This is a genomic window from Providencia sp. PROV080, from assembly GCF_033688105.1.
Lineage (GTDB): Bacteria > Pseudomonadota > Gammaproteobacteria > Enterobacterales > Enterobacteriaceae > Providencia > Providencia zhejiangensis.
In genome coordinates, this window is record NZ_CP096346.1 from 634386 (window position 1) to 865071 (window position 230686).

Annotated in this window: 192 protein-coding genes, 4 tRNA genes, 3 rRNA genes and 1 other annotated feature (2 of these 200 only partly in view); of the genes, 130 read left to right on the forward strand and 69 right to left on the reverse strand. The window is 41.5% G+C overall.

What is annotated here, in order from left to right:
- From M1F03_RS02705 to tatC, 11 genes are all read left to right on the forward strand, one after another.
- A protein-coding gene (locus M1F03_RS02705; protein WP_154624663.1) for a GntP family permease crosses the window boundary here: on the forward strand, nucleotides 1–1255 show its 3' portion. It extends 122 nt beyond the left edge of the window; the window shows 1255 of its 1377 coding nt (coding positions 123–1377); the start codon falls outside the window, past its left edge; its stop codon occupies nucleotides 1253–1255.
- Nucleotides 1256–1734: 479 nt separating this feature from the next.
- Nucleotides 1735–2490: a uridine phosphorylase gene (gene udp / locus M1F03_RS02710; RefSeq protein ID WP_163860643.1), complete on the forward strand. Its 756-nt coding sequence runs from the start codon at nucleotides 1735–1737 to the stop codon at nucleotides 2488–2490.
- Between the two features lie 210 nt (nucleotides 2491–2700).
- On the forward strand, nucleotides 2701–3483 hold the full coding sequence (locus tag M1F03_RS02715; RefSeq protein WP_154624681.1) for a tyrosine-protein phosphatase: 783 nt from the start codon (nucleotides 2701–2703) through the stop codon (nucleotides 3481–3483).
- A 70-nt stretch (nucleotides 3484–3553) separates the two neighbouring features.
- A complete protein-coding gene (locus M1F03_RS02720; protein WP_163860644.1) occupies nucleotides 3554–4084 on the forward strand; it encodes a DedA family protein in 531 nt (176 codons plus the stop codon).
- Between the two features lie 104 nt (nucleotides 4085–4188).
- Nucleotides 4189–5544, forward strand: a complete 1356-nt coding sequence (gene rmuC, locus M1F03_RS02725; RefSeq protein ID WP_163860645.1) for a DNA recombination protein RmuC — start codon at nucleotides 4189–4191, stop codon at nucleotides 5542–5544.
- Nucleotides 5545–5620: 76 nt separating this feature from the next.
- Complete coding sequence (gene ubiE / locus M1F03_RS02730; RefSeq protein WP_154624666.1) at nucleotides 5621–6376, forward strand: bifunctional demethylmenaquinone methyltransferase/2-methoxy-6-polyprenyl-1,4-benzoquinol methylase UbiE; 756 nt, start codon at nucleotides 5621–5623, stop codon at nucleotides 6374–6376.
- A gap of 1 nt (nucleotide 6377) precedes the next feature.
- Nucleotides 6378–7031 (forward strand): SCP2 domain-containing protein, encoded by a 654-nt coding sequence (locus M1F03_RS02735; RefSeq protein ID WP_154624667.1) that lies wholly within the window; start codon nucleotides 6378–6380, stop codon nucleotides 7029–7031.
- Nucleotides 7018–8652: a ubiquinone biosynthesis regulatory protein kinase UbiB gene (gene ubiB / locus M1F03_RS02740; protein WP_154624668.1), complete on the forward strand. Its 1635-nt coding sequence runs from the start codon at nucleotides 7018–7020 to the stop codon at nucleotides 8650–8652. Before M1F03_RS02735 ends, ubiB begins: the two co-directional genes overlap by 14 nt.
- Before the next feature lie 113 nt (nucleotides 8653–8765).
- Nucleotides 8766–9056, forward strand: a complete 291-nt coding sequence (gene tatA, locus M1F03_RS02745; RefSeq protein ID WP_154624669.1) for a twin-arginine translocase TatA/TatE family subunit — start codon at nucleotides 8766–8768, stop codon at nucleotides 9054–9056.
- 3 nt (nucleotides 9057–9059) lie between these two features.
- Complete coding sequence (tatB, locus tag M1F03_RS02750) at nucleotides 9060–9602, forward strand: Sec-independent protein translocase protein TatB (protein ID WP_163860646.1); 543 nt, start codon at nucleotides 9060–9062, stop codon at nucleotides 9600–9602.
- A gap of 3 nt (nucleotides 9603–9605) precedes the next feature.
- Nucleotides 9606–10382 (forward strand): Sec-independent protein translocase subunit TatC, encoded by a 777-nt coding sequence (tatC, locus tag M1F03_RS02755; protein WP_318840076.1) that lies wholly within the window; start codon nucleotides 9606–9608, stop codon nucleotides 10380–10382.
- A 62-nt stretch (nucleotides 10383–10444) separates the two neighbouring features.
- On the opposite strand, the gene M1F03_RS02760 is transcribed toward tatC, so the two are convergent.
- A complete protein-coding gene (locus tag M1F03_RS02760; protein WP_318840129.1) occupies nucleotides 10445–11752 on the reverse strand; it encodes an IS4 family transposase in 1308 nt (435 codons plus the stop codon).
- A 116-nt stretch (nucleotides 11753–11868) separates the two neighbouring features.
- Nucleotides 11869–12363 carry a transcription/translation regulatory transformer protein RfaH gene (gene rfaH, locus M1F03_RS02765; RefSeq protein WP_251465032.1) on the reverse strand — a complete coding sequence of 165 codons (495 nt, stop codon included), beginning with the start codon at nucleotides 12361–12363 and terminating at the stop codon, nucleotides 11869–11871.
- Between the two features lie 166 nt (nucleotides 12364–12529).
- On the opposite strand from rfaH, the gene pepE reads away from it, so the two are divergent.
- From pepE to fre, 3 genes are all read left to right on the forward strand, one after another.
- On the forward strand, nucleotides 12530–13255 hold the full coding sequence (gene pepE / locus M1F03_RS02770; RefSeq protein WP_154624672.1) for a dipeptidase PepE: 726 nt from the start codon (nucleotides 12530–12532) through the stop codon (nucleotides 13253–13255).
- Between the two features lie 114 nt (nucleotides 13256–13369).
- Nucleotides 13370–14842 (forward strand): 4-hydroxy-3-polyprenylbenzoate decarboxylase, encoded by a 1473-nt coding sequence (gene ubiD, locus M1F03_RS02775; protein ID WP_251465034.1) that lies wholly within the window; start codon nucleotides 13370–13372, stop codon nucleotides 14840–14842.
- A 10-nt stretch (nucleotides 14843–14852) separates the two neighbouring features.
- Nucleotides 14853–15554 (forward strand): NAD(P)H-flavin reductase, encoded by a 702-nt coding sequence (gene fre / locus M1F03_RS02780; protein WP_154624674.1) that lies wholly within the window; start codon nucleotides 14853–14855, stop codon nucleotides 15552–15554.
- A 385-nt stretch (nucleotides 15555–15939) separates the two neighbouring features.
- Here the strand turns inward: fre and fadA are convergent, their stop codons facing one another.
- Nucleotides 15940–17106, reverse strand: coding sequence for an acetyl-CoA C-acyltransferase FadA (gene fadA / locus M1F03_RS02785; protein ID WP_251465035.1), 1167 nt, complete (start codon nucleotides 17104–17106; stop codon nucleotides 15940–15942).
- Between the two features lie 4 nt (nucleotides 17107–17110).
- Nucleotides 17111–19303: a fatty acid oxidation complex subunit alpha FadB gene (gene fadB / locus M1F03_RS02790; protein ID WP_251465036.1), complete on the reverse strand. Its 2193-nt coding sequence runs from the start codon at nucleotides 19301–19303 to the stop codon at nucleotides 17111–17113.
- Between the two features lie 258 nt (nucleotides 19304–19561).
- Here fadB and pepQ point away from each other — a divergent pair, with 258 nt between their 5' ends.
- From pepQ to rrf, 9 genes are all read left to right on the forward strand, one after another.
- Nucleotides 19562–20896, forward strand: coding sequence for a Xaa-Pro dipeptidase (pepQ, locus tag M1F03_RS02795; protein WP_163860649.1), 1335 nt, complete (start codon nucleotides 19562–19564; stop codon nucleotides 20894–20896).
- Complete coding sequence (locus M1F03_RS02800; RefSeq protein WP_154624678.1) at nucleotides 20896–21522, forward strand: IMPACT family protein; 627 nt, start codon at nucleotides 20896–20898, stop codon at nucleotides 21520–21522. Before pepQ ends, M1F03_RS02800 begins: the two co-directional genes overlap by 1 nt.
- Nucleotides 21523–21537: 15 nt before the next feature.
- Nucleotides 21538–22989 carry a Trk system potassium transporter TrkH gene (trkH, locus tag M1F03_RS02805; RefSeq protein WP_163860650.1) on the forward strand — a complete coding sequence of 484 codons (1452 nt, stop codon included), beginning with the start codon at nucleotides 21538–21540 and terminating at the stop codon, nucleotides 22987–22989.
- A 17-nt stretch (nucleotides 22990–23006) separates the two neighbouring features.
- Nucleotides 23007–23531 (forward strand): menaquinone-dependent protoporphyrinogen IX dehydrogenase, encoded by a 525-nt coding sequence (hemG, locus tag M1F03_RS02810; RefSeq protein ID WP_251465047.1) that lies wholly within the window; start codon nucleotides 23007–23009, stop codon nucleotides 23529–23531.
- Nucleotides 23532–24096: 565 nt separating this feature from the next.
- Nucleotides 24097–25636 (forward strand): 16S ribosomal RNA (locus M1F03_RS02815).
- Nucleotides 25637–25702: 66 nt separating this feature from the next.
- A tRNA-Ile gene (locus M1F03_RS02820) sits at nucleotides 25703–25779 on the forward strand.
- A gap of 132 nt (nucleotides 25780–25911) precedes the next feature.
- A tRNA-Ala gene (locus M1F03_RS02825) sits at nucleotides 25912–25987 on the forward strand.
- A 324-nt stretch (nucleotides 25988–26311) separates the two neighbouring features.
- Nucleotides 26312–29397, forward strand: a 23S ribosomal RNA gene (locus M1F03_RS02830).
- Nucleotides 29398–29516: 119 nt separating this feature from the next.
- Nucleotides 29517–29632 (forward strand): 5S ribosomal RNA (gene rrf, locus M1F03_RS02835).
- Together the 16S, 23S and 5S rRNA genes with 2 tRNA genes alongside form the textbook arrangement of a ribosomal RNA operon.
- A gap of 1 nt (nucleotide 29633) precedes the next feature.
- Here rrf and M1F03_RS02840 read toward each other — a convergent pair.
- The 4 genes from M1F03_RS02840 to narX all read right to left on the reverse strand — a co-directional run bounded on the left by M1F03_RS02840 (nucleotide 29634) and on the right by narX (nucleotide 33976).
- The gene (locus M1F03_RS02840) at nucleotides 29634–29837 is read right to left on the reverse strand and encodes a hypothetical protein (protein ID WP_251465048.1); all 204 of its coding nucleotides are present in this window, start codon (nucleotides 29835–29837) and stop codon (nucleotides 29634–29636) included.
- 993 nt (nucleotides 29838–30830) lie between these two features.
- Nucleotides 30831–31346, reverse strand: a complete 516-nt coding sequence (idi, locus tag M1F03_RS02845; RefSeq protein WP_154624933.1) for an isopentenyl-diphosphate Delta-isomerase — start codon at nucleotides 31344–31346, stop codon at nucleotides 30831–30833.
- Between the two features lie 196 nt (nucleotides 31347–31542).
- Entirely contained in the window at nucleotides 31543–32199 is a 657-nt protein-coding gene (gene narL, locus M1F03_RS02850) for a two-component system response regulator NarL (protein WP_154624932.1), read from the reverse strand.
- A gap of 22 nt (nucleotides 32200–32221) precedes the next feature.
- Complete coding sequence (gene narX, locus M1F03_RS02855) at nucleotides 32222–33976, reverse strand: nitrate/nitrite two-component system sensor histidine kinase NarX (protein ID WP_163860652.1); 1755 nt, start codon at nucleotides 33974–33976, stop codon at nucleotides 32222–32224.
- Between the two features lie 329 nt (nucleotides 33977–34305).
- Between narX and M1F03_RS02860 the strand changes: the two genes are divergently transcribed.
- From M1F03_RS02860 to narI, 5 genes are all read left to right on the forward strand, one after another.
- The gene (locus tag M1F03_RS02860) at nucleotides 34306–35703 is read left to right on the forward strand and encodes a NarK family nitrate/nitrite MFS transporter (RefSeq protein ID WP_251465052.1); all 1398 of its coding nucleotides are present in this window, start codon (nucleotides 34306–34308) and stop codon (nucleotides 35701–35703) included.
- Nucleotides 35704–35770: 67 nt separating this feature from the next.
- Nucleotides 35771–39532, forward strand: coding sequence for a nitrate reductase subunit alpha (locus M1F03_RS02865; RefSeq protein WP_251465054.1), 3762 nt, complete (start codon nucleotides 35771–35773; stop codon nucleotides 39530–39532).
- Nucleotides 39532–41073 carry a nitrate reductase subunit beta gene (narH, locus tag M1F03_RS02870; protein ID WP_247047325.1) on the forward strand — a complete coding sequence of 514 codons (1542 nt, stop codon included), beginning with the start codon at nucleotides 39532–39534 and terminating at the stop codon, nucleotides 41071–41073. The genes M1F03_RS02865 and narH overlap by 1 nt, the downstream gene beginning before the upstream one ends.
- On the forward strand, nucleotides 41070–41792 hold the full coding sequence (gene narJ, locus M1F03_RS02875) for a nitrate reductase molybdenum cofactor assembly chaperone (protein WP_251465055.1): 723 nt from the start codon (nucleotides 41070–41072) through the stop codon (nucleotides 41790–41792). Before narH ends, narJ begins: the two co-directional genes overlap by 4 nt.
- Entirely contained in the window at nucleotides 41789–42466 is a 678-nt protein-coding gene (gene narI / locus M1F03_RS02880) for a respiratory nitrate reductase subunit gamma (protein WP_154624926.1), read from the forward strand. The genes narJ and narI overlap by 4 nt, the downstream gene beginning before the upstream one ends.
- Before the next feature lie 105 nt (nucleotides 42467–42571).
- On the opposite strand, the gene M1F03_RS02885 is transcribed toward narI, so the two are convergent.
- Complete coding sequence (locus M1F03_RS02885) at nucleotides 42572–43498, reverse strand: DUF808 domain-containing protein (RefSeq protein WP_163860656.1); 927 nt, start codon at nucleotides 43496–43498, stop codon at nucleotides 42572–42574.
- Between the two features lie 310 nt (nucleotides 43499–43808).
- On the opposite strand from M1F03_RS02885, the gene M1F03_RS02890 reads away from it, so the two are divergent.
- Complete coding sequence (locus M1F03_RS02890; RefSeq protein WP_154624925.1) at nucleotides 43809–44792, forward strand: glycosyltransferase; 984 nt, start codon at nucleotides 43809–43811, stop codon at nucleotides 44790–44792.
- Nucleotides 44793–44842: 50 nt separating this feature from the next.
- Here M1F03_RS02890 and M1F03_RS02895 read toward each other — a convergent pair whose 3' ends face one another.
- Nucleotides 44843–45790, reverse strand: a complete 948-nt coding sequence (locus tag M1F03_RS02895; RefSeq protein ID WP_154624924.1) for a nucleoside hydrolase — start codon at nucleotides 45788–45790, stop codon at nucleotides 44843–44845.
- A 339-nt stretch (nucleotides 45791–46129) separates the two neighbouring features.
- Between M1F03_RS02895 and M1F03_RS02900 the strand changes: the two genes are divergently transcribed.
- The 4 genes from M1F03_RS02900 (at nucleotide 46130) to M1F03_RS02915 (ending at nucleotide 50376) form a co-directional block, all read left to right on the forward strand.
- A complete protein-coding gene (locus tag M1F03_RS02900; RefSeq protein WP_163860657.1) occupies nucleotides 46130–46900 on the forward strand; it encodes a helix-turn-helix transcriptional regulator in 771 nt (256 codons plus the stop codon).
- A gap of 235 nt (nucleotides 46901–47135) precedes the next feature.
- On the forward strand, nucleotides 47136–48440 hold the full coding sequence (locus M1F03_RS02905; RefSeq protein WP_154622587.1) for an NAD(P)/FAD-dependent oxidoreductase: 1305 nt from the start codon (nucleotides 47136–47138) through the stop codon (nucleotides 48438–48440).
- Nucleotides 48441–48487: 47 nt separating this feature from the next.
- Nucleotides 48488–48856, forward strand: a complete 369-nt coding sequence (locus M1F03_RS02910; protein WP_154622586.1) for a cupin domain-containing protein — start codon at nucleotides 48488–48490, stop codon at nucleotides 48854–48856.
- A 26-nt stretch (nucleotides 48857–48882) separates the two neighbouring features.
- Complete coding sequence (locus M1F03_RS02915; RefSeq protein WP_154622585.1) at nucleotides 48883–50376, forward strand: aldehyde dehydrogenase family protein; 1494 nt, start codon at nucleotides 48883–48885, stop codon at nucleotides 50374–50376.
- 752 nt (nucleotides 50377–51128) lie between these two features.
- On the opposite strand, the gene M1F03_RS02920 is transcribed toward M1F03_RS02915, so the two are convergent.
- Nucleotides 51129–52213 (reverse strand): IS3 family transposase gene (locus tag M1F03_RS02920; RefSeq protein ID WP_374195714.1). Its coding sequence is split into 2 segments (ribosomal slippage): nucleotides 51129–51952 and nucleotides 51952–52213, totalling 1086 coding nucleotides; the frame shifts between segments, so codons are not numbered across the junction.
- A 52-nt stretch (nucleotides 52214–52265) separates the two neighbouring features.
- Between M1F03_RS02920 and M1F03_RS02925 the strand changes: the two genes are divergently transcribed.
- The 11 genes from M1F03_RS02925 to M1F03_RS02975 all read left to right on the forward strand — a co-directional run bounded on the left by M1F03_RS02925 (nucleotide 52266) and on the right by M1F03_RS02975 (nucleotide 61917).
- Nucleotides 52266–52478, forward strand: coding sequence for a helix-turn-helix transcriptional regulator (locus M1F03_RS02925; RefSeq protein WP_318840130.1), 213 nt, complete (start codon nucleotides 52266–52268; stop codon nucleotides 52476–52478).
- 265 nt (nucleotides 52479–52743) lie between these two features.
- Nucleotides 52744–53286 (forward strand): fimbrial protein, encoded by a 543-nt coding sequence (locus tag M1F03_RS02930; RefSeq protein WP_154635552.1) that lies wholly within the window; start codon nucleotides 52744–52746, stop codon nucleotides 53284–53286.
- 58 nt (nucleotides 53287–53344) lie between these two features.
- Nucleotides 53345–53887 (forward strand): fimbrial protein, encoded by a 543-nt coding sequence (locus M1F03_RS02935; protein WP_154635551.1) that lies wholly within the window; start codon nucleotides 53345–53347, stop codon nucleotides 53885–53887.
- Nucleotides 53888–53901: 14 nt separating this feature from the next.
- Nucleotides 53902–56376, forward strand: a complete 2475-nt coding sequence (locus tag M1F03_RS02940) for a fimbria/pilus outer membrane usher protein (RefSeq protein ID WP_154623695.1) — start codon at nucleotides 53902–53904, stop codon at nucleotides 56374–56376.
- Between the two features lie 9 nt (nucleotides 56377–56385).
- Nucleotides 56386–57093, forward strand: coding sequence for a molecular chaperone (locus M1F03_RS02945; RefSeq protein ID WP_154623694.1), 708 nt, complete (start codon nucleotides 56386–56388; stop codon nucleotides 57091–57093).
- A gap of 28 nt (nucleotides 57094–57121) precedes the next feature.
- Nucleotides 57122–57520, forward strand: a complete 399-nt coding sequence (locus M1F03_RS02950) for a hypothetical protein (protein ID WP_196713769.1) — start codon at nucleotides 57122–57124, stop codon at nucleotides 57518–57520.
- On the forward strand, nucleotides 57513–58013 hold the full coding sequence (locus tag M1F03_RS02955) for a fimbrial protein (RefSeq protein ID WP_154623692.1): 501 nt from the start codon (nucleotides 57513–57515) through the stop codon (nucleotides 58011–58013). Before M1F03_RS02950 ends, M1F03_RS02955 begins: the two co-directional genes overlap by 8 nt.
- Nucleotides 58014–58027: 14 nt before the next feature.
- A complete protein-coding gene (locus M1F03_RS02960) occupies nucleotides 58028–58561 on the forward strand; it encodes a fimbrial protein (protein WP_154623691.1) in 534 nt (177 codons plus the stop codon).
- Nucleotides 58562–58580: 19 nt separating this feature from the next.
- Entirely contained in the window at nucleotides 58581–59603 is a 1023-nt protein-coding gene (locus M1F03_RS02965; protein WP_230085998.1) for a hypothetical protein, read from the forward strand.
- Between the two features lie 605 nt (nucleotides 59604–60208).
- Nucleotides 60209–61006: a methylenetetrahydrofolate reductase gene (locus M1F03_RS02970; RefSeq protein WP_318840077.1), complete on the forward strand. Its 798-nt coding sequence runs from the start codon at nucleotides 60209–60211 to the stop codon at nucleotides 61004–61006.
- 140 nt (nucleotides 61007–61146) lie between these two features.
- The gene (locus M1F03_RS02975) at nucleotides 61147–61917 is read left to right on the forward strand and encodes an N-acetylmuramoyl-L-alanine amidase (protein WP_251465058.1); all 771 of its coding nucleotides are present in this window, start codon (nucleotides 61147–61149) and stop codon (nucleotides 61915–61917) included.
- Nucleotides 61918–62158: 241 nt separating this feature from the next.
- Here the strand turns inward: M1F03_RS02975 and M1F03_RS02980 are convergent, their stop codons facing one another.
- Complete coding sequence (locus M1F03_RS02980) at nucleotides 62159–62830, reverse strand: LuxR family transcriptional regulator (protein WP_154622783.1); 672 nt, start codon at nucleotides 62828–62830, stop codon at nucleotides 62159–62161.
- A 398-nt stretch (nucleotides 62831–63228) separates the two neighbouring features.
- Here M1F03_RS02980 and M1F03_RS02985 point away from each other — a divergent pair, with 398 nt between their 5' ends.
- The 7 genes from M1F03_RS02985 to M1F03_RS03015 all read left to right on the forward strand — a co-directional run bounded on the left by M1F03_RS02985 (nucleotide 63229) and on the right by M1F03_RS03015 (nucleotide 71522).
- Nucleotides 63229–64722 carry an APC family permease gene (locus tag M1F03_RS02985; protein ID WP_154622782.1) on the forward strand — a complete coding sequence of 498 codons (1494 nt, stop codon included), beginning with the start codon at nucleotides 63229–63231 and terminating at the stop codon, nucleotides 64720–64722.
- Nucleotides 64697–65302 carry a DUF3156 family protein gene (locus M1F03_RS02990; RefSeq protein ID WP_154622781.1) on the forward strand — a complete coding sequence of 202 codons (606 nt, stop codon included), beginning with the start codon at nucleotides 64697–64699 and terminating at the stop codon, nucleotides 65300–65302. Before M1F03_RS02985 ends, M1F03_RS02990 begins: the two co-directional genes overlap by 26 nt.
- Before the next feature lie 61 nt (nucleotides 65303–65363).
- Entirely contained in the window at nucleotides 65364–66941 is a 1578-nt protein-coding gene (locus M1F03_RS02995) for an alpha/beta hydrolase-fold protein (protein ID WP_247047389.1), read from the forward strand.
- Between the two features lie 190 nt (nucleotides 66942–67131).
- Nucleotides 67132–68571, forward strand: a complete 1440-nt coding sequence (gene phoA, locus M1F03_RS03000) for an alkaline phosphatase (RefSeq protein WP_196713772.1) — start codon at nucleotides 67132–67134, stop codon at nucleotides 68569–68571.
- A gap of 409 nt (nucleotides 68572–68980) precedes the next feature.
- Nucleotides 68981–70633 (forward strand): Na/Pi cotransporter family protein, encoded by a 1653-nt coding sequence (locus M1F03_RS03005; protein ID WP_163860663.1) that lies wholly within the window; start codon nucleotides 68981–68983, stop codon nucleotides 70631–70633.
- Nucleotides 70617–71150 carry a GNAT family N-acetyltransferase gene (locus M1F03_RS03010; protein ID WP_154622777.1) on the forward strand — a complete coding sequence of 178 codons (534 nt, stop codon included), beginning with the start codon at nucleotides 70617–70619 and terminating at the stop codon, nucleotides 71148–71150. The genes M1F03_RS03005 and M1F03_RS03010 overlap by 17 nt, the downstream gene beginning before the upstream one ends.
- 111 nt (nucleotides 71151–71261) lie before the next feature.
- A complete protein-coding gene (locus tag M1F03_RS03015) occupies nucleotides 71262–71522 on the forward strand; it encodes a DUF1435 family protein (protein ID WP_154622776.1) in 261 nt (86 codons plus the stop codon).
- Nucleotides 71523–71618: 96 nt separating this feature from the next.
- Here M1F03_RS03015 and M1F03_RS03020 read toward each other — a convergent pair.
- The 3 genes from M1F03_RS03020 to rsmC form a co-directional block, all read right to left on the reverse strand.
- Nucleotides 71619–71704 (reverse strand) — tRNA-Leu (locus M1F03_RS03020).
- Between the two features lie 65 nt (nucleotides 71705–71769).
- Nucleotides 71770–71855 (reverse strand) — tRNA-Leu (locus M1F03_RS03025).
- A 151-nt stretch (nucleotides 71856–72006) separates the two neighbouring features.
- Nucleotides 72007–73020 (reverse strand): 16S rRNA (guanine(1207)-N(2))-methyltransferase RsmC, encoded by a 1014-nt coding sequence (rsmC, locus tag M1F03_RS03030; protein ID WP_154622775.1) that lies wholly within the window; start codon nucleotides 73018–73020, stop codon nucleotides 72007–72009.
- Nucleotides 73021–73215: 195 nt separating this feature from the next.
- Between rsmC and M1F03_RS03035 the strand changes: the two genes are divergently transcribed.
- Together M1F03_RS03035 and rimI are read left to right on the forward strand one after the other, a co-directional pair.
- Nucleotides 73216–73626, forward strand: a complete 411-nt coding sequence (locus tag M1F03_RS03035; RefSeq protein WP_154622774.1) for a DNA polymerase III subunit psi — start codon at nucleotides 73216–73218, stop codon at nucleotides 73624–73626.
- The gene (gene rimI / locus M1F03_RS03040; RefSeq protein WP_163860664.1) at nucleotides 73595–74047 is read left to right on the forward strand and encodes a ribosomal protein S18-alanine N-acetyltransferase; all 453 of its coding nucleotides are present in this window, start codon (nucleotides 73595–73597) and stop codon (nucleotides 74045–74047) included. The genes M1F03_RS03035 and rimI overlap by 32 nt, the downstream gene beginning before the upstream one ends.
- Nucleotides 74048–74116: 69 nt before the next feature.
- On the opposite strand, the gene M1F03_RS03045 is transcribed toward rimI, so the two are convergent.
- Nucleotides 74117–75169 carry a hypothetical protein gene (locus M1F03_RS03045; RefSeq protein ID WP_251465061.1) on the reverse strand — a complete coding sequence of 351 codons (1053 nt, stop codon included), beginning with the start codon at nucleotides 75167–75169 and terminating at the stop codon, nucleotides 74117–74119.
- A 192-nt stretch (nucleotides 75170–75361) separates the two neighbouring features.
- A complete protein-coding gene (locus M1F03_RS03050; RefSeq protein ID WP_196713777.1) occupies nucleotides 75362–76930 on the reverse strand; it encodes a BCCT family transporter in 1569 nt (522 codons plus the stop codon).
- Nucleotides 76931–77218: 288 nt separating this feature from the next.
- Between M1F03_RS03050 and M1F03_RS03055 the strand changes: the two genes are divergently transcribed.
- The 3 genes from M1F03_RS03055 to M1F03_RS03065 are packed head-to-tail and all read left to right on the forward strand — an operon-like array spanning nucleotide 77219 to nucleotide 80802.
- Nucleotides 77219–78346, forward strand: coding sequence for an aromatic ring-hydroxylating oxygenase subunit alpha (locus M1F03_RS03055; protein WP_154622171.1), 1128 nt, complete (start codon nucleotides 77219–77221; stop codon nucleotides 78344–78346).
- 24 nt (nucleotides 78347–78370) lie between these two features.
- On the forward strand, nucleotides 78371–79819 hold the full coding sequence (locus M1F03_RS03060) for an NAD-dependent succinate-semialdehyde dehydrogenase (RefSeq protein WP_318840078.1): 1449 nt from the start codon (nucleotides 78371–78373) through the stop codon (nucleotides 79817–79819).
- 29 nt (nucleotides 79820–79848) lie between these two features.
- On the forward strand, nucleotides 79849–80802 hold the full coding sequence (locus M1F03_RS03065) for a PDR/VanB family oxidoreductase (RefSeq protein WP_163860667.1): 954 nt from the start codon (nucleotides 79849–79851) through the stop codon (nucleotides 80800–80802).
- Nucleotides 80803–80845: 43 nt separating this feature from the next.
- Here M1F03_RS03065 and M1F03_RS03070 read toward each other — a convergent pair whose 3' ends face one another.
- Both M1F03_RS03070 and M1F03_RS03075 read right to left on the reverse strand, forming a co-directional pair.
- Nucleotides 80846–81742: a helix-turn-helix domain-containing protein gene (locus M1F03_RS03070; protein ID WP_163860668.1), complete on the reverse strand. Its 897-nt coding sequence runs from the start codon at nucleotides 81740–81742 to the stop codon at nucleotides 80846–80848.
- A 25-nt stretch (nucleotides 81743–81767) separates the two neighbouring features.
- Nucleotides 81768–82691 (reverse strand): LysR substrate-binding domain-containing protein, encoded by a 924-nt coding sequence (locus M1F03_RS03075; RefSeq protein WP_196713778.1) that lies wholly within the window; start codon nucleotides 82689–82691, stop codon nucleotides 81768–81770.
- 107 nt (nucleotides 82692–82798) lie between these two features.
- Here M1F03_RS03075 and M1F03_RS03080 point away from each other — a divergent pair, with 107 nt between their 5' ends.
- The 10 genes from M1F03_RS03080 (at nucleotide 82799) to deoD (ending at nucleotide 94888) form a co-directional block, all read left to right on the forward strand.
- Nucleotides 82799–83866, forward strand: coding sequence for a tartrate dehydrogenase (locus tag M1F03_RS03080; protein WP_154622166.1), 1068 nt, complete (start codon nucleotides 82799–82801; stop codon nucleotides 83864–83866).
- 238 nt (nucleotides 83867–84104) lie between these two features.
- Nucleotides 84105–85694: a peptide chain release factor 3 gene (prfC, locus tag M1F03_RS03085; RefSeq protein ID WP_163860669.1), complete on the forward strand. Its 1590-nt coding sequence runs from the start codon at nucleotides 84105–84107 to the stop codon at nucleotides 85692–85694.
- Nucleotides 85695–85981: 287 nt separating this feature from the next.
- Nucleotides 85982–86392 carry a BON domain-containing protein gene (locus M1F03_RS03090; RefSeq protein ID WP_154622163.1) on the forward strand — a complete coding sequence of 137 codons (411 nt, stop codon included), beginning with the start codon at nucleotides 85982–85984 and terminating at the stop codon, nucleotides 86390–86392.
- Nucleotides 86393–86597: 205 nt separating this feature from the next.
- Nucleotides 86598–87752, forward strand: a complete 1155-nt coding sequence (locus M1F03_RS03095; protein WP_154622162.1) for a patatin family protein — start codon at nucleotides 86598–86600, stop codon at nucleotides 87750–87752.
- Nucleotides 87745–88527, forward strand: a complete 783-nt coding sequence (locus M1F03_RS03100) for a TatD family hydrolase (protein ID WP_251465064.1) — start codon at nucleotides 87745–87747, stop codon at nucleotides 88525–88527. The genes M1F03_RS03095 and M1F03_RS03100 overlap by 8 nt, the downstream gene beginning before the upstream one ends.
- Nucleotides 88528–88830: 303 nt before the next feature.
- Nucleotides 88831–90105, forward strand: coding sequence for a NupC/NupG family nucleoside CNT transporter (locus M1F03_RS03105; protein ID WP_195848137.1), 1275 nt, complete (start codon nucleotides 88831–88833; stop codon nucleotides 90103–90105).
- A gap of 468 nt (nucleotides 90106–90573) precedes the next feature.
- Nucleotides 90574–91353, forward strand: coding sequence for a deoxyribose-phosphate aldolase (gene deoC, locus M1F03_RS03110; protein WP_154622159.1), 780 nt, complete (start codon nucleotides 90574–90576; stop codon nucleotides 91351–91353).
- 53 nt (nucleotides 91354–91406) lie between these two features.
- The gene (gene deoA / locus M1F03_RS03115; RefSeq protein WP_196713780.1) at nucleotides 91407–92729 is read left to right on the forward strand and encodes a thymidine phosphorylase; all 1323 of its coding nucleotides are present in this window, start codon (nucleotides 91407–91409) and stop codon (nucleotides 92727–92729) included.
- A gap of 62 nt (nucleotides 92730–92791) precedes the next feature.
- Nucleotides 92792–94015, forward strand: a complete 1224-nt coding sequence (gene deoB, locus M1F03_RS03120; RefSeq protein WP_154622158.1) for a phosphopentomutase — start codon at nucleotides 92792–92794, stop codon at nucleotides 94013–94015.
- 156 nt (nucleotides 94016–94171) lie between these two features.
- The gene (deoD, locus tag M1F03_RS03125) at nucleotides 94172–94888 is read left to right on the forward strand and encodes a purine-nucleoside phosphorylase (protein ID WP_004926652.1); all 717 of its coding nucleotides are present in this window, start codon (nucleotides 94172–94174) and stop codon (nucleotides 94886–94888) included.
- 91 nt (nucleotides 94889–94979) lie between these two features.
- On the opposite strand, the gene M1F03_RS03130 is transcribed toward deoD, so the two are convergent.
- The 6 genes from M1F03_RS03130 to M1F03_RS03155 form a co-directional block, all read right to left on the reverse strand.
- Nucleotides 94980–95483 (reverse strand): GNAT family N-acetyltransferase, encoded by a 504-nt coding sequence (locus tag M1F03_RS03130; RefSeq protein WP_154622157.1) that lies wholly within the window; start codon nucleotides 95481–95483, stop codon nucleotides 94980–94982.
- A 137-nt stretch (nucleotides 95484–95620) separates the two neighbouring features.
- Nucleotides 95621–98410: a M16 family metallopeptidase gene (locus tag M1F03_RS03135; RefSeq protein ID WP_163860672.1), complete on the reverse strand. Its 2790-nt coding sequence runs from the start codon at nucleotides 98408–98410 to the stop codon at nucleotides 95621–95623.
- Entirely contained in the window at nucleotides 98400–100106 is a 1707-nt protein-coding gene (locus tag M1F03_RS03140) for an ABC transporter ATP-binding protein/permease (RefSeq protein ID WP_251465065.1), read from the reverse strand. The genes M1F03_RS03135 and M1F03_RS03140 overlap by 11 nt, the downstream gene beginning before the upstream one ends.
- Before the next feature lie 48 nt (nucleotides 100107–100154).
- Complete coding sequence (locus M1F03_RS03145; RefSeq protein ID WP_251465067.1) at nucleotides 100155–102929, reverse strand: secretin and TonB N-terminal domain-containing protein; 2775 nt, start codon at nucleotides 102927–102929, stop codon at nucleotides 100155–100157.
- Nucleotides 102930–103046: 117 nt separating this feature from the next.
- Entirely contained in the window at nucleotides 103047–104033 is a 987-nt protein-coding gene (locus M1F03_RS03150; protein WP_251465068.1) for a FecR family protein, read from the reverse strand.
- The gene (locus tag M1F03_RS03155) at nucleotides 104033–104569 is read right to left on the reverse strand and encodes an RNA polymerase sigma factor (protein WP_154622152.1); all 537 of its coding nucleotides are present in this window, start codon (nucleotides 104567–104569) and stop codon (nucleotides 104033–104035) included. The genes M1F03_RS03150 and M1F03_RS03155 overlap by 1 nt, the downstream gene beginning before the upstream one ends.
- A gap of 182 nt (nucleotides 104570–104751) precedes the next feature.
- Between M1F03_RS03155 and M1F03_RS03160 the strand changes: the two genes are divergently transcribed.
- Nucleotides 104752–105534, forward strand: a complete 783-nt coding sequence (locus tag M1F03_RS03160) for an energy transducer TonB (RefSeq protein WP_249999832.1) — start codon at nucleotides 104752–104754, stop codon at nucleotides 105532–105534.
- Nucleotides 105535–105578: 44 nt separating this feature from the next.
- Here M1F03_RS03160 and M1F03_RS03165 read toward each other — a convergent pair whose 3' ends face one another.
- Nucleotides 105579–106331 (reverse strand): AhpA/YtjB family protein, encoded by a 753-nt coding sequence (locus tag M1F03_RS03165; RefSeq protein ID WP_249999834.1) that lies wholly within the window; start codon nucleotides 106329–106331, stop codon nucleotides 105579–105581.
- Nucleotides 106332–106454: 123 nt separating this feature from the next.
- On the opposite strand from M1F03_RS03165, the gene serB reads away from it, so the two are divergent.
- The 3 genes from serB (at nucleotide 106455) to nadR (ending at nucleotide 110521) form a co-directional block, all read left to right on the forward strand.
- Nucleotides 106455–107432 carry a phosphoserine phosphatase gene (gene serB, locus M1F03_RS03170; RefSeq protein ID WP_154623550.1) on the forward strand — a complete coding sequence of 326 codons (978 nt, stop codon included), beginning with the start codon at nucleotides 106455–106457 and terminating at the stop codon, nucleotides 107430–107432.
- A 354-nt stretch (nucleotides 107433–107786) separates the two neighbouring features.
- Nucleotides 107787–109175, forward strand: coding sequence for a DNA repair protein RadA (radA, locus tag M1F03_RS03175; RefSeq protein WP_163860677.1), 1389 nt, complete (start codon nucleotides 107787–107789; stop codon nucleotides 109173–109175).
- A 113-nt stretch (nucleotides 109176–109288) separates the two neighbouring features.
- The gene (gene nadR, locus M1F03_RS03180; RefSeq protein WP_154623552.1) at nucleotides 109289–110521 is read left to right on the forward strand and encodes a multifunctional transcriptional regulator/nicotinamide-nucleotide adenylyltransferase/ribosylnicotinamide kinase NadR; all 1233 of its coding nucleotides are present in this window, start codon (nucleotides 109289–109291) and stop codon (nucleotides 110519–110521) included.
- Between the two features lie 77 nt (nucleotides 110522–110598).
- Here nadR and ettA read toward each other — a convergent pair whose 3' ends face one another.
- Together ettA and M1F03_RS03190 are read right to left on the reverse strand one after the other, a co-directional pair.
- Nucleotides 110599–112266, reverse strand: coding sequence for an energy-dependent translational throttle protein EttA (gene ettA, locus M1F03_RS03185; protein WP_154623553.1), 1668 nt, complete (start codon nucleotides 112264–112266; stop codon nucleotides 110599–110601).
- 533 nt (nucleotides 112267–112799) lie between these two features.
- On the reverse strand, nucleotides 112800–113327 hold the full coding sequence (locus M1F03_RS03190; RefSeq protein WP_231131827.1) for a bactofilin family protein: 528 nt from the start codon (nucleotides 113325–113327) through the stop codon (nucleotides 112800–112802).
- A gap of 677 nt (nucleotides 113328–114004) precedes the next feature.
- Here M1F03_RS03190 and sltY point away from each other — a divergent pair.
- Complete coding sequence (sltY, locus tag M1F03_RS03195) at nucleotides 114005–115918, forward strand: murein transglycosylase (RefSeq protein WP_251465070.1); 1914 nt, start codon at nucleotides 114005–114007, stop codon at nucleotides 115916–115918.
- Between the two features lie 70 nt (nucleotides 115919–115988).
- Nucleotides 115989–116309, forward strand: coding sequence for a trp operon repressor (gene trpR, locus M1F03_RS03200; protein WP_154622197.1), 321 nt, complete (start codon nucleotides 115989–115991; stop codon nucleotides 116307–116309).
- Between the two features lie 160 nt (nucleotides 116310–116469).
- Here the strand turns inward: trpR and yjjX are convergent, their stop codons facing one another.
- Nucleotides 116470–117006: an inosine/xanthosine triphosphatase gene (gene yjjX / locus M1F03_RS03205; protein WP_154622196.1), complete on the reverse strand. Its 537-nt coding sequence runs from the start codon at nucleotides 117004–117006 to the stop codon at nucleotides 116470–116472.
- A 52-nt stretch (nucleotides 117007–117058) separates the two neighbouring features.
- On the opposite strand from yjjX, the gene gpmB reads away from it, so the two are divergent.
- Nucleotides 117059–117706 (forward strand): 2,3-diphosphoglycerate-dependent phosphoglycerate mutase GpmB, encoded by a 648-nt coding sequence (gene gpmB, locus M1F03_RS03210; RefSeq protein WP_154622195.1) that lies wholly within the window; start codon nucleotides 117059–117061, stop codon nucleotides 117704–117706.
- Nucleotides 117707–117831: 125 nt separating this feature from the next.
- On the opposite strand, the gene robA is transcribed toward gpmB, so the two are convergent.
- The gene (robA, locus tag M1F03_RS03215; RefSeq protein ID WP_154622194.1) at nucleotides 117832–118728 is read right to left on the reverse strand and encodes an MDR efflux pump AcrAB transcriptional activator RobA; all 897 of its coding nucleotides are present in this window, start codon (nucleotides 118726–118728) and stop codon (nucleotides 117832–117834) included.
- Between the two features lie 253 nt (nucleotides 118729–118981).
- Here robA and creA point away from each other — a divergent pair, with 253 nt between their 5' ends.
- Entirely contained in the window at nucleotides 118982–119458 is a 477-nt protein-coding gene (gene creA, locus M1F03_RS03220; RefSeq protein WP_154622193.1) for a protein CreA, read from the forward strand.
- Between the two features lie 77 nt (nucleotides 119459–119535).
- Here the strand turns inward: creA and arcA are convergent, their stop codons facing one another.
- On the reverse strand, nucleotides 119536–120252 hold the full coding sequence (gene arcA, locus M1F03_RS03225; protein WP_004926714.1) for a two-component system response regulator ArcA: 717 nt from the start codon (nucleotides 120250–120252) through the stop codon (nucleotides 119536–119538).
- A 657-nt stretch (nucleotides 120253–120909) separates the two neighbouring features.
- Here arcA and thrL point away from each other — a divergent pair.
- The 4 genes from thrL to thrC all read left to right on the forward strand — a co-directional run bounded on the left by thrL (nucleotide 120910) and on the right by thrC (nucleotide 125751).
- Nucleotides 120910–120978 (forward strand): thr operon leader peptide, encoded by a 69-nt coding sequence (thrL, locus tag M1F03_RS20000; RefSeq protein WP_071599685.1) that lies wholly within the window; start codon nucleotides 120910–120912, stop codon nucleotides 120976–120978.
- Nucleotides 120917–121038 (forward strand) — a sequence feature (Thr leader region). (Overlaps the previous gene by 62 nt.)
- A gap of 24 nt (nucleotides 121039–121062) precedes the next feature.
- Complete coding sequence (gene thrA / locus M1F03_RS03230) at nucleotides 121063–123522, forward strand: bifunctional aspartate kinase/homoserine dehydrogenase I (RefSeq protein ID WP_154622192.1); 2460 nt, start codon at nucleotides 121063–121065, stop codon at nucleotides 123520–123522.
- A gap of 3 nt (nucleotides 123523–123525) precedes the next feature.
- Complete coding sequence (thrB, locus tag M1F03_RS03235; protein ID WP_251465073.1) at nucleotides 123526–124455, forward strand: homoserine kinase; 930 nt, start codon at nucleotides 123526–123528, stop codon at nucleotides 124453–124455.
- Nucleotides 124456–124458: 3 nt separating this feature from the next.
- Nucleotides 124459–125751, forward strand: coding sequence for a threonine synthase (gene thrC / locus M1F03_RS03240; RefSeq protein ID WP_247046877.1), 1293 nt, complete (start codon nucleotides 124459–124461; stop codon nucleotides 125749–125751).
- Between the two features lie 141 nt (nucleotides 125752–125892).
- Here the strand turns inward: thrC and M1F03_RS03245 are convergent, their stop codons facing one another.
- The 4 genes from M1F03_RS03245 to yaaA all read right to left on the reverse strand — a co-directional run bounded on the left by M1F03_RS03245 (nucleotide 125893) and on the right by yaaA (nucleotide 129087).
- Nucleotides 125893–126465 (reverse strand): hypothetical protein, encoded by a 573-nt coding sequence (locus M1F03_RS03245; protein WP_154622190.1) that lies wholly within the window; start codon nucleotides 126463–126465, stop codon nucleotides 125893–125895.
- Between the two features lie 66 nt (nucleotides 126466–126531).
- Nucleotides 126532–126768 carry a hypothetical protein gene (locus tag M1F03_RS03250; RefSeq protein WP_318840079.1) on the reverse strand — a complete coding sequence of 79 codons (237 nt, stop codon included), beginning with the start codon at nucleotides 126766–126768 and terminating at the stop codon, nucleotides 126532–126534.
- Between the two features lie 348 nt (nucleotides 126769–127116).
- Complete coding sequence (locus M1F03_RS03255) at nucleotides 127117–128112, reverse strand: aldo/keto reductase (RefSeq protein WP_154622017.1); 996 nt, start codon at nucleotides 128110–128112, stop codon at nucleotides 127117–127119.
- 198 nt (nucleotides 128113–128310) lie between these two features.
- The gene (gene yaaA, locus M1F03_RS03260; protein WP_251465077.1) at nucleotides 128311–129087 is read right to left on the reverse strand and encodes a peroxide stress protein YaaA; all 777 of its coding nucleotides are present in this window, start codon (nucleotides 129085–129087) and stop codon (nucleotides 128311–128313) included.
- A 284-nt stretch (nucleotides 129088–129371) separates the two neighbouring features.
- Here yaaA and tal point away from each other — a divergent pair, with 284 nt between their 5' ends.
- Nucleotides 129372–130325, forward strand: a complete 954-nt coding sequence (gene tal, locus M1F03_RS03265) for a transaldolase (protein ID WP_154622019.1) — start codon at nucleotides 129372–129374, stop codon at nucleotides 130323–130325.
- A gap of 365 nt (nucleotides 130326–130690) precedes the next feature.
- Nucleotides 130691–131272 (forward strand): molybdopterin adenylyltransferase, encoded by a 582-nt coding sequence (gene mog / locus M1F03_RS03270; protein ID WP_154622020.1) that lies wholly within the window; start codon nucleotides 130691–130693, stop codon nucleotides 131270–131272.
- Between the two features lie 48 nt (nucleotides 131273–131320).
- On the opposite strand, the gene satP is transcribed toward mog, so the two are convergent.
- Nucleotides 131321–131887, reverse strand: coding sequence for an acetate uptake transporter (satP, locus tag M1F03_RS03275; protein WP_154622021.1), 567 nt, complete (start codon nucleotides 131885–131887; stop codon nucleotides 131321–131323).
- A gap of 335 nt (nucleotides 131888–132222) precedes the next feature.
- On the opposite strand from satP, the gene dnaK reads away from it, so the two are divergent.
- Together dnaK and dnaJ are read left to right on the forward strand one after the other, a co-directional pair.
- A complete protein-coding gene (gene dnaK / locus M1F03_RS03280; protein ID WP_154622435.1) occupies nucleotides 132223–134136 on the forward strand; it encodes a molecular chaperone DnaK in 1914 nt (637 codons plus the stop codon).
- A 110-nt stretch (nucleotides 134137–134246) separates the two neighbouring features.
- The gene (gene dnaJ, locus M1F03_RS03285) at nucleotides 134247–135389 is read left to right on the forward strand and encodes a molecular chaperone DnaJ (RefSeq protein ID WP_154622434.1); all 1143 of its coding nucleotides are present in this window, start codon (nucleotides 134247–134249) and stop codon (nucleotides 135387–135389) included.
- A gap of 59 nt (nucleotides 135390–135448) precedes the next feature.
- On the opposite strand, the gene M1F03_RS03290 is transcribed toward dnaJ, so the two are convergent.
- Nucleotides 135449–136297, reverse strand: coding sequence for an EamA family transporter (locus tag M1F03_RS03290; RefSeq protein WP_251465079.1), 849 nt, complete (start codon nucleotides 136295–136297; stop codon nucleotides 135449–135451).
- A 393-nt stretch (nucleotides 136298–136690) separates the two neighbouring features.
- Here M1F03_RS03290 and nhaA point away from each other — a divergent pair, with 393 nt between their 5' ends.
- Together nhaA and nhaR are read left to right on the forward strand one after the other, a co-directional pair.
- Entirely contained in the window at nucleotides 136691–137863 is a 1173-nt protein-coding gene (gene nhaA, locus M1F03_RS03295) for a Na+/H+ antiporter NhaA (RefSeq protein WP_249999845.1), read from the forward strand.
- A gap of 184 nt (nucleotides 137864–138047) precedes the next feature.
- Nucleotides 138048–138971, forward strand: coding sequence for a transcriptional activator NhaR (gene nhaR / locus M1F03_RS03300; RefSeq protein WP_251465083.1), 924 nt, complete (start codon nucleotides 138048–138050; stop codon nucleotides 138969–138971).
- Between the two features lie 52 nt (nucleotides 138972–139023).
- Here the strand turns inward: nhaR and rpsT are convergent, their stop codons facing one another.
- Nucleotides 139024–139284, reverse strand: coding sequence for a 30S ribosomal protein S20 (rpsT, locus tag M1F03_RS03305; RefSeq protein ID WP_154622430.1), 261 nt, complete (start codon nucleotides 139282–139284; stop codon nucleotides 139024–139026).
- Nucleotides 139285–139885: 601 nt separating this feature from the next.
- On the opposite strand from rpsT, the gene ribF reads away from it, so the two are divergent.
- From ribF to M1F03_RS03335, 6 genes are all read left to right on the forward strand, one after another.
- Nucleotides 139886–140824, forward strand: coding sequence for a bifunctional riboflavin kinase/FAD synthetase (gene ribF, locus M1F03_RS03310; protein ID WP_163860689.1), 939 nt, complete (start codon nucleotides 139886–139888; stop codon nucleotides 140822–140824).
- A gap of 28 nt (nucleotides 140825–140852) precedes the next feature.
- Nucleotides 140853–143663 carry an isoleucine--tRNA ligase gene (gene ileS / locus M1F03_RS03315; protein ID WP_154622428.1) on the forward strand — a complete coding sequence of 937 codons (2811 nt, stop codon included), beginning with the start codon at nucleotides 140853–140855 and terminating at the stop codon, nucleotides 143661–143663.
- Nucleotides 143663–144163, forward strand: coding sequence for a signal peptidase II (gene lspA, locus M1F03_RS03320; RefSeq protein ID WP_154622427.1), 501 nt, complete (start codon nucleotides 143663–143665; stop codon nucleotides 144161–144163). Before ileS ends, lspA begins: the two co-directional genes overlap by 1 nt.
- A 67-nt stretch (nucleotides 144164–144230) precedes the next feature.
- Nucleotides 144231–144701 carry an FKBP-type peptidyl-prolyl cis-trans isomerase gene (gene fkpB / locus M1F03_RS03325; protein ID WP_154622426.1) on the forward strand — a complete coding sequence of 157 codons (471 nt, stop codon included), beginning with the start codon at nucleotides 144231–144233 and terminating at the stop codon, nucleotides 144699–144701.
- Nucleotides 144682–145635, forward strand: coding sequence for a 4-hydroxy-3-methylbut-2-enyl diphosphate reductase (ispH, locus tag M1F03_RS03330; RefSeq protein WP_154622425.1), 954 nt, complete (start codon nucleotides 144682–144684; stop codon nucleotides 145633–145635). The genes fkpB and ispH overlap by 20 nt, the downstream gene beginning before the upstream one ends.
- An 86-nt stretch (nucleotides 145636–145721) precedes the next feature.
- The gene (locus M1F03_RS03335; protein WP_247046870.1) at nucleotides 145722–146381 is read left to right on the forward strand and encodes an HAD family hydrolase; all 660 of its coding nucleotides are present in this window, start codon (nucleotides 145722–145724) and stop codon (nucleotides 146379–146381) included.
- Nucleotides 146382–146451: 70 nt separating this feature from the next.
- On the opposite strand, the gene M1F03_RS03340 is transcribed toward M1F03_RS03335, so the two are convergent.
- Nucleotides 146452–147474 (reverse strand): TerC/Alx family metal homeostasis membrane protein, encoded by a 1023-nt coding sequence (locus tag M1F03_RS03340; protein WP_251465092.1) that lies wholly within the window; start codon nucleotides 147472–147474, stop codon nucleotides 146452–146454.
- A 298-nt stretch (nucleotides 147475–147772) separates the two neighbouring features.
- Here M1F03_RS03340 and dapB point away from each other — a divergent pair, with 298 nt between their 5' ends.
- The 3 genes from dapB to carB all read left to right on the forward strand — a co-directional run bounded on the left by dapB (nucleotide 147773) and on the right by carB (nucleotide 153440).
- Nucleotides 147773–148594, forward strand: a complete 822-nt coding sequence (gene dapB, locus M1F03_RS03345) for a 4-hydroxy-tetrahydrodipicolinate reductase (protein ID WP_154622423.1) — start codon at nucleotides 147773–147775, stop codon at nucleotides 148592–148594.
- Between the two features lie 446 nt (nucleotides 148595–149040).
- Nucleotides 149041–150204, forward strand: coding sequence for a glutamine-hydrolyzing carbamoyl-phosphate synthase small subunit (gene carA, locus M1F03_RS03350; RefSeq protein WP_154622422.1), 1164 nt, complete (start codon nucleotides 149041–149043; stop codon nucleotides 150202–150204).
- A 14-nt stretch (nucleotides 150205–150218) separates the two neighbouring features.
- Nucleotides 150219–153440 carry a carbamoyl-phosphate synthase large subunit gene (carB, locus tag M1F03_RS03355; protein ID WP_154622421.1) on the forward strand — a complete coding sequence of 1074 codons (3222 nt, stop codon included), beginning with the start codon at nucleotides 150219–150221 and terminating at the stop codon, nucleotides 153438–153440.
- A gap of 66 nt (nucleotides 153441–153506) precedes the next feature.
- Here carB and M1F03_RS03360 read toward each other — a convergent pair whose 3' ends face one another.
- Nucleotides 153507–153908: a hypothetical protein gene (locus tag M1F03_RS03360; protein ID WP_154622420.1), complete on the reverse strand. Its 402-nt coding sequence runs from the start codon at nucleotides 153906–153908 to the stop codon at nucleotides 153507–153509.
- A gap of 171 nt (nucleotides 153909–154079) precedes the next feature.
- Here M1F03_RS03360 and M1F03_RS03365 point away from each other — a divergent pair, with 171 nt between their 5' ends.
- Nucleotides 154080–155108 carry a MerR family transcriptional regulator gene (locus M1F03_RS03365; protein WP_154622419.1) on the forward strand — a complete coding sequence of 343 codons (1029 nt, stop codon included), beginning with the start codon at nucleotides 154080–154082 and terminating at the stop codon, nucleotides 155106–155108.
- A gap of 43 nt (nucleotides 155109–155151) precedes the next feature.
- Here the strand turns inward: M1F03_RS03365 and M1F03_RS03370 are convergent, their stop codons facing one another.
- Both M1F03_RS03370 and metC read right to left on the reverse strand, forming a co-directional pair.
- Nucleotides 155152–155823 carry a DedA family protein gene (locus M1F03_RS03370; protein WP_318840080.1) on the reverse strand — a complete coding sequence of 224 codons (672 nt, stop codon included), beginning with the start codon at nucleotides 155821–155823 and terminating at the stop codon, nucleotides 155152–155154.
- A gap of 167 nt (nucleotides 155824–155990) precedes the next feature.
- Entirely contained in the window at nucleotides 155991–157178 is a 1188-nt protein-coding gene (metC, locus tag M1F03_RS03375) for a cystathionine beta-lyase (RefSeq protein ID WP_154622417.1), read from the reverse strand.
- A gap of 360 nt (nucleotides 157179–157538) precedes the next feature.
- Here metC and exbB point away from each other — a divergent pair, with 360 nt between their 5' ends.
- Together exbB and exbD are read left to right on the forward strand one after the other, a co-directional pair.
- Nucleotides 157539–158474, forward strand: a complete 936-nt coding sequence (exbB, locus tag M1F03_RS03380) for a tonB-system energizer ExbB (protein WP_154622416.1) — start codon at nucleotides 157539–157541, stop codon at nucleotides 158472–158474.
- A gap of 5 nt (nucleotides 158475–158479) precedes the next feature.
- On the forward strand, nucleotides 158480–158905 hold the full coding sequence (exbD, locus tag M1F03_RS03385; protein WP_154622415.1) for a TonB system transport protein ExbD: 426 nt from the start codon (nucleotides 158480–158482) through the stop codon (nucleotides 158903–158905).
- Nucleotides 158906–159286: 381 nt separating this feature from the next.
- Here exbD and M1F03_RS03390 read toward each other — a convergent pair whose 3' ends face one another.
- Nucleotides 159287–160177 (reverse strand): alpha/beta fold hydrolase, encoded by an 891-nt coding sequence (locus M1F03_RS03390; protein WP_163860695.1) that lies wholly within the window; start codon nucleotides 160175–160177, stop codon nucleotides 159287–159289.
- Between the two features lie 514 nt (nucleotides 160178–160691).
- Here M1F03_RS03390 and M1F03_RS03395 point away from each other — a divergent pair.
- The 4 genes from M1F03_RS03395 (at nucleotide 160692) to yedF (ending at nucleotide 164002) form a co-directional block, all read left to right on the forward strand.
- On the forward strand, nucleotides 160692–160883 hold the full coding sequence (locus tag M1F03_RS03395) for a hypothetical protein (protein WP_163860696.1): 192 nt from the start codon (nucleotides 160692–160694) through the stop codon (nucleotides 160881–160883).
- A 41-nt stretch (nucleotides 160884–160924) separates the two neighbouring features.
- On the forward strand, nucleotides 160925–161212 hold the full coding sequence (locus M1F03_RS03400; protein WP_336432972.1) for a LysR substrate-binding domain-containing protein: 288 nt from the start codon (nucleotides 160925–160927) through the stop codon (nucleotides 161210–161212).
- A 1339-nt stretch (nucleotides 161213–162551) separates the two neighbouring features.
- The gene (yedE, locus tag M1F03_RS03405) at nucleotides 162552–163766 is read left to right on the forward strand and encodes a selenium metabolism membrane protein YedE/FdhT (protein ID WP_251465266.1); all 1215 of its coding nucleotides are present in this window, start codon (nucleotides 162552–162554) and stop codon (nucleotides 163764–163766) included.
- Nucleotides 163763–164002 (forward strand): sulfurtransferase-like selenium metabolism protein YedF, encoded by a 240-nt coding sequence (gene yedF, locus M1F03_RS03410; RefSeq protein WP_004926886.1) that lies wholly within the window; start codon nucleotides 163763–163765, stop codon nucleotides 164000–164002. The genes yedE and yedF overlap by 4 nt, the downstream gene beginning before the upstream one ends.
- Nucleotides 164003–164198: 196 nt before the next feature.
- Here the strand turns inward: yedF and M1F03_RS03415 are convergent, their stop codons facing one another.
- Entirely contained in the window at nucleotides 164199–164714 is a 516-nt protein-coding gene (locus M1F03_RS03415) for a GNAT family N-acetyltransferase (RefSeq protein WP_154622317.1), read from the reverse strand.
- Between the two features lie 226 nt (nucleotides 164715–164940).
- Nucleotides 164941–165846, reverse strand: coding sequence for a recombination-associated protein RdgC (rdgC, locus tag M1F03_RS03420; protein WP_196713791.1), 906 nt, complete (start codon nucleotides 165844–165846; stop codon nucleotides 164941–164943).
- A gap of 196 nt (nucleotides 165847–166042) precedes the next feature.
- Here rdgC and mak point away from each other — a divergent pair, with 196 nt between their 5' ends.
- The 8 genes from mak to M1F03_RS03460 all read left to right on the forward strand — a co-directional run bounded on the left by mak (nucleotide 166043) and on the right by M1F03_RS03460 (nucleotide 176707).
- Nucleotides 166043–166948, forward strand: coding sequence for a fructokinase (gene mak / locus M1F03_RS03425; RefSeq protein WP_154622315.1), 906 nt, complete (start codon nucleotides 166043–166045; stop codon nucleotides 166946–166948).
- Nucleotides 166949–167163: 215 nt separating this feature from the next.
- Entirely contained in the window at nucleotides 167164–169113 is a 1950-nt protein-coding gene (locus M1F03_RS03430; protein ID WP_247047809.1) for a bifunctional 2',3'-cyclic-nucleotide 2'-phosphodiesterase/3'-nucleotidase, read from the forward strand.
- 928 nt (nucleotides 169114–170041) lie between these two features.
- A complete protein-coding gene (locus M1F03_RS03435; protein ID WP_154622577.1) occupies nucleotides 170042–170317 on the forward strand; it encodes a helix-turn-helix domain-containing protein in 276 nt (91 codons plus the stop codon).
- Between the two features lie 106 nt (nucleotides 170318–170423).
- Nucleotides 170424–170936, forward strand: coding sequence for a fimbrial protein (locus M1F03_RS03440; protein WP_154622576.1), 513 nt, complete (start codon nucleotides 170424–170426; stop codon nucleotides 170934–170936).
- Nucleotides 170937–171022: 86 nt separating this feature from the next.
- A complete protein-coding gene (locus tag M1F03_RS03445; protein ID WP_196713793.1) occupies nucleotides 171023–171772 on the forward strand; it encodes a molecular chaperone in 750 nt (249 codons plus the stop codon).
- Nucleotides 171773–171786: 14 nt separating this feature from the next.
- Entirely contained in the window at nucleotides 171787–174255 is a 2469-nt protein-coding gene (locus M1F03_RS03450) for a fimbria/pilus outer membrane usher protein (RefSeq protein WP_163860700.1), read from the forward strand.
- Between the two features lie 7 nt (nucleotides 174256–174262).
- Entirely contained in the window at nucleotides 174263–175471 is a 1209-nt protein-coding gene (locus M1F03_RS03455; RefSeq protein WP_163860701.1) for a fimbrial protein, read from the forward strand.
- 81 nt (nucleotides 175472–175552) lie between these two features.
- Nucleotides 175553–176707, forward strand: coding sequence for a fimbrial protein (locus M1F03_RS03460; protein ID WP_251465267.1), 1155 nt, complete (start codon nucleotides 175553–175555; stop codon nucleotides 176705–176707).
- Between the two features lie 92 nt (nucleotides 176708–176799).
- On the opposite strand, the gene M1F03_RS03465 is transcribed toward M1F03_RS03460, so the two are convergent.
- The 3 genes from M1F03_RS03465 to M1F03_RS03475 all read right to left on the reverse strand — a co-directional run bounded on the left by M1F03_RS03465 (nucleotide 176800) and on the right by M1F03_RS03475 (nucleotide 179362).
- Nucleotides 176800–177102, reverse strand: a complete 303-nt coding sequence (locus M1F03_RS03465) for a hypothetical protein (RefSeq protein WP_154622321.1) — start codon at nucleotides 177100–177102, stop codon at nucleotides 176800–176802.
- A 484-nt stretch (nucleotides 177103–177586) separates the two neighbouring features.
- Nucleotides 177587–178186, reverse strand: a complete 600-nt coding sequence (locus M1F03_RS03470) for a nitroreductase family protein (protein WP_154622320.1) — start codon at nucleotides 178184–178186, stop codon at nucleotides 177587–177589.
- 315 nt (nucleotides 178187–178501) lie between these two features.
- Nucleotides 178502–179362, reverse strand: coding sequence for a MetQ/NlpA family ABC transporter substrate-binding protein (locus M1F03_RS03475; protein ID WP_196713795.1), 861 nt, complete (start codon nucleotides 179360–179362; stop codon nucleotides 178502–178504).
- A 229-nt stretch (nucleotides 179363–179591) separates the two neighbouring features.
- Here M1F03_RS03475 and M1F03_RS03480 point away from each other — a divergent pair, with 229 nt between their 5' ends.
- The gene (locus tag M1F03_RS03480; protein ID WP_251465096.1) at nucleotides 179592–180626 is read left to right on the forward strand and encodes an isopenicillin N synthase family dioxygenase; all 1035 of its coding nucleotides are present in this window, start codon (nucleotides 179592–179594) and stop codon (nucleotides 180624–180626) included.
- Nucleotides 180627–180671: 45 nt separating this feature from the next.
- On the forward strand, nucleotides 180672–181955 hold the full coding sequence (locus M1F03_RS03485; protein WP_318840081.1) for a cystathionine gamma-synthase family protein: 1284 nt from the start codon (nucleotides 180672–180674) through the stop codon (nucleotides 181953–181955).
- Nucleotides 181956–182021: 66 nt separating this feature from the next.
- Here the strand turns inward: M1F03_RS03485 and M1F03_RS03490 are convergent, their stop codons facing one another.
- Nucleotides 182022–185699 (reverse strand): AAA family ATPase, encoded by a 3678-nt coding sequence (locus tag M1F03_RS03490; protein ID WP_251465100.1) that lies wholly within the window; start codon nucleotides 185697–185699, stop codon nucleotides 182022–182024.
- Nucleotides 185696–186913, reverse strand: a complete 1218-nt coding sequence (gene sbcD / locus M1F03_RS03495; RefSeq protein WP_251465102.1) for an exonuclease subunit SbcD — start codon at nucleotides 186911–186913, stop codon at nucleotides 185696–185698. The genes M1F03_RS03490 and sbcD overlap by 4 nt, the downstream gene beginning before the upstream one ends.
- A gap of 316 nt (nucleotides 186914–187229) precedes the next feature.
- Here sbcD and phoB point away from each other — a divergent pair, with 316 nt between their 5' ends.
- The 3 genes from phoB to brnQ all read left to right on the forward strand — a co-directional run bounded on the left by phoB (nucleotide 187230) and on the right by brnQ (nucleotide 191244).
- The gene (gene phoB / locus M1F03_RS03500; RefSeq protein WP_154624270.1) at nucleotides 187230–187919 is read left to right on the forward strand and encodes a phosphate regulon transcriptional regulator PhoB; all 690 of its coding nucleotides are present in this window, start codon (nucleotides 187230–187232) and stop codon (nucleotides 187917–187919) included.
- Between the two features lie 21 nt (nucleotides 187920–187940).
- Entirely contained in the window at nucleotides 187941–189254 is a 1314-nt protein-coding gene (phoR, locus tag M1F03_RS03505) for a phosphate regulon sensor histidine kinase PhoR (RefSeq protein ID WP_251465104.1), read from the forward strand.
- A 664-nt stretch (nucleotides 189255–189918) separates the two neighbouring features.
- The gene (brnQ, locus tag M1F03_RS03510; protein ID WP_154624268.1) at nucleotides 189919–191244 is read left to right on the forward strand and encodes a branched-chain amino acid transport system II carrier protein; all 1326 of its coding nucleotides are present in this window, start codon (nucleotides 189919–189921) and stop codon (nucleotides 191242–191244) included.
- 77 nt (nucleotides 191245–191321) lie between these two features.
- On the opposite strand, the gene M1F03_RS03515 is transcribed toward brnQ, so the two are convergent.
- The 4 genes from M1F03_RS03515 to M1F03_RS03530 all read right to left on the reverse strand — a co-directional run bounded on the left by M1F03_RS03515 (nucleotide 191322) and on the right by M1F03_RS03530 (nucleotide 196305).
- Complete coding sequence (locus tag M1F03_RS03515) at nucleotides 191322–192338, reverse strand: hypothetical protein (RefSeq protein WP_251465105.1); 1017 nt, start codon at nucleotides 192336–192338, stop codon at nucleotides 191322–191324.
- A 328-nt stretch (nucleotides 192339–192666) separates the two neighbouring features.
- Complete coding sequence (gene ggt, locus M1F03_RS03520; RefSeq protein WP_154624266.1) at nucleotides 192667–194433, reverse strand: gamma-glutamyltransferase; 1767 nt, start codon at nucleotides 194431–194433, stop codon at nucleotides 192667–192669.
- A 236-nt stretch (nucleotides 194434–194669) separates the two neighbouring features.
- Complete coding sequence (locus M1F03_RS03525) at nucleotides 194670–195290, reverse strand: hypothetical protein (RefSeq protein WP_163860704.1); 621 nt, start codon at nucleotides 195288–195290, stop codon at nucleotides 194670–194672.
- A 412-nt stretch (nucleotides 195291–195702) separates the two neighbouring features.
- A complete protein-coding gene (locus tag M1F03_RS03530; RefSeq protein WP_154624264.1) occupies nucleotides 195703–196305 on the reverse strand; it encodes a peroxiredoxin C in 603 nt (200 codons plus the stop codon).
- 526 nt (nucleotides 196306–196831) lie between these two features.
- Here M1F03_RS03530 and M1F03_RS03535 point away from each other — a divergent pair.
- The gene (locus M1F03_RS03535; protein WP_251465107.1) at nucleotides 196832–197857 is read left to right on the forward strand and encodes a hypothetical protein; all 1026 of its coding nucleotides are present in this window, start codon (nucleotides 196832–196834) and stop codon (nucleotides 197855–197857) included.
- Between the two features lie 67 nt (nucleotides 197858–197924).
- Here M1F03_RS03535 and M1F03_RS03540 read toward each other — a convergent pair whose 3' ends face one another.
- The gene (locus M1F03_RS03540) at nucleotides 197925–198509 is read right to left on the reverse strand and encodes an ACP phosphodiesterase (RefSeq protein ID WP_154624262.1); all 585 of its coding nucleotides are present in this window, start codon (nucleotides 198507–198509) and stop codon (nucleotides 197925–197927) included.
- Nucleotides 198510–198810: 301 nt separating this feature from the next.
- On the opposite strand from M1F03_RS03540, the gene queA reads away from it, so the two are divergent.
- The 10 genes from queA (at nucleotide 198811) to thiL (ending at nucleotide 208398) form a co-directional block, all read left to right on the forward strand.
- Complete coding sequence (queA, locus tag M1F03_RS03545; RefSeq protein ID WP_251465109.1) at nucleotides 198811–199917, forward strand: tRNA preQ1(34) S-adenosylmethionine ribosyltransferase-isomerase QueA; 1107 nt, start codon at nucleotides 198811–198813, stop codon at nucleotides 199915–199917.
- Nucleotides 199918–199965: 48 nt separating this feature from the next.
- Nucleotides 199966–201093, forward strand: a complete 1128-nt coding sequence (tgt, locus tag M1F03_RS03550; protein WP_163860707.1) for a tRNA guanosine(34) transglycosylase Tgt — start codon at nucleotides 199966–199968, stop codon at nucleotides 201091–201093.
- Nucleotides 201094–201186: 93 nt separating this feature from the next.
- Nucleotides 201187–201519 carry a preprotein translocase subunit YajC gene (gene yajC / locus M1F03_RS03555; RefSeq protein ID WP_004905542.1) on the forward strand — a complete coding sequence of 111 codons (333 nt, stop codon included), beginning with the start codon at nucleotides 201187–201189 and terminating at the stop codon, nucleotides 201517–201519.
- Nucleotides 201520–201546: 27 nt separating this feature from the next.
- On the forward strand, nucleotides 201547–203394 hold the full coding sequence (gene secD / locus M1F03_RS03560) for a protein translocase subunit SecD (RefSeq protein WP_163860708.1): 1848 nt from the start codon (nucleotides 201547–201549) through the stop codon (nucleotides 203392–203394).
- 10 nt (nucleotides 203395–203404) lie between these two features.
- Entirely contained in the window at nucleotides 203405–204373 is a 969-nt protein-coding gene (secF, locus tag M1F03_RS03565) for a protein translocase subunit SecF (protein WP_163860709.1), read from the forward strand.
- A gap of 178 nt (nucleotides 204374–204551) precedes the next feature.
- Nucleotides 204552–205001, forward strand: a complete 450-nt coding sequence (nrdR, locus tag M1F03_RS03570) for a transcriptional regulator NrdR (RefSeq protein WP_154624258.1) — start codon at nucleotides 204552–204554, stop codon at nucleotides 204999–205001.
- Nucleotides 205002–205005: 4 nt separating this feature from the next.
- The gene (gene ribD, locus M1F03_RS03575; RefSeq protein WP_154624257.1) at nucleotides 205006–206121 is read left to right on the forward strand and encodes a bifunctional diaminohydroxyphosphoribosylaminopyrimidine deaminase/5-amino-6-(5-phosphoribosylamino)uracil reductase RibD; all 1116 of its coding nucleotides are present in this window, start codon (nucleotides 205006–205008) and stop codon (nucleotides 206119–206121) included.
- A 239-nt stretch (nucleotides 206122–206360) separates the two neighbouring features.
- Nucleotides 206361–206831, forward strand: a complete 471-nt coding sequence (gene ribE / locus M1F03_RS03580; protein WP_154624256.1) for a 6,7-dimethyl-8-ribityllumazine synthase — start codon at nucleotides 206361–206363, stop codon at nucleotides 206829–206831.
- Nucleotides 206832–206857: 26 nt separating this feature from the next.
- A complete protein-coding gene (gene nusB, locus M1F03_RS03585) occupies nucleotides 206858–207274 on the forward strand; it encodes a transcription antitermination factor NusB (protein WP_163860710.1) in 417 nt (138 codons plus the stop codon).
- 134 nt (nucleotides 207275–207408) lie between these two features.
- On the forward strand, nucleotides 207409–208398 hold the full coding sequence (gene thiL / locus M1F03_RS03590; RefSeq protein ID WP_154624255.1) for a thiamine-phosphate kinase: 990 nt from the start codon (nucleotides 207409–207411) through the stop codon (nucleotides 208396–208398).
- Nucleotides 208399–208979: 581 nt separating this feature from the next.
- On the opposite strand, the gene dxs is transcribed toward thiL, so the two are convergent.
- The 3 genes from dxs to xseB all read right to left on the reverse strand — a co-directional run bounded on the left by dxs (nucleotide 208980) and on the right by xseB (nucleotide 212269).
- Nucleotides 208980–210848, reverse strand: coding sequence for a 1-deoxy-D-xylulose-5-phosphate synthase (dxs, locus tag M1F03_RS03595; RefSeq protein ID WP_251465110.1), 1869 nt, complete (start codon nucleotides 210846–210848; stop codon nucleotides 208980–208982).
- A 248-nt stretch (nucleotides 210849–211096) separates the two neighbouring features.
- Nucleotides 211097–212014 (reverse strand): (2E,6E)-farnesyl diphosphate synthase, encoded by a 918-nt coding sequence (gene ispA / locus M1F03_RS03600; protein WP_247046981.1) that lies wholly within the window; start codon nucleotides 212012–212014, stop codon nucleotides 211097–211099.
- Between the two features lie 3 nt (nucleotides 212015–212017).
- Nucleotides 212018–212269, reverse strand: a complete 252-nt coding sequence (gene xseB, locus M1F03_RS03605; protein WP_004926992.1) for an exodeoxyribonuclease VII small subunit — start codon at nucleotides 212267–212269, stop codon at nucleotides 212018–212020.
- A gap of 219 nt (nucleotides 212270–212488) precedes the next feature.
- Between xseB and thiI the strand changes: the two genes are divergently transcribed.
- Nucleotides 212489–213940 (forward strand): tRNA uracil 4-sulfurtransferase ThiI, encoded by a 1452-nt coding sequence (gene thiI, locus M1F03_RS03610; protein WP_154622800.1) that lies wholly within the window; start codon nucleotides 212489–212491, stop codon nucleotides 213938–213940.
- Nucleotides 213941–213998: 58 nt separating this feature from the next.
- Here thiI and yajL read toward each other — a convergent pair whose 3' ends face one another.
- Together yajL and panE are read right to left on the reverse strand one after the other, a co-directional pair.
- On the reverse strand, nucleotides 213999–214592 hold the full coding sequence (gene yajL / locus M1F03_RS03615) for a protein deglycase YajL (RefSeq protein WP_154622799.1): 594 nt from the start codon (nucleotides 214590–214592) through the stop codon (nucleotides 213999–214001).
- Nucleotides 214555–215466 carry a 2-dehydropantoate 2-reductase gene (panE, locus tag M1F03_RS03620; RefSeq protein ID WP_154622798.1) on the reverse strand — a complete coding sequence of 304 codons (912 nt, stop codon included), beginning with the start codon at nucleotides 215464–215466 and terminating at the stop codon, nucleotides 214555–214557. The genes yajL and panE overlap by 38 nt, the downstream gene beginning before the upstream one ends.
- Nucleotides 215467–215609: 143 nt before the next feature.
- Between panE and M1F03_RS03625 the strand changes: the two genes are divergently transcribed.
- Nucleotides 215610–216101: a YajQ family cyclic di-GMP-binding protein gene (locus tag M1F03_RS03625; protein ID WP_154622797.1), complete on the forward strand. Its 492-nt coding sequence runs from the start codon at nucleotides 215610–215612 to the stop codon at nucleotides 216099–216101.
- A gap of 44 nt (nucleotides 216102–216145) precedes the next feature.
- Here M1F03_RS03625 and M1F03_RS03630 read toward each other — a convergent pair whose 3' ends face one another.
- The 9 genes from M1F03_RS03630 to M1F03_RS03670 all read right to left on the reverse strand — a co-directional run bounded on the left by M1F03_RS03630 (nucleotide 216146) and on the right by M1F03_RS03670 (nucleotide 226273).
- A complete protein-coding gene (locus M1F03_RS03630) occupies nucleotides 216146–217513 on the reverse strand; it encodes an MFS transporter (RefSeq protein ID WP_163860712.1) in 1368 nt (455 codons plus the stop codon).
- Between the two features lie 305 nt (nucleotides 217514–217818).
- Entirely contained in the window at nucleotides 217819–218706 is an 888-nt protein-coding gene (gene cyoE / locus M1F03_RS03635; RefSeq protein WP_070926781.1) for a heme o synthase, read from the reverse strand.
- A 12-nt stretch (nucleotides 218707–218718) separates the two neighbouring features.
- Nucleotides 218719–219051, reverse strand: a complete 333-nt coding sequence (locus tag M1F03_RS03640; protein ID WP_154622795.1) for a cytochrome o ubiquinol oxidase subunit IV — start codon at nucleotides 219049–219051, stop codon at nucleotides 218719–218721.
- Complete coding sequence (locus M1F03_RS03645; protein ID WP_154622794.1) at nucleotides 219052–219666, reverse strand: cytochrome o ubiquinol oxidase subunit III; 615 nt, start codon at nucleotides 219664–219666, stop codon at nucleotides 219052–219054. It lies immediately after the preceding gene.
- The gene (gene cyoB / locus M1F03_RS03650) at nucleotides 219656–221647 is read right to left on the reverse strand and encodes a cytochrome o ubiquinol oxidase subunit I (protein ID WP_154622793.1); all 1992 of its coding nucleotides are present in this window, start codon (nucleotides 221645–221647) and stop codon (nucleotides 219656–219658) included. The genes M1F03_RS03645 and cyoB overlap by 11 nt, the downstream gene beginning before the upstream one ends.
- 4 nt (nucleotides 221648–221651) lie before the next feature.
- Entirely contained in the window at nucleotides 221652–222599 is a 948-nt protein-coding gene (cyoA, locus tag M1F03_RS03655; protein WP_154622792.1) for a cytochrome o ubiquinol oxidase subunit II, read from the reverse strand.
- A gap of 428 nt (nucleotides 222600–223027) precedes the next feature.
- Nucleotides 223028–223801: an outer membrane protein OmpK gene (locus M1F03_RS03660; RefSeq protein ID WP_196713806.1), complete on the reverse strand. Its 774-nt coding sequence runs from the start codon at nucleotides 223799–223801 to the stop codon at nucleotides 223028–223030.
- Nucleotides 223802–224051: 250 nt separating this feature from the next.
- On the reverse strand, nucleotides 224052–225554 hold the full coding sequence (locus M1F03_RS03665; RefSeq protein ID WP_154622411.1) for an AmpG family muropeptide MFS transporter: 1503 nt from the start codon (nucleotides 225552–225554) through the stop codon (nucleotides 224052–224054).
- 140 nt (nucleotides 225555–225694) lie between these two features.
- Nucleotides 225695–226273, reverse strand: a complete 579-nt coding sequence (locus M1F03_RS03670) for a YajG family lipoprotein (RefSeq protein ID WP_154622410.1) — start codon at nucleotides 226271–226273, stop codon at nucleotides 225695–225697.
- 242 nt (nucleotides 226274–226515) lie between these two features.
- Here M1F03_RS03670 and bolA point away from each other — a divergent pair, with 242 nt between their 5' ends.
- From bolA to clpX, 4 genes are all read left to right on the forward strand, one after another.
- A complete protein-coding gene (gene bolA / locus M1F03_RS03675; protein WP_154622409.1) occupies nucleotides 226516–226854 on the forward strand; it encodes a transcriptional regulator BolA in 339 nt (112 codons plus the stop codon).
- Nucleotides 226855–227208: 354 nt separating this feature from the next.
- Nucleotides 227209–228513 (forward strand): trigger factor, encoded by a 1305-nt coding sequence (gene tig, locus M1F03_RS03680; RefSeq protein ID WP_154622408.1) that lies wholly within the window; start codon nucleotides 227209–227211, stop codon nucleotides 228511–228513.
- 555 nt (nucleotides 228514–229068) lie between these two features.
- Nucleotides 229069–229689, forward strand: a complete 621-nt coding sequence (gene clpP / locus M1F03_RS03685) for an ATP-dependent Clp endopeptidase proteolytic subunit ClpP (protein WP_154622407.1) — start codon at nucleotides 229069–229071, stop codon at nucleotides 229687–229689.
- Nucleotides 229690–229800: 111 nt separating this feature from the next.
- Nucleotides 229801–230686, forward strand: the 5' portion of a protein-coding gene (gene clpX / locus M1F03_RS03690) for an ATP-dependent protease ATP-binding subunit ClpX (RefSeq protein ID WP_154622406.1). It continues 392 nt past the right edge of the window; the window shows 886 of its 1278 coding nt (coding positions 1–886); it begins with the start codon at nucleotides 229801–229803; its stop codon lies off the right edge, out of view.

The following is a 230686-nucleotide window of genomic DNA, read 5'->3' on the forward strand; positions in this document are numbered from 1 at the left end:
TGGTGGATTAACCGCGGCCGAAACAGTGACTGTCATTACAAAAGGTTTTGGTAGTACACTCGGTGGCATCGGTATTGTTATCGGTCTCGGGGTAATGATGGGAAGGGTGCTAGAAGTTTCTGGTGCCGCTGAACAGATAGCTTATAGTTTTATTCGTTGGTTAGGAAAAAAGCGTGAAGAATGGGCGCTGGCTATTACAGGTTATATCGTCAGTATCCCTATTTTTGTTGATTCGGCATTCGTTATTCTTTATCCGTTGGCGAAAGCGTTAGCAAAGAACGGTAAGCGCAGTTTGTTAACCCTAGGTGTTGCATTAGCGGGTGGTCTGGTGGTTACACACCATACTGTACCGCCAACGCCAGGTCCTTTGGGGGTTGCAGGCATTTTTGGTGTTGATATTGGTGCCATGATATTAACGGGGATGACCCTTGCGGTACCTTGCGTGATTGGTATTGTTTTTTACGCAAAATGGCTAGCGGTTAAATACCCTGAGTTCATGCCTGATGACAGCAACAATGCCGATTTAAAAGAAATCCACGATCGTTATATGGAAGAAAAGGCAAATAAACCGTTACCAAGCCTGTTCTTATCTGTATTGCCTATCGTCACGCCGATCTTGCTGATTTTTATTAACGCAGTTAATGGGTTATTGCTGAAAACTGACACTTTCCAAGGTATGGATGATAATTGGTACTTCCAAACCTTCCAATTCCTTGGGGCACCTATAATCGCTTTATCGATCAGTGTGTTAATCTCGGTTTATACATTGATGCCAAAAGCGACAAAGGAAGAAGTCATCGACCGTATGGAAGAAGGCTTACAGTCAGCGGGTATCATTTTATTGGTAACAGGTGCTGGCGGTGCATTAGGCGCAGTGTTACGTGATAGTGGGACGGGGAATATTTTAGCCGAGCATGTGGCGAGCTTACCGATCACGCCTGTGCTCATCCCATTTATTATCGCAACCTTAGTACGTTTAATTCAGGGCTCAGGCACCGTCGCGATGATCACGGCAGCTTCAATATCTGCGCCAATCATTAGCCAAATTCCGGATATTAATCTACTTGTCGCTGCTCAAGCAGCAACTATGGGGTCATTATTCTTCGGATATTTTAACGACAGCCTTTACTGGGTTGTGAATAGAATGATGGGTATTAAGGACGTTAAACAGCAGATGATGGTCTGGTCTATCCCAACAACGATAGCTTGGGCAATCGGTCTGGTGGGCGTTCTAATCCTTGATGTAGTTCTCTGATAGCCAACGCTCTTTTATTCTGCCAATAATTCAAAGCGCCACTCAAATCATGAGTGGCGCTTTTTTATTCTCGCAGTTCCATGCCAATGAGCGGGGGCAATGAAGATATCTTGTGCTAAGGCATGTCCACCTTCAATATCAACAGGCGTCACGCAAAATATGCGATGAATCAGCCTTGGATTGGCATTTATAGGTATAAATAGAGGCTTTGCTGTATATCATTAACAACAATCAATACTTCTCATCATGGCTAATCAAATTTTATAAGTGTTGTTTCAGTGCTCCTCTCGGTATCGTCTATACTGATCGGATACTTAGGTCTACCCGCTTGTTTTGTGTGACTTGAATCACTTTATTTTGCAACATAAACATATCGATTTTCATTAAAGGTGATTAATGTCACTAAACTGTTTGGGGTTTACCGCTATATTACTCTTAACGTATAAATTCAATGATGCCATTGTGTAAAGGAGTTTGATATGTCTGACGTATTCCACTTAGGCTTAAAAAAGAGTGACTTGCAGGGTGCTACTGTTGCTATTGTTCCCGGTGACCCGAATCGCGTTGAGAAAATCGCACGTTTGATGGATAACCCAGTACATCTCGCTTCTCTGCGTGAGTTCACCTCTTGGCGTGGTGAGCTTGATGGTAAAGCCGTGATTGTGTGTTCTACAGGTATCGGTGGTCCTTCTACCTCGATTGCTGTAGAAGAATTAGCACAGTTAGGGATCCGTACTTTCTTACGTATTGGTACAACAGGTGCTATCCAAGAAAACATCAATGTAGGTGATGTTTTGGTGACGACAGGCGCGGTAAGACTGGATGGCGCGAGCCAGCACTTTGCACCTCTTGAATACCCTGCGGTTGCTGACTTTACATGTACAAATGCTCTCTATGATGCAGCAAAAGAAGCGGGGGCGACCGTCCATGTGGGGGTGACGGCTTCCTCTGATACCTTCTATCCAGGACAAGAACGCTACGATACCTATACAGGCCGTGTGATGCGCCATTTCAGAGGTTCAATGAAAGAATGGCAAGATATGGGTGTCATGAATTATGAAATGGAATCTGCAACATTATTGACTATGTGTTCAAGCCAAGGTTTACGGGCTGGTATGGTCGCTGGTGTGATTGTTAACCGTACCCAACAAGAAATCCCTAATGAAGCCCTGCTGAAGAAAACAGAAGGTAATGTGTTGAGTATTGTGGTTGAGGCTGCTCGCCGCCTACTTTAATTACGTCATTACTGGCTCGTTTACTTACGCTTTCACTCGGTTGTGAATAAACAGTAGACGAGCCCAGTTCACTTTCTCTCTCTTGGTTTATTTTCATCTTTATCGCTCATTTTATTAATGCCTGCTTAATTGCAGGTATTTTTTCTGATTTTTTTCGAGGCATAATCTGTTATGGTTTTGAGAACAATCAACATTATAGGTAAGAAGATGATGACCAAAACACCTTATTTGCACCCTTCAGTATTGCCTCTTAAAGGCGGCGTTAATTTCCGTGACCTTGGTGGGAAAAAATTAGCGAATGGTAATAAAATTAAGTCAGGTTTATTGTTTCGCTCAGGGGCTCTCAACCATTTAACTGAAGAGGATTTGATCATTTTACAAGATCAAAATCTCTATCAGATATTAGATTATCGCGATGTTGCTGAAATTAAATCAAAACCAGATATTGTTTGGGATGGCGCTCATTATGTTAATGCACCTGCAAACCCTATGGCTAAAGAGGTGAGTGCTGATCTTGATAAATTAACCCCTGAACTCCTTGAAAAATTTGATCCTAAAATTTTCATGAACCGTCTTTACGAACTGCTGCCGCTAAATAATCCAGCTTATCATCAACTGGTGAATATGCTAAAGCAGCCAGAAAAAGGTGGTATCGTTCAGCACTGTGCCGTTGGTAAAGATCGTACCGGCGTTGGTTCAGCTTTAGTACTATTTGCACTTGGCGCTGACTTAGACACCGTCATGGAAGATTACTTGCTAACAAACGAAACGTTGGCCCCATATCGCAAGCATTTACTGGAAGAACACGCCCAGAGAATGAGCGAAAGCGCAGTGAAGAAGTTTGAATATGTCTATTCAGTACGCGAAGAGTTTTTACTGACAGCGATAAATAGTATAAATAATCATTATGGCAGCATTGATAAGTGGTTAGAGACGGATTTTGGTTTGGATAAGTCTGGTCGCAGCGTGCTGCAAAGCTATTTTATCGAATAGTTAGTTTAATATTGGTTTATTACATATTCGTTAATGTACTCACCAAGTTATCATTAAGGGAGAAATGACGGTGACACTAAATGAAATAGTCCATGCGGTGACTGAGTTTACCCGTGAACATGAAATATGGGCACTACCAATCATTTTCTTTCTCGCTTTTGGTGAATCTTTAGCATTTTTATCCTTACTGTTACCTGCGACCGTCATTTTACTTGGCTTAGGGGCTTTAATCGGAGAAAGCGGTATCACATTTTGGCCTGTATGGCTTGCCGCGACATTAGGCGCGTTTTTTGGTGATTGGCTTTCTTACTGGTTTGGTTTTCACTACAAAGACAATGTTCGTAAAATGTGGCCTATTTCTCGTAAACCACAGATGATAGATCGCGGGCAGCACTTCTTTAATCGTTGGGGGATCTGGAGCGTATTTTTAGGACGTTTCTTTGGACCATTTAGAGCCGTAGTGCCTTTAGTTGCAGGCATTTGTAAAATGCCGAAACGTTACTTTCAGGTCGCGAATATTGTTTCTGCGATGATATGGGCATTCGGTATATTAGCGCCAGGCGCTTTTGGCCTACGTTGGTTGGCTCATTGGATGGGATAAGCTGCGAAGCTGTTCGCAATTTATGGCTTACTTCAAATTACTTCTGGACAGATATACAGTATCCGATTACTTTACATTGGATCACGTAATGTAAGGATTTAACAGTGGATACCTCTCTACTATATGGGGTTATTGGTGCCCTCGGTGGTATTTTAATTGGCGGTTTGGCTGTCTGGTTTTCTATTGCACAAAAATTGAGCCAAAAAGAACAAGAACTCCAACAAGTTAACCGTCAGCTTGCGGCAAGCGATGAAAAAAACATCCATCTTTCTGAATGGAAAATGGAGTATGAGCGTCTTGATCAAGAGCTGCGTACATTGCGAGATATTAACCGTGAGCAGGAAGCTGAACTACGGGAAATCACCACACGTTTTGAACAAAATCAATTAGCTAACGAAGAAAAACAAAGGCTATTGCAAAATAGTGAGCAGCGGCTGACCACACAATTTGAAAATTTGGCAAACCGTATTTTCGAACAAAGTGAACGACGAGTGTCAGAGCAGCAACAGAAAAGCTTAATCGCCATGCTGTCACCATTTCGTGAGCAACTTGAAGGTTTTCGCCAGCAAGTTCAACAAAGTTTTGGGGAAGAGGCTAAAGAACGGCACACCTTGGCTTATGAAATTCGTCAATTACAACAGTTAAACAATCAAATGACGAAAGAAGCCGTTAATTTAACGCGTGCTCTCAAAGGTGATAATAAAATCCAAGGGAATTGGGGAGAAACGATTTTGACTCGTATCCTTGAAGCTTCTGGCTTACGTCAAGGTAGTGAGTTTGAGACACAGGTGAGTATAAACACAAGCTACAATAGCCGTTATCAACCCGATGTGATTATTCGCCTACCTGAAGGCAAGGACGTCATTGTTGATGCTAAAATGTCATTAGTCGCCTATGAAAACTATTTCAATAGTGAAGATCCTGAAGAACAAGCCTATGCACTCAAAAATCATGTCGCTTCAATTCGTAATCATATGCGTGGTTTAAGCCGTAAAGATTATCACCAATTACCAGGAATACGCTCCCTTGATTATGTCTTGATGTTCATTCCGATTGAACCTGCGTATTTGTTAGCTTTAAAAGAATCGCCTGAGTTACTTGATGAAGGGATAAAACAGAATATCATGTTAGTGTGTCCTTCTACCTTATTGGTTGCAGTGAGAACAATCAATAACTTATGGCGGTACGAACGACAAGGACAAAATGCGCAAGAAATTGCGACAAAAGCAGCGAAAATGTATGATAAGTTGCGCCTTTTTGTCGAGGATATGCAGCTTTTAGGCGCCAGCTTAGATAAAGCAGATCAGGCTTACCAATCAGCAATGAAAAGGCTAGCAGAAGGCCGAGGAAATTTGATTAGCCAAGCAGAAAGCTTTAAAGAAATGGGAGTAGAGGTAAAGCAGCCAATCTCCGCTCAATTAGTTGAAAAGTCAGATAAGCCATATTGTGCGGAATCTTAGACTTCTTGATAGGGTTTTACCTCAAAGGCTGTTACACTTCCTACAAAAGTTTGAATTATAAACAGGCATAATAGAAATGACAGAACCAACAAAAGAAACTATTGATTTTGGTTTCCGTACAGTAGGCAAAGAAGATAAAGTTGGCCTAGTAGCAAATGTTTTTCATTCTGTAGCATCAAAATATGATTTGATGAATGATTTAATGTCGTTTGGCATTCATCGTGTCTGGAAACGTTTTACGATAGAAGCCAGTGGTGTGCGTCGTAATCAACGCGTTCTAGATCTGGCGGGTGGAACCGGCGATTTAACCGCTAAATTTTCTCGCCTTGTCGGTGAAAAAGGCGAAGTGATTCTCGCTGATATCAATGATTCCATGTTAAAAATGGGGCGTGAAAAGTTACGTGACCTTGGTATTGTTGGTAATGTTAGCTATGTTCAAGCTAATGCTGAGGAGTTGCCGTTCCCAGATAATTATTTTGATTGTATCACTATCTCTTTTGGTCTGCGTAATGTCACAGACAAAGATAAAGCGTTGCGCTCAATGTTTCGAGTGTTAAAGCCAGGTGGGCGTTTGCTTGTTCTTGAATTCTCTAAACCTGTTATTGAGCCACTGAATAAAGCTTATGATGCGTATTCATTCCATGTTTTGCCACGTATTGGGCAAGCAGTCGTTGGTGATCCTGAGAGCTACCGTTATCTCGCTGAATCTATTCGTATGCATCCTGACCAAGAAACACTGAAATCCATGATGGAAAATGCAGGTTTTGAACAGGTTACTTATACCAATATGACAGGTGGTATCGTCGCATTGCATAAAGGGTTTAAATTCTAAGATGGAAGCCACGTCAGCACAGTCAGAAAGCCAAAATACCGTATTATATTCTTTAATGACGGCATTCATGGAAACATGTATGAATCATATGTTATTTAAAGAATCGGTCTTAAAACCCGCTAGAGCACGCTTAGCGGGTAAAGTCATGTCGGTCGACTTAAAAGAGCTCAATCAAACGTTGACGCTGATTTTTACTGATAACCATGTTGATGTGTTAAGCCAATGGTGTGAACCTGCTGATTGTACAATCAAAACATCCCTGTTTACGTTGATTAAACTAAAGGATAAACAGCAATTATCACAGCTAATTAATAGTGGTGAAATTGTTATTGAAGGTGATATGCAGGTTGTTCAGCATTGGTCGTCGCTGTTAGATATGGCCATTTGGGACCCCGCCCATTATCTGTCACCTTATCTCGGCGATGTTGCCGCGCAAGGGATTAGCCAAATCGTTCAAAAGGGAAGTAAACTTGTTTCACATCTAGCATGTCGACAAAAAACGTACCTAAAAGATACATTGCTTGAAGAATGGAAAATGGCGCCAAATCCGCTAGAACTGGCTTATTTTAGTGATGAAGTTGAGCAGGTTGCTGAGTCCTTAAATCAGCTAGAAATGCGGTTACGCCAGCTGGAGGAGCATAATGACGCCCGGTGAAATAAAACGCCTTTACTTTATTATTCGGGTATTCCTCTCATATGGTTTAGATGAATTAATCCCAAAAGTTAAACTCACGTTACCCCTTCGGATTGGTCGCTTTGGTTTCTTTTGGATCAAGAATCAACATCCAGAAAAAGAAGTGGGTGAGCGATTACGTTTAGCGTTACAAGAGTTGGGGCCGGTATGGATTAAATTTGGTCAGATGTTATCGACTCGCCGAGACCTTTTCCCTCCAACAATTGCTGATCAACTCTCTTTACTACAAGATAAAGTCGCTAGCTTTGACGGTAAATTGGCGCGTCGCTACATTGAAGAATCATTAGGTGGGCCATTAGAACAATGGTTTGATGATTTTGATGAAAAAGCCCTCGCCTCAGCATCAATCGCTCAAGTCCACACTGCCAAGCTGAAAGAAAATGGCAAAGAGGTTGTTTTAAAAGTCATTCGTCCTGATATCTTGCCAGTGATTAAAGCTGATGTGAAACTCATGTACCGCATCGCTAATTGGGTGCCTTTGTTACCAGACGGCCGTCGTTTACGCCCTAAAGAAGTCGTGCGTGAATACGAAAAAACGTTAATCGATGAGCTGAACCTTTTACGTGAATCAGCCAATGCTATCCAGCTGCGTCGTAACTTTGAAAATAGCTCTATGTTGTATGTGCCTGAAGTTTATGCGGATTATTGCCGTGAAAATGTGATGGTCATGGAGCGCATCTACGGAATCCCGGTGTCGGATATCTCGGCTTTAAAAGCTCAGGGAACGAATATGAAAATCTTGGCTGAAAGAGGCGTCAAAGTCTTCTTTACCCAAGTTTTTCGTGACAGTTTCTTCCATGCGGATATGCATCCAGGCAATATTTTTGTGAGTTATGAACACCCTGAAGATCCACTTTATATTGGCATTGATTGTGGTATTGTAGGGTCATTAAATAAAGAAGATAAGCGTTATTTAGCGGAAAACTTTATTGCGTTCTTTAACCGCGACTATCGTAAGGTGGCGGAGTTACATGTCGATTCAGGTTGGGTACCTGCTGATACCAACGTTGAGGATTTTGAGTTTGCTATCAGAACGGTGTGCGAACCAATCTTTGAAAAGCCACTGGCTGAAATTTCGTTTGGGCATGTCCTGCTGAATCTATTTAATACTGCTCGTCGCTTCAATATGGAAGTGCAACCCCAGCTAGTATTGCTACAAAAAACCTTACTTTATGTTGAAGGTTTAGGTCGTCAGCTTTATCCCCAACTTGATTTGTGGAAGACGGCGAAGCCATTTTTAGAAGATTGGATACATAGCCAAGTTGGTATTCCAGCTATTACTCAAGCTTTAAAAGAAAAGGCACCTTATTGGGCAGAAAAAATGCCTGAAATTCCTGATTTAATTTATGGCGCTTTACGTCAACATAAATTCCTACAATCGAATATTGAACAACTTACTGATCAATTAAAGGAACAACGTAGCAAACAGCGTAAGTCTCAGTACCTATTAGGAATGGGGGCAACACTGATTCTTTGCGGTAGTTTATTCTTTATTTTTGAGTCAACCTCAATGGCGACAGCATTTATGACTATTGGTGCGTTGTCATGGGTTATAGGTTGGTATAAATCAGGAAAAAATTAAGTAAACCTTGTTTTGCGACAAGTTTATAAGCCTGTGAATATTTCCGTATTGAGAGCAGGTTGTATATAATGGGATAAATAACTATTGATCCCACTTTTACAGAGGTATAAACAATGGAATCAACTATTTCAATGGCCGCTTTTGGTAGCCCTTGGCAACTTATTATTATTGCTCTACTTATTATTTTAATTTTCGGAACCAAAAAGCTGCGCTCTCTGGGATCTGACTTAGGTGAATCATTGAAAGGCTTTAAAAAAGCAATGAACGATGATGAAGCTGCAAAGGCTGCAAAAGAAGAGCAAGAAAAACAAGATGCTGATTTTGCACCTAAAAATATTACAGAGCAACAGGCTGCTGAGAAGAAAGACAGCCCAGTTGAGAGCAAAAATAAAGAGCAGGGTTAAACCGTGTTTGACATAGGTTTCAGTGAACTGCTGCTTGTTGCAGTTATTGGTCTTGTCGTATTAGGCCCTGAGCGTCTACCAGTGGCAGTGAGAACTGTTGCTGGTTGGATCCGTGCTATGCGCTCTTTAGCCGCTAATGTGCAAAATGAATTGTCACAAGAACTCAAATTGCAAGAATTGCAAGAGACCTTGAAAAAAGTTGAGGAGAAAGCTGGTATGGAAACGCTTTCTCCTGAGCTAAAACAATCTATGGATGAGCTTCGCCAAGCAGCACAATCATTAAAATCAGGTTATCAAGCGACGACAGAGGGTGTTGAAAGCGAATTGCAAAAAGCGAAAGAATTAACTGACAACTATGATAGTGCAGTTAAAGATGCTCAAAACAATGCTTCAAAAACTCAAGAGTCAGACCCTGATCCTGAACATGCAGCAAAAATGGCAGAAGTGGTTGAAGAGCCAGTAACGTTATCAGCGCAAAGCGACGACGCTCAACAAACGGCATCGACAACGAAAAAAAATCCTAATCAGACTGAAAGCGAAAAATAGAACATGGCTGTAAATGATACACAACCACTTATTAGCCACCTCATTGAACTCAGGAAGCGGCTGCTAAACTGTTTGATTACGGTTTTGATTGTTTTCGCTGCTTTGGCTTACTTCTCAAATGACATTTATCGGTTAGTTGCCGCCCCTTTGATTGATAAGCTCCCTGTTGGTTCTCAAATGAGTGCGACAGATGTGGCATCTACATTCTTTACCCCAATTAAACTGACAATGATGGTATCGATATTTGTATCAATACCGGTCATTCTGTATCAAATTTGGGCGTTTATAGCACCTGCGTTATATAAGCACGAACGTAGATTAATGCTGCCTTTGTTGGTTTCGAGCAGCTTCCTTTTCTATTTAGGAATGGCATTTGCTTATTTTGTGGTTTTTCCATTAGCATTCGGCTTTTTTGTGAAAACGACACCCGATAGCGTTAATTTTATTCCGGATATTAGCAAATATCTCAGTTTTGTTATGACGCTATTTATGGCATTTGGTGCCGCATTTGAGGTACCTATAGCCATTATTCTCTTATGCTGGACGGGAGTGACAACACCGGAATCATTAAAACGTAAACGCCCATATATTTTAGTTGGTGCATTTATTGTTGGGATGTTCCTAACGCCACCAGACGTTCTCTCTCAGACTTTACTTGCCGTTCCGATGTACTTACTCTTTGAGTTGGGGGTACTTTTATCTAACTTTTATGTAGGTAAAGGTCGACAGAAGGCGGATGAAGAAGAAAACAAAGAAAACGAAGAAAAAGAAGATTCTTAGTTCATAACTATTGAATTAACAAAAAAGCCCACTCGATGTGGTAATGCTTGTCAGTTAAGTCATTAATATCGCCGTAACGGGTATCGTTGCGGCTTTTTCTTTACCGCCCTAGGGTAATGCCTTTGTCGTCGACTCGGTAGAACAAAACTTCTAGTCATTGCCAATATCCCATTAATGAATTTTGGTATGTTTCCCGGAGCAACCGCGGGAAGCAGGCTCAGTTGGGCACTCAGGTATATCGCAGTTTGTTTAAATCCCATCTGATAGGGCTCTGTATCTTTCAAGCTGTATGCCATCTGAGCCATCATAAACCGCAGTAAGTTATACGCGAGTACCATTCCCCATAACTCTTGATTTACTAAGACGGGCTTTTTGCTCCTCAATGTGAGTTCATTATTCAACATATGCTGCTTCATTTCTCTGAAGCCATGTTCTATTTCCCAACGATGCCCATACAGGTCGACAATATCGGCGTTGGGGTATCGAAGTGGATCACTCATTGATGTTAATATCTGAACCCTCTTCCCATTCACGTCTTTTGTTATCAATCGAGCTCTCAATATCATTGGAGCGTTAGTCCATTTTTTGCGTGCTTGAGGGGATAGACGTAATTCAACTAACTCATCTCCGGAGCCGAGTTTCTCTACGACTAGGTACTGTGAGCCTTTACGTAATGGGAGCATCCAGTGTTTCTCTACGCCAGAGGACTGCCAATGGTGAAGTAACCCCAGAGCATAAAATCCTTTATCAAAAATGGTCAGAGAACTATCCGGGGTTTGCTCTGTCAATTTGGCAGCAAGGCCAATTTCGCTCACCTCGGAAACGCTACCAAAATGTGCGCCCGAAATCAGATGGCTTGTGATCTCCATCTGGCAAACCATGCGAAGTTGCGGCCAATCAGAACGTGAGTGTTCATTGGCTGTTCGCCCAAATACGGCATCATTTTCAGGGGTATCTGGTGTACGCCATAATGTGCCATCGACAGCCATTAGGGTTAATCCGTTCCAGTGTGATAATGGCAGTTTATCAAGCCAGAGCTGACTTGTTTTCTCAAATACTTTACGGACTGCATCTTCCCCTAGCCGTTGACGTGCCTGAACAACGGCACTTGGTGCAACGAAAGGCCGGTTACCTGGTAAAACAATGTCTAAATGAGAAACGAGTTGCGCCATGGAAAGAGAACGAAAAAGGGACATTCCTGTTACAGCCCATACCATCATTTCCATCGGAAGACGGCGTTTTCTTATCGTAACAACCCCAGCATCCACGAGACATTCATCAATAAGTTCAGCGGAAAGGAGGTCCGAAAGGGCTGTAAATTCTGTTGGAGAGAAAGCCTGAACAGTCTCGAGTGCTTGGCTAAGTAACATAAAAAAATCCGTAATTTTTGGAATGATTACGGATTTTTGCAGAACTGTAGGATCGTTCAACTCATTATTTAGTTCTTAACTGATCGGCATTACACTCGATGTGGGCCTTTTTATTTCTATTGAGGTAATTTTTTAAATTGAGAGTTATCAAGCACTTTAGATACATTTTTATTTAAAATATTCAGCAATAAGATGGATCGAGACTCACCATTTGGCTCATCATAGATAGCTTGTATACCGGAAAAAATACCTTCTGTAATTAAAACATTATCACCATGCACTGGTGTTTCAGGGGCGACAAGATGAGACAGTGGAGCCTGTTGCAAGAGCTCCATAATTTCATCGGGTACAACGGCAGGTAGTTGCCCAAAACGCACAAAATGACTTACACCTCGTGTTGATTGGATTGTTGTCGTATGGATGTCATTATGATCAAATTTCACAAATAGGTAGTTAGGGAATAGAGCTTCTTGTACTGTCACCCGTTTTCCTCTAACCACTTTTTCTATCTCTGTCATCGGGGTCATGCAAATGACACTTTGCCTATTCAAGTGCTCTATGGCCCTATCAATTTGCCCTCGTTTACAATATAGCAAATACCACTTTTCCATTTTTCTAACCCACGCGACAAAATTATGCTCATCATAACAAATTAACACATAAAAATGTGACTAATCCATTAAGTAAGAATATCATTCAGAATCAGAAACATATATTAACTTAAACTTACTCAAGAGAGTTAACCATAGTATAACAACTCGTTATCTAGGAGACAGCATGGAAATATTTTTATTAAGTAATGGTAAGCTTCCTAATAATCCAGTATGGCTAAGCTACGCATTACCTCGTATTCACGAAATGATTGCCCGTAAAAATATTAAGTCAGCAGTATTAGTGCCTTATGCAATATTACGCGGTTCGCATGATGAACGTGCGGAACAGCTAAGTGAATCTTTAGGGATCAAAGTCACCTCGATAGAGCATTTCTCTAGTCCTGTAGAAGCAATTGAACAAGCGGAATGTATTCTTGTTAGCGGGGGTAATACTTGGTGGTTAAATAAATGTCTGCATGAAAATGGGCTTATTGTGGCTATTCAGCGTGCGGTGAGAGAACGTGATGTGCCATATATTGGTTGGAGTGCAGGTTGTAATGTCGCGACACCCAGTATTCGTACAACCAATGATATGCCAGTGAGTAATGCGGCAATTATGCCATCTTTGGGGCTCTTTCCATTGCAAATAAATCCTCATTATATTGATGCGCATATCTCTGGTCATATGGGGGAAACTCGCGATGAAAGATTGCAAGAATTTTGTGTGATCAACCCACATGAAGTCGTTGTTGCGCTAAGGGAAGGCAGTGGGTTACAAATTAAGGGGAATACACTGGAGTATTTCAGTGGAAAAGGTGATGGTTTTAAATTATTTAAGCACAATCAGGTATTTCCTGAACAGTTTGATACTTTATCATTAAAATCACTGGTTCCATTTGTTTGTCAGTAAAGTAATCAGTTTTTAGAGATAAACATATTGATTACAAATAGTTTTTATGGGTAACTTGTAACCTTTGCCGGACGTCTTATAATGAGACTCCCTCTGTAATAGTAAAAGATGACAATGAAATACCGTGACCTAAGAGACTTCATTGCCCAGCTTGAAAAGCAAGGCGAATTAAAACGTATTACGATGGAAGTCGATCCTTACCTCGAAATGACGGAAATAGCCGATCGCACGCTTAGAGCAGGGGGCCCGGCATTATTATTTGAAAACCCCAAAGGGTATAATATGCCTGTCTTATGCAATCTGTTTGGTACGACTAAACGCGTTGCCATGGGGATGGGGCAAGAAGATATCAAAGCCTTACATGATGTGGGTAAGTTGCTTGCTTTCCTGAAAGAGCCAGATCCCCCGAAGGGATTCCGTGATTTATTCGATAAATTACCTAAATTTAAACAAGTATTGAATATGCCGGCGAAACGGCTAAGCTCAGCACCTTGCCAAGAGCAAATTTGGACTGGTGATGATGTCGATCTGACTAAAATTCCTGTGATGCATTGTTGGCCTGAGGATGCCGCGCCACTCATTACGTGGGGATTAACCGTCACGAGAGGTCCGAATAAAGAACGCCAAAACTTAGGTATCTATCGCCAGCAAGTGTTAGGTAAAAATAAAGTCATTATGCGCTGGCTTTCACACCGTGGTGGCGCTCTTGATTACCAAGAGTGGTGCCAACAGCATCCGGGGGAAAAGTTCCCCGTGGCGGTTGCGCTAGGAGCAGATCCTGCAACTATTTTGGGGGCAGTGACACCCGTTCCGGATACATTATCTGAATATGCCTTTGCAGGATTATTGCGCGGTAATAAAACAGAGGTTGTTAAATGTATTTCTAATGACCTTGAGGTGCCCGCTGGGGCTGAGATTATCTTAGAAGGGTATATTGAGCCGGGAGAGCTTGCCCCCGAAGGACCTTATGGGGATCATACCGGTTATTATAATGAAATCGATAGTTTCCCTGTATTTACAGTGACTCATATTACACAGCGTCACAATGCCATTTATCATTCCACCTATACAGGCAGACCACCTGATGAGCCAGCCGTACTTGGTGAAGCACTAAATGAAGTTTTAGTGCCTATTTTGCAAAAGCAATTCCCAGAAATTGTTGATTTTTATTTGCCTCCTGAAGGTTGCTCGTATCGCCTCGCGGTTGTCACCATGAAGAAACAATACGCAGGTCATGCAAAACGCGTCATGATGGGGGTTTGGTCTTATCTTCGCCAATTTATGTACACAAAATTTGTCATTGTTTGTGATGATGATATCAATGCGCGTGACTGGAAAGATGTGATCTGGGCGATAACCACACGTATGGATCCTGCCCGTGATACTGTTATGATGGAAAATACACCGATTGACTATCTTGATTTTGCTTCACCAGTGTCAGGTTTAGGCTCGAAAATGGGGCTAGATGCCACCAATAAATGGCCTGGGGAAACAAACAGGGAGTGGGGCAGACCAATAGTAATGGATGAAAAAGTGAAGTCGCGTATAGATGATATTTGGGAACAATTGAATATTTTTGAAAAATAAGAGGGGATCCATGGCAACTTTGAGCTGCAAAGTCACATCTGTTGAGTCCATAACTGATACTGTATATCGGGTTATTTTGTTGCCGGATGGTCCTTTTCATTTTAAAGCGGGCCAGTATCTTATGGTGGTAATGGACGAACGTGATAAGCGCCCATTTTCCATGGCTTCTACACCCGCGAATAACGAAACAATTGAACTTCATATTGGGGCTTCGGAGATTAATCTTTATGCAATGGCGGTGATGGATAGAATTTTAGACCAACGCCGCATTGATATTGATATCCCACACGGTAAAGCTTGGTTTAGAGAAAATAGCCAAAACCCCATGATTTTAGTTGCGGGGGGAACCGGTTTCTCATACACGCATTCAATATTACTGGCTGCGTTGATGGAGAACCCTTCTCGAGACATTACTTTCTATTGGGGAGGGCGCCAATTAGAACATCTTTATGATTTAGGTGAGCTTCAGGCGCTGAGTGAACGTTACTCGAATTTAAAAATTGTGCCCATTGTAGAACAGCCTGATGAGTTATGGCGAGGACGATCAGGAACGGTATTAAGCGCGGTCTTAGAAGACTTTGGCGATTTGTCTTCTTATGACATCTATATCGCAGGGCGTTTTGAAATGGCAAAAATCGCTAGAGAACGCTTTTGTGCCGAGCGTAATGCAAAACCTGAGCAACTGTTCGGTGATGCTTACGAGTTTATTTAAAACACGCAATGGCTTCGTTTCGAATATATTGAGACTGAATGTGGCGTCTATTGAAATTTATTATGCCACTGAGGCTTTTTCATTGTGTTTATTGATGATTTTTATTCTATGATGCTCTTTTCGCAATGGTTGTAGTGACAGCGGAACAATATCATTGGTTGGCTAATTGTCTTTAGCGTATTGCTTCACAAAATAAAAAGCCCGCCCCTGACTAGGCGGGAATGTTGACAACATACAACAACACGACGGCAACTAGCGGTATACCCTTGATACTTCAATTGGTATATGCCTTGGCAATGTGGCTCAGAATACGTAATAAAATAAATTTTCTGAGCGCACTTTTATTATTGGCAAACTACCATTCAAACTATTTTGGGTATAAACGTTATATACGCTCTATGATGGTTGCGATTCCCTGACCAAAGCCTATACACATTGTTGCTAGACCAAATTGTTTGTCTTTTTGCTCTAATTGATTGAGTAATGCGGTTGTTATCCTTGCTCCTGAGCATCCTAAAGGATGGCCTAGTGCAATAGCACCCCCATTAAGGTTAACTTTTTCATCAATTTGATTTTCAGGTAGTTTCAGCCCTTTTAGGCAGGCAATTGATTGAGCTGCAAACGCTTCATTTAACTCAATCACATCGATATCGGCTAGTGATAATCCAGCCCGCTTAAGCGCTAATTCTGTTGCAGGAACAGGCCCAAAGCCCATGATAGATGGATCACAGCCGACTACAGCCATGGCGCGAACTCTAGCTCTCGGCTTCAGCCCTTGTTTATGCGCGTAACTTTCGCTAGTGATTAACATCGCTGATGCACCATCCGAAAGTGCCGATGAGTTACCCGCAGTTACAGTACCGCTGACAGGATCAAAGACGGGACGTAATGACGCTAAGCTTTCAAGATTGGCATCAAAACGAATGACCTCGTCGTAATTCACGGCAAAGAGATTGCCATTGCTATCATGCCCAGCAATAGGGGCTATTTCTTGCTTAAACTGCCCGTTTCTCGTTGCTTCTGTTGCCCGTTGATGTGACCTGAGCGCAAATGCATCTTGTTCTTCGCGACTAATTTTATACATTTTTGCCAGCATTTCTGCGGTTAAACCCATAGCGCCTGCTGCTTTTGCGACTCGTAGTGTTAATTTAGGGTTGAAATCAATACCATGTGTCATTGGAACATGGCCCATATGTTCAACACCGCCGATTAATACCGAGTGCGCATCACCCGTCATTATCAATCGGCTTGCATCATGCAAAGCTTGCATGGATGAACCACATAAACGGTTGACAGTGACCGCTGGAACGGTGTGTGGAATATCAGTCAGTAACGCAGCATTTTTCGCAATATTAAAACCTTGTTCAAGGGTTTGCTGTACGCATCCCCAAATAATGTCATCGAGGTCTTTCTTGCTTGCGTTAGGATTGCGTTCAAAAATTACATTCATTAAATGTGCTGAGAGGTCTTCCGCTCGGACATGGCGAAATACACCGCCTTTTGAACGCCCCATAGGTGTACGTATTCCATCGATAATAACGACATTTTCCATACTATTAGCCTCTCGCAACTTTTTTAACATCAATTGCCACTACAGGTGGCAGCGCATAATAACTGGAATTGGTCTGTGATTTTTCTTTGAGACCCTCAGGAATTTGATACAGTGGGCTTAATTGAACATATGTTTCAGCTGTTTTAGCATAGGATAGTGTACCCACTGTATCTAAATAGCGGAATGCGCCTCCACGGAAAGGAGGGAAACCAAGACCATAAACGAGTGCAATGTCAGCATCCGCTGGGCTTTGAATAATACCTTCTTCTAGGCAACGAACGACTTCATTGATCATTGGGATCATCATACGTGCGATGATCTCTTCTTTAGTAAATGAACGTTTTCCTTTACTAATTGACGCTAATAACGCATCAGTCTCTGGGTCATCGACCTTTTTCGGTTTTCCTTTTTTATCTTTTTCGTATTGATAAAAACCTTTGCCATTTTTTTGCCCAAAGCGTTGCGCTTCAAACATCACATCGATGGCATTCTTATTGGTCTTGCTCATACGCTCAGGGAAACCTAAAGCCATTACCTGTTCTGCGTGAAAAGCTGTATCGATCCCAACAACATCAAGTAGATAAGCGGGGCCCATAGGCCAGCCAAATTCTTTTTCCATGACTTTATCGATTTCTCTGAAGTCGGCACCATCCTGTAATAGCAAGTTAAAACCTGCAAAATAAGGAAAAAGAACCCTATTGACAAAGAACCCTGGGCAATCATTAACGACGATGGGGGTTTTACCCATTTTATTTGCGTAGGCAACAACTTTAGCGATGGTCTCATCGGTCGTTTTTTCACCGCGAATAATTTCAACCAATGGCATGCGGTGCACAGGGTTAAAGAAGTGCATTCCACAGAAATTTTCAGGTTTCTTCAGTGATTTGGCTAGTTCAGTAATCGGAATAGTAGAGGTATTGGATGCTAAGATTGTTTCAGGGCTAACTAATGCCTCAACTTCAGAGAGAACAGCCGCTTTAATTTTAGGATTCTCAATAACCGCTTCGACGACCACTTGTGCATTTTCAATGCCCGAGTAGGAGAGAGAAGGGTGAATGGATGCGAGAGTTTTCGCCATTTTTGAAGCGTTGATTTTGCCTCTTTCAAATTGAGCATTTAATAACTTATGGGCTTCTTCAATGCCTAAATCTAACGATTTTTCATTAATATCTTTCATCAGCACAGATACACCTTTGCTGGCTGATTGGTAGGCGATCCCGCCACCCATAATACCCGCGCCGAGTACGGCTGCATGTTTAGGGGCTTCTACATGGCGAGAAAGTCGTTTGCTAGTAGACTTAACTTGTTGGTCATTTAAGAAAATACTGACTAATGAACGAGCGACGTCACTGTGTGCAAGGGGAACAAAAGCGGCCATTTCATGTTTTAGCGCTTCATCACGAGAACAATTAGCGGCTTTTTCAATAGTATTGACTGCTGCCATTGGGGCTGGGTAATGTTTTCCCGCAACCTTATAAACCATTCCTTTCGCAACATTAAAGCTCATTGTTTGCTCAATAGGACTAAGTTGCAATGGTTGTAATTTCGGTTGACGTCGTTGCTGCCAATTAATCGCCCCAGAAATAGCTGACTCAATCAATTCTAATGCAGCTTGAGGGAGTTTTTCTGTTTCAACAACCGCATCCACTAATCCCATTTTTAACGCTTCGGCTGCACTGACATCTTTACCTGCGGTAATAATTTCGAGAGCGCTATCTAAGCCAATGAGTCTAGGCAAACGGACTGACCCACCAAAGCCAGGCATAATACCTAACTTAGTTTCAGGTAAACCTACGCGAGCATCTGGAGAGGCAATTCGTAAGTCGGTGGAAAGAATACATTCACAGCCGCCACCTAACGCGTAGCCATTAATGGCACTCACAGTAGGAACAGGCAAATCTTCTATACGATTAAAAATGCGATTTGCGTAGCTTAGCCATTCACTTAACATTTCTGCTGGTGCTTCAAAAAGAGAAAGAAATTCTTTGATATCAGCACCAACGATAAAAGCCGGTTTGTCAGATCTTAAAATAACACCCAAGAGTTCTGTTTGCTGTTCAAGAGTAGCAACTGCTTCATCAAGTGAAGCAACGGTATGAGTATCTAACTTATTTATTGGCTCGGCTGAGTTAAAAACGAGTTCTGCAATACCTGTTTTCAACCATTGAACATAGATTGTTTCACTTTGATAAAGCATGCCGCTCTCCTTATGATGATTTTATCATCTGGTACGACCAGATAGAATTGAGTGTGACTAGAATGTTAATAAAATGCAAATAATCAATAACAAAAGTGGAATGTTGATCACAGCAAACAGTAGGAATACAGGTTGATGAAAATAGTATTTTATTTACCAATCAATTAATTAAAGGGTTTTCTGTTTAGACTGCATACCAGTAAATTAAAGAACGTGCTAAGCTTTCATTTTCTAAATAAAGCTGAAAGGTTGAATGAAATGGAAAAACTGACTGCACTCTACGCTGAACATATTAAAACTTTGCAAACAACAACTCAGCAAGTCTTACAGCGCAGCAAGCTAGACGCCATACTGATTCATTCTGGTGAACCTCTACGTATCTTCCTTGATGACAGTGATTACCCCTTTAAAGTCAATCCTCACTTTAAAGCATGGGTACCTGTAACGGATGTCCCACATTCGTGGTTATTAGTTGATGGCGTAAATAAACCTAAATTATGGTTTTATTCACCTGTTGATTATTGGCACAGTGTTGAACCGCTACCGAATAGTTTCTGGACAAAAGAAGTTGAACTTATTCATTTAAAAAATGCTGACGATATTAGCCAATTTTTAGCGAATCTTTCTAAGGATAATATGGCATATATTGGTTCTGCTAAAGAAAGAGCAGAATCATTAGGTATTCGCTTACAAAACATTAACCCAAAACCTGTTATTGATTTTTACCATTTTCACCGCTCATATAAAACGGATTATGAGATGTACTGCATGCGTGAAGCTCAGAAAATGGCGGTAAACGGCCATTTATCGGCATTTGAAGCTTTTCAAGCGGGTATGAGTGAGTTTGATATCAATATTAGCTACTTACAGGCGACAGGCCATCGTGATACCGATGTTCCTTACGGTAATATTGTTGCGCTGAATGAAAATGCGGCTGTATTGCATTACACCAAATTACAGCAACAAGCGCCGAGTGAGATTAGAAGCTTTTTGATCGACGCGGGTGCAGAATATAATGGCTATGCCGCAGATATCACACGCACTTATGCAGCAAAAGGCAAAAGTGACTTCGCTGCACTCGTTGCTGATTTAAATAAAGAGCAGTTATCACTCATCGACACGATTAAAGCGGGTGTTCGTTATACGGATTATCATGTCGATATGCATCATAGAATTGCCAAGTTATTGAAAAAACATTCAATAATTAAAGGGGTAAGTGAAGAAGTTATGGTGGAAAAAGGGCTCACTACGCCATTTTTACCTCATGGCTTAGGCCATCCTTTAGGGCTACAAGTCCATGATGCTGCTGGCTTTATGCAAGATGAAGAGGGAACATTACTTGCCGCACCGAAAATGTACCCATTCTTGCGTTGTACTCGTGTACTTGAACCGAGAATGGTCGTAACCATTGAGCCAGGCTTATATTTTATTGAATCCTTGTTATCATCTTGGCGTTCTAGCGAGTTTAATCAATATTTTAATTGGGAAAAGATTGAACAATTCAAGCCATATGGTGGTATTCGTATTGAAGACAACATTATCATTCACCATAATCGAGTTGAAAATATGACGCGAGATTTGCAATTACCGTAATGAAAGCTTATTTAATACCGGCTGAATCTATTTCTTATACAGAAGAAATTAAGAAAAGCCGTTTTATTACCTATCTTGCACATACCGATGGTATTGATGCTGCAAAAGATTATATTCAATCGATTAAAGCACAATACCCAGATGCTCGGCACCATTGCTGGGCATTTGTTGCTGGGCGTCCCGATGACTCCCAGCAGCTTGGTTTTTCTGACGATGGCGAGCCGACTGGTACGGCAGGAAAGCCAATAATGGCACAATTACTTGGAAGTCATTTAGGTGAGGTTACTTGCGTCGTTGTGCGTTATTTTGGTGGGATTAAGTTAGGCACAGGGGGGTTAGTTAAAGCTTACGGTAACGGAGCTCAACAGGCACTTAAGTTATTACCAACACAGACGAAAGTACCCCAAAAATTTTTTCATCTCGTTTGTGATTATTCATTTATTAATACGGTCGAGCAGTTGGTTGCGCAAGTGAATGGTATGATTGTGCATAGCGAATACAATGAAACAGTTTTCTTGCGAATTGCAATTCCTGCTACCTTAGAACACGAAGTCAATGATAAATTACGCGATATGAGTCGCGGAGCTTTAGAGCTTATACCGGAATCTGAATCGTTAATTGGTTAGCAAGGAACCTGCCGAATGCATTTTCGTGCAATAACCCGTATTGTCGGGCTACTCGTCATTATTTTCTCTTTTACCATGGTTGTTCCTGGTATTGTTGCGTTAATTTATCGTGATGGCGCTGGACGAGCATTTAGTCAAACTTTTGTTGCGGCTTTAGTGATCGGTCTGCTTTTGTGGATCCCTACCCGTAATAGCAAACATGAACTTAAAGCAAAAGAAGGTTTCTTAATCGTAGTATTATTTTGGACAGTTCTTGGTAGCGTAGGGGCATTACCCTTTATTTTCTCTGAGAAGCCAAATCTCTCAATAACGGATGCTTTCTTTGAGTCTTTTTCTGGATTAACGACAACGGGTGCAACAACGTTAACAGGCTTAGATACGCTGCCTAAAGCGATTTTATTTTATCGACAAATGTTACAATGGCTTGGCGGCATGGGGATCATTGTACTCGCTGTGGCTATTCTCCCATTATTGGGGGTTGGGGGAATGCAGCTTTATCGAGCTGAAATGCCGGGGCCACTGAAAGATAATAAGATGCGTCCTCGTATTGCGGAAACCGCGAAAACACTTTGGCTGATTTATGTCTTACTGACCATTATTTGTGCTATCGCACTGTGGATCGCTGGAATGGATGTTTTTGATGCGATTTCCCATAGTTTTTCAACAATAGCGATTGGCGGCTTCTCAACTCATGATGCAAGTGTCGGCTATTTTAATAGTCCTGCTATCAATACCATTATTGCAATTTTCTTGCTGATATCGGGTTGTAATTTCGGTTTACATTTTGCGGTATTAACTGGACGTAGCTTAGGGATCTATTGGCGTGATCCTGAATTTAAAACATTTATTAGCTTTCAGTTAGTGCTCGTTATTATTTGTACATTGGTTTTACTCTATCATTCAGTCTATGGTTCTTTCGGACAGACACTTGATCAAGCTTTTTTCCAAGTTGTCTCAATGGCTACAACGGCAGGCTTTACAACTGATAGCTTTGCAGGATGGCCTTTATTTTTACCCATGCTTCTATTATGTGCGGCATTTGTGGGTGGCTGTGCTGGATCGACGGGTGGGGGATTAAAGGTTATCCGTATTTTATTACTGTTTTTGCAAGGTTCCCGAGAGTTAAAAAGGTTGGTCCATCCTAATGCGGTTTATACCATAAAATTAGGCCAAAGAGCATTACCTGAGAGGATCATTGAAGCTGTTTGGGGATTCTTTTCTGCTTATGCATTGGTATTTGTAGTGAGTCTACTTCTGTTAATCGCGACGGGTGTTGATGAGTTTTCTGCTTTTTCTGCTATAGCAACAACGTTAAATAACTTAGGGCCCGGACTTGGAACCGTTGCAGATAACTTTACCTCAATGAACCCCACTGGGAAGTGGATACTAGTTGTGACCATGTTATTTGGTCGTCTTGAAGTCTTTACATTATTAGTGTTATTCACACCAACATTTTGGCGTGATTAGCCATATTAGGATTAAGAATGAGTTATTTACTTTTGCATTCAAGTACTGATGGGCAAACGAAAAAAATTGTTTTAAAAATAGCTGAACAATTAAGAAGCTTAGGGCATCAATGTGATATTCGTGATTTAAATACTGAAAAGAATATCAATATAGCGTCCTATGAGAAGGTGTTGGTTGGGGCATCTATTCGCTATGGCCATTTTAACAAATCACTTGTACGGTTTGTTAATATGCATCAACAGCAATTGAATGCGATGAAAACGGCTTTCTTTGGTGTAAACCTCACGGCAAGAAAAGAAGGAAAAGATACCCCAGAGACAAATGCCTATACGCGTAAGTTTTTAGAGAAAAGCCTTTGGAAGCCGACATTAAAATCTGTATTTGCTGGCGCTTTGAGGTATCCCAAGTATGGCTGGTTTGATAAGACAATGATTCGCTTTATTATGAAGATGACCGATGGCCCTACTGACCCCAATACAGAGATCGAATACACAGATTGGGAAAAGGTCAGCCAATTTACTCAAGAATTTGAACGCTTGTAGTACATATTTTTAGCAATAAGTGATGATTTTAAGCGATTTGTCTAATGTTTCATCGGTTGAAATAAAAAGTTTAAAAAACACTTGCTAGAATTTTCTGACTCCCTATAATGCGCATCCGTTGTCACGACAAACCGCTTCGGTGGTCAGGTTGAGAAAGAAACCCTCGTGATGACTGAGGTGAAAAAGAGAGAAAAAGTTGAAAATAATCACTTGACTTTCTGACAGAAAAACGTAGTATACGACACCTCGCGACAACAACCTAAACGGTTAATATCGAAAGATAAAGTCGCAACGCTCTTTAACAATTTATCAGACAATCTGTGTGGGCACTCACAGGACACTATCAAAAAAATATTTGATTTTAAGTCTTGAAGAGTGACTAACACGTTAATTCATATATGAACTAACAATGTGCAATTCGATTGTGGAAGGATAACGCGAAGGCGAGTGAGCATTTCCGAGACAGTACTGAGGTACGGTGAGGAAAGCGGAGCGAAGCCGACAAGGTTAGCCGAACAGAAGCGAATTGATAAACAGTTTAATTCTTTGAGCATCAGACTACTTTTAATTGAAGAGTTTGATCATGGCTCAGATTGAACGCTGGCGGCAGGCCTAACACATGCAAGTCGAGCGGTAACAGGGGAAGCTTGCTTCTCGCTGACGAGCGGCGGACGGGTGAGTAATGTATGGGGATCTGCCCGATAGAGGGGGATAACTACTGGAAACGGTGGCTAATACCGCATAATCTCTAAGGAGCAAAGCAGGGGACCTTCGGGCCTTGCGCTATCGGATGAACCCATATGGGATTAGCTAGTAGGTGGGGTAATGGCTCACCTAGGCGACGATCCCTAGCTGGTCTGAGAGGATGATCAGCCACACTGGGACTGAGACACGGCCCAGACTCCTACGGGAGGCAGCAGTGGGGAATATTGCACAATGGGCGCAAGCCTGATGCAGCCATGCCGCGTGTATGAAGAAGGCCCTAGGGTTGTAAAGTACTTTCAGTCGGGAGGAAGGCGTTGATGCTAATATCATCAACGATTGACGTTACCGACAGAAGAAGCACCGGCTAACTCCGTGCCAGCAGCCGCGGTAATACGGAGGGTGCAAGCGTTAATCGGAATTACTGGGCGTAAAGCGCACGCAGGCGGTTGATTAAGTTAGATGTGAAATCCCCGGGCTTAACCTGGGAATGGCATCTAAGACTGGTCAGCTAGAGTCTTGTAGAGGGGGGTAGAATTCCATGTGTAGCGGTGAAATGCGTAGAGATGTGGAGGAATACCGGTGGCGAAGGCGGCCCCCTGGACAAAGACTGACGCTCAGGTGCGAAAGCGTGGGGAGCAAACAGGATTAGATACCCTGGTAGTCCACGCTGTAAACGATGTCGATTTGGAGGTTGTGCCCTTGAGGCGTGGCTTCCGGAGCTAACGCGTTAAATCGACCGCCTGGGGAGTACGGCCGCAAGGTTAAAACTCAAATGAATTGACGGGGGCCCGCACAAGCGGTGGAGCATGTGGTTTAATTCGATGCAACGCGAAGAACCTTACCTACTCTTGACATCCAGAGAACTTAGCAGAGATGCTTTGGTGCCTTCGGGAACTCTGAGACAGGTGCTGCATGGCTGTCGTCAGCTCGTGTTGTGAAATGTTGGGTTAAGTCCCGCAACGAGCGCAACCCTTATCCTTTGTTGCCAGCGATTCGGTCGGGAACTCAAAGGAGACTGCCGGTGATAAACCGGAGGAAGGTGGGGATGACGTCAAGTCATCATGGCCCTTACGAGTAGGGCTACACACGTGCTACAATGGCGTATACAAAGAGAAGCGACCTCGCGAGAGCAAGCGGAACTCATAAAGTACGTCGTAGTCCGGATTGGAGTCTGCAACTCGACTCCATGAAGTCGGAATCGCTAGTAATCGTAGATCAGAATGCTACGGTGAATACGTTCCCGGGCCTTGTACACACCGCCCGTCACACCATGGGAGTGGGTTGCAAAAGAAGTAGGTAGCTTAACCTTCGGGAGGGCGCTTACCACTTTGTGATCCATGACTGGGGTGAAGTCGTAACAAGGTAACCGTAGGGGAACCTGCGGTTGGATCACCTCCTTACCATTGAAGTGTTTCTGTGAAGTGTTCACACAGATTGTCTGATGAAATAGAGTCAACGGTATCAATAGGCTTGTAGCTCAGGTGGTTAGAGCGCACCCCTGATAAGGGTGAGGTCGGTGGTTCAAGTCCACTCAGGCCTACCAAAATCGAATTAATACTGCGTTATAACTTAGCTCGTTTACCCACGTAAACGTCGCCAAGTTATGCCTTGCCTAAATTCGATTTGGCTTTTAATTTCTTGATTAAAGAAAAGACGATACTGATAAACCTGTTATGGGGCTATAGCTCAGCTGGGAGAGCGCCTGCCTTGCACGCAGGAGGTCAGCGGTTCGATCCCGCTTAGCTCCACCATAATACTTTTGAATTATTCAGAATAGATTAGTTATAGTCTATTGCGAATAATTATGCTCTTTAACAATCTGGAACAAGCTGAAAATTGAAACAACGCACATTGTTTATCGCTTAAACAATGTGAGAGTCTCTCAAAATTTCAAACCTGAAGTTTTCGGTCATTCAAACGAGTGGCATGAGCGAGCAGTGTGAAATTCGCGGCGTAGGAGCGCAGTCAGCGCAGCGTACATGGGTACGTGAGCATGACGAGCACCGCGCAACAAAGAATTTCACCACGCACAGCCATGACAGTTAGGTGATCGTTGAAACAATTTCGGGTTGTGAGGTTAAGCGACTAAGCGTACACGGTGGATGCCTAGGCAATCAGAGGCGATGAAGGACGTGCTAATCTGCGAAAAGCGTCGGTAAGGTGATATGAACCGCTATAGCCGACGATGTCCGAATGGGGAAACCCAGTGCAATTCGTTGCACTATCGTTTGATGAATCCATAGTCAAACGAGGCGAACCGAGGGAACTGAAACATCTCAGTACCTCGAGGAAAAGAAATCAACCGAGATTCCCCTAGTAGCGGCGAGCGAACGGGGAGCAGCCCAGAGTCTTAATCAGCATCAGCATCAGGAGAACGGTCTGGAAAGTCCGGCAGTAAAGGGTGATAGCCCCGTATCCGAAGGTGTTGGTGTTGTGAACTCGACGAGTAGGGCGGGACACGTGTTATCCTGTCTGAATATGGGGGGACCATCCTCCAAGGCTAAATACTCCTGATTGACCGATAGTGAACCAGTACCGTGAGGGAAAGGCGAAAAGAACCCCGGCGAGGGGAGTGAAATAGAACCTGAAACCGTGTACGTACAAGCAGTGGGAGCCCCATCACTCAAGTGCCTCGGCAATTGAGTGAGGGTTTAAACAACCACCACAAGAACAGCGCAGGATTTGCAAACAAGATTGGTTGATTTTTTCAAGCCGCAGCGCAGTGTACATAGAAGTACACGAGCAGCGGAAGTTAAAAAATCGGGCAAGATTGGCCGCAAAGACAAGCGGGACATTTGAGGATGGGGTGACTGCGTACCTTTTGTATAATGGGTCAGCGACTTATATTCTGTAGCAAGGTTAACCGTATAGGGAAGCCGTAGGGAAACCGAGTCTTAACTGGGCGAATAAGTTGCAGGGTATAGACCCGAAACCCGGTGATCTAGCCATGGGCAGGTTGAAGGTTGGGTAACACTAACTGGAGGACCGAACCGACTAATGTTGAAAAATTAGCGGATGACTTGTGGCTGGGGGTGAAAGGCCAATCAAACCGGGAGATAGCTGGTTCTCCCCGAAAGCTATTTAGGTAGCGCCTCGTGAACTCATCTTCGGGGGTAGAGCACTGTTTCGGCTAGGGGGTCATCCCGACTTACCAACCCGATGCAAACTACGAATACCGAAGAATGTTATCACGGGAGACACACGGCGGGTGCTAACGTTCGTCGTGAAGAGGGAAACAACCCAGACCGCCAGCTAAGGTCCCAAAGTCATGGTTAAGTGGGAAACGAAGTGGGAAGGCTCAGACAGCCAGGATGTTGGCTTAGAAGCAGCCATCATTTAAAGAAAGCGTAATAGCTCACTGGTCGAGTCGGCCTGCGCGGAAGATGTAACGGGGCTAAACCATGCACCGAAGCTGCGGCAGCGACATTTAGATGTTGTTGGGTAGGGGAGCGTTCTGTAAGCCTGTGAAGGTGTGCTGCGAGGCATGCTGGAGGTATCAGAAGTGCGAATGCTGACATAAGTAACGATAATGCGGGTGAAAAACCCGCACGCCGGAAGACCAAGGGTTCCTGTCCAACGTTAATCGGGGCAGGGTGAGTCGACCCCTAAGGCGAGGCAGAAATGCGTAGTCGATGGGAAACAGGTTAATATTCCTGTACTGGTGATAATTGCGATGGGGGGACGGAGAAGGCTAGGCTGGCCGGGCGACGGTTGTCCCGGTTTAAGGATGTAGGCAGGTGAATTAGGCAAATCCGGTTCACTACATGCTGAGGTCTGATGACGAGTCACTACGGTGGCGAAGTAGCTCATGCCCCGCTTCCAGGAAAAGCCTCTAAGCTCTAGATTATCATTAATCGTACCCCAAACCGACACAGGTGGTCAGGTAGAGAATACTCAGGCGCTTGAGAGAACTCGGGTGAAGGAACTAGGCAAAATGGTGCCGTAACTTCGGGAGAAGGCACGCTGGCGCTAGGTGAAGTCCCTCGCGGATGGAGCTGAAGCCAGTCGCAGATACCAGCTGGCTGCAACTGTTTATTAAAAACACAGCACTGTGCAAACACGAAAGTGGACGTATACGGTGTGACGCCTGCCCGGTGCTGGAAGGTTAATTGATGGGGTTATCCGTAAGGAGAAGCTCTTGATCGAAGCCCCAGTAAACGGCGGCCGTAACTATAACGGTCCTAAGGTAGCGAAATTCCTTGTCGGGTAAGTTCCGACCTGCACGAATGGCGTAATGATGGCCAGGCTGTCTCCACCCGAGACTCAGTGAAATTGAACTCGCTGTGAAGATGCAGTGTACCCGCGGCAAGACGGAAAGACCCCGTGAACCTTTACTATAGCTTGACACTGAACATTGAGCCTTGATGTGTAGGATAGGTGGGAGGCTTTGAAGTGTGGACGCCAGTCTGCATGGAGCCAACCTTGAAATACCACCCTTTAATGTTTGATGTTCTAACGTGGCCCCATCATCTGGGGTGCGGACAGTGTCTGGTGGGTAGTTTGACTGGGGCGGTCTCCTCCCAAAGAGTAACGGAGGAGCACGAAGGTTGGCTAAGCATGGTCGGACATCATGCGGTTAGTGCAAAGGCATAAGCCAGCTTGACTGCGAGAGTGACGGCTCGAGCAGGTACGAAAGTAGGTCTTAGTGATCCGGTGGTTCTGAATGGAAGGGCCATCGCTCAACGGATAAAAGGTACTCCGGGGATAACAGGCTGATACCGCCCAAGAGTTCATATCGACGGCGGTGTTTGGCACCTCGATGTCGGCTCATCACATCCTGGGGCTGAAGTAGGTCCCAAGGGTATGGCTGTTCGCCATTTAAAGTGGTACGCGAGCTGGGTTTAGAACGTCGTGAGACAGTTCGGTCCCTATCTGCCGTGGGCGTTGGAAGATTGAAAGGGGCTGCTCCTAGTACGAGAGGACCGGAGTGGACGCACCACTGGTGTTCGGGTTGTCATGCCAATGGCACTGCCCGGTAGCTAAGTGCGGAAGAGATAACCGCTGAAAGCATCTAAGCGGGAAACTTGCCTTGAGATGAGTCTTCCCTGACTCTTTAAGGGTCCTAAAGGAACGTTTAAGACTAAGACGTTGATAGGCTGGGTGTGTAAGCGTAGCGATACGTTGAGCTAACCAGTACTAATGAACCGTGAGGCTTAACCTGACAACACCGAAGGTGTTTTAGAGAGAACGTTGTGAAGCGCACACAGAGTGCGAGAAATTAGCTTGTTCAAGATTGCTGTTCTGGTTGGTGCAAGCCAACGGGAACGAAAACCGAATTTGTCTGGCGGCAATAGCGCGGTGGTCCCACCTGACCCCATGCCGAACTCAGCAGTGAAACGCCGTAGCGCCGATGGTAGTGTGGGGTCTCCCCATGTGAGAGTAGGGAACTGCCAGACATCAAATTAGTGAGAAAGCCACCCGATGGGTGGCTTTTTTGCGTTTGGGGGAATGTGATACCGTTTTATCATCCTTCTGCCTTACTGTCACCACCAACCCCATCCACGGCACTTCCTCACCAATCCTGCACCAGCGAACCGCATATTGATGGCCAATACATTGAGTAGAGATAAAGGAATGGCTCACTATTCGACTTATTTTCATGGTTGATACTATTTTATAGGATGACTGGTGTTTATTTTTATGAATCGCAATCGGTATCTAAATAACATCATGGTTTAGATCGCTTTATCATACTGAGTACTCGATATCCATCTCATCAACTTATAGGTAAATAACTCGCTAGCTTATAAGCTCTGTCCTCAGAGGCTGTTAGGGGAGAGTCAAATAGCGGTAGAGATCATTGACGACCTTTAGCTCATTCTTGTTAAGGATGGTTTTTTATTATTCTGACCGTAATAGAAGGAGACGAATATTTATTGAGTAAAGCATGAATCAGTCGTTGAAACCGTTTTTTTCTGCATCTTTTATTAAAATACGACAACTAATAATATCAATAAAATCAACTCATAAAGTAAAAGTCATTCAGTTTATTGATCTTATGCCATTCCTGCTTGCTATATTGGCTAGCGATAAACGAGTCATGCATCCTTTATGAGGGCTAGTTCGAATACGAGATATAGGTGTAGAGTTGCATGTGTGATGATTGGCCGCTTACATTTTACTGCTATTGAATTGCTATTTATCATTCGCTACAGCATCGAGTCTCACTCCTTCTTGCCATCTTTCTTGCCAGTCATTCGCCCATGCTAAATATTCCTTCGTCGTTTATAGGCATTAGCTTACGAGATTGTCAGGGGAGAAGTAGAGGCTATTCAACACAACTGATCACTAATAATGTAAAACATTCTGTATTTGAGGCGTAATGAATATTGGTTAAGCTACGGCAAAAATGGAACGGGTCAACAATGGCGTAGAACGACTTGGTATTGTGATTCGGTGGGTTGTACAAGTGAGTTGGTAAGGGCTAACGGTAATACTGATATTATGAATGAGCCGTAGTGAAAAGGCGTAAACCACAGCTTACTCATCCTAGAATGAGATGTTAATTTCATGAGAAAGCAGAATGACTCATTATGAATTGATGACTTGTCAGTTATTATTGATTGAAATGGTATATCTGACGTTAGCGATGGATTAATTAAATTTAAGCAATGGATATTGATTGATAATCAATTTAAACCATGGAGTGAAATGCTCTGGGTTAGTTTTTATCTCTTGTTGTAAGTCAGAAGGTAAGATCCAGCGGATCGCAGAAACTTCATTTGGGTTAGGTTTAACAATGCCGTCATATTGACCAACGAATAGGTGGTCATACTCATGTTCAATTAAATCGCCAGTGACTTGGGCATGGTAAATAAAATGTCCAACCGGAGAAATATCTGTGGTAAATCCAAGTTCTTCCATTAATCGACGTTTCGCTGCTGCCAGTGTTTCTTCTTTTGGATGAGGGTGACTACAACAACTATTTGCCCACTGTCCTGCTGAATGGTATTTATGAGCGGCACGTTGCTGAATGAGTAGTTCACCTTTAGCATTGAAAATAAAAACTGAAAATGCACGGTGTAATTTACCCAGTTGATGCGCTAATAACTTCGGCATACTGCCTATAGGGGTATCTTGCTCATCAACAAGAATGATATTTTCTTCCATTAGTTAGTCTTAGATATTGAGTAAATTGTGGGACTGATGATCATATTATAGTTTAATGCGTATGGCTTGTAGATTTGAGCCTTTTAATTGATTGATAGAATCCTAGTCGCATAGTTGTTATATGCGTCTAGGAATTCCTGTGAAATTAAATATGCAGTGTTTGGTATATCCACGTATTGTTGTGTGTTGATACTCACTATTTTTGCTGAAGTACCCATACCGCAGCCTCAACACGTGATTTGAGATTTAATTTTTTGAGTAAATGTTTTACGTGAACTTTGACAGTACTTTCAGCAATATCGAGTTTACGTGCGATCATTTTGTTTGAGAGGCCTTGTGAAATAAGGTCTAGTATATTCGTTTCTCGGGGGGTTAACGACAGTAGATTATTTTCAGTTTGTGGACGATTATCTCTGAGGGATTCCGCTAATACAGATGTTAATGCAGGGCTCACTACCATTTTACCACTCGCGGCTTCTTTAAGCGCCACGATTAACTCTTCGGGTTCCATATCTTTTAGCAGGTAGCCATCTGCACCGCGTTTTAAGGCACTTACGAGGTCTTCACCATAATTAGATACAGTAAAAAGAATAATTCTACCTGATAATTCGCGTTTTCTCAGCTCATCAAGGGTTTCAAATCCATTCATGCCTGGCATATTTAAGTCGAGAAGAATAAGGTCTGGATCTTGTTCTTCAGCGATTTTTATTCCTGTGGCTCCATCACCTGCCTCACCAACTACACATAATGAGGGTTCTAGGCTAATTAATTGTTTGACGCCATTTCTTAACATCGGGTGGTCATCAATGAGTAAAATCGTTGATTTTTCGCTTGTTGTGTTTGTATTTTCCATGAATTGCGTTACTCCAAAATAATTAAGCTACAGGTAAAGAGAATGTGACTTTAACGATTGTTCCACCTTGTGCTCTCGGAATTATGTCACATTTACCATTAAGGCTAAGTGCCCTCTCTCTCATAATAATTAAACCGTAATGGTTTTGTTTATCGGGTGTAGGGCCTATTCCTTCACCATTATCTTCGATTGAAATCGTGACAATTCCCGAATCTTGTTGAAGGGTGACTTGTGCCCAGTTTGCATGAGCGTGCTTAAGAATATTACTCAGTGCTTCTCGGATTATCTGTATAATATGAATAGATTGGTGTGGCGAAATACTCTTCGCTGGCAGGTGGTAATTTAATAAAACAGGGAAGCCCATTTTTTGGCTAAATTCATTGATGGTATTTTCTAATGATGGGAGTAGCCCAGGTTCAGTGAGCTTTAATCGGAATGTCGTTAATAATTCTCTAAGCTGGCTGTATGCGGTATTAATTTCATTTCGCATTTCACTCAGCAATTGTTGATGTTTTTCAGGTAGCGACTCTGGCTGCATTTGTAGATAGCTAATTTGCATTTTTAGACAAGAAAGTGATTGCGCTATCGAATCATGTAATTCTCTTGCAATAGCAGAGCGTTCATCCATTATTAATAGCTGCTGCTGTTGTTCAATTTGATGTTCCATCGCTAGCATGCCTGATATTTGTTTTACGAGCATGAGAACTAAATTATTCTGTTCGTCAGAAAGCGTCTCATTTGCTTCAATTTCGGCCACGATGACACCATAGCGGTGAATATTATCAGAGAGCTCCCATGATAACGTCTTAGGATGATAGAGGTTATCTTTTGGATTAGACAATGTATCTTCAGAGTGAGCGCTGTTTGATGAGCTGCAAATTTCATGAAAGTAGGTTTCATTGCTATCTTCATAGAGCCTTAAACTCAAATTTTTTAATATTGTGATATCTTTAAGTTCACTGAGTACTCTGCCTAGTCGAATGTCGAGAGGTTCTGCGGAATGAAGTATTTGGTTTGATTGGTAAAGGTAAGACAGTACTTGGTTTTTATTACGTAAGTCTGCTGTTTTTTCGGTAACTCTCTGTTCAAGTTGATGATAGCTTTGTGCTAATTCATCTGACATTTGGTTTAATGTCAGCCCTAATGCATTCAATTCATCTTGTTTATTGTTATTTGGATAGCGTTGACTAAAATCTTTTTGTCCAATCGCATTCGCCATTGTGAGTAGCTTCATCCATGGATAATAAATTTTGCGTCTTAAGTGCCAAATAGTGGCCATTAATAATAAAAAGACTAAGCCAATAAAGATCATTTGTGTCATCGCCACATAAGCAATTTTTCTTTCTGTTTTTTCATCGATATTATGAACAAGCTCATCAAGCATATTAACAAAGGCAATGACCTCATATCGAGCATCATTGGGAGTGAGCGCTTTATTTAGGGCGGGACGCAAAGTGTGTAGCCAAAAGTCATATAATTCTGAAAACTGAGTGGTTAAATCTTCAGATTTGATGACTTGTGTTAATTCTGGGCTAGATAAATCATTTTCTAGAGCGTTAAGGTATTCTTCAGAGTGATTATTTAAGGGAATTAAAGAGAGTAAGCGGTAACTTTGCATGCGAAGCGAACCTGATTTATTAATCGCATGCGCATTGCCTTGTACACTAATAATCATACGATTTGAAATCGTCATGCCAATAATACCCAGCACGGCAATAAGTAGCATCAGCCCAATAACTTGGTTGATGATCGAAAATCGACGATGAAATGCCGGCATATTCACTTCCTTCAAAATAACCTCGCAACCTACTTTTCATAATGATTATATTGTTCAGAGATTGCGTCAATTTACATATACCACTTCAGGGTTAACTCTAAATTTCCTTCCTATAGGATAGCGCAAATATCTGGATAAAAGTAATTTATATAAATCTATTTTTATCTTTAATATTTATAGAGTTAACTAAATATACTTCTAATACCTCTCTAGGGGGGTGTTTATATAGTGTGCAAAATTTAACTTGAGTGTCTCTTGATTTAGATCAGTCTGATGGATGCTAAATGGACACAAACTGACCTCAGAAATGCGATTTATTGGGGTGAGTTATGTCTCAACAAGAAAATGTTAATACACAGACAAAACAGTCAGGTGCAATTATTCAGGATTGGCATCCTGAAGATACTCAGTTTTGGCAGAAAACAGGACAGCGAATTGCCAATCGAAATTTATGGATTTCGATTCCTTGTTTATTACTCGCTTTTTGCGTATGGATGTTATTTAGTGCAGTAGCCGTTAATCTAAATAAAGTCGGTTTTAATTTCACTACAGACCAATTATTTTTATTAACAGCGCTTCCTTCTGTTTCCGGTGCTCTTTTACGTGTGCCTTATTCATTTGTAATACCTATTTTTGGTGGTCGTCGTTGGACTGCAATCAGTACTATTTTTCTTGTTATTCCTTGTATTTGGTTAGGATTTGCGGTTCAAAATCCGGCTACACCTTATAGTGTTTTCGTCATTATTTCACTGCTATGTGGTTTTGCTGGGGCAAACTTTGCTTCTAGCATGGCAAACATTAGCTTTTTCTTTCCTAAAGCCCGCCAAGGTGGCGCTCTTGGACTTAATGGTGGCCTCGGTAATTTAGGGGTTAGTGTCATGCAGCTAGTGGCTCCTTTTATTGTCGGGATCGGCGTGTTCTCCTTTATGGGGGGAACAGGTACACCACAAGCGGATGGCTCGGTATTATGGTTAGAAAATGCAGCATGGATCTGGGTGCCTTTTCTGCTGTTTTTCACCGTCATGGCTTGGTTTGGCATGAACGACTTAGCCGCGAACCGCGCATCGTTAAAGGCTCAGCTTCCTGTATTAAAACGTTGCCATCTCTGGATACTCAGTTTTCTCTATCTCGCAACCTTTGGTTCTTTTATCGGTTTTTCAGCCGGTTTTGCGATGCTTTCTAAGACGCAATTCCCTGATGTCGTCATCTTACAATTTGCTTTCTTTGGCCCTTTACTTGGTGCGCTTGCTCGTCCAGCGGGGGGCATGTTGTCCGATCGTTTCGGTGGCGTAAAAGTCACTATTATCAACTTTATTATAATGGCGATTTTTTCGGGATTGCTGTTTTTCACCTTGCCTGAACAAGGCCAAGGTGGGTCGTTTATCGCATTTTATGCGGTGTTTATGGTGCTGTTTTTGACGGCTGGGTTGGGTAGCGGTTCGACTTTCCAAATGATCGCGGTTGTGTTTCGTAAATTAACCATTGACCGCGCATACGCGCAAGGAGCAACAGAAGAAGAGGCTCAAAAACAAGCCGTGACAGAAAGTGCTGCTGCATTAGGTTTCATTTCAGCCATTGGCGCGATTGGTGGCTTTTTTATTCCTAAGGCTTTTGGGACTTCTTTAACACTGACGGGTTCACCTGCTGGTGCGATGAAAGTTTTCTTCGTGTTTTATGTCTCCTGTGTGTTCATCACATGGTTAGTTTATGGACGTAAACACAAATAATAACAATCAATAAAGACGATTTTAGCAATGTACGGCGCCTGCCGGCGTCTCTTTGGAGGCAATCCGAATGAGCAAATTTTTAGACCGATTTCGTTATTTTAAGCAACTTGGCGAAACATTTTCAGGTGATCATGGACAAGAGCTGAATGTTAACCGCGATTGGGAAAATGGTTACCGTAGCCGTTGGCAGCACGATAAAGTCGTGCGTTCCACGCATGGTGTTAACTGTACAGGGTCATGCAGTTGGAAGATATATGTTAAAAATGGCTTGGTAACATGGGAAACCCAACAGACAGATTACCCGCGTACACGACCTGATTTGCCTGATCATGAGCCAAGAGGGTGCCCTCGTGGGGCAAGTTACTCATGGTATCTGTATAGTGCTAATCGCGTGAAATACCCGATGGTGCGCAAACGTCTATTAAAGTTATGGCGTGAAGCGAAAGCGGAACATCAGGATCCAGTCGCGGCTTGGTCTTCTATTATTAATGATCCGCAAAAAGCTAAAAGCTATAAGCAAGCGCGCGGACGTGGTGGTTTTGTTCGTTCAAGCTGGCAAGAGGTGAATGAACTGATTGCCGCCGCTAATGTAACCACGATTAAGGAGTTTGGCCCCGACCGTATTATTGGTTTTTCACCTATACCAGCGATGTCGATGGTTTCTTATGCATCAGGGGCGAGGTATTTATCGTTAATTGGTGGTGCTTGCCTGAGTTTTTATGACTGGTATTGTGATTTACCTCCAGCGTCTCCGATGACTTGGGGTGAACAGACCGATGTTCCAGAGTCAGCAGATTGGTATAACTCCTCTTACATCATTGCATGGGGTTCTAATGTACCTCAAACACGGACACCAGACGCCCATTTCTTTGCTGAAGTGCGCTATAAGGGCACAAAAACTGTCGCCGTTACCCCAGACTATGCTGAGATCGCTAAATTATGTGACCACTGGTTGAACCCTAAACAGGGTACTGACAGTGCAATGGCGATGGCGATGGGCCATGTCATCCTGAAAGAATTCCATGTGGACCGTCAAGCTGAATACTTCCGTGAATATGTCCGAACTTACACCGATATGCCAATGTTAGTGATGTTGGATGAGCGTGAAGATGGGAGCTATGCTGGTGGTAGAATGTTGCGTGCAGCGGATTTAGTGGGGTCTTTAGGCGAAGAAAAAAACGCTGAGTGGAAAACGATCGCGATTGATGAAGCAACAGGAAAACTGTGCGTACCACAAGGTTCGATGGGCTTTCGTTGGGATGAAAGTCGCAAATGGAATCTTGAACCTCGTAATGCGAAGGATGGGGCTGAGTTTAAAATGCAACTGAGCCTTTCTGAGACCTATGACGAGATAGTTGAGGTTGGTTTTCCGTACTTTGGTGGCTTAGAAAGCGAATATTTTCAACATGTTGAACTGAAAGACATCCTGCTGCATAAATTGCCTGCCAAACGTATTCAACTTGCAGATGGTAAAGAAGTATTGGTCACCAGCGTTTATGATTTACTGCTTGCTAACTATGGTATTGACCGTGGCTTTGGTGATGAAAATTGTGCAGTCGATTACGATGATATGAAAGCATATTCACCTGCTTGGGCGGAGAAGGTGACAGGCGTGAGTCGCCAAAATATCATCCGTATAGCGCGTGAATTTGCAGAAACAGCCGAAAAAACCCATGGCCGTTCAATGGTGATTGTTGGAGCGGGTATCAATCACTGGTATCACATGGATATGACCTATCGAGCGATTATCAACATGTTGGTATTTTGTGGTTGTATTGGGCAAAGCGGCGGTGGTTGGTCTCATTATGTCGGCCAAGAAAAATTACGGCCACAAACAGGTTGGTTACCTCTTGCCTTTGGTTTAGATTGGCAGCGCCCACCTCGCCATATGAATAGTACCTCATTTTTCTACAATCACTCTAGCCAATGGCGTTATGAAACGGTTAGTACCGAAGAGCTATTATCACCACTCGCGGAGAAAAAAGCGTTTAGTGGCAGCCTGATTGATTTGAATGTGCGTGCGGAGCGTATGGGATGGTTACCCTCTGCCCCACAATTAGGTATTAACCCGATCACTATCGCGAAAAAAGCTGAACAAGAGGGATTGTCGGCGGTGGATTATACCGTGAAGCAGCTTAAAGCAGGGAACATTCGTTTTGCTGCCGAGCAGCCTGATAATCCACAAAACTTCCCGCGTAACTTATTTATTTGGCGCTCTAATCTTTTAGGCTCTGCCGGTAAAGGGCATGAATATTTATTGAAATATTTATTAGGTACTGAAAATGGTATTCAAGGGCTTGATTTAGGGCAGCAAGGTGGCGTGAAGCCAGAAGAAGTTGAATGGGTTGATCAAGCAGCGGAAGGGAAAGTCGACTTAGTGGTCACGCTAGATTTTAGAATGTCTAGTACCTGTTTATTCTCGGATGTCGTTTTACCAACAGCTACGTGGTATGAAAAAGATGATATGAATACCTCGGATATGCATCCTTTTATTCATCCATTATCCGCAGCAGTTGATCCCGCTTGGGAATCTAAGAGTGACTGGGAAATCTATAAAGGGATTGCTAAAGCATTCTCTGAGGTGTGTGTTGGTCATTTAGGCAAAGAAACCGATATTGTGACATTGCCTATTCAACATGATAGCGCCGCTGAAATGGGACAACCTTTTGATGTGCGTGACTGGAAAAAAGGTCAATGTGAGTTGATCCCAGGAAAAACCGCGCCGCATCTTATGATGGTCGAACGTGATTATCCATCTATTTATGCACGTTACACATCATTAGGCCCTCTAATGGATAAACTGGGTAATGGTGGTAAAGGGATCAGTTGGAATACACAAGATGAAGTCGATTTCCTGAAAAAACTGAATAAAACTCAACCAAGCGGGGCTAATCAAGGGCGGCCGAAGATCGACACGGCAATTGATGCCGCTGAAGTGATCCTAACTTTAGCTCCAGAAACGAATGGTCAGGTTGCCGTTAAAGCATGGGATGCGTTAGGAAAAGTGACTGGACGTGACCATACTCACTTGGCCCGCTATAAAGAAGATGAAAAAATCCGTTTCCGCGATATTGTCGCACAGCCACGTAAGATCATTTCTAGTCCAACATGGTCTGGTTTGGAAGATGAGCATGTGTCTTACAATGCGTGTTATACCAACGTTCACGAAATGATCCCTTGGCGTACTTTAAGTGGCCGTCAGCAATTGTATCAAGACCATGAATGGATGAGAGCCTTTGGTGAAAGTCTTGTGGTCTATCGTCCACCGATTGATACGCGTGCAGCTCAACCTCTAATGGGAAAAAAACCGAATGGTTTCCCAGAAAAAGCGCTGAACTTTTTAACACCGCACCAAAAATGGGGGATCCATTCAACTTATAGCGATAATTTGTTGATGTTAACGCTGGGTCGAGGCGGACCTATTGTGTGGCTAAGTGAGGAAGATGCTCGTCAATTAGGGATTAAAGACAATGATTGGGTTGAAGCTTTCAACAGTAATGGTGCGTTAACCGCTAAAGCTGTTGTCAGTCAGCGTATTCCTGATGGCATGATCATGATGTACCACGCTCAAGAGAGACTGATCAATCTACCTGGATCAGAAATCACTGCGCAACGCGGGGGGATCCATAATTCTGTAACCCGTGTCTGCCCTAAACCGACTCATATGATTGGTGGGTATGGGCATCTGGCCTATAGCTTTAATTATTACGGTACTGTGGGTTCTAACCGTGATGAGTTCGTGGTAGTGCGCAAAATGAAGCAGGTTGACTGGCTTGATGGTGAGCAAGATGGCTATCAGCAGACACTGAGCGGAAAGGAGAAAGCATAATGAAAATTCGTTCTCAAGTCGGCATGGTATTGAATCTCGACAAATGTATTGGCTGCCATACTTGTTCAGTGACCTGTAAAAATGTGTGGACTAGCCGTGAAGGTGTTGAATATGCCTGGTTTAATAACGTTGAAACTAAGCCAGGTATCGGTTACCCCCATAATTGGGAAGATCAGGATAAATGGAAAGGGGGCTGGATCCGTAATATCAAAGGCAAATTAATTCCTCGAATGGGGAATCGAGTCGGGGTGCTCTCTAAGATTTTTGCAAACCCAGATGTACCTGCTCTTGATGATTATTATGAGCCGTTCGATTATGACTATAGCCATCTAAAAAATGCCAAAGAGGGTCAACATATCCCCACGGCTCGTCCGCGCTCATTAATTACTGGGCAGCGTATGAGCAATGTGAATATGGGGCCAAACTGGGAAGATGATCTTGGTGGTGAGTTTAGTCAACGTGCGCATGACAAGAACTTCGACAATATACAAAAAGAGATGTACGGGCAATTTGAAAATACCTTCATGATGTATTTGCCTCGTTTATGTGAACACTGTTTGAATCCAGCCTGTGTTGCAACCTGCCCGAGTGGGGCTATTTATAAACGCTCAGAAGACGGCATTGTTTTGATCGACCAAGACAAATGTCGTGGCTGGCGGATGTGTTTAACGGGCTGTCCATATAAGAAAATCTATTTCAACTGGAAGAGTGGTAAGTCAGAAAAATGTATTTTCTGTTATCCACGTATCGAATCAGGTATGCCAACAGTGTGTTCTGAAACTTGCGTTGGACGTATCCGCTATTTAGGCGTGCTGCTTTATGATGCGGATAAAATTGAAGCTGCGGCAAGTACAGAAAAAGAAACGGATTTGTATCAAAGTCAACGGGATATTTTCCTTAATCCACATGATCCGAAGGTGATTGAAGAAGCGCAAAAGCAAGGGATCCCTTTGAGCGTGATCGATGCCGCTCAGAGATCTCCCGTGTATAAAATGGCTATGGAATGGAAACTTGCTTTGCCATTACATCCTGAGTACCGAACTTTACCAATGGTATGGTATGTGCCGCCTTTATCACCCATTCAATCCGTTGCAGATGCCGGTATGTTAGCGAGCAATGGCGTATTGCCAGATGTTGAAAGCTTACGTATCCCAGTTCAGTACCTTGCCAATTTGTTAACGGCGGGGGATGTTGAGCCTGTTTTATTGGCGCTTAAACGTATGTTGGCGATGCGACATTACAAACGAGCCGAAACGGTCGAAAATCAGTGTGATACCAGTGCGTTAGAACAAGTTGGATTAACGGAAGCACAGGCACAAGAAATGTATCGTTATTTGGCGATAGCGAACTATGAAGATCGCTTTGTGATCCCATCGAGTCACCGTGAGTTAGCACGTGAAGCGTTCCCTGAAGCAAAAGCATGCGGCTTTAGCTTCGGTGACGGTTGTCATGGTAGTGATAATAAAGTGAATTTGTTCAACAGCCGCCGAATTGATGCGATAGATGTGACACCAAAAACACCGCAGGAGAAGACACTATGATCTCATTAAAAGTGATTTCTCGATTACTTGATTATCCAACTGAGGTGTTATGGCAACATCGTGACGAACTGATTGAAGCGTTAGAACAGGCAAATGAATTACCGTTTACGCAGGCTATACAATTGATGATGTTTGTTCGTGAATATCTCAATGAAGATCTTTTAGATATGCAAGCACAGTACTGTGAATTGTTTGATAGGGGGCGATCCACATCCTTATTGTTGTTTGAACATGTGCATGGCGAGTCACGTGATAGAGGCCAAGCCATGGTTGACTTGATGGCGCAGTATCAGCAACAAGGTCTAGCGCTAAATAGTCGTGAGTTGCCTGACTACTTACCCATTTATTTAGAATACCTGACGATCTTAGTACCAGAGCAAACACGTGAAGGTTTGCAAGATATAGCCCCGATTCTGGCGTTATTAGGGGAAAGATTGAAACAGCGACAAAGCCGATTTGGTCTGTTGTTTGATTTATTGCTCTCCCTTTCTGATAGCACGATAGAGACGAGTCAATTACATGGTCAAGTAGCAGCGGAAGCACGTGATGATACACCTGAGGCACTCGATGCTGTTTGGGAAGAGGAGCAAGTGACATTCTTTGCTAATGAAAAAAGCTGTAATAGTGAAGTGACGGCTCATCAGCAACGTTTTGCGAATGCAGTGGTTCCTCAATATTTGAATCTTGATGCAGGCCATAATGCGGGAGTTCAAAAATGAATTTTATCAATCAATTCTTCTTCGATATTTATCCCTATATCGCCGGTACTGTGTTTATTGTTGGTAGCTGGTTACGTTATGACTATGGACAATATAGTTGGCGAGCGGGTTCTAGCCAGATGCTCGACAAGAAGAATATGCGTTTAGCATCGAATCTGTTTCATATAGGAATTATTGGTGTGTTTGTGGGGCACTTTTTCGGTATGTTAACGCCCCATTGGATGTATGAATCCTTCTTACCAATGCATATTAAACAGTTAATGGCAATGGTGGGTGGTGGGATATGTGGCGTCATGGTACTCGTGGGCGGAGCGATGCTCTTGAAGCGTCGCTTAACTAACCCTCGTGTCAGAGCGACATCGTCCTTTGGCGACATTATGATCTTAACTTTATTGGTTGTACAAGTTTGTTTGGGTCTGTTAACCATTCCATTCTCTGCTCAACATATGGACGGGAGTGAAATGTTGAAGCTAGTTGGCTGGGCACAATCCGTGGTGACTTTCCATTGGGGCGCTTCACAATACCTTGACGGTGTTGGAATTGTCTTTAAATTACACCTTGTTTTAGGGATGACACTGTTCTTATTGTTCCCATTCTGCCGATTGGTTCATATTTGGAGCGCGCCGATAGAATATATTTCGCGTCGTTACCAAATAGTAAGAAATCGCCATTAAAAATAGGCAGATAGATAACTGAAAGCCCCCTTTCATGTTCTTGTGTAGGCAACAAATATTGCTAATATAGCGACCCTATATCAAAGATATAGGGTTTTTTTACTTTTAAGCGGTTAAACGATTTTTAGCTTGTTTAATTAACGTGATGAGTAAGACGAGGACAATACCCACGAGCAAGCCGAAAATAAGGTTTGCAACAGGCGGCGTGATGAACTGCATGATTGAACCTATGGTTGGAGTGAGTGAGGCTGCTAAGGCTAACTCTTCAATCCAATTATAGATAATGCTAATACCATGAGTCAGAATTCCACCGCCAACCATAAACATCGCTGCGGTACCTACAATGGATAAGGTCTTCATCAAATAAGGCGTCGCATAAATCAAGCCTTTACCTAGCTGACTTAATAATTTTGCCCTTTTTTTCTGCAAGTAGAATCCGAGGTCATCAAGTTTTACGATACCCGCAACTAGCCCATACACGCCTACCGTCATAACAATCGCAATGATGGATAGAACAATAACTTGATTCATAAATGTTGTGGCGGAAACAATACCCAGTGTGATGGCTATAATCTCAGCAGACAGTACGAAGTCAGTGCGTACCGCACCTTTGATTTTACTCTTTTCAAATGCGGCAAGCTCTTCGGGTGACATTGTGGCTTGTTGTTCTCTTTTTTCGCTTCTGTCTTGGTTTGAATGCAGATACTTATGCATCAGTTTCTCTGCGCCTTCAAAGCACAGATAAGCCCCACCTATCATAAGGAGTGGTGTGACTGCCCAAGGAATAAATGCACTAATCAGTAAGGCAAGCGGAACTAATATCAATTTATTGATAAATGAACCTTTAGCCACGGCCCATACAACAGGGATTTCTCGTTCGGCTCGTACCCCCGTCACTTGTTGGGCATTTAACGCGAGATCGTCACCTAACACGCCAGAGGTTTTTTTCGCGGCCATTTTTGTCATGACGGAGACATCATCTAATACAGCTGCAATGTCATCGAGTAAAGCAAGTAAGCTACTTCCTGCCACAGAGTGATCCTTAATTATCCAATTTAAGATGCATTTAATGTTAATTAGGCTGATATTGCGATAATTAGTTCATCTTTGGATAGGTAAATAAATCTGATTTGGAGAAAATTCATGAAAATGGTCAAACGGAATGTCGTGTCTTTTTAATTATGAATTTTTTATGACAATGGAACCTACTGATCAATTTTCTCTCTAATCATCTAACTTATCTGGTTTAGATTGATGTCGGATATTGTACTTTTAGTCAAATAATGACGGAAAGTGACCCATAGAGGCACTTTCGAATGGAATGGTTTAATAAGGTTATTACATGTCTTCTCAGCCGGTTTTGAGTATTGTTGTTGCCGTTTATAATGGTGAAAAATTTCTTCCTCATTTTTTTGATAGCTTGCTCGCGCAAAACTTAAGTCATTGGGAGCTGATCGTTGTTAATGATGGCTCCACAGATAACAGTGAAGAGGTAATACGCCAGTATCAAGCTAAATTCGCCTGCTTTAAATTACTCACACAAGAGAACCAAGGCGTTTCGGTGGCTCGTAATACAGGGATGGCTCAAGCCGTAGGGCAATACATCACTTTTCCTGACATTGATGATGAAATTAGCCCGAATATGTACGGTCGCCTGTTGGAAATCGCGCTCGCCGGCGATTTGGATGTAGCCACCTGTAATGGCACTTATATTTATACCAATGGAGACGCACCAAAGGCCATTTTCCCGCCTAATAAGGTTCCTTCTACTGGCATAATTAGTGGCCCAGAATGGCTAGAAATAGGCCTAAGTTCACGCAAGTTTTTGCATGTTACATGGTTAAATCTCTATCGTTTAGATTTAATCCGTCAACACAATTTCACGTTTGAACCTAAGCTACATCATCAGGATATTCCTTGGACGACGGAACTCTTGCTGGTGGCGAAGCGCGTTCAATTTATCAACGAACAGTATTATGAGTATTTAATTCATAACCAATCAGTTTCTCATTCCCTGACAGGGGATGAACGCTCTGTTCGCAAAATTAATACTTACTTGAAAATCATTGATATGTTACTCGACATATACAAGCGCTACCCAGAACAAGTCAAACAAGCCCCTTCCTGCTTGTGGCAAGTCGGTAAAGAAGGCCTCGGCATCACTCAAGCATTACTTTCCATTCAGTCACCTGAAATCCAACGTGATATGACACGAATGTTCTTTGAAAAAGGTTATTGGAACGTGATTTGGTCTCATGCAACGACGGTAAAATTAAAATGGCGGTTGATTCGTCGCTACAGCAAACTAAAAGCCATCGCTAAATAATTATTTAAAGGGGGATAGCGATATAAACTCCCCCTTGTCGATGCACTAACTTACTGATGAGACAAACGTTTTAGGGATTCAAAGAATAATTTCCATAAGCCATCATTATCTAATTGTGTCGCGACTTGTGTATGGCAATCACTGGGCAGTGGGTGTCGAAAATCAGTGACTGTCATGCCGGTGGTTAATGTGCCTTGTAGTTCAATATTCACGGGGGCTTTTTGCGTTTTAATTAATGTGGGATCAATAACATATGCAACAGCGCAGAGATCATGTACTGGCGCGTGCTGATTGGTACCACTGCGTTGACGATATCCGGCAGTGTAGAAGTTCAGCGAGTCCACGACAAACTGGCTGATTGGTGTATTGAGTGCGGCAATATCAGCCATGGTTTTATCCGTTGGTCTTGCTTGATGTGTTAAATCCAGACCAACCATAGTGAGGGGCCAGTGCTCATTAAACACAATGTGAGCAGCCTCAGGATCGATAGCGATATTAAATTCAGCAACCGCAGAACGGTTACCCGTATGATACCCACCTCCCATCAAAACAACTTCTTTGACGAGTTCAACGATTTCAGGCGCCTTTCTCACAGCAAGTGCAATGTTCGTGAGGCCACCAATAGGCACTAGAGTGATCGTTTTCGGTGGATGAGCTTTTAATGTTTCAATGATCAGATCCACGGCATGACGTTGATCAAGAGGAAGCGTCGATTCAGGAAGATGCGTGCCATCCAATCCACTTGTGCCGTGAACTTCGGGAGCATTTTGGATCTTGCGTACTAATGGGCGATGGCAGCCGGCAGCAATAGGAATGTGTTTAGCCCCCGCGAATTCTGTTATTGCTAAGGCGTTACGAGTGACTTTTTCTAACGTTTGATTACCCACGACAGTAGTGATAGCCAGTATATCGATATCAGGGTGTCCTAGGGCCAATAGGATTGCCATTGCATCATCATGGCCAGGATCACAATCTAAAATGATTTTCTTTTGTGTCATTTTCTCTCCTAAAGTCGGTAAGTCTACAGTGAATGGCGGATAAAATAATAAATCATAGTCTCAATAGCAGTAATTCAATAGGTTAGTCGTTTTAATTAAATGATTAACATAAAAAATTTAGGCGGGAAATTTTGTTGATACACCTAGAAATTATAGGGATAGAGATAAATAGTTGGTAACAAATTATTAATACTTTTGGACGATAGTGTGATTTAATTAACATATTAATAACAATAGAATTGAGTTGCTAGGGATAATATGGTTTTTATAGGCTTTGAGTTATGATTTTATCGCTTAGAGCTAATAGCTTATTAATAAGTTAATAACTTTGGAGGCAGAATGGAAAACTATCTGGATAAACTACCTGATGTGATTGATTCTGTTGCAACCAACCAGTTTTATCCCAATTTATTATCTTGGCTATCATCATTTATCGCCTTTGATAATGCGATTGTTTATTCCTTTGAAAAAAATGCCCCACCGCGTTTCCTTTCAAAAGTGGAAAAACGTAATAGTGATAGCGTAAACCGTATCTACCAGCGCGGCGCTTATCTTATGGATCCCTTCTATCAGGAGTTACAGAAAGGGGGCGGTTCACAAGTTTTAACATTACGGGAATTGGCTCCGAAAGGTTTCTATCATACAGATTATTATCTCAATTTTTACCGCAAAACGGGCTGGTGTGATGAAGCTGGGTTATTGCTAGAAATTACCCCAGATAGGCAGCTAGGTATCTTTTTTGGCAATGAAGATGAACCGTTTTTATCTGAAAAATCGACCCAAGCCCCCCTAAAAGAAGCTTTTGAAATCATTCGTAGTATGGCGAAACTGCATAAAGAAGTTTCACCGAATGATGTTTCTCATCATTATCGTTTAGCGGATATGCAGACTCATTTTGGTTTAACGCCAAGAGAGTGTGAAGTCGTTGAGTTGATCCTTGAAGGTAAAGGCTCCCCGCAAATTGCTGAATCGCTATTTATTAGCCTAGGTACGGTAAAAAACCATCGCAAAAACATTTATCAAAAGTTAGACATTCGTTCACAGGCTGAATTATTTAACTTGTTAATGAGCCATCATCATTATTCCTCTTATCGTCATCGTTTATGTTAAAAACTAGGCTCTAAATAGCACTAGATAATTTAAATTATTAATATCAAAACTAAACTTAATCAATTGATTTAAAAATATAAATATTGAATTTTTATTTTGTTGTTTATATCTAAATATTCTACCTGCGTCACAAATGTTAAATTGATGTTTCAAATGTCCCTAAAGGGCTATGTAAATGTTAATTCAAGGTTAAGATAATCAAGGTTATCGAAAGATACTAAACAGGGTATCCATTATGAATAACCAAGTAGAATCATTGACTTATTATGCTGCTACCAAAAAGTATGATCTCCGTTTTCCAACATTAACAGAAGATCTTGATGTGGATGTCGTGATCATTGGTGGTGGGTTTTCCGGTATCCATACAGCGCTTGAGTTATGTGAAAAGGGCATTACTAATATTGCCATTTTAGAAGGGCGCTATTTGGGGTATGGCGGAACTGGGCGCAACGGCGGTCAAGTGATGGCAGGTATTGGCCATGATATTGATGCGATCAAAAAATATGTAGGGAAAGAAGGCTTAGAGACCATTTTTAAATTGAGCAATATGGGTGCAGGGATCATGCGCGACCGTATCGCTAAATATAATATTGATGCCGATTTTTGCAGTGGTTATGCCTATTTAGGTAGTAACAAACGCCAAGAGAAAACCCTACGTAGCTGGTTAAAAGATTTTAAAGCCGTTGATCCAGAGGAAGAAATTGAATTTTATGCAGGATCAGATCTGAAACAGATCATCGGTTCCGATGCCTACACTTGCGGTATAAAGCACATGGGCGGTGGTCATGTTCACTCGTTGAATCTGCTGTTAGGTGAAGCGAAGGCGGTTAGTGAAGTCTACGGTGCAAAAATTTTCGAAAACAGCCAAGTTCTTAATGTCGAATATGGGAACACCGTGACTGTGCGTACGGCAATGGGGACGGTGCGAGCTCAAAAAATGTTGTGGGCTTGTGACTCATTCCTTAACGGCCTTGAACCTACGATTTATCCAAAAACCATTAATACCTATGCTTATCAATTAATGACAGAAGAACTACCTGAAGAGTTAATTGAACGAATAAGTCCTATTCGTGGTGCTTATAGCGATATTCGTCCTGTCATTGATTACTATCGTGTGACCAAAGAAAACAGATTATTGTTTGGCAGTTCAACCCATTTCCTTGAGTACATTCCTTCTGATTTAAAAGCTTGGAATCGCAATTTGATGCTGAAAATTTTTCCATACTTGAAAGATGTCAAAATCGAATTGGCATGGGGTGGACCGATGGCATGTAGTGCTAACCTATTTCCACAAATAGGCTCATTGCCACAGCATAAAAACGTGTTTTATGCGCAAGGTTACTCAGGTTTTGGTGTAACACCGAGCCAGATCGTTTGTAAAGTGCTTGCTGAAGGCATGGTTGAAGGGTCAAGTCGTTATGACTTAATGAGTTCCATTCCTCATGCCAATATTATTGGTAAAGATAAACTTCGTAATGTCATTGTGTCATTGGCGAAAATTGCTCACCAAACTTCGGGTTACTGGCAAGGGCGCCGCTAATCTAAGTATTTCTGTATCATCTTGTTAATTTATAAAAAGGTAACGTCATGATTAGTCCATTATTACTAAATAAGCCACTACCAGAATTACTCAATATTGGCAGTGTTACGAACTTAGGCTCTGTCGTTGTTGAAGGTGACCCGCAAGCAAGCGTTGCGATGATTCATGGTGAACCAACAGATAATTTAACTTGCGGTATTTTCGCCTGTACCAAAGGTAAATTTAAAATGGTTTACCCATTTGATGAAATGGCTACCGTATACGAAGGTTCGGTTAAACTGACCGATGTAAAAACCGGAACAACTGTTGAATACCATAAAGGTGACTCTTGGTTTGCTGCTAAAGGCACTGAAGTCCTGTGGGAGATCACCGCTGAACGTTTTGTTAAGCATTACCTTGCTTGTGTAAATGCATAATTAACTTTTAAAGTGGAGTGATAACGATGAATAATTTAGCCCTATTACCGGAAGTAAGTGCGTTTTTACAACGCCAACATGGACATTTTATTAACGGCCAGCCAGTTTCCGGTGAGGGGGATGCCTTCTTTGACGTCGTTAACCCCGCCACAGAGCAAGTTATCGCTAAAGTGAAAGAAGGCACTAAGGCTGAAGTTGATAGTGCAATGGAAGCCGCTTATGCTGCTTTCCGCGGTGCTTGGGCGCAAACCACACCAATGGAAAGAGGTAATTGCCTAAATCGCTTAGCTGACTTGCTCGAAAAAAATCTTGAAGAGCTGGCTCAGCTTGAAAGTTTATGTTCAGGAAAAACCATTCAACTATCTCGTTTCCTTGAAATTGGCTCTTCTGCACAGTTTTTACGCTATTTCGCGGGTTGGGCAACCAAAATCAGTGGTGAAACACTGAATGTTTCTTTGCCGTCATTTAAAGGTGAACAATACCGAGCTTTCACGCAACGTGAGCCTGTTGGTGTGGTTGCAGGGATTATCCCATGGAACTTCTCTATTATGATTTCCATTTGGAAGCTGGCGGCGGCGCTGACTTGTGGCTGTACTATTGTGTTAAAGCCAAGTGAATTTACGCCATTAACGATGCTGAGAGTGGCTGAATTAGCCAAAGAAGCAGGCATTCCTGACGGTGTGATTAATATTATTAACGGTGGGGGACGTGAAGTTGGCCCAGCGTTGATTAGCCATCATTTATGTTCAAAAGTGACCTTTACTGGCTCTGTACCAACAGGCCTCGCTGTTGGTCGAGCTGCAATGGAAGGGAAGCTCACCCGTGTTACCTTAGAATTGGGTGGAAAAAATGGTGCAGCATTCCTCGCGGATTTGCCAGTTAACAAAATTGTTGATGGGATTATTGAAGCGGGATATTTAAACCAAGGACAAATTTGCGCGGCAGCTGAACGTTTTTATATTCCATCATCACTGATAGAAGAAGTGCTTGCTGAGTTAAAACAGCGTTTATCAACATTCAAAATTGGCTCTCCTTTAGATGAAACAACGGAAATGGGGCCTCTAGCTAATAAAGCGCATTATGAAAAGATTTTAGGCCTATTTGAAAAAGCACGCCAAGAAGGTAATGAAATTATTTATGGTGGTCAGCCTATTGCTGGTACTGGTTACTTTGTACCACCAACGATTATTCGTGCAAATAGCCCTAATGATGCATTAATGAAAGAGGAAACATTTGGTCCAATTGGCACTTTCTTAAGCTATGACGATGAAGAAGAGCTAATTGAACAAATGAATAGTACACCATTTGGTTTAGCGGCAAGTCTGTGGACCAATGATCTCAGTAAGGCCATGCGAATGATTTCTCGTATCGAAGCTGGGACTGTTTGGGTCAATATGCATACGTTCCTTGATCCCGCAGTGCCCTTTGGCGGAGTCAAATCATCCGGCATTGGTCGCGAGTTTGGTAGTGCATTCATTGAATACTACACTGAATTGAAGTCAGTTATGGTACGTTATTGATTGTTAATGCTTTTATACTCAACACGTTTCTAATTAGGTAGGGGCAAAGGCTACATTGGGGTCATAAGTAGCGATTAGAATCGTGATTTAGAGTATTTTTATGTCGATTTTAGAGTGGTTAACCCAGCTTAGGCTGGGTTTTTTTTATCTCCCAAAAGTCAGGCGTAGATTTTCTAACATTAGCCTTAAAGGGAAGTTGAGACTCGGCTGGAGAAAACTATCAGTGGAGGTCGCTCATGAAAACCAGTGCTCCCTGAGCTTTTGTTATCTTTTCCTCTTGGTAACGTCGGTATCACAATCTCGCCAAGAGCGCCTGAACAACGTACATAACCCAGTGTTAGGTAGGGTACAGAATGCCCTTTAGATAGGTTAGAACGTTTTCTGATATTGATTGTGGGCCGATGCAAGATACCGTTTATCCATTCATTATTTTTAGTCTAAAGATAGATATCAAATCACCGTAAACTCATTTCAGTTTAAGTACCACGTACAAAAGCCACCTAGCAAGAGTGTGTTATCCGTGTGCAGGTAACCGATTTGAAGGTTATTTGTAACGGAATTCACTATTCACTCTCAAATGACCAACTCTCGATATGATTTTGCGTTGGTTTTTAGGGAACATTTTAAAATTAACACGAAAAGGGAGTTTACCTTTATTTACAAAAAGCCAATATGTGAGATACAAGATGTTTTAGTAGATAATGCTTTGGTGGTGTAATCCCCCCACTTTTCACAGTAACTATTTATAGAGTTTAAGCTACCTGTAATCGCTGTCTCGGGGGTATTCCTCCAATCGCCGTATTCGGCCGCTCATTGTTATAAGTCCAAAGCCACTGTGTGGCAAGTTCTTGAGCGTGCTCAACGCTCTCAAATATATTTAAATCAAGCCATTCATGACGAGCTGTTCGGTTAAAGCGTTCAATGTAAGCATTTTGTGTAGGCTTGCCAGGCTGAATATAAAGTAAGGTAATTTGCTGCCGTGTTGCCCAGTTTATTAGCTCTCCTGAAATATATTCTGGTCCGTTGTCGCATCGTATCGCTTTGGGTTTACCGCGCCACTCGATGACTTGTTCTAACGACCGAATAACTCGTGCGCTAGGCAACGATAAATCAACATCAATCGCTAAGCATTCACGATTAAAATCATCAATGACATTAAAGGTTCGAATGCTGCGGCCACTGGCTAAGCTGTCTGACATAAAATCCATAGACCATACTTGGTTAATGGCTACAGGCACACTGAGGGCATCAGGCTTATCGCGTTTTAAGCGTTTGCGAGGCCTAATTCTAAGATTAAGCTCCAACTCACAATAAATTCGATAAACGCGCTTGTGGTTCCATGCGAAGCCCTTTACGTTGCGTAAATACAAGAAACATAGACCAAACCCCCAACGTTTTTTGTTTTCGGTTAGGCGTATTAGCCAGTCAGCAATCTGATCGTTTTCAGCATTAAGTTTACTTTGATAGTAAAAGCAGCTTTCGCTCACATTCATGCACAAGCAAGCAAAGCGAATGCTTATGTCATACTTAATTGCGGCAGCCTTAGCCATCTCCTTACGATGAGATGGCTTTATAACTTTCCCTCAAGCGCCTCCAAACGAATCTCAGCTTTGAGACGTTCTTCCGCATACATTTTTTTGAGCCGACGGTTTTCGTCTTCGAGTTCTTTCATTCGCTTCATCAACGAAGCATCCATACCGCCGAATTTAGCTCGCCACTTATAAAATGTTGCAGAGCTAACACCATGTTCTCGGCAGAGTTCTGGAACGGGCATACCACTTTCATTTTGTTTAATGATTGCCAATATCTGGCTATCAGTGAATTTTGATTTACGCATAGAAAACTCCTTGAGTTTATTTTAATAGAATTTTCTATAAATAACTGCTGCGATTTTTCGGGGGGATTACACAGAGCTTGGTAAATTAATAGGTGTAAGTCAACAGCAAATATCACGGTATGAAAGAGGTTATAATACACTCTCATTATCAGATTTTACATTTATACTATCAGTGATGAATGTGTCATTGTTAGACTTTATTTCATATTCGTCATTCTTTAAGTCTGATGATTGTCATATAACGCCAAAAGATTATATGCTATGAAGTCATAGCCTATTTCTGTTTAAAGAATCTTTATAGTATAGGTGAAAGTTAAATTAAATTTAGCTGTATTGTCTTTCTAATATACCAAATTAACCTTTTAGCTTTATAGCTAATGGGGATGGACTTCGCTAATTTTTATGTATTAGAAAGTGTTTTATTTAAAACGCTTTCTAATACAGATATGTTTATCTGTGTTGAGTAATTAAATAGTCTTAATTTTATTATTCAATTTATAATTAAACTTAAAACATTGATAGGAAATAGTATGAAATTAAATAAAGCTATGGCTGTATTAGCAGCGGCTATGTTAACCACATCTTTCGCTTCACTTGCAGATGTTAACTCAGGAACCGTGACTTTTAAAGGTGAAGTTCGTGATACTCCTTGTAACCTAGATGCGGGTCAAGGCGGTACAGCAACGGTTGTTGATTTTGGCCAACTATCTCTAAGCCAATTAAATGCGGGCGATTCAAAATACAAAAATTTTGAATTGAACCTGAAAAATTGTTCTTTGACTTCTATTGACGATACAGATCCACAAAACCCAATCACAGTTACTAAGACTGCAACTATCACTTTTGATGGTGTTAGCAAAATTGCAGGTCAAAATCTTTTAGCAACATCGGGTAGCGCAGCAAACGTTGCAGTTGGTATCAAAGATATTACTTTTGGAACTCCTGCGGCACTGAACCTACGTGATGGTGATAATACATTGACTTATTCTGCTTTCGTTAAGAAGGCGGGTGCTAATGCTGTAACAGCAGGTGATTTCTCAACGATCTCTACTTTCGAAATCGCATACCAGTAAGTTATACAGGCTCCTTCACTATTAGGCGAAGGAGCCTATAATTTGAAAAATTAATACTATGAAAAGCTTGCTGATTATTACCCTGTTATTCTCACCTATTTTCAGTATGCCAGTCTTAGCTGCAATGAATTGGGGACAGGCAACAGTAAAAGGAGAGATACTCGCTTCTGGTTGCTCAATTCAATTGACGAGTAAAGACCAAATTATTGATTTTGGTGCCTATGCCTTAAGCAAGTTAGAAGAAAATAAGATAAAGAAACCATTTAAAATAATTTTAAAGAATTGCCAATTATCAAACTCTTACTTTAATGATGAAAAATCACCTGTACGAATAAAGTTTACGGGTCCAGCAACAAATAATTTTAATGGCTTTAAATTTAATGATGCCGATGGTTTAGCTATTTATATATTAAGTGGAAGCGATGTTGTTAAACCTAATCAATACTACCCAATTTATAACTTAAAAAGAATATCCGGGAAAACAAAATCGATTAATGAACAGCAACTAGACTTTTTATCTGAGGTTATTGTTGTTGATAAGCTAAAGCCTCAATTAGGAGAATTCTCAAGTATCATTACATTTGATATCGATTACTATTAATCTAATGAGTATTTATGATGTTATCAACAAAAGAAAAAATAACGATATTCATGGTATCGATGCTTTGTTTGACTAAAGTGTCTTACTCTGTAGAGTTTAATACCGATATACTTGATAGCGAAGATAAAGCGAACATTGACGTCTCAAGATTTAAAAATCCTAATTTTATTCTACCGGGAACTTATTTCTTTAACATCATTATAAATAGTACTCAATTGACGCAGTCTACAGTTCCTATTCAAATTATTGGTGATAGTACAGATGCCTCTGTCAGTGATGTGTGCATTGATAAGTCATACATTAATAGCTTAGGTATTAAAGAAAAGTATATTGACCAATTAACCTATTGGAATGATGGGGCGTGTATTGATTTTTCGGCATTAAAAGGGGTCAGTGTCGTCCCCAATTTATCCGAAGGCACTGTGACGCTGAATATCCCACAATTATATCTCGAATATATGGATAATAACTGGTTACCCAAATCATTGTGGGATGAGGGTATCAGCGGGTTGTTATTAGATTATAATGCAAACTATCAATATAGTGATCGGGATAGCTTAAAGAATCAGATTGCTTCCATTAGTGGATATCTTGGCGCCAATATGGGGGCATGGCGCCTACGTAGTGAATACTATGGTAATTATCAAAAACAAAATTCCAATGGTAAAACATCGACAATACGTAATTTTTTATTTAATGCCATTTATTTATATAGAAACATAAAAGCCCTAGATTCAAAATTAGTGATTGGTGAGAGTACAACCCCCTCACAAATTCTAGAGCCAATTAAATTTACAGGATTATCCTTATTCACTAATGATTCTATGTTACCACCAAGGTTACGTGGATATGCACCAGAGATAACAGGTATAGCTAAAACGAATGCGCGAGTGGTCATTACACAACTCGGACGTGTCTTGTACGATGGAAATGTACCCGCTGGACCATTTAAGATTCAATCATTAAACAGTGGAACGCGTGGTGAGCTTAACGTAAAAATTATTGAGCAGGATGGTACTGAGCAACAATTTACAGTAAGTAGTTCGAATGTACCGTATTTAACGCGTCCGGGCACCACGCGATATAACGTATCTGCGGGGCAACCGACAAAAGTGGATCATTCGGTATATCGTGGTGTGTTCTTTTTTAGAGCAGAGGCTTCTCACGGTTTAAATAATAATTGGTCGTTAAACGGTGCAACAGATATTAGCCAAGGCTATCAACAGGTTTCATTAGGTGTTGGTCGCTTTATGAATCGGTTTGGTGCACTTTCGGTGAATATTACGCGTTCGTTCGCACAATTAGATCATGATAGTCCTTCAGGTAATTCATACAGTGTTAATTACTCGAAAACATTCGATGACTACGATATGGACTTAACTTTTGCAGGGTATCGATTTACGGATAGAAAATACTATACATTATCCCAATATTTAGACTTAAGAGATGATAGGGTTGTTGATAGCGAAAAAGAACGTTATCAAATAACGCTCTCTAAGCGCTTAGGGGAGTTTAATATAAATTTAAATTATCAATTGCAACAATATTGGGATAGAGGTCAAACTCATCAATATGGTCTTAATATAGGTAAAAGTATCAATCTTCCTTACTTAAAACTACAGGGAGGAAGTATTACATTGTCAGCAAATAGAAGCTATTATCAAAATAAATATGATGACCAAATTAGCTTAATGCTTTCTGTACCATTTGGTAAGCAGTTTTATACTTTTGATACAATGAAATATAACGATACTTATAATTCGCGTGTTTCAGTGTCTAATTTAACAGATGATAATGACTACTATAATATAAGTGCATCGACAAGCTACGGTAAAGATGCCAAAAAACAAAGTACACTTGCTGGAATGTATGATTTACCGACACGCTATGGATCTATCAATAGTAATATGTCTATCTCGGATAAAGGGGATAGTAGTTTAGGATTAGGGCTCAATGGTGGGGTGACATTGACGCAACATGGTGTAGCTTTACACAGTTCATCATATTCTTCTGCCTCAAGGCTAATGATAGACACAAATAATATTGCGGATGTTCCTTTAAATAATGGTACAACCGTGACGAATGGATTAGGTATTGGCGTTATTCCTAACATGACTAACTATTATAAAAATAGTTACAATGTGGATATGAGTAAATTACCCGATAATATTGAATCATCAAATACAATTTATGATATCGCATTAACGGAAGGCGCTATTGGATATAGAAAAATAAGTGCAGATAAAGGGTTTAAATTATTTGCAACGATTAAAATGTCTGATAACTCAGGGTCACCACCATTTGGTTCTCAGGTATTAAATGAAAAAGGGCGAGAGGTCGGAATTGTAAGTGATAATGGATTAGTTTGGTTAACAGCTGTTCAATCAGAAGAAAAGTTAAATATCAACTGGTCTAATCAAACACAATGTAGTACGACCTTACCCACCTTAGATAATGTAAATCAAATTATTTTAATTTGTGAGAAATAGAGAATTTTTATGAAATATAAATTATTGTTAATTCCACTATTATTTATAGCACATAACAGCATGGCCGCGGTTTCTCTTGATAGAACAAGAGCGATTGTAGAAGGGAGTTCTAATCCCGTTGTTATTAATATTGAGAATCAAAGTGATACTTTACCCTATTTAGCTCAGGCTTGGATTGATGATAAAAATGGTAATAAATTAACAACAGGGCCGTTAATTGCAACACCATTGGTTCAACGTTTGGAACCAAACGTCAAAAGTATGATTCGAATCTCGACGACGGATGTATCTAAGTTACCGAAAGATAGAGAGTCTGTTTATTACTTTAATTTAAGAGAGATCCCTCCTAAAAGTGATAAACCGAATGTGATGCAGGTCGCATTACAGTCAAGAATTAAATTATTCTATCGCCCAGAGGCAATTTTAGATAAGGCAAAAACTAATTGGGCTTTAGATTTAGAGTTACAATCTGTCAGTAATGGTTATGTGGTTAAAAATACATCACCTTTTTATTTGACCGTGATAGGCTTAGCCGGTGATAAAAATAAGTCAGAAAATGGCGCCTTTGATTCGTTTATGATCGAACCTTTTGGTTCTTATCAAGTCAAGACTGCTCATTTTCAAAAGCCTTATCTTACTTATATTAACGACTATGGCGGAAGACCAACAGTTTCATTTAACTGTAATGCATCTGTCTGTAAAGCTGATAAACAATAAATTTCAGAGCTAACAAAGTGAGAGTGCAATGAAGTATTTTTATTTAGTGTTTTACACTTTATTTATTTCATTTAGTAGCATGGCCACTCAGTATGAGGAAAATAATTATTTTCCTTCGAATGATGTGACATCTGCAATGAAGATGAATGAATTAAGTGGGAAACTGAATTTTAAAATAAGTTTAATGTACTCTCCGTGTGTCATTTTAGCTAATGAATATGTTGGAAGTTTCTTTTTTATTGAGCTAGATAAATGTTTGTTTAATGATAATAATATAAAAATTCCATTACAGGCAAAAGCGAAAGTGCTTGAAGGTAATCAGCAAGTGATGGCACCTCAGACGCTATTCTCGGGGAAAAATAATGTTTATCTACAGACTAAAAACATTAAGGGTAGAGCAGTGATTATGGAGCTAGACTATGATTAAAAAAATACTGGTCATATTACTTAGCTTGATGGTATCTCCCACTTTTGCCAGTGAATTGGTTATTAATTTTAATGGTAATTTAGTTGATAAGAAATGTGAAATTAAACAATCTGAGATAATAGTTCAATTTATACCTTATTCATTAGGCTATATTGAAGTCGGTGGCAATATCTCGGATAAAAAATCATTTTCAATTGAATTTCAAAATTGTACACCGACACTGATGAATAAGATTATAAAAATTTCATTAGATTCTACTAATGTCTATAGGCGAAATGGTGTTGATTATTTGAAAACGCAAGGTGGAACTGGTCTCATTGTCGGTCTAGAAAGCATGAGTGGAGAGCCTATATCATTTAATCAACCTTTAGAAGTACAGGTGACTAATGATAGTAAAGCAGAATTAGTTTTAAATGCTTTTTTAACTAAAGGTGATTTCGCTAAACCTGGCACTATTCATGGCACAGCAAGTGTTATGGTTAATTATAATTAATAAGAGGAAATAATATGATAAAGACAAGACGGTTACTCTTATTATTATTGTTTCTATCCAATTGGAGTCTTGCCGCTGATTTTAATAGCGGTCGTGCCGATGTCAGAATAAATATTAGTGCCACGATTGTTGCTCCGGTCTGTACCGTTTTAGGCAATAATAATCAATCACCCTTGTTTGTGAACTTTGATAACGTTGATTTTTCTGACGTAGAGAGTGGAACTGCTTATCAAGATATTCAACTTAAATATAGCTGCGCGGGTAGTTCAGTACCCGCTAATAAAGTGATGAACATATATTTATATCCGACAAAATATGGCACTTATACACAGGTAGGTAATAATGTCTTACGCACATCAAAGGAGGGATTAGGTATTTCGTTGACAAAAGAAAATACTAATCTTGATTTAAATAAATGGATCCCTTTTGGAAGTCATGAGCTAGAAGGCTCATTTATTCTTCGTGCATCGTTAATTACACCTGATAAATCACTATTAACTGAAGGTAGCTTTGACAGTACGGTGGCTATTTTGATGAGTTATTTATAAATCTGAATTAGGTCTTATGATGAAAAAAATTTTTTCTTTACTACCAGTCGTATTATTTGCTTTTTCAAATATTAGCTCCGCTGGAGACCCTGATGATTGGACTGTCATGGGATATAACGGCACTCAGTTTACCGCAAATACAACTTGGACGGGGGCTAATTTTAATGGTGTAAACTTAACGTTGAATGCCATTTTAAGTAGCTCTGGCGGAAGAATGACAGAATATGCTTGGGGGACTCGTGCCTGTGCTCCTTATGGTGGTTCTCCTAATTCAATTAACGTGCAGTATGTTATCGTACCCAATACCGTCAGGTATGTGGATCCTGTAACGCGGGAGGCATTTGATTTTAGAATTGTTTTACCTCAATCGTTGGGATCAATTTCGGGATATCCTAATACTCAATACGCCAAAATAGGTCAAAGTGCAGGTAATGTCGGGCGTGCAGTGTGCAATTCAGTACCTTATACGCCAATGGCTTTTAGTGGGCAAACGGCAGTAACGTTAATTAGTAATACAAATTTACCGATTAGAAATACACCGCATATTATTCAAGTGGATACAACTTTGTTTGGGGTAAGGAATCCGGAGGTACCTAGTAAATGGTTAAGTTCCGTTGCGCTAATCCAGCCTAAAAACTCAGCAAGGTTAAACTTTTATGTCACAGTGGTGAATACTTGTCGAGTTGATAAAACGCAATTAGATTTTAATTTTGGTACATTACCTCAGTCATTAGCAGAAGGTAAAAATCTGACTAAAGCAATAACGGTGAGTTGTACTCATCCCGGTAATATTAAAGTGACTTACCGACCATCAAAACCCATTGATAGTGCTAATCCAACTCGTACTAGTTTAGATTTAGGTAACACGTCATCGGGTTGGTATGGTGAGTTATCCGTGGATAATAAAAAACAGTTGATTACCACTCTACAAGGCATTACGAATAAAACATTAGATATTGGTATGACATTAGGAAAAAATAGGGCTAATGCATCGGTAGGTAATATGAGTGGTGGTGGTGTATTAATCTTTGAGTATATTTAATTTGAATTGTGTTTGACGATGGTGAAAATCAAAGGATTGATTCTCACCATTTTTTATTGATATTAACACGTATAACGAGTCAGTATAAACGATATTTAATATATGCTTTTTTTATGATTCTCTTCATCTTTTGAGTTCACTCTCACCATTTTTAATTCTCAAAATCATAAACGATAATAATAATGAAATTAATCGTTTGATTTCCTATATCAACCTCGTAATTAATTAAATATTGATTGATTCTGTCTGTTCGATGAGTTCGTGAGTATGCGCCATGACTGAGTTGATGGAAAAACACAACTTATTTTATACGTATTTTGTTTGTTGAAATATTTTAGTTGTCCTCTTATGATGAACTATAATTTAAATACAAGGAAAAGGATAAAGTCATTGAATATGAAACTAAAATAAATCCGTTTTTTCTCACTAGAATAGTGAGTTGAGAAACCGTGTTTCACGTCATCTATAAACGTTTAATAAAATGATTAAAGGTATAAGATGACCTCTATTTTAAATATTCGATTGTTTTATTTTTGGAGATGACGTTACTTATGATTAATGAATGAGTGAAGCCGTATTGGCGAAATGTTAGAGAGCGAGGGTATATGGAAACAGCCTTGAGCTTTGAAATCAGTGCTATGCCTAAAATAGATAATACATTAGAACGTTTGCTAAAAAATACTGAAGCGTTAACGCCCCTATTCTATACAGTGAATACTGAGATAGGTAAAACTGAATGGCGAGATACCTATAACACGTGTTGTCAATTAAAGAACCTTACTCATGTAAATGTTGTTCCTCATGTTGCGATTAATAATAAAGATGAATGTGAGTTATGTTTTATTATTGAAGAGTATTTAAAGAATGATATAACAGAATTGTTTGTCATTCGGGGTGATAGACACCGTTTTGATGAGAAACTCCCATTTAATTATGGCATAGAGCTTATTGATTTTATTCGGGGGCGATACCCTGAAGTAATGATAAAATCCAGTGTTTATCCTGATTATCACAAAGAAAGTATCACGCCTGAAAGGGAGATTGATTGGCTAAGAAAAAAATTGCAATTAGGCGTTACAGAGCTGATTAGTCAATTATGTTTGAATAAAAATGCATTTTCTTATATGAAAATGCAATTGGGGAATGATAGCCCTATTACGATATCAATGATGCCTATACTTAACTTTAGTTTTATCGAGTCGTTTTTGAAAAATAATACGATCGATTATCCATTATGGATAAAGAAACACATAAGATCGAGTAATATTAATAACCATAGGGAATTTGGTATTCAGCTTACTCAATTTCTTATCGAAGAGTATATAAAAGAGAACAAGCGATTGCATTTTTTTACATTAAATAATGCAGAGATGGTCAAAAAGCTATTTGATAAATTGAGATGAGTTATCTGAATATCACTGACAGAGTGAACTACTTTTTCCAGCGAAATTAATATTGGTTTTATCCCGACAACAATAGGGGATGATAATCAGTTTTAATTTTATCCTTGTTAGGCTAATTCAGTATCAATGAGGGCATGATAATGTTAAAAGTCGATTACAATGCGTACCGTTCAATAAAAGGTTTTAATCGTAGAGTAAGGTTTTTAGTCATGCATTATACTGCTTTGAATTTTCAAGGTTCAGTTAATGCATTATCAGGAAATGCCGGTGTAAGTGCTCATTATTTAGTTCCCGACCCAACAGATAAAATGTATACAAATGCTGGATTTAAGGAGATGAGGGTCTTTAATTTAGTTGATGAAAATGAAAGAGCTTGGCACGCAGGCGTGAGTACATGGGCCGGTAGAACTAACTTGAACGATACTTCGATAGGTATTGAAATTGTCAATGAAGCTCAAGATAACAACGGGAATTTTCTTTTTCCGCCTTATAATGAAGTGCAGATTGAAGCAATCAAACAATTAGCATGCAATATTATCGAACGTTACCCTGATATTACTCCTACCAATATTGTCGGACATGCGGATATTGCACCTGATGGGCGTAAAAGTGATCCCGGTGCAGCGTTTCCTTGGAAACAACTTTATGATGCTGGAATTGGGGCTTGGTATGATGAGGCAACTAAATCTTGTTATATGCAGAAATATAACGGGGGATTACCAGCAAAAGCAGAAATTTTAGAGAAGCTAAAACGCTATGGGTATGACGTTTCAAAAGCGAATACAGATAATGGCTATAAAATGCTAATTCGCGCTTTTCAGCTTCACTTTAGACCAGAAAACTATGATGGTATTGCTGATGTTGAGACGGTTGCGATCCTTTATGCGCTAGTTGAAAAGTACTTCCCTTAATGTCATGGCGTTAGTTGAATAACAGGACTTTGCCTAATACTTCATTGAGTATGATAGTGAACGTATTTATTTAAGAATGAAATGCATTGGTGTTCAAGCCTATTTGCAGAGTAACGTAATAGGGGCGTTGCCAATGCATTTACTCCCATGTTGTATTATTAAATAAACAAATAATTGTGATGGTCAATGAATCAAATATATTGGTTTTTCCATGAATTCATTAAGGGCTGTGTCTAAGCACTTACAGCATCTTTTCTTGGCGAATAATAAAACCGGATGAAACGAGTTCTGTACGGTTACTAACATTGGCTTTAGTGAAAATATTGCGTAAATGCGTTTTGACAGTAGATAGCGATACGCCAAGTTGTATGGCAATGCGCTTGTTACTTGCTCCTTCTCGTACTAAGTGAATGATTTCTTGTTCTTTCGGCGTATAAGAAACTAACGAGTCAGGTAAAATATCAAATGTCATTAATTCAGCGACAGGTAGGATGGCGTTGAGTCGCATCACTTCTTGTTGTTGAAATGGCGTATCGCGTAAGACAGAAATGCCCGCAATAATTTTGTTTTTACGGCGAATAAATATTTCTGCCATGTCAGTGATGTTGTTGGGCTTCATGAAATCATTATAGAATTCTTGGCTTTGTTGTTTCATGTCCGGCGCCATTCTAACTAAACGCAGATCATCACCACGGAATTTATCAGGGTGTAACGGATCTAATTGATAAAAATGTTTCAAATAATCTTGATGCATACGAGAGCTGATCCCATAGAGCACATGGTTATCAGGTTGCCAAAGATCGTCCACCAAATAATAAACGGATGCTGAAACAGGAATAATATGAGCAATTGTGTTCAAGCAACAGTTAATCAATGTTCGCTGGTGGTAGCACAAAGAGGGTGTCTTCATCATATTCCCTTCCATAGTTGGTCCAATTATTATCATGCAATTAATTTTCGTTAACATAAAATAAACATGTTAATAACGTGAGCTTGATTACAATATTTGAACTTCATCGGTCATAAGCCAGTTCAACCAATTCGCCAATCAGTATATTTCGTTGATTATTTATTAATATATTAATGAACGCTCAGGTTGCTATTCATTGATATTTATTGGTTTATTCATTTTTGATGTCATTTACTCGGTACTTTTCGTATGTCTCCTCGAAATTATCCCTCCCTATGGGTATCGTCCTTTAGGACGATAGCGGCATGTTTATGCTTATTTCTATAGTTGCAATACAGTCACTCTATTTTTACAAAAAATTCACAATCTTGACTGCGTACTGAGAAAGAGAGGGAAGCAAAATGAATATGTCCTCAAAATTAACGTCACACATTGAAAAGGGGAAGGTGGGATTTCCAACCACTCTCGCTAGCTCTGTGGGCGTGATTATGGCAAGCCCTGTCATCTTAACGGTGACAAGCGGTTTCGGAATTGGTGGTGATACTTTTGCGCTAGCCGTGTTGCTGAGTTTTATCATGATGCAAGCCCAGTTGACGACATTTTCTGAAGCCGCGGCTATTTTGCCAACATCAGGTTCTGTTTACGATTATATTTCATGTGGTATGGGGCGTTTCTGGGCAATCACGGGGGCGTTATCGGCCTACTTGATTGTGCATGTCTTTGCAGGAACGGCTGAAACAATCTTGTCAGGGATCATGGCATTGGTGAATTTTGAGAGTCTCAATACCGTGATGGAAAGTAGTAATACATCTTGGATGGTTGGTGTCGGTTTAGTGATTACTTTTGGTTTGTTGAATGCATTTGGCATTGAAGCCTTTAGTAAAGTAGAAGTTGTTCTGACTTTTGCGATGTGGAGTACGTTGGTCATCTTCAGTATCAGCGGATTAATGATGCCTTTCCATGCTTCTGTTGAAGGGTGGTTTGGACTCGGTTTAAATGTTGCGGACCCGACATTAGTATTGAGCTTTGTTGGTATGGCAATGTTCATGTTTGTGGGTTGTGAGTTGGTGACACCAATGGCACCTGAAATTAAGAATTCAGCCAAAGTGATCCCTCGTGCTATGGCAACTGGGTTATGTGGTGTCGCTTTCTGTATGTTCTTATTTGGTGCGGCCATGACCAATCAAGTTGAAAACGTTATTGTGGACCCTGCGAATAATATTAGTTTGTTAGAAACCCCAATGGCGATCCCTGCCTTTGCTGGTCAAGTCTTTGGTGATATTGGTAAATATTGGATTGGTATTGCGTTATTGTTAGCGGGTGGAGCAACGATTAATACCCTGATGGCGGCAGTGCCTCGTATTCTTTATGGTATGGCTCTTGATGGTGCATTACCGCGTATTTTTGCTTATCTGCACCCTCGTTTTAAGACACCAGTTTTTGGGATTTTGGTTGCGGTAATGATCCCTTGTTTACATACATTCGCAATTCAAGGTGATTTAGATAGGATCATTCCGCTCGTGCTAGCAGCCGTCTGTTCATGGGGAACCGCCTATTTATTAGTTACGATTTCGGTTATTTCACTGCGCATTCGTCGCCCTGATTTGCACCGTGCTTATCGTTCGCCGTTTTTCCCAATTCCACAAATTATTTCTAGTGTCGGGATTATTTTAGCGATCGTCTATATTACGCCACCAGGTATGAACAAGTCAGATGTGTATATTCCCTTTATTATTATGTTAGGGCTAACCGCAAGCTATGCTTTAATTTGGACCGTGTTTGTACAAAAAGTGAATCCGTTTAAACCGGTTTCAGTTGAGCAGGTGTTATCCAGTACATTTACCGAAGAAGAGTTGAAGGGGGTGAAAGTTGAACCATTACGCAACCTCGCCTAAATGCTCTATTTGGCAACGTTTAAGTAAAAAACGTCTACCCGCTGGCTATCAACAAGGCTTAACACTGAATAGACTAGAGCGTGATATTTTACCGTATCAATGTGAATGGGGAGCTCCGGGGGAGCTCCTGATACATCCACACGGTGAACTGACTGTTCAAGTGACAGAACGCGTTAAAACGTTATTTATGGCTTTTATTGTATTTAGCCGCTTTTCTGTGACTGGGCATTGTGGTGAGGCTATCAATGCACAGATTTCGGTGAAAACCACGGGGAGTTTACGCCGTAAACATATTCACTTTGTCTCTAAAGATGAAGAAGGACAAAAACTCATTAGTTTATTGCAACAGTATCCGATCATTTCGCAAACGTTAGCCGAGCTCGATTTTAATGATTGTCATTTGCATATTCGTAATGGTGTTTGGTCTTGTGAGATAGAACCTTTTACCGCTTCAGAGCTGGTGTGCCGAATTCCTGCAACACGCCGCTATTTACGTTTAACGCCGGAACAAAGGCATCGTTTATTGAGTGTGTTGCAATTGTTCCACCAATTTATGGAAAAACATTATCTCAATCATTGAGTTTGAAATATTAATTTGATAGTAATGTTCGCTATTAAATTAGCTCTCAATGGAAGTTGATGTGAAATCGTTACCTTTAATTGGTTGTATTTTATTTTCGTCATCTGCGATGGCGGCGGTATCGGAGTGTATTCGTTTAGATGAATTATCTTCTTCGATTCAGGGTATTCATGATAGTGAAGGTCATAGCTGTTTATTCGTTGAAATTTCCGATAAACAGTATATCCGCCAAGAGGGGGATGGGATCTCAGATATCGTACTTACTGACAGTACTAAAACACCAATCCGTGTTCTGCTGCAAAAAATGCCACACGCAGAGCCTCACTCCGTCTCTTATATTGTCCCTGCTCAGGGGCAATATTATCTCAATTTACAGGGCGCCCCTGCTCAGCCATGGAATCTTAAATTCAACTTATCGAATTACCAGCCTTTGGCGATTGAGGCAGAAAATAAAATTGATAGCCCTAAGTTACAGGCATTGATTGATAAACACCTGAAGGAGAAAACGACAGATGCTTTTTGGCGAGAGGTGAAAGAGCAGGGCACCCCGCTCGTTGAGGAGTATAAGAAAGGGCAGCAGAAAGTCACTTTTTTATGGCGTGGAGCAAAAGCGAATGCTTATATTTTAGGTGCCCCTTCAGGTAACCATGAGACTATGGCTCATATACCGAATACGGATATTTGGTACCGCACTTTTATCGTGCCGAATGATACGTTATCGCAATATAAAATTGCGCCAGATGTGCCAAAAGTGACAGAAGGTGGTTTTGCGCAGCGCAAGGCAATTCTAGCAACAGCACAAGCGGATCCTTTCAACGCACAGGCGATCCCATCACTGCTAAATGATCGCTATAATCGTTTTTCATTATTGTCACTATCACCCGAAAAACGTCAATGTCATTTTGCTCAGATAGAAGGTCATCAACTTAATGGTCAATTGACATCATTTAGCTTCCACAGCAATGTGCTGAATAATGATCGACAAATTTATGTGTATCGCCCTAAGGCGGCCATGAAACAACCTGCCGTATTCGTTTTGTTAGATGGGCAAATCTATCTACAAACATACAAAATGGCTGAGTTTTTTGATAAGTGGATGTCAGAAGGAGCCATACCACCGATGTATGTGGTATTTGTCGATAGCATTAGCTCTGAGCGCAGAAATGTGGAGCTACCACCAAACGCTGAGTTCCCTGCTATGCTTGCTAAAGAGCTTATGCCTGTTTTAGCAACCAAAGGTATTCAAGCGCCTGCAAAATCCACCATTATTGCGGGGTCGAGTTATGGTGGTTTGGGGGCGACTTGGAATGCTCTGTCACATCCTGAATTATTCGGGAATGTGCTCAGTATGTCCGGTTCTTATTGGTGGGCACCTAAAGGCAAAGATCCTGAATGGCTAATCCGCGAAATCGAACAAATGTCGAAAAAACCGTTGCGTTTTTATCTTGAGGCAGGGTTATTCGAACAGCGTGGTAGTTGGGGTGGGATAATCCAAAATCATTATCGATTATTGGATGTGTTAAAGCATAAAGGGTATCAAGTGGAGGCCGAAGAGCTTCCGAGTGGCCATGATTATGTTTCTTGGTGTGAAACCTTATATCAAGGGACTCGTTATTTGATGGCTGAACCACCGAAATAATAATGTCATCTATTAGTGATAGAAAATGCAAAAAGCAGTCTTTATTGGACTGCTTTTTTTCGTCTATTATGACAATCGTCTTCTTTTCGACACAAAAGCGTCATTCAACTGTCATCTAGTAGGATTAGCATGCCAGTCATTATTTGAAGCAATTACATATTTAACTTCTTTTATTGGCAAGGAAATGATTATGATGAATCATTGCATGAAATCGATTCTAGCTGTAGCAGTAAGTTCAATAGTTTTTGGCAGTATTATTCCCGCCTCCGCATCCACGTCTAAAGATGATGCTGCTTTACAACACCGAGCTGCACAAGGTGATATTACCCAATTTGGTGGGGCTCGTCGTTTAACCCAAGAACAAACAGATATTATGAAATCTGCGCTCCATAACGGGCAGGCGAAAAACGTGATTCTGTTTATTGGTGATGGTATGGGCGACTCTGAAATTACCGTCGCACGTAACTATGCAGAAGGCGCAGGTGGTTTCTTTAAAGGCATTGATGCGTTGCCTATCACGGGTCAATATACTCACTATGCATTAGATAAAAAGACGCAAAAGCCGGATTATGTGACAGATTCAGCCGCTTCAGCCACCGCTTGGTCTTCAGGCGTGAAAACCTATAATGGCGCCTTAGGGATAGATGTATTTGGTAAAGACCATGAAACCTTACTTGAAATTGCTAAACGTAATGGTAAAGCGACTGGTAATGTCACGACTTCTGAGTTGCAAGACGCGACACCTGCTGCACAATTTTCTCATGTGACAGGTCGTAAATGTTATGGGCCTGAAGAAACGTCTGAAAAATGTGCAACCAATGCCTTAGAGAATGGTGGTCGTGGTTCAATCACTGAGCAACTACTGGTTACCCGCGCGGATGTCACGTTAGGGGGTGGTGCGAAGAGCTTTAAGCAAGTTGCAAAAGCGGGTGATTACCAAGGTAAAACCTTAGAAGAGCAAGCGAAAGAACGCGGCTTTAATATTGTTCGTGATGCGAAATCCTTAGATGCAGTCACTGTTGCTAACCAAGACAAACCTGTTTTAGGCCTATTCCATGACGGTAATATGGCTGTTGCTTGGGAAGGCCCTAAAGCGACATATCATGGCAATATTGATAATCCGCCGCTTGAGTGTAAACCGAATTCTAAGTTAGATCCAAATGCGCCAACGTTGGCTCAAATGACACAAAAAGCAATCGATCTGTTGCAAACCAACCCTAATGGTTTCTTCTTGCAAGTTGAGAGTGCTTCGATTGATAAACAAGACCATATGGCTAATCCATGTGGTCAAATTGGTGAAACAGTGGCGTTAGATGAGGCCGTACAGGTTGGTTTAGAATTTGCGAAAAAACATGGTGATACATTGGTGATTGTTACTGCTGACCATGCTCATTCTAGCCAAATTATTCCTGAAGGAACCAAGTCTACAGGCTTAACACAAGCATTGATCACAAAAGATGGTTCCGTCATGGTCGTTAACTACGGTAACTCTGAAGAAGATTCACAAGAGCATACCGGATCGCAGTTACGTGTTGCAGCATATGGCCCACATGCTGCTAACGTCATGGGATTGACTGACCAAACCGATTTGTTCTTTACCATGCGTGATGCCATGGGATTGAAACAATAAACCAACCCTGTAAGCTAAACCCTCTATGATAGGAAGTTGTAGAGGGTTTTTTATTTATTGTCTTATCTTCTTTCCCTCGATTTACGCTCTCTTACATTAACTGTTTTGCGTTAATTCATCGATTCAGGTATAAAAAATTATTAGGTGTCTGAGTTCGTTTGAGCTGATTATGAGAGATTAAACGGCTCTATCACCAATACAACGACTGAGTAATTTGTTGTTAACTTTTTGAAAAACAATAAAAACAAGGTATGATTGTACGATTTCATTTAATAAGATAATGTTTTTAGTTATCTAATTAGCTCATCCATCAAGAGTGAGGAAGGCTATTTTCTTCCGCTAAAAAACACTCATATAGTTTTTATCACCATTGTCTTAACTATAACAAATATCACGTCATAGGGTTTCAATGCTGGCACTTTTACATCTTTTATCATCTGTCGCATTGCTGGTTTGGGGGACTCATATTGTCCGTACCGGTATTATGCGGGTTTTTGGTGCTGATCTACGCCGAATTTTAGGGAAAAGCGTCAATCGAAGAACAAGCGCCTTTCTTTCTGGTGTAGGGGTCACCGCATTAGTTCAAAGCAGTAATGCAACAGCATTACTTGTGATCTCTTTTGTTTCTCAGGGGCTAATTTCATTAACGCCTGCAATGGTTATTATGCTTGGTGCCGATGTCGGGACGGCGTTAATGGCGAGGGTGTTAACTTTTGATCTCTCTTGGTTATCGCCTCTGTTAATTCTGGTCGGGGTATCAACCTTTTTGAGCCAGAAGAAAAATAGGGCGGGTCAAATTGGGCGCGTTGGTATTGGGTTAGGCTTAATTTTACTTGCACTACAGTTAATTGTGGCATCGGCAGAGCCGATTACTCATGCTGACGCAGTGAAAGCTATCTTTACCTCGTTGAGTGGCGATGTGGTTTTAGCGCTGCTGGTGGGCGCGCTATTTGCTATGGTGAGCTACTCCAGTTTAGCGGCTGTACTATTAACAGCCACGTTGAGTGCGACAGGCTTAGTACCACTCTACATTAGTTTAAGTATTGTCATTGGCTCCAATATAGGTAGTGGTTTACTCGCGATGATGAGTAGCCGCGGACAAAATGAGATCTCGCGGCAAGTTGTCCTTGGGAGCTTACTATTCAAATTAATTGGTTGTGCCGTCGTGCTACCTTGGGTTAAACCCATTGCACAATGGATTAGCCACTATGGCTTTAATGAAGCCGAAATCGTGATCTATTTTCACGTCTTTTATAACTTAGCTCGCTGTTTAGTCATGCTACCCTTTGTGGGTCCAATGGCGAGGCTATGTAATAAATTAATCCCTATTGTTCCGTCAATGGAGCAAGAAATAGCGCCTCGTTATTTAGATAAAAGCGCATTAGAAACCCCCTCACTTGCTATCGCCAATGCTGTACGAGAAACATTGCGTATGGGAGATGTGCTGGGCGTGATGTTACAGCGCTTTACCGATGTCTTGAATGGCAATAAGGAGCAAAAAAGGGAAATCAGCCGCTTGGAAGAAGAAGTGGATATGCTACATAGCAGCATTAAACTGTATCTCGCACAATTACAACAAAGTGAATTGAGTGAAGAAGATTCAAGGCGTTGGGCTGAAATTATTGATACCGCTTTCAATTTACAGCAATCTTCGACTATCATCCATCGCATGACATCGGAGCTAGTCAAAAAGTCCATTGATAATCGTCGCTCATTTTCTCATGAAGGCTATAAAGAATTGAATTCATTACTTGAGCGATTGCAAGCTAACTTAAATTTAGGGATGTCTGTTTTTGTTTCAGCCGATATTGATAATGCAAAACGTTTACGACGGGCAAAACATCGTTTCCGTCTTATTAACCAGCGTTTTGCTTACGCACATGTGGAAAGGTTGCATGAACAAAATATGCAAAGCTTAGATACTAGCAACTTACATGTGAGCCTACTTGGAGATATGAAACGGTTGAATTCATTATTTTGTGCTGTCGCCTACCATGCTTTAGAAGGTGTAGCAGAGAGTCGTAAAGAACAATTGAGTTTAGAAAATGAGAAAAATACGTGAGTTACAACGTGATGAAATTCCATCCGTTTGGTCAATTGATAGAACAGAATTAATCGAAAATCTCTATCTTCATCAAGATGGAAAGTTGGTGCTATCGGCACAACGTTTTGATATGAAAGGTTGGCCTGAAGGTGAGCCTGAAGCTTATACGCCACATTTACTCGAAAGTTATGATAATGGCGCGGTGTTTATTGGTGTATATGACCAAGATGAGCTAATCGCAGCGGCAAGCCTAGATAACGTCTGGCGTGGCGAAGAACATAATTTACTTCAGTTATCATTTTTGCACGTTAGCCATCGCTATCGAGGTGAAGGCTTAGGTGGAATGTTATTTAATCAGTGTTGTGAGCTAGCGAAAGAGAAGGGAGCCGCTGGGTTGTATGTATCAGCAACACCTTCTGAAAATACAGTGCATTTTTACCAATATATGGGATGTAAGCTACTTGAACGGCCTGATCCTGAATTATTTGCGTTAGAGCCTGAAGATATACATTTTGTGTATCTATTTGATGAATAAGTTATTTTAAGTTTCGATTAAACGCGTGTCGTTTCCTCAACAAAACGGTTGTTTTTTGTTAAAAACAAGATATGATTGATAATCATTATCATTTGTATTGTTGAGGTAGCTATGCCAATAAATGTAACAAAAAGCGCTTATTTACGCCGCTCTGCCGCAGGGTTATGGGGTGTTTTTGCGGTTATTTTGTTGAGCGTGATTTATCTACTCAGCAATATGGGGCTAAATAGCCTGAAAATTATCACTATCGTCACCATGCTGGCGACCGCGGCAATGTTGTTTAATCGAGGCTCGCGGCACTTATTAATTGTTCCTGCTGTTATTGCACTGTTATGTAGTTTGATTGCTTTGGTATTACAACATAATACTTAGTGATGGCGGATAAAAGAGGTGATGACAAAAGCGTTTGTTATTGCACGCAGATGAGTTAGATGGGCAATTTTGAGTCTTGGTGAACGATATTAACAGTGGTGCGAAAGGGGGGACTTGAACCCCCACGCCCGAAGGGCACTAACACCTGAAGCTAGCGCGTCTACCAATTCCGCCACCCTCGCAGGTACTGTTAATTTTCAGCTATTATTGTTAAGTCTAATGTGGACCTTAAAACAGAGAGTCTATCTGGTGCGAAAGGGGGGACTTGAACCCCCACGTCCGAAGGACACTAACACCTGAAGCTAGCGCGTCTACCAATTCCGCCACCCTCGCAATATCAGACACTATCTTGTCGCAATAGCACGCAGCGGATTTTAGGCTAATTTTGCCATTCGTCAATAATTTTTTATTGCACTTTTATTTTTTTGATGTAAAAACGGCCAACAATTATTGATTGGCCGTAATGTAAAAAAGCTTAATGTAATTAACGTTTAATCGCTTGGTAAACTTTAAATTTTCCTGTTTTTGCCAAAACCTCATGGCTACCAAAAGCCTTATCTAACATATCTGGATAAGGTAAAAAGGCATTAGCAACAATACGGAAACGCCCCCCTTTCTTTAGGTATTTTGGCGCTTGGTAAATGATATTTTCAGCCGCGCTATAGTTGGTATTTAAGCCATCATGGAATGGTGGATTGGAGATTATCCAATCAAATTTATCATGAATATCAGAGTAAGCGTCACTTGCAATCACTTTCCCCTTCAGTTGATTCGCTTGCAGTGTTGCAATAGAAGAACGAATAGCCGCGGCGCTAACATCACTTAGGGTCAGTGTAACATCTGGGTTGTGAGTACCCACTACAGCAGCTAATACGCCATTACCACAAGCGAGATCGAGAAGGTTACCGGTAATCGGTTCATTAAGTGTCGAAAGGAGTAAGTCACTACCAATATCTAATTCATTATGGCTGAATACACCAGGTAAAGCGTGAATTTGTACTTCTTCGACTTCATAGCGACGCCACCAACGTGCAATGTCAAAGTGTGTTGGGTGCTCTAATTCACCATAATAAAGTCCACAGCGTCTTGCCGAGTCAATTTTTTGTAATGTTGCAATACCTTCCATAATAGATTCGGCACTTTTTACGCCACTACGATTTTCCCCGACGATAAAAATCTGACTGCCCACCGCAAGGTGAGTACATAAATCATCGAGTTGAAAACAGGCTTCTTGTTTGTTTTTAGGCCAAAAGTAAATTAAGGTATTACAAGGTTGGATAAAATCCGCATCGGCAATAGCAGCAAATTGTGCATTTTCACCCATTAAGCGACTTAGGTTTTGCCAGTGATGATATTGGTTAGTGAGAACTCGTACACTCGCGGCTTCTAAGGTTGCAGCAAATTCATCTTGAATATCACCGGCTAAAATCACGTGTCGATCAGTAAAATGTTCAAGGTGGCGTTGGATAACTTCGCTAGCCGGTGTCAGTAGTGACATACTTTTTATCTCCTAAATACTCTTCATACGTCGAGCCGTCGCGTTGTTGACGCCTAGCTGCAATGCAAATGGTATATAAACTGAATTATTTTGCGCACACTTTATCAGAAAATGGGGAAATAGCATTGCTATGTTGGCGCTATTAATCCGCTTTGATAAGATGTGATTGTTAATATAGCGACTGGAATAAAATTAATGGCACGACGTGACAAGCTTTTAAATCAAATGGGTATCACTCAATGGGTAGTGAGAAACCCTGCTGTATTACGCGGTGAACGTGGTGTAAGAATTCCAGATTCGACTAAGCTTATTATTATTACTGATGAGAACCTCGATTTAAACAGCCTACTGTTAAAAGATATTTTTTTAGCGATGAAAGTGTATCCAACAGATGTGGTTTGTATTAATTCGGAGCAATTGGCGATGCTTCCAACACCAATAACAATAAATTGTTGGGTATTAGGCAGCCAATCTCATCCAGAAGGGTTAAAAACAACCTTTATTTCTCCTGTATTAGATGAGCTGGCAACCAGCAATAGCGCTAAACGGGCACTATGGGAGCAGATTTACCAGTATGACGAAAATTTCAGCACTAAAGCAGTCTGATCTTGCTACTGCGTTCTTAATTGAGAAGTTAAGTCATGATTTTCCTTGGACTGAACGTGTTTTTTATGGCAACCAAGGTGAAAAATATCATAACATAAAAATTTCCGTTAATAATCAGGTTGTTGGTTTTGCAATAACACAGTGTATCCTAGATGAGGCAACACTGTTTAATATTGCTATTCATCCTGATTATCAAGGGAAAGGTTATGGACGTCTTTTGATGGAACAACTGATCACTGATTTAGTTGATAAAGGTATTTTGACATTATGGCTTGAAGTTCGAGAGTCCAATGCAGCTGCATTGCGCCTATATGATAAATTAGGCTTTCATCAAGTTACGGTGCGTAAAGATTATTATCCTGCAAAACAAGGACGCGAAGACGCATTAATTTTGGCTTTAACTCTGTTTAATGACGAATAATTTAGAAGAAAGCTGACTTATTCAATAAAACCACGGCCTAATGGAGGTCGTGGTAAACAATCACTAATATTAGCTTTTCACAATCAGTGGGTCTTGGCTCACCATATTGTATTCAGTTCCTTTTCTGTAGCCAAAAATTCTTACTAATGTCCTGCGGTTATCTTTAACGATATCTCTAGAGTGTAGGCTTATTTTATTATTGATAACAATCATTCTGGATGGCTGTAGATCGACAGCATCAAACGCGAGCTTTTCGGTAATATGATTAAATTTAATGTAGGTATCTTTAATAAATGCTGAGGCGGATGGGTTAACGGAAAAACGCTCCGGATTAAAGTTCATATTCAATTTTCCATCCTTGTTGAGTTCGAGTATGGGAACCTGTTTACCACCTAAGCTCTTGCCTTCACCGGCTGTTTTTGCTGGACGGAAATCAAAGCTATTAGTCGTTAATGCGATAATTTCTTCTAATGACAGCAGGGTGAGAGCATGCTCAATAGAGATCACTTTTGTCGTTTCATATAAAGGATTCCATCGAGCGGTGAGTACAAGAGTCGATGGGGATGGAGAGTGCCCATCAACAACTTTGATTGCAGAATAATAAGGGTCTTCTGTATGAGGTACAATGGCCTTACCAGAATGTGAACTGGTATCAGGATCTTCATTCTGTAATTTTTCGGTACCGCCACCATAAAAATTAGCGACGATTCTAATAATATTTCCGACGTTCTCTTTGTCATACGCAAAGGTTGTTTCATTAAGGAGCGCTAAAATAATCTGTTGTTGTGAGGCTAATTTTAAAATTTCGATATCGGTTTCTAATTCTTGAAGCGTTGGAAATGCCAATTTATCTGGAATAGTTATTGGGCTTCCATCCATGTTAGTATGAATTAATCCCTCGAAAACTAAGTAAGGAATTTTTTCATTAATATAATCATTAATTAATTTTTTATCTTGCCCACTGAATAATGGTAATAATTGAACCGCAACTTCTTCCGCTGCGCCTTGGCTGCCTTTTGCTTGAGGACCGCCATTTAGCGCGAGTTGGCAGGATTTATCATGTAAGAAATTGGCTATTTCTGCTTTGAGAACGATGCGATTAAGGCGATTGTTTTCTGGCATGATCTTATTATTCCTATAATTAATTTTAATAAGTCAATAGAGATCTTATTGATAACGAAGACTATCCAAATCATTAATTAGGAAATAATAAAAAAATAATGATTTTTTGCGAGCGCTTAATGTATTAGTGATTAATAATAAAAAAAAACCACAACATTAACATTGTGGTTTTTTGTTCTCTGATGAGAAATATTATTCTGATAACTTTTCAGGGGTCGGTAAAATAGGTTGATTGAGTATGATTTTATTCTTTTTACGGTATTTTTTTTCTGCTTTTGCTATTTTGATTTCCTCATTAAGCCCTTTGTAAGTTGAATAGCACATGATGAGCATTAATATTGAAAGTGGAATGGCTGTAGCCACTAATGCCGATTGTAAGCCGGATAGACCACCTGTAATGATCAGCACAATCGCGATAGCTGCAATAATCACTCCCCAAATTGTTTTGGTGATATGAGTTGGGTTTGGGTTTCCATTTTCACTCACCATACCCAGAACAAAAACCGCTGAGTTTGCTGAAGTAATAAAAAATACCATGACTAAAACCATTGCCAGTATGCACAGGAAAGTACTCGCAGGAAAGTAATCTAAAAACTTGAAGAAGGCCGAAGTCACATCCGTTTTTACTGCCTCTGCTAACGCTTTTTGCCCCATATTTTGGATCAAATGGATCGCTGATCCTCCCATAACGGCAAACCAAGCAAATGAGCCAAGGACCGGAATGAATACCGCACCAATCATAAATTCTTTAATTGTGCGGCCTTTAGAAATACGCGCAACGAAGCTACCCACTAATGGTGCCCATGCAATCCACCAACCAAAGTAAAACAGAGTCCAGTTAGCGATCCACGTACCATCATTATAAGGCTCTGTGCGAAATGACATACTGACGAAATTTTGTGCGTAGTCACCAATACCTTGGAACAGTACTTTTAAGATGGTTTGTGTTGGGCCGGCAAATAAAATAAATCCCATCAATGCGAAAGCTAGCAACATATTCAGGTTCGATAGGTGTTTGATGGCACCTTGTAAACCTGAAATTGTTGACGTGATATAAATAACGGTGACCACTGCAATGATTGCGATCTGTATCCAGATACTGACAGGCATTCCCCACAAGTAATTCATTCCGCTGTTAACTTGCAGTGTGCCAAAGCCTAGTGAGGTTGCAATCCCAATCACGATCGACAACACAACAATGACATCGACCCATTTACCGATAGACCCTTTGACTTTGTCGCCGATAAGCGGATAGAAAACAGAGCTAAGAGATGAAGGTAGTTTTTTCCTAAATTGAAAAAAAGCTAATGACACACCGACTAATGCATAGCACGCCCAAGCAGAAACTCCCCAGTGTAGATAGACATATTGCATGGCGGTTTTCGCCGCTTGTTCAGTATAGCCTGTTCCAATAGGTGGATTTATATAGTAGGAAACGGGTTCTGCCACTCCCCAAAATACGAGACTGATACCTATTGAAGCACTGAATAGCATGCCTATCCATGTTGCCGTACGGTATTCAGGGCGGTCATTATCATCACCGAGACGAATATGACCAAACTTTGAAAAACCAAGGTACATACAAAAGCTAAAAAAGATAAAGACGGCTCCGAGTATAAACCAACCTAAGTTGTTATAGATAAAACCCAGAGAGGAATTTGAAAATGCTTCGAGTTTGTCAGGTATAAACGCGCCTATGCTGATTAATAGCAGGCTAAAGGCGAGCGATACGTAAAATACAGATTTCTTATTATTCATCATACCTTTTCTCCAGTTGCTCACTTCTTTTTATGTCTTTTAATGAGAGTTGGTTGCAGGGAATGCTACTGTCGGTTTACAGAGAATATCCATGAAAACATTGTGAGGTCAACAATTAATTAACCTAACGTTAACAATATATTTGAGGGTGATTTTATTATCTTGTTGATTTTAAATGGTTAATAAAATTATTCGAGGAGAGATGTAATATTTTGTTTGATCATTATTGAGATCTGGATTAACATCCTCAAAAAATAATGTTAACTATAAGTTTACATAAGTGAGGTAGTTATGAGCAATGCAAAAAAAGTCATTTCGATTAATGATCACCTTGATATTGATAATGCATGGACTATCCCTGCACGTTATTACACTTCCGATGACGTATTTGAATTCGAAAAAGAAAATATCTTTGCTAACTCTTGGGTGTGTGTCGCTCATTGTAGTGAAGTCAAAGAGAAAAATGCCTACATCACTCGTCAGTTGATTGGCGAAAGTCTTGTTATTGTTCGTGGGCGTGATGATGTTTTGCGTGGCTTCTATAATGTATGCCCACACCGCGGTCACCAATTGATCAGTGGTGAAAGCGGTAAAATGAAGAATGTGATCACTTGCCCTTATCACGCTTGGGCATTCAAATTAGATGGCCAGTTGGCTCATGCAACAAACTGCGAGAATGTTAATAATTTTGATGCAGATGCAATGACATTAAGTAGCTTCCATGTTGTTGAGCATGCAGGTTTTATTTATATCAACTTGACTGAAGGTGAACCTCAACCCATCGAGGAGCAATTACCTGGGTTAGCGGAGAAAATGGAAGAAGCCTGTTCAGTGATCCGTGATCTCAAGTTAGCTGCTCGTTTTGTCAGTCATACACCAGCTAACTGGAAAACGATTGTTGATAACTATATTGAGTGTTATCACTGCCCTACGAACCATGTGAGTTTCGCCAGTTCTGTTGACGTCAATGTGTACGAACACCAATTGAATGAGAACTGGACTGTACAAATTGGTAAAGCTAAGCCTTCTGAGTCTTCTTATCAGTTCGATGAATCGGTCGTTAATCCGCGTTTCTTCGGGTTTTGGATTTGGCCAAGCACCATGTTCAATATGCCTCCAGGTGGCGATTTCATGACCGTTATTTATGAATTCCCAGCCAATGCGGGTGAAACCTTACAACATTATGATATTTATTTCTTAAATGAAGAGCTGACGGAATATCAGAAAAATTTAATTGAATGGTATCGCACCGTTTTCCGCCCGGAAGATTTGCGTTTAGTTGAAAGCGTACAAAAAGGATTACGTTCTCGTGGTTATCGCGGACAAGGCCGGATCATGGCAGATAGGCAGCGTAGTGGCATCAGTGAACACGGCGTCGCGCACTTCCATAAGTTAATTGCGACTGCGCATACTGAGTAAAGCTGCCGATCAGGGGAATAATACATGAATAGGTTAAGTAATCCCGCTTTGTTCCGTCAGTCCTGCTATATCAATGGTCAGTGGGTAGATAGCGCTAAAACGCTAACGGTCACAAACCCTGTCGATCAGTCTGTGCTGGGAACTATTCCCAGCCTTTCGGTTGAACGGGTCAATGATGCGATCATTCAAGCCCATGAAGGGATGCTCAGTTGGAGTAAACTGACAGCAAAACAGCGTTCTATTATTCTACATCGTTGGTTTACTTTAATAGAAGCTAACGTTGATGATTTAGGTTTGCTGATGACTTTAGAGCAGGGTAAACCTTTCAATGAGGCGAAAGGTGAAATTCGCTATGCGGCTTCATTTATAGAATGGTTTGCCGAGGAGGGGAAACGAGTTTATGGCGAGACGATCCCACAAACGGTCACGAGCAATCGAATTTTAACTATCAAGCAGCCTATTGGTGTATGTAGTGCTATCACTCCGTGGAATTTTCCTGCGGCGATGATCACGCGTAAAGCTGCGCCTGCACTGGCTGCGGGGTGTAGCATGCTTATCAAGCCTGCTAGCGAAACGCCGTTTACGGCATTAGCCCTCGCTGAATTAGCAGCACAAGCGGGGATCCCTGCTGGCGTTTTTAATGTTGTTACAGGGGAGTCTCGTGTTTTAGGCGAATTACTCACACGGCACCCGTTAATCAGTAAATTCTCTTTTACCGGTTCAACACAGGTTGGGCGCCAGCTGTATGAGCAGTGTGCATCAACCATTAAAAAGACGTCCTTAGAATTGGGTGGGAATGCGCCGTTTATTGTGTTTGATGATGCTGATATCGATAAAGCTGTCAGTAGCGCAATACAGGCTAAGTTCCGTAATGGTGGGCAAACATGTGTTTGTGTGAATCGTTTCTATATCCATGATGCGATTTACGAACAGTTTCTCACAAAGTTTGTCGCTAAAGTGAGCCAGTTACGTGTTGGTAACGGCCTAGATGAAGGCACTGATATCGGGCCTATGATTACATCTCGTGCTATTGAAGGCATGCATGCATTAGTCGACGACGCTATCGCAAAAGGCGCACGGAAACTGACATTAGGTAATGAAATTGCCGAACAAGGTCATTTTATTAACCCGAAAGTATTGGTGGATGTTGATGATTCTATGGATATTGTGCATGAGGAAATCTTTGGTCCTATTGCTGCCATGATCCGTTTTCATGATGAAGATGAAGTTATTCGTCGAGCGAATGCGACGATTTATGGCTTGGCTGCTTATTTCTTTTCAAAAGATATTGGTCGTGTCTATCGTGTCGCTGAAAAGCTACAAAGTGGCATGGTTGGGATTAACACAGGCATGATCTCGAATGAGGTTGCACCGTTTGGTGGTGTTAAGCAGTCAGGTTTAGGCAAGGAGGGTTCTCGCTATGGTATTGAGGATTACCTCACCGTGAAATATTTGTGTATTGATATTGCTTAGCCAGTAATTAAGTGAAAGAGGGAATTGTGATGAGCCAGCAAAAAATTGCCGTGACGGTTAGCCGCATAGAGCAGCTCACCCCAACCATTAAGCTGTTCGAATTTGCGGCAAAAGATAGCGTGTTCGAACCTTTTAGTGCGGGAAGCCATATCACAGTACATATGAATGAAGAAAAGGGGCTAAAGCGTGCTTATTCATTAATCAGTGATCCTAATAACCCGCATCACTACTGTATCTCAGTATTGCGTGATGAGAACTCGAAAGGGGGCTCGGCGTATATGCACGAGCAACTGTTTGAGGGGGATTCACTATATTTATCGCCCGCTGAAAATTATTTCTCACTGGTCGGTGACAGTTCCTGTAAACATATCTTAATTGCTGGTGGAATTGGTATTACCCCATTTTTATCCTATTTATATGAATTAGAAAAAATGGGACTGGATTTTGAATTGCATTACTGTTTTCGCGATCAAAAGACGGCGGCGTTTGTGGAACTGCTTCAACAACGCATTGGAGAACGTCTTTATCTTTATGATAACAGTCAGGGCAAGCGTTTATCAGTAGAACAGTTGGTACAAGCACAGCCTGAGAATAGCCATATTTATGTTTGTGGGCCTGAAACCTTGATTAATGCGGTCATTGAACACGGTTATGCGCATTTAGGTGAATCTAAAGTACATTTCGAAAACTTTGGTGAAGTCGCTAGTGAAGGTGATGCATTTGAAGTTTATTTTCAACGTTCTGGTTTTAGCTTGATGATTAACGAAGGGACGTCAATCTTACAGGCAATCGAGGCAGATAAACGCATTCAGGTAGAGTGTATGTGCCGTAATGGTGTATGTGGGACTTGCGAAACGGCTATTTTAGAAGGGGAAGCGGATCATCGGGACCATTATCTTGACGATGATGAACGCGCACAGCAAAAGACCATGATGTTATGCGTTTCTCGCGCTAAAACTAAACGGCTAGTGTTAGATTTATAAGCTTTTTATCGACTAGGCAGCCCCAACATGGGGCTGTTTTCTATTATTTGAGCTGGAACATCAGAAAAGGTTGTTGTTCATTATCCAGATGATAAGCGGCGCTGATATGTTTTCCTTGAAAATGAATATGATCACTGCCTTTATGATAGATGCCTTCTAGCCATGATTTGTGATTGATGGCTAATTGATAGAGTAAGCGTTGTAGCTCTAAATAATCGATATCCGTATTCTGACTTTCAAGATTACTGGCTAATATTTCACCTGCTTTATCCGTAAAGACGACCAGATGGTCAAAGTGGGCCAATAGCACATCAAAATAGCATTTGATTTTACGTAATCTGAGTTCAGTATTTTTACGTTCGGTATTATCAAGACTAATACCAACTAATTTAGTGACTTTACCATTGGGGCCTTTCACACCCGTTGCGCGCGATGTGATCCAGCGATATTGATCATCCCATGCAATTTTAAAATCCATCTCATGAGCACCGCCCTCGCGAATAATTTTTGAGTAACCACTCACGAGTTTATCTTTTGATTCTTGGTTCATTAGTGCCCAAAAGTCATCATTGGTGGTGATTTTGATGCCATAAACATCTTCAACATTATCAGAATAATTGAGTTCGCCCGTCAGTAAGTCCCACTCCCAAGTGACAATTTCGGTGGATTCTTGAAGATGTACTTCATTGATATTACGTGCAATTGTAGGATGGCTTGCTGCCGGTGAGTGGTTGACATAACCATACTTGAGCCATATTTTATCGACATTCAGCAACTGAGCTAATTTTTCAAGGTTGTTCTCATCAATCATACCGCCTTTTGTCCATTTATTGACGGCTGTCCGAGAAACACCTAGTGTTTCAGCGGCTTTTAACTGGCTCATTTTTTGTTGTTTCAATAAGGCCAGCAAACGTTGTCCAAATGTTTGCGTGTCTGTCATCGGCTCATGTCCACCTTTTATTGATTCATTCATCCTGAAATTGACTCGGTAAATGCTTTGATAAATATTGTTCTAAATTTTCAATAAAAACCCGTAAATTGGCGTTATTTCGCACTGTCCGTGAATAAACCGCGTACACGTCGGCAGGCTGGCTCCATTGAGGCAGTACACGGATTAATTGTTCATTTTGGAGCTCTGGTAAGACACTCCATAGAGAGCGTAATAAGATGCCTTCACCACCAATACACCACTGTTTTGCAACGTCACCATTATTCACCATCAGCTTACTATTCGGCGTTACTGTCATACTTTCTGTTTGATGTTGTAGTTTCCACTGAGAAGGTGCCTGATTGCGTTCTTTAATCGTAATACAAAAATGTTGTTTTTCTAATTCTTGAGGGTGATTTGGGCAACGATATTTTTTTAAATAAGAGGGGGCAGCACAAAGAATACGTGTGTTTTTCGCAATACGTTTCGCGATGAAATGTTCAGGAATGGTGCCGCCAATACAGATATCCAAGTCAATGTTTTCACTAATTATATCAATAGAACGATCGGTTAATGTCAGATCGATACCCAATAAGGGATAGTGAGCGCGTAATGACAAAATAAACGGGTTTAGGTAGGCGCTACCAAATCCAGTGCTACAACTTACTCTTAATTCACCGCGGATCTCTTCTCGACAAGCTTTTAGTTCATTGTGCATGTCATTGAGTTCTTGTAGGAGTATTTCTCCACTTTTCAGGACAATGCGTCCTTCATGGGTTAAATTGATTGAGCGAGCCGCACGGAGAAATAAAGGGTGCCCTAGATTTTCTTCGAGTAATTTGATGCGTTTAGAGACATAAGCGGGTGAAACAAGCAGTTGTTCTGCGGCCCGTGAAAAACTCATCAACCGAGCGACGGTCACAAAAACTTTAATGTCTTCCAATGCAGGTAGCTTGTTCATAGTTTGTAAACCCAAAGATTACACTTCGACGCTATACTTTATCACAGCAACTCATAAACTGGTGATCTTACTCGCTGATAAAATCACTGTTGTGGGAGATTCGTGCCATGTCACAATTTAATATTGCGGTCATTCCTGGGGATGGAATTGGAACTGAAGTTATTCCTGAAGGATTAAAAGTATTAGAAGCGGCCGCCAGTAAGCATCAAATCTCATTTAACTTTACCCATTTCGACTGGTCTTGTGAAACCTATCATCGCACAGGGCGTATGATGCCTGAAGATGGTTTAGAGCAATTAAAAAAATTTGATGCTATTTTTCTAGGGGCTGTAGGCTTTCCGGGGGTGCCTGACCATATTTCACTTTGGGGATTGTTATTGCCTATTCGCCGCGCATTTAACCAGTACGTTAATTTACGCCCCGTACGCCTATTTGAAGGAATTCAGTCGCCTTTAGCGGGTAAAAAACCGGGTGATATCGATTTTTATGTGGTACGTGAAAACGTGGAAGGCGAATACTCCGCTATTGGGGGAATTCAATATGAAGGCACGGAAGATGAAGTCGTATCCCAGCAAAGTATTTTTACCCGTAAAGGCACTGACCGGATATTAAAATATGCCTTTGAACTGGCACAATCACGGGAGAAAAAGCATTTAAGCTCAGCGACTAAGTCAAACGGTTTGTTTCACTCCATGCCGTATTGGGATAGTCGTTTCGCTGCGATGTCAAAACACTATCCTGACGTTAAAGTCGATCAGTTTCATATTGATATTTTTGCCGCGAATTTGGTGAGGATGCCTGAATTTTACGATGTGGTGGTTGGTTCCAACTTGTTTGGGGATATTTTGTCTGACTTAGGACCTGCTTGCACTGGCACAATTGCTATTGCACCTTCGGCGAATATTAACCCTGAAAAACAGTTCCCATCAATGTTTGAACCTGTTCATGGCTCAGCGCCGGATATTGCGGGTAAAAATATTGCTAATCCTATCGGGACGATTTGGGCCGCGGCGATGATGATGCAACATTTGGACTGCCCACACATGCACGATACCATCATGCATGCAGTGGAAACAGTGATAAAAGAGCGTCGCCATTTAACTCGAGATATGGGCGGTAGCGCGAGTACGCAACAACTCGGGCAAGCCATCGCTGAAATGATTTTAGCGAATTAGCCTTATCCTTATAATGTGGCTGAGCGTTATCGCACTATCTTGTTTACACCTGTTCACGTCAGCCTAGGGATTTGCCAACCTAGGTTGATGATGTCAGGCTTTGATTGTTTATAACCCCAAGATCTGAGAAAATAGCCGCCAATTTCGATTAACAAGACGGATTTGCTGAGCTAAGAGCCACCTATTGCCTCTCCTAATGCATGTACAAATCTGTATTCAGACAAAAAAGAACGGTTAAATGGCAGATCAGAATTTTCTACATGAAGTCAACGCGCGCAGGACATTTGCAATTATTTCTCACCCTGACGCAGGTAAAACCACCATTACTGAAAAAGTATTACTGTTTGGACAAGCTATCCAGCGTGCAGGGACGGTAAAAGGTCGTGGCTCAAACCAACACGCCAAGTCAGACTGGATGGAAATGGAAAAGCAACGTGGTATTTCGATTACAACGTCGGTGATGCAATTTCCTTATCATGATTGTTTAGTTAACTTACTGGATACGCCAGGCCATGAAGACTTCTCTGAAGATACCTACCGTACATTGACGGCGGTTGACTGCTGCTTGATGGTCATTGATTCAGGTAAAGGGGTTGAGGATAGAACACGTAAATTGATGGAAGTGACGCGTCTACGTGATACGCCTATCCTGACTTTTATGAATAAACTTGACCGTGATATTCGCGATCCAATGGAATTGATGGATGAAGTTGAAAATGAACTGAATATCGCGTGTTGTCCAATCACATGGCCTATTGGTTGCGGTAAATTATTTAAAGGCGTTTATCACCTCTTACGTGATGAAACCATCTTATATCAAACAGGTCAGGGCCATACCATCCAAGAAGTCCGTATTATTAAAGGGCTAGATAATCCTGAATTAGATAAAGTGGTCGGTGATGAGCTGGCGGCTCAATTACGTGATGAGTTAGAGCTGGTAAAAGGGGCTTCTCATGAATTTGATCATGAGGCTTTCTTGGAGGGTGAGTTAACCCCAGTCTTCTTTGGTACAGCATTGGGTAACTTTGGTGTTGACCATATGCTTGATGGCTTAGTGCAATGGGCGCCAGCCCCTCAGCCTCGTCAAACAGATGTGCGTAAAGTTGAAGCGACCGAAGAGAAATTTACAGGTTTCGTCTTCAAAATTCAGGCGAATATGGATCCAAAACATCGTGACCGCGTGGCTTTCATGCGTATTGTTTCAGGTACTTATGAAAAAGGCATGAAGTTGCGTCAGGTACGCATTAAAAAAGATGTCGTCATTTCAGATGCATTGACCTTTATGGCGGGTGACCGTTCACATGTTGAAAACGCTTATGCAGGTGACATTATTGGTTTGCATAATCATGGAACGATTCAAATTGGTGATACTTTTACACAAGGTGAAGATCTGAAATTTACCGGTATTCCAAACTTTGCACCTGAATTATTCCGTCGTATTCGTCTGCGTGATCCATTAAAGCAAAAACAGCTGCTAAAAGGCTTAGTCCAGCTATCTGAAGAAGGTGCTGTTCAGGTTTTCCGTCCGCTAACCAATAACGATTTAATCGTTGGGGCTGTCGGTGTGTTGCAGTTTGACGTTGTTGTTGCACGCTTAAAAAGCGAATACAACGTTGAAGCTATCTATGAGGCGGTCAACGTATCAACAGCGCGTTGGGTCGAGTGTGATGATGCGAAGAAATTTGAGGAATTTAAGCGTAAGAATGAGCAAAACCTCGCACTTGATGGCGGCGATAACCTTTCTTATATCGCACCCACAATGGTAAACCTCAATCTGACCAGCGAACGCTACCCAGATGTAAAATTCCGTAAAACTCGCGAGCATTAATTTTTCCTAATCGCTCAGCCCACTACGAAAATGCCTTTTTTTGTAGTGGGTTTTCCCAAACTAAGCATCTATTTTCGAATACTCTCCTGTTTTTTTATCTAAATATTGCAGATTGCTCTGCCTTTTACGTTTATCTACTTTATTTAAAGGTGTTTTTCCCATAGTCTATAGTTATCAATTGTAATATAAGTGTCGTTAATTGATTTAATGGCTTGTCTGCCATATTTGACGATAATGCTTTTATTTCAATATTTAAAATCGCAGTAGAGTCGATAAGGAAGGTTCCGATGAAAAATTTAGCACTGTTACGTTCTTTCATTGTCATTGGATTAAGTGGTGCTCTGTTTGCATGTAGTTCATCAGCAAACTCTCCATTAAAAGAGCAGGCCTCTGAAACGTGGGATAGCGCGGTGAAAACGGCAGATATAGCAGGAAAAGACACCAGTGAAGCGATTTCTAGTGGTGTGAATAGTGCCGATAACTACATGGATGACTCCTCTATCACTGCTCAGGTCAAAAGTAAGCTACTGACAACCAGTGGCATAGACAGTAATTCTATTTCAGTGAAAACCGTCAAAGGGGTTGTTTACCTTTCTGGTTTTGTCAAATCCGCTGACCAGATTGATAAGGTTGTACAAGTCGTATCAAGGGTTAATGGTGTAAAATCGGTACAAAACGGTTTAGTCGTAGCAAATTAATGGATATATAATTGGCGTAAATCACTCAAATAGTCGTCTATTGAGTTCATTAATCCGCTAACATTATTCGCTAATAGTCGAAAACTGGATCTCTTGGTGAGGTTCAGTTTTTGTATTATTGATAAGTATAAATTGATTTAATTAGCGATAGTGTCGAAGTGTATTGCAGTATTGGGATGCAGAGAGGATCTGTCAGGAGACATATATGGGAAAACATGTATCAGTGACACTTGGCAGCATTGAACCTTTAGCTTTTTACGATGAACTCAATAAAGGTAAGACTGCCCTTATTTGTGAGGGAGGCGGTCAACGTGGTATTTTCACCGCAGGTGTATTGGATGAGTTCTTAAAAACAGGCTTTAATCCATTTGATATCATGATTGGTACTTCGGCAGGGGCGCAAAACCTTTCTGCGTATATTTGTGGTCAATATGGCTACGCTCGGCGGGTTATTACCCGTTATACAACAAGCCCACTCTTTTTTAATCCTTTACGTTTTATTCGAGGTGGTCATCTTATTGATTTAGATTGGCTGGTTGAAAGCACCTCGAAAGAGCTTCCATTACAGATCAAATCTGGGATTGAATTGATGGAAGCGGGGCGCGAATTCTATATGGGAGCCAGCCGTAGTGATGACTTTGAAGCCGAATTTTTGAAACCTAACGCTGATACATGGTTAGATATCATTCGTGCTTCTAGTGCTATTCCGGGCTTTTATCGGATGGGCGTCGAATTTGAAGGCACTCTCTATCATGATGGAGGGATTAGTGCGGCGATCCCTGTTGAAGAAGCATACCGTCGTGGCGCTGATACGATTGTGGTGATCCGTACTGTTCCTTCTCAGATGTATTTTACCCCCGAATGGGTGAAGAGAATGACGCGTTGGCTGGAGGGTGAAAAATATGGCTTACAGCGAATGGCTGCTATGCTAAAAGTTCATCTAAAAAGCTATCGCCGGACACAAGAGTTTATTGAAAACCCACCGGGAGACTTACAGATTTTTGAAATCTATCCTTCCACGCCACTAAAAAGTAGTGCATTAGGGAGCCGGTTGTCAGCGCTTAATCAGGACTATCATTTAGGGCGTCGCTGTGGGCGCTACTTTATTGCTGCATTAGGCCATTGCTTTACAATGAATAACAATGGATTAAATCGCTTTAGCTTTGAAAGTGCCGCCCATGAAGAAATACAGATTGCAGAAGATTACGCGGAAGCGATCTTTGATGCTAAACATGATGTTGAGTTAGTTGCTCAACGTAAAGCCAAAAAGGCAACGGATACGGCACAGGCGATGATGACGGGAGCCATGATGGCTGCAAACGAGGAGTCGGAGCAACCGCTGAATAAAAAAAATGACTAACCGATTTATTGATACCCATTGCCACTTTGATTTTCCACCTTTTGTTGGTGCGATTGATGAAAGCCTCTGCTTAGCGGAAAAGGTAGGGGTTACGGATATTATTATTCCGGCGGTCAGTGTTGATAATTTTGAGCAAGTTTGGCATTTAGCTCAGCGATACTCACAGCTGCATGCGGCTATTGGCTTTCATCCTCTGTACTTGAATCTCTTCCAAGAACAACATATGGAGACAATGATAGGTTATTTACAACAGAATCACGCTAAGTGTGTTGCTGTTGGCGAGATTGGTCTTGATCTCTATATGCAAGAACCGTTGTTTGATTTACAGCAGCAAGTGTTAATCGCCCAACTAAAATTAGCTAAGCAGTTTGATCTGCCAGTCATCTTACATTCGCGTAAAAGTCATGACCCGCTGGCTGCATTGTTACGTCGCTACCCTGTACCTGCATGCGGTGTTATTCATGGTTTTGCAGGCAGCCTATCACAAGCTCAAGCATTTATTAAATTAGGCTATTTCATTGGTGTTGGCGGTACCATTACTTATGAAAGAGCAAATAAAACACGTCAAGCGATCGCCAAATTACCCCTAACCTCATTGGTATTTGAAACCGATGCCCCAGATATGCCTGTGTCTGGCTTTCAAGGTGAGCCAAATCGTCCTGAGCGTATTCAACAAATTTTTCAGTCGTTATGTGAACTACGCCACGAAAGTCCCGATGAAATTGCGCAGCAACTTTACATAAATAGCCTATCATTATTTAATCTGTTCAAATAAAAGCCAGATGCATTCACTGTTTTTATGAGAGGTGGGTTTTATCTGGCTAGCTTATTCCCTGCATTTTTTCACCTCATTATTCTCTCTTTTTGTGCTTTTCAGATTATGTCGATAACTAAATGTGATTTTAATCACAAGAATTGAATTTTTGTTACTTATTACACTATGTATTTGTGACGAAGATTGCGGGTTCTTGGAAGGGACTAGGTATAATCATCGCACAAAGAGTCAAGGGAACTTACCAGTTTCCTTTCTACATCAATCTAGCATTAAGTGAACAGGGATACTTCCATGCAACTCATTATGAGTCTGGTTGGGATGGCAGTACTGATTGGTATTGCCGTACTATTCTCCAGCAATCGTCGAGCGATTAAACTCCGTACTGTTGGCGGGGCTTTTCTTATACAGATCGCTATCGGTGCATTTGTACTTTATGTACCAGCAGGTCGTCGCGTATTACAAGGGATGTCAGATGGCGTTTCTAAAGTTATTAGTTACGGCCAAGATGGCATGAATTTTATTTTTGGCGGCCTTGTTTCCGACAAAATGTTTGAACTGTTTGGCGGTGGTGGATTTGTTTTCGCTTTACGTGTTCTGCCAATCATTGTGTTCTTCTCTTCATTGATCGCGGTTCTTTATTACCTCGGTATTATGCAACTAGTCATCAAAGTATTGGGTGGCGGCTTGCAAAAAGTGCTTGGTACCTCCAGAACGGAATCTTTATCTGCTACAGCGAATATCTTTGTTGGGCAGACAGAGGCACCATTAGTTGTACGTCCTTATATCTCGACCATGACCAATTCTGAATTATTTGCGGTTATGTGTGGTGGTTTGGCTTCTGTAGCAGGCTCTGTATTGGCCGGTTATGCGCAAATGGGTGTTCCAATGGAATACTTGATTGCTGCATCGTTTATGGCGGCTCCGGGAGGATTACTGTTCGCTAAATTGCTTGTACCCGAAACTGAGGAAGTGCGTGATAACGTTAATGCGACAGAGTTGGTTGCTGAAGATGAGCGCCCAGCAAACCTGATCGATGCAGCTGCTTCAGGTGCTGCTTCGGGGATGCAATTGGCCTTGAACGTAGGTGCAATGTTATTGGCATTTATCGCCTTGATCGCTCTAATTAACGGTATTTTAGGTGGTGTTGGTGGCTTGTTCCATTATCCACAACTTTCTTTGGAATTAATTCTGGGATGGGTATTTGCGCCGATAGCTTATTTGATTGGTGTGCCATGGAGTGAAGCAACAGTTGCCGGTTCGTTTATTGGTCAAAAAGTGGTTGTTAACGAATTTGTTGCCTTTATGAATTTCGGTGAATACATGAAACCGGATGCAGATGTTCTTGCGGCAGGCAAACAGGTACTTTCCGATCATACTAAAGCAATCATTTCATTTGCACTGTGTGGTTTTGCTAACTTATCTTCGGTGGCTATTTTACTTGGTGGTTTAGGTGGTATGGCACCAAATCGTCGTAGTGATGTCGCTCGTTTAGGAATGAAAGCTGTTCTGGCGGGTACGCTCTCTAACTTAATGAGTGCGACTATTGCGGGCTTCTTCTTAACACTTGCAATAATTTAATCTCTCGTTTTTTGAGGAAGGGCAAATGCCCTTTCTCTTTCATTATTTTCAGTTATATTCTTTCTTCTTTTTATTTCATACCGTCAATTTTGAACTACGCTTAATCAAGTGGATTGATGGCATTGGAAGACTAAAAAAGACATAAAAAAGCCATTTGAGAGAATAAAACTGAGACTAAATAGCGTATAATTGCGATATTGTTCACATATTTGTATTTAACAATGTAACGTTCAGGCAATTAATGTGATTTGTAGCACACAAAATAGCCGAGTTCCATGGTCAAATAGCGATAAATTAGCTGCTATGGACTGCTAGTTCTCAGAGTGAATGTGCTCTAGGGTATTGTGCGGTGAGAAGGAATTCAGCTGCTACATTCGGGTTTTCGAGTAGCATCTTTAAGGAACCAAGCCCGCTCGCCAACAAAGAACGTGTTGTTCTGACAGAATTCACAACGTTGGAGAGTTTTTTATGACTGATTTAACTGCTGCTGCGCAACGCGCGCTGAATCTGATGGATTTAACCACCCTCAATGATGACGATACCGATGAAAAAGTGATCGCGTTGTGTCATCAAGCAAAAAGCCCAGCAGGCCAAACTGCGGCTATCTGTATCTACCCTCGTTTTATTCCTGTTGCACGTAAAGCACTGCGTGAGCAAGGTACGCCCGAAGTGCGTATCGCAACAGTCACTAACTTCCCGCATGGAAATGATGACATCGAGATAGCGTTGGCGGAAACACGTGCTGCTATTGCTTATGGTGCAGATGAAGTTGATGTGGTTTTCCCTTATCGAGCGTTGATGGCTGGTAATGAAAAAATTGGTTTTGATTTAGTGAAAGCGTGTAAAGATGCTTGCGCGGCAGCCAATGTCCTTTTGAAAGTGATTATTGAAACCGGCGAATTAAAAGATCCTGCACTGATTCGCAAAGCTTCTGAAATCTCAATTAAAGCGGGTGCGGACTTTATTAAAACCTCCACAGGTAAAGTACCGGTGAATGCCACTCTTGAAAGTGCTGAAATCATGATGCAAGTGATCCATGATATGGGCGTAGCGAAAACCGTTGGTTTTAAACCGGCGGGTGGCGTTCGTACTGCTGAAGAAGCTGCTCAATATTTAGCATTAGCAGATAGAATTTTAGGTAAAGACTGGGTCGATGCTCGCCATTTCCGTTTTGGCGCATCAAGTTTATTAGCTAATCTGTTGAATACACTTGGTTTTGAGACTAAAAAATCAAGCAGTAACTATTAATAATAGTGTGATTAAGCGATTACCTAGACTCTGTTTGAATTAAGGAGCATACCGTGTTTCTGGCACAAGAAATTATCCGTAAAAAGCGTGATGGTAAAGTACTGAGTGAAGAAGAAATTCGTTTCTTTATCAATGGAGTACGAGATAATTCTGTTTCTGAAGGTCAGATAGCCGCATTGGCAATGACCATCTATTTTAATGATATGACAATGGCTGAACGTGTTGCATTAACATTGGCAATGCGTGATTCAGGCACTGTACTAAATTGGAAATCACTCAATTTAAATGGCCCTCTCGTTGATAAACATTCAACTGGCGGGGTTGGTGATGTGACCTCTTTGATGTTAGGCCCAATGGTTGCTGCGTGTGGTGGCTATGTGCCGATGATTTCGGGGCGTGGCTTGGGCCATACCGGAGGAACGCTGGATAAGCTTGAAGCGATTCCTAATTTTGATATTTTCCCAGATGATGAGCGTTTCCGTGACATTATCAAAAATGTTGGGGTTGCGATTATCGGGCAGACAAACTCACTGGCACCCGCTGATAAACGTTTTTATGCAACGCGTGATATCACTGCAACAGTTGATTCTATTCCACTGATTACCGCATCTATTTTAGGCAAAAAATTAGCTGAAGGTCTTGATGCCTTAGTGATGGACGTCAAAGTGGGGTCAGGTGCCTTTATGCCAACTTATGAAAAATCAGAGCAGTTGGCTGAGTCTATCGTACAGGTGGCTAATGGTGCGGGTTGTAAAACAACGGCTTTATTGACCGACATGAACGAAGTACTTGCTTCAAGTGCGGGTAATGCCGTTGAAGTCCGCGAAGCGGTGCAATTTTTAACCGGCGAATACCGGAACCCTCGTTTGTACGAAGTCACGATGGCGCTGTGTGTTGAAATGCTTGTATCCGGATCCTTGGCTGCAAATAGAGAAGAAGCTCGCCAGAAATTGCAGGCGGTGTTGGATAATGGACAAGCCGCAGAGATTTTTGGTCGTATGGTGGCGGCTCAAAAAGGCCCAACTGATTTCGTTGAAAACTATAACAAGTATTTACCAACAGCCGTATTGCACAAAGCCGTGTATGCGGAGAAATCCGGTATTGTGACGGCAATGGACACCCGTGCTCTGGGTATGTCTGTGGTGACATTAGGTGGTGGTCGTCGTAAAGCAACTGACTCGATTGATTATAGTGTTGGTTTAAGCGATATCGCGGCACTGGGAACTTCCGTTGATAGCCAAACGCCATTAGCGATTATTCATGCAAATAGTGAAAAAGCATGGGAAGATGCAGCAAAAGAAGTACGTGCTGCTATGGTTATTGGTGATAAAAAACCAGAAGTTTCACCAATGGTTTACCGCCAAATCAGTGAATAATTGACAAATAAGTTTTATCAGTGGCACTTCCCTATAGGGAATGATGACGCAGGAGAGAAGTTATGAAACGTACATTTATTATGGTGTTGGATTCTTTTGGGATTGGTGCAGCAGGTGATGCGCACAAATTTAATGATGAAGGTTCAAACACATTAGGCCATATTGCAGATGCCTGTGCGCGTGGTGATGCAGATAAAGGCCGTAAGGGGCCGCTGCATTTGCCTAACTTAACCAAACTGGGGCTGGGTAAAGCAGCTGAAGAGTCTTGCGGTAAATTCCCAGCAGGCCTTGATCCTAATGCAGAGATCATCGGTGCTTACGCTTATGCGAGTGAAATTTCTTCAGGTAAAGACACACCATCCGGTCACTGGGAAATCGCGGGTGTGCCTGTACTCTTTGACTGGGGGTATTTCGCAGATGAAGAAAACAGCTTCCCACAAGAGTTGTTAGATATCATTGTGAAGCGTGCTAACTTGCCTGGTTATTTAGGTAATTGCCACTCTTCAGGTACCGTGATCTTGGATAAATTGGGTGAAGAGCACATGAAAACGGGTAAACCGATTTTCTACACCTCAGCTGACTCCGTATTCCAAATCGCCTGTCATGAAGAGACTTATGGTCTAGACAAACTGTATGAGCTATGTGAAATCGCTCGTGAAGAGTTGACAAATGGCGGCTACAACATTGGTCGTGTTATCGCGCGTCCATTCATTGGCGACAAAGCAGGCAGTTTTGAGCGTACGGGTAACCGTCATGACTTAGCCGTTGAGCCACCATCACCAACGATATTGCAAAAATTAGTTGAAGAGAAACAAGGTGAAGTTGTTTCTATCGGTAAAATTGCGGATATCTATGCACATGTAGGTATCACTAAGAAGGTGAAAGCAACAGGTATTGATGCTCTGTTCGATGCCACCGTGAAAGAAATGCAACAGGCGGGTGATAAGACAATTGTGTTCACTAACTTTGTTGATTTCGACTCTGCTTATGGACACCGTCGTGATGTACCCGGTTATGCAGCTGCATTAGAACTCTTTGACCGCCGTTTACCAGAACTGATGGAATTGGTCAAAGAAGATGACATCTTGATCTTAACCGCAGACCATGGCTGTGACCCAACTTGGCATGGTACTGACCATACTCGTGAGCACATTCCCGTTCTCATTTATGGTCCGAAAGTCAAACCCGGCTTTTTAGGTCATCGCGAAACATTCGCGGATATCGGTCAAACCGTCGCTAAATATTTCGACCTCTCACCGATGGAATACGGCAAACCAATGCTGTAATTGGTTAACATAAATGTAAATAAGGCAGGAAACTGCCTTATTTATTGTTGATGGTATTGGGTCATTTGCCGTAGACAGCGAGTATTATCAGTCGCTACTATTATCAGGTAATGATGTTAAACTTTTCAATTTAATGATTTATAAGGAATAATAATAATGGCAACGCCTCATATTAATGCAGAAATGGGTGATTTTGCTGACGTCGTATTGATGCCAGGAGACCCGCTGCGTGCGAAATATATCGCTGAAACTTTCCTCGAAGACGTGCGTCAGGTGAATAATGTTCGCGGTATGTTAGGCTTCACGGGCACTTACAAAGGTCGTAAGATCTCCGTGATGGGTCACGGAATGGGTATTCCTTCTTGCTCTATCTATGCGAAAGAGTTAATCACTGATTTTGGTGTCAAAGTGATTATTCGTGTTGGTTCATGTGGTGCAGTAATGGATGATGTGAAACTGCGTGATGTCGTTATCGGTATGGGTGCCTGTACTGATTCAAAAGTGAACCGTCAACGTTTTAAAGATCACGATTTCGCGGCGATTGCAGACTATGAACTGGTGCATAATGCCGTTGAAGCGGCGAAGGCGAAAAATGTCAATGTTCGTGTCGGTAACTTATTCTCTGCTGATCTGTTCTACTCGCCAGATCCCGATATGTTCAAAGTCATGGAAAAATACGGCATTCTGGGTGTTGAGATGGAAGCTGCTGGTATTTATGGTGTGGCAGCGGAATTCGGCGCGCGTGCATTAACAATCTGTACCGTTTCCGATCATATCAAAACCGGTGAGCAAACTACCTCTGCGGAGCGTCAAACAACGTTCAACGAAATGATTGAAATCGCATTGGATTCCGTTCTATTAGGCGATAAATAATCATCCAGTGATTTCTTATTGGATCATGCCACGTCTATCACGTGGCATTTTTTTGGGGAAAGAGAAGTGTATGGCATTTAAATTGGCGTGATTACTTGCGGTTTTTATTAATTCTACTCATCATAATTGCGTCGACATACTGTCCATCGCGAAAAGCGTAATCACGCATCACACCTTCTTGCTCAAAACCAAATTTTTTATAGAGCCCCAACCCATTGTCGTTAGTCGCATAAACTTCTAATTCAATGCGATGAATATTTAACCAGTTATCACAATAGTCGACCATCACTTGCATCAGCGCAGAACCAATTCCTTTTCCTTGATGCATCTCACTGACGGTAATGCCAAAACTGGCGACATGTTTACGTCGTTGCTGACTTGGTTGATGGATGGTGAGGATCCCAACGACAGTATTATCAAGAGTCGCAACAAAATGAGTGACGAGAGGATCATTTGCAGTTAGACGAGCTTCCCATGTTTTGAGCGAAGGGTAAGGGAGCTGTAATGTATTAGCGTACGCTGAATAATCAGCATGCATTTGTGTGACGGCTGGAATATCGTCTAAGGTTGCTCTACGGATCACGATGTCATTCATAATGTTATGTCTCTTTTTTTATTGGAAAACAATACCATTAATCATATAAGCCGTCAGAGAGTCAAACGGTTATATGTAAAAACTTTTGTAAGGCAATGTGTTGGGTAAATAAAGGGGGAACACTCCCCCTTCAATAGCTACGGTGTCATCGTAAAGACTTTCGGGTTTTTCCCCAGATATTGGTTGGCGATACGGTTAATATCGTCAACTTGTAATTGGCGAATAATCGCTTGCTGTTGATTTAAGCGCTGATATTGCCGGTCATCAGAGGCAATTTGCGCTAATGCTTCAGTCCAATAACCTGAGCTATCGGTTATTTGGGCGTGTTCTGTGAGCCAAATATTTTTTGCTTCAGTCAGCTCTTGGCCGGTGACACCTGATTGGCGTAACTGATGAATGGTTTTTTGGGCGATTTGATTCATTTCCTCAGTACGTTCTGGGGAGGTGGTAAAATTAAGCCGCGCAAAATAGTAGGGTTGCGGTTTTTTGGCAAGCAGTTGTGAGAAACCGAGAGCATAGATACCACTGGCTTTTTCGCGCAGTTCGCCGCGTAGGCGTTGACTCACAATGGTATCTAACAATTGCATGGCGAGTTGATCTTGCTGTGTCCATTGTGCAGGAGCCGCAAACTGGATGCTGACCATACTCTTATCGCTGCTACTAATTGGATAGCGTTTATTAAAGCTCTCCATTTTGGGCATGATCCCTTGGTCTCGCCAAGCCAGTTTTTGATTGCTGGTGGGAATTGATGCGACCCATTGTTCCAACGATGATTTTAATTCTCGCTTATTGATGGCACCACTGATGATGAGTGTCATATCGGCAGTAGAATCCAACAGTTGGCGATTAGCCTGTTGCAGCTGGCCCGCGGTAAAATTTTTCCAGCCACCTTGTGGATCAATAACTAATAACGCGCCATTTTGATAACTTTCTTTATTAATGTTATCAAGGAAAGTACGTTCAACAGGGGTTTTAGTGAGATTCAAAGCAAAAGACTGTTTTTGTTGTTCTAATTTTTCACCGCTAAACTGTGGTGAAGTCAGTTTTAGATGTAGTAATTGCAGCGCGGTGTCTAGGTTATCAATAGGTGTTTTGCCTCGAAAACCGTGGGTCAGTAATTCGCTATAAGGGCGAATTGAGATTTGGTTTTGTTTGGCGAGTAAGGCTAAATCGCGCGCACTGTATTCAGCATAACCACTGCTTTCAGGGAGTTTTAACGCCCAATCAGTCAACCCTGCCGTTTGAGGCGTTTCGAGAGAACGGCCACCGGGTAGCTGTAAGTTGAACTGAATATCTTCTTTAAGGTGATTATCTGCTTTAACAATGACCTTAATGCCATTGCTCAGTTGCCAGTGCTCAGTTTTAGCGACGGGGAGGTCACTTTGCTCGATGATAGAGCCTTTGGGAATTGGCGGTAGTTGCAGTGTGATGGCCTGAGAGCGTAGGGTGAATGGCCCCGGTGAACTTAGGCGAGTATTTTGCCACTGCTCACTAAAGTCCGCATGATTGACTTTCGTTGCGTCAGTATCAGGACCAATGAGCGCTAAGCGTGGTGAGGCTTCATTTAAAAAGTTCGCCACGTGCAGCTGTAAATCTTGCGGTTTAACTTTCCCGATAAGCTGGTAGCTTTTATCCAATTGTTGGCGTTTATTCCACATTGGCATGTCATATTCAAGTGCGGTGGTTAATTGACCCGCTAAATAGTCGTTGCCATAGCGCTGTTCTGAAGCGGCCTGCTGGCTAAGTTTTTTCAAGATATTTTGTCGAGCGCTATCAAGCTCCTCTTGGGTCACAGGCTCAGTTGCTAATCGCTGTAGCTCGGTAAATAAAACCTGAGTGGCCCCCAGATAATCCTCCCCTTTAGGGTGGATAATCATTAATTGTTGTAAGCGCTGGTTATCTAGCATTGAGCCTTGTTCATTGATACTAATCGCGGGTAATACGCCATTATCCACTAAAACAGAGAAACGCTGATTTAAAATGGCGAGCCATAGGCTGTCCAGTAAATCTTCGTATTGCCCTTCTCGTGTATTGAGAGGTGCGATAATGTCTTTCTGCAAAGCAAACTGGACATAACGGGCACCTTGCTCTTTATCAAACACCGGTTGGACGAGCAGAAAATTAGCGTGAACAAATTGTTTCCACTCTGGATTATCTTGAGACAGGCTCTTTGGTTTTGGCATGGCGAAAAGCTGATTGATTTCGTCACGTACGGTGGATTGATTGAAATCGCCAATCACCAACAGGGTCATACGTTGTGGTTGATACCAAGTTGTATAATACTCTTTTGCCAGCGCGATTGGGGCTTGGCGTACGATATCCAGTGAACCGATCGGATTGCGTTCGGCGTAGCGGCTGCCGTGGTAGCGTAAATGTTCGAGACTATTATTGATGCGATAGCCCATCCCTTGACGCAAACGCCACTCTTCAATAATCACGGGGCGTTCCTTTTCAAACGCGTCTTCATCAAATGAGATATTGGAGGCCCAATCCGCCATTACCTGTAGGGCGATTGAAACTTGCGCTGGTGTGGCCTCGGGTAAAGACAACTTATACAGTGTTGAGTTGAGGCTCGTGATCGCATTGACATGACTGCCCAGTTTCAGACCCTGTTGCTCTAATTGTTTAAAACCAGTAGTGCCCGGAAAATGTTTGGTGCCTTTAAAGGCCATGTGCTCAGTAAAATGCGCAAGTCCGAGTTGTTCTTCATTCTCTTGCAAAGAACCACTTTTTACTAGCAAACGCAGTTCAACACCCGGCTGAGAGCGTTGTAATAAATAAACGTTGAGACCATTATCAAGCTGATAATGGTGTAAATCCGTTCGAACAGGTAATAAATCGTGTCCGCTGAGATTGGAAGCTGCGGGCATCCCACAACCAATGAGGCTTAGGCCAACAAACGTGATGAGTACGATGTTACGAAGCATATTCAGGGGTTCCTGTGGTTATGTTGGCGCGAGTTGGCGCTTCTTGCAGAGGAATAATCTGTTCAGCAACTTGTGACAGAAAACGTTGATGAGTGACGAGTACAATCGCGCTGTCTGGCAGTTCATGCTTAATGAGTTGAATCAGCTCAAGAGCACTGTTTTCATCAAGGGCTGAAGTTGTTTCATCCAACAGCAGTAATTTGGGGCGATTAAGTAACAAGCGTGCAAACATAAGGCGTTGCTGTTCACCACCCGATAATCGGTTGTGCCAATCGGTTTCTAAATTTAACTGATAATGCAACTTGCCTAACCCGACCTTACTGAGTACTTGCTTAAAGTCGGTTTCAGTGAATTGAGCAATATCTTGAGGGTATGCCAGTAAGCAGTTCAATCGGCTAGTAGGAAGATAAAGGCGTTGGGGGATCCACATTAGGCTGTTTGTGCGTTTAATTGTGCCAGTAAAGAAGGGCCAATGACCACTCAACGTGCGTAGCAACGTTGATTTACCAATACCGGAGCGACCTGAAATTAAGGTCAGTTCACCTTGTTTAGCGGTTAAATTAACCTGCTCAATTAAGGTGCGATTATCTGAGGTGGTCACTTTAACCGCAGCATTAAGCGCCGGTTGCTCTTCGGTAAGTTGAACATCTGCTGCTTTGTCATTTTCTAATAGGATCACAAAATTGTATAAACGTGATACCGTCGCTTGCCATGCCGCTATCTCTTTATAGGCAAAAATAAACCAGCCTAATGAGGTCGCCACACTGCTGAAGGCTTGGCGTAATTGCATCAAGCCACCTAACATAATTTCGCCAGCAAGAAATTTAGGTAATGCGAGTAAGACTGGAGCCAGTGCTGTCACCTGTTGATAACCAACGGTATAAAACGAAAGATTGCGTTCACAGCGGATCAATCGGTTCCAGTTACGCATAATTTCACCAAAGCGATGCATTAACTCTTTTTTATCTTGTTGTTCACCACGTTGTCCCGCGATAGCATCGCCGTGATGGCGGCAATGAATTAACGCGCTACGGTAATCCGCTTCACGGCGTTGTTTATCCATGTTTAAACGACGCAAAGGGAAGCCAATCCATTGTGTTAAGGCGATACCAATAAGCGTGTAAATAATACAAGCCCAAAACATATAACCGGGAATAGACCAATCCGTGCCCACTAAGTTGAATGAGAGGCTGCCTGACAGTGTCCAAAGAATGGTGGCAAAGGAGACCAGTGTTAACATTGAATGCAGGAAGGTGACCAGCAAATTCAGTGTCGACTCAATCAGTAAACGAATATCTTCTGCAATACGTTGATCGGGGTTATCTGGCTCTTGTGAGGTTAACCGTAGCATATAGTGTTTACTGTTTGGAGACAGCCAGCGATTGAGAACGACCTCTGTCATGCCTTTACGCCAACGGATAATCAGCATTTGCTTGAGATAGTTCCCCATAACGACGACGAAAATCAATCCGCTGACTAACACCACAAAATATTGCAAGAGGCCATAGAGCGCCTGGCCATCAAATTTTTGTAACGCATTATAGAAATCACCGTTCCACATGTTCATTTTGACATTGAACCAGACCGATGACAGGGTTAGCCCCAGTGAGGCGGCAAGCAGTAGCCAGCAGAAAAGGGCAGTACGCTGCCCCCAAAAAGGTTTAACTAAATAGAAAAATTGTTTCAGTGTCTTCATGACGTTCTTCGTATTGTTGTTGTAATTGGCTCACATAGCTAACAAGATTTAAAGGTCGTAATTGATTTGTAGCCAGAACTGGCGACCCGGATCGTAAGATTTCAACACCCTATCTTCGAACACAAAACGGTCCGCGATATTTTTGTTGTTCAAGATATTGTTCACTTCCACAGAGAAGCCAAATCCATAGGCAAAATCAGGTTTCCAGCCAAGACGGGTATCCCATGTATATTTGCTAGCAAAATGCTGTTTGCTGTATTTGCGAACTTGCCCATATTCAGGATCAAATGCATAGGCATTGTCATAGCGAACGGCTTGGTCGCGAGCTCCCCACCATTGCAGGCGGTTATACCAAGTGAGATCATAATCATCCCAAACACTGGTCAGATCTAGGTTAAACTTAAATGGAGAGTTAAAGCTGGTTGACGGTAATTTTGAAGCATCGATGACTTTACCGTCATACCATACTTTGTTGAGATTAACTTTATTGGCTGGGTCAAACGAGTTATAGCCCGCATCTTTTGGCGTATTACTTTCACTTTGCTGCCATGTCAGTGAGGCGGTCATCACATGAGAAGCTTCTGCCCACTCCCAAGGTTGGCTGTTATTAACGGAAAGTGTCACGGTGTCGTGTGAACTACGACCGCCATTATCAAAGGTACGAATGCTACGTTTATCAACGTCGCGAGTATCGTATTTGGTGCGTGTTCTGACCTCATCATAACCTTCACGGTGTACATACTGTAAACGCCATGTGGTTGATAGGATCTCCTGTTGCAGCGCAAGGGTTAGCTCATCGTTATAAGGGGTTTTAAGTGAATCCAGTCCTTCATAATCTTTTTTGTTATCCCAATCGTTTTTATTCGGATCAAGCGAGCAGGGGGCAAACTCACCATAGCTATTACATAATTGCATACCATCATTTTGTGCACCATATAAGGCATAGGTTAGCATTGAGCGGCCGTAATAACGGTTTGCACCTGCAATAATCTGTGTTTTGCCATCGCCAAAGACATCATAGTTACCGGATAAGCGGGGCGCTATATTGGTACGATTAACGAAGTCGTCGCGATCTAAACGGATCCCTGGACGAATGGTTAACTTGCCATATTGAATATTGTCATCAAGGAATAAGGCGTAATTAGTGTAGTCGGCAGCGTGGTTTCCTGCTTGGAAACGAGTAACATTGCTGAGGTAACCGTTATACATGCCATTGTTATCTATGCTACCCGTGTAGGTATAGCGGAAGTAGTCTTTATCTCGTCGATAAGTGCCTTTGGTGTAATTGAGCTCTGCGCCTAAAGTGGGTTTATGAGTGAGGCCTAACCCATCTTCCATAGCATTAAAGCGCATCACACTTTTTAACCCATGATTTTTCTGTTTTGAGGTGAGATCGCCTAAACCACCGCTGCTACTTTCCGCGGTTTCATAGGTGGTATAATCAATAGCACGGACGGTGAGAGAATACTTCTGGTCATCTGTACGATCATCTTTGAGTGTTTGGGTGTTAGCGGTTAACTCGAATTGGCCAATATCAAATTGATGTTTAAAAACCGCAGTAAAACCAAGACCATCATGGGTTGAATCATAACCTGAATTCATCACTGAGGCTGAAAATAGGCGGCTATCGTAAGAAGCATAGTTAGCTGAGAGATCCAACGTACTTTTATCGGAGAGATCGAGTGAATATTTCAGGAAGTAGTTATCCGATGTGCGGTGCTGCTTCTTCTCACCTGAAGCGAAATCAACCATTTTCACTTGATGATTTTCATCAAAGATAACGGAATCCCCCCCCGTTACCGTCATTGGTATCGTGGAACTGCGGCGTGATGCTGAAAATACAATCCCTGAATGTTCACTGACACCTAATTCAAACCAACCCCCAAAATCATCTTTATTGTAGCGATTCTGGAAACGAGCAGGGTTAGCGGTATCATTTTTGGTCGTATCGATTCCGAGTGCGGGGTCATGGAATAAGTTGTTCCAGCCTGAACGTGTTAACCGGTAATAAGCGTGAGCGCTGTTTTCACCTTGCCAGCGGCGGCTATTCACCTCAACGGTTCCTCCTGTAAAGCCCCCAAATTCAACAGGAATGTTATTATCATACACCGCCATGCTATCGATAAGACGGCTATCGATATAGATCCCTTGATCGCTACTGCTTAAGCGAGTGGCTGTTTCACCAAGGCCACTATCTGCGGGATCAAAATCATTGTTGAAGCTCACACCATCGAGGCGATAAGCGTTTTGATAACTGCTCGAACCATGAATTGAAATACGTGAAGGCTTGATTTCCCCTTGGTTCATTGAGTTGCTGTCATTATTGGCAAATTGCACTGCTGGATTGGTTTTCATCAGATCCGTAATATTGCCATCACCCGTGTTACGCTGGCTGATCTCTTCCGAGGTCACATATTGTGGGGCAGACATCACATCGGTTGCTGGGTGATTTTGCACGACACCAGAAACTTGTGTTTCGGGAAGCACTAAGGTGCCTTGATTCAGGTTTTGTGGGCGAATAACAAACACCCCGTTATCACTAACCAACTCTAATCCACTACCGATAAGTATTTTTTGTAATGCGGTTTGTGCGGTGTATTGGCCTGATAATGATGGCGCACGTAGCCCATTGAGTTGGCTTTTGTCATAGAGGAGTTGAAGGTTTCCTTGCTGACTAATTTGTGCGACGGAAGTTGCGAGAGGTTGTTCCGGAAGTGAAAAAACAACTTCTTGAGCAATAGCGGAATGACAGCTTATCGCACTACTGATAGCGACAAGTAGCGCAACAGGCTGAAACCGTTTGTGGGTGAATCGAGTAGACATGCATATCCCTTATTCTTAAGCGGCACCAAAAAAGTGCTAAAAAATGGCAAATAGTACGTATTTGCTTAAGAAGAGGGTGAAATGAGAATTATCCTCACCTGTAAATCGAAATAATTTTCATTTATTTTTTTTATTCTGAATAATCAGTATGTTATTTTTATCTTGATAGATAACCTGCACGGGTAAAAGTATAGGCAGAGCTTGGAAAAATTGTTCAGGTTGACGTAGATTGATCCTTCCTGAAATTTTGCTCTGTGCGAGCGTTGAAGGCGAAAGTTCAACATTCACCGTTGAATAAGCTTTCAGCTCAGTGAGCACGTCAGCTAAGGGTTTATCGGTAAAACTCAGTTCACCGAAGCGCCATCTTGCAACGTCTAAAGGGGGTATTTTCTGGACAGTGATTGTGCTGTTTATCGTTGGACTTATTGCGCTATCTCCCGCAAATAAGTAAGTGGCTTCTTGGGCTTCTCCTGTTTTCAGACTCACGATGCCTTTACTGACGCTCACGGTGACTTGTTGGTGATGCCTATCCACTTCAAATTCCGTCCCGACGACTCGAATGCGCCTTTCATCGGCTAAAATCACAAAAGGGCGATAGGGATTAGATTTAACCTTGAAGTAAGCACGTCCTTTTTCTAAATAAACTTGGCGAATTTCGGTTTCATAGGCCACACGCACCTGGGTTTGACGGTTTAAAAAGAGTGTTGAGCCGTCTGATAATGTCACTTCTTTTGGCTCATTAGTGGCTGCAAGTGTCATATTATTGAGCATCATTGAAGGTAAGTGGCTATAAGGCAAGAATAAAATAGTCACAATAAACAATGCGGCGAGTGTATTGCCCAATGGACGCCAAAGGCGAAAGAAAGGGCGTTTTTTAGGTGATACCTCCACAGATGCAGGACGAGGCATCGAATCAAACTCACGCCAAACCTCTGCCATTGCCTCATAGGCTTTTGCATGCTCAGGGGATGCATTTAACCAAATAGTAAATTGTTTTACCTGCTCGGCACTCATTTGTTGACTATGCTGGCGAGTAAACCACAGTGCTGCTTGCTCATCAACAGAATCCAATGCATCCGGTTCGGAGGGGGATGTGTGTGTCATTAATTATTATTGCTCTGATTATCAAGGTGCTTTTTACAGTGTAGCAAAGCCGCGGCGATATGCTTTTCAACCATACTGATGGAGATCTCCATACGCTCAGCTATTTCGCTTTGCGATAAACCATCAAATCGATAAAGCAAAAAGGCTTCACGTCTTCGCGGAGGAAGCGAGTCGATTGCTTCACTAAGCCGTTGTATACGCTGTTGATGCTCCAATATTTCACTAGGATCATCTTGGGTCGCCTCAAGATTATGCTCCAGTAAGGCTTCATCGATATCAGTTTCTGATTTTGCTAGCCGTTGATGACGTCGCCAATGATCGATCAACACATGATTGGCGATTTTAAACAAGTAAGCACGGCTTTCTTTTATCGGAGATTGCTCTTTTCGATTAAGCCATAGTGTAAACACATCCTGTGATAAATCATCAGCATCATTGCTGTTACCGAGTCGATTGCGGAAAAAGCGGACAAGCTGGCTATAAGTTGACTGATATGCCCCGCTAATTTTTCGGGCAAGAGATTTATCGATAGTCATTTTTCGCTGGTGTCAAAAAGTTAACATTACGCATTTATACGTAATAAAGGATTTGCTCAAATTACTTTATTGTATTAATTCAAATAGATATTTTAATTATGAGTTATTATTAATAATAATGAATATCATTTTTGTTTGTATTATGCCTATAATCTGCAAAAAATAAAGTCGTGAGGCAGAATATGAGCAGTATCGCGGGCAATCTAGAGCGCCCGATTTTCCGTCCACTGGGCGGTTTGTTTTTAAGTCTTTTTTTCCACGGAACACTTGCAGTGATTTTTATAGGTTGGTTAACGACAACCCTTCCTAAAACGGGGGTGTTACCACCAGCAATATCATTGCAATTAGGGGTTTATCAGCTTGAGCAGCACTCAGAGCCTGAAGTGAACCATGCACCTAAACAGCAAATGGTGACGCGTGAGGAAGTTTTACCGGAACTTGTTGAAAAAACGGAAAAACTACCTGAAACCCCTTTAGTCGATAATGGCACCTTGACCAAGGTGAGTGAACAAAAACGCCCACCCAAAAAGCAGCAGCCACAAGTTAAAAAAGTGGTTGAAGAAGCACCGTTAAATACTCAAGAATCCGCAGTGACGTCAATGCCCACAGCCGGCAGTGCATCCAATAGTCGTGCTAATTTTTCGAGTAATGCTTCTGCCGCGGTGAGTGGACACCAAGGTTGGCACAGTGAAGTTCATCAGCGTTTAGCGAAAGCAAAACGTTATCCAAGGGCGGCCTTGCGCTTTCGCTCAATGGGGGTGTCTCAGGTTAAAGTGACGGTTGACCGTCAAGGTGAAGTGATTAGTGCCAGCTTGATTAATTCATCGGGAACCAAAATTCTCGACAAAGAAGCGTTGGCAACAATTAATCGTGCAGCGCCTTTTCCTGTACCACCAGAAACTTTACTGATTGATGGTAAAGTTGAATTCATCGCCCCTATCGTATTTGATACTAAATCCATTTAATCATTTCGCTGAGGAAAACGCCCTCAGCGATTTGTATGATCGAATTAATGTTCGGGGGATTTAGGTTTATTGGGTTTGCTTTTAGCCCGTCGCTTCTTAGGTCGATAAGGCCTATGTTCAGGTTTCTTTTTCTCTGAGTGAGCTCTTTTCGATGCAGTTGGCTGCATGTTATCGTCCTCTTCAGTACCACTGTCTTCATCAACCACTAACTGTGGTGGGGTATTCTTTCCTTTCTTTTTCTTGGAACGGAAGAGTGTGTTGGCGAGCACAAACCCAATGCATAGCGCGAATAAAATAAAAAAACGTAACACGTTAGTGCTGTTATCTGCCTGCTGGATTTCTGTGGTTAAAAGTTCGGTATCGATAGTAAGACGTAGGTAGCCTTTCGGTTCTTCTTGACCAAGAATAGGTACCACTAATTGATATTGAAAAGGTTGAGTAGATTGAGCGCTATCGATAGCGAGGCGTTCTCGTACAGAAACGGATTCTCCTGCACTGGCGATTAATGTGCCTCCAGCCGAATAAATACTGGCATCCAAAATATATTTGTCTTTCGTCACATTCTTTAAATTGGCGATAATTCGTTCTCGATTAAAATCTTTGCTGCCGGAAACGATATAATCGGATAAGCTGAATGCCACTTGTTCAGCCAAAACACGCGTTAATTGTTTAAACTGTTCAACTCTGCTTTGATTTTGGCTAGTACCTAAATAGGATATGCCTTGCATTAATAGGGCTATTAATGCCACGCAGATAACGATGATCACTGTTTTGTGAAGCTTAAATGTTAGTTTCATAGAAATCACTAAGGGCTCTTTATCTATTCTCTGGCATCATGTTGCCAGAGCTTACACAGATAGGGTAGTTTTGGAACGTATTTTTATTATAAAAAGTTGAGTCGATTACAGGAGCTAATTTTCATGTCAACGAGTTTGACCTATTGCTATTTACCCGATGAAATTCAGAAGTGGCCTGGATTGCCACTGTCGCTGAGCGGGGAGGAAGTGATGCCTTTAGATTACCGTGCAGGCGATAGTGGTTGGTTATTGTATGGGCGTGGCTTGGATAAAGCGCGGATCAGTGATTTTCAACAGCGCTTAGGAATAGCAATTGTCATTGTTTCATCATGGCGAATTGATGACTATCAAGTCGTCAGAATTGCAGGAAGCATCACTCCTCGTATCAAAAAATTAGCCGATGAAAGCTTATTGGATGTCGTGCCTCTTGGACAAATTCCACGTTTACGTTCACCGGGGTTGTTATTGATGGATATGGATTCCACCGCAATCCAAATCGAGTGTATTGACGAAATTGCTCGTTTATATGGTGTCGGTGATCAAGTTTCTGAGGTCACTGAACGTGCAATGCAAGGCGAACTCGATTTCACTGAAAGTTTAAGGGCGCGGGTTGCGTTACTTAAAGGGGCTGACGTGATGATTTTGCAACAAGTCATGGACTCCCTGCCATTAATGCCCGGCCTAACAAGCCTTGTGCGTAAATTACAGGCAATGGATTGGCATGTTGCAATTGCATCCGGAGGGTTTACTTTCTTTGCGGATAACCTACGCCAGCAACTCAAACTGGTCGCTGCCGTGGCTAACCAACTGGAAATTAAAGATGGTAAGTTAACCGGTAAAGTGAAAGGGCCTATTGTTGATGCGAAATTTAAGGCTCAAACATTAGTTAAATTGGCTGAGCGCTTAGACATTCCGATAGAACAAACTGTGGCTATCGGTGATGGTGCGAATGACCTAAAAATGTTACGTAAAGCAGGTCTAGGGATTGCTTATCATGCAAAACCTAAAGTCTATGCGCGTGCCAAAGTGGCTATCCGTCACGCCGATTTGATGGGGGTGATGTGTGTGTTAAGTGGTGGGCTAAAGCACGAGGAACGCTAATATTCGCCCTATTTAGCGTCGTGGTACGGTTATCCACACCCGCCTAGTCGCATACTTAAATAGGTGGCTAGGGGGGAAGAACGTTTGATACCTATCCACAACATACACTATTTAGAAAAGATGAGTTGTGGGGGAACACATACTGATAACTTAAAATGCAATGTGTGATGGCGGTATAGCATCGACGATTAAGACGGTTATCTGTGAAGGTAAAAATAAGTTGATGATTTAGCGTACTATCGGCTTAAAAGGACACGTTTTTAGGTTGTTATAAGTCGTAAACAGGCTAAATATGTAGGGTACAGACTTTTGAATTAAAAGCAGTTGGTTAAAAGGGATAATAGGAGCAATATTGTGGCAAAAGGTGCAAAAAGGGCGTTTGTCTGTAATGAATGTGGTGCGGATTATCCACGCTGGCAAGGGCAATGCAGTGCTTGCCACGCATGGAATACCATCACAGAAGTGCGCCTCGCCTCAAGTCATTCATCTCCACGTAATGACCGCTTAACAGGGTACGCTGGCAATGCCGCGGGTGTCAGCCGCGTGCAAAAGCTATCCGAAATTAGCCTTGAAGAGTTACCTCGTTTTACCACGGGTTTTAAAGAGTTTGACCGTGTGCTTGGTGGTGGTGTTGTGCCTGGTAGCGCGATTTTAATTGGCGGAAACCCAGGGGCTGGTAAAAGTACCTTGTTGCTACAGACAATGTGCTTACTATCACGAGAGATGAAAACGCTTTATGTGACGGGAGAAGAGTCTCTGCAACAGGTTGCCATGCGTGCCCACCGTCTAGGGCTACCCACTGACTCCCTGAACATGCTGTCTGAAACCAGTATCGAACAAATCTGTTTAACTGCCGAACAAGAACAACCCAAATTGATGGTGATTGACTCAATTCAAGTGATGCATATGGCAGATATCCAATCTTCTCCGGGCAGTGTTGCACAGGTTCGAGAAACCGCAGCTTACCTTACCCGTTTTGCCAAAACCCGAGGTGTCGCTATTATTATGGTAGGCCATGTGACAAAAGATGGCTCTTTAGCGGGACCGAAAGTGTTAGAACACTGTATCGACTGTTCGATTATGCTGGATGGTGATGCCGATAATCGTTTCCGTACCTTACGTAGCCATAAAAACCGGTTTGGTGCGGTGAATGAACTCGGTGTGTTTGCCATGACGGAACAAGGCTTAAAAGAAGTGAATAACCCTTCTGCCATTTTCTTGAGTCGTGGTGATGAAATTACATCGGGTAGTTCAGTTATGGTTGTGTGGGAAGGCACTCGCCCATTGCTGGTGGAAATTCAGGCGTTGGTTGATCACTCTATGATGTCAAACCCTCGTCGAGTGGCGGTTGGGCTTGAACAAAATCGTTTAGCCATTTTATTAGCGGTTCTGCATCGGCATGGTGGTTTACAAATGTCCGACCAAGACGTGTTCGTTAATGTGGTTGGTGGCGTTAAGGTAACAGAAACCAGTGCAGACTTGGCATTACTCCTTTCTTTAGTCTCCAGTTTTCGTGACCGGCCTTTACCAAGAGATTTAGTGGTATTTGGTGAGGTTGGGCTTGCTGGTGAGATCCGTCCAGTACCCAGTGGGCAGGAGCGAATTTCTGAGGCGGCAAAACACGGTTTTAAACGCGCGATTGTGCCTCATGCCAATATGCCTAAAAAGCTACCTCCAGATATGAAAGTGTATGGTGTGAAAAAGTTGTCCGATGCTTTAAGCGTGATGGATGAATTTGAATAAGAGATTAAGCATCATTGACATTTTTACGTTGTTAAATAGAACGTTATCTCGCAGTAATACTGTCGTAATACCTAGTTGTAGGCCGTATTATTGAAAGCATATAAGGAAATTAAATGGCTGAATTTGACTATCTTAAGAATGCAATTAAGCAAGCGGGTTATACTCTACAGCAAGTTGCCGATGCCTCTGATATGACCAAAGGTTATCTCAGCCAGCTTATCAACAATAAAATTAAAAGCCCAAGTGCGCAAAAAATTGCGGCACTCCATCGTTTTCTGGGGTTGGAATATCCCAATAAACAAAAAATCATTGGGGTCGTCTTTGGTAAGTTTTATCCTTTGCATACAGGTCATATCTACCTGATACAACGTGCGTGCAGTCAAGTCGATGAACTGCATGTTATTCTTTGTCATGATGAACCGCGCGATAAAGATTTGTTTGTGAATAGTTCTATGTCACAACAACCTACGGTGAGCGACCGCCTACGTTGGTTATTACAAACATTCAAATACCAAAAAAATATTCATATCCATTCATTTGATGAGCAGGGGATAGAACCTTATCCACATGGTTGGGAAGTGTGGAGTGAGGGCATGCTCGGGTTTTTGAAAAAACAGAATATCCACCCAAGTTTTATCTACTCAGGTGAAAAAAATGATGCGCCAAGGTACAAAAAATATTTAGGCATAGAAACGATTTTAATCGACCCTGAGCGTACCTTTATGAATATTAGCGGTAATCAGATCCGTCAGGCACCTTTTCGCTACTGGGATTATATTCCAACAGAAGTCAAACCCTTCTTTGTGCGTAAAGTCGCCATACTCGGTGGAGAATCGAGCGGCAAGTCCACATTAGTGAATAAATTGGCTAATATTTTTAATACGACTAGCGCATGGGAATTTGGACGAGACTATGTTTTTTCCCACCTCGGTGGTGATGAGATGGCATTGCAATATTCTGACTATGACAAAATTGCGTTAGGTCATGCTCAATATATTGATTTTGCTGTTAAATATGCCAATAAGGTCGCATTTATCGATACCGATTTTATTACGACACAGGCTTTTTGTAAGCGCTACGAAGGAAAAGAACATCCTTTTGTTCAGGCTCTAATTGATGAATACCGTTTTGATTTAGTCATCTTATTGGAAAACAACACTCCATGGGTGGCCGATGGGTTACGTAGCTTAGGCAGTGAAAAAGATCGGCAAGAATTCCAAGCATTGCTGATTGAAATGCTAAAGAAAAATCATGTTGAGTTTGTTCGAGTTGAATCACCCGACTACGACAGCCGTTTTCTAACCTGTATCTCGTTAGTTCAGCAATTATTGATGTTAGATGAGTGAGCCTATTCATCGTTAAGTTAGAGTAATGACACAAATACCCCATTATTGAGGTATTTGTGTTGGTCAATCATGCGTGACTATTTGCTCATACGCTTGTATTTCATACGATGAGGCTGTAGTGCTTCTGCACCTAAGGTGCGTTTTTTGTAATCTTCATATTCAGAGAAGTTACCTTCAAAGAAGGTGATGTTGCCTTCATCTTGATAATCAATAATATGTGTTGCAATACGGTCAAGGAACCAACGGTCATGCGAGATAACCATGGCACAGCCAGGGAACTCTAACAGGGCGTTTTCTAACGCACGCAATGTTTCAACATCGAGGTCGTTGGTTGGTTCATCGAGTAACAGGACGTTACCGCCAACTTGTAGCAGTTTCGCTAAGTGTAGACGACCACGTTCCCCGCCGGATAACTCCCCAACACGTTTTCCTTGGTCAACGCCTTTAAAGTTAAAACGGCCAACATATGCACGGCTTGGGATCTCAAAGTTGCCGATACGCATAATATCTTGCCCGTTAGAGATCTCTTCCCAAACCGTTTTACTATCGTCCATTGCATCACGGAACTGATCAACGGAAGCAATCTTCACCGTATCACCAAGCGTGATAGTCCCTGAGTCAGGTTGTTCTTGGCCTGAGATCATGCGGAATAGGGTTGATTTACCCGCACCGTTCGGACCGATAATACCGACGATTGCACCTTTAGGAATAGAGAAACTCAGATTATCGATGAGAACTCGGTCACCATAGGATTTGGATAAATTCTCAACATCGATAACTTTATCCCCCAAGCGTGGACCAGGTGGAATAAAGAGTTCGCTAGTTTCATTACGTTTTTGGTATTCAACACTGTTAAGCTCTTCAAAGCGAGCCAAACGTGCTTTTCCTTTAGCCTGACGGCCTTTTGGATTCTGGCGGATCCACTCGAGTTCTTTCTCGATCGATTTACGGCGAGCAGCTTCAGTAGAGGCTTCTTGTGCTAGACGTTGATCTTTTTGTTCCAACCAAGATGAATAATTGCCTTCCCATGGAATACCTTCTCCACGGTCAAGCTCAAGGATCCAACCTGCAACGTTATCAAGGAAGTAACGGTCGTGGGTGATCGCGACGACGGTGCCTTCATAGTCGTGCAAGAAACGTTCTAGCCAGCCGACGGATTCAGCATCCAAGTGGTTAGTTGGCTCATCAAGGAGCAACATATCGGGTTTTTCTAGCAGCAGTCGGCAGATAGCAACACGGCGACGTTCACCACCCGATAAGTTTTCAATTTTTGCATCCCAAGCGGGTAAACGTAAAGCATCGGCCGCACGTTCCAGTTGGTTATCTAAGTTATGCCCATCGTGTGCCGCGATAATGGCTTCTAATTCGCCTTGCTCTTTAGCTAATTTATCAAAATCAGCATCGGGATCCGCATAAGCGGCATACACTTCGTCTAAACGCGTCAAGGCATTTTTGACTTCTGAAACGGCTTCTTCAACCGCTTCGCGAACAGTATGCTCAGGATTGAGCTTAGGTTCCTGTGGAAGATAGCCAATTTTTATGCCTGGTTGAGGACGTGCTTCACCTTCGATATCGGTATCAATACCTGCCATGATACGCAGTAATGTAGATTTACCAGCACCATTGAGACCTAAAACACCAATCTTTGCTCCAGGAAAGAAGCTTAGAGAAATATTTTTCAAAATATGACGCTTCGGCGGAACAATTTTTCCAACCCGATGCATTGAGTAAACGTATTGAGCCAATTTATTTTACCTATTGTTTTATAAATGAAAGTTCAATATTCGATAGCGCTTTTCGCATACAAATAACGCTCTTATACCCTTATTATACCTTAGGTAGCGTTTGCTGCCGTAAGCTTTACGTCCTATCTGCAAATTTTTCTGAGTCTCACTCTAATTGTTCCTCACTTTAAGTCAATAGTTGTCTATTTCTAGGCTAAAAGAGTGCTTCAACAAGGGGGAATTTGGTGAGGCATTAGATAACGGCGCATTGTGAGTAAACAGTTTATGTCCAGAAGTGAACTGACGTGAAATTTAAGATAAGTAAAGCTAAAACAGCCATTACTTAATTCTTTTATCAATATAGAAGAGAGATCTTGAAAATATAATTTGAGGGTATCACGACTATTTATACAGAGCAGTGATAAGCGTTTGATGTATTTCAGCCAAGCGCAATAAAGCTATTTGGTAATAAGTTCTAAATATAGCTAGCCTGTATTAATTATCATTTTATAGCGGAATGATTACCGCTATAAAATAAATGTTTGATAGGTTACTTATCGAGTAGGCAGGGAAGATGAAGGCACACCTAAATTAATCACATCTGATTTTTTTTGTGTAAGTTCATTTTTAACATCATGGCTAGATATTTTTTTATCAGTTCTTTCTGAGGTACCTGTAAATACGCCACCTTTCTTGATTGTTAAGTTTTTAGTTTGGCAGATACCATCTAACTGGCCATTCTCTAAGATATCAAGATCTTCAGATACGCATAACCCTTTCATTTTGCCATTGATTGAGATCGTTTGAGCATAAATTTCGCCTTCGACAACCCCTTCTTTTTGGATGGTCACAACACCATTATTACTGCGTATACTGCCTTTTATATGACCAAATACTTGAATGTCATCATCCAAAATAAAATCGCCAGATATTTTACAACTACTTGAAATGGAGGTGCTTTTTCTTGGTGCGGGTGTTTGAGGTAATTTTTCTTCTTTTGGCTCAATAACCTCTTTCTTGTAGGCGATTTCATCAGTTTTCACTGGTTCGACTAAATTATCTTTATTTTTTTTTGTAAACATCCGTTTATTCCTTGTAGAGAGTATATAAAAAATAATGAAGAATATGATTAAAAAAGGCAAAGATACAATAGACCAATAGACATCCATTAATGTATATATTAATAGATAGGCCCATCCGCACCCTAAAATAGAAAAAAATAAGTTTTTGAAGTCCATATCCCTATCCCATTTTAAAAGGGTAATTGATTATTCTAAATGAGCCTCGCATTGTTAAAATTGAATCATTTTCTGTCTAACGACTTAGATTATTTAACAACAAAGTCTAATGTTTGTCCATTTTTTACCAAAAGTAATACTCTTTTTTAGAGTATCGTGTATCTTGTGTTTAGCGTTAAATTTTGTGTTAGGTTAATTTTTTTATTAATTATTTGTTTGTATGCGTTTTTTCAGTATTTTACAGTATGAGATGTTTATGCTAATAGAAATAATTTTTTACATAAAATCTGATTGAGTGTACATGACTTTATTCTAATTAATTCAGTTGATTAGATTATTTTTTGATGGGTATTTGGGCTTATCAAAAGATCATTTATATGGGTGATCGTGACTTCAGGAACACTCTGGTTGTTTTTAACTCTAAGATTTTGTTTGATAAGAGTAAGCTTAACAGGTTTATATCAGTTATAGTTATCATGGTCAAAAACTCAGCGTGTTGCAGGAATAGGGAAGTATTAAGCATGAAAAAATTGTTGATGGCAGCCCCGATTGCCATGATGTTGGTGTCCACAACAGTATGGGCAGACTCTCTACAAGCACAAAGAGAGCGTTACCAAGCCATCAAACAAGCTTGGGATGCTAAACAAATGGATGAGGTAGAGCGTCTATTGCCTACGCTACAAGAGTATCCATTATATCCTTATTTAGAATATCGAGAGCTGACCCAAGATCTCGATATTATTTCACCGAGCCAAGTGCAGGCTTTTATTGATTCACACCCAACGTTGCCAGTCGCAAAAACATTAAAAAATCGTTTTGTGAATGAGTTGGCTCGCCGCCAGGAGTGGAAGTCCTTGCTGGCATTTAGCCCCGAGGAACCAAAACCCGCCGAGGCAAAATGTAATTATTATTATGCGAATTGGGCTACGGGGAATAAAAGCCTAGCATGGCAAGGCGCTGAAAAATCTTGGTTAAATGGGCGTTCGATGCCCGCCGCCTGTGATAAGTTATTTAATGAGTGGGAAAAGGCAGGCTATTTAACGCCAGAAATGATCCTTGAGCGGATCCACCTAGCGATTGATGCTGGGAACACATCAATGGCCGCTTACCTCGCTAAACGGCTTCCCCTAAACTATAAAACAATTGGTGATGCATTAGTTAAATTACAAAATGACCCTGCTTCAGTGACTCAGTTTGCGAAAACGATGACGCCAACAGATTTTTCTCGTCAGGCAACAATCGCAGGTTTTAGCCGTTATGCTCGCCAATCACCGGATGAAGCACGCGCTGCATTAAGAGGGATCAGCAGTGCGCAAAAAATGAATATGGCGGAAACGCAAAAGCTGAAAGATAGCATCGCTTGGCAATATATGGGGGATGTTACGCCAGAACAAGCCAATTGGCGTGATGAAGTGATCAGTGAAACTGATTCAACGGCTTTAAAAGAGCGTCGAGTGCGTTTAGCGCTTGGTGCGGGTGATAAAGCTGGGGTCGCTAAATGGCTAAAACAGCTACCTACTGATGCGAAGAATAAAGAAGAGTGGCAGTATTGGCAGGCGATTACTCTCATCGATGAAGGTAAAAAAGCCGAGGGTGAAACGATACTGCGTAAGCTCATGGATGGGAGAGGTTTCTATCCGATGGTCGCTGCTCAAAAATTAAATACAGAATATCCTCTGTATATTAAAACGGCGGAAAAACCAGACAGCAATCTCGATAAGTTAGCTGAGATTCAACGGGTTAAAGAGTTAATGTATTGGGAGATGGATAATCTAGCGCGAACCGAGTGGGTTAGCTTAGTCGCTTCACGCCCCGCGAATCAGCAAGAGCAACTTGCGCGTTATGCTTTTAATCATAATTGGGCGGATTTAAGCGTACAAGCGACGATCACAGGCAAGTTATGGAATCATTTGGAAGAGCGTTTCCCATTAGCATGGGAAAAAGAGTTCGAACGCCACACCAAAGATAAAACGGTCTCTAAGAGTTATGCGATGGCCATTGCCCGTCAAGAAAGTGCTTGGAACCCACAAGCTCGCTCGCCAGTTGGCGCAACGGGCCTTATGCAGTTGATGCCCGCAACCGCTAAGCACACCGTACAAAAACAAGGTATTAGTGGCTATGTGAATACAAGCCAACTGACGAACCCAGTGAAAAATATTGAGATTGGTACGGCTTACTTAGAGGATGTTTATCAGCAATTCTCTAACAACCGTATTTTATCGAGTGCGGCTTATAACGCTGGCCCATCAAGGGTGACTCGCTGGTTGGGTAACAGCGGTGGGCGTCTTGATGCTGTTGCCTTTGTAGAGAGTATTCCTTTCTCTGAAACACGGGGCTACGTGAAGAATGTATTGTCATACGACGTTTTCTATCGTTACTTTATGGGGCAAAGTGGTCCTGTATTGACCGATAGTGAGTGGTTAATGAAGTATTAAGAGGTTTTACAGGTGATTTGCTGAATAATGTGTTATCATTTGTACTAGTTAAATAGTATGGTTGGATAACATGACTGCAAATCACCTGAATGACCCCGCACTCACGACTGATGAGAACGATGATTGGCAACGCTTCGTTAAGTTACTTCAGCTCGCGTTTGAGCAAGACTTGCAACATCCTATTTTACAGTTGTTGCTGACCCCTGATGAACGCACAGCGCTTGCCACCCGAGTACGCATTGTTCAGGAGCTGATGCGTGGTGAAATGAGTCAAAGAGAATTAAAAAATGAACTCGGTGTTGGTATTGCAACCATAACACGAGGTTCAAATAGTTTAAAATCTGCGCCGCAATCGGTGAAAGTGTGGCTAGAGGAACAATTACTTAAATAATCAAAGAGCTAACTAATAATATCAAATTAAATAATTTGGCCTGCATGAGTTATGTATGCGTGATGACACCCTGTGTTGCCACAATCATTTATTTAATTTGTGTTATTCATCATATCAAATAGGGGCAAAGACTGCCCCTATTGTTATTTTTTCGTTATAATTAATCTTCTATCTGGTTTAGCTCTTTATAAATTTCATGCTTAATGGGAACCAGCGCCAGTATCAGTGCTTGTTGGTAGACACTTGTACGTGTTAGCACCCCGTTAGTAAAGAATCCGATAGCACCACCTTGCTGCTTAATGTTATCGATGCCCGTTAAATCGGCCATTTCTTCACCAAGTTCACGTCCTTCTCGAATACCCGCAAGAATTTTTTCTGGGATCATAATACTTGCTGAACGTGATTCTCCACGGATTTGTTTATGTTCAATAACAATCCACGCAAAAGTCATGTCCTCATCAATTCCCGCTTCAATGCCAACCCAAAAATCGGCTTCAGGGCGGACTTGTCTTGATGCCATTACGCGTTGCCTTGCTCCAGTACGGGTTTCATTATTACCGATAGGTTGCTGTGGAACGCTGCTATCAACGTTAATATCTTCTATCTGATAACTGCCAGGCCCAAAAACAGCATCGAAAGCAAGATGAATCGCTTTAATTTTGGCAGGATTAGTCGTTGCAGCTATAACTTGGTACATTAATTATTTTCCTTTGAACACATAATTCGCAAAGTAATAACGGAACACATCTATGTTACAGGTTTATCTTGTTCGCCATGGCGAAACTGAATGGAACGTAGCTCGCCGTATACAGGGCCAATCTGACAGCCCTCTCACGGCCACTGGACGTCTGCAAGCAAGGCAAGTTGCCGAAAGAATTAAATCAGAAGGCATTACCCATATTATCACTAGTGATATGGGACGCACACGCGAAACTGCACAAATAATTGCGGATGTTTGCGGTGGGGAAATTATCATAGAACCGCGACTTCGTGAACTCAATATGGGTGTTCTTGAACAGAGAAAAATAGATAGTCTGACGGAACAAGAAGAGCAATGGCGTAAAAGCCTGATTGATGGCACTGAAGGCGGGCGCATTCCTGAAGGTGAATCGATGGAGGAACTCTATCAGCGCATGTTTGCTGCGTTGAATAGCTGCCTTGAGCTGCCAGAGGGCAGTAAACCTTTATTAGTCAGTCATGGTATCGCATTGAGTACATTATTAAGTCGTATTTTAGGTGTACCAGCCTATTCAGAACGCCGGTTGCGTTTACGTAACTGTTCCATCTCACGGGTCGATTATCAAAACAGCCCTTGGCTCGCGAATGGATGGATTGTTGAAAGCACGGGAGAAATCACTCATCTTACTCAGCCAGCTTTAGATGAGCAGCAAGCCTAGCAAAGAGCGTCAATATTTGGAGTTTCAACAAGGAGATACTCTGAACAATTCAAATCGTAGCTAGCGTGATATCAAAAAAGCTACAGTTTGAATAATGATGATGAGTACATTGAAACTCCAAATAATTAGCGTTTTATTGGCACATAATAATCAAAAGCCGCGACATGTGATTTGGGGTCATCATGGTGATGGTTTAGATCACGGAGTTCGGCATTTTTAATTTTGTAATGTTCGATATCATAGCCAGGTCGACGTGTGATATTGAGTTTAGGCAGATAAATGCCATAAATTTGATATAAAAACTCTTGCATCGCCGAACGTGTTGCTTCGCCACTAAAGCTAAATTTGACATATTCCCCCGCGGGGATAGTCAGATGAGTATATTCTGCATTATTAAAGCTGGCATCTTCGGGTTTAACCGCGGTTGTGTAGAACACCGTTTGCTCATCTTCTTTTTCAGTATTATGGATAGCATGGTGCAAGCCAAAAACTTCTGAAGCGATAGATGTAGTATGCTCTAAATAATAATGCCAAAATGTTTGACGCATTTCTGAACAAGCCGTTGACCACTCTTCTAAAGAATAAGAACAACTCTGCTCTAGTCCAACTAAAGGTTGTTCAGGCATAACGACAAATTCATGATCTAAATGCTTATGCTCATCTAAGATAATTGGTGGGCAAATGCCTGTCGCGCACCATTCATCACTGCGGCGATAGTAGGCTGGAGTGATATTAAACTGTTTCTTAAATGCTCGCGTAAAGGTTTGTTGTGAGTCAAAACGATACTGTAAAGCAATATCAAGAATTGGACGGCTGGTGAGGCGTAACGCAACGGCAGCGCGAGAGAGTCTACGGGCACGAATGTAGGCACCAATCGCTTGGTCGGTAACGTCTTTAAACATCCGTTGTAAGTGCCATTTAGAATAACCGGCTTTTGCAGCAACATTATCGAGTGATAGAGGCTTATCTAGGTTATCATCGATCCAGCGTAGAAGGTCACGAATAATATTTGTTTGATCCATGTATATCCCTAGTCAGTAAGACTTAAAAAACAGATATAGGTTATCAAGGAACGCCTATTCTATATCAAGTTAACCCTTTCGTTTATAGTAAAAGAGTTGTATTTGCCATTTAGTTGCAAAGAAAATGATTAACTTCTTTTATAGTTGTCATATTTCATACCGCAAGTCCGTTGATAATAATCTATCTGCAATTCAAATCAGTTAGAGTATATAATAAGCGAGACTAAGCCTTCTGGTTGATAAGGAAACCTGTATGCATTTTTGCAAGCTGAAACACCTATTATTGGCATCACTGCTGTCGACATTGCCTTTCGCGTCATTCGCGGAAGAAATTGGTTCAGTCGATACCGTTTTCAAAATATTTGGCCCTGATCATAAAATTGTTGTCGAAGCTTTTGATGATCCCGATGTTGATAATGTCACCTGCTATCTCAGTCGCTCGAAAACGGGAGGCATCAAAGGTGGGCTAGGTTTAGCTGAGGATACTTCTGATGCGGCAATTTCTTGTCAGCAAGTAGGCCCGATTGAGTTGAATGAGCGTATCAAACGTTCTCCGAAAAAAGCGCATGTCGTATTTCAAAAACGAACCTCATTAGTGTTCAAAAAACTCCAAGTGGTACGTTTTTATGATCCTAAGCGTAATGCGCTAATCTATTTAACGTATTCGGATAAAATGATCGACGGGTCACCTAAAAATGCACTCAGCGCAGTGCCAATTATGCCGTGGTAAATACCGTTTAAAATATTCTGGCTTAAAAAACAAAAAACCGGCGATTAAGCCGGTTTATTTTTTCTGTGCAGGGTGACTTATTCGTCTAAATCACCACAGAAGCGGTAACCTTCACCATGAATTGTTGCGATAATTTCTGGTGTATCAGGTGTTGATTCGAAATGCTTACGAATACGACGAATAGTCACGTCAACAGTTCTATCATGGGGTTTCAACTCACGGCCGGTCATTTTTTTCAATAAATCGGCACGAGTTTGAATTTTTCCTGGGTTTTCACAGAAATGCAACATCGCACGGAATTCACTACGCGGTAACTTGTAGTGCTCGCCTGCTGGGCTAATCAGTGAACGGCTATTAATGTCAAGTTCCCAGCCATTAAACTTATAGCTTTCAACTAAGCGACGCTCTTCCGTACCCCCCGCTAAATTCATAGTGCGAGAAAGTAGGTTACGCGCACGAATTGTTAATTCACGCGGGTTAAATGGTTTGGTGATGTAATCATCGGCACCAATTTCAAGGCCAAGGATCTTATCGACTTCGTTATCACGACCGGTTAGGAACATTAGCGCAATACTTTCTTGTTCACGTAATTCACGAGCAAGAAGGAGGCCATTTTTGCCAGGCAAGTTAATATCCATGATAACAAGATTGATGTCATGTTCGGACAGAACATTGTGCATCTCTTCGCCATCAGTCGCTTCATGGACAACATAGCCTTCAGCTTCAAAAATGCTTTTTAGTGTATTGCGTGTGACAATCTCATCTTCAACAATCAAAATGTGTGGGGTCTGCATATTTGCTACCTAAAGTTTTAAAATAAAATAGTGAACTCATAGAACGCTTCCAAATTAGGTGGTTTTGATTTTGTTTTTGCTGGAAAAACGCGTCTATGGGTTATAAATATGTCTTTGAGTCAACGTTATTTTGTCGCCTCTGTTGTTATCAGATTCAAAAATGAATCAAAATTTAGGCACTTTCCCAACGTTGGGCTGTTAACAGCAATATAACAGCTAATACTTCATTTACCACCTAAAAAAATAACTTTTGTTGATACATATCAAAATCAATTGTAGCACGTTAACAAAATTTGTTAGGAAGAAAATCTTACAAATTCAGTAGATGTTTAACTATCAGATAAAGAGCAAAATACGCCCCGTTTTTATTTTTACTCATTGAGTGAATTAATCCAATAAGTCACCATCTGTCCGGATATTTCTTTAAAATAACGCATAAATATTTTATATCGCCAATTGTTGGTTTTTTGGATTTAAAAATTGACAAAATGTGGTATTGAGTCGTGTTGTCATTAAGTTTTGTTGAAGAGATAGCATAATTTTTGATAAGTAAAATAACCAGTAATCTGTTTTTTGGGTAAATAAATTTGACATTTCTTTATAATTGCTTTAACCGTATAGGGAGAAAGTAACGAATCAAGAGACAGACAGAAATTTATGCGTAACATCAGCCTGACTACGATTATTATTACCACCACCGTAACCACAGGAAACGGGGCGGGCTGACGCATCCAAAAAATAAAAAATGAAAAAGCCCGCGTCCAATCAGATGCGGGCTTTTTTTTGGTGTTAAATCAGGAGAGAAATACCATGCGTGTGCTTAAATTTGGCGGTACTTCGGTTGCAAATGACGAACGAGTACTTAATGTTGCTGACATCGCTGAGAGTAAATTGGCCGATGGGCAGGTGGCTTTGGTGTTATCCGCACCAGCAAAAATCACTAACCATTTGGTCGCAATGATTGATAAAACGGTTGCAGGTCAGGATGTCATCACGCATGTGAATGATGCAGAAATGATTTTTGCAAACTTACTAAAAGGATTGAAAGAAAAACAACCCGGTTTTGATTACGACAGACTGAAAAAACTCACCGAACAAGAATTTGCACAAATCAAACAAGTACTGCATGGTATTACTCTTCTAGGCCAATGCCCTGATAGCATTAATGCTTCCATCATTTGTCGTGGTGAAAAACTCTCCATTGCTATCATGGAATCTGTGTTAAAAGCACGCGGACACAAAGTGACAGTGATTAACCCTGTCGAACGTTTATTGGCAGTTGGCCATTACCTTGAATCAACAGTTGATATCAATGAATCAACTAAGCGTATTGCAGAATTAAATATCCCGAAAGACCACTTTGTATTGATGGCGGGTTTTACCGCGGGTAATGATAAAGGCGAACTGGTGGTATTAGGACGCAATGGTTCTGATTATTCTGCCGCTGTTTTAGCGGCTTGTTTACGGGCGGCCTGTTGTGAGATCTGGACCGATGTGGATGGGGTGTATACCTGTGACCCTCGTTTAGTGCCTGATGCGCGTTTATTAAAAGGGATGTCTTACCAAGAAGCAATGGAACTGTCCTACTTTGGTGCAAAAGTTCTTCACCCACGCACCATCGCGCCAATCGCACAATTCCAAATTCCTTGCCTGATTAAAAATACCACTAACCCAAGTGCTCCGGGGACTTTGATTGGCGATGGCCAAACGGATGAAAGTACACCAGTTAAAGGGATCACGAATCTTAATAACATGGCAATGATCAACGTTTCGGGTCCTGGCATGAAAGGGATGGTTGGCATGGCAGCTCGTATTTTCTCAGTCATGTCGCGTAAAGGGATCTCGGTGGTCTTGATTACTCAGTCATCATCCGAATACAGCATTAGTTTCTGTGTGCCACAAGGTGAATTAGTGCGAGCACGCGCAGCACTGGAAGAAGAGTTCTATTTAGAATTAAAAGACGGTGTCTTGGATCCTCTTGATGTCATGGAGCAGCTGGCGATTATTTCTGTAGTGGGAGATGGGATGCGTACCCTTAAAGGGATATCAGCACGTTTCTTTTCAGCTTTAACACGCGGAAATATAAATATTGTTGCGATTGCGCAAGGTTCATCTGAACGCTCCATTTCAGCAGTCATCGCGAATGAGGCGGCAACAACGGCAGTTCGTTTATGCCATCAAATGCTATTTAATGCAGAGCAGGTGATAGAAGCCTTTATCATTGGGGTAGGGGGGGTTGGAAATGCATTGATTGAACAGATCCATCGCCAACAACAATGGTTAAAGCAAAAACATATTGATTTACGTGTGTGCGGAATTGCTAACTCAAGAGCCATGCTAACCAATATGCAAGGCATCTCTCTTGATAATTGGAAAGAAGAACTTGCACAAGCGACAGAACCCTTTAGCTTAAGTCGTTTGATCAGACTTGAACGTGAATATCACTTTCTCAATCCTGTGATTATCGATTGTACCTCTAACCAAGAGATTGCCGAGCAGTATGTGAATTTCTTAAAAGATGGTTTTAACGTGGTCACGCCTAATAAAAAAGCTAACACGTTATCGATGGATTATTACCGCCAACTACGTTCAGCGTGTGAAGTATCAAAACGTAAGTTCCTTTATGACACTAACGTTGGTGCAGGTTTGCCGGTGATTGAAAACTTACAGAATCTTCTGAATGCGGGTGATGAGCTGGTGCACTTTAGTGGAATTCTCTCTGGCTCACTATCCTTTATCTTTGGTAAGTTAGATGAAGGTATGTCTCTGTCTGAGGCGACAACATTAGCGAAAGAGAAAGGATTTACTGAGCCTGACCCACGTGATGACTTATCCGGTATGGATGTTGCTCGTAAACTGTTGATCCTTGCTCGTGAAGCGGGCTATCAATTAGAGTTAGACGATATTGAAATTGATGCGGTATTACCTGCTGAGTTTGATAGCAGTGGCAGTGTTGCTGAATTTATGGCTCGTTTACCACAGCTCGACCAACAATTTGCAGAACGTATAAAAGCCGCAGAAGCGGAAGAAAAAGTGTTACGCTATGTTGGGTTGATAGAGGAAGGACGTTGCCAAGTAAAAATTGTTGCCGTTGATGGCAATGATCCACTCTTTAAAGTCAAGAATGGCGAAAACGCATTGGCTTTCTATACACGCTATTACCAACCAATACCTTTAGTTCTAAGAGGCTATGGTGCAGGTAATGATGTTACCGCTGCCGGCGTATTTGCAGATATGTTGCGTACCCTATCATGGAAATTGGGAGTCTGATAAGTGATTAAAGTTTATGCGCCCGCTTCAATTGGTAATGTTAGTGTCGGGTTTGATGTATTAGGGGCGGCAGTATCGCCAGCAGATGGAACACTGTTAGGCGATTGTGTCACTGTTGAAGCAGCCGAAAGCTTTTCCTTGACCAATAAAGGACGCTTTGTTGCAAAATTACCCAAAAAGAGTGAGCACAATATTGTTTACCAGTGCTGGGAATTGTTTTGTGAACGTCTTGGTAAACCGCTTAATGTTGCGATGACGCTCGAAAAAAATATGCCTATTGGCTCTGGTTTAGGTTCAAGTGCATGTTCTGTTGTTGCCGCACTGATGGCATTGAATGAGTTTGCAGGGCAACCTTTTGATGAGACTACCCTATTAAGCATGATGGGCGAGTTGGAAGGACGTATTTCAGGCAGCGTGCATTACGATAACGTCGCCCCTTGCTTTCTTGGGGGACTACAGCTGATTATTGAGCAAAATGGAATAATTTCTCAGCCAGTTCCTGCATTTGATAACTGGTATTGGGTCATGGCTTACCCAGGGATTAAAGTCTCTACCGCAGAGGCTCGTGCTATTTTGCCTAATAGTTATCCACGTCATGATATTGTGAATCATGGCCGTTACCTATCTGGTTTTATTCACGCGTGTCATACTCATCAGCCACAGCTGGCTGTAACGATGATCCAAGATGTGGTTGCAGAGCCTTACCGCACTCAACTGCTTCCTGGTTTCGCTGAAGCACGCAAAAATGCGTATGAGATAGGTGCATTAGCCTGTGGTATTTCCGGATCAGGCCCCACACTATTTGCTATCTGCGATGACAAAAATATTGCCGAGAAAATGGCAGATTATCTACAACAACATTACGTTCAAAATGATGAAGGCTTTGTGCATATCTGCCGTTTGGATCTCACAGGGGCAAGGACAATAGGGTAAAGAATGAAACTGTATAACTTAAAAGATAATAGCGAACAAGTTAGCTTCGCACAGGCAGTAAAACAGGGACTTGGCAAACAACAAGGCCTATTTTTCCCGCAAGATCTACCTGAATTTAGCGCCACTGAAATTGACGAGTTACTAAAATTAGATTTTGTCACTCGTAGTAGCCGCATTTTGACGGCATTTATTGGTGATGAAATCCCAGAAGCTGAGCTCGCGTCCCGAGTGAAAGAGGCGTTTGCATTCCCAGCACCTGTGACGCAAGTTGAGCAAGATGTGGCAACACTTGAGCTCTACCATGGTCCAACATTAGCATTTAAAGATTTTGGTGGGCGTTTTATGGCTCAGGCGTTAGGTCAAGTTGCGGGTGATCAACCTGTCACTATTCTAACGGCCACTTCAGGTGATACGGGGGCTGCCGTTGCACACGCTTTTTACCGTTTAAATAACGTCCAAGTCGTTATTTTATATCCTGAAGGCAAGATCAGCCCGCTGCAAGAAAAGCTATTTTGTACACTGGGTGAAAATATTCATACTGTTGCAATTAAAGATGACTTTGATGCTTGCCAAGCGTTGGTTAAACAATCTTTTGATGATGAAGAGCTAAAAAAAGCACTGCACTTAAACTCTGCTAACTCAATCAATATTAGTCGTTTGCTAGCACAGATTTGTTATTACTTTGAAGCCGTGGCTCAGATCCCTGCGGAAAAACGTGAGCAATTAGTTATCTCCGTGCCAAGCGGTAACTTTGGTGATTTAACCGCGGGGTTACTGGCGAAATCGATGGGGCTACCAGTTAAACGCTTTATTGCTGCAACGAACGTGAATGATACGGTTCCTCGCTATCTTGAAGAGGGGCAATGGAAACCACATCAAACGGTTGCAACCTTATCGAATGCGATGGATGTTAGCCAACCTAATAACTGGCCTCGTATTGAAGAGCTATTCCGTCGTAAAGGCTGGTCGCTTCAACAACTTGGCCATGGTGTCGTGACCGATGACGTGACAAAAGACACTGTCCGTGAATTAGATAAAAAAGGTTATGTATCTGAGCCTCATGCTGCTGTTGCTTATCGCGTATTGCGTGATCAGTTACAAGATGGGGAGTATGGCCTGTTTTTAGGTACTGCACATCCAGCTAAGTTTAAAGAAAGTGTAGAAGAGATTTTGAATAAACCGCTGCCTTTGCCACAAGCCTTGGCTGAGCGTGCAGAGTTACCTTTGTTATCCCATTTCTTGCCTTCAGACTTTGCTAAGTTGAGGGCCTTCTTAATGGAACGTGCACCTAAATAATCGCGTTATGATGAAGCGGAAGCTATTAGCTTCCGTTTCTATTTTTATTCGTCTCATAACGTGATAAAGATAAATTGAAATCAACATAAGTTACAAAGGTCAGGCGATTGAGTGAGCCAGCTAACTCGCCGGTTAAAGGATTTAATTGATAGAACGACGGGCGCTAGCACCATTCAAACCATCTCGACCACCGTTTGGTCCACCGAGGCCACCACGTCCGCCTTCACCACCTTCAGGGCCAGCATCACCGCCGTTACCCCCATTCCCACTCCCTGAGCCATTTCCACCGTTACCCCCATTCCCGCCATTGCCGCCATTGCCGCCATTACCCCCATTGCCATTTCCAGTGCCGTTGCCGCCGTTGCCACCGTTACCGTAGCCATCGCCATTTCCTCCTCGGCCACCATTACCCCCATTAATACCGCCGCTCCCGCCATTTCCGCCGTTACCATTGCTGCCTAGTTGTGCATTACCGCCATCGCCGCCATCACCATTTCCTAAACCACTGCCACCATTCCCGCCATTGGCACCGTTTCCGCCATGTCCGCCATTTCCTTGTTTACTGCTATTAAGGTAAAAAATATTGTTATCGCTTGAGATAGCATGTTGAGGGTGAAAGAGCAGCTGTGAGGACACGCGGTTAAAAGAGTGGCTTGGTATTGAGGTTGATACAACAAAAGCAGTGCAGACTATGAGAAATAATTCTTTGGGCATAATTATCCTCCAATCCCCCTTCGTTATTGAAGGGGGATGATCAAGTAAAGTTAAGTCGTCAGCAGATTAGTTGCCATTACCGCCATTACCACCGTTGCCGCCGTTGCCACCATTACCGCCATTGCCACCACTTCCGCCATTACCCCCGTTACCGCCATGACCACCATGGCCACTTTGTCCTAAATATTGACTTGATTCAGAGATTGGATCTGAAAGCAGCTCAAGAGCGTTATATTGAAAAACCGAGGCCAAAGATAAAGTAGGGATAAATACAGAAGCAATAAGGATACATTTTATTTTCATATAATTTTCTCTTCGTTAAATGAATTAAATAAACTGCTAACTCAGTTTATGTGTTCATTTATATTTATCAATTTTAACTTGCCATTATGATGGTGTGTTTTTATATTTCTTTGATTTTTATGTTTTTTAGTTTTTAATTAATAGTTTGGTTGAGTATTTTTATTTAAATGATATAAATTATATTTATATTTTATTGGGTGATAGCATTTTGCGGAAGGGCATTTCTGTATTTGACAACGATGGTATTGTCAGGGCATTGAGTTTAATGAATGGGGGCATTTCTTGAAATAGAATCAGCTGTCTCTGGGCTGTATTTGCAACAAGAGACAGCAAGATGGAAAGCGCGATTTAAATATCGTTTTCTAAGATAAGCTCAATCGTTTTTAGCTCGTCTGCGGTGAATTGGCGGTTTCTTATTATGCCAAGAGCATCATCAATTTGGCTGATTCGGCTAGCGCCAATGAGCACTGAGGTGATGCGATCGTGACGTAAAAGCCAAGCAAGTGCCATTTGGCTCAGTTTTTGCTGACGACTCAACGCTAATTCATTGAGTTTTTTCACCTTCGTTATTACCGCGGAGGTGAGCCTTTCAGGTGGCAAAGAGGGGTTGTTCGCGGCGCGAGAATCAGCAGGGATACCGTTTAAGTAACGATCTGTCAGTATTCCTCCAGCTAAAGGGGAGTAAGCTATAGAACCGACCCCTTCATCTTCCAGTACATCAAGTAGCCCTTCTTCCGGATCTCTGACGAGCATGGAGTACTTGGGTTGGTGAATAAGACAAGGGGTACCAAGCTGATTCAGAATATCAATGGCGTCTTTGGCAAGATCGGCGGGGTAGTTGGAGATCCCGACATACAATGCCTTACCTTGACGCACGATCAAATCTAATGCGCCCATGGTTTCTTCGAGTGGGGTATCTGGATCAGGGCGATGATGATAAAAGATATCCACATAATCTAAGCCCATGCGTTTTAGGCTTTGATTGAGACTGGCGATTAAATATTTTTTACTTCCCCAATCACCATAAGGGCCATCCCACATGGTAAACCCAGCTTTAGATGAAATGATCATCTCATCTCGGTAAGGTAAAAAGTCTTGTTGGAGAAGGCGGCCGAATAGGCTTTCTGCCGACCCAGGGGGAGGACCATAATTATTGGCGAGATCGAAATGAGTAATGCCATGATCAAATGCATGCCTTAGCATGGCTCTGCAATTATCTGGGGATTTATTGTCGCCAAAATTGTGCCAAAGACCTAAAGAAATAAGAGGAAGCCTTAAACCGCTGCGGCCACACAAGCGATACTCCATATCAGTATAACGATCTGTATTTGCAATATAAGGCATACATCACCTCCAAAATGGTTGGCATAGAGACCAAAGCCATATTGTCACAAAAGATATCAGCGCTCTGGTGAATCAATGCTAATTTTTGAGCAAAGTGAAAGTTTTTAGCAAATCTGTGATGGAGGATGAAAAATACACAATATTGGCGATAAGTTGCACAAGGTGATCAGGACTCGTGACCACCTTTGCTTTGAGGAATTAGTGCTGTTCAGGGCGAGTAAAGACTAGCTCATTCCCTTTAGATTGGCTTTCATCGAATTGATAGCCTTCAAGATTAAAATCAACCAATTGTTCTGTTTTGGTGAGTTTATTTTGGATAATAAAGCGGCTCATCAAGCCACGTGCTTTTTTAGCATAGAAACTAATGACTTTATATTTGCCATTTTTTTCATCGAGAAAGACGGGTTTTATCATCGTCGCGTCTAATTTTTTGACATTGACTGATTTGAAGTACTCATCAGAAGCAAGGTTAACCAAGATCTGATCACCTTGGGCTGAAAGCGCTTTATTGAGCTGATTTGTGATGATATCACCCCAAAATTCATACAAGTCCTTACCGCGAGGATTTTTCAAGCGAGTGCCCATTTCGAGCCGATAAGGTTGCATTAAATCGAGCGGACGTAGCAGTCCATACAGTCCAGATAAAATACGTAAGTGTTGTTGTGCAAAAGCGAAGTCTTGCTCAGAGAATGTTTCGGCCTGCATACCCGTATACACATCACCTTTAAATGCTAATATCGCTTGGCGTGCATTATCTGGCGTAAAATCGGCATGCCACTCACCAAAACGTGCCGCATTTAAGCCTGCAAGTTTATCACTAATTTTCATTAAACTTGAGATATCGGCAGGGGAAAGCTGACGGCAAACGTCAATCAGTTGCTGAGATTCATGCAGTAACTCAGGCTGGGTGAAAGTTTTTGTTGCTAGTGGGCTTTCATAATCTAAAGTTTTGGCGGGTGAAATCGTGATGAGCATGACAAGTTCCCTATAATAAAATGACTATTACCACTTTAGCAAAAATTGATCTTAAATGGCTAATTGATGAGATAAGTAAAAACAATTTTCCTATTTCATCGGGCTATGATTAGCTGGATAAGAAGCTAAAAGGATTCAGTTTTAATTTTTGAAGCGAAAACGATTGCATATCAGTTAGTTGCTTTATAATAGTTTTAGTCGCTTGCAGCAACTCGGATGCGTGATATTATCATTGTACGGTGCGGCGTTTGCCTCAATTCCTTTATAACAACGAGATTAAAGAAATGACCGATAAATTAACCTCCTTACGTAGTCTAACCACCGTTGTTGCTGATACTGGCGATATTGAAGCGATGAAGCTTTATAAACCACAAGATGCGACAACTAACCCTTCTTTGATTCTGAATGCAGCACAAATTCCTGAGTATCGTAAGCTTATTGACGAAGCTGTCGAGTGGGCTCGTAAGCAAAGCAATCACCGCGAACAGCAGGTTATTGATGCTTGTGACAAACTAGCCGTTAATATCGGTTTGGAAATTCTAAAATTAGTTCCGGGCCGTGTTTCAACTGAAGTTGATGCACGTCTGTCTTACGATGAAGAAGCGTGTATTGCTAAAGCGCGTCGCCTGATCAAGTTGTACAACGAAGCGGGTATCAGCAATGATCGTATTCTGATTAAACTGGCTTCAACTTGGCAGGGTATCCGTGCCGCAGAGAAACTGGAAAAAGAAGGTATTAACTGTAACCTAACATTGTTATTCTCTTTTGCTCAGGCTCGTGCGTGTGCTGAAGCTGGCGTTTACCTGATCTCTCCATTTGTGGGTCGTATCCTTGATTGGTACAAAGCGAATAGCGACAAAAAAGAATTTGCGCCACATGAAGATCCAGGCGTTATTTCAGTCACTGAAATCTATAACTACTATAAAGCGCATGGCTACAAAACAGTGGTTATGGGTGCTAGCTTCCGTAACGTAGGGGAAATTCTGGAATTGGCAGGTTGTGATCGCCTAACGATTTCTCCAGCATTACTGAAAGAGCTATCAGAAGCACAAGGTGAGGTGGTACGTAAACTTGTTGATTCAGGTAAAACTGCTGAGCCAGAAGCTAAACTGACCGAATCTGAGTTCTATTGGCAGCATAACCAAGATCCGATGGCGGTAGATAAACTGGCTGAAGGTATCCGTAAGTTTGCCATTGACCAAGAAAAACTGGAAAAAATGATCGCAGACTTGCTGTAATTCTGCTGTTATTTTAACGAAACCCAGCCATAGGCTGGGTTTTTTGCGTTATAGGGGAAAAACGGCATTGATGCTTTGTTACTCGCAGCGGTATCCGTTCCAACATATAAGGGAGAGTGACTCGTGAACAGTTGCGTTTGAATATGGTGAGGTTTTCATTTTTATCGGCATAACAAGCAGTACTACAACCTTTAAGCATTTTATTATTGCTATCAATTCCACATTTTCTTTTAACTTTACCATTATAGCGATATGTAGCACTGAAACCTGTTACCTCACGTGATATTATAGGCCCATCATGGGTATCATGATGACTATTCATGTTATGAGAATAAGCATTTTATAGGTTATTTATTGAGGTTGGTATGGATGAATTGCGCATAGGTTTGGTTTCGGTTTCTGACCGTGCTTCAAGTGGTATTTATGAAGATAAAGGTATTCCCTCTTTGGAAGCATGGCTTGCAAAAGCGTTAACAACGCCTTTTCGTATTGAAACTCGCCTGATCCCTGATGAGCAAATCATGATTGAGCAGACGTTGTGTGAGTTGGTGGATGAATTTGCTTGCCATTTAGTTTTAACGACCGGAGGAACTGGACCTGCTCGTCGCGATGTCACTCCCGATGCCACATTAGCGATTGCGGACCGTGAAATGCCCGGCTTTGGTGAGCAAATGCGTCAAATTAGCTTGAAGTTTGTACCAACAGCCATCCTTTCCCGCCAAGTTGGGGCGATACGCAATCAAGCATTAATTTTGAATTTGCCCGGTCAACCGAAAGCGATAGCAGAAACATTGGAAGGATTGAAAGATGCTGAAGGGAATGTGATGGTATCAGGGATTTTTGCTAGCGTTCCCTATTGCATTCAACTTCTTGATGGGCCATATGTGGAAACAGACCCAGCGGTTGTTAAGGCTTTTAGGCCGAAGTCAGCGATCCGTAGTGAATGATTGCTAGGTCAGGTGAGGTTAGCTCACCTGACAGCTATTCCTTTAAAATCAGTGACGTTGCCCTATAGGCAAAATGGTTTTGCCATATTGCTCATTCAATACCTCAGCCATGGCCAAGTAAAATGCACTTGCGCCACATATTATCCCTTCATAACCCGCAATGGTTAACAGCGTTGCATTATTCGTTAAATTACCGATTGCGAGTAATGCAAACAGTACGGTGAGGCTAGCAAAGATGAATTGCAGGGCGAAATTAGCTCTGAATGTTCCAAGGAACATAAAGAAGGTAAAGATACCCCAAATGAGTAAGTAAATACCTAAGAAGTCTGGAGACGTTGCTTCAGCTAAACCCATTGTTGGCAAAAATAATAAGCCAACTAATGTTAACCAAAACATGCCATATGAACTAAATGCAGTTGCGCCAAACGTATTTCCTTTTTTATATTCAATAAGTCCGGCAATCACCTGAGCAATACCACCATAAAAAATTCCCATGCTCAAAATAACCGATGAGAGAGGGAAAAAACCTGCATTATGGAGATTAAGCAGAATTGTTGTCATACCAAAGCCCAATAAACCAAGTGGACCCGGATTAGCAATAGCGCTAGATTGCATATAACCTCTGGTTAAAAATCATTAATATTCAATAAGATATAAAGTAACTCCGCCAGCTGTTCTCAGTTGGCGGCGAATAATACGCAGTTTTTATTGTTGAAACAATGATCAAAAGACAGTTTTTTTTGCAAAAAATATGAAATTTTTTTAAGTCGTCCCCTTGATGAATGAATTTACGACCCCATCTTTACAGCATCACTCGTGATCAATCGAATTATTGCATAAAGCAAAAAAATTGAGTCTCGGAGTAAAAACTCCCTTGAAAATGAAATATTGAGCCTCATATAGATTGATATCGAAATTGAATAGAAAGAATTCCTTTGGAGGCGTTTTAGATGGGTAAAATTATTGGTATCGACTTGGGTACAACTAACTCATGCGTTGCAATTATGGATGGCACAACTGCTCGTGTTCTAGAGAACAGCGAGGGTGATCGTACTACTCCTTCCATCATTGCGTACACACAAGACGGTGAAATTTTGGTCGGTCAGCCAGCAAAACGTCAGGCAGTGACCAACCCAGAAAATACATTGTTTGCGATCAAACGTTTGATCGGTCGTCGTTTCCAAGACGAAGAAGTTCAGCGCGACGTTTCTATCATGCCATACAAAATTATTGCGGCAGATAACGGTGACGCTTGGTTAGATGTGAAAGGCCAAAAAATGGCTCCACCACAAGTTTCAGCTGAAGTTCTGAAAAAAATGAAAAAAACAGCAGAAGATTACTTGGGTGAACCAGTAACAGAAGCTGTTATTACCGTACCAGCCTACTTTAACGATGCTCAGCGTCAAGCAACTAAAGATGCGGGCCGTATCGCTGGTTTAGATGTTAAGCGTATTATCAACGAACCCACAGCAGCTGCATTGGCTTATGGTTTAGATAAAGAAATCGGTAACCGTACTATTGCTGTTTACGACTTAGGTGGTGGTACCTTTGACCTGTCAATCATTGAGATTGATGAAGTTGACGGCGAAAAAACGTATGAAGTGCTAGCGACCAATGGTGATACTCACTTAGGTGGTGAAGACTTTGATAACCGTTTGATCAACTACTTAGTTGAAGAGTTCAAGAAAGAGCAAGGTGTTGACCTACGCAATGATCCGCTGGCAATGCAACGTCTGAAAGAAGCGGCAGAGAAAGCGAAAATCGAACTTTCTTCAGCACAACAAACCGATGTGAACCTGCCGTACATTACTGCGGATGCAACGGGTCCTAAACACATGAACATTAAAGTGACTCGTGCAAAATTAGAGTCACTGGTAGAAGATTTAGTTAAACGCACCATGGAGCCGGTTAAAGTTGCTCTACAGGATGCGGGTCTGAATGTGAATGATATCAGCGATGTTATTTTAGTTGGTGGTCAGATTCGTATGCCAATGGTTCAAAAAGCTGTTGCTGATTTCTTCGGTAAAGAACCACGTAAAGATGTTAACCCAGATGAAGCAGTTGCTATTGGTGCCGCTGTTCAAGGTGGTGTATTAGCTGGTGATGTTAAAGACGTTCTGTTACTTGACGTGACTCCACTGTCTTTAGGTATCGAAACGATGGGTGGCGTGATGACGTCGTTAATTCCGAAGAACACCACTATTCCTACTAAACATAGCCAAGTGTTCTCAACAGCGGAAGATAACCAAGCAGCGGTGACTATTCATGTTCTGCAAGGTGAGCGTAAACGTGCAAGTGATAACAAATCATTAGGCCAGTTTAACTTAGATGGTATTCAGCCTGCTCCACGTGGCATGCCGCAAATTGAAGTGACATTTGATATCGATGCTGATGGTATCTTGCATGTATCAGCAAAAGATAAAAACAGTGGTCGCGAGCAAAACATTACCATTAAGGCTTCTTCTGGTCTAAATGACGAGGAAATCGAAAAAATGGTACGTGACGCGGAAGCGAACGCAGAAGCTGACCGTAAATTTGAAGAGTTAGTTCAAGTTCGTAACCAAGCTGACCAGTTGATTCATGGTACTCGTAAACAAATCGAAGAAGCTGGCGACAAGCTGCCTGCTGAAGATAAAGAAAACATTGAAAAAGCAACATCTGAGCTGGAAGCGGTAAGTAAAGGCGAAGATAAAGCAGAAATCGAAGCGAAGATTCAAGCTTTGGTCACTGCTTCTGCTAAACTTCTGGAAATTGCACAGCAACAAGCTCAGGCTGGCTCAGCGAATGCAGGCGCAGAAGCGAAGAAAGATGACGATGTCGTTGATGCGGAATTCGAAGAAGTTAACGATAAAGATAAAAAATAATGCCCTTAGCGGGCGCAGTGACCTTGCTAATGGTTATTAATGGTTACTGATACCGAACACGGGCGTCGAGGAAACTCTACGCCCGTGTCGGCATGTTAAGGGTAAAATAAATGGCAAAAAGAGATTTTTATGAGGTATTAGGCCTCGAAAAAAATGCTTCTGATAAAGATATCAAACGCGCATATAAGCGTTTAGCGATGAAGTACCATCCTGACCGTAATCAGGATAAAAAAGATGAAGCAGAAGTTAAATTTAAAGAGATAAAAGAAGCTTACGAAGTCCTTTCTGATGAGCAGAAACGCGCCGCCTATGACCAATATGGTCATGCAGCCTTTGAACAAGGTGGCTTTGGCGGCGGCGGCGGTGGTTTTGGCGGCGGTGCGGACTTTAGCGATATCTTTGGTGACGTCTTCGGTGATATTTTTGGAGGCGGCCGCAGACAGCAGCGCCCAAGCCGTGGTTCTGATTTACAATACAACATGGAACTGACTCTTGAGGAGGCTGTCCGTGGAGTGACCAAAGAGATCCGTATTCCAACGTTGGAAACTTGTGATATTTGCCATGGTAGTGGTGCTAAACCCGGAACGAGTGCTGATACTTGCCCAACTTGTCATGGTATGGGACAAGTCCACATGCGTCAGGGATTCTTTTCGGTACAACAGCCTTGTCCTACGTGTCATGGCCGCGGTAAGGTCATTAAAGATCCGTGCAACAAGTGTCATGGTCATGGACGTGTTGAGCGCTATAAAACATTATCCGTTAAAATTCCAGCGGGTGTAGATACTGGCGACCGTGTTCGTTTGTCTGGTGAAGGTGAAGCAGGCGAAAATGGTGCACCAGCAGGCGATTTATTTGTTCAAGTGCATGTATTACCACACAATATTTTTGAGCGTGAAGGTAATAACCTGCATTGTGAAGTTCCGATTAACTTTGCAATTGCGGCATTGGGCGGAGAAATTGAAGTCCCAACTCTTGATGGACGTGTAAAACTCAAAATCCCTGCGGAAACGCAAACGGGCAAGATTTTCCGTATGAAAGGTAAAGGCGTGAAATCCGTTCGTGGTGGGTTACAAGGTGATTTGATGTGTCACATTGTGGTTGAAACGCCAGTTAAGTTAAATGAGAAACAAAAAGAGTTACTCAAAGAGTTTGGTGAGTCACTAGGTGGTAGCAGCGGTGAAAAAAATAGTCCGCGCACAAAAAGTTTTTTAGACGGTGTTAAAAAATTCTTTGATGACCTGACTAATAAATAATTGAAAATGCCCGCTAGCTGCGGGTATTTTTTTATCAGTTCAGTGATTATAATTGCTGATTAGCTAGCCAGCTTTGCAAGTAATACACCGGATAGAATGACTAAGCATGCAATAATTCGCATCATATTAAATTTTTCTTTTAAGAAAACGATGGATAAAAACATTGCGAAAAGTACGCTGGTTTCTCTGATGGCTGCCACTAACACAATAGAGGCTTGGCTCATAGCCCAGATGGCAATGCCATAACTTATCAGCTGCATTAGCCCTCCCATTACTCCAGAACGCCAATACTGCCTAATACCTTGAAATAATGTTGTTTTGTATTTTATTATGCCGGGAATGATGAGCACTATCCCATTCAGTAAAAATAGCCATAACGTATAAATAATCGGATCTTCACTGGCGCGAGAGCCTTGCCCATCTGATAAGGTATAACAGGCAGTGAAAAACGCGGTACATAATGCGTAAAATAGTGCTTTCCCCTTGATATTAAAGGTAAATTTTTTACCTGCAAATGCAATAATCACCACACCACTTATAATCAATAAAATACCTAGAAAGCCAGATAATGAAAGCATCTCATTAAAAATGATGAGGCTGAGTAATGCGGTAATCAGTGGGGCGGAACCACGGGAAATCGGGTAAATCTGCCCTAAATCACCATGTGTGTATGCTTGGCTCAAAAAATAGGTATAGCCAATATGAAAAATGACAGACAAAGTTAACCAAGGGAGGGCATTAACGGGAGGCAGTCCAAGTAGAAATAGGGCCGGTAGCGTTAATACTCCTGAAAAAAAGGCGATCATGACGAGGCCAAAAAAACGATCGTTACCGAATTTAACTAAAGCATTCCAACACGCGTGACAAAATGCGGCAAATAATACAGCCAGTAAGATAGTCGTCGTCATAAGAAAATAGCATTTATTTAAAATAGTTACCCAGTATTGAGTAATGGAACATTTTTGTGAAGCGCTTCGAGAAGCTTCTCTTTTTTTTGCAAACCAAAATACAGGTTTACGAGCCTATACGCACAAAAACAGTCTTGTCTAAAAATCGCCTCGTTACACAGCAAAAGTCGTTTATTTTAGCTAAAGAAACTGAATCGAGTCTGCTGCTGAAAAAAGAAAAAGATAAAATCAAAATAATTTATTTATACTTAAATTTAACGATAATTTAGCAAAAAGAGTGAGCAATTTCGCATATCATTCGGTAATGTCGATCTATTATTGATAAATAAACGACTTTTTACGAATTAATGATTAGCATAATATTAACACTCTATTTATTTTGGGGTTAAACATATGACAGCAATCATCCGTAAATTTTTAAGGTTAGAAGCAGCAGGAGGGCTACTCCTAATTATTGCTGCCATAGTCGCATTAATTATGGCGAATTCGCCAGCTCAGGGGCTATATCAGCAATTTTTAGATATCCCTATTTCCGTGAAAATTTCATCACTAGAACTAGATAAACCGTTAATTTTATGGGTTAACGATTTTTTGATGGCTATTTTCTTTCTTGTTGTGGGCCTTGAAGTTAAACGAGAGTTACTTGAAGGTTCATTAGCGGGGAAAGACAAAGCGATTTTTCCCGCGATTGCAGCATTAGGGGGAATGTTAGCTCCTGCGTTAATTTATTTATTATTTAATGGTGCAGATGAGGTCACTCGCCAAGGTTGGGCAATACCCGCAGCAACAGACATTGCTTTTGCATTAGGTGTAATGGCTCTATTAGGGAGGCGGGTACCAACAGAACTGAAAGTCTTTTTGTTAGCTTTGGCGATCATTGATGACCTTGGTGTCATTGTAATTATTGCTTTTTTCTACACGAGTTCATTATCGCTAGTTGCGCTTGGCCTAGCCGCTTTGTGTGTTGCCTTATTGGTCTTCATGAATTGGCGAAGAGTTGAAAACACCGCGGCATATTTAGTCATTGGACTGATTCTTTGGGTATGTATTCTCAAGTCTGGAGTTCATGCAACGCTTGCTGGTGTTATCGTTGGATTCTTGATTCCGCTGCGTGGTACTAACAATACCAAACCATCAGAAGAACTCGAGCATGTGCTACATCCATGGGTCGCTTACATGATTCTACCTATCTTTGCTTTTGCAAATTCAGGAGTACAATTAAACGGCGTCACATTCGATGGATTAATAAGCACATTACCTTTGGGGATCGCTGCGGGCTTATTATTTGGTAAACCATTAGGTATTTTTCTGTTTAGCTGGATTTCGGTAAAACTTGGTTTTGCGAAGTTGCCTGAGTCTATCAATTTAAAACAGGTATTTGCCGTTTCAGTCTTATGTGGAATCGGTTTTACTATGTCTATTTTTATTACAGGACTCGCATTTGACGGGCTGGATGATAGCTATAGCACCTATTCAAGACTGGGAATTTTGATTGGATCAACACTCGCTGCGTTTTTAGGTTATTTTTTATTAAGAGTAGTCTTACCGAAGATTCAACAAAAGTAACTATTGTCTGAATTCCGATAATTTCAGAAATAAATAGTAAGAATTCCCGAGTTAATGGACTATGATATACCCACAACACGCATTGTTCGTGTTGTGGGTATTTCCATAATAACTCCTGCAAAAGGGGCAGAGAAAAACAGTATGGTCAGTATTGATTATTATTGGCGGTACAGAAGGAATCGATATGCGGGTTTCACATCTTAATTTTAATCATCTTTATTATTTTTGGCATGTATGTAAAGAAGGTTCTGTCGTTGGGGCAGCCGAAGCGCTGTATTTAACGCCTCAAACGATTACCGGACAGATAAAAGCATTAGAAGAACGATTAGGTGGCAAGTTATTTAAGCGTCAAGGGCGTGGATTAGTTCCATCGGAGCTTGGGCAACTCATTTTTCGCTACGCAGATAAAATGTTTATGTTAAGCCAAGAGATGCTTGACATAGTTAACTACAGTCGAGAATCAAACCTTTTGTTTGATGTTGGCGTTGCCGATGCGTTATCAAAACAATTAGTCAGTCGCGTTTTAGAAACTGCTGTCGTTGAACATGAACAGATTCATCTACGCTGTTTTGAATCGACGCACGAAATGTTACTCGAACAACTGAGCCACCATAAACTGGATATGATTTTATCGGATTGTCCAGTGGACTCATCACAGCAGGAAGGCTTATTTTCTGTGAAGTTAGGTGAATGCAGCGTCAGTTTCTTCTGCCGTCAACCCATACCTAAGAAACCTTTTCCTGAATGTCTAGAAGAACGTCGTTTATTAATACCGGGTCGCCGTTCAATGTTGGGACGCCACTTATTGACTTGGATCCGTAATAAGAATTTGCAAGTTGAAGTACTGGGTGAATTTGATGATGCTGCGTTAATGAAAGCCTTTGGTGTGTCTCATAATGCAATCTTTGTGGCGCCATCATTATATGCCGCGGATATTTTGGAAGGTGAGGATGTTATCGAACTAGGCAGGTTAGATAGCGTTAAAGAAGAGTATTTTGTGATTTTTGCAGAACGTATGATCCAACATCCAGCCGTTCAGCGTGTCTGTAATAAAGATTTTTCCAATTTATTCTCAGCGCCATTTGATAAACTTGAGAAAAAAGTATGACAGACAAAAAAACCGGCAAGAGCCGGTTTTTTTAGCTAATCAAGAAGCAATATTACATCGCTTTGATTTGAGCTGCTAAGTTAGCTTTATGACGAGCAGCTTTATTTTTGTGGATCAGGCCTTTAGTGGCGTGACGATCAACAATAGGTTGCATGTCATTGAATGCTTTCTGAGCTGCTTCTTTATCGCCAGCTGCGATCGCAAAGTAAACTTTCTTGATAAAAGTACGCACCATAGAACGACGGCTAGCGTTATGCTGACGACGTTTCTCAGATTGTATAGCGCGTTTCTTAGCTGATTTGATATTAGCCAAGGTCCAACTCCCAAATGTATTCTATTGAGGACAATTCAAAGGTCGAGGAATATGCCCTTTCGGCCTTCATTTGTCAATGGATTTGTGCAAATAAACGTCGTGTACATCGACGCATGTGCGGTTGTGAATGGTGCAAGATTCTACCAGCAAATGCTAGAGGAATACAGATCTTCACACGAAAAAAAGCGTATTTGATGACACATAATAAAAAAAATTTTTACTGAAAAAATTTTTGAGGTGAAGATAATAGCGGTGGGTATGATTATTGACCAAAAATTGGTTATTTGTTATCCATTGATAACAATAGGTTGCATAAGTCTGTACGAAAGTCAGAAAAATTTACGATTTTTCGAGACCTCAGCGCAATTTTGTTGTATTGATAATCCATTGGTTATCCCTATATTTTGATCTTTATATTCGCGATAGAGAATTTTGACCAGTTAAAAGTCATTAAGCAGTACGGTTTATCTGGGCCAAAAGCTCCCTTTAAGTGATATTTTGATCAAAAAATGGCGATTGAATGCAACCTTTTACGAACTTGGGTTAACCTTAAGCGTCGTACAAGGTATAATCCAGCAATTTCCTCGGTATTGAGCCTGTTATGGAGCTAATTCGCGGTATACAAAATATCCGGGCGCACCATCATGGTTGCGTGCTGACTATTGGTAATTTTGATGGTGTCCATCGTGGGCATCAGGCTTTACTTCAAAATTTGAAGCAAAAAGGTGAGCAGTTGGGGTTACCCACTGTTGTGATGATTTTTGAACCACAACCTCTTGAGTTTTTTATCGGTGACAAAGCACCTGCTCGTCTGACTCGTTTACGAGATAAAGTGAAATACTTGGCTGATAGTGGGATTGACTACCTACTATGTGTTGAGTTCAATCAACACTTTGCCTCTTTAACACCCGATGAGTTTGTTGCAGAGTTACTGGTAAAAAAACTGGGCGTGAAATATCTCGCTATTGGCGATGATTTTCGTTTTGGCAAGAATCGCATGGGAGATTTTGCTTTCCTACAGCAAGCAGGCAATCAGTATGGATTTGAAGTCGCGGATACTGAAAGTTTTTGTGATTCAGGGCTACGTATCAGTAGTACTGCGATTCGCAAAGCAATACAAGATAACGATCTGGCATTAGCGGAAACGTTATTAGGCCACCCATATCGTATCAGTGGACGCGTTGTTCATGGAAATCAACTTGGGCGTACTATTGGTTTCCCGACGGCTAATTTGCCGTTAAAACGATTAGTCACACCAGTGACGGGTGTGTATGCTGTAGAAGTTTATGGTTTAGGGGAGAAGCCTCTACCCGGCGTGGCAAATATTGGTACTAGACCAACAGTATCTGGTAAAGGCCAACAATTAGAAGTTCATCTAATTGATGCCAATATGGATTTATATGGACGTCATATTGATGTCGTGTTACGTAAGAAGTTACGTGACGAACAGCGGTTTGCTTCATTAGACGCGCTTAAGGAGCAAATTGCTAAAGATGTGATTGTGGCTAGAGATTACTTAGCTGCAACGAATGTCAGATAATTTAGCGGAAAAATGGAACTGAGAATCGATGAGTGACTATAAAAATACCCTGAATCTACCAGAAACAGGGTTTCCAATGCGTGGCGATCTCGCTAAACGCGAACCACAAATGTTAGAACGTTGGTACAAAGAAGGTTTGTATCAAGCTATCCGTCAGGCAAAATTAGGTAAGAAAACGTTTATTTTGCATGATGGCCCTCCGTATGCTAACGGTAGTATTCATATTGGTCACTCAGTTAACAAAATTCTCAAAGACATTATTATTAAATCCAAAGGGTTGGCGGGATATGATTCCCCATACATCCCTGGTTGGGATTGCCATGGTTTACCTATTGAACATAAAGTTGAGCAAATAGTCGGTAAGCCAGGGGAAAAAGTTTCCGCCGCTGAATTTCGCGCACAATGCCGTCAATATGCGAAAGAGCAAATTGAAGGCCAAAAAGCTGACTTTATTCGCCTTGGTGTTTTGGGTGAGTGGGATAAGCCGTATCTGACGATGGACTTCAAAACAGAAGCAAACATTATCAGAGCCTTAGGGAAAACTATCGCGAATGGTCATCTAGTGAAAGGGGCAAAACCTGTTCACTGGTGTACAGCTTGTGGTTCTTCACTCGCCGAAGCAGAAGTGGAATACTATGATAAAACGTCACCCTCTATCTTTGTGCGCTTCCCTGCGATAGATAGTCATGCGGTGTACGAAAAATTCGGTGTGGCGGGCGATAAAACGCCAGCGTTAGTTATTTGGACAACAACGCCTTGGACGTTACCCGCGAACCGCGCTATCTCACTGAACCCTGAGTTTAAATACCAGTTGGTTGAAGCCAATGGCGAAGTAGTTATCCTTGCTGCTGATCTCGTTGAAGATGTCATGAAAACAGCGGGCATTGAGTCTTGGAAGGTGCTGGGTGAATGTGAAGGTAGTGCCCTTGAATTATTGCGCTTCCAGCATCCATTTATGGGCTTTGATGTTCCTGCTATCTTAGGTGATCACGTAACCTTAGATGCAGGTACAGGGGCAGTACATACTGCGCCGGGACATGGTCCTGAAGACTATGTCGTCGGTCAAAAATATGGTCTAGAAACGGCGAACCCAGTCGGTCCAGATGGTTGCTTCCTTGCGAACACATACCCAACATTAGATGGTGTGTTCATCTTCAAGGCTAACGATGTCATTGTTGAATTACTCAAAGAAAAAGGCGCATTGCTGTATAAGCAAGCAATTTCACATAGCTATCCATGCTGCTGGCGTCACAAAACGCCGGTTATTTTCCGTGCTACACCACAATGGTTTATTGGCATGGATAAAAACGGTTTACGTGAGCAATCATTAAAAGAGATTGATATCGTTCAGTGGATCCCTGGTTGGGGTCGTGCACGTATTGAAGCCATGGTTGAAAATCGCCCTGACTGGTGTATCTCTCGTCAGCGTACTTGGGGTACCCCGATGTCGCTGTTCGTGCATAAAGACACTGAAGAGTTACATCCTCGCACGTTGGAGTTGATGGAAGAAGTCGCTAAACGTGTTGAAGTGGATGGTATCCAAGCATGGTGGGATCTGGATCCAGCAGAACTATTAGGTGATGAAGCTGAAATCTACCGTAAAGTGCCAGACACATTAGACGTATGGTTTGACTCAGGGTCGACCCACTTTGCCGTTGTGGATGCGCGCCCAGAGTATCATGGTAACTCAGCCGACATGTACCTTGAAGGTTCAGACCAACATCGTGGCTGGTTTATGTCGTCATTAATGCTGTCAACAGCGATGAAAGGTAAAGCACCTTATCGTCAAGTACTGACGCATGGTTTTACTGTCGATGGTCAAGGCCGTAAGATGTCCAAATCTTTGGGCAATACGATCAGTCCACAGGATGTGATGAATAAACTGGGTGCGGATATTTTACGTTTATGGGTAGCATCAACAGATTACACTGGTGAAATTGCAGTGTCTGATGAAATCTTAAAACGTGCCGCTGATTCTTACCGCCGTATTCGTAACACCGCGCGCTTCTTACTTGCTAACTTAAATGGCTTTAATCCTGAAACGGATATGGTGAAGCCTGAAGAGATGGTGACGTTGGATAGATGGGCGGTGGGACGTGCGCTAGAAGCACAAAAAGAGATCACAAAAGCGTATGATGAATATGATTTCTTATCCGTCATTCAGCGTTTAATGCATTTCTGTTCTATCGAAATGGGCTCTTTCTATCTGGATATCATTAAAGATCGCCAATATACTGCGAAAAGTGACAGCTTAGCGCGTCGTAGCTGCCAAACTGCACTATTCCATATTGCGGAAGCGCTTGTTCGTTGGATTGCACCTGTGCTTTCTTTCACCGCGGATGAAATATGGAACGAATTGCCGGGTGAGCGTGCTAAGTTTGTATTAACTGAAGAATGGTATGATGCCTTGTTTGGCTTAGCGGCATCTGAAGAGATGAACGATGACTTCTGGGCTGAATTGCTCGCTGTTCGTGGTGAAGTGAACAAAGTTCTTGAACAAGCTCGTGCGGATAAACACATTGGTGGTTCGTTAGAAGCCTCTGTTGTCTTGTATGCAGATAAAGATCTAGCCGCTAAACTGAACAGTTTATCAGATGAATTACGCTTTGTTCTTTTGACCTCTCAAGCTTCCGTTGTTGATATTGCGTCAGCGCCAGCGGATGCACAGGCGTCTGAACTGAGTGGTTTAAAAATTGGCTTTAGCAAAGCTTCCGGTGAGAAATGTCCTCGCTGTTGGCATTATGCTAATGATGTAGGTTCCGTTGCGGATCACCCTGAACTGTGTGGTCGCTGTGTCACTAACGTAGCCGGAAACGGTGAAATACGTAAATTTGCATAATGAAGAAACCTATTTGTTCTACTGGATTGCGCTGGCTGTGGTTAACCGTTGTATTGATAGCATTGGATTTAGGCATCAAACAGTTAGTCTTGAAAGAGATGACGCTGTATGATGCGCATCCAGTCATGCCTTATCTCAATTTAATGTATGCACAGAACTTCGGTGCTGCATTTAGCTTTCTCGCTGATGAGGGCGGCTGGCAACGCTGGTTTTTTGCTGGGGTAGCCATCGCGATATCTATCATCCTAATGGTGATGATGTATCGCCAAAGTGCGCAAAAACGCTTAAGCAATATTGCGTATGCGCTAATTATTAGTGGAGCAATTGGTAATCTTAGTGACCGGTTGATGCACGGTTTCGTTGTCGATTATATTGATTTTTATATTGGTAATTGGCATTACCCAACATTCAACCTTGCAGATATTGCGATTTGTATTGGTGCTGCTTTAGTGATCTTAGAGGGTTTCTTACCGGATAAGGACAAAAAGAAAGCAAATTAACTGATATAATAACCCTCAGCCCGGTTTTGCCGGGCTGATTTTTATCATAGCAAAATAGGTTCGATTTATGTCTACTCAGGTACAACCGCACAGTGCCGTATTACTGCATTTCACCTTGAAATTAGAAGATGGTTCAACGGCGGATTCTTCACTTAGTCAGGGGAAACCTGCATTATTTAGTTTAGGTAATGGCTCGCTTTCTCCTGAGTTAGAAGCGCAGCTATTGGGGCTAAATGTCGGTGAGAAGAAAAGTTTTTCTTTGCCAGGAGATACCGTATTCGGTAAGCATAATCCTGATTTAATTCAATACTTTTCATTACGTGATTTCACTGAAACAGGGATACCTGAGATAGGGACTATTATGCTTTTTTCTGCAATGAATGGCAGTGAAATGCCAGGGGTAGTAAAATCAATAGAAGGTGAGTCAGTCACTATTGATTTTAATCACCCGTTAGCAGAGCAAGAAATCACTTTTGATATTGAAGTACTTGAAATTGACCCGCAATTGGAGAGTCAAAATGCAAATATTAATGGCTAACCCTCGTGGCTTTTGTGCAGGGGTAGACCGCGCAATCAGTATTGTAGAAAGAGCACTTGAGCTTTATGGTGCCCCTATTTATGTACGTCATGAAGTGGTTCATAACCGTTATGTGGTGGATGATCTACGTCAGCGCGGTGCTATTTTTATTGAAGAGATCTCTGAAGTACCCGATGGTTCTATCCTTATTTTTTCCGCTCACGGTGTTTCACAAGCGATCCGCCAAGAAGCACGTTCACGTGATTTAACGATGCTATTTGATGCTACCTGCCCATTGGTCACGAAAGTGCATATGGAAGTAGCGCGTGCGAGCCGAAAAGGCAAAGAAGCCATCTTGATTGGTCATGCAGGTCATCCTGAAGTTGAAGGTACCATGGGGCAGTATAACAACCCTGAAGGTGGAATGTACCTTGTTGAGTGCCCAGAAGATGTTTGGAAACTACAAGTGAAAGATGAAAACAACTTGTGTTTTATGACGCAAACAACGCTTTCTGTTGATGATACCTCAGATGTTATTGATGCTTTAACACAACGTTTTCCAAGTATTGTTGGACCACGTAAAGATGATATTTGCTATGCGACAACTAACCGACAAGAAGCCGCCCGTGAACTTGCCGAACGTGCTGACATTGTGCTGGTTGTTGGCTCGAAAAACTCATCGAACTCAAACCGCTTGGCAGAGTTAGCCTCTCGGATGAAAAAGCCGGCTTATCTAATTGATGGCGCAGAAGATATTAAAACTGAGTGGCTATCTGATAAAAATATTATCGGTTTAACAGCGGGAGCTTCGGCGCCGGATATTCTAGTTCGTCAGGTTATCGATAAGCTTCAAGAACTTGGTGCGAATGAGGTAGTGGAACTACAAGGCCGTGAAGAAAACATCGTGTTTGAAGTGCCTAAAGAGCTACGTGTTGAAGTCAAACAAATTAGCTAAGGCGAGTGACCTTAGCGACTAATAATACCTCTGATCTGCTGATTGAAAGCAGCTCAGAGGAAGGCATCGTTTTGGAGTCTTCAGTCGTGTCTAATAATACCGACCATTCAGTTAATGTACTCTCTGTTTTTGATTTCGATGGCACATTAACGTACCACGATAGTTTTATCCCATTTTTGAAGTTTGTTTTTGGCAAATACCGTTTTTCTCGCAAGATTATTAAATTAGTTTTACCGACTCTGCAATGCGCGAGAAGAAAGCTTACCCGTGATGAATTAAAAGAAGTGCTAATTAAAACCTTTCTGACTGGGGTTGATGAAAAATGGCTGAGAGAAAAAGCAGAGCAATTTTGTGAAATTTATTGGCCTAAATTAATGCGCCCTGAAGGGGTGTTAGGTGTTGCCGCTGAAGTAGAGAGCGGTGCTGAGGTGACGATTTGTTCTGCCTCCCCTTCTTTGGTGCTTAAACCTTTTGCCAGAAGACTGGGAATAAAACTGATTAGTACCGAACTTGAAATTGTCGATGGGAAATTAACCGGTAATCTTGTTGGACAAAACTGTCGTCGAGAACAAAAAGTTAAACGCTTAGAACAAGTGTATGGTGATTTAACCCAGTATCATTTACGCGCTTGGGGGGATACTCGTGGGGATTTTGAGTTACTGCAAGCGGCACAAGATGCGCATTGGCGTCATTTCCATAAAAAGCATTATCACTACAAGCACCGACAGGTAGTCGCGAAAGATTAATGGCACTACTTACCAGCCTATTGAGAAGTCATTTTCAACAGGCTGATAATTTTGCTTCAAAGTGATTACACTAGAGTTTCTTCTTTGGAAATAGCACACTGGCCATCACGCCTAACGCTAACACACCAAGCACAACCCATAAACTCATGTTTGTTGAAATGCTATAGCCATGCTGCCACAAGTGATCTGTTGCATTTAAGCCCAGTTTAATTGCGATAAAAAACAGCAGTATGACAACGGCTTTTTCGAGATAGACCAAATATTGTTTTAGTGCTTCAAGCACAAAATAGAGTGTACGTAGACCGAGTATGGCAAACATCATCGCGCTGTAAACAATTAATGGCTCACGGCTGACTGCAATAATTGCAGGCACAGAATCAAAGGCAAACATGACATCCGATAATTCAATAATCGCGACACACAACAGTAGTGGAGTCGCGTAATAGGTTGCTTTACTGTTTCTCCCTATCATGATGTCTTTATTTTCAGGTTTACTGAGCTCAGCATCGACCTCTTTTTGGGTGAGTAAAAAAGCATGCCCTTGAATTTTAGGCCATAAAGGAAAAAAGCGTTTAACCAAACGATAGGCAAGATGTTGGGAGTAATCTTCGATCTTCTCTTCCACTTTTTGATTTTTTAGCATCATTACAGCTGACCATGCAACAACGAGTGCAAAAATCATTTCAACATAAGGCCCTAAGCTGAGAAGTCCTGTACCGATGGCGACAAAAATACCTCGAAAGACCATTGCCCCGATAACTCCCCAGTACAAAATGCGATGTCGATAATGATCTGGTACCGAGAACCATGAAAAGATAGCCATCATTAAAAATAAGTTATCTATAGAAAGGACTTTTTCTAGTACGTAGCCGGTAATAAATAAACTAGCGGTTTCTGAGCCATGATGAAAATATAAGAATGCTGCAAAAGCCATCGCAATCAGAATCCAAAAAAGGGACCAGAAAATGGCATTTTTGAGTGTAATGGGGCGGTCGGAACGGTGCATGAATAAATCGATCGCAATCGCTGCGATGGCTAATATCACAAAGACCGTAACGGTTTCTGTGGGAAAGCCAATATGTGTGGAAACCATAATAATCCCTAAACAATGGTAATACTTAATAAGCTTAATCCTGTTATGACAAGATGCACAACCATTTTTCTATCTAGCTCACATTTTTAGCATGTCTTGCCGAAACAGGAGTGACAACTTTTTCTGATAATTTCTCGTTGTTATACGCTTTTGTTAATAATTCATGATTAGAACTAGCACAGTATCAAGAGGCTCGTTAAGCTATGTCACAATGATTTTTCAAATGACCATGCTGTGAGAAGATGCGATGGCTTATCGAGCCATACAATCACAGCGAAACGGCTAAAAAGGATATGAAATGACGCATTCGACGGTACGAGTTGCAATTGTTGGTGCAGGTGGGCGTATGGGACGCCAGCTGATTCAAGCTGCACAGAATCAAGAGGGGATACAGTTAGGTGCTGCAATTGAGCGAGAAGGTTCATCTTTGATTGGAACCGATGCGGGTGAACTCGCGGGAGTGGGTAAATTGGGTATCTCTGTTGTTGATAGCTTGGATAAAGTGGTCAATGATTTTGATGTTGTGATTGATTTCACTCGCCCTGAAGGAACATTGTGTTATTTGGCATTTTGTCGCACACATCAAAAAGCCATGGTAATAGGGACTACGGGGTTTGATGAACAGGGTAAACAAGCGATAGCAGATGCCGCTAAATCTATCCCTATTGTTTTTGCCGCAAACTTTAGTGTTGGGGTTAACTTAGTGCTGAAATTGCTAGAAAAAGCGGCGAAAGTGATGGGAGATTACACCGATATTGAAATTATAGAAGCGCATCATCGACACAAAGTTGATGCTCCTTCAGGGACTGCACTCGCAATGGGGGAATCGATCGCTACCGCACTGGGTAAAGACCTTAAGGATTGTGCTGTGTATACCCGAGAAGGCTATACAGGTGAACGTGAAGCAGGAACAATTGGTTTTGCGACCGTGCGTGCGGGAGATATTGTTGGAGAACATACTGCAATGTTTGCAGATATTGGCGAGCGTGTGGAGATTACTCACAAGGCATCCAGTCGAATGACTTTTGCTAATGGGGCAATTAGAGCTTCTGGGTGGGTAGTGTCTCAAAAATCAGGGTTATATAACATGAAAGATGTGCTTAACTTGGAAGATTTGTAGTTTTATATTGATATGTATTGATTGCAAATCATGATGTTATTGTTAGATATATTATGATTTGCAATCTATGATTCCATTTTATTTTATTTGTTAAATTTATCTCTGTTTTCCTACCTGAATTTCTGTCTTTTGTTTAAAAAATAAACTTTTATTATCTTTCTTTCAGTATTACCATAACTTATTCAGTTAATTTAGTTTGCAACCGTTTACGTTGTTATTATGGCTGCTGGTTTTAATGCTCATTCCAGTAAAAATCAGGCTGATAAGCAAAAAAGTAAGAAAAAAATGAAAAAAATGTGTTTTTTTCTAGACAAGACTCCATCTCATCATTAGAATGCGCGCAATTTGCCAAAAATTTGCTTAAAAACGCATTTTGGCATTGATTTAGATCCTCAAATCTGAATTAATATGCACTAATTGTGATTTATTATTCCCTGGAGGGTGTTTTGATTAAGTCAGCTATACTGGTTCTCGAAGACGGAACCGAATTCCACGGGCGCGCCATTGGTGCTGAAGGGGCCGCTGTTGGAGAAGTCGTTTTCAATACGTCAATGACCGGATATCAAGAAATAATTACCGACCCTTCCTATTCCCGCCAAATTGTTACTCTCACCTATCCCCATATTGGTAATGTCGGCACTAATGCCGATGACGAAGAATCCCCAGAAGTTCATGCACAAGGTTTGATAATTCGTGATCTGCCATTGGTTTACAGTAACTTTCGCGGTCAGGAAGGCCTATCAGAATACCTGAAACGTCATAATGTCGTTGCGATTGCCGATATTGATACGCGTAAACTGACACGTTTACTCAGAGAGAAAGGTGCTCAAAACGGCTGTATTATCGCGGGGGATAACCCTGATGCGGCACTGGCATTAGAAAAAGCTCGCGCATTTTCGGGTTTAAACGGTTTAGATTTAGCAAAAGAAGTCTGTACCAAAGAGGCTTACAGCTGGACTCAAGGCTCTTGGACGTTAAAAGACGGGCAACTCAGTGCAAAAAGTGAAGATGAGCTGCCATTGCATGTTGTTGCCTATGATTTCGGGGCTAAGCGTAATATTTTACGTATGCTAGTTGACCGCGGTTGTCGATTGACTGTCGTGCCAGCAACAACTCCAGCGGATGTTGTATTAGCGATGGATCCAGATGGTATTTTCTTATCAAATGGACCTGGTGACCCTGCGCCTTGTGATTATGCTATCAAAGCGATTCAAGATTTCTTAAACACAGAAATACCTGTTTTCGGTATCTGCTTAGGACATCAGTTACTGGCGCTTGCGAGCGGTGCAAGTACCATGAAAATGAAGTTTGGTCATCACGGTGCTAACCATCCTGTTAAAGATTTAGATCAGAATGTCGTGATGATCACGGCGCAAAACCACGGTTTTGCCGTTGATGAGTCAACATTACCCGATACATTACGCGTGACACACAAGTCATTGTTTGATGGCACTCTGCAAGGTATTCATCGTACAGATAAGCCTGCTTTCAGCTTCCAAGGGCACCCTGAAGCAAGTTCTGGTCCTCATGATGCGGCTAAATTGTTCGATCACTTCATTGAATTGATTCATGAATATCGCCAGAACCAACCTCGTCATAACGCAAAATAATCGGGAGCAGAAAAATGCCAAAACGTACAGATATAAAAAGTATTCTGATTCTAGGGGCTGGCCCGATTGTTATCGGCCAAGCATGTGAATTTGACTATTCAGGTGCACAAGCGTGTAAAGCACTACGCGAAGAAGGCTATCGCGTGATTTTAGTCAACTCAAACCCTGCCACCATCATGACTGACCCTGAAATGGCCGATGCAACCTATATTGAGCCGATTCATTGGGAAGTTGTGCGTAAGATCATCGAAAAGGAACGCCCTGATGCTGTCTTGCCTACTATGGGCGGGCAAACGGCGCTTAACTGTGCACTTGAGCTTGAGCGCAAAGGTGTATTAGAAGAGTTCGGTGTGACAATGATTGGTGCAACCGCGGACGCGATTGATAAGGCGGAAGATCGCCAACGTTTTGATAAGGCAATGAAAAAAATTGGCTTAGAGACGGCGCGTTCAGGTATCGCACACAATATGGAAGAAGCCTATGCAGTGGCTGAAGATGTCGGATTCCCTTGTATTATTCGTCCTTCATTTACGATGGGGGGAACCGGTGGAGGGATTGCCTACAACCGTGAAGAATTCGAAGAAATCTGTACGCGTGGTCTTGATCTCTCACCAACCAATGAGCTACTCATTGATGAATCGCTGATTGGCTGGAAAGAGTACGAAATGGAAGTTGTACGTGATAAAAATGATAACTGCATTATTGTTTGTTCGATTGAAAACTTTGATGCAATGGGGATCCATACCGGTGACTCAATTACCGTTGCACCAGCACAGACGCTAACGGATAAAGAATACCAAATCATGCGTGATGCATCGATGGCAGTGTTGCGTGAAATTGGTGTTGAAACAGGGGGATCTAACGTTCAGTTCTCTGTCAATCCCAAAAATGGTCGCTTGATTGTTATTGAAATGAACCCTCGTGTGTCACGTTCTTCTGCATTGGCTTCTAAGGCGACAGGTTTTCCTATCGCGAAAATCGCAGCCAAACTTGCGGTTGGCTATACTCTCGATGAACTCATGAATGATATTACTGGTGGCCGTACACCGGCATCATTCGAACCTTCTATTGACTATGTTGTGACAAAAATACCTCGCTTTAATTTTGAAAAATTTGCGGGTACCAATGACCGTCTGACAACGCAGATGAAATCAGTCGGTGAGGTCATGGCAATTGGACGCACATTCCAAGAGTCTATGCAAAAAGCGTTGCGTGGCCTTGAAGTCGGTGCGACGGGCTTTGATCCCAAAGTCAGTCAAGATGACCCAGAAGCGTTAACACGTATTCGTCGTGAACTGAAAGACGCCGGCGCTGAGCGTATTTGGTATATTGCAGATGCCTTCCGCGCAGGTCTTTCTGTTGATGGGATCTTTAATTTAACCAATATCGACCGCTGGTTCTTAGTCCAAATCGAAGAGTTGGTTCGCTTAGAAGAACAAGTCACCGAACAAGGCGTGAATGGGCTGAATAAAGACTTTTTACGTGTGCTTAAACGTAAAGGTTTTGCGGATGCTCGACTAGCGAAACTGGTTGGTGTCTCTGAAGCAGAATTACGCAAATTACGCCAAGGTTATGGCCTACATCCTGTTTATAAGCGTGTGGATACCTGTGCGGCTGAGTTTGCGACCGACACAGCTTATATGTACTCCACGTATGAAGATGAGTGTGAATCGAACCCGAACACAGATAAGCCAAAAGTGATGGTGCTGGGGGGCGGTCCAAATAGGATTGGTCAAGGGATTGAGTTCGACTACTGCTGTGTTCATGCTTCATTAGCACTGCGTGAAGATGGTTATGAAACCATTATGGTTAACTGTAATCCGGAAACTGTTTCAACGGACTACGATACGTCAGACCGCTTGTATTTTGAGCCTGTCACATTAGAAGATGTGCTGGAAATTGTCCGTATTGAACAGCCTAAAGGGGTGATTGTTCAGTATGGTGGACAAACGCCACTCAAACTGGCTCGTGCGTTAGAAGCGGCTGGTGTCCCTGTAATTGGAACAAGTCCAGACGCGATTGACCGAGCAGAAGACCGTGAACGTTTCCAGCAAGCCGTTAACCGTTTGAATCTGAAACAGCCGCAAAATGCGACCGTTGTGACGATCGAACAAGCAATTGAAAAAGCAGCAGGTATCGGTTATCCGCTGGTGGTACGCCCATCTTATGTCCTCGGTGGTCGTGCAATGGAAATTGTTTATGATGAATCGGATTTACGTCGTTACTTCCAAACGGCGGTTAGCGTTTCTAACGATGCACCTGTGTTACTTGACCGTTTCCTTGATGATGCGGTCGAAGTCGATGTCGATGCAATTTGTGATGGCGAAACCGTTTTGATTGGCGGCATCATGGAGCATATCGAACAAGCGGGTGTTCACTCTGGTGATTCCGCATGTTCACTACCTGCTTATACGTTAAGTCAAGAAATTCAAGATGTGATGCGTGAGCAAGTACGCAGCCTAGCCTTTGAATTGCGTGTTCGTGGTTTGATGAACGTACAGTTTGCAGTCAAAAATAACGAAGTCTATCTAATAGAAGTTAACCCTCGTGCTGCTCGAACCGTACCGTTTGTATCTAAAGCGACGGGCGTTCCTTTGGCAAAAGTGGCTGCTCGTGTCATGGTTGGACAATCACTCACAGAGCAAGGTGTGACTAAAGAGATTATTCCTCCTTACTATTCAGTGAAAGAAGTGGTTTTACCTTTCAATAAATTCCAAGGCGTGGATCCTATTTTAGGGCCAGAGATGCGTTCAACGGGTGAAGTCATGGGGGTTGGTCGTACATTTGCGGAAGCCTTTGCTAAAGCGATGTTAGGCAGTAACTCAACGATGAAAAAATCAGGTCGCGCATTGTTATCCGTTCGTGAAGGTGACAAAACTCGCGTGGTGGATTTAGCCGCTAAATTGCTGAAGCATGGTTTTGAGCTCGATGCAACTCACGGTACAGCGATTGTATTAGGGGAAGCGGGCATTAATCCACGCTTGGTAAATAAAGTACATGAAGGTCGCCCACATATTCAAGACCGTATCAAAAATGGCGAATATGATTATATTGTTAACACCACGGCTGGCCGACAAGCGATTGAAGATTCTAAATTAATCCGTCGTAGCGCATTACAATATAAAGTGCATTATGACACAACGTTAAACGGTGGTTTTGCAACAACCATGTCGTTAAGTGCTGACCCTACAGAGAAAGTTATCTCAGTTCAGGAAATGCACGCGTTGATTAAATAAGACGAATCAACTTAGTTTAAAGCCCTGTACTTGAAGTGACAGGGCTTTTTTGTTGTTGGTATAACGTTATTGTGTCGCGTTTCTGTGCTTTAATATTTTGTATTCAATATCTTTTATCCATGAAAGCTTGAGATCATGGAATTGTTGGTCAGCGGCATAGAGCGCAGCGCCTCGTAGCGATAACTCTCGTAGGTCATTTTGTGGGATATTAGCGACACTCATTTCTCGGTTATATTGGCGAAATGATTCTATTTTATTATCACAATAGCCCAGTGCGGCCTCGGCGATTTGGTTGGCAGGTTGATTGTAGTGACTTGCGATCGTAAAAGCGTATTGGTCAATGCAAGCTTTCGCTTCTTCTGCTTTCTCATACCCTGGCGTGCTTGGTTCTCCCGTCTCTAGAGTATTTGCGAATACCAGCGTAGAAGGTAGTAAAAGCAATCCTATCAATATTGCTTTCAGGCTCATTAATTTCACCATTATTATTCAATGTGGGTCATTTGGCAGAAATTATAATCAGTGCGTTTGTGAAGATAAAGAGAATCCCAAATACACCAACAGATAAAATTATTTTCAAAAAAGATTGACTCTCACGTTACGTGAGGCACTAACCTGCACATCCATCACAGGAGGATTGATATGCTATTTCAAGTGGGTGAAATTGCACAAAAAACTGGGCTAACCATTCGCACGCTTCATCATTATGAAGAAATAGGATTATTAGTTCCAACTGCGAGAACCGATGCGGGTTATCGACTCTATAACGTACAGTGTCTCGAACGTTTGACGCAAATTCAAATGTTAAGGCAGGTGGGCGTTAAACTTAAAGACATCGGTGAGATCTTAGATGGCCAGAGTGGGGATATGGCGCAAATGCTTCAGGAGCGTATTTGCTCTCTTTCTGAACAAATAAAACAGGCAGAGAAGTTACGCTATCGACTAGAGCAACTGCAATTACAAATGCGGACAGGTAATGTGCTCACTCAGGCTGATTGGTTTTCTATTTTGGAGATGATGTCTATGTACGACAAATATTTTACACCGAAAGAGTTAGAACAAATGCCTCTGTATACGGATCAGACGCTAAAAAATCAAGCGTGGCAGCAACGTGTAGCAACCGTTAAAAGCCTTATGCAAGAAGGTGTTGCCGTTGATTCTGAACAAGTACGCCAAATATCAGCAGAGTGGATGGTTGCCCTAGAACGTGATACTGGGGGTAACCCTGAGTTTTTTGCAAGATTGAATAAAATTCATTTATCCGATAATGAATTTGCAGCGTCATCCGGTATTACTGAAGAGATGATTGACTATGTCGCGAAAGGCTTTAGTGAGCATCAGTTGGCTATTTTTAAACCTTATCTGACAGCATCACAATTTGCTTTTGTGAAAGAACATTATTTCGAATCAGGAAAAGTATGGCCTGAGCTGATCGCTGGACTATATACTGCGAAACACGCAGGAATATCGCCAGAATCGCCAGAAGTACAGGCATTGGCACAAACATGGCTAACGATGTTTAACCAATTTACGGGAGGAGATCCTGAACTACAGGAGAAAATTCGTCAAATCTATCGAGAAAATCCGGTTATTTCACAGGGAACTTGGATGACTCCTGAAATTGGTCAGTACCTATTTGAGGCTTTAACCCGTTCTTTTACTCAAGCATAACCCTCTTATTATTTACCGCCTCATGATGAGGCGGTTTTTTTGATTATTCGGACTTATTATTCAGGGCCTTACGATGTTTCCAATACATCATAATTGACCCAATGAGCCCGCCAACCAACAAAAACACAGGGAGGATCATGAGGGCACTGAGAACGATCTGCTCATGTTGTTTCACAAAAGGGATCTGATTCAGTACATAGCCTAATGTCACAATAATACCAACCCAGAGCAATCCACTTAGCCAATTAAAGAGTTGAAAACGTCGATGGCTTAACTCAGATAACCCTGCTAATACAGGTAATAATGTGCGCACGAAAGCTAAAAATCGGCCAATCAGCAAAGCATAAAGCCCTTGTTTATGAAACATATGGTTGGCTTTATGGTGATATTCTTGAGGGATTTGCGATAACCAACGTTTGACAACGTTTGTTTCACTCAACCATCGCCCTTGAAGAAAACCGAGCCAGCAACCGAGGCTTGCCGCTGTTGTGAGCAGTAAAACAGTTGGAATAAAGTGCAGTACACCCTTTGCGATGAGGGCGCCCGAAAGAATTAACAGGGTGTCACCGGGTAAAAAAGCGGCAGGGAGTACCCCATTTTCTAATACAATGACAACGAAGAGAACGGTATAAATAACCCAAAGTACTTCTGGATTGGAGAGTTTAAGGAAATCGTGATGCCAGAGTGCCAGTACGATTTCGCGTAGTACTTCCATAATAGTTCCTGTCTATCTGCGAAAAAGCGAATTCTTTTCTATATTACAGGAAAAAAACGTAGTCAGTTTGATTTGTTTACTAAATTAAGCAGATTAGTGGATAAATAACCGCGTTGAATATGCACACTTTCATGTAGAAATAAGCATCATGAAAGTGTGAAAAATAGTTATTGGCTACGTTCAAACGCTTTTTTTAGGTCTTCAATTAAATCTTGAGGATGCTCAAGGCCAACATGAATACGGAACAATGTTCCTTCATTGAAATTGACATCATATTGGCGCATACCGAGTAAATCTTCTTTTTGATATCCGAGAATCAGTGATTCATAGCCACCCCACGAATAACCCATCTTAAAATGGTTAAGATGATTCAAAAAGCTCTCGAACTGTTCTTGAGATAAACGTGATTTTAATTGAAAAGAGAATAAGCCATTACTTCCATTAAAATCACGTACAAAAAAGGTGTGTCCAGGACAAGAAGGCAGAGCAGGATGGAAAACACGATCAACTTCTGGCTGTTGTTCTAGCCACTGAGCGATAGCGAGACCATTTGCCTCATGTTGTTTTAGCCGAGTGGCTAATGTATGTAAGCCCCGACCCGCCATATACACCGTATCAGGGTCAGCAGTTTGCCCGAGTAAATAGGAGTTTTCACGTAAGGTATCGATACAGCGTTCATTGGCAACCGCAACACCTAACATGCCATCAGAATGGCCATTGATGTATTTAGTGGCGGATTGTATTGAGATATCGATGCCTAACAAAAGCGGTTTCAGTAATACGCCAGCAGCCCAAGTATTATCAATCATAATAATAATATCCGATGATTTCTGGCGAACTGCGTTCACGATAGCGGGAAGATCATGGATTTCCATCGTAATAGAGCTTGGCGCTTCGAGAAAAACAATGCGTGTATTAGGGCGAATGAGTTCAGCGATATTCGCCCCGATCATAGGGTCGAAATAGTCTGTATCAACATTGAATTTAGTGAGGATCTTATCACAAAAGTTTTGTGTTGGATCATAAGCAGAACCCGTCACTAGTATGTGATCGCCTGAGGAGATAAAGGATAAGATCGCATTGTTGATCGCCGCGGCACCAGAAGGATACAACACGGCACCTGCACCACATTCTAGCTCAGTCATAGCTTCTTGGAAGGCAAAGTGAGTTTGTGTGCCTCGACGACCATAGAAAAGCACCGATTTTGCCCTATTGCGCGTCGCGTGCTGCTTTTCTTCAAGTGTATTGAAGATGACGGAGGAAGTACGCTGAATAATAGGGTTAACCCCTTTTTGCGTATAAGTCGGATTTCTGCCTAGATGCACGAGTTGTGTTTCAGGTCTAATCTTTGCCATATTGAGTCCTTTAACTTGTACTGAGCGATAGGAAACTAAAAAGATTCATTGAACTTAAATGATTTTGTTGAAGATGTACAAGCGTAAAGACTGAATCGGATTTTTTTTCATGTCAGTGCGTAATAGTCTTGTTCTTATTAAGGGCTTTTTTGTGAAAGGACAAAGAATACGAAAAAAATATTGAATAGTAATGATAATTACTATCAATTCGCGCTGTGTTTGATATTATCTGCACCGTCTTTTGAAAAAAGAGAACAATTGGGCGAGTGAATTTCGCTTTTATAGGTTAGTCGGTGAGCGTGAAATCATCGGCACGAATTTATTAATAGAACACAGAAAAAGAGAGTATAAGGCCAACTGATGCGTAAACTAACAGCTTCTATTCTATTGGCGATAGGCCTGATGGGAACAGCAAGTGCTGAAACCACACCAGCAACAACCCCAACGTCTGCCCAAACGACACCAGCCGCTGCGGCGCCTGCGACAACGAATCCATCGTCTTCAACGCCAGCAAATAATGCACCGGAAACACAAAATCCAGCTACGGCAGAAAATACAACAACACCGACCGTGAGTGAAAGTGTTGAAATTACTACGGATAACCAAGGTGGTTTTGATAAAGACTTATCAGTTTGGGGAATGTACCAAAACGCCGATAATGTTGTGAAAACCGTTATGATTGGTTTGGTATTAGCGTCAGTTATCACATGGGCGTTATTCTTTTCCAAAGGAATAGAACTGCTGGCGGCACGTCGTCGTTTAAAAGCTGAAGTAAAACAGTTAAGAGAAGTGAAATCTTTAGATGAAGCAATGAGTGTTGCTAAAGACTTTAAGTCGAACAGCGTAACACTTTTCCTGCTTAAGCAAGCGGTTCTAGAAAGAACATTGTCAGCTCAAAGCACGGATCTCGCTGGAATTAAGGAGCGCACAGGGTTCCGCCTTGAGCGTTCTATTGCGGCGGTTAGCCGCCATATGGGACGCGGGAATGGTTATTTAGCAACAATAGGGGCCATCTCACCCTTTGTTGGACTGTTTGGTACTGTTTGGGGGATCATGAACAGCTTCATTGGTATCGCTCACTCACAAACCACTAACCTCGCTGTTGTTGCTCCAGGGATTGCAGAAGCACTATTAGCGACAGCAATCGGTTTGATCGCCGCAATTCCAGCGGTTGTTATTTATAACATTTTCGCCAGAATGATTAATAACTACCGTGGCCAAGTTGGTGATGTAGCTGCACAAGCTGCTCTACTCTTAGGCCGCGATCTGGATCTGGCAAATAGCAAAGCAAGGTAACGATTATGGCAATGCGTTTAGGTGACGAACAAGACGATAGTGGTGAAATGCACGAGATTAACGTAACACCATTTATTGATGTTATGTTAGTCCTGCTGATTATCTTCATGGTTGCTGCACCACTAGCAACAGTAGATATCAAAGTTGACTTGCCTGCTTCGACAGCGAAACCGCAACCACGCCCAGAGAAACCGGTATTCCTCACGGTAAAAGCGGATAGCCAACTATTTATTGGTGACCAAGCTGTTAGCAAAGAGCAATTAGCATCATCACTTGATATCGCAACGAATGCGAATAAAGAAACCACGATCTTCTTCCAAGCGGATAAAAGTGTTGATTATGAAACGATGATGGATGTGATGAATGCATTACGTCAGTCAGGGTATCTGAAAATTGGTTTAGTTGGGATGGAAGCCGCATCTCCTAAATAATCAATGAGTAGGCATCCTTCAAAATGCAATGAACTGAGATTGCTAACAAAGCGGGAAAACGTGATTTTCCCGCTTTGTGCTATCAAGCGAACACCATAAACTGATTTTCATTATGCGTAATGGTCATTTTTGACGTGCTGCTTGCATCTGACAGGGTTATTAACCCGTTGGCAGCGCTATCAGTATGATGTTTTTATCATATCAGCTATCACATGACGGTTAAGCTTAAAGCTCACAACGAGTCCTTATCCAACATCACGATACTCACCCACTGCTTGTTATCTTAGCAACTACCAATCCTATTTACCTACCGTATAAGAAATAAGGTGAAGGAGGAATGGTAATAAGGCTCTGTTAGAGCCTTATTTATACACTGGATAGTTAATTCGTTGCCTCATGTAAATGAGCAATAATGAGATCCGCAATTTTTGGATTGAGTAGAGGGGGCGTTTCATGACCCATACCCTCAATAATGACTAGTTTTGCATTAGCAATATTATTAGCAATATCTTGGCCAGCAGCTAACGGAAATAGCGGATCAATAGAGCCATGAATAACTAAAGTTGGTGTGTCAATGTGCTGAATATAAGGTCGCAGATCGCCAGTTACAGCAACCGCGACAATTTGGCGTTTAGTGCCTTCAGGTGAATAGTTGCGTTTCAGAGCCTGTAGCAAATAGTCACGGTAATAGTTTTCATCGAATGGGCAGATCGAGGAACTGACCCGCTGGAAAAATGCCAGTTGCCCAGATAAATAAGCGTCTAAATTTTCTTGAGGGTTGGCACTTGGGCTAATGAGCATCTGCATGACATCAGGCTCACTTTGTGGGAGTTCTGGGTTACCTGTTGATGACATAATTGCGCAGAGGGATAATGTACGTTCAGGGTATTTAGCCGCAACCAGTTGCGCGATCATTCCTCCCATTGAGCGTCCAATAATATGCGCTTTATTAATAGATAACTTATTGAGTAATTGGACAATATCCTCAGCCATATCTAGCAAAGTATAAGGAATAGCAAATTGTTCCTTATTTTGCATTTTTTCAATGAGTGCGCCGAGATTAATAGAGGGAAAGTTATCCAAATGGGGGGATAAACCGGCATCTCGATTATCAATACGCAAGATATAAAAACCCGCATCGGCAACTTGCTGGCAAAAGTCATCCGTCCAGCTAATATTATGCCCCCCTAAACCAGGAATTAGTACGACAGCAGGGTTTTTGGGAATGCCAAATGAATCATAAAAAAGTACTGTTTCAGCGTTTGTTATCATTTTATTTCCAATTTTGTGAATTTTGTACTGCTTATGCCGTAATTTCACTGAAAATACTAGCCATAATAATGAGTAAAGATTATCAAGAATTAAAGGTAAACTCTATCGTAGTCACCTTTTAAATCAGGATAATATCTTTAGTTAATGGCCTTTTTGACGATGTGAGTTAGCAATATCAAAAGGACGCTGACGAATAACAATGCAGAAACAATAAGATTTGTATCTAAGCTATTTAATAGAACAACGACACCGCCTAAAGCAGAACCTAGTGCAATACCCACATTAAAAAATGAAATGTATAAGGAACCTGTAATTTCGATAGGGTGAAACTATGCACTATCATCCATGTCATTAAGGTGGCGGAAACACCACCATAAGCAACACCCCATATGATCACTGTTGCTCCTCCAGACTTAAAATATTACACGAAATTACAAATATATTGGGTCAAGGGCAGCAGCGACCAAAAGGGTTACTAAGGTCGACAGTACCTGTTGCATTCGGAAAATGTTTTATGATGCCAATAGTGCGATGTTATTTAGAACGATGGGCAGAAGTGGAGGTCGATATCGATTTTAATGATGACAATCGTTTAGTTAGAAAAGTACTCGCTCCGCATCGTCTGATAACTTGTGCTAAACCTCATTACATACAAGAACATGGTATGCCAGAGGACTTACAACCATTAAATACCATAACTGACTAATTTTTCGACATAAGGGATATAACGTTCCATGGCAATTTAAAATTAATTCAAATTTACAATCATATATGCCTAAAGGTCGTTTGGTTTTAAATGATACTGAGGCCATTTTATCTGCCTTGATTGAGGGACAGGGTATTTGCCAACTAGGGGCTTTTCTTGCCAGTGAGGAGATTAAAAAAGGGCGTTTGCTTCCTGCTCTAAACGAATTTTGCAAACCTGAATCCCCTATTTGTGCGTTATACCCCACAAAGCGCTATCTGCCTCCCAAAGTTAGCCAGTTCTTATCATTATTTGACGAGTATTGGCAAGGTAGAGCGATTTGGGAGTGATAGAGGAGCAAAAAACTAAGCTATTTTTTCTGTTAACACGCATAACGTATTGCGAGTAACGATTAGTTTTTTGAATTAATACTCCGGCTTTATAACAAGTTAAATATTGAGATGAGTGTCTTTTTTTGTGTATTAAATCTCATTTTTTGGTTCGATTTTTCACTAAGTGATTATTAAAAATAAACTATATCTTTATTATGAGGTTATTTAGCTTTGTTTAAATTTAAGTGATAACACTTAAGTTTTTATTATTGGCTGATTATTAGTCTTTATGGCAATATTGTAACCTTATGTTTTTTATGACTAAAAAAAATCTACTCTTATTGTTTTTGATATTCACTATATTTATCCATGACAAGTGTTATCAAGTAGAATAAGTAATAAAATAAATTAGATTAATATTTGTGCACATGATGATATATGGATAAATAAATCTAACAATTAAATTTAAAACTATTATCTATATAAGAAGAGTTAATTGAATAATTAGCTTTGTAACATTTTCAAGAAATGGATAATTATGTAAATTATTTTTAAAAATATATGTTTATTTTTTTATTTTGAAATTAATTTATATAACCTATTGATTTAAATATCAAAAATATGACCTCCACAAAATTTAAGTTAAATGAAAAAAACACTTGCGCAACAATTATGTTGGGTTATAATGCCTTCAATAACATTTAGAAATACTTTTAAACACTTTTCATGATTCAATTTTTTTATTTCTATTCGCCAAACTAGGGAAAAATAAAATAAGATTGATATCTTGAGTTTATAAAAATGATTTATATAGCACTATTTTTTGACTTATCAATGAATCGTTTTTTTAAGTAGATAAATGTTATTACTGAGGTCAAATGGGCTGACTTCAGACTACGCATAGCATGCAACGCCGGTAACACGGCAATTTCATATTATACTCCTCTATTATAGATAAAATAAGACTACACATTCCTGCGTTATCTCTGATAACGCTTTTTTTTTCTTAAAATACACATATAAAACAACAGGGTAGCTATTATTAATCTGTTGTCTGCTATATTGATGACTCACTGAAGGCGATGGCATCGGCGTGTCCATAAAGCGCTATGTCACTTGTTGAAAAGCGGTTTCAAGTCGCAAAAATCGAACGCGTGCAGGCCTATAAATAGTGCAAATTATTTGTAACATATCACTTCACGAATTCAATTATCGGAGTATGATGTGATCCATATCTGCTGTGGGGACGAGGCGTTATTTTCTTACTGCTGCTGGCGTAGCTTTAAGGGATAGTGTGCATACAATACAACAGCGGAATTCTCTGCCAGGTACTGGCGCGAATGATTTGGAAGTTAAAATGACTTGGTCTGAGTTTAAATCTCACTATCTCATCCGTTTTTGGAAACCTCTACCGGCAGTTATTGCTGCGGGTATCTTATCGACATACTACTTTGGATTAACAGGAACATTTTGGGCCGTCACAGGTGAATTTACCCGTTGGGGTGGACATATTCTACAGTTATTCGGGGCCGAACCTGAAAACTGGGGATATTTTAAAGTGATCGGTTTATCGGGTAGCCCATTAGAGAGAATCGATGGCGTTATGATTATCGGGATGTTTGCTGGTTGTTTTGCAGCAGCATTATGGGCAAATAACGTTAAATTACGTATGCCACAACATCGTATTCGTATTTTTCAAGCGATTATTGGTGGCATCATTGCTGGTTTTGGGGCACGTTTAGCAATGGGATGTAATTTAGCCGCATTCTTTACAGGCATTCCCCAGTTCTCGCTGCATGCATGGTATTTTGCCATTGCAACGGCGGCAGGATCTTACTTTGGTGCGAAATTCACTTTAATGCCAATGTTTAGGATCCCCATTAATCTGAAAAAAGTATCGGCTGCTTCACCACTCACTCAGCGAGCAGATGTTGCCAAAAAACGCTTTAAGTTAGGCATGATAATCTTTTCCTTAGCGATCGCATGGGGCTTCTATACCTTATGGGATTCTCCTGTATTAGGCATTGCTATCTTATGCGGTATCGGTTTTGGTTTGCTGATTGAACGAGCTCAAATTTGTTTTACTTCCGCTTTTCGTGATTTATGGATCACTGGAAGAACCCATATGGCAAAGGCGATCATTATAGGTATGGCCGTAAGTGCAATAGGTATTTTTAGCTATGTACAATTAGGTGCAACGCCAAAAATTTTATGGGCAGGACCTAACGCCGTCATCGGTGGGTTATTATTTGGATTCGGTATCGTGCTAGCAGGAGGGTGTGAAACGGGATGGATGTATCGTGCCGTTGAAGGACAAGTTCACTATTGGTGGGTCGGTTTTGGCAACATAATCGGAGCCACGATCCTTGCCTACTATTGGGATGATTTAGGCCCTTGGTTGGCAACCGACTTTGATAAAGTGAACCTATTGGAAACCTTCGGCCCACAAGGTGGGTTAGCGGTGACTTATTTATTATTAGCAATAGCGTTTATCTTAATGCTGGTGTGGGAAAAGTACTTTTTCCGTAAGCGCGAGCAAAAACAGGTTGCAGCATCAGCGGAGGTTGTATGAGCCATAAAGAAATCATTCCAGATTATCGATTAGATATGGTGGGAGAACCTTGTCCCTACCCAGCTGTCGCGACGTTAGAAGCCATGCCATCGCTAAAAAAAGGGGAAATATTGGAAGTGGTCAGCGATTGCCCACAATCCATCAATAATATTCCTTTAGATGCGAAAAATTATGGTTATACCGTGCTGGACATACAACAGGATGGACCGACTATTCGCTATTTAATCCAAAAATAGCCATACTTCAAGTTGCAGCGTTGTAGGTTGCTTTGTGACCCTAGCCATCTATTTATAGGTGTGACTAGGGTTACCATGGGTAGGCGGCCTTGCTGCAACGCGAATTATTGAGACCTCGCACTGCTGACTTCAGTTTTTGACTCCCTCACACTGAGATTATAAGTATTCTGAGTTAGGTTATTCATCGCGCATTCGCTTATGACGACTCTTCCTGCCAGCTAGTTAAATCAAGCACTAATTCACACTCATCATCGACATAATCCCCCGTCGGGATAAAGCCAAGTTTCTTATAGAATTCAAATGGGCTTTCTTCACCTTCACCACAACTATTATAAAGTCGTGGATAGCCTTTCTTTTTTAAATAGCGGATCACTTGGATTAAGGCTTCACGACCAAATCCAAGTTTTTGATAAGGTTCAGCTATCATAAAACGCCATAGCATAATTCCATCATATTCAAGCTCATCATCGTCTAACCCTGAATGCAACATAATAAAACCCACAGGGACATCATCAGCATAAATGCCGCGATACCACGCACAGTCTGAAAACTGAGCTTCAACAATGGAGTAGGCATTATCTGCCACCATGCTGCGTTGCGCTTCACTCAGTGTATGGCTGAGCAGGCAAATTTCAGAAAAATTATCTGCCGTTATTTTTTGCAGTGTGACAAGTGAATGTTCATCCACTTCCGGTTCGATGTGCTCTTTCATAGCAATTCCTGCGATTGATGTTTAACCTTATTCAATAGCTTGCATTATTTGTTTAATTATTTTTTTTAACAAATAAAAATGCCCGCTATTTTGTTATCAAGATGTAATTCAATTCACCAGAGATTCGGTAGGCAGTCAATGACTTAATGATGGCAATGTTAGCGAGGTCTAAAAAGTGATGGCAACACAGTGTGATATGTGATGCCATCAGTTGATATGGCGTCGATTAATGTTCTGCTTCACCACCAAGAACATCAATAAGGCGTGCAATGAGCGCACTGAGTTCCCCAGTCATTAGGACATAATCGGCGTCAAAACGTTGGGCATAATCTTCTTTACCGATATCATCGTTTTGTTCTTTTAATGTATCACTGAATTTTAGCCTTTTCAGAGAGCCATCATCAGATAGCATAAACTGAATGCGCTCTTCCCAATCTAAAGCCAATTTGGTGACTAGCTTTCCGGCTTCAATATGTGTCGCAATTTCATCTGAAATGAGCTCTTGCTTTTTACAGCGAATGATACCGCCTTCTTCTAAGAGCGCTTTTAATTCAGCTTCATCCATAACAGCAAAGCCTTGAGGAAGTGAGCCTGAGCGGATCCACTCGGTTAAAGTCAACTCAATAGGATCTTTGAATGTTAATGGTACAACAGGTAATGAGCCTAAACTTTTACGGAGCAAGGCTAAATTATCTTCAGCACGTTTGGCACTAGCAGCGTCAACGATGATGAGTTGATTGACCGTATCAATCCATATATAGGTTTTATTGTATTTGCTGAATGCTCTAGGCAATAAAGAGTGGACGACTTCGTCTTTAAGCGCGTCTTTTTCCGTTTTTTTCAGTTTTCGCCCTTGGTCGGCTTCAAGCTTTTCAATTTTTTCTTGTAATTCTTGCTTGATCACAGGGGAAGGCAACATTTTTTCTTCTTTTTTAGCACAAATCAGAATTTGATTGCCAGCAGCATGGGTCAGTGAATCTGAGCCTTTCATAGGTGACACCCAGCCTGTTTTCATCATGTCTTGGCTACCACATGGATGATAGGCGAGAGGGGCAAGTTGTCTCTCTAGATCGTCAGCACTTAGCGCCAAATCACGATTCAGACGATAGACCAATATATTCTTGAACCACATGAAAAACCTACCTTTGTTGATGGATGACCTATTTTAGCCGGTGGCTATGATAACGAATTGTCGATTATTTAGCGAAAAAAAATGCTTTTATGCATCATTTGTTATGTTATTAGGCCTCAATTTTATAGCTAATCGCTTGAAATTGATAATGTATACAGGCAATGATACAGAAAACAGCTAAGCAGTGAGGGTGAAGATGAGAATTGGCATTGACCTTGGTGGCACCAAAATTGAAGTGATTGCATTGGAAGATAATGGTGACACACTTTTTAGGAAGCGAGTTGCAACGCCTAGAGGTAATTATCGTGCAACATTAGATGCGATTGCGGGATTAGTGAATGACGCAGAAATGGCAACAGGAAAGAGAGGTCGCGTAGGGGTCGGTATCCCAGGCACCTTATCCCCTGTCACTGGAAAAGTGAAAAATGCCAATTCCACTTGGCTTAATGGCCAATTTTTTGATGCTGACCTCGCGAATATCCTTGAAAGGCCAGTTAAAGTTGCCAATGACGCTAATTGCCTTGCTGTCTCAGAGGCGGTGGATGGCGCCGGAAAAGGCGCGCCTGTTGTATTTGCTGTGATTATTGGTACCGGATGTGGAGCGGGTATCGCAATTAATGGACAAGTGCATTCAGGGGGAAATGGCGTTGCAGGAGAGTGGGGGCATAACCCATTACCTTGGCAGAACAGTCAAGACTTCGCGTTTTTGCAAGACGAGCAATGTTATTGCGGATTAACAGGTTGTACTGAACAGTTTGTATCCGGTACTGGGTTTATGGCGGATTATCGCAAGCTCTCCGGCGATACGAAAACAGGCGCTGACATTATCACATTGATGAAAGCAGGTGACCCACATGCCATAACGGCAATGGATAACTACCAATCTCGTCTAGCTAGGGCATTAGCACAAGCCATTAATATGTTAGACCCTGACGTGATTGTTTTAGGTGGTGGAATGAGTAATGTTGAGGGGTTATATCACTCATTGCCTACACGAGTGAAAAATTGGGTATTTGGTCGTGAATGCGATACGCCGATTCGACAAGCGATTCATGGTGACTCAAGTGGTGTCCGAGGCGCCGCGTGGCTTTGGCCTAAGTAGTGACTATCGTCATTTATTCTGTGACTTATCTAGAATTAAACACATCTAATTAAGATAAACGGTGACTTCAATTTATAAGAAGGGCATTGTTGATTATCACTTATCGAAATACGAACTGGTTAGCCTATCGACAAGTATGAAGATGTTCTAGCCCTATTTTGGCACACAGCACTGGCAACGATTATTTTACATCAATCAACGTAAGGGGAATTACGGTGAATAACATTTTTAAATTATCTGCTTTAGCATTGTTCGTGACATTGAATGTCAATGCCGCGACAGTCGATTTACGTGTGATGGAAACTTCCGACATACATAGTAATTTGATTGATTTTGATTACTATAAGGATAAGCCGACTGAGCAATTTGGTTTAGTACGAACAGCAAGTTTAATTAAAGCCGCAAAAGGCGAGGTGACGAATGCGGTATTAGTGGATAACGGTGACCTGATTCAAGGTAGCCCTTTAGCAGATTATATGGCGGCCAAAGGGCTTGAAAATGGAGAGTCTCACCCAGCTCATAGCCTGATGAATACGATGGGATACACCGTCGGTAACTTTGGTAATCATGAGTTTAACTTTGGCTTAGACTATCTTAAAAAGGCGATTGCAGGGGCTAAGTTCCCTTATGTTAACGCAAATATTATTGATGCTAAGACAGGCGAAAATTACTTCACACCTTATATTATTGTTGATACGCCCGTTAAGGATCGAGACGGTAAGCGTCATAATTTAAAAATCGGTTATATTGGCTTTGTTCCTCCACAAATTATGATTTGGGATAAGCCAAACCTGACAGGCAAGGTGACCGTCAATGATATCACTGAGACCGCGAAAAAATTTGTGCCTCAGATGAAAAAGGAAGGGGCGGACTTGGTTGTGGCAATTCCGCATTCAGGCTTTTCACAAGAGCCATATAAAGCGATGGCAGAGAACTCCGTTTACTATCTCAGTGAAGTGCCGGGTATCGATGCCATTATGTTTGGTCACTCTCACGGTGTATTCCCAAGTAAAGATTTTGAAAATATCAAAGGCGTTGATATTGAAAAAGGAACCGTTAATGGTATCCCAGCCGTTATGCCTGGTCAGTGGGGGGATCACCTTGGCGTCGTTGACTTGGTGTTAAGCAATGATAAAGGACGTTGGGAAGTGCTTAAAGCAAATGCTCATGCCCGCCCTGTCTACGACAAAGCCAATAAAAAACCGCTAGTCGAACGAGATGACGAGTTGGCTAAAATTATCGATAAGCCTCACAACGATACACGTCAATTTGTGGGGAAAATGATCGGTAAAGCTTCTGATAACATGTATAGCTATTTGGCATTAGTACAGAGTGATCCGACGGTACAGATTGTCAATGATGCTCAAACTGATTATACAAAGCATTATATTCAAGGTGACCCTGATTTAGCGGATCTTCCTGTACTTTCTGCCGCCGCGCCATTTAAAGTTGGTGGTCGTAAAAATGCGCCAGATGAATTTGTTGAGGTTGAAAAAGGGGACCTTACTTTCCGTAATGCGGCTGACTTGTATCTATATCCAAATACTTTAGTCGTAGTGAAGGCAACAGGCGCCGAAGTCGTTGAGTGGCTAGAATGTTCCGCTGGGATGTTTAACCGTATTGACCCTCAATCAACCTCACCTCAAAACTTGATCAATTGGGAAGGATTCAGAACTTATAACTTTGATACTATCAGCGGGATTAATTACCAAATCGATCTTACCGAACCTGCAAAATATGATGTAGATTGCCAGCCAGTTAATTCACAGGCTAATAGGATCAAAAATGTTACTTATCAAGGCAAACCCATTGATCCAAAGGCCACTTTCTTAGTCGCAACCAATAACTATCGTGCATACGGCGGTAAGTTTGCAGGTACAGGTGATAGCCATATCGCATTCGCTTCCCCAGATGAAAATCGTTCAGTATTGGCATCTTACATTGCTAAAATTTCCAAAGAACAAGGTGAGGTGAAAAGTAAAGCTGATAATAATTGGTCTTTCTTACCGATTAAAAGTGATAAAGCACTCGATATTCGTTTTGAAACATCTCAAAGTGATAAAGCCGCAAAATTTATTCAACAGACGGCACAGTATCCTTTAGAAAAAGTAGGAAATGATGATATTGGTTTTGCTATTTACAAAATTAATTTAAATGGTAAATAACTAAGTATCGATTTTAGTATTATTATTAAAAACTAATCATCAAAACCCCCTTTATTATTAAACTGGATTTAATAATAGGGGGTTAATATTTTTGTTTGCTCAATAAAAAGAAGAACATTCAAATAAACTAACTGAGTCATACAAACTTGGTAACTAAATATTGATATACGACAAAATGGTTAGTCTAATTATGTATTGTCATACATATTATATCCAAATAAAAATGAATAACGTAATTTTGTTCATGTTGTTTATAGATAAATAAAATTGATTTGTTATTAAAGTCTAGCTCTGACAAGATTAAATAATTAATCATGTTAGTTATTATTGATATATCTTTATGGCGATTGTTTTCTCTAAAAAATAGATCGTAAAAAGAATGTGCTTTATTGATTATCTAAAATAAAGGAATAGAAATTATCGTCTGATAAAGGTTCTATTTTTGTCAGTAGTTATATTGCCTTGCAGTATTTTCCACTTATTAAAGGCATTTTTTTGATTTTTACTGTCAATAAATGATGGTTATATTGTGATGTTGTGTTAAAGGAGGGGGGGTATTTGAAGTAAGATAGTGATGAGGATAATCTAAAAATGTAATTAAGATAATATATATTAAAGTATAAAATTGATGTTTTATGATAAAAATGTCGTTTTTTCAATTTAAATCGGAATTATAAACCTTTAGTTGGAATTTAAAACTGAGTGTTTAGATGTTAATTCTGGATTGTTTGCAAAGGTTAACATTATGTTTTTATTGTGGTTGTTTATTTTAGAGTGGGGTTAATAAAATATATTACTCGCAAAAATCCACCTACTCTTTAGTGAGTGATGTTATTTGTTTTTAAACTATGAATGCGTAATATATTAGTCAAGCACTGATCTGAATCAAAGCATGAATAATAAATTCTAAATTCAGAGGTACTCTTACATGGAAATTGAAAAATACAAATATTCATTGTCTGTTGGACAACGAATTAAATCGTTAAGATTACAAAATGGTTGGAGCGGTGAAACGCTTGGTAAAATAACTGGAATAAGCCAACAACAAATTTCACGATTTGAACGCGGAATAAATAGAATAGATGTTGAATCATTAGCAAAATTTGCTAATGCATTTAATGTGGATATCGTAGTTTTATTATCTGATTACGACAAGACAATTTACGATAAGAATATATTTATTGCGAACACTTTAATTATCTAATTTTTTGGAATGTAGTTCTAAATGGATTTAGCCCTATATGTGTAGTTAGTCATCCTTATTTTTAATAATCAAGGATTGGAATTGTTTTATCTTACAAAGGTTAAATATGAAAAAATCACTTTTAGTTTTATTCATTGCATCGTCAATTTCAGCATCAGCATTAGCTGCGGATGGTACTATTACGTTCAACGGTGAAATTACATCTACAACCTGTGATGTGACAACAGGTAATGGTGGTGACTTCACTGTAACGCTGCCAACTGTATCAACAACAGCATTGAATGCAGCAGGTGCGACAGCAGGAAACACCTCATTCACTATCGACTTAGCTAACTGTAGCGTTAGTGGTGTTGATGTTGCTGCTAACTTCGAAAGCCTAAGTTCTGGCGATGCTGTAACAGGTAATCTTATTCCTACCGTTGCACCCGCTAACGTACAGATTGGTCTAGCTGACCAAGCAGGTAACTTAGCGAAAGTAAATGGTGCGCCAGTTGGTAACCAGCCAATTGTTAATGGTGCTGCAACACTGGCATACCAAGCATTTTACTATGCGAAAGATGTTGTAACCGCGCCAGGTGCGGTAACAGCACAAGTTAACTATACATTGACTTATCCATAAGAAGTTAATTCTGTCAGAGGAAATTATTCCTCTGACAGATCAATAAAAAATTAAATTATTACAATTTTAAGTAGGATTAGGTCATTATGATAACTAGGCTGCCTATAATAAATAAATTAATTTTATTTATTTCATTATTCATTGTATCAACATCACTTTATGCCAGCGTTATTATCAATGGAACGAGGGTTATATATAATGAAAAAGCGAAAAGTAAAACAGTACAGTTGGTCAATGATAATAAATGGCCTGCTTTAGTACAAGTTTGGTTAGATACTGGAGATCCTAATGAGTTACCTGAAAATATTAAAACACCATTTTCAATTACTCCACCAATATTTAAAATGTCTCCAGGTGCAGGTCAAAATTTAAGATTAACTTATTTGGGAGGCACATTACCTAAAGATAGAGAATCTATTTTTTACCTCAATGTGTTGGAAGTTCCTCCAGAAAATGAAGAGACAACTTCACTAAATAAAAACACAATGCAAATTGCAATTAGGTCTAGAATTAAATTATTTTATCGACCTACAGATGTTAAAGTACCAGCACAGATAAATGAAAAACTTTCTTTCTCATTAAAGAAAACATCAAAAGGTAATGAGTTATTGATAAAGAATAATTCTCCATGGTTTATTACATTCCAAACTGTCACTTTATCTGATGGGAATAGAAAGCTAAATTTAGAAGGTAATATGGTTGCGCCATTCTCTGATATTTATCTTAATCGTGGAAATGGTGTGGCAATACCCAATGAGTTTATGAATGCAAAAAAAATTAGCTACTCAGTCATTAATGATTATGGTGGCTTAGATTCCTACGAGTCTAATTTATAATAAATGGTATTGCTATGAAAATAAAATTAATTTTTATAATGGTATACTTATCCTTAGGGTATGGTAGGGTTGCATTAGCGGTAGAAGAAAACCAAAGTGAAAAGAAATATTCTTATAATGAAGGTTTCTTAATTGGTAATGCTAAAGATATATCAATAGATAAATTATCAGAAGACCAGATCACGCCTGGAGACTGGTTTGTTGATGTGTATTTAAATAACGAGTTTATTTATAATAAAGAAGTTAGATTTTATGAAAATAGCAAAGGACGAGTGGTTCCCTGTTTAACCAAAGAAGATATTGATAGCTTTAATATAAAACCTGAATATTTAGGTTTAATAACCACTGATGGTGCATGTGAAGATTTAAATGCGTTGTCAAAAGATGTCCAAGTTAATTTAAAGCAAGAAGTCCTACGCTTAGATATTTTAATTCCTCAAGTCATGGTGGAGCATTCTGCGCGCGGCTTTGTGCCTATCAGTGCTTTGAATGAAGGTATCCCTGCTTTCTTTATGAACTATAACCTGAATGGATATAGTAGTCGTAGTCATGGGGAAGATGAACATTCTGCTTATGGAAATATATCAGCAGGGCTTAATCTAGGTTTGTTTAGAATTCGCCATCAATCTAACTTGCAATACAATCAAGATGATAAATTTCAACACGAAAGCATTAGAACTTATGTTCAACGAGCAATCCCACAAATAGAAAGCGAATTAACTATTGGCCAATCATTTACAGATGGAAGCTTATTCGATAGCTTTTCATACACAGGCGCTGAATTAGCGACTGACAATCGAATGCGCCCACAGTCAATGCAAGGTTTTGCGCCAACCGTCAGAGGGGTGGCGAATAGTAACGCTAGAGTTAGAGTTATTCAAAATGGTTTTGTGATATACGAAACAAATGTTTCTCCGGGTGAATTTACGATCAATGATCTCTATGCAACGGGTTATGGCGGCGATTTAACGGTTGAAGTTACAGAGGCTAATGGCAGTGTTTCTACATTTATTGTTCCGTTCTCTACGGTACCTGGATTATTAAGACCTGGGCAAATCGACTACAGTATTGTGAGTGGTAAATTACGCGGCGATAATACTTCTTCTGATATTTTTGTTCAGTCTACCCTGAAATATGGTTTGAGTAATATTTTCACGCCATTTGCTGGAGTACAGTACAGCAATAAATACCAATCTGGATTATTGGGTTTTGCTGTTAATACTCAAATTGGTGCCTTTAGTTTTGATATGGCAAGCTCAAAAGCTGAATTAGATAATAATCATACCTATAATGGCGCACGTGCACGTATAACATGGAATAAAGACATTAATGCGACAGGCACAAATATCGCTTTAGCAGGTTATCGCTATGAGTCACAAAACTATTTAAGTTTATATGAAGCGAGTTCTTATCGTGATAGCTATTTATATAGCGGTGGCACGATTAATCCAAGGCGTTCTCAATATATATTAACGGTTAATCAGAATTTAGCTGATTATGGAACGATGTATATCAGCGGTTCTTTGCAAACTTGGCGTGATGATTTGCCTGATACTAAGCAATTGCAAGCCGGTTATATGAATAACTTTAAAGGTATTGGCTATAGCTTTACCTATATCAAAATGTACCGAAATAATGAAGAGGGTGGTGATAATAACTACATGTTTAACGTGTCAGTGCCATTCTCACTTTGGTATCCAGAACAGAATACGTTATTGAGTAGCTCAATCACTCGTTCAGACTCAGATAATCGTTGGGCAAATAACACCACGATTAGTAGTTCTTTTGGTGAAGATAATTCTATTTCGTGGAATGCTACAGCAAGCAATGTTGGTAACTCAAATAGTAGTTTTTCAGGCAATATTCAAAAGGATTTTTCTTCTGCATCGGTTAATGCCGGTTATTCTCAAGGACATGATTTTAAATCCCTCTCAATGGGCGCGAGTGGTGCACTCGTTGTATATGAGGGCGGGGTTATTCCGTCTCGTTATTTAAGTGATACTTTTGCTATTGTAGAAGCTGATGAAGCGGAAGGTGCGGCAGTATCTTCATGGAGTAATATTGTGATTAATGGTAATGGGCAAGCAGTAGTTCCTTCATTAGTCCCTTATCAATACAACACACTTTATCTTAATACTGAAAATATGAGTACGGATATTGATCTTGATAATAACTTAATCAAAGTTGCTCCTTATGCCGGATCTGCTGTTCTCGTGAAATTTGATACGAAGAAAGGGAATAACATTACTTATCGAATTACATTGCAAGATAAAAACGCAGTACCCTTTGGCGCTGATATTTATGATGAAAATAACAATAAAATTGGTTTAGTTGGACAAGGCGGTTTAGTTCATTTTAATTCTCAATCTGAACAAGGCACTGTTTTTGTTAAATGGGGTGAAGATAGTAATCAACGTTGTAAATTTGATTATCGTATCTCGGATAATAATTCTATTTCAGAATCCATTTGTTATTTCTATTGAGGTTAACATGAATATTAACCGTAAATATAAAGTTGCGTTGCTTTCAAGTTTAATGTCTACTCCTTTTGTTGCTAATGCAATTTGTACGATGGAGACTTATATTAGACCAAATCCTGCGATACATGTTGGAACATCAGATCCAGTTTCTATTTATGGTTTACAGTTTCAACCAGCAGGAACAACGTTAGCAACAAGTTATATATCAGCGGCACAAATGGCAGCAACGCATGGCTTGAGTCCTGAGCAAGTTCTATTTCGTTGTGCGGCCGCTGATGCGACTAGGATATTCGAAGGTTATTATATGTTTAGAGCATATTATTCGAATTTAACACCTGCGCAAAATATTAATGGTATTCCTTATTGGCCAATATCAGTTGTTTACGCCAATAATACTTATACTGCAACTTCAGGGGTCGATTATGAGTTTTTTTTAGGGAATGGAATTAGCGCGACGACGGCATTCCCTAACCAGCCTAATTGGTCAAAAAGAATCGGTTATGATGTTGACCCAGCAAACCCAAATTTTATTCTTGTTAAAGCAAAACATTTTTCGGGTGTGACCAACCATCAAATTCGTTCTAAAGTGCCCATCACTGCTAATGGATTTGATGCTACGATCCCAAATGAATCAAGAGCCTTTGTCTTTTTTAAAGGGCCAGGAATCAATGATACCATGGTATCGAATGGAGGGAATGGCGCTCCACATACGCCGGGATCATTTTTTAATATTGGACAAAATGCAGCCAGCACAACAGCGGTTAATTCGTGTACCGTAGAAAGAAATACGTCAAATGTGAATTTAGGGAGCCACGCTGGAAATTCGCTTCCTTCAACCCCTGTCAATTTCTCTGTTACAGTAAAATGTGATACCGGCGCTGCAAATATTCGATATGGTTTTGCTCCCGGTATGGAAAATATAAATCAAAATATTACCGATGTATTACTGCTTGATCCGAATATTGGTTCAACAGCGAAAGGTGTTGCTATTGAAATTTTAGATGCAAACACGAATAGAGTTCCTTTATTGAGTTTATCCGCAAATGGTGGGCAAATTTCAAATAATAATAATTGGAAGCCATTACCCATTCCTCCTTCGGGTACTTCAACATCGACTGTGGATGTCAATTTTTCAGCCCGTATTGTAAAACATGGTAGTGAAGAAATAACACCAGGTATTGTAAGAAGTAAAGCGACTTTTATGCTGAATCAAAATTAAAATTTTTCTTTTACTGATGAACACACTTTTATTTTGGCTTTATTTATGTATTTAAACTTATAGCATTAGGGAGGAATTGTGATGGGGCTTAAACGTATATTTTTATTAATAGGTATTACATTATTATTTTTTACGGGGCTGGCGAATGCCGCTTGTGTAAGAATGAATGGTGGTATCTCAGGTGGACCCATTATTCTTGGTTCTAAAGTGGATTTATATATTTATGGATTGGAATTTCAACCAGCAGGGACGCAACTTTATATTGAGTCATTTTCCAATGCCAATATGGCCTCTTTAATGGGAAAAACATTAGAAACCATCGTGTTTCAATGTGATATAACGGATGCAGATAATATATTTGAAATGTATTACTTGCCTAGTGGAGCTATTGATAATGGCAACTATCTGTTTATCGCTAATGGGATTAAATATTGGGCCGTAAGGGCACCTGAATTAAGCTTTCAAATGTTTTTAGGAATGAATAAATCGGTTGATAATCAGTATGATAATAGGGTGAGTAGACGAAAAATAGGCTATGAAGTCGATCCTGTTAATAGCAATAAAATAAATATCAAAATGAAACATTTTTCAGGCGTGACCTTGGAACAAGCCCGTTCGGCTGCTGCTGCCAACTCGAACTCATATACATCAATTGCAGGATTTGATCGCGGCGCAATAGGCTTTTCTGGGCCGGGTATCAATGCCGCTCAAGGGAATGCTGGGTTTCCTAGCGGTGGGAGTTATTTACCTATTCGTATGAGGCCTGTTGGGGCTCGAGTCGTATCAACATGTGGTTTGAGTGCCGTACAATCGACGGTGAATTTAGGAAGGCATTCTGCTGCTGATATTCCTTCTATTCCTGTGCCATTTTCATTTACATTAAAATGCCAAAGAGGCGCAAGAATTAGCTATGGATTTGCACCTGGGGAAGAAAATAGAGTAAAGAATGAAACGAACTATTTGTTATTAGATCCTAATTTAGGTTCAACAGCAACTGGCATAGCCATTGAAATCTTAACGTCTTCAGGGGTTCGTAATAATTTACTAAATTTAGGTGTTGTAGGAGGGCAAATTCCGGCGACTAATAATTGGACTCGCGTGCCAATTCCAACGACAGGGGCTGCAACGCATGAAGTTCAACTGAATTTTTTAGCTCGCTTTGTTCCCTACGGTGGCGTTCCAATTACACCCGGTAGAGCGAATAGCAAAATGACGATAATGTTAAATACTAATTAGTTAAGATGATGAATGATAACGATAAAATAATGTCGTCAATAGAGTTGAAAGAGTTAGCCAACTATCGCTAACTCTTTCAAAAAAATACTACGTTAATCATAAGTAATATTGAGGGTCGGTTTATTGTTAAATTGGTTATATTCCACTTTGACATAATCAGAGCTAAGTTGCTTGGCGTTCTTGAGTGAGCTAGTTTTAGTCAAGTTTTTACCATTGCGGTAACATTCTAGGTTAATTTGCTCACTATTTGACACGGTGACTTCACAGAGCGGTTCATAGACATAACCCACAAAGGTAATCGTGCCTCCACCTATTTTGTTTGTTGCGGCATGAGAGAAAGTGAAACTAGAAATGAGTACAGCAGTAACAGTAACAATTAAAGATAAACGTTTCATTAGCATCTACCCCCTAGTTGGAACTAGCGCTACTTTAATAACACGGATAGCGCGTTACGAATTCTCATCTCTAAGTTTAGTTCAGTTACGAGTAAAAAATATGACATGTACTAAAGAAACATCGATTTTCTTTAGCATATTTTGTTTTTGAGTGATTTCTAACCGAGATAGGCAGGCGGGAGTGATATATAAAAATTCGTAAAATGAATCTTAATTGGATTTTTAATCTGTATGTATCCCGTATTTAGTGGGTTTGACGAGGCTTGGTGGGCGGTTTTTGCTTTTATATTTGGGCGTAAATATTCAGTGATAAAAGTTATTGATGACAACATTTTGAGTATTAAATAGAAACCGCCCAAATTTTATCATTTTTGAATCCCTTGGTGTTGGTTGGCATTGCAAAGTTGTAGCGATTTAATGTAGAAGGTGATTAGCCCCTATTTATAACAAATAGGGGCATTTTTTATTATCGTTTTATAATGAATTACTTGAAGATTTTGAAGCGTTCTTCATCATCCATAAAGTCTTTATCACCTGCTGGGGCATTGATTGAACCAAATACCATTTGAGCACGTAATACCCAGCTATCCGGTGTTCCCCATTCTTTTTGAACTTGGTTATCAATTAATGGGTTATAGTGCTGTAGTGATGCACCGACATTTTCTTGTGCTAATGCCGTCCAGACCGCAAATTGCGCAATACCACTTGCTTGTTCAGACCAAATAGGGAAGTTGTCAGCGTAGAGTGGGAACTGCTCTTGCAGGCTTTTAACGACATCCATATCTTCAAAGAATAAAATAGAGCCAGCACCCGCAGCGAAACTGTCTATTTTTTGTTCTGTTGCCGCGAAAGCTTTTTCAGGAACAATTGTACGCAAGATTTCTTTGGTGAGATTCCACAATTTTTTATGCTCTGCACCAAATAAAATGACGACACGTGATGTTTGAGAGTTAAAAGAAGAAGGTGAATGTTTCACTGCTTCTTTAATTAATTTTGTAACGTGTTCCTCAGAAACAGGTAATGCATCGCCGAGGTTGTAAATAGTACGGCGGTTTTTAATCATTTCGATAAATGCATTTGACATTTGAGTCTCCTAGCTATTTGTTAGCGCACGGCATTATATTAAACGTTTCAGAAGCCGTTATTCGTTAGTTGAGTATTACTATAGCGTTGTGGCGAAAAAATCATAGAAAAAAAAATTAACGATAAGGTTCAAATTTTTCGCTCTAGTGTGTGCTGGATTAATGATGTTTTAAATCAATATGATATGTTTTATTGCTTTGGTTTGAAACCCTATTTTGGAGAGTGCTTTGAATGTTCGGTGAGTGAAATTGAAAGAGGTTTATGCCGTCAGGAACAGGTATAACCATATGTAATCTATCGTTATACCTGACATTTTTTATTTGAGAGTAGATAAAGGCTGAACAATTTGTATTTTTGTGCCACCAAAATTGTCCTGAATATAATTTTTAACCGCGTCGGTATGATAAAGTTCAGCTAGTTTATTAAAGGCTGGGTTATCTTTATTTTCTGTTTTAACGACGAGTACATTGATCATATTGTTAATACTACCATCATTTTGTTCTCTAAATAATGAATCTTTAAGTGCATTTAAGCCACCTTCTTGTGCAGCGGTATTTCCAATAACAGCAATATCGACATCAGGTAATGCTCGTGGACCATGAGCATACTTAATTTGTTTAAATTCGAGTTGTTTAGGATTTTCAACAATATCATTAACTGACCCTGTGGCTTGGTTAAAGTCTGGTTTTAATGTAATAAGTTGAGATTTTTGCAACAATAATAATGCTCTAGCATGATTTGCAGTATCATTGGGAATTGCAACTAATGCTTTATTAGGTATCTCTTCTAGCGTTTTATATTTCGAGGAATAAATGGCCATAGGTTCAAAGTAAGTAGTTGTAATCGCCGCGAGTTGATGGTGGTGATTTTGATTGAAATCTTTTAAAAATCCCCAAGATTGAAAGGCATTAACATCAACATCGCCATCAATAGTCGCTATATTCAGTGTGACACCATCATCTATAATCTTAACATCGATATCTAATCCCGCATCTTTAGCTGCCTGAGATTGAGCGATAAATTGCCAAATATCAGCATCGCTTCCATGGCTACCAATAATGATTTTTTGCTTCTCTTGTGAATTCGTTTTATCAGTTTCTGTCGTTTTATTTTCATCTGAACAAGCACTCATGATGGCAACAGAAAATGTTAACAATAATACAGCGAGCTTTTTCATTTTTTTACCCTATTCGTTATTTATTTCTTTATCTAATCAGAATAAATAAGTGTTTTTGAAATAACATTTTATAAAAATAAACAACTTTTAGTTATATGAAATTAATTAAGATAGGTTATATCGATATGTTTTTAAGTTATTTTTAGTCTTTTTTATATATGGTATTTATTTATATTAGTGTGGATGAAAAAACCACTATTATGATAATTAAATATTAATAGGAATTATTATGTCATCATATCAATTACCCATTATCGATCTTCGTGAGTTAGATAATCCGGCAACACAAAAACATTTTTATCAAAAGCTACGTTTTATCGCTCGTGAAATAGGCTTTTTTTATCTTGTTGGCCACGCTATTCCAGTCGAACAACGAGAGGATTTGCTTGTTAATATGAAACGGTTTTTTGCCTTACCGAAAACAGAAAAAGACAAGATAAACATGAGCCACTCAAGGCATTTTCGTGGCTATACGGCCTCAACGCAGGAGAATACCCGAAACCAACCTGATTATCGGGAACAAATTGATATTGGGGAAGAACTGCCAGCATTAGCACTCACAGAGCAGGACCCTATTTGGTGGAATTTACAAGGCCCTAACCAATGGCCTGAAACACTACCTGAATTGAAAACAGCGGCGTTAGCGTGGCAATCAGCCATGAGAGACATTGCCGTGAAATTAATCAGAGCGTTTCTTGTGGCATTGGAATTACCTGAGAATAGTTTTGATCAGATTATTGCCGAGCCTGCTCAACATTTATTAAAGTTGATTCATTATCCGGCACGGGATGACCAAAATGAAGGTGGGCAAGGAGTTGGAGCGCATAAGGATGCGGGAATACTCACATTATTATGGCAAGATAATATTGGGGGATTACAAGTCGAAACAGATAATGGTTGGGTCGATGTTGCTCCGTTAGAAAATGCTTTCGTTGTCAACATTGGAGAAGTGTTTGAATTGGCAACCAACGGTTATTTACGCGCAAACGTGCATCAAGTTGTTAGGCAAAAGAATAGTGTTTCACGTTATTCGATTGCTTATTTCATCACGCCAAGTGTTTTTGCCGATGAAGTACCATTATTGCCATTACCCCATTATCTTGCTCAACAAGCATTGGGGCCAGAGAGTGATCCCTTGAATCCAATGTTTACCAATCTAGGAAAAAATGCAATTAAAGGGCGATTACGCTCACATTTATCGGTCACACGTCAGTTTTATCCGGAAGAATACGAGCAAATTGTTAAAAATAGCAATATCTTATGATGTACTCAGTATAAAGCTGTAGATTGATCTTATTGGAGTACAACGATGTCAAGTCGCTATTATAAAAAAGAATTAAATGGACACACACTGTCACCAGAAACATTGATGATGAGTTATGGATATGATCCTGAACTATCCGAAGGGGCCATTAAACCTCCTGTTTTTCTAACCTCAACTTTTGTATTTAAAACAGCTCAGGAAGGAAAAGACTTTTTCAATATGGTTAGTGGGCGCACACCTACACCCGATAACCAAAAACAGGGGCTAGTCTATTCACGCTTCAATCATCCTAATAGTGAGATTGTTGAAGATAGGCTTGCCTTATATGAAGGTGCTGAAAGCGCTGCGCTCTTTTCGTCAGGCATGTCTGCAATTACAACGTGTTTGCTGGCATTTCTCAAACCTGGCGATGTGTTATTACATTCTCAGCCCCTGTATGGTGGCACAGAAACCTTATTTTTGAATACGCTAGCTCGATTTGGGATAACGCCAGTGGCATTCCAAAATGGGTGCGATGCGAAGTCTATTCGAGAGGTGATTAACGGTATCGATCCTGAAAAAAGGATTGCGGCGATTTATATCGAAACGCCGTCTAATCCATTAAATACGTTAGTTGGTATTCACTTACTTAGTGAGATAGCGCAAGAAATTGTTCAAACACGACAAAGTGAAAAACCGCTACTGATCTGTGATAACACGTTATTGGGACCTATATTTCAGAAGCCTTTAGCGCTGGGTGCCGATTTAAGTGTGTATTCACTCACTAAATATGTCGGCGGGCATTCGGATTTGGTCGCGGGGGGCGTCGTTGGACGCCGTGAATTACTTGATAAAGTGCGAGCACAACGCAATGCAATTGGCACTCAACTTGACCCTCATTCAAGTTGGATGATAGGACGTTCATTAGAAACGTTGCAATTAAGAATGGAAAAAGCCAATGACAATGCTCAGCAACTTGCTACTTTTTTACACCAGCATCCAAACGTAAAAAAGGTGCATTACCCTGCGTTTCTGGCCGAGGAAAGTGCGGAGTATCAAGTTTACTCGGCGCAATGTTCGGGAGCCGGTTCAACGTTTTCTATCAATGTTGGGGATAATGAGGAAGATGCGTTTAACTTTCTGAACCACCTTGCGTTATTTAAATTAGCGGTGAGTTTAGGTGGCACGGAGTCGTTAGCATGCCATCCTGCTTCAACGACACATTCAGGTATTGCGGAATCTGTTCGTCGCTCCATTGGTATTGAGAGTAATTTAGTACGCTTATCTGTCGGTATTGAAAATGTGAATGACTTAAAAGAAGCATTATCACAGGCATTAGAGGCGATTTAAACGTAACGGCAGCAGAGGCTATTGGCCTCTGCTGAGATAGTGATGTTGCGCACTACAGCTGTGCGATCAGTTAACTCTAAATTGACTCGGTAATTCACTAAAGCCAAAGCCATTGGTTTTCTTCACGGTGATTTGAACTGGGATCCGCTCTTTCATCGCTTCGACATGGCTGATCACCCCAATTGTTTTTCCAGAGGCATTGAGACTTTCTAATGCATCTAACGCAATATCTAACGTTTCAGGATCGAGAGTACCAAAGCCTTCATCCAGAAATAGCGATTCGAGTTGTGTTTTGCTACTCACCATATCAGAGAGCGCGAGTGCGAGCGCTAGGCTGACAAGGAAGCTTTCCCCACCTGAAAGCGTTTTAATATCTCTCACAGTATCAGCTTGCCAACCATCAATAACTTGTAACTCAAGATCAGCATTATGATTGCGCTTTAGCAAATAGCGGCCATGCAGTTTATCGAGTCGTAAATTAGCCAGTGAAATGAGACAGTCGAAGGTGAGCCCTTGAGCGTAACGGCGGAACTTATCACCGTCAGCGGAACCAATAAGTTCGGTTAGATAGCCCCAATCATCGTAGCGAGATTGGCTGTCTGCAATTTCTTGCAGCAAACCTCGTTGTTGATGACGTTGTTGTCTATCAGCCTCAAGCTGACTGAAAATTTGCCCTTGTTGTTTATTGAGGTTTTTGATCTCTTCATCAAGTTTGGTTATCTCTTGTTGCCATTTTTCTGGGCTGGCCTCGGTAAATGTTTCAGGTTTCTGATTCAAATGTTCTGATAACGTTAGTTCACCTTCTGTATAGCGTGTTTGCGCCTGTAGTCGTGACTGCTCTAGCTTCTGTTGTAACTGTTCAAGTTGAAGTTTTTCATCAGAAGATAATAAGGCGCCTAAGAATTCTTGTTGTGTCGCGAATGGACTCATGGAGAGCGCAGTATCGAAAGCCTGTTGAGCGTTGGCTAATAGAGGCTGATTTTTAGTGATTGCGCCTTCAATTTCAGTTTGGCTACCTTTGAGCGATGCAATCGCTTTTTCACAGTGGCTGATTTGCTCTGTGAGCTGTTGCTTATGTAGAGTCAGTTTGTCTTGCTGTGTCTGAAGTTGGGCGACAAACGCTGTAATGGGCTGCCCATCTAATAATTGTTGGCGCATAGCTTGCTTTTGTTGTAGCGTTAATTTTAATTGTTGTAGCTGCTGGCAGGTGCTCTCTAGTCGTTTATTTAAGTCAGCCTGTTGTGCCATTTGCGCTTGTAAGGTTGCTGCATTGACGGCAATTTTCTTTGCTATCTCTTGAGCCGCTTGTCTTTGTTGTTCATACCGTTGGCCTCGCTGTTCTAATACAGCAAAACGGTTATCAAAACTTTCGTTGATGGGCAGATCAAAGTCAGCCAGTGCAATGTGTAATTGCTGCTTTTGCTCATGTTGACGTTGCTGCTGTATGTTCAGCTCGGTTTGTGTTTCATCGATAAGTTGATGTAAGTGCTTAATACGTTCGATAACCAAGGCAAGTGTCGATTGCTGTTGTTTATTTAAAGACTGTTTTTCATGTAATTGATATTTTAGTTGTTGATATTTGCGTTCAAGGACAGCGAAATCCTGCAACAATTGTTGTTGTATGGCGAGTTGTTGCTGAAGCTCAGCAATGAATTGTTCAACAACAACATCTGTCATCTCTAATTGAGGCGCTAAGGCTTGTTGGCAAGCGGTTACCCATTGCTGATGTAAGTTGCCTTCTTGGGCAATTAATTGTTGTTGTGATCTTTGGTTCTCAGCTTGACGCTGGATTTCTTGTTGTTTCAGTGAGTGCTGGGCCATCTGCGTTTGCTTTAACTCTTCCAATTGCTTGGTTAGCTCAGCTAATCGCTGTTCCGTTTGCGTCGGCGCAATGGCTTGATACTGTTCAATCGAAGGATGCTCAGTCGACCCGCACAAAGGACAAGGCTCGCCCGAGAGTAATTGCTGCCGTTCCTTTTCCAAACTGACGATTTTTTGTTCTAAGCGTAACCGTGCAGTCAAGTCTGCTAAATGTGGCTGAAGATGATTAATTTGTGTTTCAGTGAGTTGAATTTGTTGTTCAGCTTGAGAGATAGACTGAGTAATTTCATCTTGTAGGCTTTGTTTTTGCTTTAATTGTTTCTGTTGTTCCTGCCATTGCGATAATAATAAAGGCAATAGTTGGGCATGTTGCAATCTTGTTCGCAGCTGTTCTATTGCGTGATTAAGCTGCTCAACATCGTGTTTGTTCTGCCACGCTAAATAGTGTGCTTCAACTGCTTGATAGGTCATCGTCTCTTGTTCGAGCTGTTGTTGAGTTTGCGTATTTTGCTCAACTTGCTGCTGTTGCTCGGCGGACAAGGTTAACTGCTCTTGCGTTAAAGCTTGATGTTTTTGTTGTAATGCCAGTACGCGTTGATTTAACTCATCAATAGAGTGGCCTTGTTGGCGCCATAATCCAATTTGTTGCAGAATGCGGGCATCTTGTGCATTTTGTTCTAGGTAATGCTGAATGTGTTGTTGTTCTGTATTTGCCAGTTTAGCCTGCTGTTGGGCATCGGAAATTAAGGCCTGTTTTGAACGATATTCAGCTTGATCTTGTGCTTGTTGCTCTGAAACTTCCCTAATCTGCTGATGTAAATGAGCGATCTCATTGTCCAGAGGGCGAACTTGACTATCGATCAACAAGGTTTGTTGCTGTACGTAAGCTTGATGTTGCTTGTCTTTATCTTGTGCCTGCGTGAGCTGCATTTGCAACGGGGTGAGTTGTTGGTGTTGATGTTCGATATGCTGTAAAAGCTGGCGCTGTTTTTCAGTGAGTTCATTCAGGGATTGTTGTTGGCGCTCTAAATCTAGCCATAGCGGTCGCATACTCTCTGCTGGTAAGTTGTTTGCCAGTTTTTTTAGTTTAGGCTGTGCATCGTTGTAGGCTTGTTCTGCCTGTTGTTTTTCATATTGTAATTGACTCAAACGCGCCGCCAATTGTTGCCGACGTTGCTGCCAATATAAGGCCTGTTGATATTGGGCTCGTGTATCATTTAGCTGGCTTTCTTGGCTAGCCAAATGCGTTTGCTGGGCGACGAATGCTTGATGTTCACTCTCGGTAAGTAAATGAATGCTTTGCGCGCGAGTTTTTAACAGCTCTAAATCATGTTTAACTTGCTTATGCTGACGGTAGATATAGCTGGACACTTGGCTATAAATCTCGGTTCCTGTGATCTCTTCTAATAAGTCAGCGCGTTCTTTTTCGCTAGCATTTAAGAAGGCGGCAAAATCACCCTGTGATAATAAGATCGATTTGGTAAAACGTTCAAAATCGAGTCCTGTCACCTGAATGATTTTTTCTCTTACCTCACTGATTTTCTCAGCAATAATTTTACCGTCATCGCTAGTTGCTAACTCCGCTTTTGGAGATTGCAGCTTACCTTCAGGTTTATTACCCGCTCGGCGTTGACTCCAAAATGCGCGATAAGCAATACCTTTTACTTCAAATTCAACCTCAGCCAAGCAGTCACCAGTATGACGTGTCATGAGTTCGTTTTGGCTGGCAGATAAAGTGCTCAAGCGAGGCGTTTGATGGTAGAGCGCCAAACAAATAGCATCCAGCAATGTTGTTTTGCCTGCCCCTGTTGGGCCAGTAATCGCAAACAGTCCCTGACTAGCAAACGGTTCTTGGGTAAAGTCTATTTTCCATTCGCCTTTAAGGGAGTTAATATTTTTTAAACGTAAGCTCAAGATTTTCATGCGTCTCCCTCTAATTCAGCGCGTAGTGCTTCGCAGGATTGCCTAAAGAGTAATAATAGGCGTTGTTCCTTCTCTTTATCGTCCAACGCTTCCTCTGCTAAACGACGTAAAAAAACCTCTTCTACAGTGAGCTCATTTAAGGTTTCATTGGCTATCGTCACAGACTGACCTTGTTGTTTACGCGCACGGCGTAATAAAACCACCTCAACAGGTAAATCCTTGACTAAGACCTCTATACGTTGTTGGATATCCGCAAGATAGTCTTGCGATGCGACTTCAATATCTAACCAAATAGGTGGGGTGTCAGGCGTATGTTTTAATGTCTTTAATTGCTTTTCAATGTCAGCAAGTGAGCCTTTTAATGTTTGTAGTGGCTGAAATAGAGGAATAGGGAGCTGACAAATTTGTGAGATTTGATGGCCGTCAAACTCCACCATACAGACACTTTTTTGTTGCTGAGCCTCATCAAAACTTAGAGCAATAGGAGAGCCAGAGTAACGGATATGTTGCTGTCCCCCAATCGTTTGTGGGCGGTGAATATGCCCTAATGCGATGTAATCAGCAGGAGGAAATGCGCCGGAAGGGAATGCATCCAAGCTACCAATATAGATATCGCGCACAGAATCGGACACTTCGGCGCCGACAACCGTTAGGTGGCCAGTGGCAATAATAGGGATATCTAATCCGAGTGATGCCCGTTGTTGTACTGCTAGTTGATAGCTATTTTGGTAATACTCGCTAATCGCGGTCTGTAGTGATAGCTGTTTTTCTTCGCTGCTTTGTCCTGCCACGCTCAATTGAATATCTCTTGGTCGTAGAAAAGGAATGGCACAAAGTAGTGCCCCAGGTTGGCCTTGTGCATTTTTTAAGGTGATCACCTGTGGATGGTTGCCAGAGGTGACAACCTGGGTATTTAAATACGCAAGCAACGAGCTGGTTTCGTTTAAGACCGAAACGGAATCATGATTACCACTCAGTATGACTAGCTGGCAGCCAGTTTGTTGGAGTGACACAACGAATTGGTTGTAAAGTTCTCTCGCATAGCTAGGCGGGGAGCCTGTGTCAAAAATATCTCCGGCAACGATCACGGCATTCACTTGGTATTGTTTAACTTGCTCAATCAGCCAAGTTAAAAAGTGTTGATGCTCAACAGCTCGGTTTTTGGTGAAAAAATATTGGCCAAGGTGCCAGTCGGAGGTATGAATGATACGCATAAGGGCTGATTCCTGCTGCTTGATAGAGTTGCGATGATGAGTATACCTTATTGGAGGTCGTTAATGGCAATATCAGAACAAATAGCGAATTGAGTGGGAAGAGGTGTTAGGCATATTGCCCAGTAGATGATGATGCCGTATGAAGATAAATCCATTCACGGCATTATGTATGACAAGTTTATTTCACTAAAATGACAATTTACCACTAATATAGAAAAGAGTCGTGTCATTGGATGACAGGATTCATAATTCTGTCATAAAAGTGACGCATAATGGTTTCACTTTTAATAATCTCTTCTTATTTACAGGATTAATCATGGCAAGACGCATTCTAGTTGTTGAAGATGAAGCGCCCATCCGAGAAATGGTTTGTTTTGTACTGGAGCAGAATGGTTTTCAGTCTATTGAAGCTGATGATTATGATTCCGCGATTGCGCAGTTGGTTGACCCATTACCTGACCTAGTTCTATTGGATTGGATGATCCCTGGCGGATCCGGTATTCAAGTGATTAAGCACATGAAACGTGACAGTGATACTCGCGATGTTCCTGTGATGATGCTAACAGCAAGGGGAGAAGAAGAAGATCGCGTAAAGGGATTGGAAGTTGGTGCAGATGACTATCTAATCAAGCCTTTTTCGCCTAAAGAGTTAGTCGCGCGAGTAAAAGCCATTTTACGCCGTATTTCGCCAATGGCGACTGAAGATATTATTGAAATGAATGGGTTAACACTCGACCCAACGTCTCACCGCGTTAGCAGTAACGATGTGCCTATTGATATGGGGCCAACGGAATATAAATTATTGCATTTCTTTATGACTCACCCCGAACGCGTATATAGCCGTGAACAGTTACTCAATTATGTGTGGGGGGCGAATGTGTATGTTGAAGATAGAACGGTTGATGTTCATATTCGTCGTCTCAGAAAAGCATTAGAGACGGAAGGGCATGATAAAATGGTTCAAACGGTTCGTGGCACTGGCTATCGCTTTTCAGTGCGCTACTGAGAAATAACAGGAGATTCCAGTTTGCTTGAACGCTTATCATGGAAGCAGCTAGTTTGGGGGCTGTTTTTATTTATCTTACCAGCCTTAATATTGTCTATTTTCATCGGCCATCTAGCATGGCTTTTAGTGATTTCATTGGCGGCGGCCTTAATTTGGCATAGCTATAACCTGATGAAGCTTTCATATTGGTTATGGCTTGATCGCAGTATGCTTCCACCTGATGGCAAAGGGGGGTGGGAACCCATATTTTATGGCATCTACCAACTTCAACAACGAAACCGTAAACGCCGTCGTGAATTAGGCCAATTGATTAAACGCTTTCGCAGTGGGGCAGAGTCTTTACCGGATGCGGTTGTGATGATGACTCTTGAAGGTAACATTTTTTGGTGTAATCGGCATGCCCAGCACCTATTAGGTTTTCGTTGGCCGGAAGATAGCGGGCAACCTATTTTTAATTTATTGCGCTATCCGGACTTTAGTCGGTATTTCACGTTACAAAATTATGAGCAAGCGTTAACGATAGAGTTAAACAGTGGCGCTATTGTCGAATTTCGTATCTTGCCTTATAGCGAAGACCAGCTCCTAATGGTGGCTCGTGATGTCACTGAAAAGCGTCGCTTAGAAAAATCGCGTAGAGATTTCTTTGCGAACGTTAGTCATGAGCTACGGACACCGTTGACAGTCATTCAAGGGTATCTTGAAGTATTGGAAGACCAAGAAAATACTTCTCCGGCAAATAAAAAAGCCTTGATGGTGATGCAAGAGCAAGCACATCGGATGGATAATTTAGTGAAACAATTACTGCAATTATCTCGTATTGAAGTCGCGCCTCATATCAATTTAGATGAACAAGTGAATATTCCGGTCATTTTAAAAATGATAGAGCAGGAGGCGATAAGTTTAAGCCAAGGCCGACAGCAATTGGTATTTTCAGTGGATGAAAAGTTACGTGTTTATGGTAATGAAGAGCAATTACGTAGTGCAGTAGCGAACCTTGTCTATAATGCCATTATGCACACACCGGAAGGGACGACAATTCGTGTAGGTTGGCAAAAAACACATAATGGCGCGCGCTTTAGTGTGACAGATAATGGTCCAGGGATCCCCGCAGAGCATATTCCTCGCTTAACGGAACGTTTTTATCGTGTTGATAAAGCGAGGTCTCGCCAAACTGGTGGGGGGACGGGGTTAGGTCTTGCTATCGTTAAGCATGCTTTGCAGCATCATAACAGCCAGTTAGTGATAACCAGTCAGTTAGGCAAGGGGAGTGAATTCTCATTTACCTTACCGCCGGTGTTAATTGTCTTAGATAAAAAGGCGAATAAAACAGCATAAAGAGGTCATGATTACCCGACTAAAAGCGGCATATAGCCGCTTTGTGTTATCAGCCGAAAATCAATAAATTGATTTCCTCGTTTATTTTCAAAACCTACTCGACTTGTCGCCAAACATCATAGGTTTGTCAGCCGTCTGAAGCGGCATACAGCCGCTTTCACTGTTCTTGTACTCTAGAAAGCCAGTCTTTATATATTAGGCGTTCTTTCGGTATATGAGGCAATGTTTCTATATTCCATTGATTTATATTAAAAACATACTCAATTACTACAGAAATGCCTATTTTTATCTAGCAATCTCGAATTAGATATCATTAAACTCGAAGGAGAGTTGAGTGTTTATTGGTTGTTTTTTATTCAAATCATATAGCGCATATTGTTACTTTACTGACAGTAATCACTAGTTATAAAAAATACTTTAGAGTTTTATTCTTGTTTTTCGCTTTGCTCTTGCCTTTTTTCCCTATAAAAGTTTTACTTGTAGCCAGTTATTGGCGATTTTTTCTGTTTTTTGATTTTTAATCTTGCCTGATGTGATAAAACATACAGATTGTATTGTTTATCATCTTGTTAATTAGAATTCTATACCGCCACTTATAATTCAAAGAGTTACTTATTAGTGACTCTATATTTATTAACATTGTTACATAGATTCAACATAAAATATGGCTCATCGTTTAACATCCAGAGATATTCTTGCTTTAGGTTTTATGACCTTTGCGCTTTTTGTGGGGGCTGGAAATATCATATTTCCGCCTATGGTTGGTTTACAAGCAGGTGAACAAGTTTGGACGGCTGCATTAGGGTTCCTTGTTACAGGTGTCGGTCTCCCCGTTTTAACGGTCGTGGCATTAGCCAAAGTTGGAGGGGGCATTGAGGCACTGAGTACTCCAGTAGGAAAAACAGCAGGCTTATTGCTAGCGGTTGTCGCTTACCTCTCTGTGGGACCTTTATTTGCCACGCCACGTACTGCTACAGTGTCTTATAAAGTGGGTATTGCACCATTATTGGGTGGTGAATCTGACATCTCATTATTGATTTACAGCGCAATTTACTTTGTTTTGGTTATTGGTATTTCACTGTATCCAGGCAAGTTATTAGATAGTGTTGGACATATATTGGCACCGGTCAAAATGCTTGCTTTGGCCATTTTAGGGGTTGCGGCAGTATTGTGGCCAGCGGGTCAACCAATACCATCAACGGATGAATATCGAGAGATGGCATTTTCGAATGGTTTCATTAACGGTTATCTAACGATGGACACATTGGGTGCAATGGTGTTCGGTATCGTTATCGTTAATGCAGCCCGTTCACGCGGCATTGAGAATTCGTCGTTGTTGACGCGCTATACCATGTGGGCAGGTTTGATTGCGGGTCTATTGTTGACACTGGTTTATCTATCCCTATTTAAATTGGGCGAAAATAGCGCTTCTATTATCCCAAACCCACAGGATGGTGCGGATATTTTGCATGCCTATGTTCAGTATACATTTGGTAATTACGGTAGCTTTTTCCTTGCGGTACTGATTTTTGTTGCCTGTATGGTGACTGCTGTTGGGCTGACTTGTGCTTGCGCAGAGTTCTTTAGTCGATATGTCCCCATTTCTTATCGCACATTAGTACTCATACTGGGGGTGTTTTCCATGGTGGTCTCTAACCTTGGTTTGAGTAAATTGATTGCCTTTTCAGTGCCTGTGCTTGTCGCGATTTATCCTCCATGTATTGTTTTGATCTTACTCAGCTTCACATTGAAATGGTGGCGTAATCCAAGTGTGGTCATTGCTCCTACGATGTTAACCAGTTTTATTGTTGGGTTAGTGGGGGCTGCCAAAGCTTCTGAGCATTTGAAAACCTATATTCCTGATTGGATGACGGCTATCCCACTATATCAGCAAGATTTAGCGTGGCTGTTGCCCTCTGTGATTGTGTTAGCTGTCGCGGCAGTGTGTGACCGAATGATTGAGCCAAGTAAGGCGCATAAACCTGTTTAATGGCGAAAGGATTCACAGTAAAAAGGAGCCTAATGGCTCCTTTTTACTGTTAAATATAAGCTATCGGTAAAATTGGCTTACACGTCAGTTATTTCATCATATTCCCCATGAATACCGTATGTTGAGAACTGAAGCTGTGTTGGTTGAGGAATATTCGCTGTTGATTTTGTTGAGGCGCAAGGCGCTAGATGATTGAGCTGTTCTTGGGTGACCTCTGAAGCGTACTGCTTAATTTCATGAAGATTGAACACCTTACCGTTTTCAAATTCTGTCATCACATGGTTGATAATGTTATTGCCAAGGGTTGTGATGATGGTATTGATCTCTTTTGTCATACTTTGTGCGTTTTCACGCTTTTGGCTTTCTGTGAGCCCTTGTGTATTAAAATCAATGGTTTTAATCGCCTTACTATATGAATTCATTGCGACATGATATGCGGTGTAGGGAGAACTATCTTTTAAATTAATATGTTCATCGGTTAATTCAAATTTGGTTATCACCGCATCTAACACTTTACTTTTTATTTGTTCGATTTCTACGGGTGTCAGCGTAATGGTAGTAGATTGGTGATTGGCTCTCCATTCTTCAATCGTAGCGCACACTGCTGTATTGATAGTCCTAGCTATAGCGAGTGATCTTTCCAGCTGAGCATGTTGCTGACGTCCTTCTTCCATCAGGATTTGAACGATTTGGTTGTTTGATTGATATCGCGAATGAATTTTTCCTTCTTGATGACTCTTCGGTTGTTTTAAGTGTGAGAGTATATCCATCATTCTAAGGGTTCTTTGCGGGTGCTTAAGTCTATCTAATTTATTGACACTTTTAAGTTGTGCCTTAAGTTCACGTCTAACACCTTTTATTAATTCGGTATTGCTATGCTGTTGATAATCAGTCAGTAATTTTTCTTTATTAAAATGAATAAAACGGCCATTTAATGGGAATGTATAAGATTCATTTGTATTGCTGATACTGTCAACGTGGTTGGGCTGTAATCTCTGAGGGGATGAGTCTGCTGAACTTTTCGTTGAGCGAGTATTATGATTAGTGAAAACAAGGGCGGAAGGAGCCTCGTTTTTTGGAAATGTGTTGATCATAATAATTCCTTTGTTAATTGTATATTATGGAATTATATGAAACGCTGAATAAGCGTCTTTCAAAAAAAGAGACACGTTCCTCTTGGAAGATGAATCAATAACCGCAAAGGAATATTCTGATCTCTAATATTAAAAAGCGGGATGGCTCCCGCTTGAGGTCGTTGACAAAGTGGGATAAAAGTGTGGTTTTTCCCACTTTGTGTTATCAGCCGAAAATCAATAAATTGATTTTCCTCGTTTATTTTCAATAACCTATTCGACTTGCTGCCAAACATAATAGGTTTGGCAGCAGTCTAAAGCGGGATGGCTCCCGCTTTTTTGGGGAAGATTAATTCACGCCAACAGCACTTCCTGCTGGACGGCGAACATCGTTGGAACCGTAAATATAGCCTTGGCGAACTTTACCTGAGACGGCTGCGTCATTACCTGAGGAGTCTGTTTTAGCGCCTTTCGCATCCGGCACTGGCACCATAATTAGCTCAGCAGCTCCCCATGGCGTTTGTTCAACCATTTTATAGCCCATTTTATCGAGTAAGGCTAAGCTATCTTTAGATACTCCTCGTTCTTCATAGTAAACCTCGTCTGGTAACCATTGATGATGAATACGTGGTGCATTAACGGCTTCTTGAGGAGGCATGCCATGGTCGATAATGTTCAATGCAGTTTGTAATGTGATGGATATGATCCGTGAGCCGCCAGGAGAGCCTAGCACAAGGTATACATTGCCATCTTTCGTCACGATAGTTGGGCTCATTGATGACAATGGTCGTTTACCCGGAGCAATCGAATTTCTTTCCCCTTGGACTAATCCATACAGATTTTTTTCACCGACTTTAGTCGTGAAATCATCCATTTCATCATTTAAGAAGAAGCCCGTACCCGGTGGGATGACTACAGAACCGAAGCGACCATTAATGGTATAAGTCGTGGATACCGCATTGCCTTTATCATCGACCACAGAGTAGTGAGTGGTTTCAGGTTTTTCGTGAGGCCCGACACCCGGCTGCACTTGTGTTGATGGTGTCGCTTGACCTGGTTTGATCTCTTTGCGTAGCTCGTCAGCGTAGGCTTTACTTAACAATTTATCCGTTGGATTCTTAACGAAGGCAGGGTCGCCTAAGAAGGTATTTCTATCCATATAGGCATGGCGCATCGCTTCAGTTAGTGTATGGATATATTCTGCCGAGTTAAAACCCATTTCTTTGAGGTCATAGCCTTCTAAGATGTTGAGCGTTTGGCAAATCGTCACTCCCCCTGAGCTTGGTGGCGGTGCTGAAATGAACTTATAGCCGCGATAGGTACAGCTAACAGGGGTGGTATCGGTGATTGTATAATTAGCGAAATCTTTAGCGGTGAGTATTCCGCCGTTCTTTTTCGATGCTTCCTCAACAATTTTCGGGATCTCTCCTTCATAAAAGGCGCTAGGGCCTTCTTTAGCAATTTTTTCGAGGGTATTTGCTAGGTCAGTTTGAACGAGCAAATCACCGGGTTGGAAAGGGCTACCATCCGGTTTTAAAAAGATACGCGCGACTTCAGGGTCCTGCTTAAATCGTTCAGTGGTTGTATCGAGAACATCGGTATCCGCCCGTGTTAAAACAAAGCCCTCTCGGGCTAATTTAATGGCGGGTGCCATCACTTGCTGGCGGCTCATTGAACCGTATTTTTCGAGCGCGTAATCAAGCCCTTTTACTGTTCCGGGGACGCCAGATGCTAAGTAACCGTAAAGACTTGCGCCTTCTATTAAGTTGCCATTGTTATCTAAGTACATATTGGCACTAGCCGCATCAGGGGCAGTTTCACGGAAGTTGATAAAAATATCTTTACCATCAGCAAGGTGGAGAGTCATAAAACCGCCTCCACCAATATTACCGCAGCATGGGTTTACGACCGCTTGAGCGTAACCTACAGCCACGGCAGCATCGACAGCATTCCCACCTGAATTAAGAATATCAGCGCCAATTTGAGAGGCTAAGTGCTGGGAAGATACCACCATCCCTTTTTTGGCTTCCACTGCTGGCTCTGAGGCTGCAAACAGCTGAGGTGAGATAAGTAGCGAAAGTAATAAGGCAGAAGGGCGCCATGATGTTTTTATCATTCGTATCTCCCGATAATTAAAATAGTATAGGGTTATTATGATGTTGTGTGACACAAATGACTAAATGGGTCAATTTGTTAATCAATTGTGTATTTTATGTATAGCACAAAATAGATGAGCAGGCCGAGAGATCGGTATGAGAATATGATTAAAATGAGAGGAAATAAATTTTATTCTCGAGCCTAGAGAAGGGAAGAGTAGAGCCCTAGGCGAGAGCTCTACCGAAATGAGTTAACTTATTTTGCATTGAATAATGCGATGTGGATCCAACCATTGTTCGTCAGCACTAGTGGTGATTGCTGCGATTTTTCAGCGCGTTCTTGGGCTGATTTGATTTGTGGGTATGCGGCGATGACTTTTTCATTTTTAGCCCATGGCGCAACATCTTCAATTTTTTGTTTGAAGTTAGCGATAGAAATTTTTTGCCCGCCACGTTCAGCTGGCTCAGTAAAGTTGGTCACTTCCGTTACAACGAGTTTACCTGTACAGAAACTCCCTCGTCCTGAAAATTCAGCCTTGGTTTCATCAAAGAATTTTTGACCTTCATTAGTCAGTGTAAATTCAACGCCCTCACCTGATTTTTCTTTGCCCCACATATCCTTGATGACAATTTCTTTTTCTGATTTATTTAATAGCCCAGCATCAACTAAACTGTTTAATTGTTCTATTTTTGTCGCATTTGATTGTGCTAAAAACCCCGCAGGAAAGGCTCCTGTATTAATACAAATAGCCGGTTTAGTATCGAGATAATCTTGAATAGACTTTTTGAAATTACTTTCAGAAGCAGTTTGGTTATTATCGCAGCCAGCGAGGAAAGTCGCTGCAATTGCAAGAGAAGCTAACATTTTAAATTTCATTGTATTCCTATCCTAATCGACTTACGTATATTTATTGCTGTTATAAAGATCATTATAACGACTATGATGACGATATTTTTGTAACTATTTGATATAAAAATAATTTACGTATCGAGATATAGATGATTAACAGACTTACCCCAAAAATATCATTAAATTCAATAAGGCTTATTCAATAGTGAATGTAACTATTTGTTGATAAATGTAACCATATTATAAATATTCACCACATGAAAGTATGAGGCGCTATATATCATTTGATATATGGTTTTTTATCTTCAATTGAGAATTTTCTGGTCTGAGATATTTAAAAAAGGAAGAAAAAACAGAAGGAAATAACAGGGAAAATGAGAATGATACCTAAAAGGCCAGCATAAAATTATGCTGGCCCATAAAAACTGAAAAGATCTAATTACAGACCCGTTGCGTTTTTAGTCAGGTAGTCTGCAACACCTTTAGGAGATGCATTCATACCTTCTTTACCTTTTTCCCACTGAGCTGGGCAAACATCACCGTGCTCTTCGTGGAATTGCAGCGCATCAACCATACGCAGCATTTCATCGATGTTACGGCCTAGTGGCAGGTCGTTAACGACTTGGTGGCGAACAACACCATTTTTATCGACTAAGAAAGAACCACGCAGAGCAACACCTGCTTCTGGGTGTTCAATGCCGTAAGCTTTCATAATTTCGCGTTTGATATCAGCAACCATTGGGTATTTAACTTCACCAATACCACCGTTATCAACCGGTGTTTTACGCCATGCGTTGTGAACGAATTCAGAGTCAAAAGAAACACCAACGATTTCAACGCCGCGTTTTTTGAATTCATCATAACGATGATCGAATGCGATCAACTCAGAAGGGCAAACGAAAGTGAAGTCCATTGGCCAGAAGAAGATCACTGCTGGGCGGCCGTTTAGGTGTTTTTTCAGGTTGAAGTTATCAACAATTTCACCGTTACCTAGAACAGCTGCTGCGGTAAAATCAGGGGCTTGACGTGTTACCAGAACCATAATTTACTCCTATGAGTGTTAATTAAAGGTTTTATACCCATAATAATGTAAACTGCTTAGGTGTGGGGTTCACTAAACTCCCTGCGCACTCAATGGTGCTGTTAGGGGGGGTGATTATTTTCCGCCTACAAGCAGCTCAAAATATTTGGGCTATATCTCAAGAGAGAATATGAAATTCCCTACAAAGAATAAAGGTATAAATACCAATCGTTGTGATAGTTTTTACCTATTGATTGTAACAATTTATCAGATTAATAACAATAAGATAGTTTGATTGTTGTGAAGTGCAAGCTTAAATTTTGCATTGATATTAATAGGTTTTTTAATTTATTGATCTTTATAACTAAATTAATATTGATAGATGATATTTATTGATGTTGTGACTCTTTTCTACTCTTGAATTACGTCATAGCCGCGTTTTATGAAATCATTCAGTTCTTGATTGCTTCTACTATGTCTGATGCTGAATTTATTAGCAGTTTAATTTATTGATAAAAATACATTAGCGAAGCATAGAGGTATACGAATGATTGGTAAAATAGTCTCAGAGTCTGTTATGACGCCCAAAAGCGCCCACATCGGTCAGACAAAAAGCCACCGTCCAACGGCTAAACCTGTGAATCAGGTGAGTCAAAACGCGACCGTTAGGAGCAGCGGATATCACAATACTATGGTGGACAGTAATACCTTATCCGTCGCGCCGAATATCATTAAATTAAAAAATAATAATGAGACGTTTAGTTTACCCTCGAAGAATGCGGTTATTTATAGTCCATTTGGTCATCAAGATATGATTTGCCAAGCATTGAGAATCAATACACCTAGAGTTTTGAAAAATAAAGCTGCATTACCCTTATTGAGCTCGAAATTATTGCGTCCGATGCTACAAGAATCGGTGAGGGAATTTAAAAAAAGTGAGCTACAAGGAAAGTTAAAGAATGGGGCTGTTTATGACCAAAAATTGACTCCTTTAATTGCAGAGCATGGGCTTGCAACGGTACATGATGCGATTTTACAAGGTGGTATAGCGCTCAATAAGAATGCAGTGACTGTATTGGGGGAATATAAGGCATTGAACCAATTGCAGTTAGAGTTAAAGTCATCACAAAAAATAGACACAATTTATGTTATTGGGCATGGTGAAGCAGGGCAGCCTTATCTCTATGAAACGAGCAAAATAGGTTGTCGGCAAAAACATGTTGCAGATGTGATGAAGGAAATCTATGCATCACTAGGCAATAAAATCGCCAGCAATGTAAAAATTAAATTGACTGCTTGTGAAAGCGCCGATGCTGAGAGACTTGACTCATTTAACCAATTAACACAAAAAAAGCGAATTGATAAAAATCATACTCATTCACTAGCTGCTCACGCCAAAATAGAAGCCCAAAAAGTCGTGCCAGAAGCTCGCATCTATGGCTATCACGGTATTGGGATCTCAAGAGGCAGTGATTACCTTTCTAAGGCTCAATGTTTAGATTCTGATTTTGATAGTAAAACGGGGCAGGTAACTCATTGGGTGAATGCAAAATCCGTTCGGGAAACGTTTTAATCGAACATTCATTTATGGCTATTATTTTTGCGAAATCATGTAACGGCTTGTCATGGCATGAGGGTGTCTAAGAAAAGCGTGAGTTTTTCACAAGCGCCATCATTTGCGGGTAAAACTGGAAAAAAATTTTTTCAAGTTGCGCATATTGCAATAAAAAATCGTCATATGAACCACTAAGTGCTTGTAATTTTGGTCGTCTGCGAGCCATACCATTTAATGATTTACCAATGTAGGCTTTATCTGCATAGCGCGTTAGCCAGTGCTGCGGCCAAAGAAACTCATTCAGCTCCTGAAACTTTTCAGGAGTATGGGAGAGGTTTGGCTCTATTTGATGGCGAGCATAATGAATAAAGTCAGTTAGGTTAATATGCGGTTCAACCTTAGACCAATGCAAAGACAGAAAATGATCCCATACGAGATCTAACGTGATTGGTGCGACTCGCCGGTAATCCGTTCTGAATAGCAGACGCGCCTCTTTGACCAAAGGGTGCGAATCCGTTGCCTTATCAACAGCTCGGTGCATCATGATACCCGCGACGACATCTGGCGCATACAGGCCTTCAGGGTTGCCACGTACAAAATCAGCCATGATATTGCCGAGTAATGAGGAGTTAGCGGTATAAGCCAAGTGTAAATGAGCGAGAAAGTTCATGATCCTTATCATATACCTGATGCTTAACAAATTATAGTGATGTTCGTTGTTTAAACATTGTTTGAGCTACCTACGGTTATCTGTTTTGCAGTGTCAATGAGTGGTAAGCCGCTTTGTCATTAGGTATTGACGAACAAAAGAGAACGATAATAGCCCCTTTAGAGAAACAGGGAATAGGGCTACTTTGCTAAATATTTGTTAAATGTGGGGAGTTTTTTCAGCAAAAATACGCTTATTTCTTGCGCCTTTGAGTGCTCAGCACTAGACTAGTCGCCTGTTTTTTTAGATTGAAGTTAAGACAATGCGTGTTTCTGATTTTACTTTTGAGTTACCTGAAGAATTAATTGCCCACTATCCTCAAGCGCAGCGAAGCGCATGCAGGCTGCTTAGCCTTGATGGCCCAACGGGGCAGCTCACGCATGGCATTTTTACTGATATTCTTGAGAAATTGGAGCCAGGTGACTTGCTCGTTTTTAACAATACTCGTGTTATTCCAGCAAGGCTATTTGGCCGTAAGGCGAGTGGTGGTAAAATCGAAATGCTCGTTGAAAGAATGTTAGATGAGCACCGCGTGCTTGCGCATATCAGAGCTTCTAAAGCACCAAAAGAAGGTGCTGAGCTGATTTTAGGTGAAGACGAAAGCGTCAAGGCGACCATGGTCGCTCGTCATGATACCTTGTTTGAAGTGCAATTTGATGATGAGCGTGACGTGCTGAGTATCCTCAATCAAATTGGTCATATGCCGTTACCTCCTTATATCGATCGTCCAGACGAAGAAGCCGATAAAGAATTATATCAAACTGTTTATAGTCAGCGCCCTGGTGCTGTTGCGGCACCAACAGCGGGATTACATTTTGATGAGCCTTTGCTGGAAGCATTGCGTGAAAAAGGTGTGGAAATGGCGTTTGTCACATTGCATGTAGGTGCAGGTACGTTCCAGCCCGTGCGAGTCGATACCATTGAAGACCATGTCATGCATTCAGAATATGCGGAAGTTCCCCAAGATGTTGTCGATGCGGTATTGGCTTGTAAGGCCCGAGGTAATCGCGTTATTGCGGTAGGAACGACATCCGTCCGCTCATTGGAAAGTGCGGCTCAAGCCAGTAAAGACACTTTAATCGCACCTTTTTTTGATGATACGCAAATCTTTATTTATCCAGGTTATGAATATCAAGTGATTGATGCGTTGATTACTAACTTTCATCTACCAGAATCGACATTAATTATGTTGGTTTCTGCCTTTGCAGGATACCAACATACTATGCAAGCTTACAAAGAAGCGGTAGCACAACAATACCGTTTCTTTAGTTATGGTGATGCTATGTTTATCACCCGTAATCCCGGTGCTCGTTTAGAGCAGATTGGAGAGTCGTTTGATTTAGGCGATGGCAACGCCACTAGCCTGTAAAGTTAATATCAGCATCGGACTGTTTTTCTGGTGCTAGGAGAAATAAACGTGAAATATGAATTACACACCACGGATGGCAATGCACGTCGTGGTCGTTTAGTGTTTGAACGCGGAGTCGTAGAAACGCCGGCATTTATGCCTGTGGGTACCTATGGTACGGTCAAGGGAATGACGCCTGAAGAAGTACAAGAAACGGGCGCTCAAATCCTACTTGGGAATACCTTTCATCTCTGGTTACGCCCAGGGCAAGAGATTATGAAATTGCATGGGGATTTACATGATTTCATGCAGTGGCAAGGGCCGATCTTGACAGATTCAGGCGGCTTTCAAGTCTTTAGTCTCGGCGCTATGCGTAAAATTAAAGAGGAAGGTGTGCATTTCCGCAATCCAATCAATGGCGAAAAAGTCTTCTTAAGCCCAGAAAAATCGATGGAAATTCAGTACGATCTTGGCTCGGACATCGTCATGATTTTTGATGAGTGTACGCCATATCCCGCGGATTGGGATTATGCAAAAACATCCATGGAGATGTCTTTACGTTGGGCCGCGCGTAGCCGTCAACGTTTTGACGAATTAAACAACAAGAATGCGTTGTTTGGCATTATCCAAGGGAGTGTTTACGAAGATTTACGTGATATTTCGGTTAAGGGGCTGGTAGAAATTGGTTTTGATGGGTACGCTGTAGGCGGCCTCGCGGTGGGTGAGCCAAAAGAAGATATGCACCGTATTTTAGAGCATGTATGTCCACAGATTCCAGCTGATAAACCCCGTTATCTTATGGGTGTCGGTAAACCTGAAGATTTAGTCGAAGGTGTACGCCGTGGTATCGATATGTTCGATTGTGTGATGCCAACTCGAAATGCACGAAATGGACATTTATTTGTCACTAATGGCGTGGTAAAAATTCGTAATGCGAAGTATAAATCAGATACTTCAACACTCGATCCGGAATGTGATTGTTATACTTGCCGCCATTATAGCCGAGCTTATTTACATCATCTCGACCGTTGTAATGAAATTCTTGGCGCAAGACTAAATACCATTCATAATTTACGTTATTATCAGCGTTTGATGGCTGGCATTCGTCAAGCGATTGAAGAGGGTAACTTTGAACAGTTTGCCCAAGATTTTTACCAGAAGATTGGCAAAAGCCAACCTTCTTTAAATATGGAATGAATTTAAGTGCCAAATAGGCTTAATCTGTGTAGCATATTAAGCCTTGCTGTACTTATGTTTTAAATAGCGTTCAATAACAATGAGGAAAGTTGAATGAGTTTTTTTATTTCTGAAGCAGCGGCATCTGCAGGCGCTCCAGCACAGGGTAGCCCGTACACAATGGTCATTATGCTCGTCGTTTTCGCCCTGATCTTCTATTTTATGATCCTACGTCCACAGCAAAAACGTGCTAAAGAGCACCGTAAGCTGATGGAATCCATTACGAAGGGTGATGAAGTTTTGACAACAGGTGGTTTGATCGGACGTGTAACCAAAGTTTCTGAAACAGGCTATGTTGTTCTTGAACTCAGTGAGAACACTGAAGTAACTATCAAACGTGATTTCGTTGCTGCTGTTTTACCTAAAGGCACAATGAAAGCTATTTAATTTCTGATTTTCCCGAAGGGAACTGCCGTGCTAAACCGTTATCCTTTGTGGAAGTATCTGATGCTGATCGCTGCGATCCTCATCGGTCTGCTTTATGCGCTTCCAAACCTATATGGTGAGGATCCGGCTGTTCAGATCACTGGCGTGCGGGGAACCGCCGCCAATGAACAAACGCTGATCCAAGTCCAAAAAACGTTAGAAAAAGACAATATCCAAAGCAAGTCTATTGCCTTGGAAAATGGGGCTGTATTAGCCCGATTCAACAACTCAGATATTCAGTTGCGCGCTCGTGAAGCTTTAGTTAGCGCCTTGGGTGATCAATACGTTGTTGCATTAAACCTTGCACCTGCAACACCGAAATGGCTTGAAATGATCGGTGGTGAGCCGATGAAACTCGGCCTTGACTTGCGTGGTGGGGTTCACTTCCTAATGGAAGTTGATATGGACACTGCATTAGGTAAATTGCAGGAACAAAACATGGACGGTATACGTAATGACTTGCGCCAAGCAGGCATTCCGTACTCTTCTATCCGTAAAGGCGACAATTACAGCGTTGAAGTCCGTTTCCGTAACGCTGATGACCGTAGCCTAGCAGAGAAAACATTGGCTCGTAAATTCCAAGACTTAGTGTTTTCTGATGGTGGCAATAATACCATGACTGCTGTCATGACGGATGAGCGTCTACGTGAGGCTCGTAACTATGCCGTATCTCAAAACATTACTATCATTCGTAACCGTGTGAACCAATTAGGGGTTGCAGAACCTTTAGTTCAGCGTCAAGGTGCGGAGCGTATTGTTGTTGAGTTACCGGGTATTCAAGATACCGCCCGTGCTAAAGAAATTTTAGGTGCAACAGCAACCCTAGAGTTCCGTTTAGTCAACCAAAGCGTTGATCCATCGGCTGCTGAAAGTGGACGTGTGCCTGGTGATTCCGAAGTTAAGTATGATCGAAATGGCGTGCCTTACGTGTTGTATAAGCGTGTTATTTTGACCGGTGACCATATCACTGACTCAACTTCAGGCGGTGATGAAAACGGTGCACCTCAAGTTAGCATCGGTTTGGATAGTGCTGGTGGCTCTATCATGTCTGATTTTACTCGTGATAATCAGGGTAAACTCATGGCAACCCTGTTTGTTGAATATAAAGACAGTGGTAAACGAGATGCCGAAGGCCGCGCTATCTTGATGAAAGATGAGAAAGTGATTAACGCTGCGAACATTTCAGCGCGTTTCGGTAGTCAATTCCGTATCACCGGTATCAATGATCCAAATGAAGCACGCCAGTTATCATTGCTGTTACGTGCGGGTGCGTTAATTGCACCAATCCAAATCGTTGAAGAGCGTACCATTGGTCCAACGCTTGGTTTGCAGAATATTGAACAAGGTTTGAAAGCGTGTTTGGCAGGCCTATTAGCATCAATTCTATTTATGATTATTTACTATCGTAAGTTTGGTTTGATTGCCAGTACTGCACTATTTGCAAACTTGATCATGATTGTTGGTGTGATGTCGCTGTTACCGGGTGCAACACTGACAATGCCTGGTATTGCGGGGATTGTGTTGACCCTTGCCGTTGCCGTTGATGCGAACGTTTTGATTAACGAACGTATCAAAGAAGAATTGCGTAATGGGCGTTCCGTCCAGCAATCTATTCATGAAGGTTATAAAGGCGCATTCTCAAGTATTATTGACGCAAACCTGACTACGCTTATCACTGCCATTATTCTGTATGCAGTGGGAACTGGGTCAATCAAAGGCTTTGCAATTACGACAGCTATCGGTGTCGCCACCTCTATGTTTACAGCCATTATCGGTACACGTGCTATCGTGAACCTGCTATATGGTGGTAAGCGTATCAACAAGCTGTCAATTTAAGGAGCACGTTGTGGCACAGGATTATACTGTTGAACAATTGAACTATGGCCGTAAAGTCTATGACTTTATGCGCTGGGACAACGTTGCCTTTGGGATTTCTATCGTACTGCTGATCGCATCTTTTGTGGTCATCGGGGTTAAAGGGTTCAACTGGGGACTTGATTTCACAGGAGGGACGGTAATCGAGATCAACCTGAGTCAGCCTGCTGACTTGGATAAGATTCGTGATAGTCTTTCTAATACGGACCACAAAGACCCTCTGATCCAAAACTTTGGTAGTAGCCGTGACATTATGATCCGTCTACCCCCTATCGAAGGTGTGGCGGGTCAAGAAGTTGGTAAAGAGATCATCACTATCATCAATAAAAATGTTGATGAACAGGCGACAGTTAAGCGGATTGAGTTTGTGGGGCCAAGTGTTGGCGCTGAATTGGCTCAAACAGGCGCACTGGCATTGTTAACCGCGCTTATCTGTATTCTGATTTATGTTGGTTTCCGCTTTGAATGGCGTCTCGCTGCGGGTGCGGTATTAGCACTTGCCCATGACGTTATCATTACATTAGGTATCTTATCGTTATTCCATATTGAGATCGATATGACGATTGTTGCGTCATTGATGTCTGTTATTGGTTATTCACTGAACGACAGTATCGTAGTATCTGACCGTATTCGTGAAAATTTCCGTAAGATCCGTCGCGGTACACCTTATGAAATCATGAACGTCTCTCTTACCCAAACATTAAGCCGTACCATTATGACATCTGCAACCACATTACTGGTGGTTTTGATGCTGTATATATTTGGTGGCGCAATGTTAGAAGGCTTCTCATTGGTAATGTTGATTGGTGTCACTATTGGTACTATCTCATCTATCTATGTTGCTTCTGCATTAGCATTGAAGATGGGAATGAGACGTGAGCATTTACTTCCTCCTAAAGTTGAGAAAGAAGGTGCAGACCAAGAGTCTTTACTGCCTTAATCTGATTTAGCAGAAGGCCTGTCATGCTAGTAGGCCAATTAACGCTATCTTTTGGGTTTTGAAAAGCGAGCTAAAAACGTGAAACACCCCGTTAGACTGCAAATGTACAGTCTTGCGGGGTGTTTTTTATTGAGCTCTGGGTTACACTGTTTACCCGAAATAAGAATCAGGAAACACTATGCACTGCCCATTTTGCTCAGCTGTAGATACGAAAGTAATTGACTCGCGTCTAGTTGGTGAAGGCTCTCAAGTGCGCAGGCGCCGTCAATGTCTGCTTTGCCATGAACGCTTCACCACCTTTGAAGTGGCTGAACTTGTTATGCCACGGGTAATTAAAAGTGATGAAATACGTGAACCGTTTGATGAAGAAAAACTTAGCCGAGGCATGCAAAAAGCCTTGGAAAAACGCCCTGTAAGTGCAGATGCGGTTGAACAGGCGATTATTTCTATCAAATCACAACTCCGTGCAACGGGTGAAAGAGAAATCCCTTCTAAATTGATTGGTAATTTAGTGATGGATGAGTTGAAAAAGTTGGATAAAGTCGCTTATATCCGTTTTGCCTCGGTTTACCGCAGTTTTGAAGATGTGCGGGAATTTGGCGAAGAAATCGCTAAATTACAGGATTAATAACATGATTGAACAAGACCGCATCTACATGGCGCGGGCGCTTGAGCTTGCCCAAAAAGGTCGTTTTACTACGTCACCAAACCCAAATGTTGGCTGTGTTATTGTACGTGATGGTGAAATTGTGGGTGAAGGCTACCACCAGAAAGCTGGAGAGCCTCACGCTGAAGTTCATGCTTTGCGTATGGCAGGGGAAAATGCAAAAGGTGCAACCGCCTATGTCACATTAGAGCCGTGTAGCCATCATGGTCGTACACCACCTTGTGCTGAAGCTTTAATTAAAGCCGGTGTTAGCCGTGTTGTGGCCGCTATGCAAGACCCTAACCCACAAGTTGCAGGTCGTGGCCTATATATGCTGTCTCAAGCCGGTATCGAAACGGCCAGTGGGGTTTTGATGGAGCAAGCTGAGCGATTAAATCAAGGCTTTCTCAAGCGCATGCGTACAGCATTCCCTTATGTTCAATTGAAACTGGCAGCCTCTCTTGATGGTAAGACAGCGCTTGCCTCTGGCGAAAGTAAATGGATTACCTCTGCCGCTGCTCGGCAGGATGTTCAAGTATTGCGAGCGCAGGCAAGCGCCATCTTAAGTACCAGCAGTACCGTATTAGCAGATGATCCTTCTTTGACTGTTCGATGGAATGAGTTACCGGAAAATATACAAACTATTTACCCAGAAAAGACGGTACGTCAGCCTATTCGAATTGTGTTGGATCAGCAGAACAAAGTCACGGCAGAGCATAAGGTGACTCAATTATCAGGTGAATGTTGGCTTGTACGCCCACAACCTGACGTCGATGCCGTATGGCAGGGGCAAGTTGAACAATTAGCGATACCCAGTGACGACAATGGCATTGATTTAGTGATTCTGATGATGCAGCTCGCTAAGCGTAATGTGAACAGTATATGGGTAGAAGCAGGACCAACACTGGCCGGATCGTTACTTAAGCTCGGTTTAGTGGATGAGCTTATTGTTTATATTGCACCTAAACTGCTAGGCGATACCGCGCACGGATTAGTCAATTTTCCGGCCCTTGCGCATTTGTCTGATGCGCCAAAATTTGCATTTACGGATGTGCAAAAGGTTGGTGATGATCTACGTGTTAGACTACGTCCCGTGTGGTAATAAAAGTTTTTTATCGTTTTGCTAAAATTCAACCACGCGATTAATGAAAGAATGTGATAAAATCCGCGCCCCACGGGTTGTATACTGTTCATCATTCGAGGTGCAGCTCGGTAATAAGTGAAAGCGTCGCTAGATGTATAGTTCGCTGTATGACTAGGGCGAATGGGGTTCTTACCGTAGGTAAGGTAAAACGCTGCAACCTGAAGCATGACGAGTATAATTAATATTAAAGGAAGGCTATGAACGTAATTAAAGGTGTTGTTGCCGCGCCACAAGCGCGTGTCGCCATTGCAATCGCTCGTTTTAACAACTTTATTAATGATAGTCTGCTGGACGGTGCTGTTGATGCTTTAGAGCGTATCGGCCAAGTTTCTCAAGACAACATTACTGTTGTGTGGGTACCGGGGGCTTATGAGCTACCATTAACAGTGAAAGCGTTAGCTGAAACGAAAAAATATGATGCAGTCATTGCGTTAGGCACGGTTATCCGTGGTGGAACGGCCCATTTCGAGTTTGTTGCAGGAGAGTGTAGCTCAGGCCTATCTCATGTAGCAATGAACAGTGAAATTCCTGTCACTTTTGGTGTTCTGACCACAGAGAATATTGAGCAAGCGATTGAACGCGCTGGCACTAAAGCTGGTAACAAAGGTGCTGAAGCAGCACTGACAGCATTAGAAATGATTAATGTACTTAAAGCTGTAAAAGGCTGATTTAGTTTTTATTTAAGGGGAATCTTGTGAAACCTGCTGCTCGTCGCCGCGCTCGTGAGTGTGCTGTGCAAGCCATCTATTCATGGCAATTATCCGGTAATAACGTTTCCGATGTGGAATATGAATTTATTGCTGAACAGGACATGTCTGACGTTGACGTTATTTATTTTCGTGAACTGTTATCTGGAGTAGCGAATAACGCTGCGAAATTGGATCAACTCATGGCTCCTTTCTTATCTCGCCAACTCGAAGAGCTGGGACAGGTAGAGAAAGCGATTTTACGTGTTGCTATGTATGAACTTAGCTACCGTGAAGATGTCCCTTATAAAGTTGCTATTAATGAAGGCATTGAACTTGCTAAAGTATTCGGTGCAGAAGATAGCCATAAATTTGTTAATGGTGTACTTGATAAGGCTGCGCCAGCTGTTCGTCGTAAAAAATAAACATTGATCAGGGTTCCCTCCTGTAATACTACAGTAGTAATGAGGTAGGCTGGGTTCCAGCCTATCTTTATATTTTATGCGTATGTATCCATGATAAATATGATACTAGGCATAGCGAAAATGGAAAAGCTACCATGTCATATGGCGAATTTGACCTCATCGCACGTTTCTTTAACCGTCAAACTACCAATCGACGGGATGTGAATATCGGTATTGGTGATGACTGTGCGTTGATGACCATACCAGAAAAACAGCAGCTTGCTGTCAGTACTGATACACTGGTTTCTGGTATTCATTTCCTACCTGAAATTTCCCCTGCGGATCTAGCCTACAAATCATTAGCCTCTAATTTAAGTGATCTTGCTGCGATGGGGGCGGATCCTGCTTGGGTTTCACTGGCGATTACATTACCTCATGTTGACCTCCATTGGTTAGAGCAATTCAGTGATAGCTTGTTTGAGCAGATTAATTATTACGGTATGCAGTTAATTGGTGGAGACACCACGCGTGGCCCGATGAGTTTAACTTATACGGTACATGGCTTAGTGCCACATGGAAAAGCATTGTCACGGTCAGGGGCTCGTAATGGAGACTGGATATATGTGACGGGAACACTGGGTGATAGCGCTGCCGGTCTAGCAATATTGCAGGGCAGGTTAGATATCCAAGATGAAAAGCAAAAAGCATGGTTACTGGGACGCCATTTGCGTCCTCAGCCACGTATTTTGCAAGGCCAAGCATTACGTAATCTGGCCTCTTCCGCCATTGATATTTCAGATGGATTAATTTCCGATCTAAACCATATCTTGAAAGCTAGCGGCTGTGGTGCACGTATTAATCTTGATGCATTGCCGCTTTCTGAAGCATTACAGCAAAACTGTTCCGTAGAGCAAGCGCGTATTTGGTCTCTCAGTGGCGGCGAGGATTATGAGCTTTGCTTCACAGTTCCTGAGATAAACCGTGGTGCACTCGAAATGGCACTAGCGCATACCGGTGCCAACTTTACTTGTATTGGGCAGATCAAACCGCAATCTGAGGGGATCAGTTATTATTGTGATAATCAGGTTGTAGATGTGGCATTAAAAGGATTTGATCATTTTGTATTAGAAAATATTGATAATTAATCCTAGATAATAACGCATAAAAAAATCAGCCCGTGTCAGTCATTGTCACGGGCTTTTTTATTATTATTGATCGCAACAGATCGTTATAAAGGGATCTTGAATCCATAAAATATTTTATTTTATATTTTGCTGGCAAAATAATGCTGAGATAATTTCTATAAAAGAATAAACAGGCTTATTAGTATAAATACTTACATATGAAGAGGGGGATTAAGTATTCTTTAAGTGTATGAATAAAAAGTCATTTTTTATTCATAAAAGAAAGCTGCCAAAAGGCAGCTAAAACAAAAATGAGGCGTAGATCTCATATAAATATGAGATATTTATGTCAATATTGACAAAATTCTTATGAGGGTAAATAGATGTTAAATCCATACTGAACTTTATTTGAGATAAAAGCAAGATCCTTTTTAAAAGAAATTTGCTTGAAATTGATCTAACTAATGATCCCGCTAATTTTATACTGAGATATTAAAAAATATGAGTGCAATTCAACATTAAATCACAGAGGGAATAGGATGAAGTACCAAGAAAAAACAGGTATTGCTTGTTACCCTAACAATACCTGTCTATTTTAGACACTACAGTTTTTGTTGATACTGCTCGATAGCGTTCAGAATGCCTTGGCTATCTAAACCGAGATCTGCAATAAGCTCATCTTGACTACCTTGAGGAATAAAGAAGTCAGGTAATCCAAGGTTTAATACGGGGATCATCTTGCGCTCGCGCATCAGAAATTCGTTAATACCACTACCCGCACCACCCATGATGGCATTCTCTTCTAGCGTCACTAACATTTCATGACTATTTGCCATTTCCAAAATTAATTCTTCATCCAATGGTTTCACAAAACGCATATCAACCACGGTTGCATTAAGTTCTTCAGCGGCAACTAATGCATGCTTGAGCAAAGTACCAAAGCAGAGGATCGCCACCTTCTCACCTTGGCGTCGAATGACTCCTTTACCAATCGGCAGGGTTTCGAGAGGTTGAAGCTCAGCACCTGTTCCTGTTCCTCGAGGATAGCGAACAGCAGTTGGGCCTTCTTTATAGTGGTAGCCTGTATGCAGCATTTGACGACATTCATTTTCATCACTTGGCGTCATGATCACCAATGTTGGGATACAACGGAGATAGGAGATATCAAAAGCACCTTGATGAGTCTGACCATCTGCACCAACAATCCCAGCACGATCAATAGCAAATAAAACAGGCACTTTTTGGATCGCGATATCGTGGATCACTTGGTCGTAGCCGCGTTGTAGGAAAGTGGAGTAAATTGCAACAATAGGATTGTAGCCTCCGATAGCTAAGCCAGCAGCAAAGGTCACCGCATGCTGTTCGGCGATAGCAACGTCAAAGTACTGGTCGGGGTACTCTTTTGAAAAACGCACCATACCGGAACCTTCACGCATTGCAGGTGTGATCGCCATGAGTTTGCTATCATTCTGTGCTTCATCACACAGCCAATCGCCAAAAATTTTAGAGAATGTAGGCCCCGTTTCTTTGCTTTTAGGTAAAGTAAAAGTGCTAGGGTCAAATTTAGGCACAGCATGCCAGCTAATTGGATCTTTTTCGGCTGGTTCATAGCCACGACCTTTTTTGGTCATGATATGTAAGAATTGAGGGCCTTTTAGATCGCGCATATTTTTCAGCGTCTGTACGAGCGCAACAACATCATGACCATCAACTGGACCGATGTAGTTAAAACCAAGCTCTTCAAACATGGTGCCTGGAACAACCATACCTTTGATATGCTCTTCGGTTTTCTTTAAGAGCTCTTTAATCGGCGGCATGTTCGAGAACACTTTTTTTCCACCTTCACGTAAGGTGGTATAAAGCTTGCCAGAAAGTAAATGCGCAAGGTGATTATTAAGTGCTCCAACATTCTCAGAAATAGACATTTCATTGTCATTAAGAATGACTAACATATCCGGCGCGACATCACCAGCATGGTTCATCGCTTCAAAAGCCATGCCGGCAGTAATTGCGCCGTCACCAATCACACAGACGGTTTTACGATTCCTATCTTCTTTTTCAGCGGCAATAGCCATACCTAAGCCGGCACTGATTGAAGTTGATGAGTGGCCGACACTGAGTACGTCATATTCACTTTCATCACGCCAAGGAAAGGGATGTAAGCCATTTTTTTGGCGAATGGTATCGATACGATCGCGGCGTCCCGTCAAAATTTTATGTGGGTAGGCTTGATGACCGACATCCCAAACGAGGTTATCGAAAGGGGTTTTATAGACATAATGTAATGCGACGGTGAGTTCAACGGCGCCTAAACCAGAGGCAAAATGACCGCTAGATCGACCAACACTACTAAGTAAAAATTGCCTGAGTTCATCACATAGCTTAGGCAGGCTTTCTTTCGGTAGCAAACGAAGCTCTTCCGGTGTTTCTGCCAGCGCTAGTGTTGGATACTTAGCGATATCAATACTCATTAGGGGCTCACTACTATTATAATTGTTAAAAGGTAATATACTCGTCATATATCCAGTTGCCGCATTGTTGACTAGGCCCAACCCTATGGGGCATCTAGTTTGCGGTGCTGTTAGCGACTTATTGGTTGTTCGCTCAGCGGTACTACGAATTATTTAGAGTATAACGCTGGGTAATCCCAGCGTTCGAATTCAGCTATTATGCCACTTTTATCATCATACGTCTGAATGTAAAGTGGCTTTATATAAGATCAGCTTTTGCGCTCGATAATGAAATTAGCTAATGCGATTAAGGTTTGCGTATTATAGCCTTGTGCTTCAATGACTTTTAAGGCTTCAAGGGCATTAAAATAAAGTTCACGCGCTTTTTCTTGAGCTGCTTCAAGCCCCAGTAATGAGGGATAAGTGCTCTTTTCATGCTCTGCATCTGCACCTTGACGCTTACCTGTGATTTCGCTGTCACCAATGACATCTAGAATGTCGTCTTGTACTTGAAATGCCAGACCGATAGCTTCAGCATAATGATCTAAAGCAGATAATATTTGATAGCCGTTATCTCCAGCGGCATAGGCGCCCATGCGAATGGCCGCTCGTATGAGTGCACCTGTTTTATGTTGATGAATTTGCTCTAGTTCCGCAAGGCCGACACGTTTACCTTCAGCTTCAAGATCAAGGGCTTGTCCACCGCACATGCCTGCTAAGCCACTGGCATAAGCCAGCTCTGACAGCATGGCAATCCGATCTTTATCAGTGACATCTGGCATGGGGGCGGAGGAAAGTAATTGGAATGCTAATGTTTGTAGCGCATCACCGGCTAAAATCGCATTTCCTTCACCAAATTTTATATGGCATGTCGGTTGCCCACGGCGTAAATCATCATCATCCATCGCTGGGAGATCATCATGAATGAGTGAATAGGCATGAATACATTCAACCGCCGCCGCTGGTGCATCAAGATTAATGGCCGCGACACCAAGCATACTTCCTACAGTATAGGTTAAAAATGGGCGTAGGCGCTTACCGCCGAGCAATGCGCCATGCTTCATCGCAGCAGCAAGCGGTAAATGTGAGAAAGGAAGCGCATCCAAAGCATCTAATAGATATTGGTTAACTCGCTCATACGCTTGTTGTTGTTGTACTATGAAGCTATTAAGGTGTTGTTCAGACATAATTTATTCGGTATCTGGTGAAAAATCATCAAGTGCTTTATTTTCATCATCGCTAAGGAGAATTTGAACGCGTTGTTCAGCCTGTTGGAGGACTTTTTGCCCTTGTTTAGCGATTTGAATGCCTCGTTCAAATTCATTGAGAGCATCTTCAAGTGGTAGTGAGCCAGACTCAAGGCGAGAAACAATTTCCTCAAGTTCTTTGAGTGAGTTTTCGAAGCTAACTACTGGTACTTGTTGAGATTTTTCTTTAGCCATCTTTCTTCAACCACAAATATTCAATCATTCAATCAAGGGATTATATTCATTTAGCAGACTAGCGTAGTCTCGCTACGGATACAATTTATTCTTAGTGTTTTTAGATTCAACACACAAGATAGTGCTATAATACGCTTCTTTATTGACAATTGGTAACCTGTACGTGTGTCACTTTTAAAATACGTGCGCTGGCCCCTATAACATTAACATGCTGCTATTATGAAGTTTATCATTAAGTTATTCCCAGAAATTACGATTAAAAGCCAAACCGTTAGGCTACGTTTTATTAAGATCCTCACCAGCAATATCCGTAATGTACTCAAACCATTAGGCGAAGAAATCGCGGTTGTCCGTCATTGGGATAACATCGAAGTGCGTGTTAAAGGGGAAACAAAGCACGACGAAATTTGTGACATGCTGACTCGAATCCCTGGTATTCACCATATTTTAGAAGTTGAAGAAAAACCGTTTACTAGCCTACATCATATTTATGAAATGGCGCATGAGGCATACGGTGCATTACTAGAAAACAAAACCTTTTGTGTTCGCGTAAAACGCAGAGGGAAGCACGAGTTTACATCGATTGAAGCGGAACGCTACATCGGTGGTGGCTTAAATCAACATATTTCATCTGCAAAAGTGAAATTAACCGATCCTGATCTCACCGTGCATTTGGAGATCGAAGACGAAAACTTGATCCTCGTGAAAGCGCGTTATGAAGGTATTGGCGGTTTCCCAATTGGTACTCAAGAAGATGTACTGTCGCTGATTTCAGGTGGTTTTGACTCAGGCGTTTCCAGTTATATGTTGATGCGCCGAGGCTGTCGAGTGCACTACTGTTTCTTTAACTTAGGCGGTGCAGCCCACGAAATTGGCGTTAAACAAATAGCCCACTATTTATGGAACCGCTTTGGCAGTTCACATAAAGTTCGTTTTATTGCGGTTAATTTTGAACCTGTTGTGGCAGAAATCCTTGAAAAAGTTGATGATGGCCAAATGGGAGTGGTACTGAAGCGCATGATGGTACGCGCAGCTTCTAAAGTCGCCGAACGTTATGGTGTACAAGCGATTGTCACTGGCGAGGCATTAGGACAAGTATCAAGCCAAACACTGACCAATTTACGTTTGATTGATAATGCTTCAGATACGTTGGTATTGCGTCCTCTGATTTCTCATGACAAAGAGCATATCATCAAACTAGCTCGCCAAATCGGTACTGAGGATTTTGCTAAAACGATGCCTGAATATTGTGGCGTGATTTCGAAAAGTCCTACCGTTAAAGCGGTTAAAGCGAGAATTGAAGCAGAAGAAGCAAATTTTGATTTCAGTATTTTAGACGATGTGGTTGAACACGCACAAAATATTGATATCCGCCAGATTGCACAAGAAAGTCGCGAACAAGTGACAGAAGTGGAAATGGTGAGTGAGCTTTCACCAGACAATGAAATCATTTTAGATATTCGCTCTGTGGATGAGCATGAAGATAATCCATTGTCGATCGAGGGAATTGAAATTAAACATATTCCATTCTATCGACTGGGAACGCAGTTTGGTGATTTACCAAAAGAAAAGACTTATTTACTGTACTGTGATCGTGGTGTGATGAGTCGCTTGCAAGCGCTGTATCTGCAAGAACAAGGCTTTAGTAATGTGAAAGTCTATCGCCCGTAACTCGCTACGTTCTATAAGATAAAAGCCGATCCCGCTACGCTGTTTCGGCTTTTTGTCATTACTGCTCTAAGTAATCATTAATCCCATTAGGTAAAATTAATTGAGATGCAACCTTGCCAGCGATATCACGGCCAACTAGCAACTCAATCAATTTTAAGGCGAAATCAAAGGTAGTTGCAGGACCTTGACTGGTTAATAGATTCACTCGCTCATCAAAATACACTCGTTTATCAACCCATTTATTGGCTGCAATCTGATCTTGTAGGGTTGGGAAACATGTCATATTCCCCATGGGAAATAATTGATGATATTCCAATACCAGCGCAGGTGCGGCGCAGATTGCGGCAACAATTTTGCCATCAAGATGCATACGTCTTACTTTTTCAATGACGAGAGGGCTATTTTGGAAGGCCTCTGCACCTTTTAATCCACCCGGAAGCACAATTGCATCGAAAGGATCATCGGCAACCCTAATTAAAGGCGTATCAGCGATGATTTTGAGTCCTCTCGACGCTGTTATATTAACAGAGCCATCATCAGTCACGCTGGCTAAAGTTACTTTAATACCTGCTCTAACTAATAGATCGGCTGTAGTGACTGTCTCTATTTCTTCACTACCATTGGCGATGCATATCAGCACGGAAACCGTCATTTTTTTCTTCTCGCTGTTTAACTAAATGGTATAAACGATCGTTCTCAGGAGTATGAAGCCCGTGAGCTCTCGCTTGTTTAATCAGGTAGCCAGTAATGTAATCAATCTCTGTACGGCGTTTATTACGGATATCTTGCAGCATTGAAGAGTAGTTATTGGCTGTATTGTGAATGATGCCATAAATATAATTAACGAGCTGAGTTTTATCGGTATGTAGCCCTTCAATTGCCATCACTTGGCAAATCTCATCGATGAGCGTATTGATTTGTTCTGGATGATTAAGTAAATCACCATTTTTACAATCATAAAGGATGGTTAATGGGTTAATAACACAATTTGCAGCCAGTTTTCGCCAACACGTATTTAAAATTTGGTTATGCCATGCAACATCCGGTAGGGCTTCATGCAAAATATCGGCAATCGGATAGTAATTTTCAGCAAGTGAATTGATGGCACCAATATGGGTTATGCCGTTCGCAACATGAAAAACCTGATTATTTTCTTGCCACGCAGCGTGGGTGGTCACGCCAGATAAAAAAGGATGCCGTAAAGGGCCTAATTCCTCAAGCGTTCCCATGCCGTTATGCAGTAATAAAATTGGACAGGATTCGGGGATATTATGAAGCAAAGGGAGTAAGGCATCGGACACTTGCCATGCTTTTAAACAGACAATAACGAGTTCACTATTATGTAAGTGATTAAGGTTGTTACAAGGGATTAATTCACGAAAAATACGCCCGTCAGGCTCATTAACATCAACAAATATATCGGATTGAGCGATACGTAACCATCCTTGAATATCATGCCCTTGTTCAGCTAATGCGGCAACCCACAGCTTGCCGATGGCACCACAACCTATAAGCGTTATTTTCATATTTCCCCTATGAACCATTTCTTCTAAGCTTGTAAGAATATAACGATATAGACATATGTAAACTCATATTTCCAGTATAGTACTTTTGCTGTCAATAGAAAGCAGCTATCATGCATCGCATTGATTATCAGGAGGTCATAACTATGCCATCATTTGATATTGTATCTGAAGTAGAAATGAATGAAGTCCGCAATGCGGTTGAAAATGCTAATCGTGAATTAACCACTCGCTGGGATTTTAAAAATGTGACGGCGAGCTTCGAACTTAATGAAAAAAGCGAATCAATTAAGGTCACTAGTGAGTCAGACTTTCAAGTTCAGCAGCTATTAGACATTTTACGTGAAAAAATGGCAAAACGTGGTATTGATGGTGCTGTATTGAATGTCCCTGATGACATTGTGCATAGTGGTAAAACATACAGTGTTGAAGTGACCCTAAAGCAGGGAATTGATACTGCCACAGCCAAAAAAATCGTGAAGCTAATTAAAGATAGTAAATTGAAAGTACAGGCACAGATCCAAGGGGAGCAAGTGAGAGTAACCGGTAAATCACGTGATGATTTGCAATCGGTAATGGCGCTCGTCCGTTCTGGTAATTTAGGCCAGCCATTCCAATTTACTAACTTCCGAGACTAACACGTAAAAAAGCCCACAGCATTTATCGTTGTGGGCTATAGCGATTATATTTGGTCTTTGATGATAGACTCGAGTTGTTCTCGGGAGGTCAATTTTCTATCCACTTTCACATAGACGCCCATTTCATCAGGGATAATCGCGGCCTCAAGTACACCGGGTTGAGATAAGAGCAGTGCTTGTAACTTAGCGGTGTTTTTAAATTGAGGTGGTAACACAAGGCGAATACTGCTGACATAAGGTGGTTGCTTCATGGTTAAGCTAACAACAAACCAAATGGCTGTTACTGCTAATCCACCGATAAATACCGCGGCTGCGCCATCTATATCATATAACCAACCGCCGAGTATCCCTCCGATAGCGACACCTAGAAATTGGCTGGTGGAGTAAACCCCCATTGCGGTACCTTTATAACCTGCGGGAGCTTCTTTACTGATTAAAGAAGGAAGGATCGCCTCCATAATATTAAAGGCAACAAAAAACAGTTGTAAGCCAACGAAAATCACCCACAAATGGCTTCCTGACAGCCATAAGGTTATTTCAGCTAAAGCCAGTATCACAATACAGAATAAAAACACTTGCTTCATTTTTCGGTGTTTTTCAGCGTAGATGATAAAGGGAAGCACTGAAACAAAAGCGACCAGCATGGTGATAAGGTAAGCTTTCCAATGGTCTTTGGCTAGGTATCCCGCATCGCTCATCATTAAAGGTAAAGCGACGAAGCTGGACATGAGCAAGGTGTGTAAGCTTAAGATGCCTAAGTTGAGTTTCAATAATTGCGGGTGAGTAATGACCGCCCGTAAATTTCCTTTAACAAAAGCGGATTCTCGGTTAGTAATATGCTGGCGGCTATTCGGTACAACAAACAGGGTAACGATGATAGCGCCTCCTGCTAATAGGGTGATTCCCCAAAATAGCCCGCTTAACCCAATCCAATGAGTGATGATCGGGCCTAATACTAAGGCGATAGCGAAAGTGATACCAAAGCTAATTCCTAAAAAAGCCATTGCTTTGGTTCGATTCTGCTCACGCGTTAAATCGGAAAGTAATGCCATAACGGCGGCAGAAATAGCGCCAGCACCTTGCAAGGCTCGGCCAATAATAATGCCCCATATGGAATCACTGAGAGCGGCAATCACACTACCAATAATAAAGATAACTAGCCCAATAATAATTAAGGGCTTACGACCAATTTTATCCGACATTAAACCAAACGGTATCTGAAAGATAGCTTGGCTTAAACCATAAATACCAATCGCTAGGCCTACCAAAAATTCTGATGAGTCCTTAAGATGAATACCATAGCTGGTCAAAATGGGTAATACCATAAACATCCCTAACATACGTAGGGAGAAAACTGAACCCAACCCCCATGTAGCACGGAGTTCGGAGGTGGTCATTTTGTTATCTTTCATAAATACTCGTCATACTTCAAGCTGTAGCTGTGTTGGCTTCATTCACTAACCCTGGTCAGTTATGAATGTATTTATCTAGGAATTAGTCACATTTTGCCTTATTACAACAAATTAGAATATTGTTAGTTATTATTTTGAGCATAGAAAGGCATTATCTCGCTATGCTAGGCGTGAATAAGCGGGTATTAAAACATAAAAGTTATTCGATAGGGTAGGTCGATTCGTCAAATAAAAACGTTCGAAAACATGGTGACTAAATGAAACGGCAGGACTAGCCTGCCGTTAGAGTAACTGCGTGTTAGAATTTATCTAACTAAAGCTATAACAGTATCGGTTGAAACTGTTGGATCAACTGACATCATGACACTCAACGATGTGATAGCCACAATGGAGAAGATAAACAGTTTGCGAGCCCAAACACGGTCATCATTTTCGGTTTTAAATCCGGAGATTGCCATGCCAAGCCACCAAAGACTAACAGCCGCACCAACAACTAAATATTTATAACCAGCGTATCCGCTGATAGCTAACATCAGTGTGGCGACCATAAATGCCAAGATATATAAGAAGATATGGGTTTTAGCCACAGAGATCCCCTTAATAACAGGCAAAACAGGAATATTGGCTGCTTTATAGTCTTTAAAACGGAAAATCGCGATAGCATACGAATGTGGCATCTGCCACAAACTGAAGATCAATAACAGAATCAATGCACCGGTATCGAACTCATTTGTGACGGCACAGTAACCAATAACAGGAGGTGCTGCACCAGATAAACTGCCAATTAGCGTGCCATAGACTGATTTACGTTTCATATATAGGCTATAGATACCTACATAAACGATGAAACCAATCACCGCAAGGAGCATTGCCAGAGCATTCGCTGCTACAAGAAGTAGCAGCATGCCAGCAATACCTAATGCAGCGGCGTAAATCAGGCTAATCTTCGGGTCAATCAGCCCTTTAACTAAAGGGCGATTCTTCGTTCTTTCCATGATACGGTCGATATCACGGTCGATATAGTTGTTAAAAACACAACCAGAAGCCACGACCAGTGATACACCCAGCAAAGTCGCAATAAACAGCGGATAATCAATCGTGCCTTTTGAGGCAAGTAGAAAACCGCCGATCACAGAAATTAGATTTCCGAAAATAATTCCTGGCTTGGTCACTTGCAGGTATTGCTTAAACATATCGGCAACTCTTTAGTCGAGCATCATATTGATGTTCAGGTTGTACATAATCCACAGAGAGCCAACAACAACGATACCGATGATTAGCATAGTGAACAGAAATGCAATCAGGTTCCAGCGCTCATCTGATGATGTATTCATGTGCAGGAAACAGACTAAGTGTACAAGGATCTGCACAACTGCCATACCGACAACAGTCCAAAGGATAGCGGCTTGTGATGCAGTACCTTCCATCACCATCCAGAATGGGATCACTGTCAGGATGACGGATAGAATAAAGCCAATCAGGTATGTTTTAACGCTACCGTGGCTTGCTCCAGTGTGAGCATCTTTTGCATGACTCATTTAAATAGCCCCCAGAAGATAAACAACGGTAAATACACAAATCCAAACAACGTCTAAGAAGTGCCAGAATAAGCTAAGGCAGTTCAAACGCGTTTTGTTCACGTCAGTTAGGCCACGACGAGTGACTTGAATCATCATAACGATAATCCAGATCAAACCTGCTGTTACGTGCAGACCATGTGTTGCAACTAAAGCAAAGAAACCTGATAGGAAACCGCTACGGTCAGGACCCAGTCCTTCAGCGATCAGTTCATGGAACTCGTACACTTCCATGATAACGAACCCAAGGCCTAGCAGGAAGGTTGCGAATAGCCATAAGTTGACTGCTGGGATTTTCCCTTTATGCATCGCAATCATTGCGAAGCCATAGGTAATACTACTGAATAAAAGTAAGAATGTTTCACCCAGAACGAATTTCAGGCTGAAAATATCTTTACCTTCAGGACCACCAGCGGTGCCATCGGCTAGAACAACATAAGTTGCAAACAAGCAAGCAAATAGAATCAGGTCGCTCATTATGTAGAGCCAGAAACCAAATACCTTTGTCCCACCTGCATCATGGTGCCCATGCTCTGCATGGGCTAAGTTTTGATTAGTCATTGTATTAGTTGACATCGTTCACACCTGCCTTACGTAAGTCTTCAAAGTGCTTATTCTCGATTTCTTCGATTTCAGCCACAGGTACGTAATAATCAACATCTTCGTCGAAGCTTTTTGCAATCCAAGTAACAATCATGCCAGCGAAACCAACGATTGCGAGCCACCAGATGTGCCAGATCATCGCGAAACCTAAAACCAAGCTAAATGCCGCGATAATCACGCCAGCGCCGGTATTTTTCGGCATATGAATTTCTTCATATGAAGCAGGTTTCTTATGAGCGATGCCTTTTTCTTTCATATCCCACCAAGCATCACGCGTTTGAACGTTAGGTTCAATAGCGAAGTTGTAGAATGGTGGTGGAGAAGAAGTTGCCCACTCCAGAGTACGTCCGCCCCATGGGTCTCCGGTTAAGTCACGGTTAGCATGACGATCACGGATACTCACGATGATTTGGATAACTTGGCATGCAATACCAATTGCGATTAGACCTGCACCGCAAGCCGCTGCAACCAGCATACCGTGGTACGTTGGGTCAATGTTTTGGCTTAAACGACGAGTCATACCCATAAAGCCAAGGATATACAACGGCATAAATGCTAAGAAGAAACCAACAATCCAGAACCAGAAGGCACGAACGCCCCATTTCTCATTCAGCGTGAAGCCGTAAGCTTTCGGGAACCAGTAAGTCATACCAGCGAAACATCCGAATACCACACCACCAATGATAACGTTATGGAAGTGAGCAATCAGGAATAAGCTGTTGTGTAGAACGAAGTTTGCACCAGGTACAGCAAGTAGAACCCCAGTCATACCACCAACAGAGAAGGTGATAATGAAGCCGACAGTCCATAGCATCGGTGATTTGAACTCAATACGACCTTGGTACATGGTAAACAGCCAGTTGAAGATCTTAACCCCAGTTGGGATTGCGATAATCATCGTAGCGATACCGAAGAAGGCGTTGACGTTTGCCCCCGAGCCCATCGTAAAGAAGTGGTGCAACCATACAATGAACGACATAACGGTAATAACGATAGTTGCCCATACCAGAGAGGTATAGCCAAACAAACGTTTTTTCGAGAAGGTTGCTGCAATTTCTGAGAATACACCAAATACAGGTAGAACAAGGATATACACCTCAGGGTGACCCCAAGCCCAAATCAGGTTGATGTACATCATCATGTTGCCGCCCATATCGTTAGTGAAGAAATGGGTGCCTAGATAACGGTCTAAAGTCAGTAGTGTGATGGTGACTGTTAAGATAGGGAATGCTGCAACGATCAGTACGTTAGTACAGAGTGCTGCCCAGCTGAATACTGGCATTTTCATCATCGACATACCCGGTGCACGCATACGGATAATTGTCGCGATAAAGTTAACCCCTGTTAATAGTGTACCAATACCGGATATTTGGAGACTCCATATCCAATAATCGACCCCGACACCAGGGTTGTACTCCAAGCCAGATAAAGGCGGATAAGCTAACCAACCTGTCTGTGCGAATTCACCCACCCCTAAAGAGATGTTAATCAGCACAACACCGACAACGAAGAACCAGAAGCTCAGTGAGTTCAGGAATGGGAACGCAACATCACGTGCACCAATTTGCAGAGGAACAACAAGGTTCATCAGACCGACAACAAATGGTGTTGCCATGAAGAAAATCATGATAACGCCGTGTGCGGTAAAAATTTGGTCATAGTGATGAGGATTCAAGAACCCTTCTTGACCAGCAGAAGCAAGTACCTGCTGACCACGCATCATGATGGCATCCGCGAAACCACGGAACAACATGACCATTGCAACAATGATGTACATGACACCAATTTTTTTGTGGTCAACAGAGGTTAACCACTCTTTCCACAACCACTTCCATTTACCGAAGTAGGTGATCGCACCTAGAAGCGCAAGGCCGCCGAGAATGATACAAATCAATGTCACGACGACAATTGGCTCATGGAGCGGAATAGCATCTAGTGTTAATTTTCCGAACATGCCCTTATTCCTCAGCGCCTGTATGAGCATTATGGCTCATATGCATAGATTGACCTGCGGCTTCATCTTTCTTGTCCGCAGGAGCGTGACCTTTATGGTGCTCATGACCAAACTTGAGAATGATGTCTTCATACAGATTTGGTTTCACGCTAGAGAAGTAGGTAACAGGAACATTCATGCTAGGCTTAGCGACTTCGTCGAAAGCTTGCATTGTATCCATAGTTTTAGGTGAAGCTTTTACCTTTTGTACCCACTCATCAAAACCTTGACGATCAGGTGTTGCAATAGCATTAAACTTCATGTCAGAGAATCCATGACCACTATAGCTTGCTGAGAAGCCTTTGTAGGTACCAGGTTCGTTGGCAATTAAGTGAAGTTTAGTTTGCATACCTGCCATCGCATAGATTTGGCCACCTAAAGATGGAATGAAGAACGAGTTCATCACCGAATCAGATGTGATTTTGAAGTTGATTGGCACACCGGTAGGGAATGCTATTTCGTTAACTGTTGCAATACCTTGCTCTGGATAGATGAAAATCCATTTCCAGTCAGCGGAAATAACTTCAATTGTGACAGGTTCCTGATCACTGACTAATGGCTGATATGGATCAAGCTCATGAGTCGTTTTCCAAGTGATTGTACCTAGAATAATGATAATGATGATAGGAACAGTCCAGCAGACTAACTCAATTTTATTTGAGTGAGCCCAGTTAGGACGGTAAGTCGCTGATTTATTGGATTCACGATATTTTCTAGCAAAAATAAACGCCATGAAAATAACGGGAATGACAACAACCAGCATTAAGCCGATTGCAATAAGAATCAGCTCTTTTTGTTTAACGCCAACGGCGCCTTTAGGGTCCATCAACACCATATCGCAACCACCTAATAATAAGGTAGCGACAACAAGTGAGAGTGCCCCAATGCTTTTTTTGTAGTTCATAAGTCTCATCCACGACCCCAAATGACAAAGATTCTAATTGTCGTTTCATCAGTGGGGGCATTCTACGGTAAGGTTATGTGAGTGTAAACAATTGTAAGGTAAAGAAACGGGATTGTTAGCTCTTTATGTTAATATGATCACATGTGAAGAACTTATGATTAAATAGTTAAAAGTCATGCAGATTATAGGTATATTTTGCTAAAACAGGACTAATACTAAAATATCTTTGTCTTTTTTCAAAGAAAAATATATACAAAAATGAGCAAAAATTAAAACAACTGATCTGATTGTTAAATAAAATGGTAGGTGAAAATACGGCTTTTAACGCCGATAAGAGGCTTGAGGCCATCTTATCGGCTAAAACAACTAAGAAAAATTGTTATTTTCTTGAAAAGAAAAGAGAGTTTCTAAATTTTTCTACAGTTAAATATAAACACTTAGAATGTATATTTTAATGTATAAATGATTGCGTCTTGATAAAAATCATCGCCTAGCTTATTGTCAGCATAGCGGTATTGCACACCCGCAGCTAAGTGTGGTGTTGCATTCCACCAAAAGGCGAGAGCACCATTGACGCCGTCACGCCCACCGTTGCCGTAGCGCTTATGACGAGCAAATTCCATTTCATGCCAGTTAGTGATCATGAAATCTTCTTCAAACATCTTGAAGCCATAACCTGCAACCCAACCAACCACATAGCCGTTATTGCCTGAGTAGAAAGTTTGGTCAACATAATGTAATGCAACGAATGGTTTGAACCACAGATCACCGAATGAAGTGTTGTAGCCTAAGCCATATAATGTGTTGACTTCATGGAAATTGCCGCCATATTTAGCACCTGGCATTGACCAAGTACCGTAAACATGACCATAAACGTTAAAGCCACTATCGCCTAGATAGAAACGACCTGTCGTTTTGATGGTGTAACGTTGGTTACGGCCAGGCTCAGTACGACGTTTGTGGAATGGATTTTCGACATCAAAAAATCCATACAATTCACCCCAATTAAAGTTAGCTCCGCCTTCTAACTCAATGTAGGCAAAATCTTTTTTGCGAGTGGTGTTTTCTGATTTAGTTTCGGTGCGGTGAGACCAGTCTAAGTAATTGACATTGATGTCCGCGAAACCATTCTGATAGCCAAGAAAGTCGTCAGCATTTGCCGTCCCAGCTAAAGACGCAAGTGCAGCGACGCAGAGAAGTTGTTTTTTCATGATATATTATTTTCGTTTGAGTATTAACGATATTTATTTGTTATTCAGCCATAAGGCTGATTAGCCCTTAACGTGTGAGATATTAGGCTTTTAATTTGTAATTAAAAAATATATTTCATTAAATAGGTGATATGCATCACGCTATGAAGGTAGGGATATCAATATTTGCTAGTCAGATCTAATTTAAAAGGTCAAGAAAAAACCCGAAATGAATTAATTTCACTTCGGGATGATTGATTGAGTTAATAATTTATTTCTTAACTATCTTGCGTACTGCAAAGAAGTCGAGACAGCCACCAATGATTAAACTGAGTGCGCCAATACTTGCGCCTGTATTGAAAATGAAATTCTTATATTCAGGTAGGGCAAGCCAAAGGGATATTTGATTGGTGAATAAGTAAATTTTGACTGTAGTAAACGAGGTAACTAATAGTGTTAATAGCCATAGTGCTAATATAGCAATTGCGGTTAAGAGGATATAAACGGCAATTTTATAAGCTTGTGGATACAGCTCCCTGCGTTGGAATAACCCAGTGGTTTGCGTATAGCTCAACGAGGTTTTACAGGCAAGTAAGAGCAGAATACTGGGCACCGAAACAACAATAGAAATCAGGTAGAAGGTTGGCCAGCCGTAAGAAAGAACAACAATACTGGCAACAGGGCCTATATACACTCGAGCGATAGCCGAAAGTGCAGAGAGTAAAGCGAATTGTGTTGCAGATAATGACTTATTACATAGAGTCATGAGTAATGCCACGAACGCCGCGGTTCCCATTCCTGAAAAAATATTTTCGATAACAATGATTGAACCCATACTGATAATGTTTGGTGGTGTGACCGCTAGGAACCAATAGCCGATATTTGAGGCGCCTTGCAAAATACCAAACACCAATAAGGCGTTAAATAGGCTCATGTTCTTCATTAGGTAACCGCCAAACAATGCCCCGAAGATGGTTGCTGCCATACCGACAGTTTTATTGACCGCAGCAACTTCGCTTAAGGTAAAGCCAAGACCACTCAATAAGAAGTTAGTACTAAGCGCCATCACAAACGCATCACCCATCTTATAGAATACTAATAATAAGAGGACTAGCCAGGCATTGTTGCGGCTAAAAAACTCGGCAAGCGGTTTATAAATCGCATCTTTCAGTGAGGTTGGCGGGGTACCACTATCTTCTGGTTCTTTGGCGAGCAGAGTCGCAAAAACACCAATGAGCATCAGCCCTGCCATCACCATATAAAGTTGTTGCCATGTGAGAAATTTATCTGCCATCCATAATGCTAGCCCACCAGACACCAGCATACTGATGCGATAACCCATCACTGAGACTGCGGCACCAAAGCCTCGTTCTTCCGCGCTGAGCAGGTCCGTCTTATAGGCATCAAAGACAATATCTTGTGAGGCAGAACAAAAAGCGACCATAACAGCCAGCGCTGCTAGCCACCATAGATGGTCTGATGGATTCATAAAACCCATTGCACCGATACTGAAAATAAGCAGGATTTGTGTGGTCAGTAACCATCCTCTACGCCGGCCAAGAAAGGGCGGGGTATACCGATCCATCATTGGAGACCAAAGAAACTTTAATACATAAGCTTGACCAACCAGTGAAAAAAAACCAATCGTTTTAATATCGATATTTTCAACCGTCAACCAAGCTTGTAGCGTGCCAGCAGTCAGTGCTAACGGAAGGCCGGATACAAAACCTAATAGGATTAAAATGACTGAATTGGGTAAAAAAGCACGGGACATAATCTTCCTATGATTGGTTATGAGCTAAATAAAAGGCTTTCCGTTATTGAATAATGGTGAAGGCGCTATTCACCGTTTCATTGAGTGCCTATTCTATAGAGATAGGCACTCAATGTATGACAAAACATCGTCTCGAATCATTATCGAGCGTTTTGTTTGATAAATTGGGTCAATTCTTGATCATTAGCCATATCGTTGATCAGATCAGTGAGTGCAAGATTGATCGCTTTTTCAATTTTATCGTTGCTAGCACCCAGTAATTCTTGGTTATTGTAATTACGTGTGAATGTCCGTGATTTGGTGGAACCATTCGGTGCCGTTGCGGTAACCGTTACGCTAGAATTCACGGTAATATTATGGCGTAAACTGCCTTCACTGACTTGGGCGTTTAATTGGTTCAGTTGAACGACCAAGTTGACATTGGCAGGAGATGACACCATGAAGCCGCGAGCAGCCATTTGTTTTTCAACCGCTTCTTGCATTAAATAGCGTGGATCACGGGAAGGAGACAGCACCACCAAACTTCCATTACGGTTGATTTCTGTCAGTGCTTTTGAAGGCCGACTATCTACGCTGCTAACACTAATTGCGGTTGCATTCAGCGTCGGATTTCGTGCTGGCAAAGTAATCTTGGGTTCGAGTGATAAAGTATTACTGCTTGTTGCACAACCAGCTAGAAGAAATAGTGCAAAAAGAGGAAAACAAAGTTTTCTTAACATAATTTTTTCCAGTTCATCTTTCCTAATTGGGGTTGTTCCGTTATGGTGCAACCTAACGAACCCTTATACATTTAACTAGGGTTATAGTTTCACCCTGACGGGTTTTCTGAAAGGTTAGACAACCATTTCGAGAAAAATTCGTCAAAGTGGTAGTTATCATATCATTGTAGCGCGATTGTCCTCTATCACTACAAAAAAAGATAACAAAACGTCAATGGTGGTTGAACAAAGGAGTGATTTTTATGGGGATTGATGCACCGCTAAATATGCAATCACATATTCAGCAAAAGCTGCATGCAGCCTTTGAACCCGCTTATCTTGAAGTGATCAATGAAAGCGATCAACATAATGTTCCTGCGGGCTCAGAAAGCCACTTTAAAGTGGTTTTGGTCAGTGAAAAATTTGAAAACAAACGTATGGTTGGCCGTCATCGTGAAATTTATGCTATTTTGGCAGATGAATTAGCGGGAAGTATCCATGCTTTAGCGCTACATACTTATACCCCTTCAGAGTGGCATAATTTAGCGGATACGGCACTGAATTCTCCTGCATGTCGTGGTGGCGGTAAAATAAACAGCTGATTGATTCGCTGTTTGACTGTTATTATGATGAGACGATTTATGTCATTTTATGAATGTTGGCATTAATATCGATGTATGTTTTTTCCCCAATTTGCTTGGGGAGTGCTTTTTTTAGTCGGAAAAGTCACAAATAAAGAGGAATAATCGCTTCTTTTATCAGCTTTTCTCGACTCGGGGCATCTGCATCGGTATAATGTCGCGTCTAATTTTCAGTAAGGTTTCGGGACGCTTCTGATATCAGGGATGACCGTTGTGTAAGCAACGCCCCCGGTTCTGGAAGGGAGAAGGTCATTATGATTTAATGGCTTAACTCTGGAGTAGACCGATCACTAAGATTTTTTTTGAGGTAAGAAGATGCAAGTTTCTGTTGAAACGACTCAAGGCCTTGGGCGTCGTGTAACAATCACCGTTCCTGCTGCCGATATTGAAAAAGCAGTAAACAGCGAGCTGGTTAACGTCGCGAAGAAAGTACGTGTTGATGGCTTCCGTAAAGGAAAAGTGCCAATGAACATCGTTAAACAGCGTTACGGCGCGTCTGTTATGCAAGACGTTCTGGGCGATGTGATGCAACGTAACTTCATCAACGCAATCATTGAACAAAAAATCAATCCAGCCGGTGCACCTAGCTACAAGCCTGAAATGCTGGAAGATGGTAAAGATTTTGTTTACTCAGTTGAATTCGAAGTCTATCCAGAAATCGAACTAAAAGGTCTGGAAACTATCGAAGTAGAAAAACCAGTTGTTACTGTTAAAGATGAAGATCTTGAAAACATGCTGGAAACGCTACGTAAACAACAAGCTCAGTGGAAAGAAACATCTGAAGCCGCAGCGGCTGATTCGCGTATCACAATTAACTTCACGGGTTCAATCGATGGTGAAGAATTTGAAGGCGGCAAAGCAGAAGATTTCGCACTAGTTATGGGCGAAGGTCGTATGATCCCTGGTTTTGAAGATGGCATCGTTGGCCACAAAGCGGGTGAAGAATTCGATATCGAAGTTAATTTCCCAGAAGATTACCACGCTGAAAACCTGAAAGGTAAAGCAGCGAAGTTTGCTATCGTTCTGAAGAAAGTTGAACAGCGTGAACTGCCAGAATTCACTGAAGAATTCATCAAGCGTTTCGGTATTGCTGACGGCACTTTAGACGGTCTGCGCGCGGAAGTGCGTAAAAACATGGAACGCGAACTGAAAAATGCGGTACGTAACCGTATTAAAGCTCAAGTTCTGGATGGTTTGGTTAATGCGAATGACATCGAAGTTCCCGCTGCGGTGGTTGATGGTGAGATCGATGTTCTGCGTCGTCAAGCTGCACAACGTTTCGGTGGTAACGAGAAACAAGCGATGGAACTGCCTCGTGAGCTGTTCGAAGAACAAGCGAAACGTCGCGTTGTTATCGGCCTACTGTTAGGTGAAGTGATCAATTCGAACGAACTGAAAGCTGATGAAGATCGCGTTAAAGTTCTGATTGAAGAAATGGCTTCAGCTTATGAAGATCCAACTGAAGTTATCGAATACTACAGCAAAAACAATGAGCTGATGAATAGCGTTCGTAACTTAGCTCTTGAAGAACAAGCGGTTGAGAAAATTCTGGAAGTGGCTAAAGTGACTGAAAAAGAAACTAACTTCAATGAACTGATGAACCAAGTTCAAGCTGGTTAATTTCGTTTTATCCGCGTTATAAATAAAAAACCCGTGGCGTATGCTGCGGGTTTTTTGTCAATGATATCGGCGTCATCTCTCAGATTAGGTTGATAGCGTGGTACGCTTATGTTCAAGGTATACCGTGATTTTTGTTCCTCGAGCACCTGAGTATCTACCTTAATATCGAGCTAATTTTTAGAGGACAAGCGAAGATAGTCTTGAAAATAACATTTTCGCCCTAATTTTATTATAAATGTTGCTGTATATTCTAATTATATCGGCTGTTAGGCTGGGTGAATCTTACAGAACAAATCCGTGAATCCTTACAGACTTGTGTTAAACTATTTTACAGTGAGTCTTGTTTTCTACAGCATAATTCATCTCATTAATGCACACTTCTTTGAGGGTCTTTAGGCTAAACACAAAGAAATAATCAAATGAGATAGCAGTGAAAATATGTGAGATAGATAATTTTTAAAGACAAACTGTTTGTTTGCTGCTTAGAATGCGTAAAAGTCGAACAAACAGCAAATTTAGGCGCAAGCACCAGAAAGTTTTTAATAGGAGATTTCGATGTCATATTTTGGCGGTCAGGAAAATCTAGCATCCCAAATGGCACTCGTGCCAATGGTCATTGAGCAGACCTCTCGGGGTGAACGTTCATACGATATTTATTCACGTCTGTTAAAAGAACGTATTATCTTCCTGACAGGTCAGGTGGAAGATCATATGGCGAACTTAATTGTCGCACAGATGCTATTTTTGGAAGCAGAAAACCCAGAAAAAGATATCCAGCTTTACATCAACTCCCCAGGTGGCGTGATTACAGCAGGTATGTCCATCTATGACACAATGCAATTTATTAAACCTGATGTTAGTACGATCTGTATGGGACAAGCTTGTTCTATGGGATCATTCTTGCTAGCTGCGGGGACTAAAGGTAAACGCTTCTGCCTACCAAATTCTCGCGTGATGATCCACCAACCACTCGGTGGTTATCAAGGACAAGCGACCGATATCGAAATTCACGCTCAGGAAATTCTGAAAGTGAAAGCGCGCATGAATGAGTTAATGGCATTGCACACAGGTAAGCCTGTCGAAGAAATCAATCGTGACACAGAGCGCGATCGTTTCTTGTCTGCAAATGAAGCTAAAGAGTATGGTTTGGTTGACCATATTTATACTAGCCGTTAATTAACTAAGGTTTATACATACTTAATTAATATCAAAGAAATTTATTCCTCCGTTTTATCGCGCAAGATAGTGAATAAACGGGGGAAAATTGACGATAAGTGAGGTCAACTGATGACAGATAAGCGCAAAGAGGGGTCAGGTAAACTGTTGTACTGCTCTTTCTGCGGAAAAAGTCAGCATGAAGTCCGCAAGCTGATTGCCGGTCCGTCAGTCTATATTTGTGATGAATGTGTCGATTTATGCCTCGATATCATCCGTGAAGAGATCAAAGAACTGGCTCCTCATCGTGAGCGTAGTGCATTACCTACCCCACATGAGATCAGAGAGCATCTTGATGATTATGTGATAGGTCAAGAACAGGCGAAAAAAGTATTGGCTGTCGCCGTCTATAATCACTACAAGCGATTACGGAATGGTGATACAACCAGCGAAGGTGTTGAGCTTGGTAAAAGTAACATTTTGCTGATTGGTCCAACAGGCAGCGGTAAAACATTGCTGGCTGAAACCCTTGCTCGTTACTTGGATGTGCCTTTCACGATGGCAGATGCCACCACCTTAACCGAAGCGGGTTATGTTGGTGAAGATGTTGAAAACATCATCCAAAAATTACTGCAAAAATGTGACTACGATGTAGAAAAAGCGCAACGTGGTATTGTTTATATCGATGAAATTGACAAAATTTCACGTAAATCTGATAACCCTTCAATTACCCGTGATGTTTCAGGTGAAGGGGTACAACAAGCGTTGTTGAAACTGATTGAAGGGACAATTGCAGCCGTTCCACCTCAAGGTGGTCGTAAGCATCCTCAGCAAGAGTTCTTACAGGTTGATACCTCTAAGATCTTATTTATCTGTGGAGGTGCTTTTGCGGGGCTCGATAAAGTGATCGGTCAGCGTTTAAATACGCGTTCAGGTATTGGTTTTGCTGCTGAGGTTAAAGGCGAATCCGAGAAAATTACTGAAGGTGAATTGTTAGCACAAACAGAGCCTGAAGATC

What these genes read in the sequence shown, in the direction of transcription:
- M1F03_RS03015 (WP_154622776.1), top strand. Translation starts at nt 71,262, where the DNA reads ATGCCAATAAATGTAACAAAAAGCGCTTATTTACGCCGCTCTGCCGCA.
- M1F03_RS03485 (WP_318840081.1), top strand. Translation starts at nt 180,672, where the DNA reads ATGTCAAGTCGCTATTATAAAAAAGAATTAAATGGACACACACTGTCA.
- tatA (WP_154624669.1), top strand. Translation starts at nt 8,766, where the DNA reads ATGGAATCAACTATTTCAATGGCCGCTTTTGGTAGCCCTTGGCAACTT.
- M1F03_RS03455 (WP_163860701.1), top strand. Translation starts at nt 174,263, where the DNA reads ATGAATATTAACCGTAAATATAAAGTTGCGTTGCTTTCAAGTTTAATG.
- M1F03_RS03465 (WP_154622321.1), bottom strand. Translation starts at nt 177,102, where the DNA reads ATGAAACGTTTATCTTTAATTGTTACTGTTACTGCTGTACTCATTTCT.
- hemG (WP_251465047.1), top strand. Translation starts at nt 23,007, where the DNA reads ATGAGTTATTTACTTTTGCATTCAAGTACTGATGGGCAAACGAAAAAA.
- ribD (WP_154624257.1), top strand. Translation starts at nt 205,006, where the DNA reads ATGATTGAACAAGACCGCATCTACATGGCGCGGGCGCTTGAGCTTGCC.
- M1F03_RS03290 (WP_251465079.1), bottom strand. Translation starts at nt 136,297, where the DNA reads ATGACGACGACTATCTTACTGGCTGTATTATTTGCCGCATTTTGTCAC.
- bolA (WP_154622409.1), top strand. Translation starts at nt 226,516, where the DNA reads ATGGGGATTGATGCACCGCTAAATATGCAATCACATATTCAGCAAAAG.
- ubiB (WP_154624668.1), top strand. Translation starts at nt 7,018, where the DNA reads ATGACGCCCGGTGAAATAAAACGCCTTTACTTTATTATTCGGGTATTC.
- M1F03_RS03665 (WP_154622411.1), bottom strand. Translation starts at nt 225,554, where the DNA reads ATGTCCCGTGCTTTTTTACCCAATTCAGTCATTTTAATCCTATTAGGT.
- thiL (WP_154624255.1), top strand. Translation starts at nt 207,409, where the DNA reads ATGTCATATGGCGAATTTGACCTCATCGCACGTTTCTTTAACCGTCAA.
- xseB (WP_004926992.1), bottom strand. Translation starts at nt 212,269, where the DNA reads ATGGCTAAAGAAAAATCTCAACAAGTACCAGTAGTTAGCTTCGAAAAC.
- M1F03_RS03150 (WP_251465068.1), bottom strand. Translation starts at nt 104,033, where the DNA reads ATGACACACACATCCCCCTCCGAACCGGATGCATTGGATTCTGTTGAT.
- ribE (WP_154624256.1), top strand. Translation starts at nt 206,361, where the DNA reads ATGAACGTAATTAAAGGTGTTGTTGCCGCGCCACAAGCGCGTGTCGCC.
- M1F03_RS03050 (WP_196713777.1), bottom strand. Translation starts at nt 76,930, where the DNA reads ATGATGAATAATAAGAAATCTGTATTTTACGTATCGCTCGCCTTTAGC.
- nadR (WP_154623552.1), top strand. Translation starts at nt 109,289, where the DNA reads ATGGCTGAATTTGACTATCTTAAGAATGCAATTAAGCAAGCGGGTTAT.
- yedF (WP_004926886.1), top strand. Translation starts at nt 163,763, where the DNA reads ATGAGCCATAAAGAAATCATTCCAGATTATCGATTAGATATGGTGGGA.
- M1F03_RS03160 (WP_249999832.1), top strand. Translation starts at nt 104,752, where the DNA reads ATGAGCAGTATCGCGGGCAATCTAGAGCGCCCGATTTTCCGTCCACTG.
- M1F03_RS03415 (WP_154622317.1), bottom strand. Translation starts at nt 164,714, where the DNA reads ATGAAAGAGCACATCGAACCGGAAGTGGATGAACATTCACTTGTCACA.
- arcA (WP_004926714.1), bottom strand. Translation starts at nt 120,252, where the DNA reads ATGCAGACCCCACACATTTTGATTGTTGAAGATGAGATTGTCACACGC.
- M1F03_RS03145 (WP_251465067.1), bottom strand. Translation starts at nt 102,929, where the DNA reads ATGTCTACTCGATTCACCCACAAACGGTTTCAGCCTGTTGCGCTACTT.
- M1F03_RS03440 (WP_154622576.1), top strand. Translation starts at nt 170,424, where the DNA reads ATGAAAAAATCACTTTTAGTTTTATTCATTGCATCGTCAATTTCAGCA.
- idi (WP_154624933.1), bottom strand. Translation starts at nt 31,346, where the DNA reads ATGGAAGAAAATATCATTCTTGTTGATGAGCAAGATACCCCTATAGGC.
- M1F03_RS03390 (WP_163860695.1), bottom strand. Translation starts at nt 160,177, where the DNA reads ATGATAACAAACGCTGAAACAGTACTTTTTTATGATTCATTTGGCATT.
- prfC (WP_163860669.1), top strand. Translation starts at nt 84,105, where the DNA reads ATGGCAGATCAGAATTTTCTACATGAAGTCAACGCGCGCAGGACATTT.
- mog (WP_154622020.1), top strand. Translation starts at nt 130,691, where the DNA reads ATGGATGAATTGCGCATAGGTTTGGTTTCGGTTTCTGACCGTGCTTCA.
- M1F03_RS02715 (WP_154624681.1), top strand. Translation starts at nt 2,701, where the DNA reads ATGACCAAAACACCTTATTTGCACCCTTCAGTATTGCCTCTTAAAGGC.
- tig (WP_154622408.1), top strand. Translation starts at nt 227,209, where the DNA reads ATGCAAGTTTCTGTTGAAACGACTCAAGGCCTTGGGCGTCGTGTAACA.
- M1F03_RS03135 (WP_163860672.1), bottom strand. Translation starts at nt 98,410, where the DNA reads ATGCTTCGTAACATCGTACTCATCACGTTTGTTGGCCTAAGCCTCATT.
- exbD (WP_154622415.1), top strand. Translation starts at nt 158,480, where the DNA reads ATGGCAATGCGTTTAGGTGACGAACAAGACGATAGTGGTGAAATGCAC.
- rfaH (WP_251465032.1), bottom strand. Translation starts at nt 12,363, where the DNA reads ATGGAAAAGTGGTATTTGCTATATTGTAAACGAGGGCAAATTGATAGG.
- narL (WP_154624932.1), bottom strand. Translation starts at nt 32,199, where the DNA reads ATGGAAAATACAAACACAACAAGCGAAAAATCAACGATTTTACTCATT.
- M1F03_RS03005 (WP_163860663.1), top strand. Translation starts at nt 68,981, where the DNA reads ATGCTGGCACTTTTACATCTTTTATCATCTGTCGCATTGCTGGTTTGG.
- M1F03_RS03435 (WP_154622577.1), top strand. Translation starts at nt 170,042, where the DNA reads ATGGAAATTGAAAAATACAAATATTCATTGTCTGTTGGACAACGAATT.
- M1F03_RS02735 (WP_154624667.1), top strand. Translation starts at nt 6,378, where the DNA reads ATGGAAGCCACGTCAGCACAGTCAGAAAGCCAAAATACCGTATTATAT.
- ispA (WP_247046981.1), bottom strand. Translation starts at nt 212,014, where the DNA reads ATGTCTGAACAACACCTTAATAGCTTCATAGTACAACAACAACAAGCG.
- M1F03_RS02970 (WP_318840077.1), top strand. Translation starts at nt 60,209, where the DNA reads ATGGAAACAGCCTTGAGCTTTGAAATCAGTGCTATGCCTAAAATAGAT.
- M1F03_RS03395 (WP_163860696.1), top strand. Translation starts at nt 160,692, where the DNA reads ATGATGCCAATAGTGCGATGTTATTTAGAACGATGGGCAGAAGTGGAG.
- yajL (WP_154622799.1), bottom strand. Translation starts at nt 214,592, where the DNA reads ATGACGGTTTCCGTGCTGATATGCATCGCCAATGGTAGTGAAGAAATA.
- M1F03_RS02940 (WP_154623695.1), top strand. Translation starts at nt 53,902, where the DNA reads ATGATGTTATCAACAAAAGAAAAAATAACGATATTCATGGTATCGATG.
- M1F03_RS03070 (WP_163860668.1), bottom strand. Translation starts at nt 81,742, where the DNA reads ATGACAGACACGCAAACATTTGGACAACGTTTGCTGGCCTTATTGAAA.
- fadB (WP_251465036.1), bottom strand. Translation starts at nt 19,303, where the DNA reads ATGCTTTATCAAAGTGAAACAATCTATGTTCAATGGTTGAAAACAGGT.
- thiI (WP_154622800.1), top strand. Translation starts at nt 212,489, where the DNA reads ATGAAGTTTATCATTAAGTTATTCCCAGAAATTACGATTAAAAGCCAA.
- brnQ (WP_154624268.1), top strand. Translation starts at nt 189,919, where the DNA reads ATGGCTCATCGTTTAACATCCAGAGATATTCTTGCTTTAGGTTTTATG.
- nhaA (WP_249999845.1), top strand. Translation starts at nt 136,691, where the DNA reads ATGACAGCAATCATCCGTAAATTTTTAAGGTTAGAAGCAGCAGGAGGG.
- M1F03_RS02965 (WP_230085998.1), top strand. Translation starts at nt 58,581, where the DNA reads ATGAAAAAAATTTTTTCTTTACTACCAGTCGTATTATTTGCTTTTTCA.
- M1F03_RS03445 (WP_196713793.1), top strand. Translation starts at nt 171,023, where the DNA reads ATGATAACTAGGCTGCCTATAATAAATAAATTAATTTTATTTATTTCA.
- phoA (WP_196713772.1), top strand. Translation starts at nt 67,132, where the DNA reads ATGATGAATCATTGCATGAAATCGATTCTAGCTGTAGCAGTAAGTTCA.
- carB (WP_154622421.1), top strand. Translation starts at nt 150,219, where the DNA reads ATGCCAAAACGTACAGATATAAAAAGTATTCTGATTCTAGGGGCTGGC.
- queA (WP_251465109.1), top strand. Translation starts at nt 198,811, where the DNA reads ATGCGTGTTTCTGATTTTACTTTTGAGTTACCTGAAGAATTAATTGCC.
- M1F03_RS02840 (WP_251465048.1), bottom strand. Translation starts at nt 29,837, where the DNA reads ATGAAAATAAGTCGAATAGTGAGCCATTCCTTTATCTCTACTCAATGT.
- deoD (WP_004926652.1), top strand. Translation starts at nt 94,172, where the DNA reads ATGGCAACGCCTCATATTAATGCAGAAATGGGTGATTTTGCTGACGTC.
- cyoB (WP_154622793.1), bottom strand. Translation starts at nt 221,647, where the DNA reads ATGTTCGGAAAATTAACACTAGATGCTATTCCGCTCCATGAGCCAATT.
- M1F03_RS03540 (WP_154624262.1), bottom strand. Translation starts at nt 198,509, where the DNA reads ATGAACTTTCTCGCTCATTTACACTTGGCTTATACCGCTAACTCCTCA.
- M1F03_RS03660 (WP_196713806.1), bottom strand. Translation starts at nt 223,801, where the DNA reads ATGAAAAAACAACTTCTCTGCGTCGCTGCACTTGCGTCTTTAGCTGGG.
- ubiD (WP_251465034.1), top strand. Translation starts at nt 13,370, where the DNA reads ATGAAATACCGTGACCTAAGAGACTTCATTGCCCAGCTTGAAAAGCAA.
- M1F03_RS03245 (WP_154622190.1), bottom strand. Translation starts at nt 126,465, where the DNA reads ATGCCCAAAGAATTATTTCTCATAGTCTGCACTGCTTTTGTTGTATCA.
- M1F03_RS02935 (WP_154635551.1), top strand. Translation starts at nt 53,345, where the DNA reads ATGAAAAGCTTGCTGATTATTACCCTGTTATTCTCACCTATTTTCAGT.
- ileS (WP_154622428.1), top strand. Translation starts at nt 140,853, where the DNA reads ATGAGTGACTATAAAAATACCCTGAATCTACCAGAAACAGGGTTTCCA.
- M1F03_RS02945 (WP_154623694.1), top strand. Translation starts at nt 56,386, where the DNA reads ATGAAATATAAATTATTGTTAATTCCACTATTATTTATAGCACATAAC.
- M1F03_RS03060 (WP_318840078.1), top strand. Translation starts at nt 78,371, where the DNA reads ATGAATAGGTTAAGTAATCCCGCTTTGTTCCGTCAGTCCTGCTATATC.
- M1F03_RS02910 (WP_154622586.1), top strand. Translation starts at nt 48,488, where the DNA reads ATGATTAGTCCATTATTACTAAATAAGCCACTACCAGAATTACTCAAT.
- M1F03_RS03360 (WP_154622420.1), bottom strand. Translation starts at nt 153,908, where the DNA reads ATGAGCCTGAAAGCAATATTGATAGGATTGCTTTTACTACCTTCTACG.
- serB (WP_154623550.1), top strand. Translation starts at nt 106,455, where the DNA reads ATGTCAACGAGTTTGACCTATTGCTATTTACCCGATGAAATTCAGAAG.
- M1F03_RS03255 (WP_154622017.1), bottom strand. Translation starts at nt 128,112, where the DNA reads ATGCCTTATATTGCAAATACAGATCGTTATACTGATATGGAGTATCGC.
- M1F03_RS02895 (WP_154624924.1), bottom strand. Translation starts at nt 45,790, where the DNA reads ATGACACAAAAGAAAATCATTTTAGATTGTGATCCTGGCCATGATGAT.
- narH (WP_247047325.1), top strand. Translation starts at nt 39,532, where the DNA reads ATGAAAATTCGTTCTCAAGTCGGCATGGTATTGAATCTCGACAAATGT.
- lspA (WP_154622427.1), top strand. Translation starts at nt 143,663, where the DNA reads ATGAAGAAACCTATTTGTTCTACTGGATTGCGCTGGCTGTGGTTAACC.
- yjjX (WP_154622196.1), bottom strand. Translation starts at nt 117,006, where the DNA reads ATGTACCAAGTTATAGCTGCAACGACTAATCCTGCCAAAATTAAAGCG.
- sbcD (WP_251465102.1), bottom strand. Translation starts at nt 186,913, where the DNA reads ATGCGTATCATTCATACCTCCGACTGGCACCTTGGCCAATATTTTTTC.
- M1F03_RS03140 (WP_251465065.1), bottom strand. Translation starts at nt 100,106, where the DNA reads ATGAAGACACTGAAACAATTTTTCTATTTAGTTAAACCTTTTTGGGGG.
- M1F03_RS03080 (WP_154622166.1), top strand. Translation starts at nt 82,799, where the DNA reads ATGTCACAATTTAATATTGCGGTCATTCCTGGGGATGGAATTGGAACT.
- trpR (WP_154622197.1), top strand. Translation starts at nt 115,989, where the DNA reads ATGACTGCAAATCACCTGAATGACCCCGCACTCACGACTGATGAGAAC.
- M1F03_RS02865 (WP_251465054.1), top strand. Translation starts at nt 35,771, where the DNA reads ATGAGCAAATTTTTAGACCGATTTCGTTATTTTAAGCAACTTGGCGAA.
- clpP (WP_154622407.1), top strand. Translation starts at nt 229,069, where the DNA reads ATGTCATATTTTGGCGGTCAGGAAAATCTAGCATCCCAAATGGCACTC.
- M1F03_RS03460 (WP_251465267.1), top strand. Translation starts at nt 175,553, where the DNA reads ATGGGGCTTAAACGTATATTTTTATTAATAGGTATTACATTATTATTT.
- M1F03_RS03490 (WP_251465100.1), bottom strand. Translation starts at nt 185,699, where the DNA reads ATGAAAATCTTGAGCTTACGTTTAAAAAATATTAACTCCCTTAAAGGC.
- thrC (WP_247046877.1), top strand. Translation starts at nt 124,459, where the DNA reads ATGAAACTGTATAACTTAAAAGATAATAGCGAACAAGTTAGCTTCGCA.
- cyoA (WP_154622792.1), bottom strand. Translation starts at nt 222,599, where the DNA reads ATGAGACTTATGAACTACAAAAAAAGCATTGGGGCACTCTCACTTGTT.
- metC (WP_154622417.1), bottom strand. Translation starts at nt 157,178, where the DNA reads ATGGCAAAGATTAGACCTGAAACACAACTCGTGCATCTAGGCAGAAAT.
- M1F03_RS03090 (WP_154622163.1), top strand. Translation starts at nt 85,982, where the DNA reads ATGAAAAATTTAGCACTGTTACGTTCTTTCATTGTCATTGGATTAAGT.
- fkpB (WP_154622426.1), top strand. Translation starts at nt 144,231, where the DNA reads ATGTCTACTCAGGTACAACCGCACAGTGCCGTATTACTGCATTTCACC.
- M1F03_RS03190 (WP_231131827.1), bottom strand. Translation starts at nt 113,327, where the DNA reads ATGTTTACAAAAAAAAATAAAGATAATTTAGTCGAACCAGTGAAAACT.
- ggt (WP_154624266.1), bottom strand. Translation starts at nt 194,433, where the DNA reads ATGATAAAAACATCATGGCGCCCTTCTGCCTTATTACTTTCGCTACTT.
- M1F03_RS03155 (WP_154622152.1), bottom strand. Translation starts at nt 104,569, where the DNA reads ATGACTATCGATAAATCTCTTGCCCGAAAAATTAGCGGGGCATATCAG.
- M1F03_RS02950 (WP_196713769.1), top strand. Translation starts at nt 57,122, where the DNA reads ATGAAGTATTTTTATTTAGTGTTTTACACTTTATTTATTTCATTTAGT.
- dapB (WP_154622423.1), top strand. Translation starts at nt 147,773, where the DNA reads ATGACGCATTCGACGGTACGAGTTGCAATTGTTGGTGCAGGTGGGCGT.
- M1F03_RS03640 (WP_154622795.1), bottom strand. Translation starts at nt 219,051, where the DNA reads ATGAGTCATGCAAAAGATGCTCACACTGGAGCAAGCCACGGTAGCGTT.
- fadA (WP_251465035.1), bottom strand. Translation starts at nt 17,106, where the DNA reads ATGGAAAATGTCGTTATTATCGATGGAATACGTACACCTATGGGGCGT.
- M1F03_RS02980 (WP_154622783.1), bottom strand. Translation starts at nt 62,830, where the DNA reads ATGATGAAGACACCCTCTTTGTGCTACCACCAGCGAACATTGATTAAC.
- M1F03_RS03340 (WP_251465092.1), bottom strand. Translation starts at nt 147,474, where the DNA reads ATGGTTTCCACACATATTGGCTTTCCCACAGAAACCGTTACGGTCTTT.
- M1F03_RS03515 (WP_251465105.1), bottom strand. Translation starts at nt 192,338, where the DNA reads ATGATCAACACATTTCCAAAAAACGAGGCTCCTTCCGCCCTTGTTTTC.
- yedE (WP_251465266.1), top strand. Translation starts at nt 162,552, where the DNA reads ATGACTTGGTCTGAGTTTAAATCTCACTATCTCATCCGTTTTTGGAAA.
- M1F03_RS02955 (WP_154623692.1), top strand. Translation starts at nt 57,513, where the DNA reads ATGATTAAAAAAATACTGGTCATATTACTTAGCTTGATGGTATCTCCC.
- M1F03_RS03475 (WP_196713795.1), bottom strand. Translation starts at nt 179,362, where the DNA reads ATGAAAAAGCTCGCTGTATTATTGTTAACATTTTCTGTTGCCATCATG.
- ribF (WP_163860689.1), top strand. Translation starts at nt 139,886, where the DNA reads ATGGAGCTAATTCGCGGTATACAAAATATCCGGGCGCACCATCATGGT.
- M1F03_RS03530 (WP_154624264.1), bottom strand. Translation starts at nt 196,305, where the DNA reads ATGGTTCTGGTAACACGTCAAGCCCCTGATTTTACCGCAGCAGCTGTT.
- M1F03_RS03370 (WP_318840080.1), bottom strand. Translation starts at nt 155,823, where the DNA reads ATGGAAGTACTACGCGAAATCGTACTGGCACTCTGGCATCACGATTTC.
- cyoE (WP_070926781.1), bottom strand. Translation starts at nt 218,706, where the DNA reads ATGTTTAAGCAATACCTGCAAGTGACCAAGCCAGGAATTATTTTCGGA.
- narI (WP_154624926.1), top strand. Translation starts at nt 41,789, where the DNA reads ATGAATTTTATCAATCAATTCTTCTTCGATATTTATCCCTATATCGCC.
- M1F03_RS03480 (WP_251465096.1), top strand. Translation starts at nt 179,592, where the DNA reads ATGTCATCATATCAATTACCCATTATCGATCTTCGTGAGTTAGATAAT.
- M1F03_RS03045 (WP_251465061.1), bottom strand. Translation starts at nt 75,169, where the DNA reads ATGCCAGAAAACAATCGCCTTAATCGCATCGTTCTCAAAGCAGAAATA.
- ubiE (WP_154624666.1), top strand. Translation starts at nt 5,621, where the DNA reads ATGACAGAACCAACAAAAGAAACTATTGATTTTGGTTTCCGTACAGTA.
- satP (WP_154622021.1), bottom strand. Translation starts at nt 131,887, where the DNA reads ATGCAATCTAGCGCTATTGCTAATCCGGGTCCACTTGGTTTATTGGGC.
- M1F03_RS03035 (WP_154622774.1), top strand. Translation starts at nt 73,216, where the DNA reads ATGGCACGACGTGACAAGCTTTTAAATCAAATGGGTATCACTCAATGG.
- M1F03_RS03535 (WP_251465107.1), top strand. Translation starts at nt 196,832, where the DNA reads ATGATTGGTAAAATAGTCTCAGAGTCTGTTATGACGCCCAAAAGCGCC.
- dnaJ (WP_154622434.1), top strand. Translation starts at nt 134,247, where the DNA reads ATGGCAAAAAGAGATTTTTATGAGGTATTAGGCCTCGAAAAAAATGCT.
- trkH (WP_163860650.1), top strand. Translation starts at nt 21,538, where the DNA reads ATGCATTTTCGTGCAATAACCCGTATTGTCGGGCTACTCGTCATTATT.
- M1F03_RS03075 (WP_196713778.1), bottom strand. Translation starts at nt 82,691, where the DNA reads ATGAACAAGCTACCTGCATTGGAAGACATTAAAGTTTTTGTGACCGTC.
- M1F03_RS02985 (WP_154622782.1), top strand. Translation starts at nt 63,229, where the DNA reads ATGAATATGTCCTCAAAATTAACGTCACACATTGAAAAGGGGAAGGTG.
- nrdR (WP_154624258.1), top strand. Translation starts at nt 204,552, where the DNA reads ATGCACTGCCCATTTTGCTCAGCTGTAGATACGAAAGTAATTGACTCG.
- dnaK (WP_154622435.1), top strand. Translation starts at nt 132,223, where the DNA reads ATGGGTAAAATTATTGGTATCGACTTGGGTACAACTAACTCATGCGTT.
- M1F03_RS03625 (WP_154622797.1), top strand. Translation starts at nt 215,610, where the DNA reads ATGCCATCATTTGATATTGTATCTGAAGTAGAAATGAATGAAGTCCGC.
- mak (WP_154622315.1), top strand. Translation starts at nt 166,043, where the DNA reads ATGAGAATTGGCATTGACCTTGGTGGCACCAAAATTGAAGTGATTGCA.
- tatC (WP_318840076.1), top strand. Translation starts at nt 9,606, where the DNA reads ATGGCTGTAAATGATACACAACCACTTATTAGCCACCTCATTGAACTC.
- M1F03_RS03165 (WP_249999834.1), bottom strand. Translation starts at nt 106,331, where the DNA reads ATGAAACTAACATTTAAGCTTCACAAAACAGTGATCATCGTTATCTGC.
- pepQ (WP_163860649.1), top strand. Translation starts at nt 19,562, where the DNA reads ATGGAAAAACTGACTGCACTCTACGCTGAACATATTAAAACTTTGCAA.
- M1F03_RS02905 (WP_154622587.1), top strand. Translation starts at nt 47,136, where the DNA reads ATGAATAACCAAGTAGAATCATTGACTTATTATGCTGCTACCAAAAAG.
- ispH (WP_154622425.1), top strand. Translation starts at nt 144,682, where the DNA reads ATGCAAATATTAATGGCTAACCCTCGTGGCTTTTGTGCAGGGGTAGAC.
- narJ (WP_251465055.1), top strand. Translation starts at nt 41,070, where the DNA reads ATGATCTCATTAAAAGTGATTTCTCGATTACTTGATTATCCAACTGAG.
- M1F03_RS02900 (WP_163860657.1), top strand. Translation starts at nt 46,130, where the DNA reads ATGGAAAACTATCTGGATAAACTACCTGATGTGATTGATTCTGTTGCA.
- fre (WP_154624674.1), top strand. Translation starts at nt 14,853, where the DNA reads ATGGCAACTTTGAGCTGCAAAGTCACATCTGTTGAGTCCATAACTGAT.
- M1F03_RS02760 (WP_318840129.1), bottom strand. Translation starts at nt 11,752, where the DNA reads ATGTTACTTAGCCAAGCACTCGAGACTGTTCAGGCTTTCTCTCCAACA.
- M1F03_RS03670 (WP_154622410.1), bottom strand. Translation starts at nt 226,273, where the DNA reads ATGTTAAGAAAACTTTGTTTTCCTCTTTTTGCACTATTTCTTCTAGCT.
- M1F03_RS02960 (WP_154623691.1), top strand. Translation starts at nt 58,028, where the DNA reads ATGATAAAGACAAGACGGTTACTCTTATTATTATTGTTTCTATCCAAT.
- dxs (WP_251465110.1), bottom strand. Translation starts at nt 210,848, where the DNA reads ATGAGTATTGATATCGCTAAGTATCCAACACTAGCGCTGGCAGAAACA.
- M1F03_RS02800 (WP_154624678.1), top strand. Translation starts at nt 20,896, where the DNA reads ATGAAAGCTTATTTAATACCGGCTGAATCTATTTCTTATACAGAAGAA.
- M1F03_RS02930 (WP_154635552.1), top strand. Translation starts at nt 52,744, where the DNA reads ATGAAATTAAATAAAGCTATGGCTGTATTAGCAGCGGCTATGTTAACC.
- M1F03_RS03645 (WP_154622794.1), bottom strand. Translation starts at nt 219,666, where the DNA reads ATGTCAACTAATACAATGACTAATCAAAACTTAGCCCATGCAGAGCAT.
- M1F03_RS03010 (WP_154622777.1), top strand. Translation starts at nt 70,617, where the DNA reads ATGAGAAAAATACGTGAGTTACAACGTGATGAAATTCCATCCGTTTGG.
- deoB (WP_154622158.1), top strand. Translation starts at nt 92,792, where the DNA reads ATGAAACGTACATTTATTATGGTGTTGGATTCTTTTGGGATTGGTGCA.
- thrA (WP_154622192.1), top strand. Translation starts at nt 121,063, where the DNA reads ATGCGTGTGCTTAAATTTGGCGGTACTTCGGTTGCAAATGACGAACGA.
- M1F03_RS03450 (WP_163860700.1), top strand. Translation starts at nt 171,787, where the DNA reads ATGAAAATAAAATTAATTTTTATAATGGTATACTTATCCTTAGGGTAT.
- nhaR (WP_251465083.1), top strand. Translation starts at nt 138,048, where the DNA reads ATGCGGGTTTCACATCTTAATTTTAATCATCTTTATTATTTTTGGCAT.
- M1F03_RS02890 (WP_154624925.1), top strand. Translation starts at nt 43,809, where the DNA reads ATGTCTTCTCAGCCGGTTTTGAGTATTGTTGTTGCCGTTTATAATGGT.
- M1F03_RS03130 (WP_154622157.1), bottom strand. Translation starts at nt 95,483, where the DNA reads ATGAATGACATCGTGATCCGTAGAGCAACCTTAGACGATATTCCAGCC.
- M1F03_RS03105 (WP_195848137.1), top strand. Translation starts at nt 88,831, where the DNA reads ATGAGTCTGGTTGGGATGGCAGTACTGATTGGTATTGCCGTACTATTC.
- pepE (WP_154624672.1), top strand. Translation starts at nt 12,530, where the DNA reads ATGGAAATATTTTTATTAAGTAATGGTAAGCTTCCTAATAATCCAGTA.
- yaaA (WP_251465077.1), bottom strand. Translation starts at nt 129,087, where the DNA reads ATGCTCATCACGATTTCACCCGCCAAAACTTTAGATTATGAAAGCCCA.
- M1F03_RS03095 (WP_154622162.1), top strand. Translation starts at nt 86,598, where the DNA reads ATGGGAAAACATGTATCAGTGACACTTGGCAGCATTGAACCTTTAGCT.
- rsmC (WP_154622775.1), bottom strand. Translation starts at nt 73,020, where the DNA reads ATGTCACTACTGACACCGGCTAGCGAAGTTATCCAACGCCACCTTGAA.
- M1F03_RS03470 (WP_154622320.1), bottom strand. Translation starts at nt 178,186, where the DNA reads ATGTCAAATGCATTTATCGAAATGATTAAAAACCGCCGTACTATTTAC.
- M1F03_RS03630 (WP_163860712.1), bottom strand. Translation starts at nt 217,513, where the DNA reads ATGAAAGATAACAAAATGACCACCTCCGAACTCCGTGCTACATGGGGG.
- M1F03_RS03250 (WP_318840079.1), bottom strand. Translation starts at nt 126,768, where the DNA reads ATGAAAATAAAATGTATCCTTATTGCTTCTGTATTTATCCCTACTTTA.
- creA (WP_154622193.1), top strand. Translation starts at nt 118,982, where the DNA reads ATGCATTTTTGCAAGCTGAAACACCTATTATTGGCATCACTGCTGTCG.
- phoB (WP_154624270.1), top strand. Translation starts at nt 187,230, where the DNA reads ATGGCAAGACGCATTCTAGTTGTTGAAGATGAAGCGCCCATCCGAGAA.
- exbB (WP_154622416.1), top strand. Translation starts at nt 157,539, where the DNA reads ATGCGTAAACTAACAGCTTCTATTCTATTGGCGATAGGCCTGATGGGA.
- deoC (WP_154622159.1), top strand. Translation starts at nt 90,574, where the DNA reads ATGACTGATTTAACTGCTGCTGCGCAACGCGCGCTGAATCTGATGGAT.
- panE (WP_154622798.1), bottom strand. Translation starts at nt 215,466, where the DNA reads ATGAAAATAACGCTTATAGGTTGTGGTGCCATCGGCAAGCTGTGGGTT.
- M1F03_RS03525 (WP_163860704.1), bottom strand. Translation starts at nt 195,290, where the DNA reads ATGAAATTTAAAATGTTAGCTTCTCTTGCAATTGCAGCGACTTTCCTC.
- rimI (WP_163860664.1), top strand. Translation starts at nt 73,595, where the DNA reads ATGACGAAAATTTCAGCACTAAAGCAGTCTGATCTTGCTACTGCGTTC.
- M1F03_RS02860 (WP_251465052.1), top strand. Translation starts at nt 34,306, where the DNA reads ATGTCTCAACAAGAAAATGTTAATACACAGACAAAACAGTCAGGTGCA.
- robA (WP_154622194.1), bottom strand. Translation starts at nt 118,728, where the DNA reads ATGGATCAAACAAATATTATTCGTGACCTTCTACGCTGGATCGATGAT.
- narX (WP_163860652.1), bottom strand. Translation starts at nt 33,976, where the DNA reads ATGCCGGCATTTCATCGTCGATTTTCGATCATCAACCAAGTTATTGGG.
- M1F03_RS02915 (WP_154622585.1), top strand. Translation starts at nt 48,883, where the DNA reads ATGAATAATTTAGCCCTATTACCGGAAGTAAGTGCGTTTTTACAACGC.
- udp (WP_163860643.1), top strand. Translation starts at nt 1,735, where the DNA reads ATGTCTGACGTATTCCACTTAGGCTTAAAAAAGAGTGACTTGCAGGGT.
- M1F03_RS03065 (WP_163860667.1), top strand. Translation starts at nt 79,849, where the DNA reads ATGAGCCAGCAAAAAATTGCCGTGACGGTTAGCCGCATAGAGCAGCTC.
- M1F03_RS03365 (WP_154622419.1), top strand. Translation starts at nt 154,080, where the DNA reads ATGCTATTTCAAGTGGGTGAAATTGCACAAAAAACTGGGCTAACCATT.
- gpmB (WP_154622195.1), top strand. Translation starts at nt 117,059, where the DNA reads ATGTTACAGGTTTATCTTGTTCGCCATGGCGAAACTGAATGGAACGTA.
- M1F03_RS03100 (WP_251465064.1), top strand. Translation starts at nt 87,745, where the DNA reads ATGACTAACCGATTTATTGATACCCATTGCCACTTTGATTTTCCACCT.
- sltY (WP_251465070.1), top strand. Translation starts at nt 114,005, where the DNA reads ATGAAAAAATTGTTGATGGCAGCCCCGATTGCCATGATGTTGGTGTCC.
- tal (WP_154622019.1), top strand. Translation starts at nt 129,372, where the DNA reads ATGACCGATAAATTAACCTCCTTACGTAGTCTAACCACCGTTGTTGCT.
- yajC (WP_004905542.1), top strand. Translation starts at nt 201,187, where the DNA reads ATGAGTTTTTTTATTTCTGAAGCAGCGGCATCTGCAGGCGCTCCAGCA.
- M1F03_RS03055 (WP_154622171.1), top strand. Translation starts at nt 77,219, where the DNA reads ATGAGCAATGCAAAAAAAGTCATTTCGATTAATGATCACCTTGATATT.
- rdgC (WP_196713791.1), bottom strand. Translation starts at nt 165,846, where the DNA reads ATGTGGTTCAAGAATATATTGGTCTATCGTCTGAATCGTGATTTGGCG.
- M1F03_RS02975 (WP_251465058.1), top strand. Translation starts at nt 61,147, where the DNA reads ATGTTAAAAGTCGATTACAATGCGTACCGTTCAATAAAAGGTTTTAAT.